This window comes from Pseudomonas sp. CBC3, from assembly GCF_037967085.1.
GTDB lineage: Bacteria > Pseudomonadota > Gammaproteobacteria > Pseudomonadales > Pseudomonadaceae > Stutzerimonas.
In genome coordinates, this window is record NZ_JBANEO010000002.1 from 969,702 (window position 1) to 1,163,705 (window position 194,004).

The 194,004-nt window shown below is 59.6% G+C and carries 161 protein-coding genes and 3 pseudogenes (1 of these 164 cut by a window edge); 74 read left to right on the forward strand and 90 right to left on the reverse strand.

Translation table 11 applies throughout. From position 1 onward, the window contains the following. Positions 1–112 carry the final stretch of an acyl-CoA dehydrogenase gene (locus tag V6943_RS11670; RefSeq protein WP_340553553.1) on the forward strand. The gene continues 1,022 nt to the left of window position 1, outside the view, so 112 of the gene's 1,134 nt are visible here — the last part of the coding sequence; the start codon falls outside the window, past its left edge; the stop codon is at positions 110–112. Positions 113–441: 329 nt separating this feature from the next. Here V6943_RS11670 and V6943_RS11675 read toward each other — a convergent pair whose 3' ends face one another. From V6943_RS11675 to V6943_RS11725, 11 genes are all read right to left on the reverse strand, one after another. Next, on the reverse strand, positions 442–1,521 hold the full coding sequence (locus tag V6943_RS11675) for a CaiB/BaiF CoA transferase family protein (RefSeq protein WP_340553554.1): 1,080 nt from the start codon (positions 1,519–1,521) through the stop codon (positions 442–444). A gap of 361 nt (positions 1,522–1,882) precedes the next feature. Then, positions 1,883–3,535, reverse strand: a complete 1,653-nt coding sequence (locus V6943_RS11680) for a long-chain fatty acid--CoA ligase (RefSeq protein WP_445324130.1) — start codon at positions 3,533–3,535, stop codon at positions 1,883–1,885. 171 nt (positions 3,536–3,706) lie between these two features. After that, on the reverse strand, positions 3,707–4,858 hold the full coding sequence (locus V6943_RS11685; protein ID WP_340553555.1) for an acyl-CoA dehydrogenase family protein: 1,152 nt from the start codon (positions 4,856–4,858) through the stop codon (positions 3,707–3,709). Between the two features lie 9 nt (positions 4,859–4,867). Next, positions 4,868–5,923, reverse strand: a complete 1,056-nt coding sequence (locus tag V6943_RS11690) for an enoyl-CoA hydratase/isomerase family protein (protein WP_340553556.1) — start codon at positions 5,921–5,923, stop codon at positions 4,868–4,870. A gap of 2 nt (positions 5,924–5,925) precedes the next feature. Then, positions 5,926–6,816, reverse strand: coding sequence for a 3-hydroxyisobutyrate dehydrogenase (mmsB, locus tag V6943_RS11695; protein WP_340553557.1), 891 nt, complete (start codon positions 6,814–6,816; stop codon positions 5,926–5,928). A gap of 80 nt (positions 6,817–6,896) precedes the next feature. Continuing rightward, positions 6,897–8,408: a CoA-acylating methylmalonate-semialdehyde dehydrogenase gene (locus V6943_RS11700; RefSeq protein ID WP_131648633.1), complete on the reverse strand. Its 1,512-nt coding sequence runs from the start codon at positions 8,406–8,408 to the stop codon at positions 6,897–6,899. Between the two features lie 427 nt (positions 8,409–8,835). Further along, positions 8,836–10,131: a TRAP transporter large permease gene (locus V6943_RS11705; RefSeq protein WP_340553558.1), complete on the reverse strand. Its 1,296-nt coding sequence runs from the start codon at positions 10,129–10,131 to the stop codon at positions 8,836–8,838. Continuing rightward, positions 10,121–10,597 carry a TRAP transporter small permease gene (locus tag V6943_RS11710; RefSeq protein ID WP_340553559.1) on the reverse strand — a complete coding sequence of 159 codons (477 nt, stop codon included), beginning with the start codon at positions 10,595–10,597 and terminating at the stop codon, positions 10,121–10,123. The genes V6943_RS11705 and V6943_RS11710 overlap by 11 nt, the downstream gene beginning before the upstream one ends. Positions 10,598–10,643: 46 nt before the next feature. Then, the gene (locus V6943_RS11715; protein ID WP_340553560.1) at positions 10,644–11,639 is read right to left on the reverse strand and encodes a DctP family TRAP transporter solute-binding subunit; all 996 of its coding nucleotides are present in this window, start codon (positions 11,637–11,639) and stop codon (positions 10,644–10,646) included. Between the two features lie 286 nt (positions 11,640–11,925). Then, positions 11,926–12,327 (reverse strand): hypothetical protein, encoded by a 402-nt coding sequence (locus V6943_RS11720; RefSeq protein WP_131648637.1) that lies wholly within the window; start codon positions 12,325–12,327, stop codon positions 11,926–11,928. Positions 12,328–12,370: 43 nt separating this feature from the next. After that, positions 12,371–12,769, reverse strand: coding sequence for a DoxX family protein (locus tag V6943_RS11725; RefSeq protein ID WP_131648638.1), 399 nt, complete (start codon positions 12,767–12,769; stop codon positions 12,371–12,373). 419 nt (positions 12,770–13,188) lie between these two features. Between V6943_RS11725 and tig the strand changes: the two genes are divergently transcribed. The 6 genes from tig to V6943_RS11755 all read left to right on the forward strand — a co-directional run bounded on the left by tig (position 13,189) and on the right by V6943_RS11755 (position 21,597). Continuing rightward, positions 13,189–14,499, forward strand: a complete 1,311-nt coding sequence (gene tig / locus V6943_RS11730) for a trigger factor (protein ID WP_340553561.1) — start codon at positions 13,189–13,191, stop codon at positions 14,497–14,499. An 85-nt stretch (positions 14,500–14,584) separates the two neighbouring features. Then, entirely contained in the window at positions 14,585–15,223 is a 639-nt protein-coding gene (gene clpP / locus V6943_RS11735) for an ATP-dependent Clp endopeptidase proteolytic subunit ClpP (RefSeq protein WP_131648640.1), read from the forward strand. Between the two features lie 98 nt (positions 15,224–15,321). Beyond that, entirely contained in the window at positions 15,322–16,602 is a 1,281-nt protein-coding gene (clpX, locus tag V6943_RS11740; protein ID WP_131648641.1) for an ATP-dependent Clp protease ATP-binding subunit ClpX, read from the forward strand. Between the two features lie 127 nt (positions 16,603–16,729). Further along, entirely contained in the window at positions 16,730–19,126 is a 2,397-nt protein-coding gene (gene lon, locus V6943_RS11745) for an endopeptidase La (RefSeq protein ID WP_131648973.1), read from the forward strand. Positions 19,127–19,260: 134 nt separating this feature from the next. Then, a complete protein-coding gene (gene hupB / locus V6943_RS11750) occupies positions 19,261–19,533 on the forward strand; it encodes a nucleoid-associated protein HU-beta (protein ID WP_003282502.1) in 273 nt (90 codons plus the stop codon). Positions 19,534–19,740: 207 nt separating this feature from the next. Then, complete coding sequence (locus V6943_RS11755) at positions 19,741–21,597, forward strand: SurA N-terminal domain-containing protein (RefSeq protein WP_340553562.1); 1,857 nt, start codon at positions 19,741–19,743, stop codon at positions 21,595–21,597. A gap of 60 nt (positions 21,598–21,657) precedes the next feature. On the opposite strand, the gene fabI is transcribed toward V6943_RS11755, so the two are convergent. Genes fabI through V6943_RS11785 form a run of 6 tightly spaced genes read right to left on the reverse strand, consistent with a single transcriptional unit; the run spans position 21,658 to position 29,872 of the window. Continuing rightward, the gene (fabI, locus tag V6943_RS11760) at positions 21,658–22,452 is read right to left on the reverse strand and encodes an enoyl-ACP reductase FabI (protein ID WP_181103792.1); all 795 of its coding nucleotides are present in this window, start codon (positions 22,450–22,452) and stop codon (positions 21,658–21,660) included. Continuing rightward, entirely contained in the window at positions 22,433–24,079 is a 1,647-nt protein-coding gene (locus V6943_RS11765; RefSeq protein WP_181103789.1) for an ABC transporter ATP-binding protein, read from the reverse strand. The genes fabI and V6943_RS11765 overlap by 20 nt, the downstream gene beginning before the upstream one ends. Position 24,080: 1 nt before the next feature. Continuing rightward, positions 24,081–25,100, reverse strand: coding sequence for an ABC transporter permease (locus V6943_RS11770; protein WP_181103786.1), 1,020 nt, complete (start codon positions 25,098–25,100; stop codon positions 24,081–24,083). Between the two features lies 1 nt (position 25,101). After that, entirely contained in the window at positions 25,102–26,175 is a 1,074-nt protein-coding gene (locus V6943_RS11775) for a microcin C ABC transporter permease YejB (RefSeq protein ID WP_340553563.1), read from the reverse strand. A 2-nt stretch (positions 26,176–26,177) separates the two neighbouring features. Beyond that, positions 26,178–28,046 carry an extracellular solute-binding protein gene (locus V6943_RS11780; RefSeq protein WP_340553564.1) on the reverse strand — a complete coding sequence of 623 codons (1,869 nt, stop codon included), beginning with the start codon at positions 28,044–28,046 and terminating at the stop codon, positions 26,178–26,180. Beyond that, complete coding sequence (locus tag V6943_RS11785) at positions 28,043–29,872, reverse strand: extracellular solute-binding protein (protein ID WP_340553565.1); 1,830 nt, start codon at positions 29,870–29,872, stop codon at positions 28,043–28,045. The genes V6943_RS11780 and V6943_RS11785 overlap by 4 nt, the downstream gene beginning before the upstream one ends. A gap of 406 nt (positions 29,873–30,278) precedes the next feature. On the opposite strand from V6943_RS11785, the gene V6943_RS11790 reads away from it, so the two are divergent. Continuing rightward, a complete protein-coding gene (locus V6943_RS11790) occupies positions 30,279–31,724 on the forward strand; it encodes an HDOD domain-containing protein (RefSeq protein WP_231752136.1) in 1,446 nt (481 codons plus the stop codon). 20 nt (positions 31,725–31,744) lie between these two features. Here V6943_RS11790 and V6943_RS11795 read toward each other — a convergent pair whose 3' ends face one another. Both V6943_RS11795 and gloB read right to left on the reverse strand, forming a co-directional pair. Then, on the reverse strand, positions 31,745–33,292 hold the full coding sequence (locus V6943_RS11795; RefSeq protein WP_340553732.1) for a LysM peptidoglycan-binding domain-containing protein: 1,548 nt from the start codon (positions 33,290–33,292) through the stop codon (positions 31,745–31,747). A 99-nt stretch (positions 33,293–33,391) separates the two neighbouring features. Then, complete coding sequence (gene gloB / locus V6943_RS11800) at positions 33,392–34,171, reverse strand: hydroxyacylglutathione hydrolase (RefSeq protein ID WP_340553566.1); 780 nt, start codon at positions 34,169–34,171, stop codon at positions 33,392–33,394. 111 nt (positions 34,172–34,282) lie between these two features. On the opposite strand from gloB, the gene V6943_RS11805 reads away from it, so the two are divergent. The 7 genes from V6943_RS11805 to nudC all read left to right on the forward strand — a co-directional run bounded on the left by V6943_RS11805 (position 34,283) and on the right by nudC (position 42,200). Beyond that, positions 34,283–35,038, forward strand: a complete 756-nt coding sequence (locus tag V6943_RS11805) for a class I SAM-dependent methyltransferase (protein ID WP_340553567.1) — start codon at positions 34,283–34,285, stop codon at positions 35,036–35,038. A gap of 15 nt (positions 35,039–35,053) precedes the next feature. Continuing rightward, positions 35,054–35,506 carry a ribonuclease HI gene (gene rnhA / locus V6943_RS11810; RefSeq protein ID WP_131648651.1) on the forward strand — a complete coding sequence of 151 codons (453 nt, stop codon included), beginning with the start codon at positions 35,054–35,056 and terminating at the stop codon, positions 35,504–35,506. Positions 35,507–35,518: 12 nt separating this feature from the next. Continuing rightward, positions 35,519–36,280, forward strand: coding sequence for a DNA polymerase III subunit epsilon (gene dnaQ / locus V6943_RS11815; protein ID WP_197444740.1), 762 nt, complete (start codon positions 35,519–35,521; stop codon positions 36,278–36,280). Between the two features lie 114 nt (positions 36,281–36,394). Further along, a complete protein-coding gene (locus tag V6943_RS11820; RefSeq protein ID WP_340553568.1) occupies positions 36,395–38,647 on the forward strand; it encodes an arginine/lysine/ornithine decarboxylase in 2,253 nt (750 codons plus the stop codon). Between the two features lie 187 nt (positions 38,648–38,834). Beyond that, positions 38,835–39,647 carry a crotonase/enoyl-CoA hydratase family protein gene (locus V6943_RS11825; protein WP_340553569.1) on the forward strand — a complete coding sequence of 271 codons (813 nt, stop codon included), beginning with the start codon at positions 38,835–38,837 and terminating at the stop codon, positions 39,645–39,647. A 37-nt stretch (positions 39,648–39,684) separates the two neighbouring features. Beyond that, positions 39,685–41,367: a ferrous iron transporter B gene (locus tag V6943_RS11830; RefSeq protein WP_340553570.1), complete on the forward strand. Its 1,683-nt coding sequence runs from the start codon at positions 39,685–39,687 to the stop codon at positions 41,365–41,367. After that, entirely contained in the window at positions 41,367–42,200 is an 834-nt protein-coding gene (gene nudC, locus V6943_RS11835) for an NAD(+) diphosphatase (protein ID WP_340553571.1), read from the forward strand. The genes V6943_RS11830 and nudC overlap by 1 nt, the downstream gene beginning before the upstream one ends. On the opposite strand, the gene V6943_RS11840 is transcribed toward nudC, so the two are convergent. Then, the gene (locus tag V6943_RS11840; RefSeq protein ID WP_131648657.1) at positions 42,168–42,944 is read right to left on the reverse strand and encodes a TSUP family transporter; all 777 of its coding nucleotides are present in this window, start codon (positions 42,942–42,944) and stop codon (positions 42,168–42,170) included. The genes nudC and V6943_RS11840 overlap by 33 nt on opposite strands. Positions 42,945–43,163: 219 nt before the next feature. Here V6943_RS11840 and V6943_RS11845 point away from each other — a divergent pair, with 219 nt between their 5' ends. Next, positions 43,164–43,811, forward strand: a complete 648-nt coding sequence (locus tag V6943_RS11845) for a hypothetical protein (protein ID WP_340553572.1) — start codon at positions 43,164–43,166, stop codon at positions 43,809–43,811. 58 nt (positions 43,812–43,869) lie between these two features. On the opposite strand, the gene V6943_RS11850 is transcribed toward V6943_RS11845, so the two are convergent. The 4 genes from V6943_RS11850 to V6943_RS11865 all read right to left on the reverse strand — a co-directional run bounded on the left by V6943_RS11850 (position 43,870) and on the right by V6943_RS11865 (position 47,058). Further along, positions 43,870–44,637: an SDR family oxidoreductase gene (locus V6943_RS11850; RefSeq protein ID WP_131648659.1), complete on the reverse strand. Its 768-nt coding sequence runs from the start codon at positions 44,635–44,637 to the stop codon at positions 43,870–43,872. A 26-nt stretch (positions 44,638–44,663) separates the two neighbouring features. After that, positions 44,664–45,731 (reverse strand): phosphotransferase family protein, encoded by a 1,068-nt coding sequence (locus tag V6943_RS11855; protein ID WP_340553573.1) that lies wholly within the window; start codon positions 45,729–45,731, stop codon positions 44,664–44,666. A gap of 237 nt (positions 45,732–45,968) precedes the next feature. Then, the gene (locus tag V6943_RS11860) at positions 45,969–46,283 is read right to left on the reverse strand and encodes an SCP2 sterol-binding domain-containing protein (RefSeq protein ID WP_045427587.1); all 315 of its coding nucleotides are present in this window, start codon (positions 46,281–46,283) and stop codon (positions 45,969–45,971) included. Positions 46,284–46,344: 61 nt separating this feature from the next. Beyond that, positions 46,345–47,058, reverse strand: coding sequence for a histidine phosphatase family protein (locus V6943_RS11865; RefSeq protein WP_340553733.1), 714 nt, complete (start codon positions 47,056–47,058; stop codon positions 46,345–46,347). 180 nt (positions 47,059–47,238) lie between these two features. Here V6943_RS11865 and sohB point away from each other — a divergent pair, with 180 nt between their 5' ends. Together sohB and V6943_RS11875 are read left to right on the forward strand one after the other, a co-directional pair. Further along, on the forward strand, positions 47,239–48,264 hold the full coding sequence (gene sohB / locus V6943_RS11870) for a protease SohB (protein WP_340553574.1): 1,026 nt from the start codon (positions 47,239–47,241) through the stop codon (positions 48,262–48,264). Between the two features lie 10 nt (positions 48,265–48,274). Beyond that, complete coding sequence (locus V6943_RS11875) at positions 48,275–49,267, forward strand: YhdH/YhfP family quinone oxidoreductase (protein WP_340553575.1); 993 nt, start codon at positions 48,275–48,277, stop codon at positions 49,265–49,267. A 227-nt stretch (positions 49,268–49,494) separates the two neighbouring features. Here the strand turns inward: V6943_RS11875 and V6943_RS11880 are convergent, their stop codons facing one another. From V6943_RS11880 to V6943_RS11910, 7 genes are all read right to left on the reverse strand, one after another. Further along, a complete protein-coding gene (locus tag V6943_RS11880) occupies positions 49,495–49,995 on the reverse strand; it encodes a DUF934 domain-containing protein (RefSeq protein WP_340553576.1) in 501 nt (166 codons plus the stop codon). After that, a complete protein-coding gene (locus V6943_RS11885) occupies positions 49,979–51,637 on the reverse strand; it encodes a nitrite/sulfite reductase (RefSeq protein WP_340553577.1) in 1,659 nt (552 codons plus the stop codon). The genes V6943_RS11880 and V6943_RS11885 overlap by 17 nt, the downstream gene beginning before the upstream one ends. A gap of 353 nt (positions 51,638–51,990) precedes the next feature. Further along, positions 51,991–52,209 carry a DUF2970 domain-containing protein gene (locus V6943_RS11890; protein ID WP_131648666.1) on the reverse strand — a complete coding sequence of 73 codons (219 nt, stop codon included), beginning with the start codon at positions 52,207–52,209 and terminating at the stop codon, positions 51,991–51,993. An 89-nt stretch (positions 52,210–52,298) separates the two neighbouring features. After that, on the reverse strand, positions 52,299–52,748 hold the full coding sequence (locus V6943_RS11895) for a 3-phosphoshikimate 1-carboxyvinyltransferase (RefSeq protein WP_181103720.1): 450 nt from the start codon (positions 52,746–52,748) through the stop codon (positions 52,299–52,301). A 47-nt stretch (positions 52,749–52,795) separates the two neighbouring features. Next, a complete protein-coding gene (locus V6943_RS11900; RefSeq protein WP_340553578.1) occupies positions 52,796–54,139 on the reverse strand; it encodes a leucine-rich repeat-containing protein kinase family protein in 1,344 nt (447 codons plus the stop codon). 104 nt (positions 54,140–54,243) lie between these two features. After that, complete coding sequence (locus V6943_RS11905) at positions 54,244–55,296, reverse strand: RNA methyltransferase (RefSeq protein ID WP_340553579.1); 1,053 nt, start codon at positions 55,294–55,296, stop codon at positions 54,244–54,246. A 69-nt stretch (positions 55,297–55,365) separates the two neighbouring features. After that, positions 55,366–56,514 (reverse strand): MFS transporter, encoded by a 1,149-nt coding sequence (locus V6943_RS11910; protein ID WP_340553580.1) that lies wholly within the window; start codon positions 56,512–56,514, stop codon positions 55,366–55,368. A 193-nt stretch (positions 56,515–56,707) separates the two neighbouring features. Between V6943_RS11910 and V6943_RS11915 the strand changes: the two genes are divergently transcribed. The 3 genes from V6943_RS11915 (at position 56,708) to V6943_RS11925 (ending at position 58,579) form a co-directional block, all read left to right on the forward strand. Next, positions 56,708–57,010 carry a DUF1883 domain-containing protein gene (locus V6943_RS11915; protein ID WP_131648671.1) on the forward strand — a complete coding sequence of 101 codons (303 nt, stop codon included), beginning with the start codon at positions 56,708–56,710 and terminating at the stop codon, positions 57,008–57,010. A 149-nt stretch (positions 57,011–57,159) separates the two neighbouring features. After that, complete coding sequence (locus tag V6943_RS11920; RefSeq protein ID WP_181103712.1) at positions 57,160–57,675, forward strand: MarR family winged helix-turn-helix transcriptional regulator; 516 nt, start codon at positions 57,160–57,162, stop codon at positions 57,673–57,675. Continuing rightward, positions 57,668–58,579: a DMT family transporter gene (locus V6943_RS11925; RefSeq protein WP_181103710.1), complete on the forward strand. Its 912-nt coding sequence runs from the start codon at positions 57,668–57,670 to the stop codon at positions 58,577–58,579. The genes V6943_RS11920 and V6943_RS11925 overlap by 8 nt, the downstream gene beginning before the upstream one ends. A gap of 6 nt (positions 58,580–58,585) precedes the next feature. On the opposite strand, the gene V6943_RS11930 is transcribed toward V6943_RS11925, so the two are convergent. From V6943_RS11930 to metH, 4 genes are all read right to left on the reverse strand, one after another. Then, a complete protein-coding gene (locus tag V6943_RS11930) occupies positions 58,586–59,044 on the reverse strand; it encodes a GNAT family N-acetyltransferase (protein ID WP_340553581.1) in 459 nt (152 codons plus the stop codon). Between the two features lie 72 nt (positions 59,045–59,116). After that, positions 59,117–59,890: a class A beta-lactamase gene (gene bla, locus V6943_RS11935; protein ID WP_181103965.1), complete on the reverse strand. Its 774-nt coding sequence runs from the start codon at positions 59,888–59,890 to the stop codon at positions 59,117–59,119. A 309-nt stretch (positions 59,891–60,199) separates the two neighbouring features. Next, positions 60,200–60,532, reverse strand: coding sequence for a DUF5629 family protein (locus V6943_RS11940; RefSeq protein ID WP_131648675.1), 333 nt, complete (start codon positions 60,530–60,532; stop codon positions 60,200–60,202). A gap of 132 nt (positions 60,533–60,664) precedes the next feature. Then, positions 60,665–64,357: a methionine synthase gene (gene metH / locus V6943_RS11945; RefSeq protein ID WP_181103705.1), complete on the reverse strand. Its 3,693-nt coding sequence runs from the start codon at positions 64,355–64,357 to the stop codon at positions 60,665–60,667. A 205-nt stretch (positions 64,358–64,562) separates the two neighbouring features. Between metH and nfuA the strand changes: the two genes are divergently transcribed. From nfuA to V6943_RS11960, 3 genes are all read left to right on the forward strand, one after another. Continuing rightward, entirely contained in the window at positions 64,563–65,147 is a 585-nt protein-coding gene (nfuA, locus tag V6943_RS11950) for a Fe-S biogenesis protein NfuA (protein WP_131648677.1), read from the forward strand. Between the two features lie 139 nt (positions 65,148–65,286). After that, positions 65,287–66,270 carry a response regulator gene (locus V6943_RS11955; RefSeq protein WP_340553582.1) on the forward strand — a complete coding sequence of 328 codons (984 nt, stop codon included), beginning with the start codon at positions 65,287–65,289 and terminating at the stop codon, positions 66,268–66,270. A gap of 2 nt (positions 66,271–66,272) precedes the next feature. After that, on the forward strand, positions 66,273–67,226 hold the full coding sequence (locus V6943_RS11960) for a GGDEF domain-containing protein (RefSeq protein WP_340553583.1): 954 nt from the start codon (positions 66,273–66,275) through the stop codon (positions 67,224–67,226). Positions 67,227–67,231: 5 nt separating this feature from the next. On the opposite strand, the gene V6943_RS11965 is transcribed toward V6943_RS11960, so the two are convergent. The 8 genes and pseudogenes from V6943_RS11965 to V6943_RS20450 form a co-directional block, all read right to left on the reverse strand. Continuing rightward, positions 67,232–68,335 (reverse strand): DNA topoisomerase IB, encoded by a 1,104-nt coding sequence (locus tag V6943_RS11965; protein WP_340553584.1) that lies wholly within the window; start codon positions 68,333–68,335, stop codon positions 67,232–67,234. 102 nt (positions 68,336–68,437) lie between these two features. Further along, positions 68,438–68,602, reverse strand: a complete 165-nt coding sequence (locus V6943_RS11970) for a hypothetical protein (protein WP_165914197.1) — start codon at positions 68,600–68,602, stop codon at positions 68,438–68,440. A 107-nt stretch (positions 68,603–68,709) separates the two neighbouring features. After that, positions 68,710–69,402, reverse strand: coding sequence for a DUF421 domain-containing protein (locus V6943_RS11975; RefSeq protein ID WP_131648681.1), 693 nt, complete (start codon positions 69,400–69,402; stop codon positions 68,710–68,712). Between the two features lie 25 nt (positions 69,403–69,427). Beyond that, the gene (locus V6943_RS11980) at positions 69,428–69,715 is read right to left on the reverse strand and encodes a hypothetical protein (RefSeq protein ID WP_340553585.1); all 288 of its coding nucleotides are present in this window, start codon (positions 69,713–69,715) and stop codon (positions 69,428–69,430) included. A 25-nt stretch (positions 69,716–69,740) separates the two neighbouring features. Further along, the gene (locus V6943_RS11985) at positions 69,741–70,022 is read right to left on the reverse strand and encodes a hypothetical protein (RefSeq protein ID WP_131648683.1); all 282 of its coding nucleotides are present in this window, start codon (positions 70,020–70,022) and stop codon (positions 69,741–69,743) included. 154 nt (positions 70,023–70,176) lie between these two features. Continuing rightward, entirely contained in the window at positions 70,177–70,446 is a 270-nt protein-coding gene (locus V6943_RS11990; RefSeq protein WP_131648684.1) for a hypothetical protein, read from the reverse strand. A 365-nt stretch (positions 70,447–70,811) separates the two neighbouring features. Then, on the reverse strand, positions 70,812–71,546 hold the full coding sequence (locus tag V6943_RS20445) for a methyl-accepting chemotaxis protein (RefSeq protein ID WP_371924043.1): 735 nt from the start codon (positions 71,544–71,546) through the stop codon (positions 70,812–70,814). Positions 71,547–71,669: 123 nt separating this feature from the next. Then, a pseudogene (locus tag V6943_RS20450) lies at positions 71,670–72,446 on the reverse strand (cache domain-containing protein); the annotation flags it as partial. A gap of 281 nt (positions 72,447–72,727) precedes the next feature. Here V6943_RS20450 and V6943_RS12000 point away from each other — a divergent pair. The 3 genes from V6943_RS12000 to V6943_RS12010 all read left to right on the forward strand — a co-directional run bounded on the left by V6943_RS12000 (position 72,728) and on the right by V6943_RS12010 (position 75,321). Beyond that, positions 72,728–73,558, forward strand: coding sequence for an undecaprenyl-diphosphate phosphatase (locus V6943_RS12000; protein WP_340553587.1), 831 nt, complete (start codon positions 72,728–72,730; stop codon positions 73,556–73,558). Between the two features lie 32 nt (positions 73,559–73,590). Then, positions 73,591–74,565, forward strand: a complete 975-nt coding sequence (locus V6943_RS12005; protein ID WP_340553588.1) for an alpha/beta fold hydrolase — start codon at positions 73,591–73,593, stop codon at positions 74,563–74,565. A 72-nt stretch (positions 74,566–74,637) separates the two neighbouring features. After that, the gene (locus V6943_RS12010; RefSeq protein WP_181103680.1) at positions 74,638–75,321 is read left to right on the forward strand and encodes a DUF1294 domain-containing protein; all 684 of its coding nucleotides are present in this window, start codon (positions 74,638–74,640) and stop codon (positions 75,319–75,321) included. 95 nt (positions 75,322–75,416) lie between these two features. Here the strand turns inward: V6943_RS12010 and V6943_RS12015 are convergent, their stop codons facing one another. The 4 genes from V6943_RS12015 to V6943_RS12030 all read right to left on the reverse strand — a co-directional run bounded on the left by V6943_RS12015 (position 75,417) and on the right by V6943_RS12030 (position 80,073). Next, positions 75,417–77,003: an ABC-F family ATPase gene (locus V6943_RS12015; RefSeq protein ID WP_131648689.1), complete on the reverse strand. Its 1,587-nt coding sequence runs from the start codon at positions 77,001–77,003 to the stop codon at positions 75,417–75,419. A gap of 402 nt (positions 77,004–77,405) precedes the next feature. Continuing rightward, positions 77,406–78,377, reverse strand: coding sequence for a TAXI family TRAP transporter solute-binding subunit (locus tag V6943_RS12020; protein WP_181103678.1), 972 nt, complete (start codon positions 78,375–78,377; stop codon positions 77,406–77,408). 72 nt (positions 78,378–78,449) lie between these two features. After that, a complete protein-coding gene (locus tag V6943_RS12025) occupies positions 78,450–78,803 on the reverse strand; it encodes a RidA family protein (RefSeq protein ID WP_131648691.1) in 354 nt (117 codons plus the stop codon). A 25-nt stretch (positions 78,804–78,828) separates the two neighbouring features. Continuing rightward, positions 78,829–80,073 carry a D-amino acid dehydrogenase gene (locus tag V6943_RS12030; RefSeq protein ID WP_340553589.1) on the reverse strand — a complete coding sequence of 415 codons (1,245 nt, stop codon included), beginning with the start codon at positions 80,071–80,073 and terminating at the stop codon, positions 78,829–78,831. A gap of 123 nt (positions 80,074–80,196) precedes the next feature. Between V6943_RS12030 and V6943_RS12035 the strand changes: the two genes are divergently transcribed. Together V6943_RS12035 and zapE are read left to right on the forward strand one after the other, a co-directional pair. Beyond that, a complete protein-coding gene (locus V6943_RS12035) occupies positions 80,197–81,108 on the forward strand; it encodes a LysR family transcriptional regulator (protein ID WP_340553590.1) in 912 nt (303 codons plus the stop codon). A gap of 74 nt (positions 81,109–81,182) precedes the next feature. Then, positions 81,183–82,310 carry a cell division protein ZapE gene (gene zapE, locus V6943_RS12040; protein WP_340553591.1) on the forward strand — a complete coding sequence of 376 codons (1,128 nt, stop codon included), beginning with the start codon at positions 81,183–81,185 and terminating at the stop codon, positions 82,308–82,310. A gap of 6 nt (positions 82,311–82,316) precedes the next feature. On the opposite strand, the gene V6943_RS12045 is transcribed toward zapE, so the two are convergent. Further along, positions 82,317–82,595, reverse strand: coding sequence for a peptidylprolyl isomerase (locus tag V6943_RS12045; protein WP_340553592.1), 279 nt, complete (start codon positions 82,593–82,595; stop codon positions 82,317–82,319). Positions 82,596–82,838: 243 nt separating this feature from the next. On the opposite strand from V6943_RS12045, the gene V6943_RS12050 reads away from it, so the two are divergent. The 4 genes from V6943_RS12050 (at position 82,839) to V6943_RS12065 (ending at position 87,448) form a co-directional block, all read left to right on the forward strand. Continuing rightward, positions 82,839–83,927 carry a gluconokinase, GntK/IdnK-type gene (locus V6943_RS12050; RefSeq protein ID WP_340553735.1) on the forward strand — a complete coding sequence of 363 codons (1,089 nt, stop codon included), beginning with the start codon at positions 82,839–82,841 and terminating at the stop codon, positions 83,925–83,927. Positions 83,928–83,969: 42 nt separating this feature from the next. Then, positions 83,970–85,247, forward strand: coding sequence for a TRAP transporter large permease (locus V6943_RS12055; protein WP_181103672.1), 1,278 nt, complete (start codon positions 83,970–83,972; stop codon positions 85,245–85,247). 97 nt (positions 85,248–85,344) lie between these two features. Then, a complete protein-coding gene (locus V6943_RS12060) occupies positions 85,345–86,361 on the forward strand; it encodes a TRAP transporter substrate-binding protein (protein WP_181103670.1) in 1,017 nt (338 codons plus the stop codon). A gap of 67 nt (positions 86,362–86,428) precedes the next feature. Further along, positions 86,429–87,448, forward strand: a complete 1,020-nt coding sequence (locus tag V6943_RS12065; protein WP_340553593.1) for a LacI family DNA-binding transcriptional regulator — start codon at positions 86,429–86,431, stop codon at positions 87,446–87,448. Positions 87,449–87,492: 44 nt separating this feature from the next. On the opposite strand, the gene V6943_RS12070 is transcribed toward V6943_RS12065, so the two are convergent. Then, complete coding sequence (locus V6943_RS12070) at positions 87,493–88,407, reverse strand: LysR family transcriptional regulator (protein WP_131648699.1); 915 nt, start codon at positions 88,405–88,407, stop codon at positions 87,493–87,495. Positions 88,408–88,547: 140 nt separating this feature from the next. On the opposite strand from V6943_RS12070, the gene V6943_RS12075 reads away from it, so the two are divergent. Beyond that, positions 88,548–89,774: an acyl-CoA dehydrogenase gene (locus V6943_RS12075; protein ID WP_340553594.1), complete on the forward strand. Its 1,227-nt coding sequence runs from the start codon at positions 88,548–88,550 to the stop codon at positions 89,772–89,774. Positions 89,775–89,950: 176 nt separating this feature from the next. On the opposite strand, the gene xylB is transcribed toward V6943_RS12075, so the two are convergent. The 8 genes from xylB to V6943_RS12115 form a co-directional block, all read right to left on the reverse strand. Then, entirely contained in the window at positions 89,951–91,447 is a 1,497-nt protein-coding gene (gene xylB, locus V6943_RS12080; RefSeq protein WP_340553595.1) for a xylulokinase, read from the reverse strand. Positions 91,448–91,588: 141 nt separating this feature from the next. Then, positions 91,589–93,064, reverse strand: a complete 1,476-nt coding sequence (locus V6943_RS12085) for a mannitol dehydrogenase family protein (RefSeq protein WP_340553596.1) — start codon at positions 93,062–93,064, stop codon at positions 91,589–91,591. Positions 93,065–93,174: 110 nt separating this feature from the next. Next, positions 93,175–94,278: an ABC transporter ATP-binding protein gene (locus V6943_RS12090; RefSeq protein WP_340553597.1), complete on the reverse strand. Its 1,104-nt coding sequence runs from the start codon at positions 94,276–94,278 to the stop codon at positions 93,175–93,177. A 34-nt stretch (positions 94,279–94,312) separates the two neighbouring features. Beyond that, positions 94,313–95,146 (reverse strand): carbohydrate ABC transporter permease, encoded by an 834-nt coding sequence (locus tag V6943_RS12095; RefSeq protein ID WP_340553598.1) that lies wholly within the window; start codon positions 95,144–95,146, stop codon positions 94,313–94,315. 10 nt (positions 95,147–95,156) lie between these two features. Continuing rightward, positions 95,157–96,101 carry a carbohydrate ABC transporter permease gene (locus V6943_RS12100; RefSeq protein WP_340553599.1) on the reverse strand — a complete coding sequence of 315 codons (945 nt, stop codon included), beginning with the start codon at positions 96,099–96,101 and terminating at the stop codon, positions 95,157–95,159. A gap of 67 nt (positions 96,102–96,168) precedes the next feature. Next, the gene (locus V6943_RS12105; RefSeq protein ID WP_340553736.1) at positions 96,169–97,434 is read right to left on the reverse strand and encodes an ABC transporter substrate-binding protein; all 1,266 of its coding nucleotides are present in this window, start codon (positions 97,432–97,434) and stop codon (positions 96,169–96,171) included. Between the two features lie 335 nt (positions 97,435–97,769). Further along, complete coding sequence (locus V6943_RS12110; protein ID WP_340553600.1) at positions 97,770–98,675, reverse strand: AraC family transcriptional regulator; 906 nt, start codon at positions 98,673–98,675, stop codon at positions 97,770–97,772. Positions 98,676–98,848: 173 nt separating this feature from the next. Then, positions 98,849–99,808, reverse strand: a complete 960-nt coding sequence (locus tag V6943_RS12115; protein WP_340553601.1) for a carbohydrate kinase family protein — start codon at positions 99,806–99,808, stop codon at positions 98,849–98,851. Between the two features lie 342 nt (positions 99,809–100,150). Between V6943_RS12115 and V6943_RS12120 the strand changes: the two genes are divergently transcribed. From V6943_RS12120 to nahK, 3 genes are all read left to right on the forward strand, one after another. Beyond that, entirely contained in the window at positions 100,151–101,338 is a 1,188-nt protein-coding gene (locus V6943_RS12120; protein WP_340553602.1) for a porin, read from the forward strand. A 248-nt stretch (positions 101,339–101,586) separates the two neighbouring features. Further along, complete coding sequence (gene nosP / locus V6943_RS12125) at positions 101,587–102,750, forward strand: nitric oxide-sensing protein NosP (RefSeq protein ID WP_445324131.1); 1,164 nt, start codon at positions 101,587–101,589, stop codon at positions 102,748–102,750. Beyond that, positions 102,680–105,346: a hybrid sensor histidine kinase/response regulator NahK/ErcS' gene (gene nahK / locus V6943_RS12130; protein WP_340553603.1), complete on the forward strand. Its 2,667-nt coding sequence runs from the start codon at positions 102,680–102,682 to the stop codon at positions 105,344–105,346. Before nosP ends, nahK begins: the two co-directional genes overlap by 71 nt. Before the next feature lie 128 nt (positions 105,347–105,474). On the opposite strand, the gene V6943_RS12135 is transcribed toward nahK, so the two are convergent. From V6943_RS12135 to V6943_RS12145, 3 genes are all read right to left on the reverse strand, one after another. Then, entirely contained in the window at positions 105,475–108,192 is a 2,718-nt protein-coding gene (locus V6943_RS12135) for an AAA domain-containing protein (protein WP_340553604.1), read from the reverse strand. 204 nt (positions 108,193–108,396) lie between these two features. Continuing rightward, on the reverse strand, positions 108,397–109,062 hold the full coding sequence (locus V6943_RS12140) for a response regulator transcription factor (RefSeq protein WP_340553605.1): 666 nt from the start codon (positions 109,060–109,062) through the stop codon (positions 108,397–108,399). A 45-nt stretch (positions 109,063–109,107) separates the two neighbouring features. Further along, positions 109,108–109,665: a rhodanese-like domain-containing protein gene (locus tag V6943_RS12145; RefSeq protein WP_181103651.1), complete on the reverse strand. Its 558-nt coding sequence runs from the start codon at positions 109,663–109,665 to the stop codon at positions 109,108–109,110. A 391-nt stretch (positions 109,666–110,056) separates the two neighbouring features. Between V6943_RS12145 and V6943_RS12150 the strand changes: the two genes are divergently transcribed. Then, positions 110,057–110,722, forward strand: a complete 666-nt coding sequence (locus V6943_RS12150; RefSeq protein ID WP_340553606.1) for a response regulator transcription factor — start codon at positions 110,057–110,059, stop codon at positions 110,720–110,722. Between the two features lie 154 nt (positions 110,723–110,876). Here V6943_RS12150 and V6943_RS12155 read toward each other — a convergent pair whose 3' ends face one another. Together V6943_RS12155 and exaA are read right to left on the reverse strand one after the other, a co-directional pair. Continuing rightward, positions 110,877–111,521 carry a pentapeptide repeat-containing protein gene (locus V6943_RS12155; protein WP_340553607.1) on the reverse strand — a complete coding sequence of 215 codons (645 nt, stop codon included), beginning with the start codon at positions 111,519–111,521 and terminating at the stop codon, positions 110,877–110,879. Positions 111,522–111,665: 144 nt separating this feature from the next. Further along, positions 111,666–113,537: a quinoprotein ethanol dehydrogenase gene (gene exaA / locus V6943_RS12160; RefSeq protein ID WP_340553608.1), complete on the reverse strand. Its 1,872-nt coding sequence runs from the start codon at positions 113,535–113,537 to the stop codon at positions 111,666–111,668. Between the two features lie 355 nt (positions 113,538–113,892). Between exaA and pedF the strand changes: the two genes are divergently transcribed. From pedF to V6943_RS12175, 3 genes are all read left to right on the forward strand, one after another. Further along, the gene (pedF, locus tag V6943_RS12165; RefSeq protein WP_340553609.1) at positions 113,893–114,330 is read left to right on the forward strand and encodes a cytochrome c-550 PedF; all 438 of its coding nucleotides are present in this window, start codon (positions 113,893–113,895) and stop codon (positions 114,328–114,330) included. Between the two features lie 163 nt (positions 114,331–114,493). Beyond that, positions 114,494–115,243, forward strand: coding sequence for a quinoprotein dehydrogenase-associated SoxYZ-like carrier (locus V6943_RS12170; RefSeq protein WP_181103635.1), 750 nt, complete (start codon positions 114,494–114,496; stop codon positions 115,241–115,243). A 57-nt stretch (positions 115,244–115,300) separates the two neighbouring features. Further along, complete coding sequence (locus V6943_RS12175) at positions 115,301–116,230, forward strand: quinoprotein relay system zinc metallohydrolase 1 (RefSeq protein ID WP_340553610.1); 930 nt, start codon at positions 115,301–115,303, stop codon at positions 116,228–116,230. Between the two features lie 99 nt (positions 116,231–116,329). Here the strand turns inward: V6943_RS12175 and V6943_RS20455 are convergent. After that, positions 116,330–116,855, reverse strand: a pseudogene (locus V6943_RS20455) (REP-associated tyrosine transposase). A gap of 338 nt (positions 116,856–117,193) precedes the next feature. Between V6943_RS20455 and exaC the strand changes: the two are divergent. The 3 genes from exaC to aldA all read left to right on the forward strand — a co-directional run bounded on the left by exaC (position 117,194) and on the right by aldA (position 122,777). Further along, complete coding sequence (gene exaC, locus V6943_RS12190) at positions 117,194–118,714, forward strand: acetaldehyde dehydrogenase ExaC (RefSeq protein ID WP_340553613.1); 1,521 nt, start codon at positions 117,194–117,196, stop codon at positions 118,712–118,714. A gap of 423 nt (positions 118,715–119,137) precedes the next feature. Then, complete coding sequence (locus V6943_RS12195) at positions 119,138–121,324, forward strand: PQQ-dependent dehydrogenase, methanol/ethanol family (RefSeq protein ID WP_340553614.1); 2,187 nt, start codon at positions 119,138–119,140, stop codon at positions 121,322–121,324. Positions 121,325–121,340: 16 nt separating this feature from the next. Continuing rightward, entirely contained in the window at positions 121,341–122,777 is a 1,437-nt protein-coding gene (gene aldA / locus V6943_RS12200) for an aldehyde dehydrogenase (RefSeq protein ID WP_131648738.1), read from the forward strand. A 233-nt stretch (positions 122,778–123,010) separates the two neighbouring features. Here the strand turns inward: aldA and V6943_RS12205 are convergent, their stop codons facing one another. Further along, positions 123,011–124,963, reverse strand: a complete 1,953-nt coding sequence (locus tag V6943_RS12205) for a sigma-54-dependent Fis family transcriptional regulator (protein WP_340553615.1) — start codon at positions 124,961–124,963, stop codon at positions 123,011–123,013. Positions 124,964–125,368: 405 nt separating this feature from the next. Here V6943_RS12205 and pqqA point away from each other — a divergent pair, with 405 nt between their 5' ends. The 7 genes from pqqA (at position 125,369) to V6943_RS12240 (ending at position 132,302) form a co-directional block, all read left to right on the forward strand. Further along, positions 125,369–125,440 (forward strand): pyrroloquinoline quinone precursor peptide PqqA, encoded by a 72-nt coding sequence (gene pqqA, locus V6943_RS12210; protein ID WP_115028541.1) that lies wholly within the window; start codon positions 125,369–125,371, stop codon positions 125,438–125,440. A 48-nt stretch (positions 125,441–125,488) separates the two neighbouring features. Then, the gene (gene pqqB, locus V6943_RS12215; protein ID WP_340553616.1) at positions 125,489–126,400 is read left to right on the forward strand and encodes a pyrroloquinoline quinone biosynthesis protein PqqB; all 912 of its coding nucleotides are present in this window, start codon (positions 125,489–125,491) and stop codon (positions 126,398–126,400) included. 118 nt (positions 126,401–126,518) lie between these two features. Continuing rightward, positions 126,519–127,271 (forward strand): pyrroloquinoline-quinone synthase PqqC, encoded by a 753-nt coding sequence (pqqC, locus tag V6943_RS12220; protein ID WP_340553617.1) that lies wholly within the window; start codon positions 126,519–126,521, stop codon positions 127,269–127,271. Between the two features lie 54 nt (positions 127,272–127,325). Beyond that, positions 127,326–127,604 (forward strand): pyrroloquinoline quinone biosynthesis peptide chaperone PqqD, encoded by a 279-nt coding sequence (pqqD, locus tag V6943_RS12225; RefSeq protein ID WP_181103613.1) that lies wholly within the window; start codon positions 127,326–127,328, stop codon positions 127,602–127,604. Further along, complete coding sequence (gene pqqE, locus V6943_RS12230; RefSeq protein WP_181103610.1) at positions 127,576–128,730, forward strand: pyrroloquinoline quinone biosynthesis protein PqqE; 1,155 nt, start codon at positions 127,576–127,578, stop codon at positions 128,728–128,730. Before pqqD ends, pqqE begins: the two co-directional genes overlap by 29 nt. Positions 128,731–129,460: 730 nt before the next feature. Beyond that, positions 129,461–130,624, forward strand: a complete 1,164-nt coding sequence (ercA, locus tag V6943_RS12235; RefSeq protein WP_340553618.1) for an alcohol dehydrogenase-like regulatory protein ErcA — start codon at positions 129,461–129,463, stop codon at positions 130,622–130,624. After that, positions 130,608–132,302, forward strand: a complete 1,695-nt coding sequence (locus V6943_RS12240) for a hybrid sensor histidine kinase/response regulator (RefSeq protein ID WP_340553619.1) — start codon at positions 130,608–130,610, stop codon at positions 132,300–132,302. Before ercA ends, V6943_RS12240 begins: the two co-directional genes overlap by 17 nt. A 30-nt stretch (positions 132,303–132,332) precedes the next feature. On the opposite strand, the gene V6943_RS12245 is transcribed toward V6943_RS12240, so the two are convergent. Further along, positions 132,333–133,706: a substrate-binding domain-containing protein gene (locus V6943_RS12245; protein WP_340553620.1), complete on the reverse strand. Its 1,374-nt coding sequence runs from the start codon at positions 133,704–133,706 to the stop codon at positions 132,333–132,335. A 138-nt stretch (positions 133,707–133,844) separates the two neighbouring features. Continuing rightward, entirely contained in the window at positions 133,845–134,657 is an 813-nt protein-coding gene (gene xthA, locus V6943_RS12250; protein ID WP_340553621.1) for an exodeoxyribonuclease III, read from the reverse strand. A gap of 146 nt (positions 134,658–134,803) precedes the next feature. Between xthA and V6943_RS12255 the strand changes: the two genes are divergently transcribed. The 6 genes from V6943_RS12255 to V6943_RS12280 all read left to right on the forward strand — a co-directional run bounded on the left by V6943_RS12255 (position 134,804) and on the right by V6943_RS12280 (position 144,790). After that, positions 134,804–135,442 carry a GNAT family N-acetyltransferase gene (locus V6943_RS12255; protein ID WP_131648746.1) on the forward strand — a complete coding sequence of 213 codons (639 nt, stop codon included), beginning with the start codon at positions 134,804–134,806 and terminating at the stop codon, positions 135,440–135,442. A 196-nt stretch (positions 135,443–135,638) separates the two neighbouring features. Beyond that, positions 135,639–137,315: an autotransporter assembly complex protein TamA gene (locus tag V6943_RS12260; protein WP_340553739.1), complete on the forward strand. Its 1,677-nt coding sequence runs from the start codon at positions 135,639–135,641 to the stop codon at positions 137,313–137,315. A 29-nt stretch (positions 137,316–137,344) separates the two neighbouring features. Beyond that, positions 137,345–141,004, forward strand: a complete 3,660-nt coding sequence (locus V6943_RS12265; protein WP_340553740.1) for a translocation/assembly module TamB domain-containing protein — start codon at positions 137,345–137,347, stop codon at positions 141,002–141,004. Between the two features lie 422 nt (positions 141,005–141,426). Then, positions 141,427–142,779: an alanine/glycine:cation symporter family protein gene (locus tag V6943_RS12270; RefSeq protein WP_131648748.1), complete on the forward strand. Its 1,353-nt coding sequence runs from the start codon at positions 141,427–141,429 to the stop codon at positions 142,777–142,779. Between the two features lie 51 nt (positions 142,780–142,830). Continuing rightward, positions 142,831–143,331: a thiol peroxidase gene (tpx, locus tag V6943_RS12275; protein ID WP_181103595.1), complete on the forward strand. Its 501-nt coding sequence runs from the start codon at positions 142,831–142,833 to the stop codon at positions 143,329–143,331. A gap of 283 nt (positions 143,332–143,614) precedes the next feature. Further along, positions 143,615–144,790, forward strand: a complete 1,176-nt coding sequence (locus tag V6943_RS12280; RefSeq protein ID WP_340553742.1) for an NAD(P)-dependent oxidoreductase — start codon at positions 143,615–143,617, stop codon at positions 144,788–144,790. 70 nt (positions 144,791–144,860) lie between these two features. Here the strand turns inward: V6943_RS12280 and V6943_RS12285 are convergent, their stop codons facing one another. The 10 genes from V6943_RS12285 to V6943_RS12330 form a co-directional block, all read right to left on the reverse strand. Continuing rightward, complete coding sequence (locus V6943_RS12285; protein WP_131648750.1) at positions 144,861–145,787, reverse strand: EamA family transporter; 927 nt, start codon at positions 145,785–145,787, stop codon at positions 144,861–144,863. A gap of 105 nt (positions 145,788–145,892) precedes the next feature. Continuing rightward, positions 145,893–147,173, reverse strand: a complete 1,281-nt coding sequence (locus V6943_RS12290; RefSeq protein ID WP_181103593.1) for a TRAP transporter large permease — start codon at positions 147,171–147,173, stop codon at positions 145,893–145,895. Beyond that, positions 147,174–147,701: a TRAP transporter small permease gene (locus tag V6943_RS12295; protein ID WP_181103590.1), complete on the reverse strand. Its 528-nt coding sequence runs from the start codon at positions 147,699–147,701 to the stop codon at positions 147,174–147,176. 65 nt (positions 147,702–147,766) lie between these two features. Beyond that, positions 147,767–148,741 (reverse strand): TRAP transporter substrate-binding protein DctP, encoded by a 975-nt coding sequence (locus tag V6943_RS12300; RefSeq protein ID WP_181103588.1) that lies wholly within the window; start codon positions 148,739–148,741, stop codon positions 147,767–147,769. 88 nt (positions 148,742–148,829) lie between these two features. Continuing rightward, complete coding sequence (locus V6943_RS12305; RefSeq protein ID WP_340553622.1) at positions 148,830–149,729, reverse strand: SMP-30/gluconolactonase/LRE family protein; 900 nt, start codon at positions 149,727–149,729, stop codon at positions 148,830–148,832. A gap of 40 nt (positions 149,730–149,769) precedes the next feature. Next, a complete protein-coding gene (locus V6943_RS12310) occupies positions 149,770–150,594 on the reverse strand; it encodes an NAD-dependent epimerase/dehydratase family protein (RefSeq protein WP_340553624.1) in 825 nt (274 codons plus the stop codon). 458 nt (positions 150,595–151,052) lie between these two features. Beyond that, entirely contained in the window at positions 151,053–152,573 is a 1,521-nt protein-coding gene (locus V6943_RS12315) for a tripartite tricarboxylate transporter permease (protein ID WP_131648756.1), read from the reverse strand. A gap of 9 nt (positions 152,574–152,582) precedes the next feature. Next, positions 152,583–153,071, reverse strand: a complete 489-nt coding sequence (locus V6943_RS12320; RefSeq protein ID WP_340553627.1) for a tripartite tricarboxylate transporter TctB family protein — start codon at positions 153,069–153,071, stop codon at positions 152,583–152,585. 65 nt (positions 153,072–153,136) lie between these two features. Beyond that, entirely contained in the window at positions 153,137–154,105 is a 969-nt protein-coding gene (locus tag V6943_RS12325) for a Bug family tripartite tricarboxylate transporter substrate binding protein (RefSeq protein WP_340553630.1), read from the reverse strand. 63 nt (positions 154,106–154,168) lie between these two features. Further along, complete coding sequence (locus tag V6943_RS12330; RefSeq protein WP_340553632.1) at positions 154,169–155,563, reverse strand: enolase C-terminal domain-like protein; 1,395 nt, start codon at positions 155,561–155,563, stop codon at positions 154,169–154,171. Between the two features lie 557 nt (positions 155,564–156,120). Between V6943_RS12330 and kdgD the strand changes: the two genes are divergently transcribed. The 6 genes from kdgD (at position 156,121) to V6943_RS12360 (ending at position 163,957) form a co-directional block, all read left to right on the forward strand. Then, the gene (gene kdgD / locus V6943_RS12335; RefSeq protein ID WP_181103578.1) at positions 156,121–157,032 is read left to right on the forward strand and encodes a 5-dehydro-4-deoxyglucarate dehydratase; all 912 of its coding nucleotides are present in this window, start codon (positions 156,121–156,123) and stop codon (positions 157,030–157,032) included. A 96-nt stretch (positions 157,033–157,128) separates the two neighbouring features. Beyond that, positions 157,129–158,571, forward strand: a complete 1,443-nt coding sequence (locus tag V6943_RS12340; protein WP_340553633.1) for an aldehyde dehydrogenase family protein — start codon at positions 157,129–157,131, stop codon at positions 158,569–158,571. Between the two features lie 121 nt (positions 158,572–158,692). Then, complete coding sequence (gene gudD / locus V6943_RS12345; RefSeq protein ID WP_340553635.1) at positions 158,693–160,036, forward strand: glucarate dehydratase; 1,344 nt, start codon at positions 158,693–158,695, stop codon at positions 160,034–160,036. Positions 160,037–160,283: 247 nt separating this feature from the next. Continuing rightward, positions 160,284–161,837, forward strand: coding sequence for a galactarate dehydratase (garD, locus tag V6943_RS12350; RefSeq protein WP_340553743.1), 1,554 nt, complete (start codon positions 160,284–160,286; stop codon positions 161,835–161,837). 83 nt (positions 161,838–161,920) lie between these two features. Continuing rightward, positions 161,921–162,850 carry a 2-hydroxyacid dehydrogenase gene (locus tag V6943_RS12355; RefSeq protein WP_340553636.1) on the forward strand — a complete coding sequence of 310 codons (930 nt, stop codon included), beginning with the start codon at positions 161,921–161,923 and terminating at the stop codon, positions 162,848–162,850. 195 nt (positions 162,851–163,045) lie between these two features. After that, on the forward strand, positions 163,046–163,957 hold the full coding sequence (locus V6943_RS12360) for an aldose 1-epimerase (protein ID WP_340553638.1): 912 nt from the start codon (positions 163,046–163,048) through the stop codon (positions 163,955–163,957). A 273-nt stretch (positions 163,958–164,230) separates the two neighbouring features. Here the strand turns inward: V6943_RS12360 and V6943_RS12365 are convergent, their stop codons facing one another. The 4 genes from V6943_RS12365 to hemN all read right to left on the reverse strand — a co-directional run bounded on the left by V6943_RS12365 (position 164,231) and on the right by hemN (position 171,256). Next, positions 164,231–165,499: an OprD family porin gene (locus V6943_RS12365; protein ID WP_131648765.1), complete on the reverse strand. Its 1,269-nt coding sequence runs from the start codon at positions 165,497–165,499 to the stop codon at positions 164,231–164,233. Between the two features lie 293 nt (positions 165,500–165,792). Then, a complete protein-coding gene (locus V6943_RS12370; RefSeq protein ID WP_340553640.1) occupies positions 165,793–168,051 on the reverse strand; it encodes an ATP-dependent DNA helicase in 2,259 nt (752 codons plus the stop codon). Continuing rightward, positions 168,048–169,688: a VRR-NUC domain-containing protein gene (locus V6943_RS12375; protein ID WP_340553642.1), complete on the reverse strand. Its 1,641-nt coding sequence runs from the start codon at positions 169,686–169,688 to the stop codon at positions 168,048–168,050. The genes V6943_RS12370 and V6943_RS12375 overlap by 4 nt, the downstream gene beginning before the upstream one ends. A 179-nt stretch (positions 169,689–169,867) precedes the next feature. Further along, a complete protein-coding gene (gene hemN / locus V6943_RS12380; RefSeq protein WP_340553744.1) occupies positions 169,868–171,256 on the reverse strand; it encodes an oxygen-independent coproporphyrinogen III oxidase in 1,389 nt (462 codons plus the stop codon). Between the two features lie 489 nt (positions 171,257–171,745). Here hemN and galU point away from each other — a divergent pair, with 489 nt between their 5' ends. Further along, positions 171,746–172,585: a UTP--glucose-1-phosphate uridylyltransferase GalU gene (gene galU, locus V6943_RS12385; protein ID WP_131648769.1), complete on the forward strand. Its 840-nt coding sequence runs from the start codon at positions 171,746–171,748 to the stop codon at positions 172,583–172,585. A 43-nt stretch (positions 172,586–172,628) separates the two neighbouring features. On the opposite strand, the gene V6943_RS12390 is transcribed toward galU, so the two are convergent. Beyond that, positions 172,629–173,051, reverse strand: a complete 423-nt coding sequence (locus V6943_RS12390; RefSeq protein WP_340553644.1) for a VOC family protein — start codon at positions 173,049–173,051, stop codon at positions 172,629–172,631. Positions 173,052–173,123: 72 nt separating this feature from the next. On the opposite strand from V6943_RS12390, the gene gorA reads away from it, so the two are divergent. Further along, the gene (gene gorA, locus V6943_RS12395) at positions 173,124–174,482 is read left to right on the forward strand and encodes a glutathione-disulfide reductase (protein ID WP_340553645.1); all 1,359 of its coding nucleotides are present in this window, start codon (positions 173,124–173,126) and stop codon (positions 174,480–174,482) included. A gap of 136 nt (positions 174,483–174,618) precedes the next feature. Here the strand turns inward: gorA and V6943_RS12400 are convergent, their stop codons facing one another. Continuing rightward, positions 174,619–175,110 carry a copper chaperone PCu(A)C gene (locus V6943_RS12400; RefSeq protein WP_340553646.1) on the reverse strand — a complete coding sequence of 164 codons (492 nt, stop codon included), beginning with the start codon at positions 175,108–175,110 and terminating at the stop codon, positions 174,619–174,621. A 160-nt stretch (positions 175,111–175,270) separates the two neighbouring features. On the opposite strand from V6943_RS12400, the gene V6943_RS12405 reads away from it, so the two are divergent. The 3 genes from V6943_RS12405 to V6943_RS12415 are packed head-to-tail and all read left to right on the forward strand — an operon-like array spanning position 175,271 to position 177,086. Continuing rightward, positions 175,271–175,639 carry a YidH family protein gene (locus V6943_RS12405; RefSeq protein ID WP_181103558.1) on the forward strand — a complete coding sequence of 123 codons (369 nt, stop codon included), beginning with the start codon at positions 175,271–175,273 and terminating at the stop codon, positions 175,637–175,639. A gap of 2 nt (positions 175,640–175,641) precedes the next feature. Beyond that, positions 175,642–176,016 carry a DUF202 domain-containing protein gene (locus V6943_RS12410; protein WP_340553648.1) on the forward strand — a complete coding sequence of 125 codons (375 nt, stop codon included), beginning with the start codon at positions 175,642–175,644 and terminating at the stop codon, positions 176,014–176,016. A gap of 23 nt (positions 176,017–176,039) precedes the next feature. Beyond that, positions 176,040–177,086 (forward strand): threonine aldolase family protein, encoded by a 1,047-nt coding sequence (locus tag V6943_RS12415; protein WP_340553649.1) that lies wholly within the window; start codon positions 176,040–176,042, stop codon positions 177,084–177,086. Between the two features lie 101 nt (positions 177,087–177,187). On the opposite strand, the gene V6943_RS12420 is transcribed toward V6943_RS12415, so the two are convergent. Next, positions 177,188–178,540: a GntT/GntP/DsdX family permease gene (locus tag V6943_RS12420; RefSeq protein WP_131648776.1), complete on the reverse strand. Its 1,353-nt coding sequence runs from the start codon at positions 178,538–178,540 to the stop codon at positions 177,188–177,190. A 75-nt stretch (positions 178,541–178,615) separates the two neighbouring features. Then, entirely contained in the window at positions 178,616–180,373 is a 1,758-nt protein-coding gene (locus tag V6943_RS12425; protein WP_340553652.1) for an IlvD/Edd family dehydratase, read from the reverse strand. A gap of 157 nt (positions 180,374–180,530) precedes the next feature. On the opposite strand from V6943_RS12425, the gene V6943_RS12430 reads away from it, so the two are divergent. The 5 genes from V6943_RS12430 (at position 180,531) to V6943_RS12450 (ending at position 186,825) form a co-directional block, all read left to right on the forward strand. Next, positions 180,531–181,235 carry a GntR family transcriptional regulator gene (locus tag V6943_RS12430; protein ID WP_340553653.1) on the forward strand — a complete coding sequence of 235 codons (705 nt, stop codon included), beginning with the start codon at positions 180,531–180,533 and terminating at the stop codon, positions 181,233–181,235. An 807-nt stretch (positions 181,236–182,042) separates the two neighbouring features. Beyond that, on the forward strand, positions 182,043–183,944 hold the full coding sequence (locus V6943_RS12435) for a Mu transposase C-terminal domain-containing protein (protein ID WP_340553655.1): 1,902 nt from the start codon (positions 182,043–182,045) through the stop codon (positions 183,942–183,944). A gap of 262 nt (positions 183,945–184,206) precedes the next feature. Further along, positions 184,207–185,043, forward strand: a complete 837-nt coding sequence (locus tag V6943_RS12440; RefSeq protein ID WP_340553746.1) for a TniB family NTP-binding protein — start codon at positions 184,207–184,209, stop codon at positions 185,041–185,043. Further along, the gene (locus V6943_RS12445) at positions 185,043–185,864 is read left to right on the forward strand and encodes a hypothetical protein (RefSeq protein ID WP_340553657.1); all 822 of its coding nucleotides are present in this window, start codon (positions 185,043–185,045) and stop codon (positions 185,862–185,864) included. Before V6943_RS12440 ends, V6943_RS12445 begins: the two co-directional genes overlap by 1 nt. After that, a complete protein-coding gene (locus V6943_RS12450) occupies positions 185,821–186,825 on the forward strand; it encodes a hypothetical protein (RefSeq protein WP_340553658.1) in 1,005 nt (334 codons plus the stop codon). Before V6943_RS12445 ends, V6943_RS12450 begins: the two co-directional genes overlap by 44 nt. A gap of 679 nt (positions 186,826–187,504) precedes the next feature. Here V6943_RS12450 and V6943_RS12455 read toward each other — a convergent pair. The 3 genes from V6943_RS12455 to V6943_RS12465 form a co-directional block, all read right to left on the reverse strand. After that, on the reverse strand, positions 187,505–188,023 hold the full coding sequence (locus V6943_RS12455) for a hypothetical protein (protein WP_340553659.1): 519 nt from the start codon (positions 188,021–188,023) through the stop codon (positions 187,505–187,507). Positions 188,024–188,539: 516 nt separating this feature from the next. Beyond that, a complete protein-coding gene (locus V6943_RS12460) occupies positions 188,540–189,709 on the reverse strand; it encodes a restriction endonuclease (protein WP_340553661.1) in 1,170 nt (389 codons plus the stop codon). Positions 189,710–189,770: 61 nt separating this feature from the next. After that, on the reverse strand, positions 189,771–190,802 hold the full coding sequence (locus tag V6943_RS12465) for a hypothetical protein (RefSeq protein WP_340553662.1): 1,032 nt from the start codon (positions 190,800–190,802) through the stop codon (positions 189,771–189,773). Between the two features lie 138 nt (positions 190,803–190,940). Between V6943_RS12465 and V6943_RS12470 the strand changes: the two genes are divergently transcribed. Then, positions 190,941–191,435, forward strand: a complete 495-nt coding sequence (locus V6943_RS12470; RefSeq protein ID WP_340553664.1) for a hypothetical protein — start codon at positions 190,941–190,943, stop codon at positions 191,433–191,435. Between the two features lie 339 nt (positions 191,436–191,774). Here V6943_RS12470 and V6943_RS12475 read toward each other — a convergent pair whose 3' ends face one another. The 3 genes and pseudogenes from V6943_RS12475 to V6943_RS12485 form a co-directional block, all read right to left on the reverse strand. Then, the gene (locus V6943_RS12475) at positions 191,775–192,554 is read right to left on the reverse strand and encodes a hypothetical protein (RefSeq protein ID WP_340553666.1); all 780 of its coding nucleotides are present in this window, start codon (positions 192,552–192,554) and stop codon (positions 191,775–191,777) included. A gap of 150 nt (positions 192,555–192,704) precedes the next feature. Then, positions 192,705–193,862, reverse strand: a complete 1,158-nt coding sequence (locus V6943_RS12480; RefSeq protein WP_340553668.1) for a 3'-5' exonuclease — start codon at positions 193,860–193,862, stop codon at positions 192,705–192,707. Positions 193,863–193,910: 48 nt separating this feature from the next. Further along, positions 193,911–194,004 (reverse strand): annotated as a pseudogene (locus V6943_RS12485) (AAA family ATPase); the annotation flags it as partial.

Below are 194,004 nucleotides of genomic sequence, written 5' to 3' on the forward strand. Positions count from 1 at the left end.
CCTGCAGGATTTTCCGGTAGAACGTATCTACCGCGATGTTCGGGTGTGCCAGATTTACGAAGGGACCAGTGACATTCAGCGGTTGGTGATTGCGCGTAATTTGGGGGAGTGAGAGCCAGAGAAGCGGTTCGGGCGTCGTGAGGGCGGGCCGGGCGGCGTTCCGCTTTAGCTCACTACTATGCGCGTTCTGGGGTCCTGGTGGGCTGAAGCCCACCCTACGGGGTTGTGTCGGCATGCCTGCGCCTGGGCTGCTCCGGGGCTCGCGTAGGGTGGGCTTTAGCCCACCGCAACGGAGTGATACTGCCGTCTTTGGTGGGCTGAAGCGGAACGCCGCCCGGCCCACCCTACAGTTCCTGCGTGGGTGCGGGGCGCTATGGATGATCCGCGGCGCTTAGGTAGGGTGGGCTTTAGCCCACCGCAATCGAGTGATCCTGGTGCCCATCAATCCCAGCCTGCCGCATCCTCTTCCGAATCCCTGATCGCTCCCGGCGTTCTTGAAAAACGCGGAGCCGGTGCGGCGTGCAGGGCACCGTCGATGTCGCGATAGACGCCGCGTTGCTGCATATGCGGGTGCTGCGCGGCTTCTTCCAGAGTGAGCACTGGCGCGAAGCAGGCGTCGGTTCCTTCGAGCAGGGCGCACCAGTCGGCCTGGGTTCGGCCAGCGAAGAGTGTGGCGAGCTCTTCGCTTTGCTCTTCCCAACGGTCCGGATCGGCGCAGCCTTGTCGTAGGCTCTGTGGGGCATCGATTTGCTGCATCAACTCGGCGAAGAATTGCGGTTCCAGCGGTCCGACGGCGATATCGCGACCATCGGCACAGGTGTAGCAGCGGTAATGCGGCGCGGCGCCAGAGAGCAGATTGCGGTCGCGCTCCAGGGATATGGCCCCGCTGGGCAAGAGTCCCGCAAAGAAGCTCATCATCGAGGACACACCGTCGACAATCGCGGCGTCGACCACTTGCCCCTTGCCCGACCGTTCTCGCTCCCACAACGCGGCCATGATGCCGAACGCCAGATACAACGAGCCACCGCCAAAATCACCCACCAGATTGAGCGGTGGAATGGCAGGACCTCCCCGACCGCCAATTGCCGCTAATGCCCCGGTGATCGCCAGATAGTTGATGTCGTGTCCTGCGCTTTTAGCCAGCGGCCCGCTCTGGCCCCAGCCAGTCATGCGTCCGTAAACCAGCCTCGGATTGCGCGCATGAAGCTGGTCCGGGCCGAGACCCAGTCGCTCCATCACGCCGGGACGAAAGCCTTCGATCAATACGTCGGCGTTTTCCGCCAGCGCCCGGCAACGCTCGCGCCCGGCATCGCTGCGGATATCCAGCGTCAACCGCTTGCGACCGCGGTCCACCACTGGGTTGGGCCAGCCGTTACCGCCGTCACGCTCGATGCGGATGACCTCGGCACCCAGATCGGCCAGCAGCATCGCGCAATGCGGCCCGGGCCCGATGCTGGCAAATTCCAGCACGCGCAGCCCAACCAGCGGGCCTTGGTGGTGTTGAGTATTTTCGGTTGGCATGGATGGCTCCTAAGCGTAGCGGGCGAGGCGCGTAGCGCATGTTGAACCGGAACCGTTGGCGGCTCCGAGCATAGACGTGCGGCCGGCTTTCCGATGGGTATCACCTGATGGATCGGTGATGCGTACTGTTCCGTAGGATGGGGCAGGCCACGCGGAAGCAACTCATGAGATGCTCCCGAGGTGGATGACCATGTCATCCACCTTATGGGACGCTCCAGTCGCGGTGGGACTCGCTGATGGCTGCACCCCGCAACGCAGAGCGCTGATCGGAGCTGCGTCGGGCTGTGCAGGTTGACGGGAGCGAAGTCCAATGAGCTGGCTTGGCTCCGCAACCCCTCCGTCCTACGGCCAGCAGTGTTGACTACATACTCGCCGCGCTCGCTTCGCTCGCCGGCATGTCTACGAGGTACGAGCGATAGCGGTCGCGCAGGGTTTTCTTGTCGATCTTGCCGGTGGCGGTAAGGGGCACGCTGTCGAAGATCACCGCGTCGGGCATCCACCACTTGACGATCTGTGGTTCGAGATAAGCGAGTACGGCTTGGGTGGACAGTTCGGCATCGTCATGCGGTTCGATGATGAGCAGCGGGCGTTCCTCCCATTTTTCATGCGCTACACCAACCACCGCGGCGATGCGTACGCCTGGGCAGCCCACGGCAACGTTTTCGATATCGATGGAGCTGATCCATTCGCCGCCGGACTTGATCACATCCTTGCTGCGGTCGGTGATGCGCATGTAGCCGTTGGGGTCGAGGGTGGCGATGTCGCCCGTGTCGAACCAGCCGTCAGCATCCAGTGCGCTGGTCTCGCTGCGGAAGTAGCGCTCGACGGTCCAGGGACCGCGCACGAGCAGGGCACCGGAGCTGGTCCCGTCATGCGGCAGATCGTTGCCCGCTTCGTCGACGATCTTTAATTCGATGCCGAATTGCAGGCGGCCCTGGCGGGTCCAGATGGCCTCGTTGGTGGCGGCTTCGCCCAGGGCTGCGAGCTTGGGCGTCGGGGTGGCGACCACGCCGAGCGGGCTGGTTTCGGTCATGCCCCAGAGCTGACGGACGCTGACGCCATAGCGGGTTTCGAATTTCTCGGCCAGCGCTCTGGGCACGGCCGATCCAGCAATCACCAGGCACTTGAGCTTGCCCGTGTTCTCGCCGGTGCGCTCCAGGTGGTTGAGGTACATGGTCCAGATGGTCGGGACGCCACCGGAGAAGGTGACGCCCTCGGTCTGGATCAGCTCCTGCAGACTCGCGCCGTCCATCTTGTCGCACGGCAGGACGAACTTGCAGCCGTTGATGGCGGCGGTAAAGGGCACGCCCCAGGCTGTGGCGTGGTAGAGCGACGAGCAGGGCATGATGCAGTCGAACGCGGAGAAGCCGAAGGCGCCGGTGAGACCTGCGGCCATGGCATGCAGAACGACGGATCGGTGGCTGTAGACAACGCCCTTCGGATTGCCGGTGGTCCCGGAGGTGTAGCAGAGCATGGCGCCTGCGTTCTCATCGAACTGCGGCCAGTCGGTGATCGGTTGTTCCTTGGCAATCAACGTTTCGTAGCTGAGCGCGCCCACTTCGCCTGGCTCTGTGCGCTGGGCGTCGGAGAGCATGATGAAGGTATGGACCTTATCCAGATGCGGGCGCACGCGCTCCACCACTGCAAGGAAGTTGCGATCGAACAGCAGCACACCGCTGCCGGCGTGATTCAACGTATAGATGATCTGCTCGTCGGACAGGCGAGGGTTAGCCGTGTGCAGCACGGCACCGATGCCGGGAACCGCGAAGAACAGCTCGAAATGCCGATGCGTGTTCCAGGCCATGGAAGACACCAGATCGCCGGGTTTGACGCCCAGGTTGCGCAGCATCGCGGCAGCTTGTCCGGCGCGCCTCGCCAGGCCGGCGTAGTCGTAGCGCCACAGGGGTTCGTCCACCAATCGCGAAACGATTTCCCGGTCTCCATGGGCCAGGGCCGCGTGGGTCAGAATGCCGCTGATCATCAGCGGGGTCTGCTGCATCGTACCTTTGAGCATCTTCGTATCCTTCTTATTGTTGTCTGGATACCGGCCGCGCTTGCCGGCATCCGCCGCTCGGATTACTGCTTCGAGGTGTTTCGTCTGTTGGCCACCAGGTGCGCGTCCATCTTTGGATCGCCCCCTGGGTCCTTCGCTCGTTATCTGCTTCCTCCCGCCCGTTGGTTTCGATCACAAACCGTAGTTGTTCAGTTCGCGCGCGATCAGCAAACGCTGGATCTCGCTGGAGCCTTCGTAAATCTGGGTGATGCGCGCGTCGCGGTAGTAGCGCTCGACCGGATAGTCCTCGAGGTAGCCGTAGCCACCGTGTATTTGCATGGCTTTGGAGCAGACGTATTCGGCCATTTCCGAGGCGAACAGCTTGGCCTGGGACGCCTCCGAAAGGCACGGCAGGCTGGCGCTGCGCAGGCGGGCGGCATGCTGGATCAACAGGCGCGCGGCATTCAGCCTCGTATGCATGTCGGCCAGCATGTTCGCCACGCTTTGGTGCTCAATGATGGGCTTGTCGAACTGGATGCGCTCACGGGCATAACCTAGCGCCGTTTCGAAAGCGGCGCGGGCGATACCTAGCGCCTGGGCGCCGATGCCGATGCGTCCACCTTCGAGGTTCGACAGCGCAATGGCTAGGCCCTTGCCGCGCGGGCCGAGCAGGTTGGCCTCGGGAATACGGCAATCGCGCAGGGTCACGCCGCAGGTATCCGAAGCACGGATGCCCATCTTGCTTTCCATGCGATCGACGATGAATCCGGGGTTATCGGTGGGCACCAAAAACGCCGACAGGCCTTTCTTGCCCATATCCGGGTCGGTCACTGCGAAGACGATGGCGATCTTCGCGCGCTTGCCGTTGCTGACGAACTGCTTGGCACCGTTGATTACCCATTCGCCGTTATTCAGCACGGCACGGGTGCGCAAGTTGTGCGCTTCCGAACCGGCCTGGGGTTCGGTGAGGGCGAAGCAACCGATGGCACGGCCAGCAGCCAGCTCTGGCAGCCATTCGTCCTGCTGTTCTGGTGTGCCGTATTTCAGGATGGGGCCACAGCCGACCGAGCTGTGGATGGACATCAGTGCGCCAATGGCGCCGTCGCCGGCCGATATTTCTTCGACCGCCAGGGCGTAGGCGACGTAATCGATATAGGTTCCGCCCCATTGTTCGGGGACGATCATGCCGAGAAGACCGAGGTCGCCCAGTTGGGTCACGGTCTCGTCGCCGATCCAGCCGGCCTGTTCCCAGGCCTGAGCCTTGGGGGCGATCTCGGAGCGGGCGAAGTCTCGCGCCATATCGCGGATCATCCGCTGTTCTTCGCTCAGTTCGATGTCTTGCATTGATCCTCCTCAGGCACCCGCGAAGAAATCGGCAACACGCTGCGGCGTTACTTCATTGAGCGTAGGCGGGTTCCAGCGCGGGTTCTTGTCCTTGTCGACAATCAGTGCGCGCACGCCTTCGATGATGTCGCCCTGGTCGAACCATTGGCGGTCCAGATGAAGCTCCATGGCGAAGCACTCGGCCAGCGACAGCGTGCGACCACGACGAAGCATTTCCAGCGTGACGCTGAGCGATAGCGGCGAACGGCTGTCGATGACCTTGAGCGTTTCGGCCGCCCAGTCGCGGTACTCGGGTCGGTTTTCGTCCGCCAAGGATTCGAGGATGGCCGCAACGCTGTCATGGGCGAAGTGCTTCTCGATGGCGGGGAACAGGGTCTTGAACGGCGCGTCTGGCAGTTCCTTGCGGCCCATGGAGGCGAGCAGGGCGATGAGTGTTTCGCCGGCCGGAGCGGTCCAGCGCTGTTCGTCCAGCCGTTGTTCCAGTTCGGCGAAGCGCTCGTAGGGCACGCAGTAATCGGCTAGTCCAGCGTAGAGCGCATCGGCCGAACCAACGTGGTTGCCAGTCAGGCCCATATAAATGCCTAGATTGCCGGGCAAACGCGGCAGGAAGTAACTGCCGCCGACATCAGGAAAATAGCCGATGCCAACTTCCGGCATGCCCATGCGTGTGCGCTCGGAAATCACTCGCAGCGATGCGCCCTGGACCAGTCCCATGCCACCGCCGAGGACGAAGCCGTTCATCAATGCCAGCAGCGGTTTGCTGTAGGCATGGATGTACTGATCCAGCGCATATTCTTCCTCGAAGAAGACGCGATGCAGGTCTTCGCCGCTCTGGTAACTGTCATACAGCGAGCGAATATCACCACCGGCACAGAACGCTTTTTCACCGGCGCCGCGCAATACCACGGCGACCACGCCCTGGTCGTCGGCCCAATCCTGCAGCTGGCGATGGAGGGTGCGCACCATGGGCAGCGTCAGGGCATTCAGGCCGGCTGGACGATTTAGTGTGAGATAGCCGACGCGGTTGCGGACTTCGATCAGTACCGGCGCTTCTGCCTGGGTCATGCTCAATGCTCCTGGCGGTAAAGTTTGATGATCGCGGAAAAATCCAGCGCACCGTTGCCTTGCATGCTGAAGGCCTGGTACAGCTGCTGCGCGAGGCCACCGAGGATAACCGGCTGGCGCACCTGTTTCGCCGCTTCACTGGCAAGGCCGAGATCCTTGAGCATCAGGTCGGTGCCGAAGCCGCCGCTGTAGTCGCGCGAGGCCGGGCTGTTTTCCACTACGCCGGGAATGGGATTGTAGATTTCAGACGACCAGCAGCGGCCGGTGGACGAATTGATCACGCGTGCCAGCACCTTGGCGTCCATCCCCAGCGCGACGCCCAAGGACATGGCTTCGGCGGCACCGATCATGGAGATACCGAGTAACAGGTTGTTGGCAACCTTGGCCACCTGCCCGTTACCGCTGCCGCCGCAATGGACGATGTTCTTGCCCATCGTTGCGAGAATAGGCTGGGCTTTCTGGAAATCCGCCTCGCTGCCGCCGACCATGAACGTCAATGTGCCTGCTGCGGCGCCGACAGTGCCGCCGGAAACCGGCGCGTCGATCATGGGGTTGCCATTGCTGGCTGCCGCTGCGGCGACTTCACGCGCACTCATCGGGTCGATGGTTGAGGAGTCGATCAGTAATACGCCGGCCGGTACGTGGGCCAGCAGCCCATCGTCACCAAGATAGACCTGACGCACATGCGCGGCCGCTGGCAGCATGGTGATGATGACCTCAACACCCCCCGTTGCGACCGCAGCGGGCGAGGTCGCTTCCTTCGCGCCGGCTTCCACCAGCCCGGAAACCGCCGCGGCGGATAGATCGAAAACGCTAACCTGATGGCCGGCTTTTAGCAGGTTGTGGGCCATGGGCCCGCCCATGTTGCCGAGTCCCAGAAAACCGATATGCATGGCCGTTCCTTCTTCTTGTTAGTGGCGACTGGTTGTTGGTGGAGAAAAGGCGGCGCCGCTGGTGCGCGGCGCCGATTGCGTTACTTGAGGTTGATGGTGGTGTTCACCGGCCCGCCAACTTCGTTTTCATCGAACCAGCGCTGGATGACAGTCTTGGTCTGAGTGTAGAACTGCACCACCTGTTTGCCGTACGGACCGAGGTCGCCAAGCTTCGAGGCACGCGAGCCGGTAAAGGAGAACATTGGCACCGGCACCGGAATCGGTACGTTGATGCCCACCTGGCCGACGTCGATCTCTTCCTGGAAATGCCGCGCCGCGGCGCCGGAGCGGGTGAAGAGGGCGGTGCCGTTGCCGTTGGGGTTGGCGTTGATCAGTTCGATGGCCTCGTCGAGGGTGTCGACCTGCATCACGCAGAGCACCGGGCCGAAGATTTCTTCGCGGTAGATGCTCATCTCAGGCTTCACTCCGGAGAAGATGGTCGGCGCAACGAAGTTGCCTTTGTCGTAACCGGCGATCTGTGGATTGCGCCCATCGAGTACCAACTCGGCACCTTCCGAAACGCCGCGCTCGATCAGCGAGCTGATGCGATCAAGCGCTGCGCAAGAGACAACCGGACCGAGATCGGTATCGTTTTCGGCACCCGCGTTGACTTTCAGGGTCTTGGCCTTGGCCACCAGATCGGGCAACCAGTTCTGCGCCTCGCCGACCAGAATCAGCACCGACAATGCCATACAACGTTGACCCGCCGCGCCGAACGCTGCGCCAAGCAGGTTGTTGAGCGTCTGCTCCTTGTGCGCATCGGGCAGGATGATGCCGTGGTTCTTGGCGCCCATCATGCATTGCACACGCTTGCCGGCCTGGCTGGCGCGGTTGTAGACATGGGTGCCGACCTTGGTCGAGCCAACGAAGGAAACGGCCTTGATGTCCGGGTGATCGCAGATCATGTTCACTGCATCGGCGCCACCATGGATGACGTTGAGCACGCCCGGCGGCACACCGGCTTCCATCGCCAGTTCGGCCAGGCGCATGGTCACCATCGGGTCCTGCTCGGATGGCTTGAGCACGAACGTATTTCCCGTGGCGATGGCCATCGGGAACATCCACAGCGGAATCATCGCCGGGAAGTTGAACGGCGTGATGCCGGCACAAACGCCCAGCGGTTGCAGCAGCGTATAGGTGTCGACGCCAGTGGCGACGTTGTTGGCCAGCTCGCCCAGCTGCAGGTTGCCGATGCCAGCGGCGTGCTCGACGACCTCCAGTCCGCGGAACACATCGCCCTCGGCGTCGGGCAGGGTCTTACCCTGTTCGGCGGTAAGAATTGCCGCCAGCTCTTTCATGTTTTCCCGAATCAGCTGCTGGTACTTGAGGAAGATCCGCGAGCGCACACCGATGGGCGTCTTGCGCCAGGTCTTGAAAGCTTCCTTGGCGCTGGCAACGGCGGCGTTCATCTCCGCTTCAGTGGCGAAGGGCACGCGGGCCAGCACTTCCTGGGTCGCCGGGTTGACGATGTCGCGCCACTCGCTGGTGGACGACTCGACCAGCTCACCGCCGATCAGGAGTTTGACTGTGGGTATGGCACTTGACGGGGTCATGGCGTGGTCCTAGCGATTGTTGTTATTGGATACGTCTGTCCTGATCCTAGAGTGCAAATTTCTCAGTATCAATGAGGCTTGCCGCATAGTGCATCTGCAAAAATGCACGTCATGCTTGCGCGCGTTGACAGGGCGCTGATTCGCTGCGGCTTGAATGACTATAGATGTTGAGGCTGGATAATTCTGGCGAAGCGGTAGTCGACAGGCCTGATGGACTGCGATGAAGCGCTATCGGATGTGATGGCTACTGACATGGCTGCTCGATGCGATGATGCGTGCGAGTCGCGGGTCAGGCGTGTCGGCGTCCAGTCGGACGGGGAACCAGATCGGGGGCTTCCGCAGACCGGATGCGCAAGCCCCCGCTGAAGTGCAGGGGTGTTGGGCCATTGCACGCGCTATCGAGCAAAACGGCGAGTGTGACGTACCGCTAGACCGCGTATCCCAGCACGCGCGGTAGCCACAGCGCGATTTCAGGGAAGACCGCCACCAGCACCAGTGCGCTTCCCATCACCAGTACGAACAGCATGGCCCAGCCGACCGTTTGCTCCAGACGGATCTTGGCGACTTCGGCCGTGACCATCAGGTTGATTGCAACCGGTGGCGTGAACTGGCCGATGGCGATGTTCATCGCCAGCAGAATGCCGAACCACACCGGATTCCAGCCGAAGTGCTGCATCACAGGAATCAGAATGGGCATTAGGATCAGGTAGATGGAGATAGCGTCCAGCAACATGCCGGCCAGCAGCACGGCGATCATCACCAGAATGAGCAGTACCGTGCCGTTGTCCGATAGCGAAATCAGCCATTCGGCCAGATGACGGAACGTGCCGAGCATCGTCCCGGCCCAGGCGAAGATGCCAGCCAGAGCGATGATCAGCATGACCACGCCAGAAATCACCGCAGCCTCGCCGCAAAGCCGCCAGAGGTTGCGCCAATCCAGTTCGCGAGTGACGAACAGGCCGATCAGTACGCCGTAAGCCACGCCGGCTACGGCCGCTTCGGTCGGCGTGAACAGGCCGCTGCGCAGGCCGCCGAGGATCAGCACTGGCGCGAACAGTGCGGGCAACGCCTGGCGGAAGCTTTCGCCCAAGGGAGGTCGCTCGGTATCTTCCGGATTTTCCCAGCCATAACGCCTGGCCAGCAGCCAGGCCGGCAGCACCAGTACCAAGCCGGCGATGATTCCCGGAAACAGGCCCGCAGCAAACAGCGCACGCAGGTCCACGCCGGGTACGACGATGGAATAAAGGATCAGCGCGATGGACGGCGGAATCAGGATGGCGGTGGAAGCCGAGGCGGCAATTAGCGTGGCGGAGAACGGCTTGGGATAGCCCGCGCGAGTCATGCTCGGCAGCATCACCATGGCGACCGCCGCAGCATCGGCCGGCCCCGATCCGCTCATTCCGCCCATGATCAGGCACACCAGGATCGCAACCATCGCCAGGCCGCCATGACGTGGGCCGATCACCGCCTGGGCGAAGCGCACCAGACGCAGCGCTACGCCGGATTTCTCGAATACCAGACCGGTGAGTATGAACAATGGAATGGCAATTAGCGGGTACTTGGCGACGCCGTTGTAGGTATTGGTGCCGAGCGTTGCCAACATGTCCGGCGAGAGCCCGGCAAGAATGCCGATCGCGCCCGACAACGCCAGAGAAAATGCCACCGGCACGCCGATCAGCAGCAACAGCAGGAAGCTTGCGAGCATCCAGAAATCAGGGCTCATCAGAGAGCCTCCCGCGCAGTCGGTCGACGGTCATTTGAGTAAGGCGCACCGCCATCGACAGAGCCAGCAATGGGAGCCAGACCACATACCACCAGTTCGGCAGGCCAAGGCCGGGAGACTCCGATTCCCATTGATACTCTTCCAGGGCGAACTGGCCACCGAACCAGACCACCAGACCCAGCACCAGTATGCTGGCGAGCCATTGGAGGAGGATCAGGAATGTGCGCAAGCGCGGAAAGAGGCGCTCGATCAAGCCAATGCGAATGTGGCGGTTACTGCGCATTGCCACGGAGGCGCCGGCAAAGGTCAGGATGACCAGCAGAAAGACAGAAAGCTCTTCAGTGAAAGCAAAGGAAGCATCGGTGAAATAACGCACCACTACGTTGGCCAAGCTGATCAGGCTGATAAATATCAGCGCCAGCGTGCCCAGTACGCGCTCCAGGCGCGCGTCCTTTCGATTGTTCATGGATTTCCTCGAATCCCGGCGGCACGGTGCCGCCGGGTAGAACGGTTTACTCAGCGATGGCCGCGCGCGCCGCCTCGATCAGCTCTGCGCCGATCTTCTGCGTCCACTTCTCATGTACGCTGCGAGTCGCGTCGACGAACGCTTGGTGCTCGGCATCAGACAATTCGGTGACCTCAACGCCGCGGGCGCGGATGTCTTCCAGGCGCTTGGCCTCGCTGCTGCGCGACAATTCGATCTCCCATTTGCCTGCGTCGATGGCAGCCTGACGCAGCAGTTCGCGATCGGCTTCGGGCAGTTGTTTCCAGACGCGCTGATTGACCGCGAAGATCAGCGGGTCGGCCATGTAGTGCCAAAGTGTCAGGTATTTCTGGCCAACCTGATCAACGCGCGCGACGTCGAACACCGCCAGCGGGTTTTCCTGGCCATCCACCGCGCCAGTGGTGAGCGCTGGCTTGGCATCGGCCCAGCTCATCTGGGTCGGGTTGGCGCCCAATGCGGTGAAGGTGTCCTGGAACAGCGGGGAACCAACTACCCGAATCTTCAGGCCGGCAAGATCGGCTGGGGTTTTCACCGGCTTGGAGGAGTTGGATATTTCGCGAAAACCGTTCTCACCCCAGGCCAGTGGAACGATGCCGCGCTTCTCGATGGCGGCGAAGGCCTGCTTGCCGGCGTCGCCTTGGGTGATGGCGTCAAGATCGGCGCTATCGGCCATCAGGAAGGGCAGGGAGAACAGGTTCAGCTCCGGCACCTGAGGCGACCAATTGATGGTCGAGCCGACCGCCATGTCGATCAGCCCGGAACGCATGGCGGAGAATTCCTTAGTTTGATCCCCGGCGACCAGTTGCGCGTTGGGGTAAACACGCAAGGTGATTTCGCCTCCGGAGCGTTCCTCGACCAGATCGGCCCATTTTTGCGCCGCCTGGCCCCACGGAAAGGCATCGGACAGCACGGTGGAAACGGAGTATTCGCGGGCCGAAGCGGCGAAGGTGGCAGACAGGGCCGCAGCGGCAGCCAGCGCAGCAAAGCAACGGGTCAGTTTCATGAGGCGTCCTTGTTCGGATCGATCTTAGTTTTATTTAGCGAACGACCGGGCGCTGGCGAGCAGCGACGGGTGTAACGATAGCGGGTCGGCCATCGAACGCGCGGGTAGCGCGAAAGGACGCGGAGAGCTGCGGGAGGTGGGCGCAGCGAATATCGACGGGCGTCACGAGCGCCGAATGCCTTGTGAGCGAGCGGCGTACCAGCCGCAACGCGACAGGTCGGACAACTATCGCAGAAGGTGTCACGGAGCGCTATTGCCGGTTCTGGTTAGACGCAACGGCGGATCATCAGGCATCGCGCAACAAGTCGTGGGCGTTGAGGAGACTGAAGGCGATTTCCGGGCGCTTCTGTAATGCCCGTCGAATCGCGGCGGGAATCGACTGGCGCGTTTTACGACACAGCCCAGGCAGCTCGGCTATCTCAATGCGGATGCCGCGCATGCTGCGCACTTCGTTGTGTCCCGGCGCGATCTCCACGCGAATGCCCAATTGCTGGTGCATCCGCTGCTGCATGCGCTCGAGGTCGCCCATGCTGGTCAGGTTCTCCAGCCGCTCCAGCAGCCGATTCTCTTCATGAAGGGTCAAGCGAAGGATGCGCGCATCGCTTTTGGGCTTGTCCAACAACTGCTCTCGGCCGCAGTTGCAAGCGGTGGGTGGGCAGGGTTGGCGGATCTGAACCGAGGCTGTCATGGCGCTGATCATAGTAAACGGCACACGGCGTTGCCTATCGATCTTAATTGAACCGTCCGTTGATCCCGCCAGCGCTGTACCTGCCGGCACCGAGTAGCGCGATAGCGATCGAACCGAAGAGGAACATGCCTTGTAATTCGAGCGCCCAGCCACCCATCTGGCCGAGCGAAAAAAGCTCCTGCATATGCGCCAAGGTAAAGGCTACCGCCATATTGCCAACCATAAGTACCGCCCCAACACGTGTGAACAGACCGATGATCACCAGCACGGGCCCGACCACTTCACCAAGGTAGACGCCATAAGCGAGGAGCGTGGGCAGCCCATGGCTTTCCAGCATCCCCTCAATACCGCCTATGCCGTTCTGCAGTTTCGATATTCCATGCAACAAGATCAGCACACCAACCGATACTCTCAGTACCAGCTTCCCGATATCTTCAGTCATGTTCGAACCATCCAGTAGAGCACCGATGCTCTGGTATCTAAGACAGTAGACCAGCCGTGGTACTGCTGCATGTGCGCTGACTTTATTTCCCCCGAGATGCGTCGTTCGATGCGTGAGCAGCAAACTTACGATTCCGCCGGGCGGAACGCTTCCCTTTTGTGACTGCATCCAATAGCCGGAAACGGGACAGTTGCTTCGCCTACGACCTTCAGTTGGTCGTAATGCCTGTGCCGAATGGCTCCAGTTGGCGCTGGGGCATCCGGTCGCGCTTTTCCGCCGAAACCGCCTTTTAACTCGGGGCAAAGCTCCGTTTGGTTGTGTCCTGACGAGCGGGGTGACTTCTATGATTCGAGCCACTAGAATGCTTGCCCATTCTGGGGCCGGAACGCCGGCTTATGTCTGTGCAACGAGGAAAATCCATGCAAGTTTCTGTTGAAAGCACCTCCGCTCTTGAGCGCCGCATGACCATTGGCGTGCCGGTCGAGCGCATCGAGAACGAAGTCAACAAGCGTCTGCAACAGACCGCCAGCCGTGCAAAGATCCCAGGTTTCCGTCCCGGCAAGGTGCCGATGAGCGTCATTCGTCAGCGCTATGAAGCTGCCGCACGCCAGGAAGCGCTGGGCGATCTGATCCAGGCCACCTTCTACGAAGCCGTGGTAGCCGAGAAGCTGAACCCCGCCGGCGCGCCTGCCGTCGAGCCGAAAGTGTTCGAGAAGGGCAAAGATCTGGAATACGTCGCGACTTTCGAAGTTTTCCCCGAGTTCAAGGTTGCCAGCTTCGAAGGCGTCGAGATCGAGCGCATGCAGGCCGAAGTGGCAGATGCCGACGTCGACAACATGCTCGAAATCCTGCGCAAGCAGAACACTCGTTTTGAAAAGGCCGACCGTGCTGCCGAAGACGGCGATCAGCTGAACATCGATTTCGTCGGCAAGATCGACGGTGAAGCCTTCGCCGGTGGTTCGGCGCAAGGCACCCAGCTCGTGCTGGGATCCGGTCGCATGATTCCAGGCTTCGAATCCGCGCTGGTTGGCGCCAAGGCTGGTGAAGAGCGGGTCATCACCCCGACTTTCCCGGAGGACTACCAGAATCTCGACCTCGCCGGTAAAACTGCAGAATTCACCGTTACCGTAAACAGTGTCGAGGCCCCTCAGCTGCCGGAACTGAACGATGAGTTCTTCGCTCAGTTCGGCGTACAGGAAGGTGGTCTCGAAGGTTTCCGTGCCGAAGTGAAAAAGAACATGGAGCGCGAGCTGCGCCAAGCCATCAAGACCAAGGTCAAGAATCAGGTCATGGAAGGGCTGGTTAGTGCCAATCCGATCGAAGTGCCGAAAGCACTGATCGACAACGAAGTGAACCGTTTGCGCGTTCAAGCCGTTCAGCAGTTCGGCGGCAACATCAAACCTGACCAACTGCCGGCGGAGCTGTTCGAAGAACAGGCCAAGCGCCGTGTCGTGCTGGGCCTGATCGTCGCCGAAGTGGTCAAGCAGTACGAGCTCAAGCCTGATGACGCACGTGTTCGCGAACTGATCGAGGAAATGGCTTCCGCTTACCAAGAGCCGGAGCAGGTCGTGTCCTGGTACTACAAGAACGACGAGCAATTGAACGAAGTCCGTTCTGTTGTGCTCGAAGAGCAAGTTGTAGATACTGTCCTGCAGCAGGCTAAAGTGACCGACAAATCGGTCTCCTACGAAGAAGCAGTGAAGCCTGCGGAAGCTCCGCAAGCTGCCTGAGTCTCTTCACCGTTTATATGCATTCATAAGCCAGCCTCGTGCTGGCTTATGTCTTTGCGGCATGACATAGGGAGTTTCGTTGGAAATGTCCGGCAATCCGTTTATGCAAGCACCAGATATCCAAGCGGCTGGCGGCCTGGTGCCGATGGTCATCGAGCAGTCTGCTCGTGGCGAGCGCGCGTATGACATCTATTCCCGTCTCCTGAAGGAGCGGGTGATCTTCATGGTCGGCCAAGTGGAAGATTACATGGCCAACCTGATCGTTGCGCAGATGCTGTTCCTCGAGGCGGAAAACCCCGAGAAGGACATTCACCTGTACATCAATTCCCCCGGTGGTTCGGTTACTGCAGGCATGTCGATTTACGACACGATGCAGTTCATCAAGCCCGACGTTTCCACGATTTGCATCGGTCAGGCCTGCAGCATGGGCGCCCTGTTGCTGACGGGCGGCGCAGCGGGCAAGCGTTACTGCTTGCCGCATTCGCGCATGATGATTCACCAGCCGCTGGGTGGTTTCCAGGGGCAGGCGTCTGACATCGAAATTCACGCTCGCGAAATTCTCACGATTCGCGAGCGGCTGAACAAGGTAATGGCTGCACACACTGGCCAGCCGATGGAAGTGATTGCGCGCGACACCGACCGTGACAACTTCATGAGTGGCGAAGAAGCTGTCAAGTACGGCCTGATCGACCAGGTCTTGGCCCAGCGGCAGATGGCAGTCTGATCACACCGCCCGGCGATATCCGGCTGTAGCGTGGGCTTGAAAAAGCCCACGATTGCCTTCATCTTGTGTTTCAAGCCTTCCCCGATTGGATCGATCGAATGACTGACACCCGCAACGGCGAGGATTCCGGCAAGCTGCTCTATTGCTCTTTCTGCGGCAAAAGCCAGCATGAAGTACGCAAGTTGATTGCCGGACCCTCGGTCTTTATCTGCGACGAGTGCGTCGACCTGTGCAATGACATCATCCGTGAGGAGGTGCAAGAGGCACAGGCTGAAAGCAGCGCGCAAAAACTGCCTGCACCCAAAGAGATCAGCGGCATTCTCGACCAGTACGTCATTGGTCAGGAGCGCGCCAAGAAGATCTTGGCAGTGGCTGTTTACAACCATTACAAGCGACTCAACCAGCGCGACAAGAAGGAAGAAGTCGAACTGGGCAAGAGCAACATTTTGCTGATCGGGCCGACCGGTTCGGGTAAGACGCTGCTCGCCGAGACGCTCGCACGGCTGTTGAATGTGCCGTTCACCATTGCCGACGCCACCACCCTCACCGAGGCGGGCTACGTAGGCGAGGACGTTGAAAACATCATTCAGAAGCTGTTGCAGAAATGCGATTACGATGTCGAGAAGGCTCAAATGGGCATTGTCTACATCGATGAGATCGACAAGATTTCCCGCAAGTCAGACAACCCTTCGATTACCCGCGATGTGTCGGGCGAAGGTGTACAGCAGGCACTGCTCAAACTGATCGAAGGTACGGTCGCTTCGGTTCCGCCGCAGGGTGGTCGAAAGCATCCGCAGCAGGAGTTCCTGCAGGTCGATACGCGCAATATCCTATTCATCTGTGGCGGTGCGTTCGCTGGTCTGGAGAAGGTTATCCAGGGCCGCTCGACCCAGGGCGGCATCGGCTTCAATGCCGAGGTTCGCAGCAAGGATCCGGGCAAGAAGATCGGTGAGTCGTTGCGTGCCGTGGAGCCTGACGATCTGGTCAAGTTCGGCCTGATTCCAGAGTTCGTCGGTCGTCTGCCGGTCATTGCGACCCTCGATGAGCTGGACGAGGCGGCGCTGATTCAGATCCTGACCGAACCCAAGAACGCGCTGACCAAACAGTATGGGAAGTTGTTCGAGCTCGAAGGCGTAGATCTCGAGTTCCGTACCGATGCACTCAAGGCCGTGGCTAGTCGTGCCTTGGAGCGCAAGACCGGAGCGCGTGGTCTGCGTTCGATCCTGGAAGGCGTGCTGCTCGATACCATGTATGAAATTCCTTCGCAGAAGGATGTCAGCAAGGTGGTCATCGACGAAAGCGTCATCGAAGGGACTTCCCAGCCGCTGCTTATTTACGAGAGCAGTGAGCCGCCTGCGAAGGCTGCGCCGGACGCGTAACATAACAAGGGGCCTCCGGGCCCCTTTGCTTTTCTGCCGCCGCCTTGTTTTTTGCCCTGCACGCCCTCATCTTGATTGCCAGGGTGTTTCCCGTTCACCGCCGTATGGCCGTCGTAGAGCTGAATTTATGAAGACAACCATCGAATTGCCCCTTTTGCCACTGCGCGACGTCGTGGTTTACCCGCACATGGTGATTCCGCTGTTCGTTGGCCGAGAAAAGTCCATCGAGGCGCTCGAATCCGCCATGGCTGGTGACAAGCAAATACTGCTGCTGGCCCAGAAAAACCCGGCCGATGACGATCCGGCTGAAGACGGGCTTTACCGTGTAGGCACGGTTGCGACCGTGCTGCAGTTGCTCAAGCTTCCGGACGGCACCGTCAAGGTTCTCGTTGAGGGCGAGCAGCGTGGCGTCATAGATCGCTTTTACGACGTGGACGACCATTGTCGCGCTGAGGTGTCGTTGATCGATGAGTCCGACATCGAAGAGCGCGAAGCGGAAGTTTTCACTCGCAGTCTGCTGAGTCAGTTCGAACAGTACGTTCAACTTGGCAAGAAGGTCCCTACTGAGGTGCTTTCATCACTTGCCAGCATCGATGAGCCGGCGCGTCTGGTCGATACGATGGCCGCGCATATGGCGCTCAAGATCGAGCAAAAACAGGCGATTCTCGAAATCATCGATCTGCCGGCCCGGGTCGAGCACGTACTGGCGCTGCTTGATGCCGAAATCGATCTGCTTCAAGTGGAAAAGCGAATTCGCGGCCGCGTAAAGAAGCAGATGGAGCGAAGCCAGCGTGAGTACTATCTGAACGAGCAGATGAAGGCCATTCAGAAAGAGCTGGGCGATATCGACGAAGGTCATAACGAAATCGATGACCTGAAGAAGCGCATCGAGAATGCTGGCCTGAGCAAGGATGCCCACGCCAAGGCGACGACCGAGCTGAATAAGTTAAAGCAGATGTCGCCGATGTCGGCCGAAGCGACTGTCGTGCGGACTTATATCGACTGGCTGGTAAATGTACCGTGGAAGGCCGCGAGTAAGGTGCGTCTGGATTTGGCGAAGGCTGAGGAAGTGCTCGACGCAGACCATTACGGTCTCGAGGAGGTCAAAGATCGCATTCTTGAGTACCTTGCGGTCCAGAAACGCGTGAAAAAGCTCAAGGGGCCGGTGCTCTGCCTGGTCGGCCCGCCGGGCGTGGGTAAAACTTCGCTGGCGGAGTCCATTGCGCGTTCCACTAACCGCAAGTTCGTGCGGATGGCGCTGGGTGGGGTGCGGGACGAGGCTGAGATCAGAGGCCATCGGCGTACCTATATCGGTTCGATGCCTGGCCGGTTGATCCAGAAGATGAGCAAGGTCGGCGTGCGCAATCCGCTATTCCTGCTCGATGAGATCGACAAGATGGGCAACGACATGCGTGGCGATCCGGCGTCCGCGTTGCTTGAAGTGCTAGACCCCGAGCAGAACCATAATTTCAACGACCATTACCTCGAGGTCGACTATGACCTGTCCGATGTGATGTTCCTTTGTACTGCGAACTCCATGAATATCCCGGCTCCGTTGCTGGATCGTATGGAGATCATTCGTCTTCCGGGGTACACCGAAGACGAGAAAATCAACATCGCGATTCGTTACCTGGTTCCGAAGCAGATACAGGCCAACGGGCTGAAAAAGACCGAGCTGCTGTTCGAGGAAGAGGCGATTCGCGACATCATCCGTTATTACACTCGCGAGGCGGGCGTTCGCAGCCTGGAACGCCAAGTGGCGAAGGTCTGCCGAAAAGTGGTCAAGGAACATGCTGCGGAGAAGAGCTTCGAGGTGACGGTTACCGCCGAATCGCTCGAGCATTTCCTTGGCGTTCGCAAGTTCCGCTACGGGCTTGCCGAACAGCAGGATCAGGTCGGCCAGGTGACGGGGTTGGCCTGGACCCAGGTTGGCGGCGAGCTGCTGACGATTGAGGCCGCCGTGGTGCCTGGCAAGGGCCGGTTGACCAAGACGGGTTCGCTCGGTGATGTAATGGGCGAGTCGATCACCGCGGCGCTTACGGTCGTGCGTAGCCGAGCTAAAAGTCTGGGTATCCCGGTGGATTTTCACGAGAAGCAGGATATCCATATTCACGTGCCGGAAGGCGCAACGCCCAAGGATGGACCGAGCGCGGGGATTGGAATGTGCACGGCGCTCGTATCAGCGCTTACGCAGATTCCGGTTCGCGCCGAAGTTGCGATGACCGGAGAAATCACATTGCGTGGTCAGGTATTGGCTATCGGTGGACTGAAAGAGAAACTGCTCGCCGCGCATCGGGGTGGAATCAAGACTGTGATCATTCCCGAAGAAAATCAGCGTGATCTGAAAGAGATTCCTGAGAATATTAAGCAGGACCTGCAGATTAAACCGGTGAAGTGGATTGACGAAGTCCTCCAAATTGCGCTGCAATACGCGCCGGAGCCCTTGCCCGATGCGGCTCCCGAGATTGTTGCAAAGGACGACAAGCGCGAGTCTGATTCCAAGGAGCGAATCAGCACGCATTAGTCTGAAAGGCTTTGTTGACACATTTTCGCCGGCCTTGATATAAGCCGGCCCCTTGTGTCGTCGCTATTTCGACACCGCTTTGCTTACACCTAAAAAATTAAAGATACGACTCAACAGAAATAAGGGGACTTAGAGTGAACAAGTCGGAACTGATCGATGCCATCGCTGCATCTGCTGATATCCCGAAAGCTGTTGCTGGCCGCGCGCTGGATGCAGTGATTGAATCCGTCACTGGTGCTCTGAAGGCTGGTGATTCAGTGGTACTGGTTGGTTTCGGTACTTTCGCTGTCAAGGAACGCGCCGCCCGTACTGGCCGTAACCCCCAGACCGGCAAGCCAATCAACATTGCCGCCGCCAAGATCCCAGGTTTCAAAGCCGGCAAAGCTCTAAAAGACGCTGTCAACTAAGCGTTTTCGATCCGGCCAGTTGTCAGTTAGCGCTGGCCCTGGCTTGGAGCGGTTAATCGAACAGGCACGGCCTGTTGCGTTCGGGCCTGGGGGATAAGGTCCAACCGCTCCAAAGCTCCAAGAGGCGCATCCCTGGATGCGCCTTTCTTTTATTCGGATTCCACCCGCGCTGCAACGATCATTGCGCAGCTGACTCCTGGGGGACGCATGCTTCAGAACATCAGGGACAATTCACAAGGTTGGATTGCCAAAACCATCATCGGCATCATCGTTGTGCTGTTGGCGCTTACAGGCTTCGAGGCCATCTTCAATAGCGCGGGCAACAGCCGAACGGCCGCGGAGGTCAATGGCGAAGAAATCTCGCAGGATGAGCTCAACCAGGCAATGAACATGCAGCGCCGACAGCTGACCCAGCAGTTGGGCGGTAACTTCGACCCTTCGCTGCTGGACGACAAGTTAGTCCGCGAATCATCTCTGCAAGCGCTGATTGATCGTGCGCTTTTGTTACAAGGCATTCATGAAGCCGATTTCGCCTTCTCCGAGGCTGCGCTCGATCAGCTGATACTGCAGACACCTGAGTTTCTCGTCGACGGCGTTTTCAACGCGTCACGGTTCGATCAGGTCATTCAGCAGATGGGCTATACCCGATTCCAGTTTCGCGAGCTGCTGAAGCAGGAAATGCTCATTGGGCAGCTGCGTGCCGGTATCTCTGGTTCCGGTTTCGTCACGGATGATCAGATCGAAGCCTTTGCTCGACTGGAGCAGCAAACTCGCGATTTCGCCACTATTACCGTGCCGGCAGATACGACCGTGATTGAAGTCAGTGACGATGAGGCGCGAGAGTACTACGAGCAGAACACGGATCGTTTCCTCTCGCCTGAGCAGGTCGTTCTTCAGTACGTCGAGCTGAAGAAGGAGTCGTTCTTCGATCAGGTCGATGTCTCGGACGAGCAAGTGGCGAATCTCTATCAGCAGCGCATCGCCAATCTTGCCGAGCAGCGCCGTGCGGCGCATATTCTGATCGAGGCCGATAACTCCAGCGACGCTGAGGCCAAGGCGAAGATCGACGAAATTGCCAAGCGCGTGGCCGCTGGTGAGGATTTCGCGGCATTGGCCAAGGAAACCTCCGACGACCCGGGTTCGGCCACTGAAGGGGGCGATCTGGGCTTCGCCGGTCAGGGGGTCTATGACCCCGCGTTTGAGGAAGCGCTGTATGCGCTCGAAGAAGGACAGGTATCAGCTCCGGTCCGGTCTGACTTTGGCTGGCATCTGATCAAGCTGTTGGGTGTGCAGTCACCTGAAGTCCCTACGCTGGAAAGCATGCAACCGGAGCTGGTTCGTGAGCTCAAGGTGCAGCAGGTCGAGCAGCGTTTCGTAGAGGCAGCCAAGCTGTTGGAAGATACCGCGTTCGAGTCGTCCGATCTGGCCCAGCCGGCTCAGGAGCTAGGCTTGTCCGTACATACGACCGAGGCGTTCGGACGTGAGGGCGGCGGCAGTGGTGTTGCAGCCAATAGGCAGGTTATCCAGGCGGCGTTCAGCGAAGAGGTTCTGATAGATGGTGCCAACAGCGGTGTCATCGAACTGGATCCGGACACCGTTGTTGCGGTGCGTGTGAAAGAGCATCTACAACCGGAAGTGCAGCCGTTCGATGTGGTGAAAGGCGACATCGTCGCTCAACTGCAGCGCAGCAAAGCGGCTGAGCAGGCGCGTGAGGCAGGCGAGTCGCTGGTTGCCAGTCTGCGTGAAGGCGTGCAGGCTGAGCAGCAATGGCAGCCGGTAGAGGCTGCTTCGCGCAATCAGGAAGGCGTTGATCCGGCAGTGCTTCAGCAGGTGTTCCGGATGCCGAAGCCGGAGACGAATGAAACGCCGACTTACGGCAGCGTCCGGCTTCCCGGTGGGGACTTTGTAGTCGTTCGTCTAAGCGGAGTCAGCGAGCCGAACGCTGAACTGTCGGAGGAAGACAAGCAAAGCTATCGCCGTTTCCTTGCTTCGCGTAGTGGTCAGCAGGATTTTGCTGCCTACCGGCAGATGCTGCACGCCAACGCTGACATCGAAACCTTCTAATTCGATTCACTTAGGCGCAAAAAAACCCGCACTTGGTGCGGGTTTTTTATGGGCGCTGGTTCAGTCTTCGATCGCACCCATTGCGGTGGTATTGAAGCCACCGTCGACGTAGAGAATTTCACCACTGATACCGGAAGCGAGATCCGAGCAGAGGAACGCGCCGGCATTACCCACTTCTTCGATGGTGACGTTGCGACGCAGCGGTGTCTGCTTCTCGTTGGCTGCCAGCATCTTGCGGAAGCTTTTGATGCCAGATGCCGCCAAGGTGCGGATCGGGCCTGCGGATACGGCGTTGACGCGGGTGCCCTCTGGGCCGAGGCTACCGGCTAGGTAACGAACGCCTGCTTCAAGACTGGCCTTGGCCATGCCCATGACGTTGTAGTTAGGCATGGTGCGCTCGGCGCCCAGGTAGGAGAGGGTGAGGATGGCGCCGTTACGGCCCTTCATCATCGGGCGACCGGCCTTGGCCAGGGCGACCAGGCTATAGGCGCTGATGTCGTGAGCGATCTTGAAGCCATCGCGAGTGGTGACATCGGTGAAGTCGCCGTCGAGCTGATCGCCTGGTGCAAACCCGACCGAGTGAACGATGCCGTCCAGGCCGTCCCACTTCTTGCCTAGCTCTTCAAAGACCCGGACGATTTCATCGTCATTGGCGACGTCGCAGGGGAAGCACAGCTCCGGACCTGAGCCCCAGCCGGCGGCGAACTCTTCGACGCGCCCCTTGAGCTTTTCGTTCTGATAGGTAAAAGCCAGCTCAGCGCCTTCGCGATGCATGGCGGCGGCGATACCCGAGGCGATCGACAATTTGCTGGCGACGCCAACGATCAGTACGCGCTTACCGGTAAGAAAACCCATGTGCTTGTCCCTCTTCTGGTTGTTCAGCCGCTGGCACCATGAAGGCGGATTCCAGCAACTGCTGTGTATATGGATGTTGGGGGGTGGCGAAGATAGCCTCGGCCACTCCCTGTTCAACGACCTTGCCTTGCTTGACGACCATCATCTGGTGGCTCAGAGCTCTTACCACCGCCAGATCGTGGCTGATGAACAGGTAGGTCAGGTTGTACTTGGCCTGTAGCGAGCGTAGTAGCTCCACGACTTGCCGCTGTACGGTTCTATCCAGCGCTGAGGTTGGCTCATCGAGCAGGATCAGCTCCGGCTTGAGCACCAGGGCTCTGGCTATCGCGATACGCTGCCGCTGGCCCCCCGAGAATTCGTGGGGATAGCGGTGGCGGCTCTCCGGGTCGAGCCCAACCTCGACCAGCGCATCGATGATTGCCTGCGCCTGTTCCTCCGCATTGCCCATTCCATGAATGCCAAGCCCTTCGCCAACAATCTGGCCGACCGACATTCGGGGACTGAGGCTACCGAATGGATCTTGAAATACGACCTGCATTTGACGCCGCAACGGACGTACCAAACGTTGCGACATCTTCTCCAGTGCTTGACCCTGAAACCGGATTTCGCCATTGCTGGCTAGCAGCCGCAGGATTGCAAGCCCCAACGTAGATTTCCCCGAGCCGCTTTCCCCGACGATGCCCAGCGTCTGGCCCTTAGGCAAGCTGAAGGTGACGCCATCAACCGCTTTGATGTGATCGACGGTGTGCCTGAATAACCCCTTCTTGATAGGGAACCAGACGCGCAGATTATTCACTTCCAGCAGCGTCGGCGATGGTGCTTCAACTGTTACCGGACCGCCGCTCGGCTCCGCCGCAAGTAGCTCCCGGGTATAGGGGTGCTGTGGCGAACGAAACAATTCTTCGCAATGCGCTTGTTCGACGACGCGACCGCTCTGCATGACACATACACGATGAGCGATTCGGCGAACGAGGTTTAGATCATGGCTGATCAGCAACAGCGCCATGCCCAGGCGTGCCTGCAGATCCTTGAGCAGCTCCAGGATTTTCAACTGGACCGTTACGTCCAGCGCTGTGGTCGGTTCATCGGCGATGAGCAGTTCGGGTTCGTTCGCCAGCGCCATGGCGATCACCACACGTTGACGCTGACCGCCTGACAGTTCGTGCGGATAGGCACGAATACGCTTGGCAGGTTCTGGAATGCCGACCAGTTCGAGAAGCTCGAGGGTGCGTGCCGTGGCGGCTTTGCCGTTGAGGCCCTTGTGAATCTGCAGCACTTCATTGATCTGCTTGCCAACGGTATGCAGCGGATTCAGCGATGTCATCGGCTCCTGGAACACCATGGCGATGCGGTCGCCACGTATGCCACGCATGCGTTTTTCGGTTGCCTTGAGCAGGTCTTCACCGGAGTAGCGGATTTCACCGGCTGGATGTTGGGCGAGCGGGTAGGGCAGCAGGCGCAGGATCGAATGAGCCGTGACGGACTTGCCGGAACCGCTTTCACCCACCAGTGCCAGGGTCTCGCCCTTGCGGATATCGAAGCTAACACCTTCTACGACCCGCTGAACCCGGTCCCCGGTGGCGAACTCGACGGCCAGATCGCGGACCTCTATCAGATTCTCAGCCATGCTATTTCCTTGGATCGAAGGCATCGCGAGCGGCCTCGCCGATGAATACCAGCAGAGTCAGCATGACGGCCAACACCATGAATGCACTGATGCCAAGCCAAGGCGCCTGCAGATTCGCCTTGCCTTGCGCGACCAGTTCGCCCAGCGATGGGGCACCAGGCGGCAGGCCGAAGCCAAGGAAGTCCAACGCGGTTAGCGTGCCAATTGCTCCGGTCAGGATGAACGGCATGAAGGTCATGGTCGACACCATCGCATTCGGAAGGATGTGACGGAACATGATTGCGCCGTTGCGCATGCCCAACGCCCGTGCAGCGCGGACGTATTCGAGGTTGCGTCCACGCAAGAACTCGGCGCGCACGACATCGACCAGGCTCATCCAGGAAAACAGCAGCATGATGCCAAGCAACCACCAGAAATTCGGCTGCACGAAGCTCGCAAGGATGATGAGCAGATAGAGCACCGGCAATCCGGACCAGATTTCCAGGACCCGCTGACCGACGAGATCCACCCAGCCGCCGTAGAAGCCCTGCAACGCACCGGCTACGACGCCTATCACCGAACTGATCAGCGTCAGGGTCAGCGCGAACAATACCGAGATGCGGAAACCGTAGATGATCCGGGCCAATACGTCGCGGCCCTGATCATCGGTACCCAGCCAGTTACTCCAAGATGGCGGGGCGGGCGCAGGCACCTGAAGGTCGTAATTGATGCTGGAGTGATGGAATGGAATCGGTGGCCAGATCATCCAGCCGTCCTTCTTTTCGATCAGCTCCTGAATGTACGGCCCCTTGTAATCGGCCTGCAGCGGGAATTCGCCGCCGAACACCGTCTCCGGATAGCGTTCGAATACGGGGAAATACCAGCCGCCGTCGAAGCGCACCACGATCGGCTTGTCGTTGGCAATCAGCTCGGCTCCGAGACTCAGCACGAACAGGGTGAGAAATATCCACAGCGACCACCAGCCGCGTTTGTGGGCTTTGAACAGGGCGAAGCGGCGCTGATTCAGCGGCGACAGCTGCATCTCAGGCCTCCCTGCTTTCGAAATCGATTCGCGGATCGACCAGTGTGTAGGTCAGATCACCGATCAGCTTGACCACCAAGCCGAGGAGGGTGAACAGGAAGAGGGTGCCGAACACGACGGGATAGTCGCGGTTGATGGCGGCTTCGAAGCTGAGCAGGCCAAGGCCGTCGAGCGAGAAGATCACTTCGATCAACAGCGAACCGGTGAAGAACATACCGATGAAGGCTGCTGGAAAACCCGCGATGATGATCAGCATTGCGTTGCGAAAGACATGGCCGTAGAGAACGCGATTCTTGCTCAGGCCCTTGGCTCGTGCCGTGATCACGTACTGCTTGTTGATTTCGTCGAGAAAGCTATTTTTCGTCAGCAGGGTCAGGGTCGCGAAGTTGCCGATGACCAGAGCCGTGACCGGAAGCGCCAAGTGCCAGAAGTAGTCGAGAATCTTGCCGCCCAGCGTCAGCTCATCGAAATTGCCCGAAGACAGCCCTCGCAACGGAAACCAGTTCCAGTAGCTGCCACCGGCAAACAGCACGATCAGCAGGATGGCGAACAGAAATGCCGGTATCGCATAGCCGATGATAATCGCCGAACTGGTCCAGACATCGAAAGGGCTGCCATGACGAGTCGCCTTGGCGATACCCAGCGGTATCGACGCCAGATACATGATCAGCGTGCTCCATAGCCCCAGCGAGATCGACACCGGCATCTTTTCGATGATCAGATCGGTCACCTTGGCGTCACGGAAGAAGCTTTCGCCGAAATCCAGGCGCAGATAGTTGCTGAGCATGATCCAGAAACGTTCCGGTGCCGGTTTGTCGAAGCCGTACAGACGTTCGATCTCGGCGATCAGGTCCGGGTCTAGCCCTTGCGCGCCCCGATAGCTATTGCTGCCGGTAGCCACTTCGGAGCCACCGCCTGCAATGCGGCTCGTCGCGCCTTCGAACCCTTCGAGTTTGGCGATCGCCTGCTCGACCGGCCCCCCAGGCGAGGCCTGGATAATGATGAAGTTGATCAGCAGGATGCCGAACAGGGTGGGAATGATCAGCAGCAGACGCCGGAAAATGTACGCCAGCATGCCTATCGCTCCGCTGCTCGGGTGGAGTCGCTGGCGTCTGATTCTGTGATGGGCTCTTGCGGATCGGGGCTGTCGACGTTGGGCTTGTGCCACCAAGTCATCAGGCCAATATCGTAACGAGGTGTCGTTTCGGGGTGAGCCAGATGATTCCAGTACGCCACACGCCAGGTCTTGATGTGCCAGTTCGGAATCACGTAGTGCCCCCAAAGCAGTACGCGATCCAATGCGCGGGTGCGGGTGATCAGCTCTTCACGCGAGTCGGCGGCGATCAGCTTTTCCACCAGCGTATCGATGGCTGGGTCCTTCAGCCCAATGAAGTTGCGGCTGCCGGGATTGTCCGCACTCGCTGAATGCCAGTACTCGCGCTGTTCGTTGCCCGGAGAGCTGGATTGGCCGAAACCGCTAACGATCATGTCGTAGTCGCGCGAGCGCAACCGGTTGATGTATTGAGATACGTCGACCCGGCGGATCTCCAGCTCGATCCCCAGGCCGGCAAGGTTGCGCTTGTACGGGAGGAGCACCCGTTCGAAGTCGGCCTGTACCAGCAGAAACTCCAGTTTTACCGGCTTGCCCTCGGCATCCACCATGCGATCGTTTTCAATCTTCCAGCCTGCGTCGGTGAGTAGCTCGTAAGCGCGGCGCTGCTGCTCTCGGATCATGCCGTCGGCGTTGGTCTGCGGCAGTTCGAAGGGTTTTTCGAACACCTCTTCGGGTATTTGGCCACGCAGGGGTTCGAGAATGCTCAACTCGTTCTCGCTCGGCATGCCCGAGGAGGCGAGTTCCGAATTGTCGAAGTAGCTGGTCGTGCGGGTATAGGCGCCGTTGAACAGCTGGCGATTGGTCCATTCGAAATCGAACAGCAGCGCCAGGGCTTCTCGAACCCTGATGTCTTGAAGGTGTTGTCGGCGAGTATTGAAGATGAAGCCCTGCATGCCTTGCGGATTGTGATTGGCGATCTCGTCCTTAATGATCCGCCCGTCTCGGACCGCGTCGGTATCGTAGGCGGTCGCCCAGCTCTTCGCGCTGGTTTCCAGCCAGTAATCGAAATGTCCGGCCTTGAAGGCCTGTAGCGCTACCGTGTTGTCGCGGTAGTAATCGTGGTGCACATGGTCGAAGTTGTAAAAGCCGCGGTTGACGGCCAAGTCCTTGCCCCAATAGTCCTCGACACGGGCGTAGCGCACCGAGCGTCCAGCTTCCGCGCGTTCGATTCGATAGGGGCCACTGCCTAGCGGCGGCTCCATGCTGCCGGAGGTGAAGTCCCGTTCGGCCCACCAGTGCTTCGGCAGGACCGGTAATTGTCCGAGAATCAGCGGCAGTTCGCGGTTGCCGCCATGCTTGAAGTCGAAACGCACGCGGCGTGGGCTTTCGGCCACGGCTTTCTCTACGTCGGCGTAATAGCCACGGTAGTGCGGCGCGCCCTGGCTTATCAGCGTCTCGAAGGTAAATACGACATCTTCCGCCTCAACCGGCTCGCCGTCGTGAAAGCGCGCTTCGGGCCGTAGATGGAAGCGAACCCACTCATTGTTCGGGCCCTTTTCGATCTTTTCTGCCAGCAGGCCGTAAACCGTGAAAGGTTCATCCAGGCTGCTGGTCGTCAGGGTGTCGTAGATCAGGCCGATGTCGTCCGCAGCGACGCCTTTATTGATGAAAGGGTTGAGCGAATCGAAACCGCCGAAGCCTGCCTGTCGTAGGGTGCCGCCCTTGGGCGCATTGGGGTTGACGTAATCGAAGTGAGAGAAGTCAGCGGGATACTTGGCCGGCTCGTCGTACAGCGTCAATGCATGCCGGGGCGCCGCTTGGGCAACGCCCAGAAGGCATAACACGGCAAGGATTCCCGTATGCAGGATCGGTAATCGTATGTTTCTTGTCATTGAGCCTTCTCCAGATCCTTCAGCCACCAGGCACGCAACCCGAGAGTGTACGGCGGCGTGGTGACATGGGCGAACCGATTGCGGTACGCCAGGCGGTGGTAACTGATGTACCAGTTGGGGATGGTGTAGTGATTCCAGAGCAAAACGCGGTCGATGGCGCGCGCGGCGGCGATCTGCTCTTCTCTGGTTTTGGCCGCCAGCAATTTGCCGATCAGCTCATCGATCAATGGGTTGGCGATGCCGGCGTAATTGCGGCCACCTTTGACGTTCACCTGGCTGGAGTGGAAATACAGCCACTGTTCGAGGCCAGGGCTGAGGCTCTGACCCAGCGTTGTCAGAATCATGTCGTAGTCGTATTGATCCAGGCGCTGCTTATACTGCGCACTATCAACGGTACGCAAGCGAGCCTGTATGCCAATGCGAGCCATATTTTCCACGTAAGGCTGAAGAATGCGCTCTAGTCGCGGATTGACGAGCAGAATCTCGAACTGGAAAGCGCGGCCTGCGTGGTCGCGAAGACCATCAGCCGTCAGTTTCCAGCCAGCTTGATTGAGTAGGTTGAGCGCTTCGCGCAAGGTGTCGCGTGGAATACCGCGCCCGTCCGTTTTCGGCAGTTCGTAGGGCTCGGTGAATAGTTCGGCGGGCAACTGGTCGCGGAAAGGCGACAACAGCAACCATTCACCTCCTTTCGGTGTGCCGGTCGCCGCGAAGTCGCTGTTCGGATAGTAGCTTTCGCTGCGCTGATAAGCGCCATAGAACAGCGCGCGGTTGGTCCATTCAAAATCGAACATCATGCCCAAGGCCTGACGAATCCTGATGTCGGCAAAGGTCTGCCTGCGCCCGTTCATGAACAGCGCCTGCGTCTGGGTGGGGATCTGATGCGGGATTTCAGCGCGGATCACGTCACCGCGCAGAACAGCGGGAAACTGGTAACCGTTGGCCCAGTTCTTCGCCTGATGCTCGATGTAGAAGTCGAATTCGCCGACCTTGAAAGCTTCGAATGCAACCGTGCTGTCTCGATAGAACTCGACGTCGACACGGTTGAAATTGTATTTGCCGCGGTTGGCTGGAAGCTCCGCGCCCCACCAGTCCTTCACCCGCTCGAAGGTTACCCGGCGTCCCGGTTGCACCTCGCTGATGCGGTAAGGGCCGCTACCCAGTGGTGGCTCGAACGTCGTGGCGCGGAAATCGCGGTCTTTCCAATAATGTTGCGGCAGTACCGGTAGTTCGCCGAGGCGCATGATCAGCAGCGGATTGCCGGGCTTGTCGAATACGAAGCGAATCCGGTGGCGGTTGAGTATGTCGACGCGCTCGATGCCTTGCAGGTCGGTGCGAAAGCGCGGATGACCATCCTTGACCAGCAAACGATAGGAAAAGGCTACGTCATAAGCCGTGATCGGTTGGCCATCATGAAAGCGAGCCGAATCGCGCAGATTGAATACCACCCAGCTATGGTTGTCGCTGTACTCGATGGTTTCGGCGATAAGCCCGTAGGCCGAAGCAGACTCATCGCCGGAAGGATCATAAACGCCCGTTCCCACCATCAACGGTTCGTTCAGCTCACTGATGCCATATTGGAAGAACCCTGGCGTCGCGGCCGGGCTGGTCCCTTTGAAAGTGTAGGGGTTGAGCGTGTCGAACGTGCCTGAAGCCATTAATCGTACACGGCCCCCCTTCGGGGCATCGGGATTCACCCAGTCGAAGTGGGTGAAGTCTTTCGCATACTTGAGGGTGCCGAACTGGGCATAACCGTGGCTCTCGCTGATGGTCGCGAACGACGGAAAGCTAAATCCCAGGCAGCTCAATAACAATAGGATGGGTCGCATCAAACGGTGAATCCGATCCATGGCGCTTTCGGTCTTTTCGGCCGGCTACAGTAACAGCTTGTATCCGCTGGAAAAAGGCCGGCCATCTGGGCACACTGCCCGCTATAGCTGCCGTGGCGTTAGGGTCTGTTGACGTTTCGTTCGCGGCCGCGCCGAAGCCTGTTTTGGCGCGAAGCAAGGCACGAGGAGTGAAGTTTGGTCGTTCCAAATAAGCGACGAGAAACGCCGCATCGCGCCAAAACAGGCCCGGCCCGAAGGGTTGCGCGGCAGATGGCGCCATGCGGCGTTGCGGGACTTGGCAAGGGAGCAACCATTACCTGCGTCCCGCGCCTGGCCTGGCGCCATTTGGCGCAGCAACGCGGCTCGCGACGAAACGTCAACAGACCCTCGGTGAGGTCGCAAAATCTTGAGTGAAACTAGCTACGGTTTGCAGGCATGGATAGACCGCTTGAACCAGTCCGAGTTACCGGCATTGGCGACGGTCGTGCAGGAGCTGCAGCGCCTTACGGGGCAGCAGCATGCCTCCGTGCAACAACTTGCCGACGTTCTGCTGCGCGACGCCGCGCTGACGGCCAAGGTGCTTCGGGTTGGTAATAGCAGCTATTACAACCCGTCACAGGAAACCATCAAGACCATTTCTCGCGCGATCGTCATGATCGGCTTCGATAACGTCCGTTCGATCAGTCTCTCAGTCAGTCTCATCGATGGGCTGATGGATCGCGCGCCGCGCCAGCAGCTGCAGGAACTGTTGGCACGGTCGTTTCACGCTGCGGTGCAGGCGCGCAATATTGCCGGTTACGTACTGGCGAAACATGAGGAAGAAGTGTTCATCGCGGCGTTGCTGCATGAGGTCGGCGAGCTTGCCTTCTGGGGGTGCGGTGGTGTGCAGGCCGATGAGCTCGCAGAGGCTCTGGCGGCCCGCGACACTGATCATGAGCAGGCGGTTGAAGACGTGCTCGGCACCAGTTTCCGCCAGTTGAATCTCGGCATGATCAAAAGCTGGAATATCGGAGAGCTCGCCAGCCTGGCTCATGGTTCAGCTAATTTGCGGGATCCAGCCGTGCATTCGATCAGCCTGGGGGTGCGCATCAGCGCGGCTGCGCTGGACGGATGGGGCAGTCCCGGAATGGAGGAGTTGGTCAGTGAGCTGGCCGAGTTTTGCGGCATATCCGAAGCGGATGCGATGCAGCAAATCTTTGCGAGCGCCGATGAAGCGGTCAAGATCGCGACGACCTTCGGCGCCAGTCGATTAAGCAAGCTGATCCCATCAACCGACCCCGAACAAGTGCGGCTGCAGCAGGCGCAGCGTAGAACGAGCCACTTGCAACCAAATCTGCTGTTGATGCAGCAGACCATGCAGGATCTCGGGATGATGGCGTCCGGCAAGGGCGACGTCGCGTTGATCCTCGATGCGTTACTCAAAGGTTTGCATGAGGGCGCCGGGTTGGAGCGCGTGATGCTGACTGTTCTTGCGGATCGACAAACGACGTTTCGTGCAAAATGCGTCGTTGGGGAACAGACGCAGCCTTGGCTCGAAACCTTCGTCCTGCCTATCGAGCTGTCGATCCAGACGCACATATTCAGTTACGTGCTTCGTCAACGTCAGCCGCTATGGATGGGCGTGCCGGCAAGCTACAAGCTCGATGAATTGGTCACATTGCCGCTTCGGCAGCAGTTGGGCAAGGGCATGTTCTTCATTGCACCGATCATGGCGGGTACGCGTGAAATCGGTGTGCTCTACGCGGATAGCCGGATTTCCGGCCGAGCGTTGAAACATGAGCAGTTCGTGGCTTTTCAACGATTCGCCCAACTGGCCGGACGCTGCCTCGAGGCGCTGAGCAGACGCGGCTGAAAAGGCGCGCCTGCCATGCCTTATTGAGATAGGTATAAGGTAAGGGTCTGCCCCGGTTTGAGCATCGCGCTATCCCTGGGATTCCAAATCTTCAGATTATTGATCTGAACGTTGAACCGCTTGGCGATTTCGTAGAGCGAATCACCTTTTTTGACTTTGTAATAAGTCGGTGCGGGTTTGGCGCGCTGATTGCTGCCGGCTGCCTGCAGAAATAGCGCCTGGCCCACCTTGATATTGCTTCCCGATAAGTTGTTCCAGCGCTGCAGGTCACCTACCGAGACGTTCTGCGTCTTGGCGATATCCCAGAGATTGTCGCCCTTGCGGACTCGGTAGCTGCGCGGAGCTGGCTGGCTTCTCGCAACGGCATGCAGCAGTTCTCGAGACTGCCCTATAGCAACCGATTGAGGAATGCTCAGCACTTGCCCGATTTGCAAGCGGTCACTTCGAAGACGGTTAATGTCCCGAATGATATTGACAGAGAGGCGATGCCTGTTGGCGATCACTCCGAGCGTGTCGCCGGGGCGCACCTTGTACTGCTGCCAGTCGACCAAATCCTGTGGCTTCATCAATGCCAGGTTGGCCGAGAACATCTCGACCTTGTCACTCGGGACCAGGAGGTGCTGCGGCCCATCAAGTGTGATGCGGCGGGTAAATGCTGGATTCAACTGGTAGATCTCGTCTTCCTCCATGTCCGCCATTTCGGCGACTCTCGCGAGATCCATGCGTTGCTTGAGTGCGACGACTTCGAAGTAGGGTTCGTTGGCGATCGGGTTCAGATTGAGGCCGTATGCCTCGGGGCTTTGCACCATCTGCGAAAGCGCCAGCAGTTTAGGCACGTAATCGCGCGTTTCTTGGGGCAGAGGTAGATTCCAGTAGTCGGTCGGCAAGCCGAGTTTCTGGTTGCGCTCGATCGCTCGGCTGACGGTTCCTTCGCCTGCGTTGTAGGCCGCCAGGGCCAGCAGCCAGTCGTCGTTGAACAGGCCATGCAGGTAGGTCAGGTAGCGCAACGCTGCGGCGGTGGAGGCGGTAATGTCGCGCCTGCCGTCATACCAGCTGGTTTGCTGCAGGTTAAAGTGCCGGCCAGTTGCGGGAATGAACTGCCATAGACCCATCGCCTTGGCGGGAGAGTAAGCGAACGGGTTATAGGCGCTCTCGATTATCGGCAGTAGTGCCAACTCGAGTGGCATGTCACGCTCTTCCAGTTGCTCGACGATGTAGTGGATGTAGGGGCTGCCTCGCTCGCTGGCGATCTCGATGGAGTTCGTCCGGCTGGAGAACAGGAGGCGCTGCTGCTCGATACGCGGATTGCTGCCCAGATAATCTTGGAGCTTGAACCCATGTCTGATGCGATCCCAAACGTCGGAATGCGTCGGTACGGCAGGCGCCTGGGTGAGCCACAGCGTTTCTTGTACCTGTGGCACCGCTCGCGTCTGGATATCGCTGCCGGTCGGCGCACGCGGCGCGGTGCTCTGGCAGCCCGTAATAGCGAGACAGATTGCTAGCGCCAGGGCCCGGCCGGAGGCTGCCAAGGCGTCCGGATGAGGGCTGTTCGAAGAGTCAGACGGCATTGGCTGAAGGGTTCCCTTGGCGCAAATTCGGGGGAGTGTAGGAATGCCGTTCCGGTGGGTCAACCCGACGAACCTGTTTTTGGGGAGTGGTCGACTCCGTCAGAAGCTATCTTTCCAAGCGCGCAGGGCTGCGAAAACGGCTTCTGCTGTGGCAAGTTCGCGCCCAGCGTGCTGGCTTGCCGCAGCGGCCACGGCCGGCTCGGCGCTACGCAGGAAGGGATTTGTGGCTTGCTCGGTGCGTAGATCGGAGGGGAGGGTGATGCGTTTCGCCTCACGCATCTGGGCGACTCGTTCGAGGCGCTCGGCAATCGCCGGATTGCCCGGCTCGACCGCTTGGGCAAAGCGCAAATTGCTCAAGGTGTATTCGTGCGTGCAATAAACGCGTGTTTGCGCCGGCAGCGCTGCCAACCGTCCTAGTGAGTTGAACATCTGGGCTGCCGTCCCCTCGAAAAGGCGGCCGCAGCCTGCGGCGAAGAGGGTGTCGCCACTCAGCAGCCAAGGCTCCTGAGGGTTGTGATGATAGTAGGCGATATGGCCGCTGGTATGGCCGGGCACCTCGATGACGTCCAGATCGTGATCGAGGATGCAGATGCGTTGTCCGTCGACTAGGGCCTCGTCCCGGGCAGGAATATTCTCTGCGACCGGGCCGTAGATCCTGGCTCCATGTCGGGCCTTGAGTTGCTGCACCCCGCCCACATGATCGTGGTGATGATGGGTTATCAATATATCGGTCAGACGCCAGTCGGGATGCGCGTCCAGCCACGTCTGAACGGGGGCGGCATCGCCTGGGTCCACCGCTACGCAGCGACGTTGCTCAGGATCCAGGAGAAGCCATATGTAGTTGTCGATGAACGCGGGCAGAGCTTCGATTTTCAACATGGGACCGGTCGCCAAGTCATTAGCAAAGGCGCATCCTAGCAGTCGAACTGGAAAGTTGAACCGACCGGTAGCATTTATCGGTTCGGCCGAACCGATGAACGGAGGCTAACCATGAGTGAGTCTTGTACCAAGTCGGATGACCGCTGGCTGTCGCTGATGAACGATGCCAGCGCCTGGTTCGACAGCCCGTCGGGTCGTCAGTTGCTGACGCAGGAGCAGCAGGCGATCGATCAACAGCTATCGCGTTGTTTTGGCAGTTATCTGGTGCACTACGGGCCTTTTTCAAGCGCTCCGATCGAGTCGCAAAAAATCAAGCGCAGTGTCCGGCTGGGGCCGCCGCTTCCCGGAGTCGAGATCGTTTGCGAAGAGCAATCTTGGCCGATCGGTGAACATGCCGCTGATGTCGTCGTGGTTCAGCATGGCCTCGATTTCAGTCTGTCACCGCATGCCTTGCTGCGCGAAGCAGCTCGTAGCGTTCGGCCTGGCGGCCATCTGGTGATCGTCGGGGTCAATCCGTGGAGTGCCTGGGGGGCGGCGCGCCTGCTGTCACGCAAGACCTTTCACCACGCTCGCTGCATCCGCCCCACACGCGTCGGCGATTGGCTGAACCTGCTCGGATTCGCACTGGAGAAACGCAGGTTCGGATGCTATTGTCCGCCGCTTTCTTCGAGCGTCTGGCAGACGCGATTATCCGCGTTGGAAGTCGTCGGCCAACGGCTGCAAATGCCTACTGGCGGTTTCTACCTGCTGGTGGCGCGAAAGCTGATGGTGGGGCTGCGTCCTCTGCGGCAGAGCCGTCGGGAGCGCATGGGTCAGCTGTTACCAATGCCGGTGGCGAAAGTCAGCCGCCGCGATGCCGAACAGTAAGGTCGAACATCCTTCATGAATGAAGACGTAGTCGAGATATACACCGATGGCGCCTGCAAGGGTAATCCGGGGCCGGGTGGCTGGGGCGCGCTGCTTATCTATAAAGGTGTAGAGCGTGAGCTTTGGGGTGGTGAAGCGGAAACCACCAACAACCGTATGGAGTTGATGGCGGCGATTCGCGCATTGGAAGAGCTGAAAAGGTCATGCCCGGTGCGGTTGGTGACCGACTCCCAATATGTCATGCAGGGTATCAACGATTGGATGCCCAACTGGAAGAAGCGCGGCTGGAAGACAGCTACCAAGCAGCCGGTAAAAAATGCTGATCTATGGCGATTGCTAGATGAGCAGGTCAATCGTCATCAGGTGAGCTGGCAGTGGGTGCGCGGACATACCGGCCACCCTGGTAACGAGCGCGCCGATCTTCTGGCAAATCGCGGCGTAGTACAGGCCAAACGACAAACCGCTTGAGTGAGTTGAAATATGCGTAGCGTAGTGCTGGATACCGAAACTACTGGCATGCCGGTGACCGACGGCCACCGGATCATCGAGATCGGCTGTGTCGAAGTCATCGGTCGCCGCCTTACCGGTCGGCATTATCACGTGTATCTGCAGCCGGATCGTGAAGTGGACGAGGGCGCAATCGCGGTCCACGGCATCACCAATGAATTCCTGACCGATAAACCACGGTTCAAGGATGTCGCCGATGAGTTCTTCGAATTCATCAAGGGCGCCCAGCTGATCATTCACAACGCAGCGTTCGACGTCGGCTTCATCAACAACGAGTTCGCTCTGCTCGGACAGCAGGATCGCTCCGAGCTGAGCGATCACTGCAGCATTCTCGACACCCTGCTAATGGCCCGTGAGCGTCATCCAGGGCAGCGCAACAGCCTCGACGCGTTGTGCAAGCGTTACGGCGTAGACAACTCCGGTCGTGATCTGCACGGCGCATTGCTCGATGCGGAAATTCTCGCCGACGTCTTCCTGACGATGACGGGCGGGCAGACCAATCTGTCCCTGGCCGGGGACGGCGCCGATTCTGAAAACGGTGGCCGCCAACAGGCGACGCCGATTCGGCGTCTGCCTGCCGATAGAGCTGGAACCTTGGTTATTCGCGCCAGCGCCGAAGAAGTCGCTGCACATGCGGCGCGCATGCAGGCGATTGAAAAAGCGTCGGGAGCAGCACCGCTCTGGGTTCAGCTGGAACAACCCGCCGACATCGAGGCGGAAGCCCTGCCTGCTTGAATCTTTAGCGCTGAGGTAGCGCTTTGCCGCGTCAGCCTGGCGCAATCGCATTTCACGCTTGGTGCTTGGGGGCGGACCTTCTACGCTGAAGGGGAACGCTCTCAGGAAGCACTCATGTACAAAGATCTGAAATTTCCCATCCTTATCGTTCATCGCGACATCAAGGCTGATACCGTCGCCGGCGAGCGGGTTCGCGAAATCGCGACTGAGCTCGAGCGCGACGGCTTTCATATCCTTCCTACCGCAAGCGCTGCTGAAGGCCGTATCGTCGCTTCGACGCATCATGGCTTGGCCTGCATTCTGGTCGCTGCCGAAGGCGCGGGTGAGAACCAGCGACTGCTGCAGGACGTCGTAGGGTTGATCCGTGTCGCCAGGCGTCGTGCTCCACAGCTTCCTATATTTGCGCTGGGCGAGCAGATCACCATCGAGAACGCTCCGGCCGAAGCGATGGCCGATCTGAATGAGCTGCGTGGGCTGCTGTATCTCTTCGAGGATACGGTGCCTTTTCTGGCGCGGCAGGTGGCACGAGCTACACGCGCCTATCTGGAGGGCCTGCTGCCCCCGTTTTTCCGCGCGCTGGTTCAGCATACGGGCGACTCGAATTATTCGTGGCACACACCGGGTCATGGCGGTGGGGTTGCTTTTCGCAAGAGCCCGGTCGGCCAGGCGTTTCACCAGTTTTTCGGCGAAAACACGCTGCGCTCCGATCTGTCGGTGTCGGTGCCCGAGCTCGGTTCGCTGCTCGATCACACCGGTCCGCTGGCGGCAGCCGAGGCGCGTGCGGCGCGCAATTTTGGCGCCGATCATACGTTTTTCGTGATCAACGGCACGTCAACCGCCAACAAGATCGTCTGGCACTCGATGGTGGCGCGCGACGACCTGGTATTGGTGGACCGTAACTGCCATAAGTCGATACTGCACTCGATCATCATGACCGGCGCGATTCCGCTCTATCTGGTGCCGTCACGCAACGAGCTCGGCATCATCGGTCCCATTCCGCTCGAAGAGTTTTCTCCGGCCTCGATTCAAGCCAAGATCGACGCCAACCCGCTGACACGCGGGCGTGCGCCGAGGGTGAAGCTGGCAGTCGTGACCAACTCCACCTACGACGGCCTTTGCTACAACGCCAACCTGATCAAGCGAACCCTCGGCAACAGTGTCGATGTGCTGCATTTCGACGAGGCCTGGTACGCCTATGCCGCGTTTCACGAGTTTTATGACGGCCGCTATGGAATGGACACGCGCGAGCAGGGGCCCCTGGTGTTCACCACCCACTCGACGCACAAAGTATTGGCGGCGTTCAGCCAGGCTTCGATGATCCATGTGCTCGATAGCGAGCAGCGGCAGCTGGATCGTGATCGCTTCAATGAAGCCTTCATGATGCATATCTCGACATCGCCGCAGTACGGCATTCTCGCATCGCTCGATGTGGCTTCGGCCATGATGGAAGGCCCCGCCGGCCGCTCGCTGATTCAGGAGACCTTCGACGAGGCGCTGAGCTTTCGGCGCGCGCTGGCCAATCTTCGACAGCATCTGCCTGAGGGCGACTGGTGGTTCAGTATCTGGCAGCCCACGGCAGCGGACGGAGCCGACGAGCTGGTCACGGCGGACTGGTTGCTGGAGCCTGAAGCGGACTGGCATGGTTTCGGCGACGTCGCGAATGACTACGTGCTGCTCGATCCGATCAAGGTCACGTTAGTTACCCCCGGGCTTACCGCCGGTGGCAAGCTGGGCGAGAGCGGCATTCCTGCGGCAGTCGTCAGCAAATTTCTCTGGGAGCGCGGCCTAGTGGTGGAAAAGACCGGTCTCTACTCGATCCTGGTCCTCTTTTCCATGGGGATAACCAAGGGTAAGTGGAGCACCTTGCTGACCGAGTTGTTGGAGTTCAAGCGTCACTACGACAACAACGTACCACTGTGCGATGCACTGCCCTCCGTAGTGCAGGCCGGCGGCAGCCAGTATGTCGGCATGGGGCTGCGAGACCTCTGCGAATCGTTGCATGACTGCTATCGGGAGAACGCGACCGCCAGAGCCATGCGGCGGATGTATACGGCGCTGCCGGCGTTGGCGATGAAACCGGCTGATGCCTATGACAAGCTTGTCCGTGGCGAGGTGGAGGCGGTGCCCATCGAAGCGCTGGAGGGCCGTATCGCCGCTGTGATGCTGGTGCCTTATCCGCCTGGGATTCCGCTGATCATGCCAGGCGAGCGGTTCACTGCTGAGACGCGCTCGATACTCGACTACCTCCAATTCGCACAACGTTTCGCCGCGCGCTTTCCGGGCTTTGATGCCGATGTCCACGGGCTGCAGCTCGAGGATCACCCGGACGGCATGCGCTATACGGTCGATTGCATCCTGGAAGGGTGATTGGTCGCCTTGGCGATATCGCCGAATGTCAAAGCCGATGATGCGCAAGGCCGTGGGCTGGGTCACAACCTCCCGCATCGACTTTCACTCGGCTGTTGTTATAGTTGTTCGGCTGAGAGCAGTCCCTGGGGAGGGACTGTCCCACTGTTTCAGGCACTGAGGTGCCTCGGCTGTCGAGGATGATAGCGTGACTGAATACCAAGCCTTCCGTGTGGAGTTGAAGGACAAAGTCGCTCATGTAGCGATCAACCGGCCGGACAAGCTCAACGCCATGAACGCTGCGTTCTGGAGCGAAATCGTCGAGATCTTCCAATGGATTGACGATACGGATGAGGTTCGGGTGGTGGTGTTGTCCGGTGAGGGCAAACATTTTTCGGCCGGTATCGATCTACAGCTGCTGGCACAGGCCGCCATGCAGATGGGCACGGATATCGGGCGCAACGCAGAAAGCCTGCGCCGCCAGATACTCAAGCTTCAGGCCTCGTTCAATGCAGTGGATAACTGCCGAAAGCCGGTTATCGCAGCCATTCAGGGTTATTGCATCGGCGGTGCAATAGATCTCATTGCCGCATGTGATATGCGTTACAGCACGCTCGATGCGCGATTTTCCATCAAGGAAATCGACATGGGCATGGCAGCGGATGTCGGCACGCTGCAGCGTCTGCCACGAATCATTGGCGATGGAATGATGCGCGAACTCGCCTACACCGGGCGAAGCGTGGATGGACAGGAAGCGCAGGTCATTGGTTTGGTCAATCGGGCGTATGCCGACCAACCTGCCCTCATGGCTGCCGTATTCGCACTCGCGGCTGAGATCGCCGCGAAGTCGCCGGTCGCCATTCGCGGCACCAAACAAATGATCCGTTATATGCGTGATCACCGTGTCGACGATGGCCTCGAGTACATCGCTACCTGGAATGCGGCAATGCTTCAGTCGGCCGATCTCAAAGTAGCCATGGCCGCTCATATGAGTAAACAGAAACCGGATTTCGCCGACTGATGAACCATCTAAACGTTGCGCGGGAGGCGCGCTAGGCATGGTTACCGGAGCTACTTCACTCAGCCTGGTTCGCGATGAGTTGTTCGCTACCATGGAGGAGGCCGAGCAGAGCCTCGAGCATTTCATCATCGACCGTAATAACGGCAGCCTGCTGCAACAGGCTGTCGAAAATCTCAAACAGGTTCGCGGGACCCTTAAGCTCATCGAGTTGACGGGAGCCGAGCTGCTCGCACAGGAAATGCTTCAGCTGGCGACCGATATTCCGGTTGGGGCAGGCGGGGAGCGGGATACGCAGTTGGCGGCGCTGAGCAACGCGCTGTACGTGCTGGAGCGCTACCTGGAAAGCGTCGACGCGACTCGTCAGGAAATGCCTGAACTGTTACTCCCGGCGATCAATGCGTTGCGCCTTGCCAGCGAGCAGTCACCGTTGCCCGAAAGCTTTTTCTTCAGCGCTCGGCTAGACCATGCCCGGCCTGCGGTGGTTGCAGCGGTGCGGGAGCCTGCTGTGCGAGCGACCGAAGCTCGGCGTTTGCGCCAGATGTATCAAGTCGGTCTGCTTGGCTTCATTCGCGAAGACAACGCTGCGGCGAGCCTCAAGCTTATGGCACGTGCACTTTGCCGCTTGGATCTGCTGTTCGCCAGCACGCCTGCAGGGCGATTGTGTTGGCTGGGTAGTGCAGCTGTGGAGGCCCAGCTGGATGGTCAGCTGCTCCCGCGTCAATCGCGCAAACAGTTGTTCTCCAGGCTCGACCGTGAGCTTCGACAGCTCAGCAGCAATGCTACCTACGAGCCGCCGCGTGTTCTGCTCAAAGAGCTGCTGTATCTGGTTGCACTGGCAGAAAGTAACGGACCCATGGCTACCCAGGTCCGGGAAATCTTTTCTCTTGGCCCGCTCCCCTTTACCGATCACCTTCTCGAGGATGAGTCCCAGCGTCTTGCCGGCCCCGGCCAGGCGGTGATGCGCTCGTTGTCATCAGCGATTCGCGAGGAACTGGCAAGCCTCAAGGATCTGCTCGACCTCATCGAAAGACAGACGGCTCCGGCCGAATCCTATGCCACTCTGCATAGCCTGCTGGGCAAACTGGCGAAGACCCTGGGAATGGTTGGTCTGTCTTCGGCATCAAGCACCTTGCATGCACAGCTCGCGGCAGTATCGAGCTGGAGCGCCGGGGAGGCACCGGATTCACCGGCTTTGCTCAAATTGGCCGATGCGGTGCTATATGTGGAAAGTATGGTTGCAAGCCTGGAGCGCGGCGAGCGTCGTGATACGCGCCCGCAAATTGCACAGCCAGGTCATGAAGCTGAAGCGTTCGCCAATCACCAGCTCACCGAAGCTTGCATCGTTGTCATTGGAGAAGCGACCGCAGGCCTGGCATTGGCCAAGCGCGCCATTACTGCTTATCTGGAATCCAACGGAGAGAAGCTGCATCTGGCTAACGTCCCCTTCAGTCTGATGGCGGTTCGTGGCGGGCTGCACTTTTTGGAGCAGAATCGCGCCGCCGAGCTGATCGGTGCATGCGCTGACTTCATTCAGAAACAGATGCTCGAAGGTGTGCAAGTGCCATCGGAGCAAACCCTCGAGACCCTGGCTGATGCGCTGACCAGCCTTGAGTACTACCTCGACGGCGGAGCGATATTGCGGCGCGACGATTCACGTGCCAGCGTGCTGGACCTCGCGACCGAGAGCGTCAGGGCGTTGGGTCTTCCGGTGGCGGCCTGATGAGCTTGCGCTGGCAGCCGGCATTGCTTGACCCTGCGGGCGAAGGTGGGTGGGCGGTCGTACATTGCCAGCATGGCTTTCTTTTCGACGCCAATGGCGTGCTGTTTCCGAGAGGCTGGCTCAAGCGCCTCGAATTACCGCTGCTCAGCGAGCAGGGCTTGGGCTATTTCGACGGCGACCAGGTGTTTTTGCTGGAATTGGCGCATCCGGTCGAGGTGCCCGGTGCGGCCTGGCAGAGCCTGCGGCAACTCATGATGCAGGATGACGATACCGACAGGTTCCGCATGCTGGGCTTCGCGGCACAGATCGGCACTTGGGCCAATCATCATCGCTTCTGCGGCAGTTGCGGCAACCCGATGCGTCAGCATCCGACCGAGCGGGCGATGCAATGTGAGACCTGCGGTATTCATCATTACCCGCGCATTTCCCCGAGCATGATCGTTCTTGTCACCCACGGCGACGAACTGCTGCTGGCCCGCTCACCTCGGTTCGCACCGGGTCTCTACAGTACGCTGGCTGGCTTCGTTGAACCGGGCGAATCGGTCGAGCAATGTGTTCGACGCGAAGTGCATGAAGAGGTGGGAGTTTCGATCCACGAGCCTCGGTACATTTGCAGCCAGGGCTGGCCGTTCCCGCACTCGCTCATGCTGGGGTTCCATGCCGACTACGCATCGGGTGAAATCGTGATGCAGCCTGAAGAGATCGAAGATGCCGGATGGTTTTCCATCCACGATTTGCCCGCGCTTCCGGCCCCCAAATCCATCGCACGTTACCTGATCGAGCTGTATCTGGCGCAACGGCTAGGCCGTCCCGAACCAATGCTGCCAGGCTAACCGCAGGCTCAGCACCAGTACGACCGAAATGAAGATCGGCCGGATGAACCTTGATCCGCCCTGGATCGCCGTGCGTGCGCCAAGGTAGGCGCCCCCCATCAAGGCGATACCCATTCCGATCCCCAGCGCCCAAGCGACCTGGCCGCTGATGATGAACACGGCGAGCGCGACCCCGTTACTGACGAAGTTCATGCTGCGTGCCACGCCACTAGCCTTGAGCAGGTCGAGCGGGTAAAGAAGCATATTGCTGACGGTCCAGAATGCCCCAGTACCGGGGCCGGCTATGCCATCGTAGAAGCCCAGTGTCAGACCCTGTGGCCACTGGCGGCGCTTGCCTATCGGCGCAGCGTCGGCTCGCGGCGTGGTCGGAACACGACCAAAAAGCAGATACAGTCCGCAGCCGAAAACCACCAAGGGCAGCAGTTGATTAAGCCAGTCAGCCGGGATCAGATGTGCAAGTCCAGCACCCAGCGCTGCTCCGATGGCGGTGGCCACGAGCGCGAATCGCCATTGCGTCGGATCGAACAGCTTGCGGCGATAAAAGGTGTAGCTCGCCATGGCCGAGCCGAATGTTGCGGACAGCTTGTTGGTGCCAAGAACCAGATGTGGCGGCAGGCCGGCGGTTAGCAATGCGGGTAGCGTCAATAGCCCACCCCCACCGGCAATCGCATCGATGAAACCCGCTAGAAAGGCTACGGCCATGAGGGCGGCTAGCACCAGCGGGTCCGCAGCGAATTCAAGCATCGGTATGGGCTCTCGTGAGCGAATAGAAGAACACAGGCGATGCATGATGCCGTTTGCATCGTGATAAGCCAATGGCATGTCGTTCAACACGGCTTCCTTGCTGTTCACCAAGAGAAAGGCAGCAGAATGTCGACTCGTTGCCACTGTTCCGATCTGTCGCTGGATGCACGATATGGGGCTGCGGATAATGCCCCGTCAGGTTTGTAGGGAAGGCGGGTCATGCAGTATCTGGGGCTGGCAGTGGTTGTCGCGCTAGTTGCGTTCATCATTGCACTGATAGCGGTACGCATGCTGTTTGGCGGAAATTGGCTGCTTGGCTGGTTGCGTGGCACCTTGGGCATGCTGGTCCTCGCGCTTGCTGGGCTGATCGGCCTGACTGCCTGGGACGTCAAAACCTATCAGCCTCTCGCCCAGGGCAAGCCGCTGGCTTCGCTGTCATTTCAGGCCGATGGTCAACAGCGCTATCAAGTCAGGGTCGAGGAAAATGAGCATGTCCGCTTTGTCACGCTGGAAGGCGATCTCTGGCAACTCGATTTGCGGGCGCTTTACTGGAAGGGGTTGGCGGCATTGATTGGTTTGAAGCCCGGCTACCGCCTTGAGAAGCTTTCGGGGCGTTACCTGGCCGTCGAGCAACAGAATCAGGCTCATCATCCGTACGTCGAACTCGGACACAGCTGGGGCGGGGTGGATTTCTGGAGCTGGTTGCACCGTTGTCGCTGCGCACCCCTGATGCTTGATGCGCAGCTCCGGCGTCTCAGCTATCTGCCGATCGCCGATGGGGCTGCCTACACGCTGGAAATGGCTCCCACCGGCTTGCGCGCGACGCCAGCGAATGTTGCTGCCGAGCAGGCAATGAAGAACTGGTGAAAAGGGTTTGAAAATGAAAAGGGAACCCGAAGGTTCCCTTTTTTCGTTTCCAGATCGATCAGGCGAGATAACCGCCGTCCACATTGAGCGACAGGCCGGTGGTGTAGCTCGATGCATCGCTGGCCAGATACAGGACGGCGCCGGCCATTTCGCTGGGGTCGGCGACGCGGTGCAGCGGGATATGACGCAGCGCTTCTTCGCGAATCGAGTCGTTCTTGACCAGTGCCGAAGCGAACTTGGTGTCAGTCAGACCCGGTAGCAACGCGTTGCAGCGAATGCCCTGCGGGGCGCATTCCTTGGCGAACGCCTTGGTCATGTTGATGACCGCAGCCTTGGTGACCGAATAGATCCCCTGGAAATTGCCTGGTGTCACACCGTTGATGGACGCAACGTTAATGATGCTGCCGCCGCCATGCTCGCGCATCAATTTGCCGGCCTCGACGGACATGAAGAAGTAACCACGAATGTTCACGTCAACGGTCTTCTGGAATGCCGAGACGTCAGTGTCGAGAATGTGGCAGAACTGAGGATTGGTCGCTGCGTTGTTGACCAGAATGTCCAGTCGGCCGAATTGTTCCCGAATCTGAGCGAAGACGGCCTGGATCTGCTCCAGCTCACCAATGTGGCAGGCCACCGGCGTCGCCTTGCCACCCGCGGCAACGATTGCATCCGCGACAGCCTGACAACCTTCGATCTTGCGGCTGGAAACAATGACGTGGGCACCTTGCTGAGCCAGGAGCTTGGCAATCGCCTCGCCAATACCTCGGCTGGCACCCGAGACGAACGCGATCTTGCCGTCCAGATCGAACAGAGTTGTTTTGCTCATGGAAACATTCCTCATGGTGAGCTGTGTTACAGCTTCGATTTGTTAATGACCTGCAGGCTCACATGCTCGAGCAGGGCGTTCATCTGAACGAACCTCGAGAACCGCTTGTCTTGCGTCTGGCCGTGGAAATAGCGGTAGTAGATCTGTTGCACGATAGCGGCGAGGCGGAACAGGCCGTAGGTGTAGTAGTAGTCGAAGTTGTCGATGCGAATGCCAGCACGCTCGGCGTAGTAATCGACGAATTGCTGGCGCGTCAGCATGCCCGGCGCGTTGCTGGGTTGCTTACGGATCAGCTGCATGGGAGGTGGGTCCGTCGCTTCGATCCAATAAGCGAGCGTGTTTCCCAGATCCATCAGTGGGTCGCCGAGGGTCGTCATTTCCCAGTCCAGGACGCCGATGATCTCCATTGGGTTATCTGGGCTGAGAATCACATTGTCGAATCGGTAGTCGTTGTGAACGATTGCCGGCTTGTGGTGATCCGCTGGCATCTTATCGCGCAGCCAGGCCTTTACCTGCTCCCAGGAGGGTGCGTCAGGCGTGATCGCCCGCTCGTAACGGTCGATCCAGCCGTTGATCTGACGTTGCACGTAACCTTCGGGTTTGCCCAGGTCGCCCAGGCCGCAGGTGTTGTAATCGACATTGTGGAGCTCGACGAACTTGTCGATGAAGCTTTTGCACAGCGCGGTTGTTTGGTCTGGGGTGAAGCCCAGCTCAGCGGGAATATCCTCTCGCAAGATGATGCCCTTGACGCGCTCCATGACATAGAACTCGGCACCTATAAGCGTCTCGTCAGTGCAGTACGCATAGGCTTTGGGGCAGTAGGGAAAACCAGCGTTCAGTTGGTTGAGAATTCGGTATTCACGGCCCATGTCGTGCGCTGACTTGGCCTTGTGACCAAACGGAGGGCGACGTAGCACGAACTCCTGCCTCGGATATTCCAGCAGATAAGTCAGGTTGGACGCGCCCCCTGGAAACTGCGTGATATTCGGCGTGCCTTCCAGACCAGAAATCTGACCTTTCAGGTATTGGTCGATGACTTCGGTAGGCAGCTCTTCACCGTCTCGTATGCGGCTGGTCTGATCTGTTAATGCCATGCTTGTCCCTTTTTATAATCGATGCCGATGAGCAGGTCATTGGCAGGCGCGCATTCGATACCCTCTGACCATCCGGCGTTCGTAATCTAATGTGCGGTACGGGCATCACCAAGCAAAGTGCGTCGTTATTGGCCGGGGTGTTGCCGCGTAATCAAACTGCCTAATGCATGAACGTCAGTAAAAAGCGCATAAAAAAGCCGAAGTCATACGACTTCGGCTTTTTTACGCAACGGCTGATCAGGCCGGGAACAGTTCGCTCAGCTTCAGAGCAAGCATCATGTCGCCCTCGGCGCGGAGCTTGCCGGCCATGAATGCCTGCATGCCGTCGGTTTCGCCGCTGATGACGCCCTGCATGGTTTCGCTATCCATGATTAGCGTAACGTTGGCGTCGGCAGACTCACCTTTGTGGAAGTCGCAAGTGCCGTCTTTGACGACGAGGTAGTAGTTCTCTGCATCGGTGATATTGAACTGAAAAACCAGATCCAGGCCGGCCGCAGCGCTGGGGTTGAACTTGGCCTTCATGCCCTGAATGGTTTCGTCGACGTTGCTCATCGGATATGTCCCTTTGTGTCGTGGAGTAAACATGCAGCCTCGGGCTGCAGGCGGCTGGAGCTTATCGGTAGGTGACGAGCTCCGGAATTTTCATCAGATCCAGATGTACATGACTATTGAACGTCGCCAGCGCGACATCACGATCACGAAATCTGAGTCGACTGAGCGAGGTGTTGACGATCTGCCAGTTCAATTCGAACGCCTTGATGGGCGGCACACCGATGACCAATTGAAGCAGTGCCGTAATGGTGCCGCCAGATGTGAAGACGGCGATATGGTCTTTTTTGTCTGCCTGGTCGAGTAGGCGGTTCAGGCCGTCCTGAACGCGGTCGATGAAACACTGCCAGCTCTCCAAGTCATCCTTTTCATGTTCGCCAGACACCCAGCGCTGAATGACATACTGAAACAGGCGTTGAAATTCAGCCCGGTGATCGGCTGCGTTGGCAAGGATTTGCATAGCATTGGGTTCGAAGGCCAGCAGATCGTCCATGTGCGCACGAATCACTTCGTCGGCATGAAATTCATTGAAGGCCGAATCTATTTCCAGAGGCGGCAACGGCCTGTTATGACAAGAGCTCATGCGCTCAAGAGTCGTCTTCGCCGTGTCCTGCTGACGCTCCAACTCTCCGCTCAAGCAGCGGTCGAAGCGAATATCCAGTTGGTTGAAATAATTGCCCAACGCAGCTGATTGCTGAAAGCCGAGCGGGGAGAGCACATCGTAGTTGTCCGCGCCAAACGACGCCTGACCATGCCTGATCAGGTAGATACTACCCATGCTCCGCTCCAGATCCCCTGTTTTCGCGAGGGTAGGGGGATCGTTCTGGAGTGTCAACGATAAATCATACGTTTGTTTGAATTGAGCTCTGCTGGCTCAGATACACGAGTACTCGGTATGCTTGGCCGGTTTGTGCCACGCCGCGTCTCTGCTGGCGACCGTTAAATCCTAGGAGGATCTGTGGACTTTCTTGCTGACTATGCAAGCTTTCTGGCGAAGACCGTAACCTTGGTGATCGCTGTGCTGGTGGTGCTTATCGCGCTTGCCTCGTTGCGGCGTGGGCGGTCCCGGCATTCGGGTGGCCACCTCGAAGTCCACAAATTGAATGACTTTTATAAATCGATGCGTGAGCGCCTCGAGCAATCGTTGGTCGACAAGGATCAGCTCAAGCTGCAGCGCAAGCGTGAGGCCAAAGCCGCCAAGCTGGCAAAGAAAAACCCGGAGAGCCGTCCGCGGGTGTTCGTGCTCGATTTCGATGGAGATATCAAGGCGTCGGCGGTCGACAACCTTCGTCATGAAATTACCGCACTGCTGACCCTCGCTACGCCGCAGGACGAGGTCGTTCTACGTCTGGAAAGCGGCGGCGGCATGGTTCACGGTTATGGGCTCGCTGCCTCGCAGCTGGTTCGCATCCGTGATGCGGGCGTTCCGCTGACGGTGTGCGTCGACAAGGTCGCTGCAAGCGGCGGATACATGATGGCGTGCATCGGCCAGAAAATTCTCAGCGCACCTTTTGCAATCCTTGGCTCCATCGGTGTTGTCGCACAGTTGCCCAACGTGCATCGGCTACTGAAGAAGCACGATGTCGATGTCGAGGTGCTGACCGCCGGCGAATACAAGCGGACTCTGACGATTTTTGGCGAAAACACCGAGAAAGGGCGGGAGAAGTTTCAGGACGATTTGGAAACGACACACGAACTGTTCAAAAATTTTGTCGCGCGATATCGCCAGCAAGTATCGATCGATGATGTCGCCACCGGCGAGGTCTGGCTCGGTATCGCGGCCCTCGGCAAGCGGTTGGTTGACGAGTTGAAGACCAGCGATGAATACCTGGCTGCCCGGGCTCGCGAAGCGGATTTGTTCCAACTGCATTACGCGGAGAAGAAGAGCCTTCCCGAGCGATTCGGCATGGCCGCCAGCGCTACCCTTGAGCACGGCCTGCTAAAGGGCTGGACACGACTCAATGAACAACGATTCTGGCAATGAGGAGTAACTGATGAGTAGCTTCAAGGCACTGCAAACCAGCGAAAGCGCAGATGGTCGTTTCGAAACGCGCATCATCGAGCGGGAGGTTAGCGAACTGCCCGCTGGCGAGGTGCTGATTCGCGTCAGCTACTCATCGCTGAACTACAAAGATGCCCTGTCCGCCAGCGGCAATCGCGGCGTTACCCGTAATTACCCGCATACGCCAGGCATCGACGCAGCAGGCATAGTCGTCGAGTCGAGTGCCTCGGGCTACTCCGAAGGCGACGAGGTGATCGTTACCGGTTATGACCTGGGAATGAACACAGCAGGCGGCTTCGGCCAGTTCATTCGGGTGCCGGCGACGTGGGTGATCAAGCGTCCATCGGGACTCTCCATGCGTGAAGCGATGGCCCTCGGAACCGCAGGCCTGACCGCTGCGCTTTGCGTGGACAAGCTTGAGCGGGCGGGCCTCATGCCGGGCGACGCGCCAGTTCTGGTGACTGGAGCGACCGGCGGCGTTGGCAGTATCGCGGTCGCATTGCTGTCCCGGCTCGGCTACAACGTGGCCGCCGTGACGGGCAAAGTCGAACAGACGCAGTTTCTGACCAGCCTTGGCGCCACTCAGGTGATCGAGCGTAGCGCGCTGCAATCCGGCACGGAAAGACCGATGCTCAAGGAGCAGTGGGCGGGCGCTGTCGATACCGTGGGTGGCGACATTCTGTTCAACGTCATCAAGTCCCTGCAGCGCGGTGCCAGTGTCGCTTGCTGCGGCCTGACCGCTGGGACTAATTTCCAGGCCAATGTACTGCCGTTCATCCTTCGCGGCGTGAATCTGCTTGGCGTCGACTCGGTCGAGATTCCAAGAAGCACGAAGGCTTCGATGTGGGACAAGTTGTCGACCCAATGGAAGCTACCGAACCTGAATGCACTGGTGCAGGAAGTGTCCCTGGAAGAACTGCCACAGGCGATCGAGCGAATGCTGGCGGGCCAACAAACAGGACGAATGCTGGTGCGGCTCGACTGAACACACTATTGGCTGTATAGCCAGAACCGATTTCGTTGCGGCAGTCGTTTGCGAGAAGCTAGCGTCACTTCAACGCAACGGGAATTGGTCATGAAAGCATTGGCAGAAAAAATCATGGAAACGTTCGGCAGGAAGCAGCCAGCCAAAATCGCCCAAATCGAGCATCCCAACTTCTGGATGTATCGATAAAAAAACCCGCCGAACGGCGGGTTTTTTGTACAGCTAAATCAGCCCTGTCGGCGACGGAACAGTGGCAGCGGCTCATCCACGGCGGACTGGTACGTCACCGAGAAATCCTTCAGACCTTCTAGTGCATCGTAGGGGTCGCGATCGGCGCGTACGGCATAGGCGTCGAAACCACAGCGGCGCATGAGAAACAGCTGATCGCGCAGCACGTCGCCAATGGCACGAATTTCCCCTTTGTAGCCGTAGCGTTCACGTAATAGGCGCGCACTGGAGAAATGACGACCGTCAGTAAACACTGGGAAATTCAGCGCCACGACCTGGAAGTGTTCGAGATCGTCGACGATGTCCTCTATGGCTTCGTCGGCCTCCAGCCAGATGCCCAAGCCGCCGTCACGCACTTTGAGGGCATGGGCGTGATCGGTCCAGAGCCGCATCGGCACTATTACATCGTCGCTGTTCGGCACGTCCGTCAGGGCGACGTCACTGGGCAGCAGGTGCCAGGTTTCGTCGACGACCTGATCGTGTTTAATGATTCGCTGCATAGACGCGCTCCTTGAAAGGATCGATGCCGATGCGGCGGAAGGTGTCGAGAAACTGTTCATCTTCGTTACGTTGCTCCACGTAGACGGCAATGATTTTTTCGATGACGTCGGGCATCGCGTCCTGGGCGAAGGACGGGCCGAGGATCTGGCCAAGGGTGGTATCGCGACCCGAACTGCCGCCGACCGAAACCTGGTAGAACTCGGCGCCTTTCTTGTCGACGCCAAGGATGCCAATGTGACCGACATGGTGGTGACCGCAGGCGTTCATGCAGCCGGAAATGTTCAGGTCCAGATCGCCGATATCGAATAGGTAGTCGAGATCATCGAAGCGACGCTGGATGGCGTCCGCAATCGGGAGCGACTTGGCATTGGCCAGCGAGCAGAAGTCACCGCCTGGGCAGCAAATGATGTCGGTGAGCAAGCCGATGTTCGGCGTGGCGACGCCCAATTCACGCAGCTCGTGCCATAGCTCGAACAGACGCGATTGTTCGACGTCGGCGAGGATCATGTTCTGTTCGTGCGAGTTGCGTACTTCGCCGAAGCTGTAGCGGTCGGCGAGATCGGCGATCATGTCTAACTGCTTGTCAGTGACGTCGCCGGGCGCAACGCCGGTGCTCTTCAGCGACAGCGTGACCGCCGCATAACCGGGTTTCTTATGCGCCACCACGTTGCGCTCGCGCCAGCGGGCAAAGCCGGTGTGCTCGGCATCTAGCTGGCGGAGGGCATCGTCCTGATCATCCAGGGTCTTGTACGGAGGATCGACGAAATACTGGCTGACCCGATGGACTTCCTCATCGTTCAAGGTGCTGGGGCCGTCCTTGAGATGTTCCCACTCAGCATCGACACGTTCAGCGAAGACTGCCGGCGTCAGAGCCTTGACCAGGATCTTGATACGCGCCTTGAACTTGTTGTCACGACGGCCATAGCGGTTGTACACACGTAGGATGGCTTCGAGATAGGTCAGCAGGTGCTTCCAGGGCAGGAATTCATTGATGAAGCTGCCAACGATGGGGGTACGCCCCAAACCGCCACCGGCAGCAACGCGGAAGCCCAGCTCGCCTTCGGTGTTCGTCACCGCTTCAAGTCCGATATCGTGCACGCCGATCGCCGCGCGATCGCTTACCGCACCGTTGATCGCGATCTTGAACTTACGAGGCAGGCGAACGAACTCTGGGTGGAAGGTCGACCATTGGCGGATGATTTCGCACCACGGACGCGGGTCGATCAGCTCGTCTTTGGCGACGCCGGCGAACTGGTCGGTGGTGGTGTTGCGGATGCAGTTGCCGCTGGTCTGGATTGCGTGCATCTGCACCGTCGAGAGTTCGGCGAGAATTTCCGGAACATCCTCGAGATCTGGCCAGTTCAATTGCACATTGGTACGGGTACTGATGTGGGCATAACCCTTGTCGTACTTGCGCGTGATTTCGGCCAGTTTGCGAATCTGCGTCGAGGAGAGCAGGCCATAGGGCACGGCAATGCGGAGCATCGGTGCGTAGCGCTGGATATACAGGCCATTCTGCAGGCGCAGCGGCAGGAATTCAGGGTCGGTCAGTTCACCAGCCAGGTAACGGCGGGTCTGTTCGCGGAACTGGTTGACGCGTTCTTTTACGATCTGCTGATCGTATTGGTCGTAAACGTACATAAGAGTCCTGTTCAGGCTGTCTACAGCTTGTCGCGCGCACGGCCGCGCACCCATCAGGGAGGCAGCAAGATACCAGCTAGCGTTTATACGCAAAAGTGATGTTTGGGAATATGTTTAGAACGAAACGCTGCTTTTTGAGCATTTAAACCGCTTGCCTTGAGCGCCTCGCTTGCGTGGTCTTAACTGCAAGCAGACGAGCTCTCAACAACAAGGGGAAACAGCTATGTCGGAGCCTTCCAATCAGCGTGGCAATGACAGTAGAGCAGACGCTGCCGCCATTTTCGTTCTGATTCTTCTGGCGGTAGCGACGGCGATTTTCTGGGTCAGCCATCAGTAAACGGCAGTGCGCCGATTTACAGCCCTACGAGATAGAGCACTAGCTTGACTACGCCGAGAATCACCAAGACGAACACCACGGTAAAGCCCAGGCCCAACAGGATGAAGTGACTGGGCTTGCCGTGACTGAAGTCGCGAGCGCGATTCTTGCCGCTTTGCACCCCCAGTGCGCCGGCCAGAATGCTTTGCAGCATTTGCCGCAGGGTTAGAGATTTGCGCTCTTGTTCGTCGCTCATAGACACCTCGAAGCTATCGCCTGTCAGAAGTCTAGTCAGTATTCAGCGATGCGTGACGGCACAGGCAACCTCATGGTTCGGGCCTGGGTTCAGTGGCCTTTGAACCAGTCCCAAAGGCCAAGGGAATGATTCGGCAGCAGGTTGATGCCGAGTGCCGACTTGAGCAAGTACAGCACGACCAGTCCCACCAGTACGGAAAAGAACAGGAACAAGGTGATCGCGATGGCTTTGGTCACCAACGACAGGTTACGCTGGCCCCGCGTCAGCCCGCGCTTGTTATGCCCTCCGACCAGGACGAAATAATACTGGTTGTTCCAAATACGGAAGGTGCCGCGTAGATCGATTTTGTGACGTGCCCATGAGCGTGTGGCGAAGGCACTACGAAGTCCTAACAGTTGCTGTTCGGTGAAGCTCTCGCGAAGCGCTTCGGGTAGGCGCTGCTTTAGGCCAATGATGAACGGGTCATGCTTGAGCGCAGCAGCGTTTTCAGTGGCTGGGTATAGGGCGGAGCTGTCGTTGTCAGAGTCGGAAGGAATCATAGCGTCAGGTTGCCGTCAGTACAGGGATTAGGCGCAACCTCATGCAACTAATCGGCCGGAATTAGGCTAATTTGGTCAATTTTTTCCAGTTCGCGCTGCAGCTCGCTGAAACGAGGCCTATCCGTTGGGTTGTCGAGCCGGCATTGGCGCTGCAGCGTGTGAAGTCGTTGAACTTGGAGATGGCCATCAGCAACGCCACAGCGCTCCAGCAATTCTTCGAGCAAGCAGCCGAATGCTCGCACTTCGAGTCGTTCGAGAGACTGACCCTGAGCGCTTTGCGGTGCATAGAAGGAGGCCGCACCGAAGTCGCTTAGCAAGGTCTCCCCGCTTGGGTCGACCAACAGGTTATGGCCGTAAAGATCACCGTGAAGAATGCCACGCCGATGAAGATGGCTGACCACCGAGGTCACGCTAGTGGCGATGCGTAACACCTGGCCGACTGAAAAACGTTGCTCCGCTTCGTAGCAGTCGCGTGTGCAGCTGGCGAATGATGGCGGCCCGGCTAGTGGCTGGTAGGACGATGCGATGAGCTCCATCAGCAAACCCGGCAGCGTATCGGCACTTTCGGCCAGCGGCCCGGCGATACCGATCAGACCGGGATGCTCGCCGGCAGCTATGCACGCGGCCATCTCGCTGTGCGGCAGCCCATCGCTGGTCACACTGCCTTTGAATAATTTGACCGCCATCTGCCGCGGTGCCTGGTTGCCGTACTGCCAATGGGCTTGATGAATGACGCCGGAAGCGCCCTGACCGAGCACGCTACCTAGAATGATTTCGTCACGACCGACCGGAGGCAGCGGGTGCCGCGCCAACATCTCTATTTCGATCGCGTCGCTGAATGGATTGCCGGCAAAAGCAAGCCAGGTCAGCCGAGGCATGCTCAGCAGCCAGTCGGGCAGTGCAGGCAGGCGGTTCGCGGCAATGCGCAGCAGTTCTAGATTGATACAGCGGGAAAGACCTTCGGGCAGTGCTTGCAGTCGATTGCCGGCGAGCATCAGCTTTTGCAGCTGCGTGCAGCGACCTATCTCATCGGGCAGGGATTCGAGCTGATTGTCGGTGAGAATCAGCCAGCGGAGCTTGGGTGGCAGCGCCTCGGCGGGCAGACGCCGGATACGGTTGGCCTTGAAACCGACCATCTCCAGATTCAGGCATTTGCCGAGCGTCGCCGGAACCTCCGTGAATGCATTGTCCGAGCAAAATAGAATGCGCAGTTTGTGAAGCCGCCATAGATCAGGCGGTAGGCTGCTGAGTCGGTTGCCCGAAAGGTTGAGTACTTCCAGGCTATCGGCCAGGCCGAAAATCTCGTTGGGAAAGATTTCAAGTTGTTCCGACAGATTCAATCGCGTGGCGCCCTTCAGCTCGCCGCTTTTTAGTTGTGCCAGTGTGTGCATGCGGTTTCCGTGCGAGCTGACTGTCGCGGCGAAAGGGAGGTGTTGGCTGCCAAGGTGGCCAGCGGGTCAGTGCGCTACGACAGTGAAGAATGCCCGGCGTTCCGTCAGCCTTTTGATGCAGGCTTTTCGGTTGATTCTTGCCGCTTACGGATAACTCGCTCAGCGCGGGCGCGCAGTTGCCCGCAGCCGCCATCGATGTCTTGGCCGGCAGAGTTACGTACCTTGGTCAAAACGCCATTCTGGTGCAGGTAACGCATGATCTGATGGATGCGATCAGCGGTGGGGCGTTGGAATTCATCGTCGTCGAGGCTGTTATAGGGAATCACATTCATGATCGCGAACTTCCCCTTGAGCAGCTGGATGATGCCGTCCATTTCCTCCTGGCTGTCATTGATGCCCTTGAGCAACGTCCACTGGTACTGAATCGGATAGTCGACCAGGCGCGCATAGGCCTCACCCAGTTCGACTAGCTCGGCAGGGTCGAACACCGGTGCTCGGGGCAGCAACTCGCGGCGCAGCGCCGCATCGGTACTGTGCAGCGATAGCGCCAACGCGGGACGTATCTCCTGCCGAGGCAAACGCTCGAATACACGTGGATCGCCTACGGTGGAAAACACCAGATTCTTGTGCCCGATGCCGCCGTCGGTGCCCAGTAGATCGATGGCCTCGAGCACGTTATCGAGGTTATGGGCCGGCTCGCCCATGCCCATGAACACGACTTTCTTCACCCGGCGGAAGCGCCGCGCGAGGGACACCTGGGCGACGATCTCGGCGCTGCCTAGCTGGCGCAGCAGGCCGCTTTTGCCCGTCATGCAGAACACGCAGCCGACCGCACAACCGACCTGGCTGGAGACGCATAGACCATCGCGAGGCAGGAGAACACTTTCCACCATTTGACCGTCAGCCAATTCCACCAGCAAGCGCGCGGAACCGTCATTACCTGGATGCTCGGAGCGCAGCCGGGCCAGGCGTTCAATGGTTTCGCTGACGGCGGGGAGGCCGTTGCGTACCGATAGCGGCAGAAAGTCTTCGGTTTTCTGATGCCGGGTACCGATGTCCAGCGCCTGGCCTTTGAGCCAGGCACGCGTGATCCGACCGATGTGGACGGGCTTGGCACCAATTTCGGCGAGCTGTTGATGAATATCGTGGATGCGCATAGGGCGCGCATTCTAGCCAAAGGGCGCGAGCGGGTCTGTAGTGGGGTAAGCAGCTCCGCGTCTCCATGATCATTCGTTGAAGCGACGACCACCCAATGCAAGGCTGGCCAGCAGCGCAGCAAGAAGGCCAAAGGCGAGGGTCAGTGAACCAAAGTGTGCGATGACCCCAATCAAGGCCGGACCGGCAAGCACCCCGGCGAAGCCAATAGTGGTCGCGGCAGTGATGGCTTGGTGCACCGGCATGCTGCGCTGTCGGCTCAGAGAGGAAATCAGCACTGGCGAGACATTGGCGCAGCCCATCCCACAAAGGCCATAACCGATGAGTGCGAGCGCCCAGTGCTCGGTCACGAGGCTCAGGCCGACGCCGATCGCTGCCAACAGCCCCCCGAAACCAATCACGCGCGCCGTCCCCAGCGCGTTCACGATAGGCCCACCGGCGAAACGGCCGATCGTGACCATCAATGCGAAGCTCGCGTAGCCCAGACCGCCTTTGGCCGTTTCCAGTGCCTTTTGTTCGGTGAGGTAGAGGGCGCTCCAGTCCAATATCGCGCCCTCGGCCAAGTAGACGACGAAGCACAGGGCGCCCACCAGCAGCACCATGCCGGTGGGGCGAATGAAGGCGACTCCGCCGGCCGGCGCTTTGTCCCGTAGAAATCCGGGTGTCACGACAAGGTTCGCCACTGCGATGACCGCAATCATCAGCAGAGTACCGGTTAGCGGTGCGAGACCCAGCGTCAGCGCGACGGTGAGGGCCAGCGCACCGCAGATCGAGCCCAGGCTGAACATGCCGTGAAAGTTCGACATATGTCGCTTACCGGTGTCGCGCTCGATCATCACGCCTTGAATGTTCAGCACCACATCGATGACGCCGAGACTGCCGCCGAAAAAGAACAGCGAAAGTGCCAGCAACCAGATCGATTCGGTCATGGCCATGCCGCCCAGCGCGACGAGCAATAATGCCACGCTGGACAGCACGACCGGGCGAATCCCGTATCGGGTCACCAGCAACCCGGACAGCGGCATCCAGGTCAGCGAGCCGATACCGATGCACAGCAGTAGCGTGCCGAACAGCGCATCGCTCATTTCGATGCGCTCACGTACATAAGGTACCAGCGGCGCCCAGATGGACAGGCCGAACCCCGCCATGAAAAAGCCGACGCGTGTGGCGCGACGAGCAGTGGGCGATGTGGCATCGACGGAAAAGCTTGCCGCAGACATGCGCGGTTATCCTTGATCAGCAGGAAATGAATGATAGGCGCTGGGCACCAGAGCCGATTGTGCCGGCGCCGTTGTGTCAAAGAACAGGGAAATGCCGTCGCAGAGGTCTAAGCGGGCCGCACTGGGCTCACCCAGTCGTGAAAGCGGCCGTGGTAATCTGCGCCTTTGCCAGCAACACGGTCCGGAGCGGTACATGAAGTTCATTCACCAGCGCGAACACCTCAACGAAGACGACTTTGTAATCATTGAATGTTCGCAGCCCTGCAATATCCGCTTGATGAACGACAAGAACTTCCGCAGTTTCAGAAATGGTGGTCGGCATACCTATCACGGTGGTGCCTTCGACAAGTTTCCGGCGAGGATCAAGGTACCCAACACGGGATTCTGGAATATCACCATCGACACGGTAACGCGCAGAGCCATTAGCGTTACCCGCAAACCAGCACTCACACATTCGATCAAAATCGTCCGCAATTCGCCCTCGCAGCTGAAATAACCATTCCTGATGCGCGCACCTGGCTACGCGCTCGGTTTTCAGTCAGCCGAGTGCCACTCGTCGCCGCGCTCGCGCATGCGGTGTTATCGCTTGCCTTCCGTGCTTCGCCTATTTAGCTTTAGGTAAAGATTCTTTTCCTGGAGTTATTTATGCGCAAGCCCGAGGCTGGCGACCACGTCGACGGCGTATTGGCCCAATGGCACAACGTGCGCCCTGAAAGCGACGCATCGCCGATGGCGATATTCACGCGCGTATTTCGGCTTTCCAAGTACCTCAACCGCAGCATTGCCGCCGTGTTCCGTACGCACGGCCTGCATGACGGCGAGTTCGATTTGCTCGCGACGCTGTACCGTGCCGGTCAGCCACAGGGGCTGACGCCAAACGCGCTTCGCCACGCGGCAGTGCTCAGCTCTGGTGCGATGACCAATAGGCTCGATCGACTTGAAGCCGCCGGGCTGATTCAGCGTGTCGCCAATCCGGCAGACCGTCGCAGCCTGTTGATACGCCTCAGCGACGAAGGGCAGGCCGTGCTGCTCGGCTGTCTCGATGAATACCTGGCTACGCTGCATCGCATGCAGGCGCCACTCGATGAGGAACAGAAGCGGGCCCTGGCGAATGGACTGCGCGCGCTGCTACTGACGCTGGAGGAGCAGGGCGATGACTAAAACAACCCGTGGCGTTACCCGCGCGCATCTGGGCATGGTGCTCTGGGCATTGTTCGTTGGCCTGTCCTTTCCTGCGGTGGGGCTGATGAGCGAAGGGCTACCGCCGCTGCTATTGACCGCCATCCGCTTCAGCATTGCTGCGTTGGCACTGCTCCCGTTGTTGTGGCGACAGGACGAGCGCTGGCCGAGCCTTCCGGGGCTGTTGCTGTATGCGTTGATGGGCCTGAGTCTGGCTGGCTTCTTCGGCACGATGTTCTGGGCAGCGCACCGTGTCAGCGCGTTGTCGATGGCCACGCTGTTCGTCAGTGTGCCGCTGTTGGCCTACTGCATTGGTCGTGGTTTGGGTGTCGAGCAAGCAGCGGGGCGGTTGCTGGCGATTCTTGCATTGGGTGCGTTCGGCGCACTAGGGCTAGCTATCGCTGAAAATAACGGGGATCTCTCCGAGCTAAAATTCGGCTTTGGCGAACTGGCATTCTTTTTCGGCTGCATCGCCTCGGCGTTGTATCCGGTGTTGAGCAAGTGGGGTTTACATCGTGGCGTACTGGCCCGGCAGGCAGGGTTGCGGACCTTCTGGAGTCTCTTCATGGGCGCGATTCTGATCGGCATGCTGGGGCTGATCTGGGAGCAACCGGTCGCGTTGATGCGGATGGACCTGAGGGACACGGCGCTGGTCATCTATCTAGGCGTGTTCTCGAGCGGCATGACCTTCTTTCTGCAGCAGCGGGCCACGGCGGTGCTGACACCAGGCGCGGTCACTGCTTATAGCTATCTGGTCCCGTTCGTGTCGATGGTGCTGCTGTTTGTCGCCCAACCACAACGAATCGGCTGGCATTGGCTACCGGGTAGCCTGATGGTGGTCCTGGCTATCGCGCTATTGCTGCGGCGTGGCGAAAGCCATGAATAACCTGCATCAACCCTCGCTCAGATCGAGAAAATAGCTGTAGAACTCGTCATCCCTGGCATATCCCAACGACTCGTAGAGACGCTGGGCGCCGGCATTGGCCTTGGCTGTTTCAAGCGATACGCCTGTCGCGCCAGTTGCTATTGCATGCTCGCGGGCGCGGTTCATTAGCATCCGTCCGACGCCCCGGCCTCGGGCGCTTTCGGCCACGTAGAGATCATTCAATATCCACGAGCGGCGCGCGGAAATGGACGAGAAGACGGGGTAAAGCTGAGTGAAGCCTATATAGCTTTCTGCTGTGTCCCTCGCATAGAAGATCACTGACTCGTCATTACGGATGCGTTCGGCGATAAAGTTGCGGGCCAACTCGAGATTGGAGGGTTGGCCGTAGAACATCCGATAGGCATCGAATAGCCGGGAAACGCCCCCTACATCGGCATGTTCAGCTCGCAGGATCTCAGGTTGCATGGTTTGCCTTCGCTCTATGATGGAATACGCAACGTTAGCTGAGACGGATCGCAACGCCAGCCTTGTGCCGGCTCACACCGCGAACAGTTCGTAAAGCGTCCTACCCAGCTCGGCGAACGCCGCGTTTCGGTCGTCGAACGAGGCGACCGTCTCGGTCATATAAATGCTGACGATCAAGGGGTGCTGTTGCGGCGGCCAGATGACGGCCACGTCGTTCATGGTGCCGTGATCGCCTCCACCGGTCTTGTCGCCGATCCTCCAACTGGCTGGCATGCCGGCCCGCAACTTGGCACCGCCAGTCTTGTTGGCTACCAGCCAATCACTCAGCTGCTGTTGTGATGAAGCGGAGAGAGCATCGCCGAACAACATGACATCGACGCATTGCGCCATAGCGGCTGGCGTCGTGGTATCTCTCGGATCGCCGGGTGTCGCTTCGTTGAGCTCGGTTTCCCAGCGATCGAGCCGGGTCACCGTGTCGCCGAGCGACCAGGCAAACTCGGTGACCCCGCCTGGCCCGCCGATTTGCTCGAGGATGAGGTTGCCCGCCGTGTTGTCGCTGTGCGTCAGCGCAGCCTCGCAAAGCTGAGCGAGAGTCATACCATCACCACCGGCCTGGCTTTCCGTAATCGGCGAGTAGTCGACGACATCGGCAATCTCGAAACGGACGATCCGATCGAGCTGCTCTCGACCTGCATCCACTTGAGCCAGCAGGCCACCTGAGGCAAGCAGCTTGAAGGTACTGCACATGGGGAAGCGCTCATCTGCCCGGTACGCCCAGTGCATATCAGCATGCGAGCTTCTTACTACCGCGCCGATGCGTGCACCGAGTCTGGCTTCCAGCTCCATTACCTTACGGATGAAGACGTTTTCCGAGGCATCGTTCGTGCCGCCATCCGAAAGAATGGACGCGCAAACGCTACCGGCGGCGAGGCTGGCTGCAGCTGAGATAAGACGCCGTCTCGTTAGGCTCAATGAAGAATCACTTGGAAGTCAGGTCGCGAAAAGATGGTAGACAGTTGCGCTCCAAGTACCTGAGCAAGCGAAGTTGCATAGAGCCCGCAGGCCGGCTTGTAGAGACCTTGGTAATCGACCGGGTGCGCGCGACGTTTGCTTTAGGCAGGATTTCCCGACGCGCATGAACCGTCTGTTCCGGTGTCATTCGTCTTCGCTGCACGCGCTGATCGCGCCCAGGCATTTGAGGCGATGTTGAGGCGGTTCGCCGAGCACCCAGCTGTCGTCTTCGACATCGTGTTGCGCTTCCATCACGGCGTTGTAGCTGAACGACCACCGGCGCCGTTCACGCCCGTCCAGCGACTCGATCCGCAGCACTATTTCTTCGCTGGAGAAAGACTCGTCGGCGCTTGCTGCTGCTTCGGCGCGATCCAGCAGTTCGTCGTTGAGACTGAATTCGAATGCGTGCAGCCCGTCGATTTCGAGCATGTCGGCAGTTTCGAGCTGGTCAAGGAGATAGAGGGGCGAGGCGGGCATGGGTGGTGTCCACGTAATCGGCAGAATGAATAGGTAGGAGCGGCTCGCTAACTGCACAGCAGGAAGCCAATATGTGCCTTAACGAGCGAGAGCCACGCGTTACTCCCGCTCCTACAGGCCGACATTGCTTCGTTAGTCGTCGTATCCCAGGTTAGGCATCAACCAGCGCTCAGTCACGGCCAGCTCCTGACCTTTGCGTTTGCTGTAGCTTTCGGTCTGATCCTTGTCGATCTTGCCAACCGCGAAGTATTGCGCCTGCGGATGTGCGAAATACCAGCCGCTGACGGCCGCCGTTGGGAACATCGCGAAATGTTCGGTCAGCGTGACCTGGCTGATGCCATCGGCATCGAGTAACTGGAACAGGGCGCTCTTTTCGGTATGGTCGGGGCAAGCGGGGTAGCCGGGGGCAGGGCGGATGCCTTTGTACTGTTCCTTGATCAGCTCTTCATTGCTCAGCTGCTCTTCCGGCGCATAGCCCCACCAGGACTTGCGCACCTGCTCATGCAGCCATTCGGCGCAGGCTTCAGCCAGGCGATCGGCGAGCGCCTTCACCATGATTGAATTGTAGTCATCGCCGGCTTCCTGATAGGCCTTGGCGACCTCTTCGGCCCCGATACCGGCAGTGGTAATGAAGCCGCCAATGTAGTCGGTCACGCCACTGTTCTTCGGCGCCACAAAATCGGCCAGGGAGAAGTTCGGCTTGCCGTCGGTCTTCACCGTCTGCTGGCGCAGATGGTGCAGGGTTGCCAAGGTTTCTCCGCTGTCGTTGAAGACTTCAATGTCGTCTTCGTCGACCTGATTGGCGGGCCAGAACCCGAACACGGCACGGGCCTTGATCAACTTTTCGTCGATCAGCTTGTTGAGGATCGCCTGAGCATCGCCAAACAGAGCGGTTGCGGCTTCACCGACGACTTCGTCCTCGAGAATGCGTGGATATTTGCCGGCCAGATCCCAGGCAATGAAGAACGGCGTCCAGTCGATGTAATCGACCAGGGTGCGCAGATCGATATCCTCAAGCACCTTCCTACCCGTGAAGGTCGGTTTGACCGGCGAATAATCGCTCCAGTCGAACTCGGGTTTGGCGGCGATGGCTTTGGCGTAGGTGAGGCGTTCGGTGCGGGCGCTGCGGTTGGCGGTGCGCTCGCGAATCATCGCGTATTCTTCGCGAGTTTTCGTGGCGAAGGCCGGCTTCAATTCCTTCGACAACAGCGTCGTGGCGACACCCACCGCGCGCGAGGCGTCGGTGACGTAGACCACGGCATCGTTCTTGTAGTGTGGATCGATCTTTACAGCGGTGTGGGCCTTGGACGTCGTAGCACCGCCAATCATCAGGGGCAGGCTGAAGTTTTGGCGCTGCATTTCCCTGGCCACATGCACCATTTCATCCAGCGACGGGGTGATCAGACCGGACAGGCCGATGATGTCGCACTTCTCGGCGATGGCGGTCTGCAGAATTTTCTCCGCCGGGACCATCACACCCATGTCCACCACGTCGTAGCCGTTGCAACCGAGCACCACGCCGACGATGTTCTTGCCAATGTCATGTACGTCGCCCTTGACCGTAGCCATGAGGATCTTGCCCTTGGCCTCGGGCTTGTCGCCTTTTTCAGCTTCGATGAATGGGATCAGGTGCGCGACCGCCTGCTTCATCACGCGGGCCGATTTGACCACCTGCGGCAGAAACATCTTGCCCGAGCCGAACAGGTCGCCGACCACGTTCATGCCACTCATCAACGGGCCTTCGATAACTTCGATCGGGCGTGCGCACTGCTGGCGGCACTCTTCGGTGTCCTGGACGATGTGCGTGGTGATGCCCTTGACCAAGGCATGTTCCAATCGTTTCTCGACGGTATAGCTACGCCACTCCTCGGTTTCCGCTTCCTTGACGCTGCCATCGCCTTTGAACTCATCGGCAATGGCCAGTAGCGCCTCGGTGCCATTGGGCGTGCGATTGAGCACCACATCCTCGACGGCATCACGAAGCACCTTCGGAATTTCGTCATAGATCTCCAGCTGTCCGGCGTTGACGATGCCCATCGTCAGGCCGTTCTGGATGGCGTAATAGAGGAAGACCGAGTGGATCGCCTCGCGCACCGGGTTGTTGCCGCGGAACGAGAACGACACGTTCGACACGCCGCCGGAAGTCAATGCGTAGGGAAGGTTGTCGCGGATGTAGGCGCAGGCTTCGATGAAGTCCACGGCGTAGTTGTTGTGTTCTTCGATGCCGGTGGCGATGGCGAAGATGTTCGGGTCGAAAATGATGTCTTCCGGCGGGAAGCCCACCTCGTTGACCAGAATGTCGTAGCTGCGCTGGCAAATCTCGCGCTTGCGTGCGGCGGTGTCGGCCTGGCCAGCTTCATCGAAGGCCATTACCACCACGGCGGCGCCGTAGCGCTTGCACAGGCGGGCGTGATGCTTGAAGGCCTCGACGCCTTCCTTCATGGAAATCGAGTTGACGATCCCTTTGCCCTGAATGCATTTCAGACCCGCCTCGATTACCTCCCATTTGGAGGAGTCGATCATGATCGGTACGCGGGAGATGTCCGGTTCGCCGGCGATCAGATTGAGGAAGGTCACCATGGCCTTCTTCGAATCCAGCATGCCCTCGTCCATGTTGATGTCGATCACCTGGGCGCCGGCTTCTACCTGTTGCAGGGCGACTTCCAGCGCCTCGGTGTAGTTTTCCTCGCGAATCAAGCGGGCAAATTTCGCCGAACCGGTGATGTTGGTCCGCTCGCCAACGTTGACGAATAGCGAGCTGCGATCAATGGTGAAGGGCTCGAGGCCGGAGAGTCGGCAGGCTTTAGGGATGTCCGGGAGGGCTCGCGGCGCATACTGAGCGACGGCCTTGGCGATCGCCTCGATGTGCGCGGGGGTAGTGCCGCAGCAACCGCCAACGATATTGAGGAAGCCGCTGGCGGCAAACTCCTCGACAACCCTGGCCATTTCCTCGGGGCTTTCATCGTATTCACCGAAGGCGTTCGGCAAACCGGCGTTGGGGTGCGCCGAAACATGGGTCTCGGCCTTGTTCGACAGCTCTTCCAGATACGGCCGTAGCTCCTTGGCGCCCAGTGCGCAGTTCAGCCCGACGGAGATCGGTTTTGCGTGCCGTACGGAGTTCCAGAAGGCCTCGGTGGTTTGCCCGGACAGCGTGCGACCGGAGGCATCGGTGATGGTGCCGGAAATCATGATCGGCAACTCGAAGCCGAGCTCTTCGAACACGCCTTGTACGGCGAAGATCGCGGCTTTCGCGTTGAGCGTGTCGAAGATGGTTTCGATCAGGATCAGATCCGAACCGCCCTCGATCAGACCGCGGGTGGCTTCGGTGTAATTCTCCACCAGTTCATCGAAGGTGACGTTGCGGTAGCCGGGATTGTTCACGTCCGGTGAGAGCGAGCAAGTGCGGCTGGTTGGGCCGAGCACGCCGGCGACAAAACGGGGTTTGTCCGGTGTTTCCGCCGTCTTCGCATCGGCTGCCTGGCGGGCGAGGCGGGCGCCTTCGACGTTCAACTCGTAAACCAGCTCTTCCATGCCGTAGTCAGCTTGGGACACGCGGGTGGCGTTGAAGGTATTGGTTTCGACGATATCCGCGCCGGCGTCGAAGTACGCCTTCTCGATTGCGCTAATGGCGTCCGGGCGAGTGAGGATCAACAGGTCGTTATTGCCTTTGAGATCCTGCGGCCAATCGGCGAAACGCTCACCGCGGTAATCGGACTCCTCCAGTTTGTAGCTCTGGATCATGGTGCCCATGCCGCCGTCGAGAATCAGGATGCGCTCCTTGAGCGCCTGCTGGAGTGCCTGGAGACGGGCGTTGCGGTCAAACATGGGAACTACCTGGGAGCTGATTACGGGACCGGGAATGATAACAAAGCTGCACGCTATTTGATCGCCCGCGGATTTGAATGAGTTTTGCTCATGTTGAACTGCGGAGCGTAAGGGATGAATCCGTGCTATTTCCTACTAAAACACTAGGACTTTATCCTGCGCATCGGTTGGCGTACACTGCCGGGCATGTATGAGAGGAGTTCCCATGAGCGCCATTACCATTACCGAAGCTGCACACGATTACCTGGCCGAGCTGCTCGAAAAGCAGAACACCACCGGAATTGGCATCCGGGTCTTCATCACTCAGCCCGGTACGCCATACGCCGAAACCTGCATCGCCTATTGCAAGCCTGGGGAAGAAAAGCCGGATGACGTTGCGATTGCGCTAAAGCGTTTCACGGCGTGGATCGATGGTGTCAGCGAGCCCTTTCTGGAAGACGCTTTGGTGGATTACGCCACCGATCGCATGGGCGGCCAGCTGACCATCAAGGCCCCCAACGCCAAAGTCCCCATGGTCAACGAAGACAGCCCGTTGAACGAGCGCATCAACTACTACCTGCAAACCGAAATCAACCCGGGGCTTGCCAGCCACGGTGGTCAGGTCACCTTGATCGACGTGGTCGACGAAGGAGTGGCCGTGCTGCAGTTCGGTGGCGGCTGCCAAGGATGTGGACAGGCTGACGTTACGCTCAAGGAAGGTATCGAAAAAACGCTGCTGGAGCGGATTCCCGAGCTCAAAGGGGTGCGCGACGTAACTGACCATACCAATCGTGATAACGCCTACTATTAAGGCTTAACCGCCTAAACGATGGGTGTTTCCGCCAGCCATGTGGCTAAATGCCATTATCGTTGTATGTCACCGCCACGGCGCTCGTTTGCTGGGATAAGCTGTTCAGGTTCTGGAGGCTGACCACGTGAGCGAGCGCTGCATGTCTGCCGTTTCCCTATTGATTTGTGATGATTCGAGCCTGGCGCGCAAGCAGCTGCTGCGTGCGCTACCGGCTGCCTGGCCACTGGATATTCACCAGGCGTCGAGTGGCCGCGAGGCGCTCGAACGTATTCGTGAAGGCGGCATCGATGCGCTACTGCTCGATCTGACGATGCCGGACATGGACGGCTATCAGGTGCTTGGCGCGCTTCGCCACGAATGCCTCGAATGCAAAGTCATCGTCATCTCGGCGGACGTTCAGGACGAGGCCGTGCGACGCGTGCTGGAGTTGGGCGCGCTTGCATTCATCCGCAAACCCGCCGATCCGGTACATCTGCAACAGACGCTGGCAAGCTTAGTGTTGTTAGGCGATGAAATGCCTTCGCTTGGTCAAAGGAATACCGGACATATCCCGTTTCGCGACGCGTTTCGCGAAGTAGTGAACGTCGCGATGGGACGTGCAGCAGCGCTCCTGGCGCGAGTTCTCGGCGTTTTCGTTCAGTTGCCTATTCCCAATGTGAACATTTTCGAAGTCGGCGAACTGCATATGGCGCTTGCCGACGCGGCTCAAGGGGACAAGCTCACGGCCGTCTGCCAGGGATATATTGGCGGCGGTATTGCCGGCGAGGCGTTGCTGATTTTTCATGACTCGGAAATGGCCGACATGGCGGTCTTGATGGGCGCGGAGGATTACCGCGAACTTGAGATGCTGCTCGATCTGTCGAGTCTGTTGATCAGCGCGTGCCTGAGCGGTATCGCCGATCAGATCGATGTCGTGTTTTCTCAGGGGCATCCGCAAGTGCTGGGCCAGCACGCATCGATCGATGAGCTCATCCGCGTGAACCGCCATCGCTGGAAAAATACCCTTGCGGTGGAAATCAGCTACAGCATTGAAGCTCACGATGTACATTTCGACCTGCTGTTGCTGTTCACCGAAGATTCGGTTGAGCTGCTGTCCCGTAAACTCGCGTACCTGATGGACTGAGCATGTCCGACTCGAACAATCTGAGCGAACTTCACGGGCTGCTGGCAATCGTTCAGAGCATTGACGTTGGTGTTGTGGTGATGGATCGCCAATACCGCATCGATGTGTGGAATACGTTCATGGAGAACCGATCCGGGCGGTTACCTGAAGAAGCGCGAAAGAAATCATTCTTCGAGCTGTTTCCGGAAGTCGACGAGCAGTGGTTCCGGCGTAAGGTAGAGAACGTCGCAACGCTCGGCACGCCTTCGTTCACTGTCTGGGAACAGCGCCCCTATCTGTTGCGATTCAAGAATTACCAGCCGATCACCGGACTGGAAGATTTCATGTACCAGAACACCACACTGCTGCCTTTGAAGGGGCTCGGTGGCGGCATCGAGCAGATTTGCCTGATCATCTATGACGTGACCGATGTCGCAACCAACCGCCGCCAGCTGCAAGCGGCGAACCGGGAGCTGCAACGGCTATCGAGCACCGACCGCCTGACAGGTCTGTTCAACCGAGGGCATTGGGAAGAGATGCTGCGTCAGGAGTATGCACGGCATCGCCGCTACGACCGCAACGCGGCGCTGGTGATGTTCGACATCGATCATTTCAAGAAAATCAACGACACCTATGGTCACCAGACTGGCGATGCCGTCATTCAGCAGACGGCTGACGTCATTCGTAACAACATGCGGGACGCTGATATCGCAGGGCGCTACGGCGGTGAGGAGTTCGTGGTTTTGCTACCTGATACCGATAGTGAGGGCGCAGTATCAGTCGCCGAAAGGCTGCGTCAATCCATCGAGGCGCATGAAGTTGTCTACGAAGGTAATAGCATTCGCTTGACCGTCAGCCTTGGCGTCGCCGATCTCAGCCAGCCCACAACTGGCTATGCGCAATTGATCGAGCGGGCCGACAGTGCGCTGTATATCTCCAAATCGGCGGGGCGCAACCGGGTAACGCTTTACCAGTAAGTGCGTCACACCGGATTGCGGTCAGTAAGGAAATTCAGAAGCGTGACCTCCGCGCTGCTCAACCATTTACGTTTTCGCGCCTTGGGCAGCCGCGCAAGTTCACCTGCAACAAAAGCATCGAGCACGTCGGGGTGTATGTAGCACTGGCGACACACCGCTGGTGTGTTACCCAGCTGTCGGGAGACATCCTTGACCGTTTCGACCAGATTGCGGCGCGCAACCGCTTCCGGTTGCCAGTCACATTTGCGCAGATACTCAAGGGCCAGCGCGCTGCCTGCCCAGGTGCGATAGTCCTTGGCCGTGAAATCGCCACCGGTCATATCCTGCAGGAATTGATTCACGTCGCTTGAATTGACCGGATGGCGCTGACCGTCCTCGTCCAGATACTGGAAGAGATGTTGGCCGGACAGCTCCATGCAGCGGCGCATGATGCGCGCCAGTCTCTGATTCTTCAGCGTGACCTGATGCTCTACGCCGCTCTTGCCGCGAAATTGAAAGCGAATCGCCGCGCCCCGTACATCCACATGGCGCGTGCGTAACGTCGTCAGACCGTAGGAGCGGTTGTCCCGCGCGTATCGTGAGTTGCCGACACGGATCAATGTCGATTCGAGCAGTTGCACGACAAGCGCCATGACCTTTTCCCGCGGCATGCCGCGCAAGGACAGCTGTTGCTCCAGACGAGCACGCAGCCTGGGCAGAGCCGCGCCGAACGCCAAGATGCGTTCGTACTTGTTGCTGTCGCGAATTTCCCGCCAGCGAGCGTGATAGCGATATTGTTTGCGACCGCGTGCGTCGCGCCCGGTGGCCTGCATATGGCCTTGCGGATCTGGGCATATCCAGACGTCGGTATAGGCCGGAGGAATAGCCAGCTTGTTGATCCGCGAAATCTCTGCCGCATCACGAATGCGCTCGCCGCTTGGCAAAAAGTACGCAAATTTTTTTCTCAACACGCGGCGACTGATGCCGGGGCTGCGGTCGTCGACGTAATGAAGATCGGTAGGAAGCGGGGGGCACAGGGGAGTGCCCGTATCGTGTTGCTCGTCCGCTGGCACCGGGCGCACGCCTTCCGCCGAGCCTAGAGGAGTCTCACTGCTCTGATCGACCAGCATTCGAAACTCCTCTTTCAAACATCATTCGGCCCTGGACGGCGTGGCCGGCAAGCCTGGTAAGGGACCGCAACATACCCCGGAAAGGGCCGGCGCATAGTGCGATCAGCTTTCCTTTTCCTGGCTGTTACGCATCAACAGCCGTATCGCGGCTACCAACTCGTCGATCGCTTCGCGATAAATTGCCGGATCCGCGCTTGTCTCAGCATGGTCAGCGTGCTTTCGTGCGGTTTCGAGATGTTCATTTATCGAGGAATAGTCGCCTAGCATAGGAATGCTCCTGAATCGCGAATGAAAAGCGCAACCGCGCTGAGGACTCTTCGCGCGGACCGTCTTTATAAGTGACCGATGTCGGCGGAGTGGGTTCGTGCCGCATGTCAGCGCAAGCGCGGATTGCTAAGCGCAATGCACCAGTGCTGGTTCTGGCAACGAGGACAAGTCGCCTGCTGCTGTTCGCCGATCACTTGCGGGTATCCGCAGCGCGTGCAGGCATATAGACCGCTGGAGGGCGCCTGCTGATATGCAGGCCGGTACTCTGTGGGTAGAACCGGTAACCCGGGACGTATCGAGTCGTCGTCGTTGAAAAAAAGGCTCACGTCGCCGTCGGTTTCAAGAATGCCCAGGCGAACCTGCCCCAGGTGCTCGACGCCTTGCTGGCGCAACTCCATGAAGAATTCATCGGACGAAATGTTCAATCCTTCCAGGCTGTTCAGCTCATACAGCCCGTCCTTGATGATCGTTACCGGCTTGCCTTCCATCCAGTTTGAGAATCGCTCGCTGTGGCCCGACGCCCATACCGTGAGCCGGTAAAGCCCAAGTAAAGTAACGAACACCGCGGCAACGGGCAGTAGCGGTACATCCTCATAAAACGACACATCACCGGCGGCGGAACCGAGGGTCAGGATCACTACCAGTTCGAACAGCGACAGCTGCCTGATACCGCGACGTCCGCTGATCTTCAGAAACAAAAAGACCGCACAGAAGGCAAAGAACGCCCGTAGCGCCACCTCAGCGATAAACATCGGAGGAAAGCTATCCAGCAGCATGCGCTGCCAATCGAAAGGAGTCATTCAGAGTCTCGGCAGGTGAGGGTGGTCATCCGGTGATACCCGGCTGCTCAGGCATGGACCACGGGCTCAGCGATATCCCGTCTTTGCTGAGCTGCAGACGCGCATGTTCCAGCAGCCCGGCAAGGTGCAGCGGCGTTGCGTATTGGGTGCGTGCAATATGAGCAATGGAAAGAGCTTCATCGCCCGCTGCGTTGGTTACTCGCAGCGAAAAGCTGGCGTCCTCATGATCCGCCACGGTGGTGACGTGGCAGGGTAGAAAAGCCATCTCGCTGATACGCATGGCTTCGTCGAGTGTGAGCTGTTGACTGGTCATGGTTCCGCTCCCTCGTGATAGCTGCTCAGTTTGCGGGGGCGACATCGAAAACGAGGTCTACGCCATCACCGCTACCGTCCCCGACGACCGAACCCACCACTGGTTTGTGCGTTACTTTGCGGCCTTCATAGAACTCGCTCAGCCGCCGTTGCGCGACTTCGCATACATGATTGATCAGTCCGGTGAATTGAGCATCGCGGGGAATGATGAACTTCAAGGTAATGCAATGCGCCTCGGGCCCTTCTGGCAGATTTGCCAGCCCGCTGCTATGCCACTGATCATTGACGTAGGCTTCTGCACCTTTCATGGCTCGCTCCTTTTGATTCACTTATTGCTGGGACCGTGAAACAGGCGAATGGATCAGTCGAACAAGCGGGGCGGCGATGCGTGGCGGTACCGCGAACGCAACGCAAAAGGCCCGGTGCTTGCGCGACCGGGCCTTTTGCTTTCGAAGCCGAAGCTTATTCGGGCATGTGCCAGGGGGCGAAGTGAACGCCCTGACGGCTCAGATCGGCCCGTGCCTGCTCTAAGGATTTGCCAAGCTTGACCGGATCGGAATAGACATTGCTGGACAGTTTGCAATGGCCGACAGCGCGAGACTCGCTGCCATCCACCACGGTGATGCTGAGGTCGCCGTTGCCTTCGAGCAGCGTCCAGGCGACGCACTGGAACGGCTTGAAGGCTCGGTCAGTAATAAGTAGGGCGTCGTTGAAACGAAGGGGGCTGTTCATGGGGGCATGTCTCTCTAGGTGATACCAAAATTCGGATTGAGCCTGCCGCCAGGCTGCCGGCATTGGCTTACATATCCATTGATGTACACAGAGGACTGATAAGTCACACAGACAGTTCGTAATTGCTGGAGATTTTTGCAATTAGCCGAAGGTATAGGATTAGTTGCGAGCGCGAGGTTTGGATTAATCGGGCTCTGAAAGCCTGATGCTGACGGGCCTGCAGCAGTTCAAGGGCAGTCATCTTTACGCTTGGCGTTCCGTTTTGAGTACTTGGAGCGTGGCGAAAAGTCGCAGTGGATGGTCGAAATAAAAAGGCCAGTTCCTGCGGGAACTGGCCATATGAACTACCAGCGGTAAGTCTACGGTCAGACTTTGAATTGTTTGAGTAATCGATTCAACTGTTCTGCCAAATCACCAAGTTGTTTGCCTGCCGCGCTCGATTGTTCGGCAGCCAGGGTGCTTTCCTGCGCCAGTCCGGCTGCCTGAGTGACGTTCTGATTGATGTCCTCGACGACGTGGCTCTGCTGTAACGTCGCACTGGCAATCGAAGCATTCAGGCCTGACAGATTGCGTAGCGCCTGAGCGATCTGGCCAAGGCTCTCACCGGCCTGACTGGCCTGTTCAACTGTAGCCTGTGACGCGCGGCTGCTATTCATGATGACGGTGACCGCAGCTCCCGAGTTCTTCTGCAGGCGTTCGATCATCGTGTGAATTTCCGCCGTCGAGGTCTGGGTGCGCTGCGCCAACAGGCGGACCTCGTCAGCCACAACGGCAAAACCGCGTCCCTGTTCACCGGCACGTGCCGCCTCGATTGCGGCGTTCAGCGCGAGGAGATTGGTCTGTTCGGCAATCGACCCGATGACTTCGAGGACCGAGCCGATCTGGGTGGTTTCTTCGGCCAGCGATTGAATCACCCCAACCGCCTCGTTGATCGTCGTCGACAGTTGATCGATTTGTTGCAGGCTGGCATCGATATTGCGCTGCCCTAGATCGGCCTGCTTCTCCGCGTCGTTCACCTCGTTCGACGCATGCTCGGCATTCTTTGCCACTTCCTGCACCGCGTAAGTCACTTCGTTGATGGCCGTGGCGACCAGTTCCATCTGCTGGGATTGCTGCTGGCTTTGTTTGTGAGCCTGGCCGGCCAGCCCACCGAGGGCGCTGGATGACTGGTCTAGCGAGCCTGACGTTTCAAACAGTTGGGTGATGACCGTACGGAGCTTGTGAGTGAAGGTGTTGAAGTCACGACTTAAAGTCGTTAACTCGTCATTGCCCGAGACGTCGAGGCTACGCGTGAGGTCGGCTTCGCCGCTGGCTATGTTGGCCATGGCCTGCATGGAGTCGCGCAGCGGTTTGGTAATGCTGCGAATCAGAATGGCGACCAGCACGGCCATCAGCGAGGCGATCACCAGGCCAATGATCGAAAAGCGAACCACATACCGCTGGAACTCTGCTTCGACATCGTCGACATAGATGCCCGTGCCGATGATCCAACCCCAAGGCTTGAACAGTTCGACATAGGAAATCTTCGGTACGGGATCTACCTCTCCCGGCTTCGCCCACTGATAGTCCACCAGACCCGCGCCCTGACGCTGTGCAACCCGAACCATTTCGTTGAACAGCTCCTTGCCGTTCGGATCCTTGGTCTTGGACAGGTCCTGGCCATCGAGCTCCGGCTTCATCGGATGCATGAGCATTGTCGGCTTCATGTCGTTGATCCAGAAGTAATCGTCCTGCCCATAGCGGAGCAGGCGAATCTGGTCCATCGCCGCCTTTTGCGCCTCGGCAGTACTCAGCGAGCCGTTCGCTTCGAGTTGCTGGTAATGGCTCAGAATGCCGTTGGCGGTCTCGACGATGTTTTGCGTCATGACCTGCTTGCCTTTGTACAGGTCGGTCCGCACTTGCTGAATCATCAACAGGCCGAGGATGAAAAGCATGGCGATTGCTAACGCCGGGATCAGCCAAAGGCGTTTGCTGATCGGAAAATTTCTTAGCAGATTCATGGGTTTGTACGCTCCTGTTGAACGCTTATCTTAATTATTATTCGTGTATTGCTTCGCAGGAGCTTGGCGCCGTGCCTGCCTGATGAGTCGCAAGACCCCAGCGTCTATTGCTGGGCCATCGAATAGCTTTTCGGCCGCTCAAAAAAAAAGATGAGCGCCGTATGTCGATGCATTGAATTTACTTGGCACCAGCGAGTCAGAACAGCGCCCTGTGTGGCTATCTGACATATACCTTCGTTGCATATTCAAGCGCGGTGGTCTGCACCGCTATTGGGGAGTAGATGGATCTTTGGGTTGCCTTTCAGGCGTTGCTTCTAGGGGTGGTTGAGGGCATCACGGAGTTCCTGCCGGTCTCCAGCACCGGACACCAGATCATCGTTGCCGACCTGATCGGGTTCGGTGGCGAACGGGCGCTTGCTTTCAACATCATCATTCAGCTGGGCGCGATTCTGGCTGTGGTTTGGGAGTACCGCCGCAAGATCATCGACGTCGTGGTCGGCTTGCCTAAAGAGCGGCAAGCGCAGAAGTTCACCGCCAATCTGCTGGTGGCATTCATGCCGGCTGTGGTACTGGGCGTGGCCTTCGCTGACCTGATTCACGAATATCTGTTCAACCCGATCACCGTGGCAACCGCGCTGGTCATCGGTGGCGTGGTGATGCTCTGGGCGGAAAAACGCCAGCATGAAGTGCAGGCCGAAACCGTCGACGACATGCGCTGGATCCACGCGTTGAAGGTCGGTTTCGCTCAATGCCTTGCGCTGGTTCCGGGTACCTCGCGCTCTGGCGCCACCATCATCGGTGGTCTGCTGTTCGGCCTGTCGCGCAAGGCAGCTACCGAGTTCTCCTTCTTTCTGGCGATGCCGACCATGGTTGGCGCCGCGGTGTACTCGGGCTACAAGTACCGCGACCTGTTCCAGCCGGGCGACTTCCCGGTGTTCGCGATAGGCTTCGTCACATCGTTCATCTTCGCGATGCTGGCGGTGCGGGCATTGCTGAAATTCATAGGCAACCATAGCTATGCGGCATTTGCCTGGTACCGAATCGTCTTCGGCATCATCATCCTGGCGACTTGGCAGTTCAGCCTGATCGACTGGAGCACCGCGGCGGGTTGAGCGCCTTGAGGCCATTGCTGAAGGAGCGCCCCGTGCACGAATACGAACACCAACTGCTGTCGGTCAATGGTATTACGCTTAGCGTCTATAGCGCCGGGCCGGCAGAGGGCCCTGTGGTCTGGTTGCTGCACGGCTTTCCTGAAAGCTGGTACTCGTGGCGACATCAGATGCAGGCATTGGCCGATGCAGGCTACCGGGTGGTGGTTCCGGAGATGCGCGGCTACGGCCAAAGCAGCGCACCGGATGATGTCGCGAGTTACGACCTGATCACCGTATGTGGCGACATCCAGGCTGCGATGGACCAGCTCGGGCACTGCTCGGTGGCCGTGATAGGGCATGACTGGGGCGCACCGGTTGCATGGCACCTGGCACTCCTCGAGCCGGAGCGGGCCCGCGCCGTGGCTGCCATGGCCGTACCTTATGGCGGCCGCCCAAAAAAGCCTGCCATCGACATCATCCGCAGCCAGTTCTCCGATCGCTTCCACTACATCCTTTATTTTCAGCAGCCGGGCGTTGCCGAGGCCGAGCTGGATCCAGGCATTCCGCGCACCTTGCGGATGATGATGCATAACACCTCGGCGGCCGTCCCGAAGAACTTTTTCCTGCAAGACAAGCCTGCCGGCAGCACGCTCTATCTCGGCATGCAGGATCCCGGCTCGCCGCCGGCCTGGTGTGATCCGGAAGCCTTTGCCATCTACGTACGGACCTTCGAGGGGCGCGGTTTTCGCGGTGCGCTGAACTGGTATCGGAATTTCGAACGTAACTGGGAGCGAACCGCGCCGCTGGCCGAGCGCAAGGTCGAGCAGCCGGCACTTTTCCTGCTGGGGGACAAGGACCCGGTAGGCACGCTAGAAGCGCATACATTGCAGAAGATGCTCTCCTGGGTCCCAGACCTTGAGCAGCACCTGCTCAGCGACTGTGGCCACTGGGTACAGAGTGAGCAGCCCGAACAGGTCAACCGACTGTTGCTGGATTTCCTCGAGCGCCGCTACGCATCACCCCGATAAGCGGTTGGGGCGGCTCGTCATGCACCGAACGACGCATTAGAATCCCGGTCCCTGCCAACCGGATCACCCGTCATGGAATTACGCGGTCAGCTTAAAAGCTGGGACGACCAGAAAGGATTTGGCTTCATCCGGCCGGAGCTGGGTAGTGGTGATGTTTTCGCACATATCTCGGCCATGCGTGGCGCGCGTCGCCCCGTGCAAGGCGACCGGGTGCTGTATCTGAGCGAACCCGACAAGGCCGGGCGCCTGCGTGCCACGCATATCCGGCTTGATGCGCCGCTGTCCCTCGACGAGCCAGCCATTCGCCGCAAGCCGTCCATGCCGAAATCCCGCCCCGCGCAGTCTGTGAAGCCCGCGCCGCGCGCACGCCGTAACGGTCCGTTGCAGCAACCGCTGTTGAAAGCGCTGGGGTTCTTCCTGCTCTGTCTGCTGCCTGCGCTCGGTAGCCTTCGATTGGCGGAGCACGGCAGCAACTGGCCGCTGTTCGCATACGTACTGGCTAGTTTGCTGGCCTTTGGGCTGTATCTGCGTGACAAACGCAGTGCGTTGCGCAGTGGTTGGCGCACACCCGAGGCGCGGCTGCATCTGGTCGAGTTGCTCGGTGGCTGGCCGGGTGCATTGATCGCCCAGCAATGGTTGCGACACAAAACCCGCAAGCTGTCGTTCCAGCTGGCGTTCTGGCTGATCGTCATCGCGCATCAGGTTGCGTGGTTCGACTATCTGTATCTCCAGCGCCTCTATCGACTGTTGCCGTAGATCTGATCCAAGCTCGGGCGAAGTTGGATGCGTCAGCTGGGTACAGGTGCAAAAACGCCCCGTACTAGCGGGGCGTCTTCTATCGCTGCGATCCCTTAGATCACGCCGAGGCTGCGCAGGTAATCGTCATAGGTGCCGCTGAAGTCGGTCACGCCCGAGTCGGACAGCTCGATGATGCGGGTGGCCAGCGAGCCGACGAATTCGCGGTCATGGCTGACGAAAATCAGCGTGCCCGGATAGTTCTCTAGCGCCAGGTTCAGCGCCTCGATGGATTCCATGTCCAGGTGGTTAGTCGGTTCGTCCATCACCAGCACGTTGGGCTTTTGCAGGATCAACTTGCCGAACAGCATGCGGCCCTGCTCGCCACCGGAAATTACCCGCACCGATTTCAGGATTTCGTCGTTGGAGAACAGCATGCGGCCGAGAGTGCCGCGCACCAGCTGCTCGCCGCCCTGGGTCCACTGGCCCATCCAGTCGAACAGGGTCGCGTCATCTTCGAAATCTTCGGCATGATCTTGCGCGTAATAGCCGACGTCAGCGCTTTCGGTCCACTTCACCGAGCCGGCATCCGGCTGCAGATCGCCGACCAGAGTGCGCAACAGGGTGGTCTTGCCGATGCCGTTGGGGCCGATGATGGCGACACGTTCGCCAGCCTCTACGGTGAAGCTGAAGTTCTTGAATAGTGGTTTGCCGTCGAAGCCCTTGGCCAGGCTTTCTACCGTCACGGCCTGACGGTGCAGTTTCTTGGTTTGCTCGAAGCGGATGAAGGGGCTGACGCGGCTGGACGGCTTGACTTCGTCGAGCTGGATTTTGTCGATCAGCTTGGCGCGCGAGGTGGCCTGCTTGGCTTTCGAGGCGTTGGCCGAAAAACGGCTGACGAATGTCTGCAGCTCGGCGATTTGAGCTTTCTTCTTGGCGTTGTCCGACAGTAAGCGCTCGCGGCTTTGGGTAGCCGCGGTCATGTACTCGTCGTAGTTGCCGGGGAACAGACGCAGCTCACCGTAATCCAGGTCGGCCATGTGTGTGCACACGCTGTTGAGGAAGTGCCGGTCGTGGGAAATGATGATCATGGTGCTGTTGCGGACTTTGAGAATGTCTTCCAGCCAGCGGATGGTGTTGATATCCAGGTGGTTGGTCGGCTCGTCGAGCAGCAGTACTTCCGGGTCGGAGAACAGCGCCTGCGCCAGGAGCACGCGCAGCTTCCAGCCGGGTGCTACTTCGCTCATCGGGCCGAAGTGCTGTTCCAGCGGAATGCCCAGGCCCAGCAGCAATTCACCCGCGCGGGATTCGGCGGTGTAGCCGTCCAGCTCGGCGAACTCAGTTTCCAGCTCGGCCACGGCCATGCCGTCTTCTTCGCTCATCTCCGGCAGCGAATAGATGCGCTCGCGCTCGGCCTTGACCTTCCACAGCTCCTCGTGACCCATGATCACCGTGTCGATGACATTGAAGTCTTCATAGGCGAACTGATCCTGGCGCAGCTTGCCCAGGCGCACGTTGGGTTCGAGCATCACCTGGCCACCGGAAGGCTCCAGATCGCCGCCGAGGATTTTCATGAACGTCGACTTGCCGCAGCCGTTGGCGCCGATCAGGCCGTAGCGATTGCCGTTGCCGAACTTGACGGAAACGTTCTCGAACAGAGGTTTAGCGCCAAACTGCATCGTTATATTAGCGGTGGAGATCAAAGCGGTGTCCTGGGGTTTCAGAGAGGCCGGGGTGCGGCACAGGCGCGACCAAGCCCGGTCGATTCGACCGGCGCGAGAGGCGAGTTGCGTAAAGGGCGTGCATTGTAGTGCGGATGGCCGCGATTCGACAGGGCTTCGCGTGTCCGTTTGGTCGCCTGCGTCATCAGCCAAAGGTTCTGGGGCGAGAGAAATATAGCGAGGCGGGTAAACGCGATGGTCATACCGATTACAGGGAAAAGCGCGGGTACCGTACGCAACCACGCGCTGAACGGGATCGCGGCGGTGGTCACGGTCGACAGCGAAATGCACGCCGACGCGTGCGCTTGCATTTCGCTGACGTTTGTCAGTAGGCGCCACCAGCCTTAATGGCAAGCGCCGCTCTGTCAAAGCGGCGCCATTCGGTCACAACCAGCCTTTTTCCTTATAGAACCGCTCGGCGCCCTCGTGGAGCGGGGCGGTGAGGCCGACGCGGATCATGTCCTTGGCTTCCAGATTGGCGAAGGCAGGATGCAGGCGCTTGAATCGTTCGAGGTTGTCGAACACGGATTTGACCAGCTGATACACCACTTCCGGGTCGGCCTTAGCGGTGGTCGCCAGCACGGCCTTGCCGCCAATCGAAGGCACCGCCGCATCCACGCCTGGGTAGAGCCCGGCTGGAATTTCGGCGGCGGTGTAGTAATCGGCACCTTGGAGAAACTTCTCGATTTCCTCACCGCTGACTGGGATCAGCTCGGCCTCGACATTGGTCAGCGCCTCCTGGATCGCGCCGCTGGGATGGCCGACCACATAGGTGATGGCGTCGAGGTTGTTGTCGCCGAGCGCCGAAGCCATTTCCGCGGGCTTAAGCTCGCCGGCCAGGGCAAAGTCGGCGTTGGTCCAGCCCTTGGCCTTCATGACTTCGTCGAAGGTGTCGCGGCTACCGGAGCCGGGCACGCCGATGTTCACTCGCTTTCCTTTGAGATCGTCGAATGCCTTGATGCCACTGTCGGCCCGGGCCACCACGGTGAGGATTTCGGTCTGCAAGGAAAACACCGCCCGAAGCTCATCGATCGGACCATCTTTGTCGAACGGTGCGAGCCCCTGCAGCGCTTTGTGCTGATGGTCCGACTGGATGAAGCCGAACTCGTATTCGCCGTTACGTAACGAGACGATATTGGTAACGCTGCCGGCGGTGGAGGGCGCGTTGCACTTGATCGCAGGCTGTACCTCGGCGCGGTTGAGCAGGCGGCACACCGATTGGCCGGCGGTGTAGTAGACGCCGGTCTGGCCGCCGGTACCGATGGTGACGAAACGCTCCTGCGCCGCAGCTGCGGTCGCACTCAGCGAGCCCGCCAAGACACAGCCCAGCAAGCCAATACGGATTTTCTGATTCATCGTCATTCCCTCTCGTGTTGTTGTTATTGGGTGAAACAAGGGTCGGCTCAGCAGCCAGCTAGCTACGAAGATTCAGGCAGCGGCAGCAATCACCATGATCTCAACCAGCACGTCCGCCGAGGCGAGGCGTGCTTCGACGGTGGCCCGCGCCGGTGCGCAACCAGCCGGGAGCCATTCGCTCCAGACGGCGTTCATGGCCGCGAAGTCGGCTTCGATATCCTTCAGCCAGATCTGTGCGCTCAGCATACGCGAGTGATCGGACCCGGCCGCGGCCAGCAGCCTGTCGATCTTCGCCAGCACCTGGCGGGTCTGCCCGGCGACATCCTCGCTACGGTCATCCGGCACCTGTCCGGCCAGAAATACCAGATTGGCGAAGGTCACGGCTGCGGACATGCGCTCGTTGGTCTCGATACGTTGCAGGGTCATGCGGAATCCTCTTCAGGTGATGCAGTCAGGATGTAAGGGTCAGGCCATCCAGCGCAACGGCAGGGCGCTGGTCGCCAATCAGACCACAAAGCAGGTCGGCGCTACCGCAGGCCAGGGTTAAACCGAGGCTGCCATGTCCGACGTTGAGCCAGAGATTGTCGAGCGCAGTCGCGCCGAGCAGCGGCGTACCTTCAGGCGTAGCGGGGCGCAGACCGGCCCACTGGGTAGCGCTGCGATAGTCCCCGGCGGCGGGGAAGGCCTCGCTGGCGAGGCGCTGCAACATGGCGATTCGTCCCTGGTCCAGGCTCGCATCCCAGCCGCCGATATCAACCATCGCCGCCACCCGCAGGTTATCGCCGAGGCGCGCGTAGACCACCTTGTTGTCGTAGTCGGTCACGTTGGTGTCGGGGATGCCGGCATGGTTGCGCAAGGGCAACGTCAGGCTGTAACCCTTGAGCGGATAGATCGGCAGTTCGATGCCAAGCGGCCGCAGCAGCGCCACGCTGGCAGCCCCGGCGGCAACCACCAGATGATCCACGGCCAGTTCTTCAGGGCCGAGCCGCACCGCGCATACCCGGCCCTGCTCGCTGCGCAATGCGGTGACGGTCTGGCCGCCGTGCAGTTGAAAGTTCGGCGATCGGCCAAGCCGTTCCAGCAATCGTCGGCAGAACAGATGGCAATCCGCGACCTCGTCGCCGGGCGAGTAGATGCCGCCTTGCAGCGCGTCAGCCAAAGGCTGCAATGCGGGCTCAATGGCTGCGCATTGATCGGCATCGAACAGCTGTTGATTGCCGTCGCCATTCAAACCCGCTGCGGCTTTGTCCAGGCTGGCGCGGTCGCGGTAGATCACCAGCTTGCCGTTGGCGCGCCAGGCGAAATCGTCCAGTCCATCCTGTTCGCGCCAGTTGCGCAGCACCTGCTGGCTATGAAGGGCCAGGCGCAGCAAATGCGCGGCGTTGCGCCGATTGGTCGAGCGGCGGCAGGCGAGCAGAAAACGCGCGCACCAGCGCCACTGCTGCATGCTCATCTTGGGTCGGAAACGCAGTGGGGCATCGTTGCCGCGGAGCATCCAGCCGAGCGCTTGCAAGGGCACGCCGGCATCGGCCAGCGGTGATACGTAGCGATAACTCAGTTGGCCACCATTGGCGAAACTGGTCTCCAGCGCCACTTGGTCGCGCTTCTCGATCAGCTCGACCTGATGGCCCTGGCGCACCAGTGCATAGGCCGTAGTCAGCCCGATGACGCCGCCGCCGATTACCGCAATTCGCATCGTGCCGCTCCGTGAGATGGATGACAGAAGCCTAAGTCCGCACCAGCGAAGCGGCCAATGAAAGGTTGGAGGCAACACATAACCCAGGGTTATGCTTCGTCCCAACCACTGGGGAACCTGCATATGCGCCTTCGCCACATCGAACTCTTTCAGGCCATCCTGCAGACCGGCAGCCTGACCGCCGCTGCGCAGCTGTTGCATATATCCCAGCCAGCGGCGAGCAAGATTCTCAAGCATGCCGAGCAGCAGCTCGGCTTCGCGCTGTTCAATCGGGTGCGCGGCAAGCTGCAGCCGACTGCCGAAGCGCGCATCCTGCAACAGGAAACCGAACGTCTGGCTGCGGACTTGCAGAGCCTTCGACGTCTGGCCGGTAATCTCGGCCGCGGCGAGGAACGGGCGTTGCGGCTAATCTGCACACCCGCGCTGGCCCAGGTGCTGCTGCCCGAAGCGTTGCGCTGCTGGCGCAGCCGTTTCGCCAGTACGCCGTGCCAGCTCGCCACCCAGCACACGGCGGAAATCGTCGAGGCATTGTTGTTGCGCGAAGCCGATCTTGGGCTGACGCTGCAAACGGTGGAGCATCCCGGCTTGAGCAGCGAGGTGCTCGCGCAGGGACAGATGATGGTGATTGCGCCGGCCAACTGGTGGGCCGATGCTGAGCTGGCGCGCCCCTTGCGACTGGAGGAGCTGGCCGGCGCGCCGCTGATTGGGCTGGACACGCGCGATGCGCTGGGCGGCCTGTTACGCGGCCACCTCGAAGAGCTCGATCCGCCGCCGCGTATCGACACCTGGGTGCAGACTTACCAGCTGGCGCGTTCGCTGGTGGCGGCGGGGCAGGGGTTGGCCTTGGTCGATCCGCTTACTGCGCTGGCCGGTGTCGATCATGCCGTGCAGGCGCGCCCGCTGGAACCGGCGATTCCGGTACCGCTGTATGCACTGGTGCGTGCTCAGGAAATATCGCCGCCCGCTCAGCTGGAGTTGCTGACCCAGATTCGCCAACAGGCCGATAGGCTGATGGCTGCGTCGCGGCGGTTCTGATCGTCCAGCGCCAGAGCTGTGCTTCAGGCGTTGCTGGGCTACCATCGCGGCCATCATTGATGTCGGCTTATTTCATGGATAACGCCTCTCCGCTTGCCCTGTATCAGCAGGCCATGGCTCGCGACGGTTTCGTCAGCGATGCCGCGCAGCTGCGTGCTGTCGAGCTGCTGCAAACCTGCTATCAGGCGTTGCATCAGCCCGGCGCCATCGAGGGTCCGCCTCGTGGTATCTACCTGTGGGGGCCGGTGGGGCGTGGCAAGACCTGGCTGATGGATATCTTCCATCGCAGCTTGCAGGTCCCGTCGCGGCGGCAGCATTTTCACCACTTCATGCGCTGGGTGCATATGCGGCTGTTCGCGCTCAATGGCACCGCCGATCCGCTGCGGGCGCTAGCACGGGAGCTGGCCGAAGAGGTCCGTGTGCTGTGTTTCGACGAGCTGTTCGTGGCCGATATCGGCGATGCGATCATCCTAGGCCGCCTGTTCGAGGTGATGTTCGAGCAAGGCGTGGTCATCGTCGCCACATCCAATCAGCTGCCCGGCCAGTTGTATGCCGATGGCTTCAATCGCGAGCGCTTTCTGCCTGCCGTCACCGCCATCGAGCACCATATGCAGGTGGTAAGTGTGGATGGCGGCGCTGACCATCGCCTGCGACCCGGTGCTGCGCTGCAGCGTTACTGGGTCAGCGATGATGAATGCAGCGGTGAATTGCAGCAGGTGTTCGCTGAGCTGGCTGAAGGCACCGTCAGCAATGATCCTGTGGTCATTGGTCGACGATCGTTGCAGGTGGTGCATCGCAGCCAGTCGGCAATTTGGTGTCGTTTCGACGATCTATGCGAGCAGCCGTTTTCGGCACTGGATTTCATCGAACTGTGCGACCGTTTCTCCTCAATCCTGATCAGCGAAGTGCCACGGCTAGGCAGCAAGCAGAGGGAAGGGCGCATCGCTCGTGGCACCGAAGACGCGGCCGCTCGGGTGGAAGCGGGGGACCGTGAACTGCCCAAGCTGGCCGCACGCGACGATGCGGTCAGGCGTTTCATTGCGCTGGTGGATGAATGCTATGACCGTCAGGTACCGCTGTATCTGCAGGCGCAGGTGCCGATGGACGAGCTCTATACCCAGGGCTATCTCTCGTTCGCCTTTCGCCGCACGCTGAGCCGGCTGCGGGAGATGCAGCTGCAGCGCTTCGGTACTGTGAGCTGACGAGTCTCAGTCGCGATAGAAGATCTGCACCAAGTGATAGCCGAACTGACTTTTCACTGGCCCATGCACTTCACGCAACGGCTTCTTGAAAATCACCTGATCGATGCTGCGCACCATCTGGCCGGGGCGTACCTCGCCCAGGTCGCCACCTTTCTTGCCCGAGGGGCAGGTCGAGTACTTCTTCGCCAGCACGTCGAAGGCTTCGCCATTGGCGATGCACTTTTTCAGCTGTGCGGCCTCGGCTTCGGTCTTTACCAGGATGTGGCGTGCCATGGCTTTGGGCATTACAGGTCTCCTCGGATGCGGCGGCGATTGTAGTCAGCACGCGGAGAAAACCGAAGCACCGAGGCCAACAAGACGACCATTCGGCAGAGTCGAAAAGCGACGAACGGTAGTTATAGTTAAAATATGTTAGCGCTACCATCTGGCTCAACAATCATAACGCGGCACATTGATGCTGCTGGAGAGCCGATAGTGGATTTCCACTCCAATAGCGACCTTCCCGTCACCAGCCGCACGCTGGTGGTCATGGGTGTCAGCGGTTCTGGTAAGACCGACACCAGCCACGCCGTTGCCGATGCACTGGGTTTTCGCCATATCGAAGCCGACAACTTCCATCCCGAAGAAAATGTCGCACGCATGCGTGCCGGCACGCCGCTGTCCGATGCCGATCGTGTCGAGTGGCTGCAGAAACTCATCATCGAGATGCAAAAGGCAATCGAAGACGATGTCGGCTTCGTGCTGGCCTGTTCTGCACTCAAGCGCCGCTATCGTGATCTATTACGCGACGCAGTACCGGCCTTGCGTTTCGCGCATCTGTCCATCGATTACGACACGGCCGTTCAGCGCGTCGGTGGCCGTGCTGGGCATTTCATGCCGATTTCCCTGGTGGACAGCCAGTTCGCCACACTCGAATCGCCGGAAGGCGAACCTGGTGTGCTGGTAGTCGATGCCAGCCAGTCGCGCGAGCAGGTCCTCGAAGAAATCGTCAGCTGGATGCAGCATGAATCTGGACTTGAAATCGCCGATCGCGAGGATCTTTCCGCACGCCCGCTTGATAGCGCTAACACAGAGCTGGAGCGCGGCGCTGAGTTGACCACCGCACCCATTTACAGCGGAAAAATAGCGCAGAGCTTCGATCGGATCACCGATTGGCTGATGGCAGGCTTGCTCGCTTTTATGGTGATCGTTGTGTTCAGCAGCGTGGTGCTGCGTTACGCCTTCGGTACCGGTTGGACTGGCGCCGAGGAGCTTTCGCGATTGGCCTTCGTCTGGCTGGTCTTCGTTGGCGTCGCGTCGAGTATGCGCCGCGGAGAACTGATGGCTTTCAGCATGATCCGTGATCGTTTTCCAAAGTTGTTTCGCCGCCTGGTCGATTCGGTCAGCTGGCTGATGGTGGCCGTTGCCAGCGGCATGGCTGCTATGGGCGGATGGAACCAGATGCAGTTCGGCTGGAACATCAATAGCCCGGTGGTGGGCTATCCGCTGGCAGTAGCGATGCTACCGGTGATGGCCAGCATGATCGCGCTGACGGTCCTGGCGCTTTTGCAACTCGTGAACGTATGGCGCGGGCAGCCCCAGCCGCATGCCGCCGACGCCAATGTAACGGCCGACTGATTTATCGATAACAACAGGGCAATGCCCGCCTGAGGACCGTACATGACTGTCGTCGTCTTCCTTTCTTCACTGTTTGGCTTCATGGCCTTCGGCATGCCGATCGCATTCGCGCTGATTCTCACTGGTGCGGTGCTGATGTGGTATCTGGATTTCTGGGATGTGCAACTGCTGGCCCAGAACCTTCAGGCCGGAGCCGACAGCTTTCCACTGTTGGCCGTGCCGTTCTTCATTCTTGCCGGTGAATTGATGAATGCCGGCGGCATTTCTCGTCGCATCATCAACATGGCGCAGGCCTATTTCGGCCACAAGCGTGGTGGGCTCGGGTATGTCGCGATTGCGGCCTCGGTGCTTCTAGCGAGCATGTCCGGCTCGGCACTGGCGGACACTGCCGCGCTGGCCACGCTGTTGCTGCCGATGATGCGCGAGCGTGGTTATCCGTTGAGTTCGTCATCGGGCCTGGTTGCGGCCGGCGGAATCATCGCCCCGATCATTCCGCCTTCGATGCCTTTCGTGATTTATGGCGTAGTCACCAACACGTCGATCAGTCAACTGTTCCTCGCCGGTATGGTGCCCGGTTTGATTATGGGCGCGGGTCTGGTGGTGGCCTGGACGTTGATCGCACGCAAGATCGAAGAGCCCCCTCAGGAAAAAGCCACCCGTGCCGAGCGCCGCAAGGCGCTGGTCGACGGAGCAGCCGCTTTGATGCTCCCGGTGATTATCGTCGGCGGCTTGCGCGGCGGGTTGTTCACGCCAACCGAGGCAGCAGTAGTGGCAGCGGTTTATGCGCTTGCCGTTTCGACCTTGCTGTATCGCGAACTCAACTGGCGCGGCGTAATAGAAGTGCTGACCCGCGCGAGCCGTACCACGGCGTCAGTCATGTTCCTCTGTGCCGCGGCAATCGTTTCCGGCTACATGATCACGCTGGCGCAGTTGCCGGACGAGATCGCCATGATGCTCGGCCCGCTGGCGCAAGATCCGAAGCTGCTGATGGTTGCCATCATGGTGCTGATGATTGCGATTGGCATGGTGCTCGATCTGACACCGACCATTCTCATCCTTGGCCCAGTGCTGGCGCCTATCGCGGTCAAGGCCGGTATCGATCCGGTGTACTTCGGCGTGATGTTCGTATTGATCGGCTCCATCGGTTTGATTACGCCGCCGGTGGGCACTGTGCTGAACGTTGTCGGAGGTATCGGCAGGTTGCGCATGGAGACACTGGTGCGCGGAGTGATTCCATTCTTCGTTATTTATTTGCTGATCGTCGCACTGCTGGTAGCCGTGCCGGCGATCATCACCGTGCCGCTGCAATGGTTGCGCTGATCGGGGCAGCTACTCGCTTCGCAGCGGCATTCAAGTTTCGCCTTGGCGAGAAAAGCTTCACCTTCATTTCATCCACAACAACAAAAGGTAAGACAGCATGAAACGATTTCTCATAGCGGCCCTGGCGGCCACCACGCTCGGTAGCGCCATCACCGCGGTCAGCGCGCAGGCGGCTGACGACGTTCGTTCGCGCATGATCCGCTTTGGTTATGGCCTCAACGAAGACAGCAACCAGGGCAGGGCGGCGAAGCTCCTTGCCGAAGAAATCGCCAAGGCGTCCGACGGCAAGCTCAAGATGCGGACCTTCGCCTCCGCTAGCCTGGGTTCGGACGATCAGATGCAGAACGCGCTGATGGGTGGAGCGCAGGAAATGATGGTTGGCTCGACGGCAACGCTGGTTGGCATCGCCGAGGAAATGGCGGTGTGGGATACGCCGTTCCTCTTTGAAAGCGAAAAGCAGGCGGATTACGTGCTCGACGGTCCGGTAGGGCAGAAGGTCATGGATGCGCTGGAAGAGAAAGGGCTGGTTGGCCTGGTCTACTGGGAGAATGGCTTCCGCAATCTCACCAACAACGTGCGCCCGGTCGAGAAGATGGAGGACTTCAACGGCATCAAACTGCGCGTGATGCCCAACCCTGTATTCATCGATACGTTCAAGCAGATGGGCGCCAATGCGGTCCCGCTGCCGTTCTCCGAACTGTTCACCGCGCTGGAAACCAAGGCGGTCGACGGTCAGGAAAACCCCTACAACACCATCCTCTCCTCGAAATTCTATGAGGTGCAGAAGTACCTGAGCGTCACCAATCACGTCTACAGCCCTTGGATCGTCACAGCGTCCAAGCGCTGGTGGGATGGCCTGTCCGAGACCGAGCAGAACATCATCATGGACGCGGCGAAGAAGTCGCGTGATTCGGAGCGCGAGGACACCCGTGCCGAAGCTCGCGAAGCCTTGGCGCAAATCGAAGAGCACGGCATGGAGATCAACAAGGTCAGCCCTGAAGAAATCCAACGTATGCGCGAGCAGGCCAAGCCGGCGATTCAGACCGTGATCGATACGGTCGGCGAGCCATTGTTCAATGAAGTCCAGGCAGAAATCGCGAAGGCGCCGAAGTGATCCTGCGCGCCCCTTCGGGGGCATCGTGCCGAGGTAGAATTCACGCCTCTCGTCGCTGGATCCCGCTATGAGTTCTCGTCGCCGTCGCTCGTTGGAGCGGGTCACTTTGTCTGATGTGGCTCGCAGTGCTGGTTGTTCATTGATGTCCGCTTCGCGTGCGCTGTCGCAACCGGAGCGAGTGTCCGATGCGCTGCGCGAGCGCGTCGTGGCTGCGGTCAAAGCGCTGGGTTACGTGCCGCATACCGCGGCGCGAAGCCTCGCCAGCGCGCGCTCGAATCTAGTAGCTGTGATCATCCCTTCACTGTCGAACGCCGTGTTCGTCGATACCGTCGAGGCGGTTCAGCGAGTCCTGATGCCGGCCGGGTATGAGCTGATGATCGGCGTTAGTCACTACCGTCCGGAGGAAGACGAGCGCCTGTTGCGTGCGTATCTGGCCCATCAGCCGGCGGGACTTCTGGTCACCGGCTTCCAGCGCAGCGATGCCGCGCGCGAAGTGCTGGGCAGCTACACCAGCCCCATCGTTACGCTGATGGAGCTGAGCGATGCGGACGAGGACTATTGCGTCGGTTTTTCCCAGTACGAAGCAGGCGCAGCAATGACCCGCAAGCTGCTCGAGCGTGGTTACCGCACTATCGCCTTCGCCGCTGCGCAGCTCGATCCGCGTACCCTGCAGCGTGCCGAAGGTTATCGGCAGGCGATGCGCGAGGCCACCCGCTACGACCCCGCGCTGGAGCTGCTGACGCCGGAGGTATCCTCCATCGGCCTTGGCGCCGAACTGCTGGACAGGCTACTGGCCCAGCAGCCAGGCATCGATGCGATCTTCTTCAATAACGACGACCTGGCGCTGGGGGCACTATTCCGTGCCCGCCAGTTGCAGCTGGCCGTTCCTGGGCGCTTGGCCATTGCCGGTTTCAACGACCTGCCAGCCGCCGCTTGGATGCACCCGGCGCTGACGACTGTACGCACCATCCGTGGCGAGATCGGCACGCTGGCCGGGCAGATGCTGCTCAGCCTGATGCGCGGCGAAACGCCAACGCAACGGCGGATCGATGTGGGGTTCGAAGTGGTGATGCGCGAAAGCGCCTGAAAACTGAACCGGCAGGCATTGCGCTTGCCGGCATCATCAACAGATCAGTCGGCCTGCTGCGCCGCCGTGACCTGCTGGGCGATCTCGATCATCTGTTCGCGCATCCAGCGGTTGGCCGGGTCTTGATCCGTGCTTTCGTGCCAGTAGATGTGCGTTTCCAGCGGTGGAATATCCACCGGCAGCGGTACCTGATGCAGGTCGTGGCGGCGGGCGAAACGCTCCGGCACGGTCACCGCCATATCGGTGTGCTGAATGACCTGAGTAGCCATCATGTAATGCTGCGAGCGCAGGGCGATCTTGCGCTGCAGCCCCATCTTACCCAGAGCCAGATCGACCATGCCCAAACCGCTGCGCCGGCTTGAGATATGAATGTGCGACAGCGATAGGTATTCCTCGACGCTCAGTTTGTCTTTCGCCAGCGGATGGCCGCGGCGCATCGCGCAGACATAGCTGTCCTCGAGCAGCTTGACGTGACGCACCTGCGGGTCGGTATTTAGTGGCGCGTCCATGGCGAAGTCCAGGCGCCCAGCCGCCAGCTCCTTGGTGGTCTCGCGGCGCTTGGCCAGCATGCTCTCGATCTTCACGTTCGGTGCCATGCGGCGCAGGCGTTGAAACAGCGGCGGCAACACCACGGCCTCGGTGAGGTCGGTCATGCTGATGCGGAAGGTCTTGTTTGCCTGCAGCGGATTGAAGGTACGGCTTTCCTGCACCGACACGCGCAGCAACTGCAATGCGTTGCGTACCGGGCCGATGATGTTCTGTGCCATCGGCGTCGGCACCATGCCTTGCGCGGTGCGCACGAACAGCGGGTCGTTGAAGGTCTCGCGCAGCCGCGCCAAGGCATTGGAAACGGCGGGCTGAGTGATACCGACGATCTGCCCGGCGCGGGTCAGATTCGCCTCGGTATAGATGGCATCGAAGACGATAAACAGGTTGAGATCGACCTTGTTCAGGTTCATTTCCGCAAGCTCTCCGGCTGGGTCATTCGCGCCGATCATATATCGGTGATGAATGTTTATACACGAGGAAAATAGCGTAGGTAAATCTTCAGCCCTGCACTAGCATTTCGTTACATCGTCCAATCCGAAGAAGGTTGCCCATGGATTTCGCCTATTCCCCCAAGGTTCAAGAGCTGCGTGAGCGCGTGCAGGCGTTCATGGATGCGCATGTCTATCCCGCCGAGAAGATCTTCTATCAGCAAGTCAACGAGGGTGATCGCTGGCAGCCCACCGCCATCGTCGAGGAGCTGAAGGCCAAGGCCAAGGCCGAAGGGCTGTGGAACCTGTTCCTGCCGGAATCAGAATTGGGCGCCGGATTGACCAATACAGAATACGCGCCGCTGGCGGAAATCATGGGTAGCTCGGGCCTTGGCCCGGAAGCCTTCAACTGTTCGGCGCCCGATACCGGCAACATGGAAGTGCTGGTGCGCTACGGCAGCGAAGCGCAAAAGAAGCAGTGGCTGGAGCCCTTGCTGCGCGGCGAGATTCGCTCGGCCTTCGGCATGACCGAACCGGGCGTAGCCTCCTCGGACGCCACCAACATGCAAGCCCGCGCTATGCGCGAGGGTGACGAGTGGGTGATCAACGGCCGTAAGTGGTGGACTTCGGGCGCCTGCGATCCGCGTTGCAAGGTGATGATCTTCATGGGCCTGACCAACCCGGATGCGCCACGCCACCAGCAGCATTCGATGATCCTGGTGCCGATGGATGCGCCCGGTCTCAAGGTGCTGCGCCCGTTGCCGGTGTTCGGCTACGACGACGCGCCGCATGGCCACGCCGAGGTGTTGCTGGAGAACGTGCGTGTGCCTTACGAAAACGTCCTGCTCGGCGAAGGCCGTGGCTTCGAGATTGCCCAGGGTCGCCTTGGCCCGGGCCGCATTCACCATTGCATGCGTTCGGTGGGTGTCGCCGAGCGGGCGCTGAAGCTGATGTGCGAGCGTTCGGTCAGCCGCACGGCGTTCGGCAAGCCGCTGGCGCGCCTGGGGGCCAACTTCGATCACATCGCCGAGTGCCGGATCGAGATCAATATGGCGCGCCTGCTGACGCTCAACGCGGCCTACATGATGGATACGGTGGGCAACAAGATCGCCGCCAGCGAAATCGCCCAAATCAAGGTGGTCGCTCCCAACGTGGCGTTGAAGGTTATCGACCGTGCCATTCAGATCCACGGTGGCGCCGGCGTCTCCGAAGATTTCCCGCTGGCCCACTGGTACGCCATGCAGCGCACCCTGCGCCTGGCCGACGGCCCGGATGAAGTACATCGCGCCTCGATCGCCAAGCACGAGCTGGGCAAATACGTACCGCGCGAGGCGCTGCGTAGCCGTTGACGCGCTCTGGTTGTACCGAAAGGCAAAGCCATGAACCCTGGCTTTGCCTTTTTTATGCGTGGGTTATCTGCTGGTGTGGCGCGCTGGCGATTGGACAAAGCGTTCGCGCGCAAGCTCGTTCCTACTGGATCGTGCGTCTCTCGGCCCGTGTAGGAGTGAGCTTGCTCGCGAACGTGTCACGCCTGCTGATTATGGAGGCCGGTCACCAGCCTGCGATAACGCCGATAGGCCTGCTCGTAAGCTGCGACGGCACCGGCCTCCGGCTCGACTGAGGTCGTCTCGTCCAGACTGACACAACGCTCGCAAATATCGGCAAGACTGGCCTGCGCATCGCTCTGCCGCGCATGGCACCACGCCGCCTGGATAGCCGCGCCCAGCGCTGCGGCCTCGCTGTGCGTGGCGCAAATGACGGGTGCATCCATGACGTCGGCGATGATCTGCCGCCACAGCGGGTTCTTTGCGCCGCCACCGATCAAACGAATCCGCTCGCTGCGGATGCCGCTGTCACGCAACAGGTCCAGGCCGTAACGCAGGCCGAAGGTCACGCTCTCGAGCACGGCGCGGCAGAGATTGGCGCGGGTGAGGTTGTCGCTGGTCAACCCGTGCAGACTGGCGCTGGCCTGGGGCAGGGCGGGTACGCGTTCGCCGTTGAGAAACGGCAGCATGCTTACGCCAGCCGCGCCGATGGGCGCTTGTGCCACCAGTGCGTTGAATTGTTCTAGATCGAGCTGCAGCAGCTCGCGGATGGTGCCGTTGGCGTTGGTCAGGTTCATGGTGCAGATCAGCGGCAGCCAGCCACCGCTGGACGAGCAGAAGGCCGCGACCGATGGTTGCGAACTGACGCGGGGTTCATTGCCATATCCGTAAAGCGTGCCGGAGGTGCCCAGGCTCATGGTGATTGCGCCCGGTGCGATATTGCCGGTGCCGATGGCGCCCATCATGTTGTCGCCGCCACCGCTGGCCACCAGGGCGTGTGGACTCAGCCCGAGCCGCGCCGCCAGTTCAGGACGTAGCGATCCGATCGGTTGGTGGGCTTCGATCAGCTCCGGCAGTGCTGCTGCCAGCCGGCCGCTCGGGTCGATATGCTGCAGCAGTTCCAGATCCCAGCGGCGGGTACGCACGTTGAAGTAGCCGGTGCCCGAGGCATCGCCGTACTCGCTGCGACAACACCCGGTGAGCCAGTAGTTGAGGTAGTCATGGGGTAGCAGGATGTGCGCGATGCGCTCGAACAGCGCGGGATGCTGCTCCTTCATCCAAAGCAGCTTGGACACCGTGTAACCCGGTGCGATGGCGACACCCAGGCGCTGCAACGAGCCGGTCTCGCCACCCAGCCAGTCCAGCAGGCGCTGGTTTTCGGTGGCCGATTCGGTGTCGCACCAGAGCTTGGCTGGCCGTAGAACCTGGCCATCCGCGTCCAGCGTGACCAGCCCATGCTGCTGGCCGGAAACACCAATGCCAAGCACGGCTGTTCCCTTGATCCCTGCCTGGGCCAGCGCAGCCGCCGTAGCCTTCACGAACGCCTCGATCCATTGCTCGGTCGCCTGCTCGCGGCGACCGTTAGGGCCGCTGATCAGTTCATGACTGGCCGAACCTTCACCCAGCACGGTTCCGGTCGCGGCGTCGAGCAGCAGCGCCTTGGTGCCTTGGGTGCCGCAATCGATGCCGAGAAACATAGGGTCTCCTAAGGTCTGTTGCCATTTCGTCCGTTGCAGGTACCCGAATGCTCGGCACCGCCCCAATGTAGGGTGCGCTTCGCGCACCACGTACATCGAAGTCCGGCGGTGCGCGGAGCGCACCCTACGGTCCAGCAGAGCCTAATCCTCCAACAGCTGCTCGAGGGTGCCGTTCACGCCCAAGGAGCGCAGTAGCGTCAAGTTGCGCTCGAAGGCCTCCCGAAATGCAGCCGAACGCGGGATCTGCGTACCGAAGATATCCTCGCGGCCGAGCAGACGCTCGGCCAGTCCTTCGTCCTCGGCGACCAGGGCCTGGCAGAACACCAGCCGTGGATCGAGAATCCGGTAGCGCTCGCCATTCTCATCGACGCCCCGCAGATACAGCGCCCAGGCTGCGATCACCAGCGCGGCGCGATCCAGCTCGGCGTTGTCGGCGATCAGCTGGTTGATGGTCGGTACGCTGAACTTGGAGAACTTCGACGAGCCATCCGAACAGACTCGCTCCAGTTGATCGGCGATGGCGCGGTTGGAGAAGCGTTCGATCAGTGTGCGCTTGTACTGGGTGAGATCGATGCCGGGCACTGGTGCCAGCTGTGGCGTCACGTCGTCATCCATGTAGCGCTGCACGTAGCGCTTGATCAACGGGTCTTCCATGGTTTCGTGCACATAGCGATAGCCGCGCAGAGCGCCCAGGTAGGTCAGCGCCAGATGGCTGCTGTTGAGCAGCTTGAGTTTCATTTCCTCATAGGGCGCGACATCGTCGGTGAACTGCACGCCGACCTTCTCCCAGGCGGGGCGGCCGTTGACGAACTTGTCTTCCAGCACCCATTGCACGAAGGGCTCACAGACCACCGGCCAGGCGTCGTCGATGCCGTGCTGGTCCTGCAGCGCCTGACGATGTGCGGGGCTGGTCATCGGCGTGATGCGATCGACCATGGCGTTGGGGAAACTGACGTGGCGCTCGATCCAGCCGGCCAGCTCGGCATCGACCAGCGTCGCGAAGGCCAGCAGCGCCTTACGGGTGACATCGCCGTTGTGCGGTAGGTTATCGCAGGACATCACCGTGAAGGGCGCAACACCTGCGCCACGCCGCCGGGCCAACGCCGCAGAGAGCAGGCCGAACACGCTGATTGGCGCGCGTGGGGTGGCCAGGTCGTGCTGGATCTGCGGCAGCGAGGCGTCGAACTGGCCGCTGCTTTCGTCCATGCAGTAGCCGCCTTCGGTGATGGTCAGCGAGACGATACGGATCGCCGGATTTGCGAGTCGGGTCAAGACCGCCTCCGGGCTATCCTCGACCAGCAGCATGTCGCGAATGCTGCCGATTACCCGCACCTCGGTATCCGGTCGGTCATCCAGCTCCACCAGGGTGAACATATAATCCTGCGCCGCCAGGGCGTCGCGCATGGTCCTTTCCTCGGGGCGGGTGCCGATGCCGCAGATGCCCCAGTCCAGCCCTTCACCGGTAGACATCAGGGCATCGGTATAAGCCGCCTGGTGGGCCCGATGAAAACCGCCAACGCCGATATGGGCGATGCCGGTGCTGACCTTTTCCAGGGCATAGCCGGGGCGCTTGATGTTGGCCGGCAGGCGTTGCAGATTCTGTTCGTTCAACTTCATTGGATGTCTCACGGATAGGCGTGTGCGTCCGAACTACGGGATCTGCCATAGCGGTTGGCGACACGGGAGCGGATGGCAGGCTGCCGTTTGGGCGGCCTGCCCAAGCTGATTCAGGCCACCTGACGTAGGGGCTGGCCGACCGCCAGTCCCTTGCTGTCGAACAAGTGGCAGTGGGCGGCATCGAGCGTCAGTTTCAGTGACTCGCCATAGCGCGGTGTGAAATCGCCACGGATGCGCATGGTCAGGGGCTCGCCCGCCTGAGTGAGCGCGTGGCAATAGGTGTCGCTGCCCAGACGTTCGCTGACATCGGCCTTGACCTCCAGCTGGCAGCTGCCGTCGGTGCTGCGGTTGAGGTGTTCGGGGCGAATACCCAGCGTCACTGGGTCGCCAATGGACAATGCCGTGCCGCCCAGCGGCAGTTGCAGGCGACACCTGGCGTCCAGTTCCACCTCGCAACCCTCGGCATGTACACCGACGACTGTGCCTTGGAGAAAGCCCATCTTCGGCGTACCGAGAAAGCCTGCGACGAAGAGGTTGGCCGGGCTGTGATAGAGCTCCATCGGCGAGCCGACCTGCTCGACACGGCCGGCGTTGAGCACCACCACCTTGTCGGCGAGGGTCATCGCTTCGACCTGATCGTGGGTGACGTAGATCATCGTCGCCTGCAGTTCCTGATGCAGACGCGACAGCTCCAGCCGCATCTGTACCCGTAGCGCGGCGTCGAGGTTGGACAGCGGCTCGTCGAAGAGAAATACCTTGGGATTGCGCACGATGGCGCGGCCGATCGCGACCCGCTGACGCTGACCGCCAGAGAGCTGTTTCGGCTTGCGTTCCAGCAGCGGCTCCAGGCCGAGAATGCGCGCTGCATTGGTGATCTTGTGGTCGACTTCCTGCTTGTCGACCCCGGCCAGGTCCAGGGCAAATGACATGTTCTTGCGCACCGTCATATGCGGATAGAGCGCGTAGGTCTGGAACACCATGGCCAGGTCGCGTTTGGCCGGGCTGACCTGGGTGATGTCGCGGCCGTCCAGCTCGATATGGCCGCTGCTGACTTCTTCCAGGCCGGCGATCAGCCGCAGCAGGGTGGATTTGCCGCAACCGGATGGGCCGACGAACACCACGAACTCACCATCGCGGATTTCCAGGTCGACACCCTTGATGATCTCGTATGCCGTCTTCTGCTTGAAAAAAAAAAGAATTTTCAGATTTGCCATCTTCGAATCCTCTGTTGTTCTTCTCGGTTTGGCGTTATTTCACGGCGCCGAACGACAGGCCGCGAACCAGCTGTTTCTGGCTGATCCAGCCGAATATCAGAATGGGTGCGCAGGCCAGGGTGGAGACGGCCGAAAGCTTGGCCCAGAACAGGCCCTCGGGGCTGGAGTAGGAGGCGATCAGCGCCGTCAGCGGCGCGGCATTGGCGGAGGTCAGGTTGAGCGACCAGAAGGCCTCGTTCCAGCACAGGATCAACGACAGCAGCATGGTGGAAGCCAATCCACCCTTGCTGATCGGCAGAAGCACGCGAAACATCTCCTGCCACAGGGTTGCGCCATCCATGCGCGCCGCCTCGAGAATGTCGCGCGGGATGTCCTTGAAGTAGGTGTAGGTCATCCAGACCAGGATCGGCAGGTTGATCAGCGTGTAGATGACGATCAGCACCGTACGGCTGTCGAGCAGCCCGAACTGCTTGGCCAGCAGGTAGATCGGCACCAGCACCCCGACCGCCGGCAGCATCTTGGTGGAGAGCATCCACAGCAGGGTGCCCTTGGTCCGTTTGGTCTCGAAGAAGGCCATGGAGTAGGCCGCCGGAATGGCGATCAGCATGCCCAGGATGGTGGCGCCGAAGGAAATGGTCACCGAGTTCCAGGCGTACTTGAAATAGCCGCTGCGCTCCTGGATGTGCACGTAGTTGTCCAGCGTCGGCGTGAAGATGAATTGCGGTGGTGTGGCGAAGGCGTCGATCTCGGTCTTGAAACTGGTCATCAGCATCCAGAAGATCGGGAAGAACAGCAGCAGCGCCACCGCCCAGGCGAGCATGCCAACCAGCAGGGTGTTGAGGCGGCGACTTTGTTTCAGCGTCAGCATCGGTCTGTCCTCAGTATTTCTCGGTGAGATTCTTGCCGAGCATCCGCACCAGGATGATCGCCGCGATATTGGCGATGACCACCGCGATCAGCCCGCCTGCCGACGCCATGCCGACATCGAACTGCAACAGCGCCTGGTTGTAGATCAGGTAGGCGAGGTTGGTGGAGGCATAACCGGGGCCGCCGCTGGTGGTGGTGAAGATTTCAGCGAATATTGAGAGCAGGAAGATGGTTTCGATCATCACCACTACCGCTATCGGGCGGGCCAGGTGCGGCAGCGTCAGGTGCCAGAAGATGGCGATGGGGCCGGCACCGTCGAGGCGCGCCGCCTCCTTCTGCTCCTGGTCCAGTGACTGCATGGCGGTCATCAGGATCAGGATGGCGAAGGGCAGCCATTGCCAGGAGACGATGATCACGATGGATGCCAGCGGATGCTGCGCCAGCCAGTCCACCGGCTGCGCGCCGAAGAACTTCCAGACGGCTGCGAGGATGCCCGAGACCGGGTGATAGATCAGGTTCTTCCAGACCAGCGCGCTGACGGTTGGCATGATGAAAAACGGTGAAATCAACAGCACGCGAACGATCCCGCGACCGGCGAAATCGGCCGCTTCCAGCAGTGCCGAGATCAACACGCCCAGCACTACGCTGATCAGCAATACGCTGCCGACTAGGATCAGGGTGTTGGTCATGCCCGGCATGAAGCCGGCGTCGGTCAGGAAGTAATGGAAGTTCTCCAGCCCGACGAAATCGTTTTCGCCCGGGTAGAGCAGGTTGTAGCGGATGACCGAGAAATAGACGGTCATCGACAGCGGTACCAGCATCCACAGCAGTAGTAATGCCACGGATGGGCTTACGAGGAACCAGCTGGGACCGAGCCGCCGGCGACGGCGCTCGGTCGGTTCGCTGTCCGTGCGAGTGTCGGGAGCCTTGGGCAAGGCAGTGGTTGTGGTAGCCATGGTCGTGCTCCGGATGAAGGAGGGCCGATGAGGGCTCAGCGAGCCCTCAATGGGAGGTAACGGCTGCCTACTTGGGATAACCGGCGCGCTTCATCTCGCGCGTGGTGGACTGCTGCACGGCGGTGAGCATCTGTTCCACTGGCATCTGCCCGGTGAGGGCGGCGGCAAACATCTTGCCGACCTGGGTGCCGATGGCCTGGAACTCAGGAATGGTCACCAGTTGGATGCCGACATAAGGCACCGGCTTGGCGGACGGCGAGGCGGGATCGGCCTGCTTCAGCGATTGCAGGGTGACCTCGGCAAACGGCGCCGCAGCCATGTACTCCTCGCTGTAGGTCGATTCGCGGGTGCCCGGCGGCACGTTAGCGACGCCGTCGGTGTCAGCTACCAGCTTGGCGTAGTCCTGGGAGGTGGCCCAGGCGGCGAAGGTCTTGGCGGCCTCCTTCTGCTGCGAGCTGGTAGGAATCGCCAGCGCCCAGGAGTAAAGCCAGGCCGAGCCCTTGTCGGTGTTCTGATGCGGCGCGAAGGCGAAGCCGACCTTGTCAGCCACCTTGCTCTGCGAGCTGTCGGTGACGAAGGAGCCAGCCACGGTGGCATCGACCCACATGGCGCACTTGCCCGTGTTGAACAGCGCCAGGTTTTCGTTGAAGCCGTTGCTGGAGGCGCCCGGTGGACCGTATTTGCTCAGCAGATCGACATAGAAGGTAGCCGCCTTGGTCCATTCGGGACTGTTGAATTCAGGCTGCCATTGCTCGTCGAACCAGCGCGCACCAAAGGCATTGGCGACGGTGGTGACCAGCGCCATGTTCTCGCCCCAGCCGGCTTTGCCGCGCAGGCACATGCCGTACTGATCCTCTGCCGGCTTGTGCAGCTTTTCGGCGAACTCTGCCATCTGGGTCCAGGTTGGCCGCTCCGGCATTTCGATGCCGGCCTGCTCGAACAGGTCGGTGCGGTAGTAGGTCATCGAACTTTCGGCATAGAAGGGCAGCGCATAGAGCGTGCCGTCGACCGATAGACCTTCGCGTACCGAGGGGAATACATCGTCGAGATCGTAAGCGGCGGGCAGGTCGGTCATCGGTGCTAGCCAGCCCTTGTCACCCCACAGCGAGGCTTCGTACATGCCGATGGTCAATACGTCGAACTGCCCGCCCTGGGTGGCGATGTCAGTGGTCAGGCGCTGGCGCAGCACGTTTTCCTCGAGCACGACCCAATTGAGATCGATCTCGGGATTCTGCTTTTCGAATGTCTTTGAGAGGCGCTGCATGCGGATCATGTCCGCATTGTTGACGGTGGCGACCGTGAGAGTTTCTGCAGCGTGTGTCGCACCGATCATCGCAATACAGCAAGTGGTGCCAAGCAGCAGTTTGACGATTCTCATCCTGAACTCCTCTATCCACGGCCAGGGCAGTGGAAGCGCTTATTGTTTTTGTTGTAGCTCGTGTACTGCGGTACGAGCGTCTCATGTTCATTACAACGCTGCGGCGGCGCGTTGGACAAAGCCCTTACCGCACAGCGATCGATACTTTCTTGCACTCCTTCACGGGCGCTGGTATCGGGCCCCATGGCCGACGCGTATGCAGCAGCAGGCCCGCCACGACGGCGATCGCAAGCTGGATGGTGGGAGCTGTGTCAGGGCTAGGTCTGGCACTTTGAGAAATGCGCGGCGTATCAGCCGGCAAGGTTCTGCGCCGTCAGGCGCTGCTCGACCAGGCGGCGGTAACACGAGGGCGTCATGCCTTTGAGCTGCTGGAAGCGGCGATTGAAATTGGAGAGGTTGTTGAATCCCGACTCGAAACAGACGTCGGTGACCGGCTTTTCGTTGTCCAGCAAAAGCTCGCAGGATTTGCTGATGCGCAGGCTGTTCACGAACTCGACATAGCAACGCCCGGTGGCACGCTTGAAAAAGCGCGAGAAGTAGGTGGGCTTCATGCCCAGATGGCCGGCGACTTCTTCGAGCGGCAGTTCGCGCATGTAGTTCTCGAAGATGTAGTTGACCGCCATGTTGGTGCGGTCGGCGTGGTTGTCATCTCCCAGCTGCGCTGAGGTAGTGCCGGACAGCAGTTGATAGTCTTCACAACTGGCGAGCAGTTCGAGCATGATCAGGAAATAGCCGAGACGGGTGGCGCCGCGGCTGTCAGCCACTCGCTGCATCAATCGACCGGCCTCGGTGATCGTGCGGCGGCAGCGGAACTCGATGCCATAACGCGAGCGTTCGAGCATCGGCGTCAGGCTGCGCAGCTCGGAAAATACGCTGTGGCCCGCTTCGAACAACTCGTCGGTGAAATTGACCAGCATGTCTCGCTTGGCGACGACTTCGCCGTCATCGACCTGGCTGATCCAGTTGTGCGGTAGATGCGGGCCGGTGAGAAACAGGCTGTCCGGACCGAAGTTGCCCACGTAGTCGCCAATGAATACCTTGCCGGTACTGGCGACGATCAGGTGCAGCTCGTACTCCTTGTGGTTATGCCAACGCACCAGAGGGCAGGGGAAGCCGTGCTCCCGGTAGATCAGCGAGTTGCCGTGATGGTCGTCCATCAGCTCGTAGGAGGGATCGGAGATCTTCAGTCCTTTCATTGCACGCTGCGCCGTAGGGTAATTATTGTCAGGGGCTGGACGTTACGTAATCGATTGTAGGGTGCGCTATGCGCACCGAACGGCGGATGCCGGGAATGAGCTGCGCCCCCGTCGCCGTTGCGCGGAGCACACCCTACGATGGCCGACTGGCGAAACGGAACAGGACCTATGGTTTATAGACCTTGAACCAAATTCGGCCAGTCAATTTCGTATCGGTAGGGCAGGTCGGGCCCGGTGCGTGAACAGGTGATGGCCGCTGCTTGCACAGCGAATCCGAGCATCGCCTCGAGTTGTTCGCGATCCAGTTCGGCAAGCCCCGCTGCGGTTTGGACACGCTGCTCATGCAGATAACTCAACAGCGCGGCCTGGAAGGTATCGCCCGCTCCAACGGTGTCGCGAACTACCGTAGGCTTTGCGGCTGCGTAGAGCTGACCATGCTTACGGCTGAACAGCTGCGCGCCTTCGCGGCCACGTGTCAGCAATACCAGTTCACAGCGATCCTTCAACCAGCCTTGGGCAATGCGCTCGGGTGCCTCGCCGGGATAGAGCAACGCGAGATCCTCGTCGCTGACCTTGATCAGGTGCGCATGTTTGGCGAATGCCTCGACGCGCTCGCGCCAGCGTGGCAGGCTGGGCTCGACGTTGAGGCGTACGTTGGGATCCATGGAGATCAGGCGCCGGTGGCTCTCACGCGCGACCAGCGTCTGCAGGGTATCGGCGATCGGCGGCACAACCAGGCTGTAAGAGCCGACATGAATGGCGCAGATATCGTCACTCAGCGGCTTGAGGTGCGCTTCCTCGAGCAGACGGTCGGCGCAGCCTTCGCCACGAAAGCTGTAACGCGGCGAGCCGTCTGCGCCAAGCGCGACCATCGCCAGCGTGGTGGGTGCTTCGAACGGCACCAGGTAGCTATCGACCACGCCTTCCTCACTCAGGATCTGGCGCAGGCGTTCGCCGAAGCTGTCGCTGGAAATCCCGCCGAGCAAGGCTGCCGGCACGCCAAGCCGTGAAAGGCCGACGGCGACGTTGAAGGGTGAGCCGCCCGCAACCGCCTCCAGTGTCAGTCGGTTGCTCGGGCCGTCCCCGGTCGCAGTGAATACATCGAACAAGGCTTCGCCACAGATCAGGTACATGACAATCGCTGCTGTTGTTGTTTGAGCCGAGCTTAGTACCCGCTCGGTTCTTCGGACAGTACGAAGCGTCCGCCAGACTGATACGTTCTTGCCCTTGATGTTGGGTCGTCTGATGGACCCAGACTCCCTAAGCCATGCAGCAGCCACTTGGCCACAAGCGCTACGGCGTAATACCAAAGCGCCAGTGCTGCCGATCGGTGCCGCCTGTGCTCGGGAGGCAATACGGATGACAGGGCCAAAGCACTAGCCATTCGCCGCCATCGCAGCGTATGTGCGCCCCGGTGGCCTTTCGATAATCGCTCCCGTCACGACTGCCTGTCGTCAAATACAGCGGAGAGCGCCATGCACAACAACAAGAAAGCCGTTTCAACCCTGCTGCCTCTGGCCCTGGTCAGTGCCGTTGCCATGTCGGTGAGCCAATTGGCATCGGCTGAGATCGTGCTTTACGACCAGGACGACACCCGTTTTTCCACCGACGGTTACTTCAATACCTTCTACGTCCATAGCGATGTCGATCGTGCCGGCGAGCAATTTGACCGCAAGCAGTCGCGGGTCAAGATGGGTTTCCTGCCCAATTACATCGGCTTCAACTTCAGCAAGCAGGTCAATGACCTCAAGCTCGGCGGTCGCTCCTCTTTCTGGGTGACCATCAACGACAGCGACACCAATGGCACCGAAACCGGTATCGACGTTCGCCAGTTCTACGCCACGGCGTCTAACGATGCCTGGGGCGAGGTGCTGTTCGGCAAGGATTTCGGCCTGTTCGCCCGCTCCAACATCCTGCTCGACGAAATGCTCACCGGCTATGGCCAGGTCAGCGACACCCTGGGGCTGGTGGACGGTGGCGGCGTGTCCTTCGGCAACATCGGCACCGGCTATCCGTACCCGTTCCCGACATCGCAGGTTACTTACCGCTCCCCGGTCATGAGCGGTGTGCGCGTGGCGGTCGGCATCATGGACCCGGTGGACACCACCGAGGACACCAGCTCCACCCTCGACAAGGCCTATCAGGAAGAGCCGCGCCTGGAGGCCGAGGTGACTTATCAGTTCGAGCTGGGCGGCACCCAGTTCTATAGCTGGATCAACGCCATGCAGCAGAGCTCCGACAATACCGACGACAGCATCGACGACGTGACCTCCAAGGGCCTCGGCTACGGCGTGCAGGCGAAGATGGGCAGCTTCTCGCTGACCGCCTCGGGCTTCCAGGCCGAAGGCATCAACCCGTTCTTCACCAATAACGCCGGCGAAGCCTTGCTGCGCGAGGTGGACAGCGATGGCTACCTGCTACAGGGCTCCTATCGTTTCGGCAAGAACCGCATTGCGCTGTCGTACGGTAAGACCAAGGATGACGGCAACGGTCTGGGCACCGCCGCCGATTATGAAACCCGCGGCATCGCGCTGTTCCACGATATCAATGACAACCTCAAGTTGGTCGCCGAACTCAACGAGTTCGAGATCGCTGGACGCGATACCGGTGCCGTCGACGAAGACACCCGGACTTTTGCTATAGGCGCTGCGCTGAGCTTCTGAGCCAAGGGTGCAGGACAGAGGGCTGGCCCCCGTGAGGAGGGCCAGCCTTTTTTGTTATTCCAACGCAGGCGATGCGCGGAGCGCACCCTACGAATGTTTGACGCATGCGTAGGGTGCGCTCCGCGCACCGATTGGGAGGCGAGGCCCCGCTACCTAGGCACGTGTATTCCGGTACTCAAGTAGCATTTTCGTGCCCAATGCCCTGACCAAGAATGTGGGCAATCCGATAGCGGTGCGGGAGGCAGTGCGTGAGCGAGCAACAGACGGAAACGATACGCACGGCAATGTCCGAAGCGCGGCTGGCTGAAACGGTGGCCCAGGATCTGGCGCGCCAGTTGATCCATCCGCACCTGGGTTTCGTGCTGTTCTTCTGCTCCGCCGAGTACGACCTGCCGGCATTGGCCGATGCGTTGCAGCAGTACTTCGGTGGCGTGCGTCTGGTGGGCTGTACCTCGGCGGGCGAGATTACCGCCCAGGGCTACAGCCGCAGCTGCGTCAGTGCCATTGGCTTCGATCACCGCAGCTTCTCGGTCGCCTGCGAGCTGATCGACGAGATGGAATGCTTCAGCCTGGTCGATGCCCAGCAACTGGTGGAGCGATTGGGCAGCGTCTGTCGCAGTAATTCCCTGGCACCGATCAAAAACCACAGCTTCGCCCTGACGCTGCTCGATGGGCTCTCTAACCGTGAGGAACAGGTGCTCGCCGCGCTCAGTGCCGCCTTTGGCAGCATTCCGCATTTCGGTGGCTCGGCGGGCGACGACAACCACCTGGCCGACACCCACGTCTATTACGACGGCAAGTTCCACAGCGGTGCAGCCATCGTGGTGCTGATCAATACCTGGCTGGATTTCGAAGTGTTCACCACCCACCACATCCTGCCCAATGACGAGAAACTGGTGGTTACCCGGGCCGACAGCAACAGTCGCCGCGTCTTCGAGCTGAATGCCGAGCCGGCCGCCGAGGAATACGCGCGGCTGATTGGCGTGCCGGTCGCCGACCTCGACCACCGGCTGTTCGCCGCGCATCCGCTGGCGGTGCGCATCAATGAGCAGTACTACGTGCGCGCGATCCAGAAGGTCAACGACGACCTGAGCCTGACGTTCTACTGCGCCGTGGAGAACGGCATCGTGCTGACGGCTATGCAGCCCGGCCCGTTGATGCCCAATCTCGAAGCGCTGTTCCGGCGGCTCGAACAGCGTCTGGGCCCGCCGCTGCTCACCATTGGCTGCGACTGTTTTCTGCGCCGCCTGGAAATCGAGGCCAACGGTGCCAGCGAGCAGGTGTCGGATTTTCTCAAGCGCCAGCAGGTGATCGGCTTCAACACCTACGGAGAGCAGTTCAATGGCATGCACATCAACCAGACCTTCACCGGTGTCGCCATTGGCCGACCAGGAGGGCGGGGCGGTCTTTGACCTGCTGGCGCGCCAGGCCGAACTGGAACGCGAGAACCGCAAGCTCACGCGCATCAACGCCGCGCTGATCGAACGGGTCGAGTCCAGCGGTGCCGGACGTGATGCGCCCTATGCAGCCTTCCAGCATTCGGTGGAACTGGCCGAGCAGGTGCGCGAGCGTACCGATGCGTTGAACCAGGCGATGGCAGAGCTCAAGGGCAGCAACCAGCTGCTCAGCGACGCACGCCTGCGTGCGGAAACCGCCCACCAGCATCTGGTCGATGCCATCGAGAGCATTTCCGATGCCTTCGTGCTGTTCGACCGTGAACAGCGCATCGTTCTGTTCAATCGCCGTTTCAAGTCGCTGTGGAGCCGCACCCGCGCGCGCATCAATGCCGGCACGCGACTGAGCGACGTGCGCCAGCTGGCCGAGAGCACCGGGCTGATCGTCGAGGAACATCGCGGCAAGGGTGATGAGCCGACGGTCTTTCGGCTGAACAATGGGCGCTGGGTTCAGGTCAGCGAGCGGCCCACTCGCGAAGGCGGGTTGGTCATTCTCTACACCGACATCACCGAAGTGAAAGTCAGCGAAACCATGCGCCGCGAACAGGCACTGGCGCAGAAGTCGCGCTTGCTGCAGCGCGCGGTCGACAACCTGTCCCAGGGAGTGGCCATGGTGGGCGCCGAGGGCACGCTGGAACTGTGGAACCGGCGTTTTCTCGAACTCTGCGGGCTTGCTCCGATCGAGGCGCATCGGCCGTTCGATGAGGTGATGGCAGAGAGCGAGCTGAAGCTCCTGACGCCCAACAGTCGAGATGGTAACGGGCGACCTATCCGTGAGCTGGAGCAGCGCCTGTTCGACGGCCGCATGCTGGAGATCCGCACCCATGCGCTGCCCACCGGCGGCTTCGTCAACACCTTCACCGACATCACCGATCGCTACCGCCACGCCGAGGCGCTGCGTGAGAGCGAACGTTGGATCCGCCTGATCACCGACCACGTACCGGCGCTGATTGCCTACGTGTCTTCCGATCTGACCTACGAGTTCACCAACAAGGTCTACGAGCAATGGTACCGCTGGCCCAGCGACGGCATGCTCGGGCAGAGCCTGCCCGAAGTGCACAGCGGCGAGCATTGGCGGCAGCTGGCGCCTTATATCGACCGCGCCTTGTCCGGCGAAAACGTCAGCTTCGAGATGTCCGAGTGCAACCATGCCGGCCAACAGCGCTACATGCTGCGTTCCTACGTACCGAACCGGCTTTCCAGCGGCGAGGTCGCCGGCATCTTCGTGCTGATCCAGGACATCACCGACCGCCGGCGCACCGCCGAGGCGCTGCACCAGGCCTATCAGAACCTGGAGCAGCGAGTGCGCGAGCGCACCGCCGAACTGACCAGCCTCAATGACCAGCTGTTGCGCGAGATCGATGAGCGCAGCCTGGTTGAAGCACGGTTGCGCGAGGCCAAGCGCGAGTCGGAGCTGGCCAACCTGTCCAAGACCAAGTTTCTCGCAGCCGTCAGCCATGACTTGTTGCAGCCGCTGAATGCCGCGCGGCTGTTCACCAGCGCGTTGCTGGAACAACCGGCAGAGCCCAGCGGCGGGTTGGTGCGCAACATCAGCAACTCGCTGGAGGACGTGGAGAACCTGCTCGGCACCCTGGTGGATATTTCCAAGCTCGACGCCGGCGTGATCAAGCCGGATATTGCCCCGTTCGCCGTCAGTGAACTGCTGGAGAACCTGGCCATGGAGTTCCGCCAGATCGCCGGGGCCGAGCGCCTGCAGCTGGATTTCATCCCCAGCTCGGCACTGGTGCGCAGCGATATCCAACTGCTGGCGCGCATCCTGCGCAACCTGATGACCAATGCCATCCGCTATACGCCGCAGGGGCGCGTGCTGCTGGGCTGCCGGCGGCGTCGGCAGCGGCTGTCGATCGAGGTGTGGGACACCGGCGTCGGCATCGCCGAGGACAAGCTCGAGGAAATCTTCCAGGAGTTCAAACGCGGGGAGGGCGTGCGGCCGAACCAGGACCGCGGGCTGGGCCTCGGCCTGGCCATCGTCGAGAAGATCGCGCGCATGCTCGGCCATCGCATTCAGGTCAGCTCGCAGCCGGGGCGAGGGTCCCGGTTCGCCATCGAGGTGCCGCTGGCCAAGCGCGCCCCCATGACACGTGCCGAGCCGACGACCACCGAACTGGTGCTTCGATGCCTGCAAGGCGCACGCGTCTGGGTGCTGGATAACGACACGGCGATCTGCGCCGGCATGCGCACCCTGCTCGAAGGTTGGGGTTGCGCGGTGACCACGGCGCTGTCGGAAGAGGATCTGGCGCGTCAGGTGGACGACTTCCATGCCGAGGCCGATCTGCTGATCGCCGACTACCACCTGGACAACGGTCACACCGGCATTGACGTGGTCGCCAAGGTCAACGCCCGTCGCGCCAGTCCGCTGCCGTCGCTGATGATCACCGCCAACTACAGCAACGATCTCAAGCAGCAGGTACGAGAGTTGGGGCACATGTTGATGCATAAGCCGGTACGGCCGATGAAGCTCAAGACCGCCATGTGCCACTTGCTGGAGCATGGGCTGGCTGCCGGAACGTCAGGCGCGCTTTGCGAGTCGTAGGGCTACGACGGATGTTCCGCCGCAAGCGGCGATGGAAGACGACGACAGCAAGCGTGGGTTCGCAAAATGGTTGAGCCAGACCGAAGCACCGCAGGCTTGACGGCGACGGGGTCTCGGCCCGCATTACGTCACGCGCTGGGCGCAGTGCTCGCCCACTGCGTGATGAAACTGGCGATCCTCTCTGCTATGCGGCTCTCGACGGTACGCAGGCGCAGGATGGGTATGCCGCTTTTCGCCAGGATGTCGTTCTTCAAGGCATCCCGTGCCGCCTGATCGGGCCGGTCGTGGGAGCCGCCATCGACTTCGATCACCCCCAGCGGGGTTTTGCCCACCTTGAAATACAGCACGAAATCGCAACTGGCGCGTGCCATGAACGCTCGTTCGTGCGCCGTCAAGGCCGGATTGGTCGATGCGGCGACTTGGTTCAACCGGAGCTGGGCGTGACACATCAGCGCTTGGCACGACGGGGCGGACAGGGCCTCGCGCAGCAGTTGCGCTACGATCTGCTCGGACTTGTAACGTGAATCGTCGGGCCGCAAGCGGGCATCCAGCCGGGCCAGGGACTGGTCGTACTCCCGGTACAGCAGGTCGAAGGCCGACACCACGGGAGCCCGCACGACCTGCTCATCCTGCGCGTAATACTCGACGTAGCGCATCAAGGCCGCGATGTGGCCGTTGTTGCCGGTGAACACGTCGTCGCCTGTCACCAGGGTGAAGCGGTGCTTGGCCCGCGACACCGCCACATTGACCATGCGCGGGTCATCGACGAAATCCAGCCGCTTGCGTTCCTGGTTGTAGTGTTTCTTGTCCAGCACGGTGGAGAAGACGATCTCGTCGCATTCCCGTCCCTGGAACTTGTGCACGGTGTCCTTGACGAAATCCACTGGCAGGTGTGTGCCAGAGAGGTTGACCTGGGCCCGGAAAGGGGCGATGAAGCCACGGCCATCGCCGTCCAGGCCAATGGGCTCGCCCTCGTCGTCCAGCACCTTGAGCAAGGAGTCCAGTTCCCTGTGGTTGGTGTTCTGCCGGGTGTGGTTGCCCTTGGCGGTCACCACCAGGCGCAAGGGCGCTTCGCCCTTGTCCTCGGTCATTGGCACCAGCGCGTTGTCGTAGAACTGCTGGTTGCAGAACTGGATAATCCTGGGATGGCAGCGGTAATGCTCTTTCAATAGCGTCCTGGGCAGTGCGTCCCTAAATACTCCGATGCAGGAATCGAGCAGGCTGTAGCGTTCGCAATCATAGGCGTCGGTGGGGGCTTGCAGGCCCAGCGCTACGGGAATGTGCGCCAACTGGCGGTTGTCGCCAACAACGATCAGGTTCTTCGCGCAGCCCAACGCCAGAATACCCGGCACGATATCTTGCAGCGAGGCCTCGTCGATGATCACGTAATCGAGGATCGCCCCCTGCGCGATCGAGTTGACGATTGAGTGCGTGCCGCTGCCCAGGATTGGGAAGCGCTGCACGAAGGCATCAAACTGCTTGCGGTAGGTATTGGGATCGAAGCTGTCCGACGGCCGCGCCTGGCGTTGCAGGTGCTGCTTCAGATGGCGCATCGACGCGGTCTTCAACTCATCGAGCAAGACCGTGAAATTTCCGCGCGCCAGCGATGCGCGGCACGCCTGCAACTCCGCTTCCTTTTCCTGCAGCGCCTTGTCGTAATAGTGCATCTGCAGGGCATGGAAGACTGACAGGCGCGCGTCATCCCGAGCGAAAGGCTTGGTACGGAAAATCCTGAAATTGAACAGCAGTTCGATGCGGTCCATGAGGCGAATGCGCTGTTCGCCGAGATGGGCAAGGTAGGCCATCAGGTCGGTAGTCTTGCGAGGCGACAGTCCATACTTGACCAGCGAGGCGGCGGCTTGCACACCGCTGTCGGTCTGCCACTGCTGTAGGTAGCGCCGCTCGATGGTCAGCTCGTCGAGCTCGGCCTGCAGTTGCGCCGCCCGGTTGTGATCGTGCAGGTGCTGCTTCAAGCGGGTCAGCCGGGCCTGGATCTCCTCCAGGGGCGGCGCGGGCTCGGGTTCGGGCTCGCTCGATGGCCACGGCGGCAGGTCGGCGAAGAAGTCCTTGCGGTTGTCCTGGTTGCCAAGTTTGGCGACCAGGTGGCCCAGGCCGCATTTTTCCAGCTTCTCGTAGACGTTTTCGACAGCCGAATTGTTGTTGGACAGCACCGCTACCGTCTGCCTGCGTAATAGGATATTGGCGAGGATGTTCAGGATGGTCTGGGTCTTGCCAGTCCCCGGTGGGCCCTCGATCACGCTGATCTGCGCACGGAAGGCCTGCTCGACCGCCGCGAGCTGGCTTGCGTTGACGCCGAACGGAAAGATCAGGCCGGTGCCGGGCGCCTGCGTTCCATTTCGTCCCGTGCAATAGGCATGCAAAGCGGTGTCGGCGCTGGCGGGCAGCTTGTCCAGTTGGCGCACGACATTGGCGGCGATCTCACGGTCGCTCTTCGACCCCGCGCGATCCCGCCGGGCATGAGCCACTGCCACGAAATAGTTAAAGACCGGCGCCTCCTTCATCGCCGTCAGCGAGGCAAAGCCGATGCCGTCCATCTTGTAGACGTAAGGTTGATCAGAATCTTGATGGAGCACGACGGCATATCGCTCGCCATAGATCGTCGCCTTGGCGATGGGCTTGACCATGGTGCTGCCAGGCTTGGTTAGCAACATCTCGCCCAGTTCACGGGTGGGGGAGATGCGGCAGTCGCTGAGCGGGCGCGTGTAGGTTTTTTTGGAGGGGTAATGGCAGGTCAGTTGCAGCGCTGCGTACTTGTCGCTCCAGTAAATCGACCAGTCGCTAATCACTGCGGTCTTGTCTTTGCCACCCACATGGATAGAAACCATACGCCCCTTATTCGTGCGCGAAAGATATCCAGAGCTGCCCAACGCCGAACATCGAATGCCTTGTTCCTTGATAAGTAATTATTACCATCATCGCACTCATAGACGATAGACGGGCTGTGCTTCTGGCCAAGTGCCGGGCTTGAGTCATCGTGAAAAAACCGCCCCCCATTACGGCAGCGGTCAAGGACTCACGCGAAGAGGGAATCAGCGCCGCAGGTAGGCGGTGAAGTCGATATCGCCGGCTGAGAGGATCGCCTGCACGCGGTTGTGCACGTTGAGCTTGCGCAGGATCGCCGAGACGTGGGCCTTGACGGTGGTTTCGGCGATGTCGAGGTTGTAGGCGATCTGCTTGTTGGATTCGCCCTTGGTCATGCGCTCCAGCACCAGTAGTTGCTTACGGGTCAGCGCCTGCAGCAGCTCGGGCGGGATCGAAGGTTCGTTGTAGCTGGTCTGGCGCCGGCCGCTTTTCTGGCTGCGGATAATGTCCGAGGGCAGGTAGACGTTGCCGTTGAGAATTAGCTCGATGGCCTCGGTCATCTGTGCGCGAGGCGAAGACTTGGTGATGAAACCGACCGCGCCGTAGGTGATCGCCTGCAACACGATTTGCTTGTCCTGCTCGGCGGAAACGATCACCACCGGAATCGTCGGCGCCTCGTTGCGCAGGTTGATCAGCCCGTTCAGGCCATGCATGCCGGGCATGTTGAGGTCGAGCAGGACCAGGTCGAGGTCGTCGTGTTCGAGCGTCAGGGCCAAGGCACTGTCGAGGTCGGCGGTTTCCAGGATTTCGCTGTCAGGAAAGCCGTCGCGGATGACGTTGTGGATGGCTTCGCGAAACAGCGGATGGTCGTCGGCAATCAATATCTTGTACAAGGCTGGTCACCTCTTTTTGTGGTTATGGTCGGCACGCTTGGTGGATCATTCCGGACCGTTCAGAGCCTCCGGCGTTGCGGGGCTCAGGGGCAGGCCGGCCTGTTCCCAGCCGTCCACGCCATCGCGATACCAGTAAAGGTTCGTGTAGCCCAGTGCGTGAGCCCGTCGGGTGGCGTTCCAGCCCAGCCAGCAATCGGAGCGGCAGTAGAATACCAGCGGCTGGTCGAAACGCCCCCGGCTGATACGGGCAAGGTTCCTAGCGAAATAGTCCGTCCATTCCGGTGTGAGGGCTCCATCCCCGGTATTGGGTAGCCAGACGCTGCCGGGCAGGTTGATGTGCGCCTCGGTTTCGATGAAGCGACCGGCCAGCCACTGGCGACGATAGACATCCACCAGCACCAGCTGCGGCTCGTCATCCAGCAATGTGCGTAGCGAGGCGGTGTCCAGCGTTTGCGCACCTTCGGCGGTGGCGGGCGTCGGGCTGCGGTAGTGCGCCTGGCGGTAACCTTCGGCGGAGAACAGCTCGCCATCCGCTTGCGCCGATGCTGCCTGGCTGATGCCTAGGCAGGTCAATATGACGATCAGTAACGGTAGACGCGGCATCGTCTGGGCTCCTGTGTGCTCCGAAGAAAGGATTACAGAACAATGGTGCTGGCTTTGAAATCCTACGATGGAGGCGAAAACCGGTACCAAAGTAGTAGATCGCCACGCGTCCAACGCGCGACCAGGAAGGAAGACGTCGGCCGCGCAAGCGGGACTGCATAGAAAGTACGGCTCCGGCGCTACCAAGGTAGTAGGCAGGTGAGTGTTTCCAAGCTCTAGCATGTGGTTATCCGTAGCACGAACTGGCGCCGGAAGCCCGTGAGGTACTAGCCGGTGCGCAGAGCGCACCCTACGGATGTACAAGACCCTTGTAGGGTGCGCTCCCCGCACCACGGACCTGACGGCATGCCGACAGTTGCCTGAACGTCCCCGATTAGAAGGCGGCTAGCCTGTGAAAATTCTGCTGGTAGATGACCATGCGATGGTGCGTCAGGGTTGCGCCGCGTTGCTGCGTGCAGTGCTGCCCGAGGTACAGCTGAGCGAAGCCTGCGACGGCGAGCAGGCGTTGGGCGAGTGCCAGCGGGACATCCCAAGCCTAGTGATTATGGATATCGGCCTGCCAGGTATCAGCGGTATCGAGACCACGCGACGGCTGCGCCAGCGGCTGCCGCAGCTACGCGTGCTGTTTTTCAGCATGCACGATGAGCTTTCACTGGTTCGCCAGGCGCTGGATACCGGAGCGGCGGGATATATCACCAAAAAGGCCTCGCCACAGGTGCTGATCGAGGCCGTGCGGCGCGTTCTCTCCGGCCATGCCTATATCGAACAGCCGCTGGCTACCGAACTGGCGCGCAATCCTGGCCACTACGGCTCACCGGACCCGCGTCTGCAAGGCATGACTCAGCGTGAGTTCGAAGTTTTCGTGATGCTCGCCAAGGGCACACCCGCCCGGCAGATCGCCGAGCAGTTGTGCATCAGCGGCAAGACCGTTTCCAACTACCTGACCATGCTCAAGAGCAAACTGCAGGTCGGCTCCCATGCTGAGCTGGTACACCTGGCCATCGATATCGGCGTGCTGCGCGTCGGCGAGCGGAAAATGGTATTCCAAGTTTCCTGAGGCGACCCGCCGGGTGGAGTGTTTGTGAGGTATGGGCCTGTGTAGGGTGGCTGGTTACTTGGTAGGCATCTGAATGCATCGGCTTTTCGTAGGATGCGCTCCGCGCACCAGCGGTCTCGGTGAATGTGGTGCGCGGAGCGCACCCTTTTCGCAATTATTTTTCCCAGTCCATTGGGCAATCCGTGCAGCCTTCCATGTTGGTGCCCTGGAAGGTCGCGTAGTGTCGGCGCGCGCCCGTGAGGGTGGCATTTTCGAGGTTGGCATCGTTGAATTTTGCTTCTTGCAGGTTGGCGTCGGTCAGGTTGGCGCCTTTGAGATCGGCCTTACTGAGCCAGGTCATCTCCAGGTCGGCGGCGCTCAGGTTGCTGTCGTGCAGCTTGGCGCCGCTCATGCGGGCGAATTCGAGGTAGGCGCCGGTGAGGTTGGCCCTCTTGAACTGCGCGGCCTGGGCGAACAGTCCCCAGCCCTGGATGGCTACCAGTTGGGCATCGGTGAAATTGGCCAGGCGCAGGTTGGACTGCTGCAGGCTGGCGCGGTTAAGCGTTGCGCCGCTCAGGTTGGCCTTCTCAAGGTTGGCCAGGTCCAGAATAGTGTGGCGCAGGTTGGCGCCGGACAGATTGGCGCCGGCCAGGTTGATCTTTCGCAGGTCCTGATTGCTGAGATCGGCACCGCGCAGGTCGGCATTGGTGCACTGGCTTTCCGGTTCGAGTGTGCAGCCGTTGATGATCAGGGGTTGGTCATCGGCGAAAGCCGGGGCAGCAACGAATAATAAGGGAAGGATCAGGCTGGACGGTTTCATATGAGGCCCATGCATGTGTAGGGTGCGCTCTGCGCACCGGATTCAGAATAAAAGCTGGTGCGCGAAGCGCACCCTACGGGCGACGAGAGCGCTCGCATCTAGCGAAAAGGCCGTGTCCGCGATGAGGCGGGCACGGCAGGGACATCAGCGCTGGGCGGTCTTGTTTTCCCACTCAGGTAATTTGAACACCCAGAACGAGCCGCCCTGTGCGACCGGCTTGGTCAGCTCGGCCATGTCGCCGCCCCACAGCGGCACTGCGCCGCCGTAACCGACGGTCACGCCGATGTACTGCTCGCCGTCCTGCTCCCAGGTCACGGGCGGGGAGATGATTCCGCTGCCGGTCTGGAATTTCCACAGTTCGTCGCCGGTTTTCGCATCGAAGGCCTTGAAGTAGCCGTCGCTAGTACCGGTGAACACCAGGTTGCCCTTGGTGGCCAGCACACCGGCCCACAGCGGCAGCTTCTCCTTGTGTTCCCACTCCACCTTGCCGGTGGTGGGGTTCATGGCGCGCAGGATGCCAACGTGGTCGTCATACATGCGCTTGATGCGGAAGCCCTGGCCAAGGTAGGCCGAACCCTTCTTGTAGCTGACTTCCTCGGTCCAGTAGTCCTCCTTCCAATGGTTGGCGGGCACGTAGAACAGGCCGGTGTCCTGGCTGTAGGCCATGGGGTTCCAGTTCTTGCCGCCGAGGAAGGGCGGCGAGACCTCGACCGACTTGCCGTGCTTCTCGCCCGGCTCGGGCTTGGGTGGGCGCTGGCCTTCGTTTTCAATCGGGCGTCCGGTCTCGAGGTCGATACCTTTGGCCCAGGTGATATTGTCGACGAAGGGGAAGGCGTTCTGCAGCTTGCCGTCCTTGCGGTCGACCACGTAGAAGAATCCGTTGCGGTCAGCGTGGGCGGTGGCCTTGATGGTCTTGCCGTCTTTGTCCTTGTAGTCGAAGAGCACTAGCTCGTTGTTGCCGGAGAAGTCCCAGGCATCGTTCGGCGTGTGCTGGTAGAACCATTTCACTTCGCCGGTGCTCGGGTCGACGCCAACCTGGCCGGACGTGTAGAGGCTGTCGTAGTCCTGGGGCTTGCCATCCTTGGAGGTGCGTGCCCAGCCGTTCCACGGGGCCGGGTTGCCGGCTCCGACAATGATGGTGTTGGTCTCGGCATCGAAGCTCGCGCTCTGCCACGGTGCGCCGCCACCCTGGCTCCAGGCCTCGACCTTGCCGGTGGGGGAGTTCGGATCGTCCGGCCAGGAGGGCGCCTTGATGTCGCCGGTGGGGGTGCTGTCCTTGCCGTTCAGGCGACCCACATGACCTTCGACGAAGGGACGCATCCAGATTTCTTCACCGGTATCCGGATCGCGGGCGAACAGCTTGCCGACCACGCCAAATTCGTCCCCCGAACTGCCGTGAATCAGCAGCACCTTGCCGGTCTTGCCGTCCTTCACCAGGGTCGGCGCGCCGGTCATGGTGTAGCCGGCGCCGTGATCGCCGAACTTCTTGTTCCAGACGACCTTGCCGGTGTCCTTGTTCAGCGCCACGACGCGGGCGTCGAGGGTGCCGAAGTAAATCTTGTCGCCATAGATGGCGGCGCCACGGTTGACCACGTCGCAGCAGGGACGGATGTCGTCGGGCAGGCGGTGGGCGTAGCTCCACAGGCGCTTACCGGTCTTGGCATCCAGCGCGAATACCCGCGAGTAGGAGCCGGTGACGTAAATGATGCCGTCGTGCACCACGGCCTGGGATTCCTGTCCGCGCTGCTTCTCGTCGCCGAAGGAGAACGACCAGGCGGGTGTCAGCTTGAAGACGTTCTTGTCGTTGACCTGAGCCAGCGGGCTGAAGCGCTGGGCGTGGGTGCCCAAGCCATATTGCAGGACGTTGTTGGTCGAAATGTGGTCGTTGGCGATGTCTTCCCAGCTGACCGGCGTGGCCTGGGCGGCACCGATCATTGCAAGGCTGCCAGCCAGTGCCAGGCATTGCACGGCTAGGGCGAGGGGACGTTTGCTGCCGGGGTGCGATCTTGTTGTCATGGTTGCGATTCCCTTGGTCGGTTCGGACAAGGCCGCTGCTCGGTCTGTGTAGACGCGGGTCTGATACTGCCGATAGCGGCTTGGCGAATCGATTATTGGAAGCGCGGCGCAGGCGCCGATACGGAAAAATTCCCGCGAACGCCGGGAATATTTCCCAAACGTCCGGTGTTTTGGCCTTGCTCCACAAGTGCTGTTCGACCCACTGCCAAAGGTGGTGGGAAAGCTTGCTACCAAGGGAGGAGTCGCCGGCTTCCAAAGCAGGATTCAGTCAACCCGACACCACCGCCAACATGGTCGCCATGCGCTCCCGGAAGGGGGCTGCCTTGCACGGATTCACGAAACGAGGTGGTTAGTCATGAACAATAAGAACCCTATGCGCGCACTTGTGGCTGCAGGCTTTATCGCTGTAACCGGTCTGGCCCTGGCTCATGGTGATGTCGTTCCCCATGCCGTAGAGACCAAGGGCCTGCCCGCTCTTGGTGAAGAGTGGGTGGATGAAAACCCCTATCGTGAACCGGGCGAGCACCACGACCTTGCTGTAGAAATTGGCTCTTCTGCCTACAACCAGAACTGCGCCCGCTGCCATGGTCTGGAAGCGATCTCAGGCGGCATCGCGCCGGATCTGCGTGAGCTGGAAGCCGATGTAAGCGGTGACGAGTGGTACAAGGAGCGCGTGATCAACGGCGCGGTGCGAGACGGCGCGGTGTACATGCCACGCATGGCCGATACGCTCAGCCAGGAAGCGCTGTGGGCCATCCGTACCTATATAGAGAGCGAAGCGACCAAGCAGTGATGCGGGTGAAAAATGTAGGGTGCGCTCCGCGCACCGCACGCACCGAGGTCTGGCGGTGCGCCAAGCGCACCCTACGAAAAAACCGTGCTGCTTCGTGCAGGCGGACAGCTCATCCGAAAAGATCACTGGGGCTGCCATGCCGATCCGCCGCCGGAGATACGACATGAACATGCGAATCCTGCTGGCACTCGTGCTGACCGTTAGAACCGACGGCCTGTTCGCGGCCGACACCGACCCGCTGCAATCGGTCATGTGGGAGCACCACCACGAGCGCGTGCTGAACGGCGAGCCTTACGTGTTCGACGACCGCGTACAGGTGCTTGTGCCGCCCTTCGCCGAGGATGCGCGCCAGGTGCCGATGCACATCGATGCCCGCGCCCTGGGCGATGAAGTGGTGCGTATCGAGGCCTGGGCCGAACTCAACCCCATTCCACGCGTGTTCAGCTTCAGCCCCGGCGAACAGGTACTGCCGTTGGTGGCGATTCGCTTCCGCGTGGAGCAGGCCACGCCCATTCGCGCGGCGGTTCTGACCCGAGATGGCGTCTGGCACGTGGGCTCGGCCCGGGTGGATGCCGCTGGCGGGGGCTGTTCGGCGCCAAGCGTAGTGCGCACCCAGCCCGGATGGGAAAAGCGGCTGGGAAGGGTAGTGGGCGGTCGCTTCGAGCGTAGTACTGGCAGCCGCCTGCGATTGCAGGTATCACACCCGATGGACAACGGCCTGATTAGCGGCATTCCCGAATTCTTCCTAAACCAGGCCGAGCTGCGCGATACCGAGGGCAACGTACTGGCGACGCTGGAGCTGTATCCGGCCGTCAGCGAGAACCCGACGCTGAGTCTGGAAGTGAAAGGCCAGCAAGGCACCCGCCTATGGTTGCGCGACAACAACGGCAACGAGTTCGAGGCTGCATTGTAAAACCCGCTGCTTTTGTAGGTGCGCTCCGCGCACCGGCTTTCCCGCCAAGGAAACGACATGCGCTTGCTTATCCTGACCCTCGCGTTCTGCCTGGCGCTGCCTGTACAGGCCGAGTTGCAATATCGGCTGCAGCCGCGCCAGATCGCCGAAAACGTCTGGCTGCTGGAAGGCTCGACGGACAACTTCGACCCACGCAACGGCGGCAATATCGTCAACACCGGCTTCATCGTGACCTCAGCCGGTGTCGTGGTTATAGACAGTGGTCCTTCCAGACGCTACGGCGAGGCTATGCGCGCCGCTATCGCCGAGGTTACCCATCGTCCCGTCATCAAGGTGCTGCTCACCCATCACCATCCCGACCATGTGCTGGGCAACCAAGCGTTCGCTGACGTGCCCATCGCCGCGCTTGCCGGGACGGCCGATCTGCTGCGCGAGCAGGGCGATGCCATGGCCGAGAACATGTACCGGATGGTCGGCGACTGGATGCGCGGCACCGAGGTGGTGCTGCCGAACGAAAAGCTGGAGCCTGGGCTGCTGGAAGTCGGTGAACACAGGCTGCGCCTGCTGCAATTGCACGGCCACACCGGTGCTGACCTGGCGGTTCTTGATGAAATCAGTGGCGTGCTCTTCGCCGGTGACATCCTCTTCTACCAACGTGCCCTGACCACACCCAATAGCCCCGGGCTGGATGTATGGCTGGCGGATCTCGATCGTCTCGAAGCCACGCCCTGGAAACTGCTGGTGCCCGGCCACGGCCCGTTGAGCCGTGACAGCGCGCCGTTCGAGCAGATGCGCGATTACCTGGGCTGGCTCGACGGTCTGTTGCGCGACACTGCGGCCACCGGTGCCGACATGAACGAAGTCATCCAGAGCCCGATGCCCACGCGCTTCGCCGGCATCAGCCTGACACGCTACGAACTGATCCGTAGCGTCAGCCATCTCTATCCGAAATACGAAGCTCGGCAGCTGCAGCGGGTGGATGAGTAGAGGCGGGAGCTCGATTGTAGGGTGCGCTCCGCGCACCGAACCCCACGATGATGCTCCTGTTGCGCGGAGCGCACCCTACAGGCTAGGACGGAGCTCATGCTACTCACCAAAGACTCCCTCGATATCGTCCGCGGCACCCCAATCGGCGGGGTAAATGCCTTCTCGCACCAGGCGGTGAAACGACGACCAAGGCCAGTCGCCTACCTGCGTAACCAGCCCGTGCTTCACCGGGTTCCAATGCAGGTAATCCATGTGCTTGCGGTAGTCCTCTTCGTCGCGGATGCGATGTTCCCAGAAACGGCGTTGCCAGAAGCCCTCTCGCGGCGGCGTGCCTGGCTGTCATTTACGGCCGGCACAGCTGAACACCTTTGCTAACGCCGGCCTTGATCAAGGCCCAACGCTTGCCGAAATCAGCATCGCCCTCGGGCAATTCCCAGATGCAATGAATGTGATCGGGCAGCAATCCAGGCGTGAATGCAGAATGGAAAGCGCCGCCTGACCTCGATGATCGCTTGGCGCAACAGTTGACGGGTTTGCGGTTGGTCAGCGCCGGTCGGCGGTGTTGGATGACAACCGTAAAGAAATACAGCCCGCCCTCATTCTGCGGACGACGATAGTTGGACATTCCCTGTCTCCTTCATCAATTGGAGCAAGAGGGTAGGGCCTGGCTGAGGCCGAAACCATGTCAGCTATGCATGCTTGTGATTTCCCTCTGCTTTTCGAACACGGTGCGCGGAGCGCACCCTACGAGTTGTGCATAGCCTGTAGGTGCGCTCCTGGCAGTGAGTGCAATCCAACCCCGGCAATGAAGCTCCGCAGAGCCCTTGGCATCTACTACCAAATGAGGAGCGCCTCGCTGCCATGGGCGCATACCGGGGGTGGTGGGGCGCTGCCTAAGATCGGTCCATGCCCTGCGTCCGTTCTGGCGCAGGCTCTGACACGCAGAAGAAAGAGAGGCCCATCATGATTTACGCCCAACCTGGTACCGCAGGCGCCGTCGTTTCCTTCAAGCCGCGATACGGCAACTACATCGGTGGTGAATTCGTGCCGCCGGTCAAGGGTGAGTATTTCGTCAACACCTCGCCGGTGAATGGTGAAGTGATCGCCGAGTTCCCGCGCTCCGGCGCCGAAGACGTGGAGAGGGCTCTGGATGCCGCCCACGCCGCCGCCGATGCCTGGGGCAAGACCTCGGTACAGGACCGTGCGCTGATGCTGCTTAAGATCGCCGACCGCATCGAGGCCAACCTGGAAAAGCTCGCTATTGCCGAGACCTGGGACAACGGCAAGGCCGTGCGAGAAACGCTGAACGCCGACGTGCCGCTGGCTGCCGACCACTTCCGTTACTTCGCCGGCTGCATCCGCGCCCAGGAAGGCAGCGCCGCCGAGATCAACGAGCACACCGCCGCTTATCATTTCCATGAGCCACTGGGTGTGGTCGGGCAGATCATTCCGTGGAACTTTCCGCTGCTGATGGCGGCCTGGAAGCTGGCGCCAGCGCTGGCCGCCGGCAACTGCGTGGTGTTGAAGCCCGCCGAGCAAACCCCGCTGTCGATCATGATCTTGGCCGAAATCATCGACGGCCTGTTGCCGCCGGGCGTGCTGAACATCGTCCAGGGCTTTGGTCGTGAAGCCGGCCAGGCGCTGGCCACCAGCACCCGTATCGCCAAGATCGCCTTCACCGGCTCGACGCCGGTGGGTTCGCACATTATGCGTTGCGCTGCTGAGAACATCATTCCGAGCACCGTGGAGCTGGGCGGAAAGAGCCCGAACATCTTCTTCGAAGACATCATGCAGGCCGAGCCGGCCTTCATCGAGAAAGCCGCCGAAGGCCTGGTGCTGGCGTTCTTCAACCAGGGCGAGGTCTGCACCTGCCCATCGCGTGCGGTGATCCAGGAGTCGATCTTCGAACCCTTCATGGAGGTGGTGATGAAAAAGATCCAGCAGATCAAGCGCGGCAACCCGCTGGACACCGAGACCATGGTCGGCGCCCAGGCGTCCGAACAGCAGTTCGACAAGATCCTCTCGTACATGGAGATCGCCCGCCAGGAAGGCGGTCAGATCCTTACTGGCGGCGCTGCCGAGAAGCTCGAAGGCAGCCTGGCGACCGGCTATTACGTGCAGCCGACCCTCATCAAGGGCCACAACAAGATGCGCGTGTTCCAGGAGGAGATCTTCGGGCCGGTGGTGGCAGTGACCACTTTCAAGGACGAGGCCGAAGCCCTGGCCATCGCCAACGATTCCGAGTTCGGCCTGGGTGCAGGCGTCTGGACCCGCGACATCAACCGCGCCTACCGCATGGGCCGCGGCATCAAGGCTGGGCGTGTCTGGACCAACTGCTACCACCTGTACCCGGCGCATGCGGCGTTCGGCGGCTACAAGAAATCCGGTGTGGGCCGCGAGACCCACAAGATGATGCTCGACCACTATCAGCAGACCAAGAATCTGCTGGTCAGCTACGACGTCAATCCGCTCGGCTTCTTCTGATGGATGGGCTCCGGCGTGCGCTCCCGAATGCGCCGGTTACTTGGCAGGCACCGAGTGTGCCGAGCCTTTCCGGGCCGTCATCCCCGTGACGGCCGGACGGCTCGTTTCGCGGCGCGGCCTTTTGGCCGCGTTTTTTTTAGAAGAACGCTGTAAGAACGTGCGGGCTCTGGTTCTGCACTTAAAGTGCTTTCGGCAGAGCACTGTTTTCATTCCTGACACAACTGTTCCATCCCTCGCTTCGCCTGTTTCTTCCCTGGTACAGCTGCCCGCCTGCCAGCGCAGTCATTTCCGCTTTCATCCAATCATCAGGCCCAGTATCCACGCGCCCTCCAGCGATAAAGCGTAACGCTGGCACAGCCATTGCGATATCTCAGGGACCGTGGCGCGACGCTGCGGCCCCTAATAAGAACTGGAGACGCATTGATGAATCGTACTGGCCTGCAAAGGTGTGGAGGCGCAGAGCCGCCGCCAGCCGCCTCGTTCGTGAAAAGCCTGTTCACCGTGCTGGCGTTGAGCGCGGCCTGTTCTTCGATAGCGCTAGCGGCCGATGTCGACGGCAAACGCATCGCCAATGCCGACGCCGAACCCGGCAACTGGATGAGCCACGGTCGTGACTATGGTGAGCAGCGTTACAGCCCGCTGACGAACATCACAGCCGAGAACGTCGACGAGCTGGGGCTGGCCTGGAGTTACAAGCTCGACATCGACCGCGGCGTGGAAGCCACGCCTATCGTGGTCGATGGCGTGATGTACACCACTGGCCCGTTCTCCATCGTCTACGCGCTGGACGCCCGCAGCGGGGAGCTGATCTGGAAGTACGATCCGCAGTCCGACCGCTCCCGCGCTGGCGAAGCCTGTTGTGATGCGATCAACCGCGGCGTTGCCGTGTGGAAAGGCAAGGTCTACGTCGGCGTGCTCGATGGTCGCCTGGAAGCCATCGACGCCAAGACCGGCGAACGCGTCTGGTCCGTCGATACCCGCAACGACAAAGCGCGCAGCTACTCCATCACCGGCGCGCCGCGAGTGGTCAATGGCAAGGTCGTGATCGGCAATGGTGGCGCCGAGTTCGGTGTACGCGGTTACGTGACCGCCTACGATGCCGAGACCGGCGAGCAGGCCTGGCGCTTCTTCACCGTGCCCGGTGACCCGGACAAGCCCGCCGAAGGCAAGGGCATGGAGATCGCGAAGAAGACCTGGCACGGCCGCGCCTTCGTCGAACAGGGCGGCGGTGGCACCGCGTGGGACTCCTTCGCCTACGACCCCGAGCTGAACCTGCTTTACATAGGCGTCGGCAACGGCTCGCTGTGGGACCCGATTTGGCGCAGCGAAGGCAAGGGCGACAACCTGTTCCTGTCCTCCATCGTCGCGGTCAATGCCGATACCGGCGAATACGTCTGGCATTACCAGACCACACCTGGCGATGCCTGGGACTACACCGCTACCCAGCACATGATTCTCGCTGACCTCGAAATCGAGGGGAAAGAGCGCAAAGTGTTGATGCAGGCGCCGAAGAACGGCTTCTTCTACGTCATCGACCGCGCCACTGGCGAACTGCTGTCGGCCGAGAACATTGTGCCGATCAACTGGGCCAAGGGTGTCGATCTGAAGACTGGCCGCCCCATCGTCGACGACGAAGCCGCGGCCTACTGGAAGGGCGAGAAGAAGGCCAAGCTGGTCCAGCCCGGCTTCTGGGGCGCGCATGACTGGCACCCAATGTCTTACAACCCGGACACGGGCCTCGTCTACATCCCTGCGCACATCATGTCCGCTTGGTACGAACACGTGCCGGACGCGCCGGCGCGCAACAAATTCAAGAGCATGTATCAGCTAGGCCTGAAGACCGGGATGATGCCTGAGGACCCCGAAGGCCTTGGCAAGTACGCCGACACCTGGTCCGGCAAGCTGATCGCCTGGGACCCGGTGAAGCAGGAGCAGGCCTGGGAAGTGCCCTACGTCACCATCTTCAATGGTGGCACCCTGACAACCGCCGGCAACCTGGTGTTCGAGGGCAGCGCCGATGGTCGCGTCATCGCCTACGCCGCCGACACCGGCAAGAAGCTATGGGAACAGCCCGCCGCCAGTGGCGTGATGGCAGCACCTGTGACCTACAGCGTCGACGGCGAGCAGTACGTGACCTTCATGGCTGGCTGGGGCGGCGCTTTTTCCACCTTCGCCGGGGCCTTGTCGCTGCGGGCCGGCGTGCAGCCTTATGCGCAAGTGCTGACTTACAAGCTCGGCGGTACGGGCGAATTGCAGGAACCAGCACCACGGGCAGACGCACCCGAGCCGCCACCGCTGACCGCCGACGCCGCCACGGTCGAAGCCGGCGCCAAGCTCTACGACGGTTATTGCTCACAGTGCCACGGTATCCACGCGGTCAGCGGCGGTGTGCTGCCGGATCTGCGCATGCTTACCGCGGAAAAGCACGAGCAGTTCCTCGGCATCCTCCACGGCGCTCGGATACCCGACGGCATGCCGTCGTTCGCCGAAGCCTTCGACATGGAACAGATGAAGCAGATCCATCAATACCTGATCAAGCGCGCCCACGACCGCGTCGAGCACGGCCCGGACGACCTGCCGCAGCCGACTCATAAAACCGCAAGCAACTGAAGCCACGGAGAGCGATATGACCGACGCAATCACCTATCAGAACTACATCGACGGCGAATTCGTCGCCTGCGACAACCTCGTCGAAGTGCGCAACCCGGCCAACGGCGCCGTGCTTTCCCGCGTGCCAGAATCGGACGCGGCCACCACAGAGCGCGCCATCGCGGCTGCGCGCACCGCGCAAAAGGAGTGGTCCAACAAACCGGCCATCGAGCGCGCCAGCTATCTGCGTGCCATCGCCAGCAAGATTCGCCAGAACGCCGAGCGTCTGGCTCGCGTGATTACCGAAGAACAGGGCAAGATCCAGAGCTTGGCACTGGTGGAGGTCAACTTCACGGCCGACTACATGGATTACATGGCCGAGTGGGCGCGGCGTATCGAGGGTGAAATCATCACCAGCGACCGCCCAGGTGAGAACATTTTCCTATTCCGTAAACCGCTGGGCGTGGTAGCCGGCATCCTGCCGTGGAATTTCCCATTCTTCCTGATCGCTCGGAAGATGGCGCCGGCGCTGGTCACCGGCAATACCATCGTGATCAAGCCCAGCGAAGAAACCCCGAACAACTGTTTCGAATTCGCCAAACTGGTGGCCGAGACCGACTTGCCGAGGGGCGTCTTCAACGTGGTCTGTGGCAGCGGCGCCGGTGTCGGTAGCGCGCTGACCACGAGCAGCGGGATCGACATGATCAGCTTCACCGGCAGCGTCGGCACCGGCTCGCGGATCATGGCCGCTGCGGCGCCCAACGTCACCAAACTCAACCTCGAGCTTGGCGGCAAGGCACCTGCGATCGTTATGAACGATGCCGATCTGGAGCTGGCGGTCAACGCTATCCGCGCCTCGCGAATCATCAACACCGGCCAGGTGTGCAACTGCGCCGAGCGCGTCTACGTGCAGCGAGGCGTGGCCGACCAGTTCATCGAACGCATCGCCGGCGCCATGGCCGAAACCCGTTACGGCGACCCGATCGCGCAGGCGGATGTAGAGATGGGCCCACTTATCAACGAGGCCGGACTACGCAAGGTCGAGCAAATGGTCAGAACCGCCCAGAATCAGGGCGCCCAGCTGATCACTGGCGGCCAGGTCGCTGACCTCGGCCAGGGCTTCCACTACCAGCCGACGATCCTTGCCAACTGCTCGCAGGACATGGAAATCATGCGTCAGGAGATCTTCGGCCCGGTGCTGCCAATCCAGATCATCGACGACCTGGAGGAAGCCATTGCACTGGCCAACGACTGCGAGTACGGCCTGACTTCGTCGATCTACACCCGCGACCTGTCCACCGCGATGAAAGCGGCCGCTGGGCTGGATTTCGGCGAAACCTACATCAACCGCGAGAACTTCGAAGCGATGCAGGGCTTTCATGCTGGCACTCGAAAGTCGGGGATCGGCGGGGCGGACGGCAAGCACGGGCTCTATGAGTACACCCGTACGCATGTGGTTTATATCCAGCAGTAAAGGTAAGGGCCGCCTTGGGCGGCCTCATACCCATCTTCCTTCCCTGGGTAAGACAGCGAATCAGGACTCGCCCTGGAGAGCCGCGGAAAGCTCGGACCTCGAACTGCCGAGCACTATTTCAGTGAAGCACGGCGCCAGGATGGCGAGGCACGGAAAGCCTTCCTAGGTATCGCCATTCGCCATCTGCGGTCAGCTCGCTCCATGGCGTGCTGAGTCTCTCCTGCAACTCAGAGCTAGAACATCTCATTGGGCTGGACGATGCCGTGCTTTTTCATCTTGCGGTACAGCGTCGAGCGGGAAACGGAGCTGGCTTCGGCTGCCGCGCTGATGTTCCAACGGTATTGCCGCAGGACTGCCAGCAGATGGCGCGCTTCGTCGTCGCCCAACTGGTCGGCCAGGGTGGCTGCTGGCGCCGGCGGCGCGGCCGGAGCGGGAAGGGACGGTTGATGCAGCTCGGCAGGTAGGCAATCGCAATCGATCACACCGTCTTCGGCCAGGGCCACGGCGTAACGTAGCGCATTGAGCAACTGGCGGATATTGCCAGGCCAGGGATGGTTGAGAAGGCGCTGGCGTGCCGCTTCGTCCAGGCGTAATCCATCAGCGTCGGCCTGAGCGCTGAGCAGGTTGTGAATCAGCTCGGCGCGGTCGCTGCGCTCGCGCAAGGCCGGCAGCGCCAGGGTCATGCCGCTGAGTCGATAGAACAGATCCTCGCGGAACAGCCTGGCCTGGATCATCGCGTGCAGATCCTGATGCGTGGCGGACACCACCTGCACATCCAGCGGCACCGGCGTCTCGGCACCCAAGGGAAAGATCTCTCGCTCTGCCAGCACCCGCAGTAGACGGGTTTGCAAATGCGCCGGCATATCGCCGATCTCATCGAGAAACAGCGTGCCGCCGTTGGCCAGCTCCAGCTTGCCCTTCATGCCTTTCTTGCTGGCACCTGTGAAGCTGCCGCTACGGTAGCCGAAGAGTTCGCTCTCGATCAGAGTTTCCGGGATGGCGGCACAATTGAGGGCGATGAAAGGACCGCCTCGCCGGGCGCTGGCCTGATGGACGGCCCGCGCGAAGGCTTCCTTGCCGGTGCCGGTCTCGCCAGTAATGAGGATAGGGATACCTTTATCGATCACCTTGCGGATTCGCCGCACGCCCAGTTGCAACTGCGGGTCGCTGCCGCCGAGATGTTCAAGGTCGGGATGCGCGCTTGCCGGGGTGCGAGCGCACGCATCTGACGTCGGACGCGCGGAGCGCAGATGGTTCGCGGGAATGCGCAAGCCAACATCCATCAGCGCCTCGCCCTGCAGGGAACGCAGTCGCACGCCACGGGCTCCGCCGTTGGTCATGCTGAGCAGTTCATTGACGTTGGCCGGCAGTAGGCTATCGATGGGCCGGCCGAGCAGGGCGCTTCTATGGCCTTGCTCGTAGGCGACGAAGGCGGCGCGGTTGGCACCGATCACCCGTCCTTGTTCGTCCAGGGCCAACAGCTGTTCATTGGCAAGATCGGTGATGTCGTCGCGTGGCTTGATGGCCAAGGTCAGGCGATCGCGGTAGCTCTGATGGAAGTGGGCGTTCTCGATCAGCCGCGCGTACATGATCACCAATTGCAGGGTCAGGTACTGCGCTTCCTTGGGGCCGTCGCTGTTCAGGCATGTGGCGTTGAGGCAGCCGCGCAGCTGGCCCTGGGCGTCGAAGATTGGCGATACCGAGCAGCTCAGGCGGAAGTTCGTGGCGAGGAAGTGCTCCTCACGGTGGATGGTCAGCGCCTGGGTCGCGGCAAGGGCAGTACCGATGCCGTTGGTACCGGCGACCGATTCGTCCCAGCGCGCACCGATGATTAGCCCAGACTGAGTGTAGAGGTCGCGCTGTGCGGGCAGGCGCGCATCCAGCGTGACGCCGCCCTCGTCGCTGAGCAGCACGGAGAAGCCGGCTTGCACAACGCGCTTGGCCAGGCCGGTGACGCCCTGGCTGGCGACAGCCAAATACTCCTGGTGCTGAGCCTGGTGCTGGCGGATCTCGGCAGCGGTGAGAATGTTCTTCTCGCAGCGTCCGTGCGGGTTGAGGCGGTGCTGGGTAACGCTTCGGTACCAGGACTGAGCAATCAAGCCGTCCGGTTGAATGCCACGTTCGGGAAAGTGATCAGCCACGAAGGCTGCGAGTTCGCTGGCATTATCCGAAGCATGCAAATTCATTGTGATCCTCATTGGCCGATGACGGGCCTGGGGGCACGTCCCGACGTCTTGTTGTTTTTTGTCGAACCAGCGGCTGACCGAACGCTTCAACCATAGACTTCTTCGGCGGCGCCTTCTGTCATCCATCCGTCGGAGATGGCACGGATACAGCAAGTGATATGCCGGGAGCACTCGGCGTCACCGCAAGTCCCGAGCTTGAGCGGTCAGAGGTAGGCCGCAGAGTGCGGATGTCGGCACAGCCGTCGCAAGAATGCGACATGTGGAGCGGACAGGCGTACAGGTGTCGCTGACACGCTACCAAATCAGGACCGAAACTCGTTCGAAAGTAGCATTCGGGGGTGTCGGGCCTGATGGTTAACTCAAATCTGCCGGAATTCTCCGGCTTCATAAGAAGAGGAACGACCCATGTGGACTAAACCCGAGTACAGCGATCTGCGCATTGGTTTCGAAGTGACCATGTACTTCGCCAATCGTTGACTGTTCCGCCCCGGCTTCGGCCGGGGTTCTATCAATCGGGGGAAGTGCATGTTCATCCAGATTCTCGGTTCTGCTGCAGGCGGTGGTTTCCCTCAGTGGAATTGCAATTGCTCCAACTGTGCCGGCCTGCGCGCCGGCACCTTGCGCGGCCAGGCGCGTACCCAGTCGTCCATCGCCATCAGCGACAACGGCGTGGACTGGATTCTCTGCAACGCCTCGCCGGATATCCGTGCGCAACTGGAGGCCTTTCCCGCCTTGCAGCCGGCGCGCAAGCCGCGCGATACGGCGATCGGCGCGATCATCCTGCTCGACAGTCAGATCGATCACACCACCGGCCTGCTGACCTTGCGCGAAGGCTGCCCGCATGAAGTCTGGTGCACCGAGATGGTCCACCAGGACCTGACCACGGGCTTTCCATTGTTCAACATGCTCGAGCACTGGAACGGCGGCCTGAAGTGGAACCCCATCGCGCTGGACGGCAGCTTTGCCATCCCGGCCTGTCCGAGCCTCGTCATCACGCCGACTCCGCTGCGCAGTTCGGCGCCGCCGTATTCGCCGCACCGCAACGATCCGCATCCGGGCGACAACATCGGCCTGTTCATCGAAGATCGCCGCACCGGCGGCAAGCTGTTCTATGCGCCGGGCCTGGGCCAGGTGAGCGAGGCGCTGCTGGGCACCATGCGCGGCGCCGATTGTCTGCTGGTGGACGGTACGCTCTGGCGCGACGACGAAATGCGCGTGCGTGAGGTCGGCGACAAACTGGGCAGCGAAATGGGCCATCTGCCTCAGAGCGGCCCGGGCGGCATGATCGAGGTGCTCGACGGCCTGTCGGCGGCGCGCAAGATCCTCATTCATATCAACAACACCAACCCGATACTCGACCAGGACTCGCCCGAGCGCGCCATTCTCGACGAGCACGGCATCGAAGTAGCCTTCGATGGCATGAGCATCGAGTTGTAGCTGCGCTCCGGACGTAGGGTGCGCTTTGCGCACCGAGTAATTAGAGCCGGTGCGCAGAGCGCACCCTACGAGACAAACCTTCCCGCGTTGAGCGCTGGACCTGCATAAGGAAGCCGCGATGACCCTGCCAGCCATGACCCCCGCCGAATTCGAGCAGGCGCTGCGTGCCAAGGGCGATTACTACCATATTCATCACCCCTTTCATCGAGCGATGTACACCGGGCAGGCCAACCGTGAGCAGATCCAGGGCTGGGTGGCCAACCGTTTCTACTACCAGGTCTGCATTCCGCTGAAGGATGCGGCGATCATGGCCAACTGTCCGGATCGTGACGCGCGCCGCGAGTGGGTGCAGCGCATCCTCGACCATGACGGCGCGCCCGGCGAGGAGGGCGGCATCGAGGCCTGGCTGCGGCTGGCCGAAGCGGTGGGGCTCGACCGCGAACAGGTGCTGTCGCAGGAGCTGGTGCTGCCAGGTGTGCGCTTCGCGGTGGACGCCTACGTCAACTTCGCGCGGCGCGCTTCCTGGCAGGAAGCGGCGAGCAGCTCGCTGACCGAACTCTTCGCGCCGACCATCCACCAGTCACGTCTGGAGGCCTGGCCGCAGCATTACCCTTGGATCGATGCCTCCGGTTATGACTATTTCCACAAGCGCTTGAAGGAAGCGCGTCGTGACGTCGAGCACGGGCTGCGCATCACGCTCGGCCACTACCGCACGCGTGACGCGCAGGAGCGCATGCTGAACATTCTTCAGTTCAAGCTGGACGTGTTGTGGAGCATGCTCGATGCCATGAGCATGGCGTACGAATTGAGCCGTCCGCCGTACCACACCGTGACCCGTGAGCGGGTTTGGCACAACGGCATTACGTTGTGAGTGCGAAACCCCGCGCAGCGTGTATGGCCACCCGTATTTGGCAAGTGAACTGACATGAACGAGAACATTCTGCTGAAAGTCCCGGTCTTCCGCCGCGGTTATCGCTTCCAGTTCGAGCCGGCGCAAGGCTGTCACGTTTTGCTCTACCCGGAGGGCATGATCAAGCTCAACGACAGCGCCGCCGAGATACTCAAACGGGTCGACGGCGCCCGTACGGTAGGAGGAATCGTTGCCGATCTGCAGGGGAGTTTCCCCGGCGCGGAGGCCATCGAAGAAGACATCCTGGCATTCCTGGAGGTGGCCGTTGAACGGTTCTGGATCGAGCTTCGTTAAACCCGGCTACGAACCCGGTCCGCCGCTGTGGCTGCTCGCCGAGCTGACCTACCGCTGCCCGCTGCAATGCCCGTACTGCTCTAACCCGCTGGATTTCGCCCGCAGCCATGAGGAGCTGAGTACCGCCGAGTGGATCGAGGTGTTCCGCCAGGCGCGGGAGATGGGCGCGGCGCAGCTGGGTTTTTCAGGTGGCGAGCCGCTGGTGCGCCAGGACCTGGCCGAGCTGATCGAGGCGGCCCGCGGGCTGGGTTACTACACCAACCTGATCACTTCGGGCATCGGCCTGACCGAAGAGAAGATCGCCCGCTTCGCCGAAGCCGGGCTGGACCATATCCAGATCAGCTTCCAGGCCGCCGACGAAGAGGTGAACAACCTGCTGGCCGGCTCGAAGAAGGCCTTTGCGCAGAAGCTGGAAATGGCCCGCGCGGTGAAGCGGCATGGCTACCCGATGGTGCTCAACTTCGTCACCCATCGGCATAACATCGACAACATCGAGCGCATCATCGAGCTGTGCCTGGAGCTGGAAGCGGATTTCGTCGAGCTGGCCACCTGCCAGTTCTACGGCTGGGCCGAGCTGAACCGCGCCGGCCTGTTGCCGAGCAAGGCGCAACTGGAGCGGGCCGAACGCATCACCAACCAGTGGCGCGAGCGGCTCGCCGCCGAGAATCATCCCTGCAAGCTGATCTTCGTGACGCCCGACTATTACGAAGAGCGCCCCAAGGCCTGCATGAGCGGCTGGGGGAACCTGTTTCTCGACGTCACTCCCGACGGCACCGCATTGCCGTGCCACAGCGCGCGCCAGCTGCCGGTGGAGTTTCCCAACGTGCGCGAGCACAGCATCGAATACATCTGGCGGCATTCCTTCGGCTTCAATAAGTTTCGCGGCTACGACTGGATGCCCGAACCCTGCCGTAGTTGCGACGAGAAGGAACAGGACTTCGGTGGCTGCCGTTGCCAGGCGTTCATGCTCACCGGCGACGCCGCGAATGCCGACCCGGTGTGCAGCAAGTCGGCGCAGCACGGCAAGATTCTCGCTGCGCGCGAACAGGCCGAGCAGAACGCGCCGGGCCTCGATCAACTACGCTACCGCAACGAGAAAGCGTCGAAACTCATCCTCAAGGTCTGACCTGGTAGCTCCGGTCGCCGGACGATGGAGCAACCATGAGCAAAACCGCTGTTCCCTATGGCTCCTGGCCCAGCGAGTGGAGTGCCGAGCGGGCTGCCGCCACCAGCCAGGACTTCGCCGAGCTGCGGGCCGGTCATCGCGGGCTGTTCTGGATCGAGTACGACCCGGCGGATGCGCGTTGCACGCTCAGGTACTGGCGGGTTGCAACAGCCGCGTTTTGCCGAGGACGGGATTCTTTATTGCCTGAGCGATCATGGTTTGGCGCGAGAGCGGAGGGCGGCTTGTGGTGCGTGAGTTTGGCGGTGCGCCGAGCGTACCCTACGGAAACATGCCTGAGTCAGCCGTAGGGTGCGCTCCGCGCACCGGTGATTTTGACCGTACCCCGGCCCCATGGCAGTTAGGTACTGCCAGCTATCAGCCCCTGGCCGGTGGCGGTCTGTTGTTGACCCACCGCCGCCTATCAGCTGCATCCGGTGGAACGCCACGGCTTTCGCAACGCCGCCAATCTGGCTGATGCGCTTCAGCGTGAATGACGCTTCTACCAAGCGCTGCTTTGAACGACGCTCGTCTGGGAAGCCAACCCTAGCTCTGATCCCGTTTCGCCGAAGCCGCGTCGGGTTATGCAACGAAACGGGACGGACCTACGCACGCTATTCCTTGAGTGCATTGCTTTACCCGACCAATCCAGTAGGCTTGCGCGGTTGTTACAAAAATAATAAAGGCCACGGTGATGAGCCCGAATATCAGCCTCCAGCGTAAATTCGTTTCCCCTGAAATCATCTTCGGTGCCGGTTGCCGTCACAGCGTCGGCACCTGTGCCAGCAACTTCGGCGCGCGCAAGGTGCTGGTGGTTTCCGACCCCGGTGTGGTGGCTGCTGGCTGGGTAGCCGACGTGCAGGCCAGCCTCGAGCGGCAGAACATCGAACACCACCTGTTCACCGATGTATCGCCCAATCCGCGTTGCGAAGAGGTGATGCTTGGCGCCGAGGTCTATCGCAATGAAGGCTGCAACGTGATCGTCGCGGTGGGCGGCGGCAGCCCGATGGATTGCGCCAAGGGCATCGGCATCGTGGTCGCCCATGGTCGCCATATCATCGAGTTTGAAGGGGTAGATACCCTGCGCGTCCCCAGCCCGCCGCTGATCCTGATCCCCACCACGGCCGGTACCTCGGCCGACGTGTCGCAGTTCGTGATCATCTCCAACCAGGACGAGCGGATGAAGTTCTCCATCGTCAGCAAGGCGGCGGTGCCGGACGTTTCGTTGATCGACCCGGAAACCACCGCGAGCATGGATCCCTTCCTGTCCGCCTGTACCGGCATCGACGCGCTGGTGCACGCCATCGAGGCGTTCGTCTCCACCGGCAACGGCCCGCTGACCGATCCCCACGCGTTGGAGGCTATGCGGCTGATCAACGGCAATCTGGTGCAGATGATCGCCAATCCGACGGATATCGGCCTGCGTGAGCAGATCATGCTGGGCAGCATGCAGGCCGGGCTGGCGTTCTCCAACGCGATTCTTGGCGCCGTGCATGCCATGTCCCACAGTCTCGGCGGCTATCTCGACTTGCCTCACGGGCTGTGTAACGCGGTGTTGGTCGAGCATGTGGTGGCGTTCAACTACGATGCCGCGCCGGATCGCTTCAAGATCGTCGCGCAGACGCTGGGCATCGATACGCGCGGCCTGAACCACCGGCAGGTTCGCGAGCGCCTGGTGCAGCATCTGATCAACCTCAAGCAATCGATCGGGTTCAAGGAAAGCCTCGGCCTGCATGGTGTCGACCTGTCGGACATCCCCTTCCTGTCGCAGCATGCGATGCAGGACCCCTGCATCCTCACCAACCCTCGTTCTTCGACCCAGCGCGATGTCGAGGTCGTCTATGCCGAAGCCCTCTGACGATCAGCAGCAGGCCCTGACTCAACTGCTCGGCTTCGGTAGCCATTCCGCGCGCAAGAGCCATTACCCCGAGTTGCTGAGCCGTCTGGAGGAGCTGGAGGCCGAGCGCAACCGCTACAAGTGGCTGTTCGAACATGCGGTGCACGGCATCTTCCAGGCCAGCCTGCAGGAGGGCATTCGCGCGGCCAACCCGGCCCTGGCACGCATGCTCGGCTACGACAGCCCGGAGGATGCGCTGTGGTCGCTCACCGATCTGTCGCACCACCTGTTCATCGGCGGTGAAGAAGAGCTGCTGCAGATTCGCCATACCCTGAGCAGCCAGCTGGGCCTGTTCGGCTACGAAACCCGGTTGCGGCGCAAGGACGGCAGCTTCATCGACGTCATGATGAACCTGCTGCTCAAACCGGACGAAGACGGCCTGGTGGAGGGCTTCGTCGCCGACATCACCGAGCGCAAGCAGGCGCAACAGCGGTTGCTGCAGCTCAACGAGCAACTGGAACAGCGCGTTACCGAACGCACCTGCGAGTTGCGCGAAGCCCGCGACGCGGCCGAAGCGGCCAACCTCAGCAAGGACAAGTACCTGGCTGCCGCTAGCCACGATTTGCTGCAACCGTTGAACGCGGCGCGGCTGCTGATCTCCACCCTGTGCGAACGGGACTTGCCGAGTGCCGAGCGCAATCTGGTGCTGCGGGCGCACCAGGCGCTGGAAGGCGCCGAGGACCTGCTCACCGACCTGCTGGACATTTCCAAGCTGGACCAGAGCGCTATCAAGCCGGACATCGATAGCTATGGCCTCGACGAGGTGCTGCTGCCGCTGGTGTCGGAGTTCCAACCGGTCGCCGAGGCGGCGGGGTTGCAACTCGTCCATTTCATTCCGCGCTATGCGATCCAGACCGATTTCCGCCTGCTGAGCCGCATCCTGCGCAACTTTCTCAGCAATGCCTGCCGTTACACCGAACGCGGTCGGGTATTGCTCGGCGCGCGCAAGCGCGGCGGTTCGCTGCGCATCGAGGTCTGGGATACCGGCCGTGGCATCGCCCAGGACCAGCTGCAGTCGATCTTCCTCGAATTCAATCAGCTCGGGGTCGAGCGTGCCGCCGAGCGGCGCGGCGTCGGCCTGGGGCTGGCCATCGTGGAGCGCATCGCCAAGATGCTCGACTACCGCATCCAGGTCAGGTCGCAACCGGGGCGCGGCTCGGTTTTTTGCATCGAGGTGCCACTGAGTGAATCGATGCCCAGACGCAATCTGGAGACGCTGGTCAGCGTGCCGCAACTGGGTGACCCCTTGCCGGGGCGGCGGCTGCTGGTGCTGGATAACGAGCTGAGCATTCTGCACAGCATGGCCGCGCTGCTTGGCCAGTGGGGATGCGAGGTGCTCACGGCGACCGATCGGGCACAGGCGATTGCCGTGCTGGACGGCCGGGCGCCGGAGCTGATCCTGGCCGATTTCCATCTCGACCAGGGCACCACCGGCTGGGAAGTGGCGCAGGCATTGCGCGAGCGTTTCGGCGAGGCGATTCCGGTGGTGATGATCACCGCCGATCGCAGCGACCAGTGCCGCAAGCAGCTGCAGGGCCTCGGCGTGCCGGTACTGAACAAGCCGGTCAAGGCCGGCAAGATGCGCTCGGTGCTCAGCCATCTGCTTGTTGGCGATACATCCAAATCGGCTGTGGAGTAGTGGTAGAAAACAAGCCGCGATCTAGCCAGTTCAGTAAAGCCAGACCTCTACACGCCTGTTCTTGACTCGACCTGACGGAGTATCAGAAGCCACTGGAAGTTGATCACCCAACCCATTGATATCTTTAACCAGAATGCCGCCACGCGCTAACTCGCGACGCACCGCCATAGCGCGGAGTTTGGACAGCAACTCGGTGCGCGCCGAGTCCCCTCGCGCATCGCCGAAGCCCACCAGCACCGCGGCGTTCATCTGTTTGTCAGCGCGCTGGAGATAATCGATCAAGCGTCCGATATCACGTTGAGCCTTGTTATCCAGCCGAGCGCTGCCCTCGTCGAAACGAAAGTTGACGGTCAGCCGCCGGGCATCGTTGGCCAGGTCCTGGTAAAGCTGTGGCATGTCGGGTTGGGCCGGCAGCTTTATCGCAGTGATTGCCTGTGCGACGTAGCCGGCCTTTTCGACGATGGCCTGCCCGGCGGCGCTATGGGCAAAGTCGAGATAGGCCCGTGTCCAGTCCGACTGGGCAGTAGGCTTGGCATAGAGGAACAGACGGCGCGACAGCGGATAGTCTTCGGTCGCGACCAACGCGGTGGACGGAAGCATGGGCTCCGAGTCGCCGTCGGCAATCGCCAGCGCCTTGGCGCTTCCCACCGAGGCGAGGCCCACGAAGCCGATAGCACCAGGGCGGCTGATGACCGTTTGGGAAAGCTGGTCATTGGATTCATAACGCAAGGCACTGCCGGCGAGCGTCTTGTTCTGAGTGCCGAGTACCAGTTCCTTGAAGGTGTCATAGGTGCCGGACTGATCGTCGCGCGCATGCAGTTCAACGGTCAGATCATCGCCGCCCAGCTCGCGCCAGTTGCGAATCTCGCCAGCGAACAGGCCGGCGACTTGCGCGACGCTGAGCGAGGCGATTCGGTTGTTCGGATGGACGATGATCGCCAAACCGTCGATGGCGATGATCTGCTCGGACTGTGCGCTGCGCAGGTCACCGAGGCTGGCCAGGCTGTCGTATTCGCTGTTCTTGATGGGTCGCGATGCGGCGGCAAGATCGGCGGAACCGTTTCCGAGCCCAGCAAAGCCAGTGCCTGTGCCGTGAGCGGCAACCAGGGCGTGCAGCGTGCGGCCGGTTTTGCTGTCGATTGCGCTTATCCGCTGCTCGTTTTCCTTGGTGGAAGCGATCTTTATCGATTGCAGTCCCTGTGCTTCGAACAGACCGGCGATCAACATGGGCGCTAATTTGGCGCCGACGGTGTTCGACCCATGGATGCTCAGTACCGGCTGATCCTTTGCAGGTAACGCCGGCACGGCTCCGTTTACCGAGAGGGGAGATGCACAGAACAGGGCGAGAAACGCCAGGCATAGCACCCGTTTCCCAATGGTGCGTGCGGACGTAAAAAGTGCCATGCAGCGAATCTCCCTTTCAAAGAAGCGGGGAGATTAAGACGCTTTGTTTACCGTTATGTGACCGCCGACCTGGATGGATGTCGATCTGTGCATCAGTACCCCGCTGCGCAACTCGGCGGGTGGAGTCGAACCGGCGACTCAGTTCAGCTCGATCCAGACCGGGCAGTGGTCGGAAGGCTTCTCCATGCTGCGGATGTCGTAGTCGACACCGCAGTTGATGACGCGCTGATGCAGGCCGGTGGTGGTCAGGATCAGGTCGATGCGCAGCCCTCGACGTGGGTCATCTTCGAAACCACGGCTGCGGTAGTCGAACCAGCTGAAGCGATCGACGACTTCCGGGTTGAGCGTACGGAAGCTGTCCTGCAAACCCCAGTTCTTCAGCCGCGCCAGCCATTCGCGTTCTTCCGGCAGAAAGCTGCACTTGCCTGTACGCAGCCAGCGCTTGGCGTTCACGTCGCCGATGCCGATGTCGCAATCCTCAGGCGAGATGTTGAAGTCGCCCATGATCGCCACCGATTGATCGGGCGTGAAGCGCTCTTCCAGCAGGGCTTGCAGATCCGCGTAGAACTTGGTTTTGGCGGGAAACTTGGTCGGATGGATACGGCTTTCGCCCTGTGGGAAATAGCCATTCATGACGGTCACCGGCTGGCCGTTGGCATCGGCGAAGCGGCCCCAGATGAAGCGCTTCTGCGATTCCTCGCCATCGCCGGGAAAGCCTTTGTGGATTTCCAGCGGCGCCTGCCGCGATAGCAGGGCGACACCGTAATGGCCTTTCTGACCATGGAAATGTACGTGATAGCCGAGCGCTTCGATCTCGGCCTGCGGGAACTGTTCGTCCGCTACTTTGGTTTCCTGCAGACCGATGACGTCCGGCTGGTGTTTTTCGATAAGCGCAGCAAGTTGATGAGGTCGTGCGCGTAAGCCGTTGATATTGAAGGAAACGAGCTTCATGGATGAGGGCTCCGGAAAAACCGCGATTCTAATCGTTTCGGCCTTTGCGGTGCGAGTCGTATCAGCCGGTCGCCAATAAGCGGCACGAGCACGGTACGGGTGCTAACGTGAATTCAGCGCTCTACAACATAAGAAAGAGAACTGCCATGCCGATGCCTGCTGAAGTACGAATGCTGGACAGTGGTTACGCCAGGGAGGCGCGCTCGCTTCTGTACAACGCTTACCGTCACGAACCCACCTATGCCTACCTGTTCGAATCCGATCGGCCCGGGTACGACCAGCGTGTACGCGCCACCGTGCGTGAGCTGGTCAATCAGCATTTTCTGCAGGATCAGCCCGCGCTGGGGTTGCTGGCGGATGATCGGCTGATCGCCGTGGCGTTGATCGCGCCGCCGCAGCGTCGTCTGGATGTCACCGAGAGTTGGGTCTGGCGCATGCGCATGCTGATGACCACGGGCTTTCGCTGCACCCGGCGATATCTCGATTACCACGCGGCAGTGCTCGGCTGCCTGCCGCCGGGCGCTTTTCATGTGCTGCCATTGATGGCCGTCCATCCGCAGTTTCAAGGGCAGCACTACGGTGAACAGCTGCTCGAGGCGCTGCATAACTGGTGTGCTGTGGACACGACCTCGCAGGGATTGGTGCTCGACACGGGCAATCCACGCTACCTGAACTTCTATGAGCGGCAGGGCTATGAGGAAATCGGTCAGGTCGCGATCGGGCCGGTGGTCGAACACGTGTTCTTCCATCCCGCGCCGCGCCAGGTCGAAGCCAGTCGAGGATAGCGGCGAATTTTTGCGCGTTGCGCATAGTCCAACCGGTGGTTTTCCGACGAAGCTTTTCGATGTTCTACCTAACGCTGTATGTACCGTGCTACACGCATCCACGCCGATCCGAGCTTCGGTGTCTATCGTGCTAGCATCGCTCGCCATGCGTATGTCCTCCGTTGGCCGGCTCGTTGCCGTCGGCCTAGCCTCGTTTATGTCCACTGGCGTTCATTCAGCGGAGCTCGATGTCAGGATCGAGCCGTCCAACCGTGCCTTGCGCGAAAACGTCGAAAACTACATCGGTGACCTCGGCGACCGTAACGAGCGTGAACTGCTGCGCTACAGCCGTATCGCCCAAGAACAGGCGGAAAAGGCGCTGCAGGCCTTGGGTCATTACAACGGCGAGATCGAATCCGAAGTCAGCGGTGGCGAGAATCCGCAGCTCATTCTGCGTATCGAGCCCGGCGAGCCGGTTCGACTGCGCGATATCACCCTGCGAGTGGATGGGCCGGCCAGCGAGTTGCGTACCTTCCGTGTGCCCCGTAACACGCTCAGGACCGGCGAGGTGCTCAATCACGGCCTGTATGAAGAGGTAAAGCAGCAGATCCTCAATCAGGCCTCGCGCTATGGATTCTTCGAAGGTCGCTTCACGAGTCAGCGCTTGACCATCGACCCTTCGATCAACGCCGCGGACATCGAGCTGGTGTTCGAAAGCGGCCCGCGTTATGTGCTGGGGAATGTCAGCTTCGAAGGCGATTCACCCTTCGACCCGGATCTGCTGGCGCGGATGGTGCCGTTCGAGGCGGGCACGCCTTATGACTCGGAACTGGTGGCCGAGCTCAACCAGGCGATGCAGTCCAGTGGCTATTTCGAAGGGGTACGGGTCGATGCCAACCCGGCCAATGCCCAACAGCAGCGCATTCCTGTCACGGTGCAACTGACCACGCGCGATCCAAGAACCCTAGGGCTGGGGTTGGGATTTTCCACCGACGTGGGGCCGCGCATGCGTCTGGATTTCCTCCGTCACTGGGTCAACCCCCAGGGCCACAGTTACGGCGTCGAGACCGAACTCTCGGCACCGCGTCAGAATGTCGGACTCTGGTACGACGTGCCGCTGGACCCGCCGCTGACCGACAAGCTGCGCTATGCGGCCGGTTACCAATACGAGGAGCTGGGTGACAACGATAGCCTCAGCGAATTGTTGACAGTCGGCCCCGAGTGGCATCGGAAGCTGCCCAGTGGCTGGCAGCGGGTCTGGTCGCTCAAATGGCGCCATGAACAATATGAGCTGGGCGATGATACGGGCGTCAGCACGCTGTTGATGCCCGGCGTCTCCTATAGCTATCTGCGCAGCGACAACCGTATCGACCCAAGCCGTGGCTACCGCCTGGAGTTCGAGCTGGCCGCAGCGAAGGACGGCCTGCTGTCCGACGCGGATCTGATCCATGCAAACACCACGGTGAAAGGCCTGATCACGCTCGCGGACCGTCATCGCTTCCTTGGTCGGGTGCAGGTCGGCGGCAACTGGACCAACGAATACACCAACGTGCCGCCATCACTGCGCTATTTCGCTGGTGGCGATCAAAGCGTGCGCGGTTACGACTATCAGAGCCTATCGCCGACCAACTCGGACGGCGACCGCATCGGCGGCCGTTACCAGCTGGCAGTCAGCGCTGAGTATCAATATTCGCTCACCGACAAGTGGCGCGTGGCGACCTTCATCGATCAGGGAAATGCGTTCAACTCGCTGGAGCTTCCGTCGCTCAAAAGCAGCGTTGGTCTGGGCGTTCGTTGGGTTTCGCCGGTCGGGCCGATTCGTGTCGATCTGGCCCATCCGTTGGACAGTAATGGCGGCGTGCGGCTGCATTTCTCCATGGGGCCGGAGCTTTGAGGCGTACCGCGAAAATTGTCGGCTGGGTAATGCTCGGCCTGGTGACGTTACTGCTACTGATTCTGCTGGCCGTAGGTGCGTTACTGGGCACCCACACGGGAAGCCGTTGGGTCCTGGGCAAGATACCCGGAGTAGAAGTGGAGCAGTTCCACGGACGTCTGGGTGGCGAATGGCAGGCGGAGCGGCTGACATGGCAACAGGGCGCCAACAGGGCGGTAGTGGATGCGCCGCGAATGGCCTGGTCACCGATGTGCCTGTTGCGCATGACGCTGTGCATCGAGGAGCTGGTGGTCGGCGACATCAATCTGCAGTTTCCGCCGACAGCCGAGGATGATGCACCGAGTGAGCCGTTCAGCCTGCCGGACGTCAAACTGCCGCTGGAGCTGCGAATCGAGCGCATCGAAATCGGCGAGCTTCGGCTGAATGATGTCCAGCAGCTGCGAAGCCTGCAGCTGCGCGCCGATTGGCGAAAGGAAGGGCTGGAGATCAGCGCCCTTCAGGTCCGCCGCGATGATCTTTCGCTGGATCTGACCGGCCGCTTGCAACCGAACGGCGACTGGCCGCTGGAATTGAGCGGCACGGCTGCAATCCGTTCACCCGACGAGCAACCCTGGGCGCTGATGCTTGCGGTGAACGGCGAGCTGCGCGACCAGTTGCATTTGAATGTCGAAAGCCAGGGTTACCTAAATGCCAGGCTCAGCGGCCAGCTAAGACCGCTGGCATCTGAGCTGCCGGCGCAGCTTCGGATGGTGGTGGAGCGCTTCAAGGCGACCCCGGAACTGCCCGATGCACTGCGGCTGGATACCCTTGAGCTCAGCGCCGAGGGTGATCTGGAACAAGGCTATCGGCTGGTTGGTGACGGGCGCTTGCAAGGCGAGGGCGGCGCGGTCGGCATTGCGCTGAATGCACTGGTCGACGCCAAACATGCGGAGGTCGAAGCGCTGCAGCTGGATGCCGGCGAAGGGCAACGGATCAGCTTGAACGGGCAGGCCGATTGGCAGGAGGGTCTGACGGGTGAGGCCGAGCTGGCGTGGCGCGATTTTCCTTGGCGCAGGCTTTACCCCGACGTGGATGAGCCGCCGGTGGCGTTGCGCACGCTCGATGCGCAAATCCAGTACGACGACGGCAACTACCTGGGTAATTTTGATGCCGCGCTGACCGGGCCATCCGGTGAATTCACGCTGCGAAGCCCTGTCAGCGGCGACCTCGAAATCGTGCATCTACCGCAGCTGGAATTGCAGGCCGGGCAGGGCAGAGCTGCCGGCAATCTCAGCGTGGGCTTCGCGGATGGCATCGACTGGAACACCCGCCTGGACATGAGCGAACTCGATCCGTCCTTCTGGGTCGCCGAGTTGCCGGGCCAGCTGGCCGGCACGTTGAGCAGCCGTGGCACTATGCGCGATGAGCAACTGCAGGCCGAAGCGCGTCTGGATCTCGCTGGAACGTTGCGTCAGCAACCATTGAAACTACAGCTGGAGGCGAGTGGGCAGGGCGCCGCCTGGAATGTTCCGCTCGTCGACCTGCATCTCGGGGACAACCGAATCCAGGGCAGCGGGCGCTGGGCCGAAACGCTGCAGGCGAATCTTGAGCTCGACCTGACGCGACTGGCGCAGCTCTGGCCTGATCTGCAGGGCCAGTTGGCCGGCGACCTCAAGCTGGCCGGTACGCCGCAAACGCCGGAAGGCACGCTGACCCTCGAAGGCAGTCAGGTGGCGTTCCAGCAAAATCGCATCGAGCATTTGGAGCTGGCCGCCAGCCTCGAACAGGGCGAGCGTGGACAGCTGCGACTGGTTGCTGATGGGCTGCGGGCAGGTGATACCGAGCTCGGCCGGCTACAGGTGACGGGTGACGGCTCCCAACAGGCTCATCAGGCCGATCTGAGTCTGCAAGGGCCGCTGCTGGATCTGTCTCTGGCGTTGGATGGCAGTCTACGCGGCGAGGATTGGCGAGGGCGCTTGCTGCGGGCCGAACTGGATGCTCAAGGCCAGCAATGGGCCCTTCAGCGGCCAGCATCGCTGGAGCGACTGGCCAACGGTCGGATCACATTCGGTGCTCATTGCTTCGGTTCAGGCCCCGCCACGCTGTGTGCTGAAAATCAGCGGCTTCTGCCTGATCCGCAACTGCGCTACCGGCTACGCGACTTTCCGCTCGAATCGCTTGCCGAGCACATGCCGGACAACCTGAACTGGCAGGGCGAGGTCAACGCCGACCTGTCGCTCGACCTGCCCGCGGCCGGTCCTAGCGGCACCATTCGCATCGACGCCGGCCCAGGCACGTTGCGCATGCGTGACGGCGACCAATGGCTGGATTTCCCCTACGCAACCTTGGCTTTGAACAGCGAACTGACGCCCAAACGTGTCGATAGCCACTTGCGCTTCGAGGGCGGCGAACTCGGGGAGCTCGATGTGCGCCTGCAAATCGACCCGAGTACCGAGGCGAAGGCCATCTCTGGGTCCTTCTTTCTGAGCGATTTCGATCTGTCCGTGGCCAGGCCCTTCGTCGCCCAGGTCGAGCGGTTGAATGGGCAACTGAACGGGCGTGGCGAGTTATCCGGCAGCTTGCAGGCGCCGCAGGTCAACGGCGAGCTGCGATTGAGCAACGCCGAGATTGCCGGCAGTGAGTTGCCAGTCAGTTTCGAGCAGCTGCAAGTTCGCGCGCTCATCGAGGGCGAGCGCGTGCGAGTCGACGGTGACTGGCGCAGCGGCGAGCAAGGACGAGGGGCAATCGCCGGAACCTTGAATTGGACCGATGCGCTGGATCTGGACATGCGCATAAGCGGCAGCCGGCTCCCGGTTATCGTCGAACCCTATGCCGAGCTGGAAGTCGAGCCGGATCTACGGCTGGAGCTAGCCGGCGACCAGTTGGCGGTAAGTGGAAAGGTCCGAGTGCCACGTGGAGATATCCAGGTTCGTGACCTGCCTCCTTCGACAGTCAGGGTGTCCGAGGACGCGGTAATCGTCGGCACGGAAGCCGAGGACGCGCAGACGCCGTTGGCCATTCGCATGGATATCGATGTCGAGGTGGGCCAGGACCGCCTGCGTTTCTCTGGCTTTGGCCTCACCGCGGATCTGGCGGGTTACCTGCACATCGGCGACAACCTCGACGCGCGTGGCGAGCTCAATCTCAACAATGGGCGTTATCGAGCCTATGGCCAGCGTCTGACCATTCGCCGCGCGCAGCTGCTGTTCACCGGCGTGCTGTCCCAGCCATTCCTGAATATCGAGGCGATACGGCGGATCGACTCGGACAACGTCATAGCTGGTCTACGCATCACCGGCAGCGCCGAGCAGCCACGGGTCGATGTGTTCGCCGAACCGGCGATGAGTCAGGAACAGGCTTTGTCCTATTTAGTGCTGGGACGGCCGCTGGGAACCGATTCCGGTGAGAACAACATGTTGGCGCAGGCTGCTCTTGGGCTTGGCCTGGCTGGCAGTGCATCGATTACTGGCAATGTTGCGCAGCGTCTGGGTATTGAGGATTTCCAGCTCGACACCGAAGGAAGCGGCACGGAGACCAGCGTGGTCGCCAGTGGGCGCTTGACCGATCGCCTGACGCTTCGCTACGGCGTGGGCGTATTCGAGTCGGCCAACACCGTTGCCCTGCGCTATCAGCTGACCAAACGCATTTTTCTCGAAGCCGCAAGCGGTTTGGCCAGCTCCCTTGACGTTTTCTACCGACGTAATTTCTAAAGTCACGGTGCGGCATCCGCTTCTTGAAAAATATATTGAGTGGACTGGCGGCGGTGCCGCCTTAGGCTACTCTGGTGGGCTTATGTAACCAGCAAGTCGGCGTGACTCAACGGTCGATCTACAAGCCCTCCAGCGTCTTTCCGATGCTGCGCGAATCGCGTGCAATCGACGTCGCGCCAAGCGCTTGTGGTGGTGGTAGGATCGCTCGGTCGCTCCTTGTGTCGCAGCTATTACAGAGGCCTTGGCATGGGCCCTGCAAGTTGTCGGTAGTCACCCAGCACATGAAGTTCAGGGTAATTACCGGGTCGTTTCGGTTAGTGGTGGAAGACGGCAGTAATGCCTGCTGGCGTTGTGCTTCTACTGCGCTCCAATGCGGGCCGCTCGGGCAAGGATGTCTAACATAATCAATAAGGGTGCTTTGAATGGAATTTCTGCAAAACCTGGTCAATAGCGTCAATGGTCTCGTCTGGGGACCGCCCATGCTGGTGCTGATTCTAGGCACCGGTTTCTTCCTCATGGTCATGCTCAAGTTCATGCCTCTGGTGCGTATCGGCACCGGTTTCGCGCTGATCTGGCGCGGACGCGTCAAGGGCGATGAAGACACGGGCGAGATCAGCCCGTTCCAGGCCCTCATGACCTGTCTGGCGGCCACCGTCGGTACCGGTAACATTGCCGGTGTCGCCACCGCCATCTTCCTCGGTGGGCCGGGTGCGCTGTTCTGGATGTGGTGTACGGCGCTGGTGGGCATGGCGACCAAGTACTGCGAAGTGGTACTGGCCGTGCATTACCGCGAGAAGGATGACCGCGGCGAGCATGTCGGTGGCCCGATGTATGCCATCAAGAATGGTCTGGGCAAGAAGTGGCTGTGGCTCGGCGGGGCATTCGCGATCTTTGGTGGGCTAGCTGGCTTCGGCATCGGCAACATGGTGCAGGTGAACAGCATGGCGCTTGCGCTCGAAACCACCTTCTCGGTGCCGCTGTGGCTCACTGGTCTGGTCACGATGGTGGTTGTCGGTCTGGTGATTCTCGGTGGCATCAAGCGCATTGGTGCCGTGGCCGCTGCACTGGTGCCTTTCATGTGCGTTGCCTACATCATTGCCGGTATCGTCGTGTTGGTGGTCCATGCCTCCGAGATCCCGGCGGCCTTCGATCTGATCTTCACTCACGCCTTCACGCCCATTGCGGCCACTGGCGGGTTCGCCGGTGCGGCGGTCATGGCCGCTATTCGCTTCGGTGTGGCGCGCGGTATTTTCTCCAACGAAGCAGGTCTGGGTACGGCGGGTATTGCCCAGGCGGCCGGCACCACTAAAAGCTCCGTGCGCTCCGGAATGATCGGCATGATGGGTACCTTCATCGATACCATCATCATCTGCTCCATTACCGGTCTCGCGATCGTTTGTTCCGGCGTCTGGACCAGTGGCGAAAGCGGCGCGGCATTGTCTGCTGCAGCCTTTGAATCGGCTATGCCTGGATTTGGTGGCGCCGTACTAACCATCGCCCTGGTGGTCTTCGCCTTTACCACCATTCTGGGCTGGAGCTACTTCGGTGAGAAATGCTGGGAGTTCATGATGGGCACCAAAGCGATCTGGCCATTCCGCGTCATCTGGGTATTGGCAGTGCCCTTCGGCGCGATCGCACAGCTCGACTTCGCCTGGCTGCTGGCAGATACCCTTAACGGTTTGATGGCGATTCCCAACCTTATCTCGCTGATTCTGCTTAGCCCTGTCGTGGTCAAGTTGACCAAGGAATACTTCGCCCGCAAGCAGGCAATTTAAGCAAACTGGGCCGCAGGGTAGTCTTGCGGCCCATGACTGAGAGGAGTTCACATGACTGAAGTAACCCTGAAAGGCGCCCCGATCCAGGTCGCTGGCACGTTCCCACAGGGCGGCCAGAAAGCGAGGCCATTTAGCCTGGTAGGCGGTGATCTGTCAGATATCACGCTGGAGAGCTTTGCCGGTAAGCGCAAGGTTTTGAACATTTTCCCGAGTATCGATACGCCGACTTGCGCCACTTCGGTGCGCAAGTTCAATGCTCAAGCCAACGAACTGGCCAACACCGTGGTGCTATGCATCTCCGCGGACTTGCCATTCGCGCAGAAGCGTTTCTGCGGTGCTGAAGGTTTGGAAAATGTGGTGAATCTATCGAGCATGCGTGGCCGCGAGTTCCTCGAAGATTACGGCGTGTTGATCGCCAGCGGTCCGCTCGCGGGCGTCTCCGCACGCGCGGTCGTGATTCTGGACGAGCAGGATCAGGTGCTCTACAGCGAATTGGTGCCGGAGATCGGTAGCGAGCCGAATTACGACGCAGCTATTGCCGCACTCAAGTAAGTGATCGGTAGAAAGGCGGCGCAACGCCGCCTTCTACTCCCGACTCGATAGCCTGGCGCCACCTTTACGCGAGCCCGCGTCGATGGGCCGATAACCTTCCTCCAGTCAGTTTTTCATGTGGCCTTTGTTCTGCGTTGGTTCACTGCGATGGCGATAGGCCAGATTTTTTAATTTGCTACAAAATCTTTTCGTGTGACTGCGGTCCTACCTTTCATTGCCAAACTGAATGGATTCGCTTATGCCACTCTCGCCCCCCAAGAAGATCGGTGTTTCGGGCACAGGGATGATCGCCCACTGCCTCATTCGCCTATTCGAACAGCATTTTCAGGACCTGCAAGTTTCCCGGGTGCTGACGCGTCGGCCGTTGAATTCGTTCACCGACTTTCCGCTTACTGAGCGGCTTACCAATTCCATCGATCAGCTTATCGACGAGGCTGACCTGATCATCGAATGCAGCGGTGATGTTTTCCACGGTACGGAGGTTATCGAGCGTGCCTTCGAGGCAGGGTTGCCAGTCGTTACGGTAAACGCCGAGCTACAGGTGACGACAGGTTCTTATCTGGCTGGGAAGGGCTTGCTCACCGAGGCGGAAGGCGACCAGCCGGGCTCGCTGGCGGCGTTGCATGAAGAAGCCTTGATGATGGGGTTCAAGCCGCTGGTATACGGCAACATGAAGGGCTATCTGAATCACGATCCGACACTGGAAGACATGATGTTCTGGTCGAAGCGCCAAGGCATCAGCATCGACCAGACGACGTCTTTTACCGATGGCACCAAGGTACAGATCGAGCAGGTAATCGTAGGGAACGGCTTGGGCGCAAGCATTACCAAACAGGGCCTGGGCGGGCTGGCTTCGACCAACCTGACCGAAACCGGCAACGTGCTGGGCATGATGGCTGATCGTCTCGGCCAACCCTTCGTTGACTACGTGATCCCGTCCGGCTACTCGGCCGGAGGCGTGTTTCTGGTCTGCCGGCATGACGATAACCAACAGGCTGCTCTCGAATATTTCAAGCTCGGGCCAGGTCCCTATTACACCTTGGTGCGCCCGTTCCACCTGTGTTCACTCGAGGTCGGCAAAACCGTACGCCGTGTGTTCAATGGCGGCGGCGTGCTGCTGAACAATTCAACTACACCGACGCTCGGTGTGGCTGCGATTGCCAAGCGCACGATGCGCCCGGGTGAGCTGATCGAGCGCGGCATTGGCGGTTTCCAGTTCCGTGGCGAGGCGGTGAAGCTCGACGAGAATCCCGATCACGTGCCGATTGGACTGCTGCGCAAGACGGTACTCAAGCGTGCGGTTGAGCCGGGGCAGTTGATCACGTTCGATGATGTCGACATCCTGCCGAGCCGTGCGCTGGATATCGCCATGCAGCAGCGTGCGGAACGCATCGCCAGGAGCAAGCAAACATCAGGAGCGAGCCGGGAACCAGGCGGGATGATAGCGACAGGCAGCTGAACGTTGCTGTAAGAAGAGAAGGCCGCGAATGCGGCCTTCTTTCATATAAAGAAAAGGGATTACTGCTGGATCAATCCTTGCGGTAAGTCAGCATGACGATGCCGAAGATGACGATGGCGCCCCCGAGAATCTGACCCGCTGCGAGCATCTGATCGAGCACCAACCAGCCCATGATCAAGGTCGCCAGGGGTTCGATGTTCATCACCGGTGCGTTGCGCGACATGTTGAGTCTTGGCACGGATACGAACAGCGTAATGAATGCCGCGCCATAGAGCCCGACCAGCACTGCCAGCGCTGTCCAGCCGGTGCCACTCTGCGGCAACGACAGCCCGCCAGGCAGCAAGCCGCTGGCCCCGGCAAGGTTGGCGCTGCTGAATACGATCAGCATGGTCAACAGGCTGCGCACCGATCCGCGTACCTGCGACAGCTTGTGGTCGGTGATCCAGAGCGCTAGAGCGAAAACGCTGGCGGCACAGAATGCGAGCGCGACCCCGAGAATCCACTCCGGTCCTGCGTCTTCGCTGGAAGAGAGGCGTGCCGGCACTTCCAGGACGAATATCAAGCCGACCAGTATCAAGCCCATCAGCAACGCAGTGCGCGCTGTGGGGCGCGCCCCTCCCAAGGCCCATGTCAGCAAGGCCAGCAAGATCGGAAACACATTGGCCACCAGTAGCGCCAATGCCACCGGAACCCGCGCCACGGCTGAATACAGACAGATGCTTTGAGTGGCTATCAACAAGCCCAACAACAACTGCCAGCGCCAGGCACCGGGCGCTAGGCGGATGCTCTGCCGCTGCCAGAAAACCAGCCCGGCCAGAACAATGAGCGTACCGCCCGAACGCAAAAGGATTGCCAACAACACGCCCGCGCCATCATCGAAGGCTACCCGCGCCGCGACATGGTTACCGGCGAACCCGCAGCCGAGGCAGACGAGTATCAACACTGCGATATGGCGCGGGAAAGTTACGGGTACGTCGGGAGTAGCTATAGCAGTCATGTCGAGTTCCGATCCTAATAATCAAACGCCAGCCCTATAGGCTGGCGTAGGTGAACATTGAGCGGTGAGACCGCCCGCCCTTTGAACAGGGCGGGCGGCGTCGCGTTACAGCACTACACTCGGCAGCCACAGGGAGATTGCCGGAATGTAGGTGACGGCCATCAGCACCAGGAACAGCGCGGCATAGAAGGGTAACAGCGCCTTGATGGTGTTTTCGATGGTGACCTTGCCAATGGCGGCACCGACGAACAGCACCGCTCCCACCGGCGGGGTGATCAGGCCGATACCGAGGTTGACCAGCATGATCATGCCGAAATGCACCGGATCGACCCCGATATCGGTGATCACGGGCATCAGGATCGGTGTGAGGATGAGAATAAGCGGAGCCATATCCATCAGCGTACCGAGTGCCAGCAGCATGAAGTTGATGCACATGAGGATCACGTAGCGGTTGTCCGACAGGGTCAGGAACATCGAGGTGATTTTCGAGGGGATCTGCATCAACGTCATGATGTAACCGAAGGCACCTGCGAAGGCGATCAGGATCATCACGATCGACAAGGTCCGCACTGTGCGATGCAACAGCTTGGGCAGTTCGCGCCATTTGTAATCGCGGTAGATGAACATGGTCACGAAGAATGCCCAGAGCACTGCAATCGCCGCGGACTCGGTCGCGGTGAACACACCGCTGAGGATGCCACCCAGGATGATCACCATGGTGAACAGCCCCCAGAGCGCATCGACGCAGATTTTCAGTGCCTGGCGTAGTGGAATGACTTCGCCCTTGGGGTAGTTACGCTTTCTGGCGAATATCAGGCAAAGCCCCATCATCACCGCGCTGAGCAGCAGGCCTGGGCCGATACCGGCGATGAACAGTGAGGCGATGGAAACGGTGCCGCCAGCGGCCAGCGAGTAGAGCACCGAGTTGTGACTTGGTGGCGTCAACAGCGCCTGGACCGAGCCGCTCACGGTCACGGCGGTGGAAAACTCGCGGGGGTAACCCTTGCGTTCCATTTCCGGAATGAGGACCGAGCCGACCGAGGCCGTATCGGCCAGGGAAGAGCCGGAGATCGCTCCGAAGAAGGTCGAGGCCATGATGTTGACCAGCGACAACCCGCCTCGGACAAAGCCGACCAGCACGCTGGCGAAGGCCACCAAGCGCCGGGACATGCCGCCCTCGGCCATGATGGCCCCAGCCAGCACGAAGAAGGGAATGGCCAGCAAGGAGAACTTGCTGATGCTTCCGGCAATCTGAATCATCACCGCATGAAACGGAATGTCGATGTACCAGGCGCCAGCCAGCGCAGCCAGGCCCAGCGAATAAGCGACGGGGACGCGCAGGAAAATCAAGACGATGAAGCTGCCTACCAGTATGAGCGCATCCATTTAGAGTGTTTCCTTGCTGTCTTCGAAAAGCTCGAAATTGACCGAGCGACGATGGCGTTGATCGCCGAAGCAGAGCTTCTCAACGATGAAGATCAGACTCAGGAAGCCGCCGATGGCAATGGGTGAGTAAGCGATGCCCACGCGTAGCGTTGGCAGGGTGCTCATATATTGATTCCAGGTGGCGATGCACAGTTTGATGCCCCAGATCAGCATGAACAGGCAGATTGCGGCCATAAGGAACTGGACCAGAAGATCAATGTAACGCTGCCAGGAAGCGGGCATGCGATCCGTCAACGTGGTGACCGCCATGTGCGCACCGGCACGATAGCTGGCCGCCGCGCCGACGAAGGTAAAGATGGCCATCAGCAGTATCGCCACCGGTTCGGGCCAGCCGGCGCCGGTGCGCAGTACATAGCGAGCAAAAATGCCCCACGGAATGATCAGGGCCATGGCCGTAATGGACAAACCGGCAACCCAGATACAGCTGAGGTAGATCACGTCATTGAGGCGTAGTAAGGAGTTTTTCATGAGGCTTCACCGCGAGCACGACGCCGGCTGCGGGCCGGCGTCGCGAGGTTCTTCTGAACGACCTGTTACTGGACGGCTTCGATACGCTTGATCAGATCGGCGTAGGCGGAGCCGTACTTTTCGCGTACCGGGGCGGTGGCATCGTAGAAGGGCTTCTTATCGACTTCGATAAACTCCACGCCTTCGGCTTTGAGCTTTTCTTCACTGCTGGCGGATTTTTCATCCCAGAGCTTGCGCTCCTCAAGCTGCGCTTCCTTGGCGAATGTCTTTACCATTTCCTGTTGTTCCGGGGTGAGCTTGTTCCAGGCCGTCTTGGACATGACGATAGGCTCGGGAAGGATCAGGTGGCCGGTCAGGGTGTAGTACTTGGCGGTGCGGTAATGGTTGTGTTCGAGCATGGTTGGCGGATTGTTCTCAGCACCGTCGACGACGCCAGTCTGCAGGGCGCTGAAGATCTCGGCGGTATCCATCGCCACGCCCTGGGCGCCCATGGCGTTCAGGGTGTCGATGAACAGCGGGTTGCCCATCACGCGGATCTTCATGCCCTTGAGGTCTTCGATGTTGCGTACCGGCTCCTTGCTGTAGAGGTTGCGAACACCGCCATCCATCCAGGCTAGGCCGACCATGTTGAATTCGGACTCGGTGATCTTGTCGAGCAACTCTTGGCCGATCTCGCCGTCGATGATCTTGCGCATGTGGTCGTGGTTACGGAACACGAACGGCATGTTGAAGACGTTGACATCCGAAACCACCGGACCAAGCGTGCCGAGGCTGACGCGGGTCATCTGCACGGCGCCGATCTGCAGCTGTTCGACCACTTCCTTTTCCGAGCCCAGCACGCCGCCGGAGAACATCCGGTACTTCAGTTCGCCATCGGTGGCGTCTTCGAGTTTCTTGCCCAGGTTTTCCATGGCCACGACGGTCGGATAACCGGCTGGATGAACCTCGGCCATTTTCAGCGTGGTGGCGGCTTGTGCGAGGCCCGGCAGACACAGGGCGAAGGGAAGCGCGGCGATGAGCAACTTGCGTTTGAAGTTCATGTGAATCTCCATCTTGTTGTTGTTGATGTTGCAGCGTTGCGAGCGACAAGGTCGGGCGACTGCGGGCCTGTCCTTGGTGGGTGAAGCGTTAGCGGAAGCGGGGTTCCTCCATTCCGGCGACGCCGGGTTGCAGCGCGAATACGCCGCCAGACAGTGGCTGGTCGGAGAGGTCACCGCCTGGGCGAATGGATGTGACGAACAGAGTGTCCAAGCCAGGGCCGCCAAAGGCGCACATGGCGGGTTTCTTTACCGGCACTTCGAGCGAGCGGTCGAGACGACCGTCAGGTGTGAAGCGATGAATCAGGCCTGCGTCGTTACCGCAGATCCAGTAGCAGCCGTCGATGTCGACGGCTGCGCCATCCGGGCGACCGGGATATTGGTTCATGTCCACGAACAGCCTGCGATTGCTCGGCGTACCACTTTCGATGTCGTAATCGAAGGCCCAGATTTTCTGCACGGTGGGGTGGGAGTCCGACAGATACATGGTGCGGCCATCGGGACTGAAGCCGAGTCCGTTGGGTACGATGAAGTCGTTCAGGCGTGCGCTGAGCGGATCACTGTCGACGGCACCGTCGAGCCGATACAGCGCGCCTGCGGAAATGCCGGCGGCCATATCCATGACCATGGTTCCCGCCCAGAAGCGCCCCTGGCGGTCGCAGCGGCCATCATTGAAGCGCATGTTGCCGTGGCCATGCTGCACACCGGCCAGGCGTGTGGCGTGAAGGGAGCCGCCGTCCTGCGGAGTAAGATCGAAATAGCCGTTTTCCATGCCGGCGACCCAGCGATTGCCTTCACCCTCACGGCGAGCGATGCAAGCGATCATCTGGTCGGCTGTCCAACGGGTTACCTTGGCGTCCGCCGCCTGCCAGCGCAGCAGGTGGCGGTTGGGAATATCGACCCAGTAGAGCGCTTGTTCATGCGCGACCCAGACCGGACTTTCTCCGGTGGCGTTCTGCGCATCGACTATCAGTTCTGCTTGGTTTGCCATGGCGATTCTCTTGTCGTTGTTCTCGGCGTGGCGGGAAGAGTCAATCGTCGAACGGACCTGCTTCGCAGAAGGCGCCGCCCTGGTAGATCAAGGCAGGATCATTGGCAGCGTAGGGCGGTTGCGCTTCAACCTTTTCGCGGAACACCTCGGATGTGTCCTTGGGTTCGAAGCCCAGATGGGCCGCCATGTGGTTGTCCCACCAGACGTCACGGTTCGCCGATGCGCCGTAGACAACGGTGTGCCCGACGTTTGGGGTGAACAGCGAACGCTCGATCAGGTCGGTCAGGTCGCAGTAGCTCAGATAGGTGGCCATCATTCGGCGGTTGAGTGGCTCGGGGAAGGAAGACCCGATGCGGATGCTGACGGTCTCGATGCCGTAGCGATCGAAGTAGAAGCTTGCCATGTCCTCACCGTAGGACTTGGACAGGCCGTAGTAACTGTCCGGACGGCGTGCGACGCTGGCGTCGATTTTTTCGGTCTGCTTGTAGAAGCCGATCACATGGTTGGAGCTGGCGAAGACAACGCGTTTGATGCCGTGCTTGCGTGCGGCTTCGTAGACATGAAACACGCCGCGAATGTTGCCTTCGAGAATTTCCTCGAAAGGCCGCTCGACCGATACCCCACCAAAATGCGCAATGGCGTCGACGCCTTCGCAGAGGGCATGTACGGCGGCTTTGTCGGCGAGGTTACAGGTCACTACCTCTTCGTGAGGGCCAGCAGCGGGCTCCATCGAGGCGATATCGGAGAGGCGAATGATATTGGCGTAAGGGCGAAGCGTTTCGCGTAGCACCTTGCCCAAACCTCCTGCCGCTCCCGTTAGCAGGAGGCGATTGAAGGGTGTGGCAGTGGTTGTCTTACTTGTCATGAGGATCTGCCTATCGCTTATTGTTTTGATGTCATCGGTTGTCAGATGACTTGTGCTCGATTATTTGCGTCGCCGTAGGTGTTTGTCAACCCGCTGAGCAAATAACGCTTCATCAAACGATCTATGAAATAGCCTTCCACCGGCTAGGTACTGGAGGCCACGAAATAACCATCCAGTGCGGACTTGCGAGCACTCCGCCAGTAGCATCGACCACCACGCTAACTATCCGTACGGCGTTTTCACATCCCACTAAAGTCGTGATGGCCAGCACACCGGCGTGTAGCGAGAAAGCTCCGATATTCCACTCAGGTTGTATGATGACGGAGTCGCGTGACTATCTCTGGCCGAGGGCATCGGTAAACCCTTGTTGGCAGCTTCACCAAACAAAAGACTGCGCCAAAGGGCGCGGTCGGCGGTCTAGCACAACTCCCAATCTCTGCCGCAACTGGGGGGTTGTTTCAGGCGCCCTGCAACTTGGTTACGGCACTCCTTTGGTGGCGCAGCGCGGTCACGAGATGCCATAGCACCGACGCAAGCGCCAGCAACAGAAAACTGGCCGAGATCGGATTCGTTAAAAAGCCCATGAAGTCGCCATCCGACAACATCAGGCCGCGACGCAGGTTGGTCTCGGCCATCGGACCCAGGATGAAGCCAATGATGAATGGCGCCGCGGGCATCCCGCCTTTGACGAAACCGTATCCAATCAGGCCGAACAGCAGAATGGTCCAGACATCGAACACGCGACTGCTCAAGCCGAAAGCACCTACCACGCATAGAACCAGGATGATCGGCAGCAGAATATGCTTGGGCACGGCCAGCAGTTTGATGAAGATCCGTAGCCCATAGAACTCCAGTACCAACATCAAAACCGAGGCCAGGATCAGTGCCGCGAAGATGGTGTAGACCAGCTCACCCTGGCTGATGAACAGCAGCGGTCCGGGTTGGATACCGTGGATCATGAAGCCACCGAGCAGGATCGCGGTGACGGTGTCCCCTGGAATACCGAGCGTCATCAGCGGAATCATGGCGCTGCCGATGCCTGCGTTGTTCGCGGTTTCACTGGCGACCACGCCTTCGACGGCGCCCTTGCCGAACTGCTCGGGATGTTTGGAGCGTTTCTTGGCAATGATGTAGGAGACGATGTTCGAAGTGCCAGCGCCGATGCCCGGCAGGATGCCGATACCGATGCCGATCAATCCCGAGCGGAACGCGTTTGGAATCTGCCCGAAAAACTCCCTGAGTGAAAAGCCGAAGCCCTTGACGTTCTTCATGCTTACAGAGGCAACCTTGGTTTTGTGCGCTGCCCGGCCGGTCTCGGCGATCTTGATCACCTCAGCCACCGCGAACATACCGATCATGACCGTCAACATGGCGAAGCCGCCGTTCAGGTTGGGCGAGTCGAAGGTGAAGCGGCGAATGGCGTCGACTGGCGCGATGCCTACCGTGGAAAACGCAAAACCCAGGACGCCGGCATAGATGCCTTTAAGCAGCGAGCCGGTGGAGAGCGTTGCAATCAGCGTTAGCGAGAAGATCGCAATGGCAAAGTATTCGTGCGGCCCGAAGCGCAAGGCGATTTTGGCCAGTGAAGGAGCGATCGAAAGCAGGGCGACGATGCTGAAGATGGTGCCAAGAAAGGAGAACACCACGCCCACGCCAAGCGCCTTCAACCCTTCACCTTTTTCCATCATCGGCCCACCATCGAAGGTGGTGGCGATGGAGGCGGGCGTTCCGGGAATCTTCAGCAGAATCGCCGAAATCAGGCCTCCCGAGGTGGCGCCAACGAACAGCGCGACCAGCAGCGACAGCCCGGCGGCAGGACCCATGGCATAGGTGAGCGGCAGGCAGAGCGCAATCGCCATCGTCGCCGACAATCCGGGGACCGCGCCAAAGACGATGCCGACGGCTACGCCAAGCGTGATCAGGATGAAAATGTAGGGGGAGAAGACCGCGGCGAAGCCGGTCTGGAAGAGTTCGATCATGGCCGTCTCCTAGATTTTCAAAAAGCCGGCCGGGAGCATCAGATCGAAGCCCTGGCGGAAGGTGACGAAAATGACGGCCGATGACACCAGCGCAATGACGATATAAGCGACATGGTTGATCTTCCGCTCACGCGGAGTGATCACGATGAACTGCGCATACAGATACAGCACGGTCATGATCGGAAAGCCGACTTTCTGCAGCAACGCAACGTACACGGCGATCAATCCCAGTGTCTTGAACACGGTGGGGTAGTCCGGCGGCGTGCTGTCGGGGAGTTCTGCATCGGCATCTGGGTCTGCCGGTGGCTGCGTGGCCTTGGTCGCGGTCAGCAATTGCAGCACACCGAGCAGGCATAGCCCGATCGACAGAACATAGGGAACGGTGGAAGCGTCAATGGCGCCTTTGCGCGGAAGGTTCATGGTCAGGAACAGGTAGAACAGGCCGGCGCCCAGCATCAGCGCTCCGACCAGCAACTCCTTTCTCTTATAGGTGTGCATGGTGATTCTCGTATCGGAGGGAGAATTGCCGGGCGCAGGGCGCGCGCCCGGCATCGTCGCGGTGCTTACTTGCTTTGGCGCAACTCGTCCTTGTATTCCATGAAGTCTTCGCGAGTGTTCTTCAGGCGCTCTATGGATGTCTCAGTGTCGAAATAGCTGACTGGCTGTTTGAAGGATTTGCGCAGCTCATCGGCGTACTCGGGCATTTCGGTGATCTGTTTCACGATGCCTGCCATTTTGTCCACGATGGCCGGGTCGGTGCCGTCCGGGAAGGCAACGATGTAGGGCTTATCCATGACGAAGTCGACGCCTTGCTCTTTGAACGTCTTGACGTCTCCGAGCAATGGGTTGCGCTCGTCGTTGGGTTGACCGAGAGCCACCATCTCGCCGCTGGCGATGTAGTCCTGAACGGACCCGTAGCTGATTGCGGCGAGGTCGATACGGCTACCCAGTAGCGCGACGACCTTCTCGGAAACCGTACCGGCGTCGACCATCTTCAGCTTGGTGTCGGTCAGGCCCTCGAACTTCAAGCCCTGCAGGTGTGAGTAGCTGCCCATCTCGGTGCCATAGGTCACGCTGCTTGGCTCGGCCTTGGATTTGGAGATCAGATCTTCCAGCGAGGTCAGGCCGGAGCTTTTCGAAGCGACGAAAATAGCCCCCTTGTCGACGCCCGCGATGCAACAGATGTCGAAGGCATCGAGGCTGTCTTCGCTCAATCCCGCCACTTCGTTGACGATCATTTGCCCGGTGTGGGTGAACAGAATGGTGTTGCCATCCGGATCGGCCTGCTTGACCTGTTCGGCGGCGAGGGTGCCGCCGCCACCGGCGACGTTGGTTATAACCATCGCTTCACCGGTGATCTTGGTGAAGTACTTGGCCATGGTGCGGGCATTGAAGTCGGTATCACCGCCGGCATTGGCGATGACGACGACCTGAACCGGACGCGTGGGCCATTCGGTCTCGGCGGCAAACGCGCCGCTGACGGCAGTTGCCAGTACGGCGGACACAAGGGAGGCGCTAATTGCTTTTTTCATTGTCAAGTCTCTCCGGTTGGGGGTGCGGCTCGTCTTATCGTTCTGCTTGGCTCGCGTTGGGGGTCATGAACGGCCCAGGCTGGGTCGCTTGGGATCGTATTTCCAGCCTGGCGCCAGGTACTGCATGGCCATGGCGTCGTCACGGGCGCCAGTGGTGACTTTGTTGTACAGCTCGTGCGCGGCCATGATCCGGTCCATGTCCGGCTCGATACCAAGGCCCGGCTTGTCGGGCACCTGTACTTCGCCACCAACGATTTGCAGGGGCTCGCGGGTCAGGCGCTCCTGGCCTTCCTGCCAGATCCAATGGGTGTCGATCGCGGTGATCTTTCCGGGCGCGGCTGCGGCGGCGTGGGTGAACATCGCCAGCGATACATCGAAGTGATTGTTGGAGTGCGAACCCCAGGTCAGGCCGAACTGCTCGCATAGCTGAGCGAGGCGCACCGAGCCTTGCATGGTCCAGAAGTGCGGATCGGCCAGCGGAATATCGACGGCGTCCAGGCGGAACGAATGTCCCATCTGCCGCCAGTCGGTCGCCACCATGTTGGTAGCGGTCGGGATACCGGTTGCACGCTTGAATTCGGCCATGATTTCGCGACCGGAGTAACCGTTTTCCGGACCGCAAGGGTCTTCGGCATACGCGAGGATATGGCCCTGGCCCTTGCACAGTTCGATGGCCTCGGCCAGTGACCATGCGCCATTGGGGTCCAGCGTGACGCGCGCGTCGGGGAAGCGCATCTTGATGCCGGCGATCGCCTGCATTTCCTCGCTGCCGCGCATCACGCCGCCCTTGAGTTTGAAATCCTTGAAGCCGTAGCGCGCCGAGGCGGCCTCCGCCAGCCGAACGATTGATTCGGGAGTGACTGCCTCTTGATGACGGATGTGGTACCAGTCATCGGTTGAACCGGTACCGGAGAGATAGGGCAGGTCGGTGCGATTGCGATCCCCTATATAGAAGAGGTACGCCAGCATCGGCACGCTGTCACGTTGCTGCCCGCTGCCGAGCAACTCCGCCACAGGCACATCGAGATGCTGGCCGAGCAGGTCGAGGAGGGCGGCTTCGACCGCAGTGATGACGTTGTCCAGCCGCAGATTGATCTCGTGCGGCTGCTTCAATACGGCGGCTTCCGCCTCCGAGGTGACCTGATGCTGAGTAGTCTGTGGACCACCAGCCGCGCCGCCTGCGATGGCATGGCGCAACGTATTCAATACCCGGTTGTAGCGACCGATCTGCTGGCCTATCACCAGCCCCTTGGTACGTTCGAGCGCCTGACGGATGCCTTCGCCTCCCGGCACTTCACCGATACCGGTGCGGCCGGCGCTGTCTTTGAGGATCACCAGATTGCGGGTGAAATACGGAGAGTGCGCGCCGCAGAGGTTGAGCAGCATGCTGTCGTAACCTGCCACCGGAATCACCTGCATTTCAGTTACCGCCGGGGTCGCCGTCTTTGCGTCTAGCATCTGCTGCATAGCTCCTTGATTGTTGTTGTGAGCGAGGGTTGATCAGTTGTGTATCGCGAGGGCCGAGCGTCTCCGTGCCAGCTTTGCAGCAGCGGGGCAGCCCGGACTGACTGTGAGGTCGATTTGATCTGTAACGTGAAAATCGAACAGTGCAGAGCTCATCGATGCCGCAAATGGAACTCGACGCGTAAGAGACAGCTTGATCGCTAGAGGAGGGCGGGAGAGATACATGGCTCTAAGCTCTGTTTTTGTTATACGTTGTCGTATGACTTGACTGGTTTTTTAGCAGTGCACTGAGTGGATGTCAAACAATTGAAACGTCCCAAACAGCATCTTTGTGGTTCATCGGTTAAGCATCTTCTGTTGCATTTGGTACTGCTTTGCTATTGCGATCCATCGGACATCTATCGCTCGTTCTATGCCATTTAAAGGTGCCGTCAATGAGCCGCTCGAGAAACTTCTATAAAACGGCTAGCATTCATAATAGTTGTACGATAACGTATCTCCAAGGCTGCGGCCCCACTCATACCGATTAGTTTCATTAGGATGCTCGAACAATGAATCCACAAGAACTGAAGGCCATCCTCTCTTCTGGTCTGCTGTCCTTCCCGCTCACCGATTTCGACCAGCAGGGCGACTTCAACCGTGCCGGTTATATCAAGCGCCTGGAATGGCTGGCACCTTATGGTGCGACGGCACTTTTCGCTGCGGGTGGCACTGGCGAATTCTTCTCGCTGACACCTCAGGAATATCCTGAAATTATCAAGACAGCGGTCGATACCTGCGCCGGGCAGGTGCCGATTCTCGCCGGTGTCGGTGGCCCGACTCGTCAGGCCATCGCCTATGCCCAAGAAGCGGAGCGTCTGGGGGCGAAAGGTCTGCTGTTGCTGCCTCACTACCTGACCGAAGCCAGCCAGGAAGGTGTCGCCAAACACGTCGAGGAGGTGTGCAAGTCGGTCAATATCGGTGTGGTGGTCTACAACCGCAACGTATGCCGCCTGACTGCGCCTCTGCTCGAACAACTGGCCGAACGCTGCCCAAACCTGATCGGTTACAAGGACGGCCTGGGCGATATCGAACTGATGGTGTCCATCCGTCGTCGTCTCGGCGAGCGCCTGACCTATCTGGGTGGCCTGCCGACTGCCGAAGTCTATGCCGCGGCATACAAGGCACTCGGCGTTCCGGTCTATTCATCGGCGGTGTTCAACTTCGTTCCGAAGATGGCGATGGAGTTCTACCATGCCGTCGCCCGCGAGGATCACGAAACCGTCGGTAAGCTGATCGATGATTTCTTCCTGCCTTATCTCGACATTCGCAACCGTTGCAAGGGCTACGCGGTCAGCATCGTCAAGGCTGGCGCACGTATCTCTGGTTACGATGCCGGCCCGGTTCGCGCACCCTTGACCGAGCTGCGACCTGAAGAATACGAAGCGCTCGCCGCTTTGGTCGAAAAGCAGGGCGCTCAATAACGGTCCAGCCCGATCTATCACTCGCCCCACCCGCCGTCGGCGCCCGCCATCCATTGGCATGGCGCGGTCGGCGGACCTCACGCAGGAGAGAGCTCCGTGGCAGACGTAAAACGTTACGACAACTACATCGATGGCCAATGGGTAACCGGCAAGAACTATCAGGCCAACATCAACCCATCCGATCTTGCGGACGTCATCGGCGACTACGCCCAGGCGGACGCTGCACAGGTCGAGGCCGCCGTCACAGCAGCACGCAAGGCATTCCCGGCGTGGTCTACGTCGGGCATCCAGGCACGCGCCGATGCGCTTGAGAAAGTCGGTCTGGAAATCCTTGCCCGCCGCGAAGAGTTGGGCGCGCTCCTGGCCCGCGAAGAGGGCAAGACATTGCCCGAAGCCATCGGCGAAGTGGCTCGCGCCGGCAACATCTTCAAGTTCTTCGCTGGCGAATGCCTGCGTCAGGCCGGCGAAACCCTGCAGTCGGTCCGTCCGGGCGTGAGCGTCGAGGTGACCCGTGAGCCACTGGGCGTGATCGGTCTGATCACCCCCTGGAACTTCCCCATCGCCATTCCAGCCTGGAAGATCGCTCCGGCGCTGGCTTACGGCAACTGCGTGGTCATCAAGCCGGCTGATCTGGTCCCTGGCTGCGCTTGGGCCATCGCCGAAATTATTTCCCGCGCAGGCTTCCCGGCCGGTGTGTTCAATCTGGTGATGGGCAAGGGTCGTGAAGTCGGCGAAGCCATCGTCAACGACAAACGCGTCGATGGCGTCAGCTTCACCGGCTCGGTCGGTGTCGGACGTGGTATCGCCGCCACCTGTGTAGGCCGTCATGCCAAGGTTCAGCTGGAGATGGGCGGCAAGAATCCGCAGATCATCCTCGATGACGCCGACCTCAACACCGCCGTCGAACTGGCCACCCAGAGCGCCTTCTATTCGACCGGCCAACGCTGCACCGCGTCCAGCCGCATTATCGTCACCGAAGGTATCTACGACCGTTTCGTCGAAGCCATGATCGAGCGCATCAAGAAGATCAAGGTCGGCTCGGCCCTGGAGCAGGGCGTGGACGTCGGTCCGGTGGTTTCCGAGGCCCAGCTTGAGCAAGACCTGCGGTACATCGAAATCGGCAAAGAAGAGGGCGCACGCCTGGCTTGTGGCGGTGAGCGCGTCAAGTGCGGCACCGACGGTTACTTCCTCGCGCCGACGCTGTTCGTCGACAGCACCGCCGACATGCGCATCAGTCGTGAGGAAATCTTCGGACCGGTGGCCAACGTGGTCCGCGTGAAGGATTACGACGAAGCCCTGGCGATGGCCAACGACACCGAGTTCGGTCTGTCTGCCGGCATCTGCACCACCTCGCTGAAGTACGCCAATCACTTCAAGCGTCATTCCCAAGCGGGGATGGTGATGATCAACCTGCCGACCGCCGGCGTGGATTACCACGTGCCGTTCGGTGGCCGCAAAGGCTCGTCCTACGGCCCGCGTGAGCAAGGGCGTTATGCCCAGGAGTTCTACACGACGGTGAAGACCACTTACATCGGCTGATCAGCCGTGCCGCTTCATGTGACGCAACTCGCCGAGTCGCTCGAGCAACTCGGCGAGTTGCAATCCATGGCGGCAGATTCGTTTTCGCGCAGCGGACCATAAGAACAATAGAGAGAAGCGTATGAACAATTCTGCGAATCGAGGTGCTCCGGTCGTCACCGAACTTCAGGTGGTTCCGGTCGCCGGTCAGGACAGCATGCTGCTCAATCTGAGCGGCGCACATGGTCCGTATTTCACCCGCAACATCCTCATTCTCAAAGACAGCGCCGGCAACACCGGAATCGGAGAAGTCCCCGGTGGGGAGGCGATTCGCCAGACCCTGGAAGATGCACGCGCCATTCTTGTCGGTCAGTCGGTCGGCAACTACAACGCTCTGCTGAATCAGGCGCGCAAGGCCTTCGCCGACCGCGATGTCGGCGGTCGCGGCCTGCAGACCTTCGATCTGCGTATCGCCATCCATGCCATCACTGCGCTGGAATCGGCACTGCTCGACTTGCTCGGCCAGCACCTCGGCGTCCCAGTCGCGGCGTTGCTTGGCGATGGGCAGCAGCGCGACGAAGTCGAGATGCTCGGCTATCTGTTCTTCATTGCCGATCGCAACAAGACTGACCTCGGTTACCGAGACGAGTCGGACGCCAGCGATAACTGGTTCCGCGTACGCAACGAAGAAGCGCTGACCCCCGAGACGGTCGTTCGCCAGGCCGAAGCCGCGTATGAGCGCTACGGTTTCAAGGATTTCAAACTCAAGGGCGGCGTGTTGCCAGGTCGCGAAGAGGTCAAGGCGATTCGTGCCCTGGCCGAGCGCTTCCCCGATGCCCGCATCACCCTCGACCCCAACGGCGCCTGGTCACTGGCCGAAGCCATCGAGCTGTGCAAAGACCTGCACGGTGTCCTGGCCTATGCCGAAGACCCGTGCGGTGCCGAGAACGGGTACTCCGGCCGTGAAGTCATGGCTGAATTCCGCCGCGCCACCGGCCTGCCAACCGCGACCAACATGATCGCCACCGATTGGCGTCAGATGGGCCATACCGTTCAGTTGCAGTCGGTGGATATTCCGCTGGCCGATCCGCATTTCTGGACCATGAGCGGTTCGGTGCGCGTTGCGCAGATGTGCCATGACTGGGGCCTGACCTGGGGCTCGCATTCCAACAATCATTTCGACATTTCGCTGGCGATGTTCACCCACGTGGCCGCGGCGGCGCCGGGCAAAATCACCGCGATCGACACCCATTGGATCTGGCAGGACGGCCAATACCTGACCCGTGAACCGTTGCAGATCGTTGGCGGCAAGGTCGCCGTGCCGGCCAAGGCGGGTCTTGGTGTAGAGCTGGATCAGGATGCGCTGCACAAAGCCCATGAGCTGTATCTGGAGAAAGGGCTTGGCGCGCGCGATGACGCCATCGCCATGCAGTTCCTGATCCCGGATTGGACGTTCAACAACAAGCGGCCCTGCATGGTGCGTTGACCAGTAGGGTGGGGCGGCTTGTGAGTTTCGGTGGGCTGAAGCCCACCCTACGGCTGACACGCTCACTCATGGCATCTGTAGGGTGGGCTTTAGTGAGTTTCGGTGGGCTGAAGCCCACCCTACGGCTGACACGCTCACTCATGGCATCTGTAGGGTGGGCTTTAGCCCACCAAATCCCAACGCACAGCTCACCGATACGAACAACAATTCCAACCGGCCTGCTCCGGAGACGTAAATGAACGAAACCGTGCAATTGATTCAGCATCAAGACTCGCCTCGTTATATCCGCCTGAACGAAGCGGATAACGTGGCCGTGGTGGTCAACGATGGTGGCGTACCGACCGGAGCTCGCTTCGAAGATGGGTTGGTCACGGTCGAATCGGTGCCGCAGAGTCACAAGGTCGCTTTGGTAGACATCGCCTCTGACCAGCCGGTACGTCGGTACGGCCAGATCATCGGTTACGCGCTCGAACCTATCGCCCGCGGTTCATGGGTCAAGGAAACCCAGCTGCGCATGCCCTCAGCGCCGCCGCTCGACAGTCTGCCTATGGCCGACGCCGTACCGCAGCGGCTCGAGCCGCTCGAAGGCTTCACCTTCGAAGGCTACCGTAACGCCGATGGCACCGTCGGCACGCGCAACGTGCTCGGCATTACCACCACCGTGCAATGCGTGACCGGCGTGCTCGATCATGCGGTCGCGCGCATTCGCAAGGAGCTGCTGCCCAAGTACCCCAACGTCGATGACGTCGTCGCGCTGACGCACAGCTATGGTTGTGGCGTGGCGATCAACGCCAAGGATGCCTACATTCCGATCCGCACCGTGCGCAATCTTGCGCGCAATCCGAATCTTGGCGGCGAAGCCCTGGTCATCAGCCTCGGCTGCGAGAAGCTGCAGGCCGAGCAGGTGATGCATGAAGGCGACGCCTCGGTCGATCTCAGCGAGCCCTGGCTCTACCGCCTGCAAGAGTCCACCACCGGCTTTGGGGAAATGATCGAACAGATCATGGCGCTGGCCGAAACGCGGTTGCAAAAGCTGAATCGTCGCCAGCGCGAAACCGTTCCAGCATCCGAACTGATCCTTGGCATGCAGTGCGGTGGCAGCGACGCCTTTTCCGGTATCACCGCCAATCCAGCGCTGGGCTACGCCTCGGATCTGCTGATCCGCGCGGGCGCTACGGTGATGTTTTCCGAAGTGACCGAAGTGCGCGACGCCATCTACATGCTCACCTCACGCGCCGAAACGCCAGAAGTGGCCGAAGCGCTGGTGCGTGAAATGGACTGGTACGACCAATACTTGGAGCGCGGCGCGGCGGATCGCAGCGCCAACACCACGCCTGGCAACAAGAAGGGTGGCCTGTCCAATATTGTCGAGAAATCCTTGGGCTCCATCGTCAAGTCCGGCAGCAGCGCCATCAATGGCGTACTCGGCCCAGGCGAACGCTTCAGCGGCAAGGGCCTGATCTATTGCGCGACACCGGCCAGCGATTTCGTCTGCGGAACGCTTCAGCTGGCGGCGGGGATGAACCTGCACGTGTTCACCACCGGGCGTGGTACGCCCTATGGCTTGGCTATGGCGCCGGTAGTCAAGGTCTCGACCCGCACCGAACTGGCCGAGCGCTGGCCAGACCTGATCGACGTGGACGCCGGGCGCATCGCCACAGGGCGTTCCAGCATTGAGGAGTTGGGCTGGGAGCTGTTCCACTACTACCTGGATGTCGCCAGCGGCCGGAAGAAGACCTGGGCCGAGCAACACAGAATTCACAACGACATAACCTTGTTCAACCCAGCACCCATCACCTGATTGCCCCGTCAGGTTGAGCCAACAGCACATCCCTGTACCCTGCGTAGCTGGAACCGAATCGCCATTCTTTTCGAGGTAGTCCCGTGACCTGCATTCTCCAGCTTGGCCCCCTTACCGAACGTTTCAACCGCAGCCTGGCTGCGGATCATGAGGTGCTGCGCATCTGGGAGCAGGACGCCGATGCGCTGCTTGATCGTCAGGCTCACCGAATCGAGATCGTGGTGACCTCCGCGCGTTTCGGGTGCTCGGCGGCTCTGATCGAACGCTTGCCCAACTTGCGCGCGATCATCAGCTTCGGTGTCGGCTATGACTCCATCGACGTGGCGGCGGCGCGGGCGCGCGGCATTCCTGTGAGCAACACGCCGGACGTGCTCAACGATTGCGTGGCGGATCTGGCGTTCGGGCTGATCATCGACTGTGCACGGCAGATGTCGCGTGCCGACCGCTTTGTCCGCGCGGGCGAATGGCTTTGCGGCGGTTTACCGCTGGCGACCAGTGTCAGCGGCAAACGGCTCGGGATCGTCGGCCTTGGCCGCATCGGCGAGGCGGTAGCCAAGCGCTCAAGTGGTTTCGACATGCAGGTGCGTTACCACAACCGTCGACCGGTTGATGGCAGCGCTTACGGTTATGAGCCGAGTCTGATCGAGCTGGCGCGCTGGAGCGATTTTCTCGTGCTGACTTGCCCGGGCGGGGCGAGCACTCGCAACCTGATCGATCGGAGCGTATTGGACGCGCTTGGCCCGAACGGCATCCTGATCAACGTGTCGCGCGGTTCGGTCGTGGATGAGCCAGCACTGGTCGAGGCGCTGCTCGAAGGGCGGCTGGGCGGCGCGGGGCTCGACGTCTACGCTGAAGAGCCCAAAGTGCCGCCGGCTTTGTTCGAGCTACCCAATGTCGTCCTGCTGCCGCATATCGGCAGCGCCACCGCGGAAACGCGGCTGGCAATGGAGGAGCTGTTGTTCGCCAATCTACGTGCGTTTCTCGAACGTGGAGAGGTGCTGACAGCAGTCTGAGCGCACTCACCGGTACGCTGCAGACTGAGGCGATGCTAGTCGCCACGGCGCTTGGCCAAAAGCTTGGTGCCGACACCTTTAGAGTTGTCCTTATGGCGCTGCCATGCCGCAAACCACAAGCGCGCTGGCGTGGAGCGCCGCTCCGCCTACATTGCAATTCTCGCGGGCCTGCGCTCGCCAAGGAGAAACACCTCAATGCCCAGCTTCCAAGCGGATCTGACGGAGATCGAACTGCGACATGACGCATTGCGACTGTCGGTCTGCCCAGCGTTGGGCGGGGCGATCACACGGCTGAGCGTCGATGACATCGACCTGTTGCGGCCATGGGACGGCTCCGACAGCGTGCGCCGCACCGGCTGCTTCGTGCTGGCACCGTTTTCCAACCGGGTCGGTGACGCTGCCTTCGAGCATGCAGGCCAACGCTATCCACTGCGCAGCCTGTCTGCCGAACATCCATTGCCGATTCATGGCGTTGCCTGGAAGCGGGCCTGGAACGTGACCGAACAGGGCGCCGCCAACCTGAGCCTGCATTTCACCCATCGACCCGAGGGCGAAGCAGCGCTGGACTGGCCGTTCGCCTTCGACCTCGAACATGAGCTGCGCCTGGACGAGCAGGGCGTCGATCTACGCCTGAGCCTGCGCAATATCGATACGCGATCGATGCCCGCCGGCCTCGGCTGGCACCCGTATTTCGCCCGTCATGACGCATGCATCCTGCAATTCTCCGCGCAGTCGGTTTGGCTGAGCGATGAGCGAAACTTGCCGGTTGAGTTAAAGGAAGTGCCGACCCAGTGGGATTTTCGGCAGCCACTGCGCCTGGAGTCCCCGAACCTGGACAACTGCTTCGTCGGTTGGAATGGGCCGGCGCAGATCGGTTGGCCGGGCAAAGGTATCGAGCTGACAATGACGAGTGAGGTGAGGCACCTGGTGGTGTTCACGCCGCCTGCGGAGATGGGTTTTTTCGCGGTGGAACCGGTGTCCCACGCCAACAACGCGCTCGGCATGAGCGATCCGATGGCGAACGGAATGCGCACCCTGGAGCCCGGCGAGGTCATGCGGGTCAGTTGCCGGCTCAGCATCGAGCGGGTGGTCCGCGCGGGATCGTAGAAAAGTCCCGACCAGCCATTCTTCAGCGCGGGCCTGCGCATTGTGTCGGTCGCAACGTCTATCGACGGGTATCCCGCCTGCATATCATCCAGCGCCACGCCTCATGCGAAAAAGCATCACCGCTTCGTAGGATGGGTGCAATCCATCACTGTCTCCGCCTCGCACAGCCGCCCGCACATGCTCGTTCGCGGGACGAAAAAAGCCCGTCACAAGGACGGGCAAAGTTTCCGCAACAGGAGCGAGGAGTGTTGCGTCCAGCGTGGTGAATGATGCTTACAGGATCGAAATCGGATAGTTGAAGATCAGACGATTCTCGTCGAACTCGTTGTTGCTGAACGAGTTGTCCCGACGCATGCTGGAGTTACGCCACTTGATGTTCAGGTTCTTGAACGCACCACTTTGCACGGTGTAAGCCAGTTCGGACTCGCGGCCCCATTCCTTGCCTTCGTCACCGCTTGCGGTAGTGATGTTGTCACCGCTGATGTAGCGGTTCATCAGGGTTAGCCCAGGAACACCAACACCTGCGAAGTTGTAGTCATGGCGCAGCTGCCAGGAACGCTCATCGGCGGCGTCGTAGGCGGAGTTGAAGCTGTCGTTGGCCAGCGAGGCGCCGCTGGTACCGTTGACGCGCATCCACTGATCACCGCTGACTTTCTGCAAACCGACGTAGAAGGTATGGGCACCGGTTTGCAGGCCGAACAGACCGGAATAGGTCTTGTTGTCCAGGTCGCCGGCCAGCGCGCTACCTTCATCCTTGCCGGTGAAGTAGCCGAGATTCGCCGTGAAGGCGAGGTTGTCACTGATAGGCTGGGTGTGCAGCAGCTGGACGTAGCTCTGCTGGTAGATGTCTTCGAGGCGGGCATGCCACAGGCCAACCTTGGTCTGGTCGGTGAAGGCGTATTCGCCACCGGCGAAGTTGAAGCGATCCGAACTCGCGCCGCCGAAGACCATGTCTTCCATGCTGGCGTCGTCACGGGTGCTGTTCTGGCGCATCTGGCCGCCGTACAGCGTCAGGTTGCTGATCTCCTTGGAAGTGATCATGCCGCCCTCGAATGTCTGCGGCAGCGAACGCCCGTCATCCGCGCGCAGTACCGGTACAACTACCTGCCATTCACCGACGCGGATTTCGGTTTCCGAGATTTTGGCTTTCGCAGCTACGGCGATGCGGCCGAAATCATCGGCGGGGTGACGATCATCGCCCGTGCCGTGCGTCGGCAGCAGGGCCGTTCCGTAAGTGCCGCCGCCGCCATCCAGCTTGACCGACAGCATGGCCAGCGCATCGACGCCAAAGCCGATCGGACCGGGCGTATAGCCGGACTGAACGTTGAGAATGAAGCTCTGCGTCCATTCTTCGGCCTTGTTCTGACCACCGTTATAGGCTGGATCGACGAAGTTGCGGTTGATGTAGAAGTTACGTGCGTTCAAGGTGACTTTGCTGCCTTCGACAAAGCCTTCCGCTGCGTGAGCAGCAGCGGGTATGCCAAGCGCCAGCGACAGCGTGCCCGCGAAAACGGCGGCGGACAATGGATTGCGTGGGGTCATTGTTGTTGTGCTCCCTTTTTTGATGTATCCGTCCCGCTTAGCCGTACGGCGATAGGCGAGACGGGGTGTAGCGCGACCGCACGCAGGCGGCGCATGTCTTGACGCATATCTGTTATCAGTCGTCATATGACATGTCGAATTATGGCGACAGCCGAATGCTTGTCAATGCAATCTGTAAAGAAATGTAAGGCGTGAGACTTTTGTCTAAGCGAGGCTTATTAAGCTGCAGGGGTAGGCGCAGCGCTGTCCTTGCGGTCTGGACGCGCCGTGAAGGGATCTAAATCTAAAGGACATCAAGAAATAGCGTTCCACCAACCGGGCAGAAGTTGTCTGACGTTTGGACGTGCAAAGCGGTCATCAATTAGATGGACGACGCCTTGGTCGTCGGTGGTACGGATGACTCGGCCCGCAGCTTGTACGACCTTCTGCAAGCCGGGGTAGAGGTAGGTGTAGTCGTAGCCGGCGCCAAACAGTTCATCCATTCGAGCCTTCATCTGCTCATTCACCGGGTTGACCTGCGGCAGGCCTAGCGTCGCGATGAAGGCGCCAATCAACCTGTTCCCAGGCAAATCGATACCCTCGGCGAAGGCACCGCCCAGAACCGCAAAACCGATGCCGCAACTCTCCTCGGTGAAGCGCCCAAGAAAGGCGCTGCGAGCCGTTTCAGGCATGCCGCGCGTCTGTTCCCAGAACGGCAGATTCGGATGCTGCGCCGCCAGCAGCCTGGTCACTTGTTGCAGGTAATCGAAACTGCTGAAGAACGCCAGGTAGTTGCCGGGGCGCTGGTGATACTGCTGCGCGAGCAGATCGACGATGGCCTGCAGCGAGGCGGCGCGGTCCTGATAGCGGGTGGAGATATGGCGCGCCAGGCGCACTTCCAGCTGCTCGGCTCGAAAGGGCGATTCGACATCGATCCAGACATGATTCGGCGGCAACCCCAAGGTGTCGGAATAGAACGGCCTCGGGTTGAGCGTGGCCGAAAACAGCACGCAGGAACGTGCCTCTCGAAAACGCGGGCCGAGAAAAGGCGCCGGTAATAGGTTGCGGATGCAGAGAATCGAGCTTCGGCTACCATGAACGCTGCGTTGTGGCAGCAGCGTGCAGTCGAAAAGCGAATGTGGCCCGAACGACTCGGCCAGGCGACAGAAGTGCATCGCGTCGAAATACGCACTCTGCAAGGCGGGATCGATGCCAGCCGGTTGTTCGCCGAGGTAATCGGTGATCGCACTGATAGCCTGTTGCAGCGCGCCGATGAGTTTTTGCGGCAGTTCCGGCTGCACCTCATAAGTATCGATTTGCGGACGGTGCACGTCGCCCCAGCTGCGTAGGATTCGCTCGATCGGCTTCTTCAGCGGTGCGGGAGCTGTTTTTCGTAAACCCTTGAAGTGCCTGATATCCAGCTCTGCGGTGTACATACTCCGGCCGCGTTCCAACAGATTGTGAGCCTCGTCCACCAGCACGCTGATGTGCCATTGATTGACCAGCGTCAGGCTGTGGAGCAGGGCGCTCATGTCGAAGTAATAGTTGTAATCGCCCACCACCACATCGGCCCATCGGGCCAATTCCTGGCTGAGGTAATAAGGACATATCTGATGGCGCAGCGCTGTCTCGCGCAATGCTTTCTGGTCGAGCATCGGATACGTCATCGCCTCGGCACGCGCCGCCGGGAGGCGATCATAGAATCCACGAGCAAGCGGGCAGGACTCGCCGTGACAAGCCTTGTCCGGGTGCTCGCAGGCCTTGTCGCGCGCAGTCAGTTCCAATATCCGCAAGGGCCCCGCGTCGGTCGTCAGGCTGTTCAGCGCATCCAGCGCCAATTGCCGTCCAGAAGTCTTGGCCGCAAGAAAGAACAGCTTGTCCAACTGCTGACCGGGGAACGCCTTTAGCTGCGGAAACAGCGTGGCGAGCGTCTTGCCGATGCCCGTCGGCGCCTGCGCCATGAGATGCGTGCCGGTGCAGGCCGCCTTGTACACTGCTTCGGCCAGTTGCCGCTGACCATGGCGGAACTCGACATAGGGGAACTTCAGTTCGGTCAGTGCCTGGTCCCGTTCACGTCGATGAGCCAGTTCCTGCTCGGCCCAAGCGATGAAACGCTGACACTGGGTTTCGAAAAACGCCTGCAGCTGCGTCGCGCTGTAGGTTTCGACCAGCAGCGTTTCCTTCTGGCTCACCACATCGAAGTACACGAGCGCTACATTCAGCGAGATCAACTCCCGTGACGCACACAACAGCCAGCCGTAGATCTTGGCCTGCGCCCAATGCAACTGGCGATGGTTGGCGGGCTGGCGCGAGAGGTCGCCGCGGTAGGTCTTGATTTCCTCGAGCTGATTCTTCGCCGGGTCGTAACCATCGGCGCGACCACGAACCAGCAAATCCACGTATGTCCCCTCCAACGCCACTTCGCGCTCGTATCCCTCTGCTCGGCGAGCGGTCACCGTGGCATGCCCGGCGATCCCTTCCAGCGCGGTGGGAGAGGGCGTGAAACGAAGGTCCAGATCACCCGTCTTGGCGGTAAATTCACACAACGCGCGGACCGCGACTCGATAGCTCAACGGTCGCCCTCGGCCCATTGCACATAGCAGACGGCAATCGGCACGGCGTGACGCAACGCAAAATCGATCCAGCGTTTCTGGTTGTCCTGCAGGCGGTCGCCGGGGCCTTTTACTTCTATCAGCCGGTAGCGCCGTTCGCCGGGCCAAAACTGAACGAGATCCGGTAGCCCGCTGCGGTGGCTGGGCACGTCCTGCAGGATGCGCTGGAAAAAGGCGCGCAGATGCTCGGCCGGGATGCAGTCGAGCGCCACGTCCAGCAGCGTGTCGTCGAACAGCCCCCAGCTGACGAATTGCGACTGCAGGCCGAACTTCTGCTGATACATCCGACGTATGCAGTCGCGGTATTCGTCCGTGCCGAGCTTGCTCAGGCATTCGCTGAACAACTCGGCGCGGCGGGCATGAAAATCGGATCGAGCGAGGTCTGCCGGTCCGGCGTGGAAGGGGTGAAAGAAAGCCCCGGGCACGGGCGCGAAAATCGCTTCCCAGCAGAGCAGGCCCAGCAGCGAATTGATCAGCGCGTTTTCCACGTAGTAGACGGGCGCATCGTCGCGTGTCAGGTGTTCGCGCACCGCGTGCTCGACACTCATTCCGTTCGACCTGGGCAAGATCAGGTCGATTCGTTCCGGCTGGGCAATGCTGGCGCGGCGCGCGGCGGGTTCACCCAGGACGCGTCGCAGACGCGGCAGGATGCGTTGCAGCTGCTGGGCTTCGTGCTCGCTTTCAGGCGCAGCCTGGGCGGCCAGAGCCAGTTGCAAAGCTGCTTCCGGCTGATCGCAACGTTCCAGCACGCGGATCGCTCGCTCGCGTGCACCGGGGTAGCGGTTGGCGGCGTGCAACTGTAACGCCCGGGACAAGTCGCCGTTGCGCTCGTATTGCCGAGCCAGGTTCAGCAGCAATTTGCCGCGGCGATTCTCCAGCCAGTCGTTGGCGTATGGCGTCGCTGGGATATCCAGCAGCACGGTTTCGACCGCTTCACCAGCATCGAAACGTTCGCGGCAGCGATGCAGATGCAGGTAGGCGTCCACCTCGGAGCGCGCGTGGAAGGCACGGGAAGCCGGGGAGAAGGCGACCTGCTCGTAACGGAAGATGCCCAGATCGGCAAGCACGAATTCGGACCAGTCCTGATGAATATTGCCGAAGAACATCAGCCGCAGCCGGTCGCACAGGTCGCCGATGGCCAGGCCGAACGCCGCATCACCGAGCATTTCGCACCAGCTGGCGAAGGATTTTGCCTGCTCATGTTCAGCCAGCAAGGCCTGGAGCAGATCGCCCTTGCGCTGGCCGTTGGCGGCGCCGCCGAACACGCGCAGCAATTCATCTTTCTTCAGCAGGCCGAACAGCTGGACGAGATCCAGCACCGGGTTAGCCTCGATCCAGCCGTGCTCGATCAGCACAGCCGAAGCCTGCAACGGACAACCGATCTCCTCGTAGCGCAATTTGCTGGCGCGAAACAGCGTGCCTTTACGCATCACCATGCGCACCAGCAGGGCTTGCGAGGCTTGAGGAATCTGTGGAAAGCGATCAAGGAACGCGCGTTCGTCGTCGTCCAGCAAATCACCGTGGCGCTCGCCGACCCAGGCGAGTACCTGGCAGAAATTGTCGAGGTAATAGAAGGGGTTTTCTAGGGCCTGGCGCATCGAACGTCCGGTTCGGTAGGCGCGGGCAACATCGCCCGTCGAGCTGGGTATTTATACAGTTGTCGTTGGGTTTGGCAACGCCGGGACGATCAGTGGTTCAATCATGGCGTGCATGGATAGCGCGGGGGTATCGCGGAGGTGGGCCTCCTGTGTTTGATGCAGGAGGCGCGAGCCAAGCGTCAGACGGTACGCGAGAACCGTCCCCGCTGTTCACCGCCCAAGTAGGCGTCGAAGGCCATCGCCACATTGCGCATCATCAGGTGGCCCTGAGGCAACAGCACCACGGCATCGTCACGGATTTCGACCAGGCCGTCAGCGACGTGCTCATCGAGTTTGGCCAGCGAGTCGGTGAAATAATCGCGGAAGACGATGCCGTAGCGCCTCTCCATCTCGGCGAAGTCGATGCGGCCGTGGCACATCAACGAGATGATCACGTCGCGGCGCAGGCGATCGTCCTCGCTCAGTTTGTAGCCGCGGTGCACCGGCAGCATCCCTTCGTTCAAACGCGCGTAGTACTGCGACAGTTCTTTCACGTTCTGGCTGTAGCTGTCGCCGACCTTGCCGATGGAGGAAATGCCGAGGCCGATCAGATCGCAGTCGGCATGAGTCGAGTACCCCTGGAAGTTGCGCTGTAGCGTGCCGTTGGCACGGGCGAGGGTCAGCTCGTCCTCCGGCAGGGAGAAATGATCCATGCCGATATAGACGTACCCAGCATCGGTCAGGCGCTTGATGGTCAGCTCCAGCAACTCCAGCTTGCGTTCCGGCGGCGGCATATCTCCAGGGCGAATCAGCTTCTGCGCGCGAACCAGGTCAGGCAAATGCGCGTAGCTGTAAGCGGCGATCCGGTCGGGGCGGATGTCGATGATCTTGTTCAGCGTGGTGTTGAAGCTGTCCACCGTCTGCAATGGCAGACCGTAGATCAGGTCAACGCTGATCGATTTGAAGTTCGCGTCTCGGGCAGCCTGGACCAACTCGCGGGTCTGCTCTTCGGTCTGGATACGGTTGACGGCGATCTGCACCTGCTCGTCGAAGTCCTGCACGCCGAAGCTCAGGCGGTTGAAGCCCAGCGCGCGCAGTTGATGAATCTGCGCTGGGGTGACGGTGCGCGGATCGACTTCCAGCGAAAACTCGTGATCGTCGCTGTCGTCCATGTTGAAAGCATCGTGCAGCGCGGCCATCAGGTCCGCCAGCTGTTCGCTGGTGAGGTAGGTCGGCGTGCCACCGCCCAGATGCAACTGGGTCAACTTGCGCGAGCGATCGAACAGCGCGGCCTGCATCTTTATTTCACGCTTGAGGTAGTCCAGGTACTCGACGGCCCGATCGGTCTTGTGAGTGATGATCTTGTTGCAGGCGCAGTAGTAGCAAAGGCTCTTGCAGAACGGAATATGGATATACACCGACAGCGGCTTGGGCGTCACGGCCTCGTTGGTTTCCGTCGCGGCGCTGCGGTAGTCGTCCATGGCGAAAGCCTGATGGAACTGCGGCGCGGTGGGGTAGGAGGTATAGCGAGGCCCCGGACGGTCATACTTCTCGACCAGGGCGCGGTTAAAGCTCGGCGTTTGGTCCATGTCTGCTCTCACCTTGCGGTTGATAGGGGAGTGGTCGGACGGGTCGCTGTCGACGGCCCGCGACTTCATGGCGACGATTATCCCGATTCTAGTTCACGAGTCGGCTGTCCCAGATCAAGAAGGCGGCACAAGCGGGGCTGAAGTCCGGCTTCAACATTGTGATGTTGCGGTCGATTTTTCTCTGCCAGCGTCGCATCGATGTCATCACGCTGTGCAACAACTCGGACGCGAGGGTCCGCTCATGCCGATCTCGCACGCCCACTTGGCAAGCGGCTCAGCACCGATCAAGCTATGTCGGTGCGTAGGTCAATAACCGCCGGTCGCTTGATTGCTAACGTGGCCTCGAATTGGCTCAGAAAATGTGCGAACCCCTCGCCGTTTCGGTGGTCGTAGCCTCTAGTCAGCCGCTGGCGGCAGGACGTGCAGGGTATGGCTGTTGACCGATCCAGGCGCAGTGCATCAACCGGAACAATCTTCTCAAGGACTCACATGATCAAGAAATGCCTTTTTCCTGCGGCCGGATATGGCACGCGCTTCCTTCCTGCGACCAAGGCCATGCCCAAGGAGATGTTGCCGGTAGTGAACAAACCTCTGATTCAGTACGGGGTAGAAGAGGCACTGGCAGCCGGGCTCAGCCAGATCGCGATCGTTACCGGCCGTGGCAAACGCTCCCTGGAAGACCACTTCGATATCAGCTACGAACTTGAGCATCAGATCCGCAACACCGACAAGGAAAAATACCTGGTCGGCATTCGTAAACTGATCGACGAATGCAGCTTTTCATACACCCGTCAGGTGGAAATGAAGGGGCTTGGCCACGCCATTCTCAGCGGCCGTCCGCTCATCGGCGACGAGCCCTTCGCAGTGGTCCTCGCGGACGACCTGTGCATCAACCTCGATGGCGATCCGGTGTTGGCGCAGATGGTCAAGCTGTACAACCAGTTCCGCTGCTCGATCGTTGCCATCCAGGAAGTGCCGCCGGAAGAAACCAGCAAATATGGCGTCATCGCCGGCGAGATGATCCGCGACGACATCTTCCGTGTCAGCCACATGGTCGAGAAACCCAAGCCGGAAGACGCGCCGTCCAACCTGGCGATCATCGGCCGTTACATCCTGACCCCGGACATCTTCAACCTGATCGAGCAGACCGAGCCGGGCAAGGGCGGCGAAATCCAGATCACCGACGCCTTGATGCGTCAGGCTCAGGATGGCTGCGTGCTGGCATACAAGTTCAAGGGTCAGCGTTTTGATTGCGGTAGTGCAGAGGGTTATATCGCGGCGACCAACTTCTGCTACGAGAACTTCTACCTCACCGGCAAGGCGTTCTGACCTACGCCATGCAACAAGGCCACCTTCGGGTGGCCTTTGTGTTTCACGGCGCCGGCAAATCCTCGGCGCCCGGACCCAATGGCTGGCCATAGCTGAATTCGACATAGTTGCCAGCCGGATCACGAACACCGCAGTAATAACCGACCGGATAGGGCTCGTCACGCGGCTCCCAGATCAGGCATCCGGCCTGCCTGGCGCGCTCCGCAATCGTCTCGACCTCGGCGCGACTCGCCAGCGCGAAGCCGAAATGGCTGTAATCATCTTCAGCCAGCTTACGGTTCTGGCCTCCCGGCATGATCACGAAGATGAATTCGCGCTCCTTTCCAGGCTCAGCCATCCAAACGATGCGCGACCCTTTTCCGGCGCGTTCGTGGAACACGTGCATACCGCAGAACTGCGCATAGAACGCGATGCAGGCATCCAGATCGGGAACATGCAGTGCGAGATGGGTCAGGGTAGGGCGCATGCGGCAGACCTCCGGTGAATCAGGCCAACAGCCTGGGTTATGCTGTCCGTTCTACAAGGGAGACAACAGTTCATGGCTTACGACTTCGATCTTTTCGTCATCGGCGCAGGGTCCGGCGGCGTCCGCGCGGCACGTTTCGCTGCCAGCTACGGTGCCCGCGTCGCGGTCGCCGAAAGCCGTTATCTGGGCGGCACCTGCGTAAACGTCGGCTGCGTACCGAAGAAACTGCTGGTCTACGGAGCCCACTATGCCGAAGACATCGGTCAGGCCCAAGGCTATGGCTGGACGATCGATGGTGCGACCTTCGACTGGAAAACCCTGATCGCCAACAAGGACCGTGAAATCCAGCGACTCAACGGCATCTACAAGAACCTGCTGACCGACAGTGGCGTCACCTTGCTGCAAGCGCACGCACGCCTGATCGACGCCCATACGGTTGAAGTCGAAGGCCGGCACTACCGCGCCGAACATATCCTCGTCGCGACTGGCGGCTGGCCCTTCGTGCCGGAGATTCCAGGCCGCGAGCACGCCATCACCTCCAACGAAGCCTTCTACCTCGACGAACTGCCGCGCCGCGTGCTGGTGGTTGGGGGCGGCTACATTGCCGTCGAGTTCGCCTCGATCTTCCATGGCTGTGGCGCCGATACCAAGTTGCTGTACCGGGGCGAGCTGTTCCTGCGTGGTTTCGATGGCTCGCTGCGTGATCACCTGAAGGACGAGATGATCAAGAAGGACATCGACCTACAGTTCAACGCCGACATCGCGCGCATTGACAAACAGACTGATGGCAGCCTGCTCGCCACGCTGAAAGATGGGCGTACCCTTGAAGCGGACTGCATCCTGTACGCCACGGGGCGGCGGCCGATGCTCGAAGGACTGGGATTGGAGAACGTCGACGTCGCGCTCGATGATCGGGGTTTCATCGCGGTTGACGAGCAGTTCAGGACCTCAGCGCCCTCAATCCTGGCGATCGGTGACGTGATCGGGCGAATCCAACTGACGCCCGTCGCGCTTGCCGAAGGCATGGCGATGGCGCGTCAACTGTTCAAGCCCGATGAATACCGGCCGGTCGACTACAACACCATCGCCACGGCGGTATTCAGCCTGCCGAACATGGCGACCGTTGGGCTGACCGAAGAAGAAGCACGCGAGCAAGGCCACAAGGTAACGTTGTTCGAGAGTCGCTTCCGGCCGATGAAACTGACCATGACCGGCAGCCTCGAGCGCAGCTTGATGAAGTTGGTGGTCGATGCCGACACCGACAAGGTACTGGGCTGCCACATGGCCGGGCCGGACGCGGGCGAAATCATGCAAGGCATGGCTGTGGCACTGAAGGCGGGCGCGACCAAGCGCATCTTCGACGATACCGTCGGCATCCACCCGACGGCAGCCGAAGAGTTCGTCACCATGCGCACGCCAACGGGTTTCTGATCGGGATGCTGCGTCGTCCGCATGGTTGGATTGCGCAGCAAATCAACTGCAGCCGATTTCTAATGGGTAAAGAGGAGGGTGACTCTATCGACGGACGCGGCAGGACCGAAACCCGCCGCGCTGACTCGCCAAGGCTTTAGTGATGCATATGCCCGTTGTCGTTCGACTCCGGGGCCTGGTGCTGAATGCTAACCTCGACGGCCACCTCTCCAGCGTTTTCGAATATCAGCGTGAGAGGAAACTCCTCGCCGGCTACCAGCGGTTCGCTCAGCTTGAACAACATGACGTGATTGCCGCCCGGCTTGAACTCAACTTCGCCACCGGCAGGTAGGTCTACCGCGTCGATTCGTTCCATACGCATGACCTCGCCTTCATGGAAATGAGTATGCAGTTCGGCTTTCTCCGCGAGGGGGGTCTGCACGCCGATAAGCCGATCCGGCTTATCGGCCGGATTACGCAACGTGAAATACACGGCGCCGGTTGGCGCGCTTGGCGGCATGGCGCGGGACCATGCTTGCGTAACGGCAGGCGCGCCGGCCATTGCATGATGGGCGTGAGCAGGGTCGTTTGCCATGGCCGTCAGGGTGGCGGTGCCGAGAACGAAAGCGGTGACCAGACGAAGCAGCATGAGTCTCTCCAGGGCGGTTTTCGATGGCGCACAGTAGCATGAGAGCTCGCGCCTTCGCTGTGCCGACGCATCGGTGAAATCGCCACAAATGAACCTGCAGGGCGGTAACGTTTCTGTTTGAATGAGTCTGGTCCAACCCCCATCGGAGACGCATCACTTGATGGAACGAAGTCGCTGGAGTCACCGGTTACTATCCGGCGGAAGGGAGCCCGACCCCCGGTTCACCCTGGCCAACGAGCGAACCTTTCTTGCCTGGATCCGCACCTCGCTGGCGCTACTGGCTGGCGGCGTAGCAGTCGAAGCCTTTGCCGGCAGCATATTTGCGTTGGAGCTACGCAAGCTCCTGTCGATTTCACTGCTGTTGCTGGCCATGTTCATCAGCTCGACGGCTTGTATCCGCTGGCTGAACATCGAGCGTGCCATGCGCCACAACAGGCCGCTGCCGTTTCCGCTGCTGATCCCGATCCTGTCGATCGGCGGCACGCTCGTCACGTTGACCCTGATCAGTTTCATCGCGCTTCGTGGTTGACCATGCACATATCCGTTCGTCGAAGCCTGAAACCCAAACCGCCACGTCCGCCGCTACACGAAGATCCCGGCCTGCAGCCGGAACGCACATCGCTGGCATGGGGGCGGACCTTGCTCACCATGATCGCCGTCAGCGCGCTGTTCCTGCGCTGGATGCCCTATCACGGAGCCTTCGTCGGCATGCTGTTAGCGGTTTCGCTGATCACGGCGCTGTACATCTGGGCCACGCAGCAACGCCGCTATACACGTAGCGCCAGCGCACTGAAGAGTGGACGCATTCATGCCGATGCGTCCTCGATCCTGTGGCTGGGCGCTTCGGTTTTCATGCTTGGGGTTCTGGGGCTTTACACCGTTATCTTCTTGCCGATCACTCGCTGAGGCAGCAACCAAAAGAGGCTTAAATGACCACCGCTAATCAGCAATTCGCCAGCGACAATTATTCAGGCATCTGCCCTGAGGCCTGGGATGCCATGGCCAGAGCGAATCAGGGGCACGACCGGGCCTACGGTGATGACCAGTGGACTGCGCGCGCCGCTGACCATTTCCGCCAGTTGTTCGAAACCGATTGCGAAGTGTTCTTCGCATTCAATGGCACGGCGGCCAACTCCCTGGCGCTGTCTTCCTTGTGCCAGAGCTATCACAGCGTCATCTGCGGAGATATCGCGCATATCGAAACCGATGAATGCGGCGCGCCGGAATTCTTCTCCAACGGCTCCAAATTGCTGGTGGCGCGGACCGAGGAGGGCAAGCTGACCCCGGCGGCGATTCGCGAAGTCGCGCTCAAGCGCAAGGACATCCATTACCCCAAGCCGCGTGTCATCAGCATTACGCAAGCCACTGAAATCGGTACCGTCTACCGGCCCGACGAACTCCGTGCGATCAGCGATACCTGTACGGAGCTTGGGCTGCATCTGCATATGGATGGCGCGCGGTTTTCCAATGCCTGTGCATTCCTCGACCTGACGCCCGCCGAGCTGAGCTGGAAATCGGGCGTGGACGTGCTTTGTTTCGGTGGTACCAAAAACGGCATGGCCGTGGGCGAAGCGATCCTGTTTTTCAACCGGGAACTGGCCGAAGACTTCGAATACCGTTGCAAGCAAGCTGGTCAGCTGGCATCCAAGATGCGCTTTCTGTCCGCACCATGGGTTGGATTACTGGAGAGCAACGCCTGGATCAAATATGGCGAGCACGCCAATCACTGCGCCCAATTGCTCGCAAAACTGATCAGCGACGTGCCGGGCGTAGAGCTGATGTTTCCCGTCGAAGCAAATGGTGTCTTCGTGAGCATTCCGCCGTTGGCGCTAGAAGCGTTGAGGAACCGCGGCTGGATGTTCTACACATTCATCGGTGTCGGCGGCGCACGCTTCATGTGCTCTTGGGACACCAGCGAAGAGCGGGTACGCCAGCTGGCCGACGATATCCGTAGTGTGGTGCTGCAGCACCGATAGTCAGGGGAGGGGCTTGTGCGTCGAGCCTCCGGAGCCGCGAAAAAAGAAAGCCCCGCATGCGACGGGGCTCCCTGTGGTCCGTTGGCCAGGCCCGATGGGGGTCAGGTTATGAACAGGCTGATCAGCAGGCAGATAGCGAGACCGGTCAGGCCGACGATCGTTTTCATCACCGTCCAGGATTTCAGCGTGTCGGAGACGCTCATGCCGAAGTACCGGTTGGCCATCCAGAAGCCTGAATCATTGACGTGCGAGAAGGCGGCGCCACCACAGGCAATGGCGATAGTGCACAGCGCCAGCATTTGCGGACTTGCGCCAAGCAACTGAGCCACCGGTGCCGTCAGGCTTGCGCCAGTGATCATCGCTACGGTACCCGACCCTTGGGAAATCCGCATGATCGCCGCCGTTGCAAAGCCGAACAGCACGAGCGGCATGTTCATGTCCTGCATCGCATCGGCGAGGATCTTGCCGACGCCTGATTCGACCAGCACCTTGCCGAACACACCACCCGCTCCGGTGATCAGGATGATGATCCCGGCTGGCTCCAGCGCCTTGGTAGCGATCTTCTGCAACTGGTCCGCCGTAAAGCCGCGATTATGTCCGAATATCCAAAAGGTCAGCAGCGTCGTCAGCAGCAGGGCGATGATCGGGTTGCCGATAAACATCAAGATGTCACGTAGCGGATTTCCTTCGGACAGCAGCATCTCGGCCGAGGTGTTTCCGAGGATCAGCACCAGCGGCAACAGAAGGGTGAGGACCACGCCTTTGAATGCCGGCAATTTGCTCGGGTCATCGAACTTGCTCTCCCCGGTCACCATGTATTCAGGCACCGGAACGAAGATACGGCTCGAAATGAACTTGCCGAACATGGGACCCGCGACGGCCATCGCTGGCAATCCGGCGATCACGCCCCAGATGATGACCCAACCGAGGTCGGCGCCCAGAATGCTGGCGGTCGCGATCGGGCCGGGGGTTGGCGGCAGAAAAGTGTGGGTCACGCTCAGCCCTGCGCACAGCGGGATGCCGTAATAGAGCAGGGACTTGCCGGTACGGCGTGCGATGCCGTAGATCAGGGGCACCAGGATGACGATGGCCACATCGATGAACACGGCGATGGAGACGAGGAATCCGACCAGTCCCAACGCCCAGGGAACGCTGCGGTCCCCGCATTTGTCGATCAGGGTCAGCGCTAAGCGCTCCGAGCCGCCCGAGACGCGCAGCATCTCGCCGAACATCGATCCGAGTCCGATAATCAACGCGACGAAGCCCAGCGTGCCGCCCATCGACTTGACGATGAAAGCGAGGAGGTCTTGCGGCGCCATGCCAATGGCGAGGCCCGCGCCGAGACTGACCAGAATCAGCGCAAGGAAGGGTTGGAATTTAAGTTTGACGATCAGAAAGAGCAGGGCGACGATCGACGTCGCTGTGACCGTCAGTATCAGGGCATTACTTTCCATTCGGACTCCGATTGTTATTGTGAGGAGCGTAAAAGCGCGCCGGTCATCCGGCGCATGCGCAAGCGCTGAGTGAAATCAGTCGCTGGAACCACTGGGGACCCGACCTTGCATGGTCGGTGGACGCAGGAAGTCGAAATCGCAGCCTTTGTCGGCCTGGGTGATCTGTTCGAAGAAGAGCTTGCGGTAGCCGCGCTCGGCGTTCTGGGGTTTGGGCAGCACAAGGGCTGCGCGCCGGCCCTCGAGTTCATCCTCGGCTACCAGCAAGTCGATGCTGCGCTTGGAGACGCTCAAACGAATCCGATCGCCACTCTGCACCAGAGCCAGCGGTCCACCCAATGCAGCCTCCGGCGTCACATGCAGCACGATGGTCCCGGCAGCGGTGCCACTCATGCGACCGTCGGATATCCGCACCATGTCCTTGACGCCAGCGCGCGCGAGTTTTTTCGGAATGGGCAGGTAGCCAGCTTCAGGCATGCCGGGCGCGCCAATTGGGCCGATATTCTTGAGCACCAGCACATCGTCGGCGTTTACGTCGAGGTCGGGATCATCCAGGCGCCGGGCTAGATCCTCCGAGTTTTCGAACACGACTGCACGGCCTTCGTGCTCCATCAGCGTCGCGTCGGCGGCGGACTGCTTGATGATGGCGCCTTCGGGCGCAAGGCTGCCGCGCAAAAACGCGATGCCACCGACCGGATAGATCGGGTCCTTCACGCTGCGCACCACGTCCTGCTTGAAGACCGGCACTTGATCGAGCTCTTCGCCTAACGTGCGACCGGTAACGGTGAGCGCGTCGAGATGGAGCAACGGACGCAGTTCGCGCAGCACCGTCTGCAGCCCGCCTGCGCGATGAAGGTCTTCCATGTAATGCTGGCCGGACGGTTTGAGGTCGACCAGTACCGGAGTGTCCCTGCTCATACGATCGAAGGCCTCCAGGTCGATGTCATAGCCCATGCGTCCGGCAATGGCGGTCAGGTGCACGATGCCATTGGTGGAGCCACCGATGGCCAGCAGCACGCGCAGGGCGTTCTCGAAAGCCTTGGGCGTGAGGATCTTGTCGGGCGTGAGTTGGCTGCGGGCCATTTCGACGGCCTGCTTGCCGGTGAGTTCGGCAATGCGCATGCGATCGGAGGTAACGGCCGGTGGCGTCGCTCCGCCGGGCAACACGATACCCAGCGCCTCGCTGATACAGGCCATGGTGCTGGCGGTCCCCATTACCGAGCAAGTTCCAACGCTGGCAACCAGCTTCGAATTGACCTCGACGATTTCAGCCTCGTCGATCTCCTCGCCACGGTACTGTCCCCAGTAACGTCGACAATCGGTACAGGCACCGACGCGTACCCCACGATGGCCGCCCGTCAGCATGGAGCCGGTGATCAGTTGCACGGTGGGGATGTTTGCCGAGGCGGCGCCCATCAGCTGTGCGGGTACGGTTTTGTCGCATCCACCAATGAGCACCACGGCGTCCATGGGCTGTGCACGGATCATTTCTTCCGTGTCCATCGACATCAGGTTGCGCAAGTACATGCTGGTCGGCGTGGAAAAGCTTTCACCGATGGAAATGGTGGGGAAGTCGATTGCGAGTCCGCCGGCCAGCATCACGCCGCGCTTAACCGCCTCGATCAGTTGCGGTGCATTGCCATGACAGGGGTTGTAACCGCTACCGGTATTTATGATGCCGACGATGGTGCGGTCCAGCGCATCGTCCGTATAGCCGGCGCCCTTGATGAACGCCTTACGCAAAAAGAGCGAGAAGCCGGTATCCCCATAATTCGTAAGCCCCTTGCGCAGGCCCGTCGGTACGACCACGGTGTCGTCTGTTTTCTTGTCCACCATCGGATTTCACCTTTGTCGATATTATTATCAATAATCTAATGAACGCATTTAGCCATGATATGAATATCGTGGCAACCCATGCGGCGCGTCCCGTTGAGGCAGTACCAGAATCCCTCTATAGTCCTGCTGATAAGTTCGATAGCACCTGGAAACGCCCTTGGATGAATCGCAGATAGCGCCGGTTTCAGATGCGGCTAACAGTCCGCAGTCAGTAATCGAGACGCTGGAAGAAGAAATTGTGCTCGGTACGCTGCACCCGCGCGAGCGCCTGGTCGAAGACGATCTGATGGCGCGCTTCGGACTCAAGCGCCATGCGGTACGGAACGCTCTTGCGGAGCTTGAGCAAATGGGGCTTGTCGAACGCAAACGCAATATTGGCGCGTTGGTAAAGGCCTATACGATCGAAGAGGTCGAGCATCTCTACGAGGTCCGTGAGCTGCTCGAAACCTATTGTGTCCGCCTCATTCAGCTTCCGGTCCCTGAAGAGCGCTTGCAGACTCTGCTGTCGATCCAACACGCCCATGATGATGCGGTGGAACGTAGCGATCTGCGCCAGCTCTTTCGCCTGAACGTGCGCTTTCACCGAGAGCTGTTCAGCCTGGCGAAGAACCCGGTACTCGTCGAGGCCATCAGCAACCATGCCCAGCGAGCCCATTCGATGCGCTCGTCAACCATCGCCATGCCGTCCCAGCTCGAACGTTCACGCCAAGACCATTGGGAATTGATAAATGCACTGCGAGGTGGCGACGTAGAGGCTTTGGTTTCGCTGTGCCGCGGGCACCTGTCTCCATCTAAGGAAGCGTATATCCAAGCGCAAAAGTTACGTGCTGGCCCAGTCGACAAGCTGTCTGCCGCCAGATAATCGGCTCAAGCGGAGCACTTGAGGGCAAGGCTGCCCAGACGGTTTCGAGTGTTCGGCAAGATTTGATTGGGAACGCGGGGCACACTGGCTATTGAACAGGGCCGACCGATTGGGACGGCGAATTACGATGTGGTAGTGCCGTTGCCGGCCACGGCGTCGCCTTGCAATGCAGCGCCAAATTGGGTGTGACCGTTGTTATTTAAGGACAAAACCCTAAAGCCCCGTCACATTTGCTCTCCAGCCGGTCGATTTGCTTTCCGGACACATTTTACAGGCTTTTGTCCAAGTTGATTATAACTATTATCATGATTGTGTCCTGAATGTTTGCAACTCCACCGAAACTGTCCAGAAAACCAATCAATTAGCTCGCGCTACAGGAATTTGTCCTGAATAAGTGCAAAAACAATCTACGCTGATTGAAACTTCAAAACTATTTTTAGCGCATTTTCTCATATCAGCGAAGATTGCCTGCGCGCTTTGGTTATAGACATTTGCCAATATATATCTAACTAGTTATTTCGGCAGGGTCGGAATTATTTTTTTTTTAAGCAGCCAAGCGCACGTGCCATAAGGGTTTGATAGGCCAGTCATAAGATTTTCAATTAGCGACTAATGTATTGATGGGATTTGAATTCCGTCAATATATATTTAAATAAATCGACGGCAGTCGAAGGTGTGGGTTGTTGACGGTTTGGTTTTAGGAAGTAAAACTAGCTCGGCGTTTGTAACACCCGCTCTTTGAAAACTAAAAAGTGATGACCACGCTCCATGTAACGGTAGCAAGCCATTAGCCAGGATCAGACTGGATTGGCATTCTACAGTGAAGAGGGACATGAAGTGGTGGCTAAGAATCAAGCACCAGCGGTGAAGCCAAGCGAGGCTCCTTTGCCTGCTGCAGAGCTATCTAATAGCAGCTCAACGCACAGCATTGATCGCTATAACATTGCAACTGAAAGGATACCTTTCATTAAGCAGTTTCTTACTGGAGGTCTTGCAGCTAAAGAAGCAGCAAAGATGATAGGGGTGAAGCTCTCGGGGTTTTATAAAATAATTCGAAGGGTTCAGGCATCTGGCGGAGACCTTTCTGCGGTAGTCGCCGGAAAGCCGGGACGACGCAACACGCCTTTGGAGTTTTCTGCTGAGGTAGAAGAGATAATTGCTGAGGCAGTGAAAAGTTATAGAGGCAAGGCAGCTACCATCGAGAGTGTATGGAAGAAATCTCACGTCCTCGCAGATGAGAGAGGGCTACCCAGGCCGAGTTACCACGTAGTTAGAAGAAGGTTGCGATCCAGAGGCAAAAAGTTTCTGGAACAAATGCGTCTCGGTAAAGCGGAGGCAGCCGATACGTTTGAAGCTCGCCCAGGATATAAAGTTACGACTCGCCCGCTAGAATGGGTACAGATCGACCACACCCGTGTGGATCTAATCATAGTAGACGAAGATGACAGGACTGTTGTTGATCGCCCGTGGGTTAGTTTCGCCATTTGTATTCACACCCGAGCTATTGTGGGATTTTATCTTTCACTGCTTCCGCCAAATGGCGTCACAGTCGCGCTACTAATCGAAAACTGCGTGCTCTCAAAAAGAAACCTTCTTGCGAGCTATGGTCTTGACGAAAGTCTTTGGCCAATGTTTGGCATCCCCGAGGTGCTCCATGCAGACAACGCAGCCGAGTTTCGTTCTGAAATTATAAAAGCGAACCTCAAACGATTTGGTGTGAAAATTGAGCACCGTGATGTTGGAAAAAAGCATCAGGGCGGTCATATTGAACGACTGATTGGAACCATGATGAATTCTCATATTCATTTTTTACGAGGAACAACCTATTCGAATACCATTGAACGCGGCGATGAAGATAGTGAAGGCAGGGCATGCTTCACGATTTCGGAACTGAGAAAATACTTCTTATGTGCCATACATGCTTACAATGATCGCAAGCACAGTTCTATTGGAATGTCACCACTAAATAAGTGGAAAGAGCACTTCGCGCGACATGCACCACCACGACAGATTGAGGATGGGCTTCAGAAAAATTTCAGATATGTGCTTTATCCGGAAAAGCTGAAGACCATTCGCAACTGCGGCATTGAAATGAATGGCAGGTTCTACTATGCCCCTTGCTTGCAAGAGAAAATCCGTACCGAGCTGACCGTTAAGTACGACCCAAATGACTTGTCTTATTTACTAGTAGATTTAGACAAGGACGGAAAATATGAAAAAATCCCGGTCTATCGAAACGAGACAGGCAGAAGCAATGACTATGCTGAGTATCGTGTAGAAAGACAGTGTAAAGGGGAGAGGGCTGGCACAAACAGCCCTGAAGGAACAGCATCGCTAGCTTTGTGCGATCAAATTGCAGCTGACGCTCAGCGCAAAACGTCGCAAAGCAAACGACAAGCGGCAAAGCAGGCGGGTAAAAAGGATCAGAAGCAATATACTGAATCCTTGGATGCGCAGGCTGATAGCAACAATCAAGACGGGACAGTATTGGTCGGCGATTTTGCGAAAGAAACTACCAATACAAAGTCAGAGAAGCCTGCCAAGCCTGTTCGTGGCAAAGCTAACCAGCCTAAGACCGACCGAAGAAGTGTGGTCAACTTGACCGTTGTCAAAGGGACGCGAGATCCAAGCAAACAAGCTTGGCGCGGTTTCGCAGCAAAAAGCTCAGCTGTGAATATTGACTATGATGTTGCGCCAACAATCTACTGACGAGGCATTTACTCATTAATAAGTGTAATTGCACGGCTTTTTAAAAAATCGCGGCGTTGGTCATCACTTTGCTCAGTGCTCGCTGAGCACAAGGCTGAATTTCAAATTACTAAATCATGCTGATTTAAAAGGCAGGGGTTAGTTTGTGCAGCGTAAAGCAACTCACGCAACCCAATAGGTTGGAGTCAAGAGTAATATGGATCTATCGCATGTTCATTGTAGTTGTCATCACCTGTTCCAGTTGACTGACGAAGCAAGGGCTATGTCATGCCTGAGAGATATCTTTATTCATCATTCTTCGGCAGATCTGCTATTCAAAAAGATCAATATGATCATGTCTATGCCGAGGAAAGTAGTAGCGCCTTGTTTGCTGTGTACTGGGCGAGGCGGTTCAGGGAAGACATCCTCAATCGAGGAGCTGCAGGCCAGGAACGTTACATCACCCAATCGCATTGTGTTCGTAACAATGCACCAAAACGCGGACAACATGGGACTCAAAGAGTTGATCCTTTCAGAGATGGGACTTGATACGAGTCGGAGGGCTCGACAGAGCAGGATGATCACACCAGAGCTCCAGCACATAATTAAGTCCGAAAATATCAGGGCCATTGTGATCGACGAAGTACATGATGCCCTAACTCTTTCTCCATTCCAGCGGAGAGCTAATCTCTCCCTTTTGAAGAACCTTTCAGGTTCCACCTATGGACTATCGGTATTCGCGTTTGGCGTGCCTGATGCAGCACGCTTCCTGCGTGAGGACGCACAATTGGCTCGTCGTTACGCGGTGCATAACCTGGAGTCTTGGGAGAATGGTGAGAACTTCCGAAACTTTGTTTTCAGCTATATCCATCGGCTGCCATTGAAAAAGCCGACTGATTTTCGTGATCAGGAGCTTTGCCTGACTATCATGAACAAGTCACTTGGCATTACCGATAACATTGTAAAAATTTTGCAAGCTTCAGCGTGGGCTGCAATTGCTGATGGTACGGAGCGAATCACATTGAATCACATATTTGATGTCGAGGACATCATGTACCATGAGCTTGGTACAAGCCTGCAGGGAATTGATTGCATAACGATGGAGACAGGTAGTAAGTAATGACTCCATCCCAAACTATCAATATAGCTCGGGATATAATGAGGGGCGATTGCGCCCTTCATTATTTCACTATTGAGCACGAACGCATAGCCGAAAAATTATCGGACGCCATCTTATCCCCCAAAGGGGAGGTGATATTGCTTCATGGAAGCGCTGGTTGTGGTATCAGTACTCTCATGAACGCTCTTCAAAAGCAGCACTCGTTGGTTTCCAAGGTGATCGGTCATCAAATCTTTATCGATAAGTGGGATTTCGTAGACCATTTGTGTGCAGCGTATTATGTCCGGCGCATAAGAACTTACAAAAACTTGCTACCAGAGCATCTGCTTAAAGTTATTTCTCTGTCGCAGTGTAAGACTATATTCATTGATGATCTTGATATTTGCATCGCTAATGAATACGAACTTCGAGAGGTATATGGTGTAATTCAAACTATATCCAGCAAAGTTGATGGGTTGAATTTTGTAATTTCTGTGCGAGACAAAAGGCTTGTATCGGACTTTTTAGCTCGTGCTCAAGCCAGCTGTTGGTCAAGCTATGCTGTTCCTCTAAAAATTCAGATCGAAGAGTATTATGACCTGGCGAGTCGTATATGGAATGATCTTAATTCAAATCACTCAATTACTGTAATAAAAGACTTGGAATCCTTAAGGCTTCACGCCGAACTGGAATTAGATAAGGCATATAAACGAATCCACCTAAAATTTGTTGAGCATTTTTTAAAGCAACAGGGCCTCGTCTCAGAACTAACTGCATTCAAAACTTATTGGGAACACGATGACTATATTCAATCAATCCTGTATTCCTGTGCCGTACGATGATGAGGTCTTATCTTCTTGGATGTATCGCGTCCGGGAAGTTTTCCCTGATCCAGAAGTGCGAGCGCTTTACGAACTTGACTATGAGGAAGCATTAGAATCCCCTTTGATGCACGCTTACAATGGAGGGCTAAGCTATGAAGTAGACCTAGATTTTGACTTTGACTCACAAGAAGTGATTGAGTTTGTGAGGGTTTATGATCTCTCGATTGATTGGGTGAAAAGCACGTTTGGATTGCAGAACTCTCACTTCATACCGTTGAAATTTAAAACTGACTATTGCTTGCGGTGCATGGATGAGGCGGTCACTAGTATTGGTTTTCCTGTTTATTTAAAAAGTTGGCGATCAATATTTAGCCCTTTTTGCATAAAGCATAGATGTGCTCTGAGAAGCACTAATATGGTACTAGTGAATTCCATCCAGTTCACCATGGATGTTTTCGAATATGCTTATCAATACCCTAAGCATCTTGAAAGAGAGGATTACTGGTTCACCTCCACCTCAAATGTTCAGCAATTAGGCATCATCGTTGCTGAGCGTATAAAGCTCTTGCTTTTGGAGGCGACGGAGGCAGGTATCTATGATGAAGTTAGCTCTTTTTTGATGGCACTACTGCGCACCGTACTTGCAAAAGATATTTTTACTGTCCACCCCTCTGTTATGAAAGCCGAAGTTCAATATTCAGACGGCTACAGGAGCAAAGGCCCGCTCACTCCGTTTTATCAGAGACCATTTCTTTCGACGGGAATGGCTCGCGGCCACGCTTTCTACATGGTTGGTTTGATGTTAGGCTGGATTGATGAGTGCGAGGCAAGTAAATTGCAAGTCGACTTTGACCTATATTTTCCTTTCTCGGCTAACTGCATCTGGCAGAGAGTGGCTAATCCTAATCGACTTCTAATCATTCTGGAGTTTCACAGCACATATCTGCTTAACGCTTCGATGCTATCCGGACGGAGATAGTTTGATGTACACGTATCTATTCCCTATTTATTGGATTCCTGACTTGAGGGTCTATATTCGACATGATCGGAGCTATGTTGCTTCGGCTATATGTCTTGTCATAGACTCAGGGTCTGGGCTAATTGTCTCGTATTCATTCAGCTATGGATTGGCAGACAATGACTTACACTATCTTGCTATGCTTGGCCTATATGAGAGCTACAGTGGTAGAAAGGCACGCTGCATGTATAGATATACACTAGGCAATGTCGGCTTGGTTAGACGGATTCAGTTCGGTGATTATTACAGGCTTTCATTGAAAGATGAACGAAATTGTCCGCGCCCGGCATCGTTTGATTGGGGAAAGGCTATGCTGCTGTTTTCACATTTGTACAATGACTGGACAGGTAGCTTCATTGATAACATCAGTAGTTTTCAGTATATCGATATACAGTCTCACACGTCACTATTAGCTAAAGTGGTTGCACGATTTAATCAGAAAGTTAGGTTGGGCACTGTTAATTTTACAATATAGGTGCAATAGAAATAACCTGTCAGGTTTTGCACGGAAAGTTTCTTCGCTTGACGACTCTCCGTACAAAACCTGATTCCCAAGGCGATTTAGGCTTTTGCACTGCTGCTGGACTGGAATGAACAAACTGTTTTGATCAGGCCATTGCTTATTTTGCCGAGAAAGCCATCAATTATCCGATGCGCTCAGCTCTTCAAAAGTGATGATCGCTCTTGCATTGTCCAGCCAATCATCCGGGGTTTCTAATTTCTCCCTGACGTACTCGCCCTCATAATTACGATATCCCAGGGCCAGGTATCGGAGGTTTTCGCGTCGGATCATGTACGCTGCGGTCACACGAGCTTCAGAGGCGTATTCCATCCCCAGGAAAACCGGAGCGAGCAATCCCATCCTGGCCTGCAACAGCTCATTTTGCTCTCGTACAAAATCAACGAAGAGTTGCTGAGAGGCAGCCAATTCTTCTTTTACCTCTCGTGGGCGGCCGTCCTCGTGTTCGAGCCCGTAGAGGTATACAGTCTCCTGCGATTCGACAAACATCACATCCCTAAACAACCGGCAGGAGCCTCCTACAGCGCAGGCCTTGATATCTGCAATCCAAAGCTGGTCATGCTGCGAGTCAGGGAAGGTGCCTGCCTGACGCGGATTGGAAGCAGAGTAAATGGTTGCTGGTGTAATATTGTCTGGCATAGGTTGCCTCCAAGGTAGCAAGTCATAATCGCGAACAATCGAGTGTAGCCAGTCTTCAGGGATTGGGCTTTCATGGCGTGCGTGTCCAGCCACATCACACTACAGCAGTGATCCGCCTACGCGGCTGACTGTTCAGGTGTGCTTACCCTGGCCATCTTTCTGCATGTCTGAATTCTTGGGGTAAGACTACCTTTAGGGCGTACCCCTGTCAGGGACGGCTGTCGTAAACCAAGCCCTCCGGTCTTGGCCCTTACGGGCTTTCATCCTCACGCCTGCGCGCTCCGCTTGCCTGACCCGATCTACATCTATCGTAGAACGACCTTTCAGGTGCAACGGTGTTACGGAACAGCTCCGCGAGCAAAGTAAAAACACTGGAGGAACGACGCTAAGTAACAGAAAGCTGCTGCTCGATGCGATGCCTTAAGCTTTAGAGGCGGAGTGCTCACTAGTCGCCTCGCAAAAAAGAGAACTTCTGTACTTCGACTTATACAAATGGTTCTGTTGATCGCTGGCTTTTCAATCCCAATGGTCGATCTGCGCAGGCTTCCCGTCCCATACGTGGTAAAGCTCTCTGTGCCCCCAGTAGGACACCTGTCCGTCTTTCTCCTTGCGGATAGCACGAAAGACGATTTCTCTGTGCTCAGAGTGAATGAGCTCTCCAGTCAGGTTGGGCACCAACGTCCCCCAATACATGTCACCAGAAAATAATATGCTGGGGATGTGTGCCAAAAGTGCCGAGGTCTTGGACTCCCTGAGCACAATGCAGAACGACGGGAGGGTCAGCCCCCCTACAACAAGTCGCGGGTCTTTTCCCTGTTTACTGATGCGCTCTAAAAGGGGTTTCAATTCGGTCAGCGCGAGCGCTCGATTCCGGGCGGTGTGCATCTCTTGTGCCGAGTCTGCGCACCATCGAGCCAGATCAGTTGTGTCAGCCAAGATAATCCGCGATTGAGGGCCAGCAAAACGATGAACTCCGGGGAGATATCTAGAGGATGTGACGAATAGGCCTCGGCTGGCTCCTTGACGATTAACATGCGCTTCTAGGGCGGCGACAGCATCCAATCTAATTGGCCGATTCCGAGCGTGCCTTTTTATCTGGACGAGGGTTAGAAGGTCACCTATGGGGTCGCTTTGCCAAATTCGCAGATCTACCCCACCATCACCTGATCCGGGGCCCAGCTCGGTTTTCCATCCCCGGGCATTGAAAACGCTGCTTATCAGCGTCTCAAACTCTCGTGGGGTCAGCCTATGCACATCATCTGGCCTATCGGCGAAATAGCTGTATAGATCACCGCTGACATCTGCGGTGTCTGCCTCAATTAAACGGCAGATCCATCGCCAGTTGGCTAGTCGATAAGAGGCTCTTTGCAGTTCTGATTCCCAGTCATTAAGGTAAAATGCATAAGTTCCTCTCGTTTCACACTCTATAAATACACCCAAGCTATCCAGCTCTGAACGCAGCTCCTGAGCTTCAGGGGCATCCCACTCAAGAACCGACGATATAGGGCCATCTGCGCACAAAAGAAGTAGAGGGCCTGACTCGTGTGGCTCATCGTTGTAGTGGTCTATAGGATCTTTAAGCCAGGCATCAAACCAAAAGTCATGCCGATGCGCCCAGTTGATCGTCACCTCGCGTAAGGATTCGATGAACTGCGCAGCATCCACTTCCTGCTTTACTCTCGGCATCGCATCACCTACGAATCAAATGCCTCAGCCCTAGTAAATGCATTCGCCCCATGCTGTCGCATCACGCCTCGGGAGGCCTAACAAGGACTAGCGACTCATCGTCCTGCTCGTAGAGCTCTGGTATGTCCTCCTCACCAGGGAACTCCATCGCAACCAGCGCTTTTGCTTGGCTGAATGCTCGGTTGATGGAGTGACCGAATCCAATCGCTGAGTAGAACTGGGCTGCGAAGAAACGAGCTGGCAAATCGCCCACATCGCGATTCATGCCGATTGCCGCAGGTATATGGCGGATGCATGCTTCGGCTTGATTGTGCGAATGGCAGGTATTGAAGAAGACCAACTTCAGCGCTTCTGAGCCGATCGCCATGGCGCTCACTATGCCTTCCAGAGCCACGTGCTTCGCATTTCCTTGGTCATCCTGAAGCACCAACGTATCAGCACTCGTGCCGTGGCCACTGAAATGGACGATGGTCGGTTTTAGCTCATTGGTAGCTTGAAATACGTCCATCGGCCTGACGGCCCAGCGTGTGTGAAACTCAAGCGCAGCCCGGTGCTCGGAAGCCCTAATTTTCTCGCCAATCAAGCGCGCTTCCTCGTCTAGTAAGAGTCTGTTGCTATGGTCGCTACCGGGGTCAGCAGCGAAAAAGACTACTGTGATTTTTTCTGGTAAGGCTTTCAGCTTCTCGATTTCCCGTGCCGCCTGGTCATGAAGCACATCATGGCGGGAGAGCCCATCATTGATCTGGCGAAGGCGCTGCTCCTGCGCGGCATCAGCACGTTTCTGGTCGCGTTTGAGTGCCTCGGCAAGGCGTTGCTCACTCTGTGCGAGTCGCGTCTGTGCCTCGAAAATTTTCTTTTCCAACTGACTCACATCAGAGAGCGCTTTGGTCTGCTGGCCGCTGTAGCGCTCGACGTCGCGTAACTTGGATTTGACCGTTGAGGCAGAGGAGGCCTTGTTGGCTGCCACGCTGGCATCGGCGCTTTTCTTGCCGGCGTCCGCCGCTGCTTTGACTTTTTTGACCTTTTCACCTTGTAGCCTGGCGATAGTGCGCTGATGCTGCGCTACCTGAGAGCGATAGAGGCTGATACTCACCCGTCAAATCCTTTCTATTTGGCGTTGGATGCCTAAGGGGCAATAAAACGCTATCATAGCGCCACCTCGAACGTGAGAGCTGTCACACCCTATTTCACGTGCCTTACGCAAGCATGCCTGCAACTCCTGGATGGCCTTATGGATGAAACCATTTCCTACCTGAAAGACAGGTTTAAGGATGAGCAGGATCGTTTCAATCACGTCGAGAACAAGAGCGCGCGATTCTTCACGGCGGTCTCGATTCTCATCGCTGGCCTCAGCGCAATTGCAGGCCTTAAGAACGGCGAAATCTTTCAGCTTGGATCACCCTTGGCTGTAATGATCTTCAGCGCCTTCGCCGTAGCTGCGTTCGCCATCGCCTGTGCCTGGGGTCATGCGCTGAGCGCGCTTCGCATCAAGGACTATCCCAATCTGCCGTCCTGTCGTTTAACGAGCGAATACCTGATTGCGGTAGATGAAGAAGCGCAGAAGAAGCACATCTACAATTGCTACATCGATACCCTTGAGTCACTTAAGGTCACAGTAGCTGAGAAAACCAAGCCACTCGATCTGGCGTACCAGGAAATCATAATCGGAGCAGGGGCCTTTGCGGCGCTTGCCGTTCTAGTCACTGTAAGGGAGCTAATTGCGTGACCGACAACCAAAAACCAAGCAATAACGAGCAAACACGCATTCCGTCACCGCCGCCCACCACTGAGTATCAACGACGCTCTGAGGAGCCTCCAGCCAATCGACAAAGCCCTGCAGGCCCTCGCCGCTGATGAAGCTCCACAGCTAAGCACTGATCGCTCTGCGACCAGAAGAGAGCGGTCGCTTGCTTGCGAGTCATGTTTTTCAGGCTGAGTGCGTAAGCTGCTAAAGTGGCGCAGCAAATGTGCAACTGCGCTTCTGGTGTCCATGAGACCTAGCTTTAGCGTTAAGCGACCTCCTTGGTGAAGGCAGCCCCTCAACGGGAACTGCGCCGTAGCGCTGCTACAACTTGGCTGCCTCAGTCCAACGCCGATAGCTCTGCTCGGCGTGAACCGGATTATCTAGCCTCGGTTTTGTACGCAAAGCGAAGGCCTTTTCAGCCAAGGCTTCTAGCCTTTCTGCTGCTTCCGGTAACCAGCCATTCTTGATTGCCCAAAGCTTGATGTTCCCCGCTGGTTCCTGGTGATTGCGAGAGCGCAAAATTCTAAAAGTGAGCTTGGCCAGCTCTTCGTCGGAGGAGTGCAAAACACCTGTAGCCAGGTTGGCCGCCGAGGTTAGTGACTTCATTGCTTGTTCAACGACTGGATCAATAATGAGTGTGGCTGTGTTCTTTGCCGACGCTCCGGATTCTGCGGGCTTGCCCAGCACGTTGGGTGACCAAGTTCTAGTCCAGTCTTCAATCGCATCGGGCGTCCATGGAACTGCGACGACAGCTACCAGATTTTTCAGCGAATCGACTTTGTCCATCATGTCTTGACCAGCAAAGACGGCGATCAGCACTGAGGGCTTTGATACCCCCTGCAAGGTCTTCATCGTTTCGCAGCGCATCTGGGCGCCGCTAGGTAGCGTCACAGGCTTTCCTTTGGTGAGCGCGTTGTGCACGTTTTCACCTAGCGCCTTATGGAGGGCGCCGGATGTGAGTGATGCTTTGGCGGGTACCAAGAAAATGACTTCGAGCGTGCCGGATGCCTTACAGAGACGATCAGCAACACTGACTCCCGTCAGGACATGGTCAGGGCTCTGGTTTGTGTCTGGTAGAAGTATCCTTTGTACGTTGGGCATGTGTTCATCCTTGTCAAAAGTGATTGTCGTGGGTGTTAGCGGGATCCTGCTTTTGAGACTTATACCGCGTAATCTGAACCATCCTGCTTGGTGTGACCCTAGAGGTTGGGGCGCAAAGAGCGCAGCGCCGAAGGAAAAGGGCAGCGTGCTCTACTGGGCCTGCTGCTTCCTCGTCGGCGGTGCTCCAATATATCCATATTCCTTATGGCGGCATGAGTCGGGGTCGCTGCTGCGATAGTCCAGGCAGCCCCAGAATTTATACGCAGCCTGGTACTTCATCTCACCCCCGCTGACAGGGCAGATGGGCGCCCATCGCCCACATACTGCGTTCACGCATTGTCTGAATCGCCCCACTGTCTCCATTGGGGCGTCGCACCATGAGCAGCTTTTCTCGGTGTGCCCGCAGAGGGGGAAATTTGTGCATCCGATGAATTTCTTGCCCGTAGAAGCGTTTGAGCGAGCTGTCAGGTGTCCACGCTTGCAGTTCGGGCAGGCCGCTTCCAGTGCAAGCTGCTGCTCACTGCTGGTAGTGAATTCATCCAGGTCAAGTGGATACTCATTTTTGACCAGCTCCTGAATGAAGGGAGAGCATTTGCGCATGTCGCAGAGCAGGTAGACCCTGTGCTTGGCTCGGGTCAGCGCTACGTAAAAAAGGCGGCGTTCTTCGGCGTGAGGGAAGGGTTCCCGGTCAGGCTCTAAAGCTTCGATCAGGGGGTGGGTGACGATTTCTGACGGCAGTCCATACTTCCCTTTCGATAGGCCGAGCATTACGACGTAGTCAGCTTCCTTACCTTTGGAGCTATGGATTGTGTCGATTAGAAATTGCAGGGCAGGGAAGCGCCACTTGAGACGAGAAAGCTCCTCTTGTTTCGGCAAGTCATGTGAAAAGCGCGCGAGGAAATAGACAGACGAATTGGAGAGTGCGACCTGAGCAATGCGCTCAACGATCATAAGCCTGGCATCATCCGGATTAACGCTTGTTCTCACCAAGGACACAGTCGGTGTCAGTGCAGTCTGGTGTGAGATGACTGTCTTTACCAGTTGTTTGGGGTTCTGCATCACGAACCGGCTTGCCACTTCACCGATCTTGCTGTTGAAGCGAAAGGTCTTGTCGAGCTCAATGGTGGAGGTAGCGCCGAAATGGTCTTCGAAACCGGAGGTGTAGCTGATGTCGCTGCCAGCAAAACGATATATGGATTGCCAGTCATCACCGACGCAGAACAGGGAAACGTTCCCTTTTATCATTCTGATTGCGGATTCCACGCCATTCGGACACTCAGCCCACGCTGATCCGGACACCTGTTCCACGTTCATTCGGACAGGCAGTCGGAGCGCAGCGACGCAGGGGTGGCATTGTTAGTCTGAGGTGCCCGGCGTCGTCAATTTCTGCGTCCGTTTGCGCATTGATTCACCCTCCAGATTGATCCGATAAGCGTTGTGCACCAGGCGG

Excerpts from the sequence above, each read along its gene's own strand:
- V6943_RS11840 (WP_131648657.1), bottom strand. The coding sequence starts at position 42,944 with ATGCTTGAATTCGCTGCGGACCCGCTGGTGCTAGCCGCCCTCATGGCC.
- V6943_RS11925 (WP_181103710.1), top strand. The coding sequence starts at position 57,668 with ATGACTAAAACAACCCGTGGCGTTACCCGCGCGCATCTGGGCATGGTG.
- V6943_RS11725 (WP_131648638.1), bottom strand. The coding sequence starts at position 12,769 with ATGACTGAAGATATCGGGAAGCTGGTACTGAGAGTATCGGTTGGTGTG.
- hemN (WP_340553744.1), bottom strand. The coding sequence starts at position 171,256 with ATGGACCAAACGCCGAGCTTTAACCGCGCCCTGGTCGAGAAGTATGAC.
- V6943_RS12365 (WP_131648765.1), bottom strand. The coding sequence starts at position 165,499 with ATGACCCCACGCAATCCATTGTCCGCCGCCGTTTTCGCGGGCACGCTG.
- V6943_RS11860 (WP_045427587.1), bottom strand. The coding sequence starts at position 46,283 with ATGAGCAACGTCGACGAAACCATTCAGGGCATGAAGGCCAAGTTCAAC.
- V6943_RS12045 (WP_340553592.1), bottom strand. The coding sequence starts at position 82,595 with ATGCCCAAAGCCATGGCACGCCACATCCTGGTAAAGACCGAAGCCGAG.
- V6943_RS11885 (WP_340553577.1), bottom strand. The coding sequence starts at position 51,637 with ATGTACGTTTACGACCAATACGATCAGCAGATCGTAAAAGAACGCGTC.
- V6943_RS12035 (WP_340553590.1), top strand. The coding sequence starts at position 80,197 with ATGCGCCTTCGCCACATCGAACTCTTTCAGGCCATCCTGCAGACCGGC.
- V6943_RS11845 (WP_340553572.1), top strand. The coding sequence starts at position 43,164 with ATGCAGTATCTGGGGCTGGCAGTGGTTGTCGCGCTAGTTGCGTTCATC.
- V6943_RS12445 (WP_340553657.1), top strand. The coding sequence starts at position 185,043 with ATGACTCCATCCCAAACTATCAATATAGCTCGGGATATAATGAGGGGC.
- V6943_RS12305 (WP_340553622.1), bottom strand. The coding sequence starts at position 149,729 with ATGGCAAACCAAGCAGAACTGATAGTCGATGCGCAGAACGCCACCGGA.
- tpx (WP_181103595.1), top strand. The coding sequence starts at position 142,831 with ATGACTGAAGTAACCCTGAAAGGCGCCCCGATCCAGGTCGCTGGCACG.
- metH (WP_181103705.1), bottom strand. The coding sequence starts at position 64,357 with ATGTTTGACCGCAACGCCCGTCTCCAGGCACTCCAGCAGGCGCTCAAG.
- clpP (WP_131648640.1), top strand. The coding sequence starts at position 14,585 with ATGTCCGGCAATCCGTTTATGCAAGCACCAGATATCCAAGCGGCTGGC.
- V6943_RS12260 (WP_340553739.1), top strand. The coding sequence starts at position 135,639 with ATGTCCACTGGCGTTCATTCAGCGGAGCTCGATGTCAGGATCGAGCCG.
- V6943_RS11685 (WP_340553555.1), bottom strand. The coding sequence starts at position 4,858 with ATGCAAGACATCGAACTGAGCGAAGAACAGCGGATGATCCGCGATATG.
- V6943_RS12425 (WP_340553652.1), bottom strand. The coding sequence starts at position 180,373 with ATGGTGGACAAGAAAACAGACGACACCGTGGTCGTACCGACGGGCCTG.
- V6943_RS20445 (WP_371924043.1), bottom strand. The coding sequence starts at position 71,546 with ATGGAACTGGTCGCCACGGCCATCAACGAAGTGACTTACGCGGTGCAG.
- V6943_RS12095 (WP_340553598.1), bottom strand. The coding sequence starts at position 95,146 with ATGCTGACGCTGAAACAAAGTCGCCGCCTCAACACCCTGCTGGTTGGC.
- zapE (WP_340553591.1), top strand. The coding sequence starts at position 81,183 with ATGGATAACGCCTCTCCGCTTGCCCTGTATCAGCAGGCCATGGCTCGC.
- V6943_RS12405 (WP_181103558.1), top strand. The coding sequence starts at position 175,271 with ATGGAACGAAGTCGCTGGAGTCACCGGTTACTATCCGGCGGAAGGGAG.
- V6943_RS12195 (WP_340553614.1), top strand. The coding sequence starts at position 119,138 with ATGAATCGTACTGGCCTGCAAAGGTGTGGAGGCGCAGAGCCGCCGCCA.
- fabI (WP_181103792.1), bottom strand. The coding sequence starts at position 22,452 with ATGGGTTTTCTTACCGGTAAGCGCGTACTGATCGTTGGCGTCGCCAGC.
- kdgD (WP_181103578.1), top strand. The coding sequence starts at position 156,121 with ATGAATCCACAAGAACTGAAGGCCATCCTCTCTTCTGGTCTGCTGTCC.
- V6943_RS12290 (WP_181103593.1), bottom strand. The coding sequence starts at position 147,173 with ATGGATGCGCTCATACTGGTAGGCAGCTTCATCGTCTTGATTTTCCTG.
- V6943_RS11985 (WP_131648683.1), bottom strand. The coding sequence starts at position 70,022 with ATGAAAGGTGCAGAAGCCTACGTCAATGATCAGTGGCATAGCAGCGGG.
- V6943_RS11910 (WP_340553580.1), bottom strand. The coding sequence starts at position 56,514 with ATGTCTGCGGCAAGCTTTTCCGTCGATGCCACATCGCCCACTGCTCGT.
- tig (WP_340553561.1), top strand. The coding sequence starts at position 13,189 with ATGCAAGTTTCTGTTGAAAGCACCTCCGCTCTTGAGCGCCGCATGACC.
- V6943_RS11965 (WP_340553584.1), bottom strand. The coding sequence starts at position 68,335 with ATGCTGGTCGATCAGAGCAGTGAGACTCCTCTAGGCTCGGCGGAAGGC.
- V6943_RS11680 (WP_445324130.1), bottom strand. The coding sequence starts at position 3,535 with ATGCTCAAAGGTACGATGCAGCAGACCCCGCTGATGATCAGCGGCATT.
- V6943_RS12420 (WP_131648776.1), bottom strand. The coding sequence starts at position 178,540 with ATGGAAAGTAATGCCCTGATACTGACGGTCACAGCGACGTCGATCGTC.
- V6943_RS12075 (WP_340553594.1), top strand. The coding sequence starts at position 88,548 with ATGGATTTCGCCTATTCCCCCAAGGTTCAAGAGCTGCGTGAGCGCGTG.
- V6943_RS12025 (WP_131648691.1), bottom strand. The coding sequence starts at position 78,803 with ATGACCCTGCAACGTATCGAGACCAACGAGCGCATGTCCGCAGCCGTG.
- V6943_RS11930 (WP_340553581.1), bottom strand. The coding sequence starts at position 59,044 with ATGCAACCTGAGATCCTGCGAGCTGAACATGCCGATGTAGGGGGCGTT.
- V6943_RS12170 (WP_181103635.1), top strand. The coding sequence starts at position 114,494 with ATGAACATGCGAATCCTGCTGGCACTCGTGCTGACCGTTAGAACCGAC.
- V6943_RS11715 (WP_340553560.1), bottom strand. The coding sequence starts at position 11,639 with ATGAAACTGACCCGTTGCTTTGCTGCGCTGGCTGCCGCTGCGGCCCTG.
- V6943_RS12265 (WP_340553740.1), top strand. The coding sequence starts at position 137,345 with ATGCTCGGCCTGGTGACGTTACTGCTACTGATTCTGCTGGCCGTAGGT.
- V6943_RS12070 (WP_131648699.1), bottom strand. The coding sequence starts at position 88,407 with ATGAACCTGAACAAGGTCGATCTCAACCTGTTTATCGTCTTCGATGCC.
- exaA (WP_340553608.1), bottom strand. The coding sequence starts at position 113,537 with ATGACAACAAGATCGCACCCCGGCAGCAAACGTCCCCTCGCCCTAGCC.
- V6943_RS11770 (WP_181103786.1), bottom strand. The coding sequence starts at position 25,100 with ATGCAGCTGTCGCCGCTGAATCAGCGCCGCTTCGCCCTGTTCAAAGCC.
- V6943_RS12145 (WP_181103651.1), bottom strand. The coding sequence starts at position 109,665 with ATGCCGCGTCTACCGTTACTGATCGTCATATTGACCTGCCTAGGCATC.
- V6943_RS12105 (WP_340553736.1), bottom strand. The coding sequence starts at position 97,434 with ATGATCGGTGCGACACACGCTGCAGAAACTCTCACGGTCGCCACCGTC.
- V6943_RS12360 (WP_340553638.1), top strand. The coding sequence starts at position 163,046 with ATGCCCAGCTTCCAAGCGGATCTGACGGAGATCGAACTGCGACATGAC.
- V6943_RS11830 (WP_340553570.1), top strand. The coding sequence starts at position 39,685 with ATGGTTACCGGAGCTACTTCACTCAGCCTGGTTCGCGATGAGTTGTTC.
- pedF (WP_340553609.1), top strand. The coding sequence starts at position 113,893 with ATGAACAATAAGAACCCTATGCGCGCACTTGTGGCTGCAGGCTTTATC.
- V6943_RS11805 (WP_340553567.1), top strand. The coding sequence starts at position 34,283 with ATGAGTGAGTCTTGTACCAAGTCGGATGACCGCTGGCTGTCGCTGATG.
- V6943_RS12020 (WP_181103678.1), bottom strand. The coding sequence starts at position 78,377 with ATGAATCAGAAAATCCGTATTGGCTTGCTGGGCTGTGTCTTGGCGGGC.
- V6943_RS12155 (WP_340553607.1), bottom strand. The coding sequence starts at position 111,521 with ATGAAACCGTCCAGCCTGATCCTTCCCTTATTATTCGTTGCTGCCCCG.
- V6943_RS11705 (WP_340553558.1), bottom strand. The coding sequence starts at position 10,131 with ATGAGCCCTGATTTCTGGATGCTCGCAAGCTTCCTGCTGTTGCTGCTG.
- V6943_RS11700 (WP_131648633.1), bottom strand. The coding sequence starts at position 8,408 with ATGACCCCGTCAAGTGCCATACCCACAGTCAAACTCCTGATCGGCGGT.
- V6943_RS12330 (WP_340553632.1), bottom strand. The coding sequence starts at position 155,563 with ATGCTAGACGCAAAGACGGCGACCCCGGCGGTAACTGAAATGCAGGTG.
- V6943_RS12135 (WP_340553604.1), bottom strand. The coding sequence starts at position 108,192 with ATGGTTTCTATCCATGTGGGTGGCAAAGACAAGACCGCAGTGATTAGC.
- V6943_RS12440 (WP_340553746.1), top strand. The coding sequence starts at position 184,207 with ATGTCATGCCTGAGAGATATCTTTATTCATCATTCTTCGGCAGATCTG.
- V6943_RS11895 (WP_181103720.1), bottom strand. The coding sequence starts at position 52,748 with ATGATTCCTTCCGACTCTGACAACGACAGCTCCGCCCTATACCCAGCC.
- nfuA (WP_131648677.1), top strand. The coding sequence starts at position 64,563 with ATGAGCGCCATTACCATTACCGAAGCTGCACACGATTACCTGGCCGAG.
- V6943_RS12175 (WP_340553610.1), top strand. The coding sequence starts at position 115,301 with ATGCGCTTGCTTATCCTGACCCTCGCGTTCTGCCTGGCGCTGCCTGTA.
- V6943_RS11975 (WP_131648681.1), bottom strand. The coding sequence starts at position 69,402 with ATGACTCCTTTCGATTGGCAGCGCATGCTGCTGGATAGCTTTCCTCCG.
- V6943_RS11905 (WP_340553579.1), bottom strand. The coding sequence starts at position 55,296 with ATGCGCATCCACGATATTCATCAACAGCTCGCCGAAATTGGTGCCAAG.
- V6943_RS11710 (WP_340553559.1), bottom strand. The coding sequence starts at position 10,597 with ATGAACAATCGAAAGGACGCGCGCCTGGAGCGCGTACTGGGCACGCTG.
- V6943_RS12390 (WP_340553644.1), bottom strand. The coding sequence starts at position 173,051 with ATGCGCCCTACCCTGACCCATCTCGCACTGCATGTTCCCGATCTGGAT.
- V6943_RS11875 (WP_340553575.1), top strand. The coding sequence starts at position 48,275 with ATGAGTAGCTTCAAGGCACTGCAAACCAGCGAAAGCGCAGATGGTCGT.
- V6943_RS12090 (WP_340553597.1), bottom strand. The coding sequence starts at position 94,278 with ATGGCAAATCTGAAAATTCTTTTTTTTTTCAAGCAGAAGACGGCATAC.
- V6943_RS11990 (WP_131648684.1), bottom strand. The coding sequence starts at position 70,446 with ATGAACAGCCCCCTTCGTTTCAACGACGCCCTACTTATTACTGACCGA.
- aldA (WP_131648738.1), top strand. The coding sequence starts at position 121,341 with ATGACCGACGCAATCACCTATCAGAACTACATCGACGGCGAATTCGTC.
- ercA (WP_340553618.1), top strand. The coding sequence starts at position 129,461 with ATGAGCCCGAATATCAGCCTCCAGCGTAAATTCGTTTCCCCTGAAATC.
- clpX (WP_131648641.1), top strand. The coding sequence starts at position 15,322 with ATGACTGACACCCGCAACGGCGAGGATTCCGGCAAGCTGCTCTATTGC.
- V6943_RS11900 (WP_340553578.1), bottom strand. The coding sequence starts at position 54,139 with ATGCACACACTGGCACAACTAAAAAGCGGCGAGCTGAAGGGCGCCACG.
- V6943_RS12310 (WP_340553624.1), bottom strand. The coding sequence starts at position 150,594 with ATGACAAGTAAGACAACCACTGCCACACCCTTCAATCGCCTCCTGCTA.
- V6943_RS12065 (WP_340553593.1), top strand. The coding sequence starts at position 86,429 with ATGAGTTCTCGTCGCCGTCGCTCGTTGGAGCGGGTCACTTTGTCTGAT.
- V6943_RS11920 (WP_181103712.1), top strand. The coding sequence starts at position 57,160 with ATGCGCAAGCCCGAGGCTGGCGACCACGTCGACGGCGTATTGGCCCAA.
- V6943_RS12415 (WP_340553649.1), top strand. The coding sequence starts at position 176,040 with ATGACCACCGCTAATCAGCAATTCGCCAGCGACAATTATTCAGGCATC.
- V6943_RS12470 (WP_340553664.1), top strand. The coding sequence starts at position 190,941 with ATGGATGAAACCATTTCCTACCTGAAAGACAGGTTTAAGGATGAGCAG.
- V6943_RS12270 (WP_131648748.1), top strand. The coding sequence starts at position 141,427 with ATGGAATTTCTGCAAAACCTGGTCAATAGCGTCAATGGTCTCGTCTGG.
- V6943_RS12030 (WP_340553589.1), bottom strand. The coding sequence starts at position 80,073 with ATGCGAATTGCGGTAATCGGCGGCGGCGTCATCGGGCTGACTACGGCC.
- mmsB (WP_340553557.1), bottom strand. The coding sequence starts at position 6,816 with ATGCATATCGGTTTTCTGGGACTCGGCAACATGGGCGGGCCCATGGCC.
- V6943_RS12295 (WP_181103590.1), bottom strand. The coding sequence starts at position 147,701 with ATGAAAAACTCCTTACTACGCCTCAATGACGTGATCTACCTCAGCTGT.
- V6943_RS11915 (WP_131648671.1), top strand. The coding sequence starts at position 56,708 with ATGAAGTTCATTCACCAGCGCGAACACCTCAACGAAGACGACTTTGTA.
- V6943_RS11765 (WP_181103789.1), bottom strand. The coding sequence starts at position 24,079 with ATGGCTGAGAATCTGATAGAGGTCCGCGATCTGGCCGTCGAGTTCGCC.
- gloB (WP_340553566.1), bottom strand. The coding sequence starts at position 34,171 with ATGTTGAAAATCGAAGCTCTGCCCGCGTTCATCGACAACTACATATGG.
- gorA (WP_340553645.1), top strand. The coding sequence starts at position 173,124 with ATGGCTTACGACTTCGATCTTTTCGTCATCGGCGCAGGGTCCGGCGGC.
- V6943_RS11820 (WP_340553568.1), top strand. The coding sequence starts at position 36,395 with ATGTACAAAGATCTGAAATTTCCCATCCTTATCGTTCATCGCGACATC.
- V6943_RS11890 (WP_131648666.1), bottom strand. The coding sequence starts at position 52,209 with ATGAGCGACGAACAAGAGCGCAAATCTCTAACCCTGCGGCAAATGCTG.
- V6943_RS11880 (WP_340553576.1), bottom strand. The coding sequence starts at position 49,995 with ATGCAGCGAATCATTAAACACGATCAGGTCGTCGACGAAACCTGGCAC.
- pqqD (WP_181103613.1), top strand. The coding sequence starts at position 127,326 with ATGAACGAGAACATTCTGCTGAAAGTCCCGGTCTTCCGCCGCGGTTAT.
- V6943_RS11865 (WP_340553733.1), bottom strand. The coding sequence starts at position 47,058 with ATGGGTAGTATCTACCTGATCAGGCATGGTCAGGCGTCGTTTGGCGCG.
- gudD (WP_340553635.1), top strand. The coding sequence starts at position 158,693 with ATGAACAATTCTGCGAATCGAGGTGCTCCGGTCGTCACCGAACTTCAG.
- V6943_RS12110 (WP_340553600.1), bottom strand. The coding sequence starts at position 98,675 with ATGAAAGGACTGAAGATCTCCGATCCCTCCTACGAGCTGATGGACGAC.
- pqqB (WP_340553616.1), top strand. The coding sequence starts at position 125,489 with ATGTTCATCCAGATTCTCGGTTCTGCTGCAGGCGGTGGTTTCCCTCAG.
- V6943_RS12085 (WP_340553596.1), bottom strand. The coding sequence starts at position 93,064 with ATGAAGTTGAACGAACAGAATCTGCAACGCCTGCCGGCCAACATCAAG.
- xylB (WP_340553595.1), bottom strand. The coding sequence starts at position 91,447 with ATGTTTCTCGGCATCGATTGCGGCACCCAAGGCACCAAGGCGCTGCTG.
- V6943_RS11720 (WP_131648637.1), bottom strand. The coding sequence starts at position 12,327 with ATGACAGCCTCGGTTCAGATCCGCCAACCCTGCCCACCCACCGCTTGC.
- V6943_RS12285 (WP_131648750.1), bottom strand. The coding sequence starts at position 145,787 with ATGACTGCTATAGCTACTCCCGACGTACCCGTAACTTTCCCGCGCCAT.
- V6943_RS12450 (WP_340553658.1), top strand. The coding sequence starts at position 185,821 with ATGACTATATTCAATCAATCCTGTATTCCTGTGCCGTACGATGATGAG.
- V6943_RS12475 (WP_340553666.1), bottom strand. The coding sequence starts at position 192,554 with ATGCCCAACGTACAAAGGATACTTCTACCAGACACAAACCAGAGCCCT.
- dnaQ (WP_197444740.1), top strand. The coding sequence starts at position 35,519 with ATGCGTAGCGTAGTGCTGGATACCGAAACTACTGGCATGCCGGTGACC.
- V6943_RS11855 (WP_340553573.1), bottom strand. The coding sequence starts at position 45,731 with ATGGCATTAACAGATCAGACCAGCCGCATACGAGACGGTGAAGAGCTG.
- V6943_RS12205 (WP_340553615.1), bottom strand. The coding sequence starts at position 124,963 with ATGAATTTGCATGCTTCGGATAATGCCAGCGAACTCGCAGCCTTCGTG.
- V6943_RS12115 (WP_340553601.1), bottom strand. The coding sequence starts at position 99,808 with ATGTACCTGATCTGTGGCGAAGCCTTGTTCGATGTATTCACTGCGACC.
- V6943_RS11780 (WP_340553564.1), bottom strand. The coding sequence starts at position 28,046 with ATGACAAGAAACATACGATTACCGATCCTGCATACGGGAATCCTTGCC.
- V6943_RS11795 (WP_340553732.1), bottom strand. The coding sequence starts at position 33,292 with ATGCCGTCTGACTCTTCGAACAGCCCTCATCCGGACGCCTTGGCAGCC.
- lon (WP_131648973.1), top strand. The coding sequence starts at position 16,730 with ATGAAGACAACCATCGAATTGCCCCTTTTGCCACTGCGCGACGTCGTG.
- V6943_RS11960 (WP_340553583.1), top strand. The coding sequence starts at position 66,273 with ATGTCCGACTCGAACAATCTGAGCGAACTTCACGGGCTGCTGGCAATC.
- V6943_RS12400 (WP_340553646.1), bottom strand. The coding sequence starts at position 175,110 with ATGCTGCTTCGTCTGGTCACCGCTTTCGTTCTCGGCACCGCCACCCTG.
- V6943_RS11970 (WP_165914197.1), bottom strand. The coding sequence starts at position 68,602 with ATGCTAGGCGACTATTCCTCGATAAATGAACATCTCGAAACCGCACGA.
- V6943_RS11955 (WP_340553582.1), top strand. The coding sequence starts at position 65,287 with ATGTCTGCCGTTTCCCTATTGATTTGTGATGATTCGAGCCTGGCGCGC.
- V6943_RS12120 (WP_340553602.1), top strand. The coding sequence starts at position 100,151 with ATGCACAACAACAAGAAAGCCGTTTCAACCCTGCTGCCTCTGGCCCTG.
- nudC (WP_340553571.1), top strand. The coding sequence starts at position 41,367 with ATGAGCTTGCGCTGGCAGCCGGCATTGCTTGACCCTGCGGGCGAAGGT.
- V6943_RS12245 (WP_340553620.1), bottom strand. The coding sequence starts at position 133,706 with ATGGCACTTTTTACGTCCGCACGCACCATTGGGAAACGGGTGCTATGC.
- V6943_RS12100 (WP_340553599.1), bottom strand. The coding sequence starts at position 96,101 with ATGGCTACCACAACCACTGCCTTGCCCAAGGCTCCCGACACTCGCACG.
- V6943_RS11755 (WP_340553562.1), top strand. The coding sequence starts at position 19,741 with ATGCTTCAGAACATCAGGGACAATTCACAAGGTTGGATTGCCAAAACC.
- nahK (WP_340553603.1), top strand. The coding sequence starts at position 102,680 with ATGGCATGCACATCAACCAGACCTTCACCGGTGTCGCCATTGGCCGAC.
- bla (WP_181103965.1), bottom strand. The coding sequence starts at position 59,890 with ATGGAGCTGGAAGCCAGACTCGGTGCACGCATCGGCGCGGTAGTAAGA.
- V6943_RS12055 (WP_181103672.1), top strand. The coding sequence starts at position 83,970 with ATGACTGTCGTCGTCTTCCTTTCTTCACTGTTTGGCTTCATGGCCTTC.
- V6943_RS12460 (WP_340553661.1), bottom strand. The coding sequence starts at position 189,709 with ATGCCGAGAGTAAAGCAGGAAGTGGATGCTGCGCAGTTCATCGAATCC.
- V6943_RS12240 (WP_340553619.1), top strand. The coding sequence starts at position 130,608 with ATGCCGAAGCCCTCTGACGATCAGCAGCAGGCCCTGACTCAACTGCTC.
- V6943_RS12410 (WP_340553648.1), top strand. The coding sequence starts at position 175,642 with ATGCACATATCCGTTCGTCGAAGCCTGAAACCCAAACCGCCACGTCCG.
- V6943_RS12455 (WP_340553659.1), bottom strand. The coding sequence starts at position 188,023 with ATGCCAGACAATATTACACCAGCAACCATTTACTCTGCTTCCAATCCG.
- V6943_RS11690 (WP_340553556.1), bottom strand. The coding sequence starts at position 5,923 with ATGACCCAGGCAGAAGCGCCGGTACTGATCGAAGTCCGCAACCGCGTC.
- rnhA (WP_131648651.1), top strand. The coding sequence starts at position 35,054 with ATGAATGAAGACGTAGTCGAGATATACACCGATGGCGCCTGCAAGGGT.
- V6943_RS12280 (WP_340553742.1), top strand. The coding sequence starts at position 143,615 with ATGATCGCCCACTGCCTCATTCGCCTATTCGAACAGCATTTTCAGGAC.
- V6943_RS11785 (WP_340553565.1), bottom strand. The coding sequence starts at position 29,872 with ATGCGACCCATCCTATTGTTATTGAGCTGCCTGGGATTTAGCTTTCCG.
- V6943_RS11980 (WP_340553585.1), bottom strand. The coding sequence starts at position 69,715 with ATGACCAGTCAACAGCTCACACTCGACGAAGCCATGCGTATCAGCGAG.
- V6943_RS12010 (WP_181103680.1), top strand. The coding sequence starts at position 74,638 with ATGGAATTACGCGGTCAGCTTAAAAGCTGGGACGACCAGAAAGGATTT.
- V6943_RS12060 (WP_181103670.1), top strand. The coding sequence starts at position 85,345 with ATGAAACGATTTCTCATAGCGGCCCTGGCGGCCACCACGCTCGGTAGC.
- V6943_RS11775 (WP_340553563.1), bottom strand. The coding sequence starts at position 26,175 with ATGCTGGCGTACATTTTCCGGCGTCTGCTGCTGATCATTCCCACCCTG.
- V6943_RS11675 (WP_340553554.1), bottom strand. The coding sequence starts at position 1,521 with ATGCCAACCGAAAATACTCAACACCACCAAGGCCCGCTGGTTGGGCTG.
- V6943_RS12315 (WP_131648756.1), bottom strand. The coding sequence starts at position 152,573 with ATGATCGAACTCTTCCAGACCGGCTTCGCCGCGGTCTTCTCCCCCTAC.
- V6943_RS11940 (WP_131648675.1), bottom strand. The coding sequence starts at position 60,532 with ATGCCCGCCTCGCCCCTCTATCTCCTTGACCAGCTCGAAACTGCCGAC.
- pqqC (WP_340553617.1), top strand. The coding sequence starts at position 126,519 with ATGACCCTGCCAGCCATGACCCCCGCCGAATTCGAGCAGGCGCTGCGT.
- V6943_RS12050 (WP_340553735.1), top strand. The coding sequence starts at position 82,839 with ATGGGTGTCAGCGGTTCTGGTAAGACCGACACCAGCCACGCCGTTGCC.
- galU (WP_131648769.1), top strand. The coding sequence starts at position 171,746 with ATGATCAAGAAATGCCTTTTTCCTGCGGCCGGATATGGCACGCGCTTC.
- V6943_RS12325 (WP_340553630.1), bottom strand. The coding sequence starts at position 154,105 with ATGAAAAAAGCAATTAGCGCCTCCCTTGTGTCCGCCGTACTGGCAACT.
- xthA (WP_340553621.1), bottom strand. The coding sequence starts at position 134,657 with ATGAAGCTCGTTTCCTTCAATATCAACGGCTTACGCGCACGACCTCAT.
- V6943_RS12320 (WP_340553627.1), bottom strand. The coding sequence starts at position 153,071 with ATGCACACCTATAAGAGAAAGGAGTTGCTGGTCGGAGCGCTGATGCTG.
- exaC (WP_340553613.1), top strand. The coding sequence starts at position 117,194 with ATGATTTACGCCCAACCTGGTACCGCAGGCGCCGTCGTTTCCTTCAAG.
- V6943_RS11850 (WP_131648659.1), bottom strand. The coding sequence starts at position 44,637 with ATGAGCAAAACAACTCTGTTCGATCTGGACGGCAAGATCGCGTTCGTC.
- V6943_RS12255 (WP_131648746.1), top strand. The coding sequence starts at position 134,804 with ATGCCGATGCCTGCTGAAGTACGAATGCTGGACAGTGGTTACGCCAGG.
- V6943_RS12000 (WP_340553587.1), top strand. The coding sequence starts at position 72,728 with ATGGATCTTTGGGTTGCCTTTCAGGCGTTGCTTCTAGGGGTGGTTGAG.
- V6943_RS12300 (WP_181103588.1), bottom strand. The coding sequence starts at position 148,741 with ATGAACTTCAAACGCAAGTTGCTCATCGCCGCGCTTCCCTTCGCCCTG.
- V6943_RS12375 (WP_340553642.1), bottom strand. The coding sequence starts at position 169,688 with ATGCGCCAGGCCCTAGAAAACCCCTTCTATTACCTCGACAATTTCTGC.